At 58.1% G+C, this 225307-nt stretch carries 210 protein-coding genes, 8 tRNA genes, 6 pseudogenes and 1 riboswitch (2 of these 225 running past the window's edge); of the genes and pseudogenes, 135 read left to right on the top strand and 89 right to left on the bottom strand.

Features of this window, described 5'->3' with window-relative positions:
• Positions 1–16, bottom strand: the 5' end (the start) of a protein-coding gene (locus HEQ17_RS07400) for a metal-dependent hydrolase (protein ID WP_296292139.1). It extends 881 nt beyond the left edge of the window; 16 of the gene's 897 nt are visible here — the first part of the coding sequence; the start codon lies at positions 14–16; the stop codon falls past the left edge of the window.
• Between the two features lie 100 nt (positions 17–116).
• Between HEQ17_RS07400 and HEQ17_RS07395 the strand changes: the two genes are divergently transcribed.
• Positions 117–848 carry a TetR/AcrR family transcriptional regulator gene (locus HEQ17_RS07395; protein WP_296292138.1) on the top strand — a complete coding sequence of 244 codons (732 nt, stop codon included), beginning with the start codon at positions 117–119 and terminating at the stop codon, positions 846–848.
• Here HEQ17_RS07395 and HEQ17_RS07390 read toward each other — a convergent pair.
• Positions 806–1414 (bottom strand): peroxidase-related enzyme, encoded by a 609-nt coding sequence (locus HEQ17_RS07390; RefSeq protein WP_296292137.1) that lies wholly within the window; start codon positions 1412–1414, stop codon positions 806–808. The two genes, HEQ17_RS07395 and HEQ17_RS07390, sit on opposite strands and share 43 nt — an antisense overlap.
• A gap of 57 nt (positions 1415–1471) precedes the next feature.
• Between HEQ17_RS07390 and HEQ17_RS07385 the strand changes: the two genes are divergently transcribed.
• On the top strand, positions 1472–1885 hold the full coding sequence (locus HEQ17_RS07385; RefSeq protein WP_296292136.1) for a carboxymuconolactone decarboxylase family protein: 414 nt from the start codon (positions 1472–1474) through the stop codon (positions 1883–1885).
• A gap of 39 nt (positions 1886–1924) precedes the next feature.
• Here HEQ17_RS07385 and HEQ17_RS07380 read toward each other — a convergent pair whose 3' ends face one another.
• On the bottom strand, positions 1925–2203 hold the full coding sequence (locus tag HEQ17_RS07380; RefSeq protein ID WP_296292135.1) for an AraC family transcriptional regulator: 279 nt from the start codon (positions 2201–2203) through the stop codon (positions 1925–1927).
• A gap of 14 nt (positions 2204–2217) precedes the next feature.
• Positions 2218–2568, bottom strand: a complete 351-nt coding sequence (locus HEQ17_RS07375; protein ID WP_296293699.1) for an FKBP-type peptidyl-prolyl cis-trans isomerase — start codon at positions 2566–2568, stop codon at positions 2218–2220.
• 398 nt (positions 2569–2966) lie between these two features.
• Between HEQ17_RS07375 and HEQ17_RS07370 the strand changes: the two genes are divergently transcribed.
• The 5 genes from HEQ17_RS07370 to HEQ17_RS07350 all read left to right on the top strand — a co-directional run bounded on the left by HEQ17_RS07370 (position 2967) and on the right by HEQ17_RS07350 (position 5751).
• Positions 2967–3137 (top strand): hypothetical protein, encoded by a 171-nt coding sequence (locus tag HEQ17_RS07370; protein WP_296292134.1) that lies wholly within the window; start codon positions 2967–2969, stop codon positions 3135–3137.
• Between the two features lie 118 nt (positions 3138–3255).
• Positions 3256–3648 (top strand): MAPEG family protein, encoded by a 393-nt coding sequence (locus HEQ17_RS07365; RefSeq protein WP_296292133.1) that lies wholly within the window; start codon positions 3256–3258, stop codon positions 3646–3648.
• A gap of 39 nt (positions 3649–3687) precedes the next feature.
• Positions 3688–3779, top strand: a tRNA-Leu gene (locus HEQ17_RS07360).
• Between the two features lie 19 nt (positions 3780–3798).
• Positions 3799–4431 (top strand): DUF6806 family protein, encoded by a 633-nt coding sequence (locus tag HEQ17_RS07355; protein ID WP_296292132.1) that lies wholly within the window; start codon positions 3799–3801, stop codon positions 4429–4431.
• 12 nt (positions 4432–4443) lie between these two features.
• Positions 4444–5751: an MFS transporter gene (locus HEQ17_RS07350; RefSeq protein WP_296292131.1), complete on the top strand. Its 1308-nt coding sequence runs from the start codon at positions 4444–4446 to the stop codon at positions 5749–5751.
• Between the two features lie 28 nt (positions 5752–5779).
• Here the strand turns inward: HEQ17_RS07350 and murI are convergent, their stop codons facing one another.
• Genes murI through HEQ17_RS07335 form a run of 3 tightly spaced genes read right to left on the bottom strand, consistent with a single transcriptional unit; the run spans position 5780 to position 8892 of the window.
• Positions 5780–6637, bottom strand: coding sequence for a glutamate racemase (gene murI, locus HEQ17_RS07345; RefSeq protein ID WP_296292130.1), 858 nt, complete (start codon positions 6635–6637; stop codon positions 5780–5782).
• 55 nt (positions 6638–6692) lie between these two features.
• Entirely contained in the window at positions 6693–8246 is a 1554-nt protein-coding gene (locus tag HEQ17_RS07340) for a fumarate hydratase (protein ID WP_296292129.1), read from the bottom strand.
• 46 nt (positions 8247–8292) lie between these two features.
• Positions 8293–8892, bottom strand: a complete 600-nt coding sequence (locus HEQ17_RS07335; RefSeq protein ID WP_296293698.1) for a TIGR00645 family protein — start codon at positions 8890–8892, stop codon at positions 8293–8295.
• 171 nt (positions 8893–9063) lie between these two features.
• On the opposite strand from HEQ17_RS07335, the gene acs reads away from it, so the two are divergent.
• Positions 9064–11025 (top strand): acetate--CoA ligase, encoded by a 1962-nt coding sequence (gene acs / locus HEQ17_RS07330; RefSeq protein ID WP_296292128.1) that lies wholly within the window; start codon positions 9064–9066, stop codon positions 11023–11025.
• 259 nt (positions 11026–11284) lie between these two features.
• On the opposite strand, the gene HEQ17_RS07325 is transcribed toward acs, so the two are convergent.
• A complete protein-coding gene (locus HEQ17_RS07325) occupies positions 11285–12043 on the bottom strand; it encodes a 3-hydroxyacyl-CoA dehydrogenase (protein ID WP_296292127.1) in 759 nt (252 codons plus the stop codon).
• Positions 12044–12262: 219 nt separating this feature from the next.
• On the opposite strand from HEQ17_RS07325, the gene cfa reads away from it, so the two are divergent.
• The 6 genes from cfa to HEQ17_RS07295 all read left to right on the top strand — a co-directional run bounded on the left by cfa (position 12263) and on the right by HEQ17_RS07295 (position 17613).
• The gene (gene cfa / locus HEQ17_RS07320) at positions 12263–13438 is read left to right on the top strand and encodes a cyclopropane fatty acyl phospholipid synthase (protein ID WP_296292126.1); all 1176 of its coding nucleotides are present in this window, start codon (positions 12263–12265) and stop codon (positions 13436–13438) included.
• Between the two features lie 294 nt (positions 13439–13732).
• On the top strand, positions 13733–14299 hold the full coding sequence (gene ahpC / locus HEQ17_RS07315) for an alkyl hydroperoxide reductase subunit C (RefSeq protein ID WP_296292125.1): 567 nt from the start codon (positions 13733–13735) through the stop codon (positions 14297–14299).
• Positions 14300–14481: 182 nt separating this feature from the next.
• A complete protein-coding gene (gene ahpF, locus HEQ17_RS07310; RefSeq protein ID WP_296292124.1) occupies positions 14482–16086 on the top strand; it encodes an alkyl hydroperoxide reductase subunit F in 1605 nt (534 codons plus the stop codon).
• A gap of 317 nt (positions 16087–16403) precedes the next feature.
• A complete protein-coding gene (locus HEQ17_RS07305) occupies positions 16404–16721 on the top strand; it encodes a hypothetical protein (protein WP_296292123.1) in 318 nt (105 codons plus the stop codon).
• A gap of 9 nt (positions 16722–16730) precedes the next feature.
• Entirely contained in the window at positions 16731–17198 is a 468-nt protein-coding gene (locus HEQ17_RS07300) for a hypothetical protein (protein ID WP_296292122.1), read from the top strand.
• A gap of 1 nt (position 17199) precedes the next feature.
• Positions 17200–17613 carry a hypothetical protein gene (locus tag HEQ17_RS07295; protein ID WP_296292121.1) on the top strand — a complete coding sequence of 138 codons (414 nt, stop codon included), beginning with the start codon at positions 17200–17202 and terminating at the stop codon, positions 17611–17613.
• Between the two features lie 433 nt (positions 17614–18046).
• Here HEQ17_RS07295 and HEQ17_RS07290 read toward each other — a convergent pair whose 3' ends face one another.
• A complete protein-coding gene (locus tag HEQ17_RS07290) occupies positions 18047–19090 on the bottom strand; it encodes an extracellular solute-binding protein (protein WP_296292120.1) in 1044 nt (347 codons plus the stop codon).
• Between the two features lie 181 nt (positions 19091–19271).
• Here HEQ17_RS07290 and HEQ17_RS07285 point away from each other — a divergent pair, with 181 nt between their 5' ends.
• The gene (locus HEQ17_RS07285) at positions 19272–20138 is read left to right on the top strand and encodes a patatin-like phospholipase family protein (RefSeq protein WP_296293697.1); all 867 of its coding nucleotides are present in this window, start codon (positions 19272–19274) and stop codon (positions 20136–20138) included.
• Between the two features lie 145 nt (positions 20139–20283).
• Here the strand turns inward: HEQ17_RS07285 and HEQ17_RS07280 are convergent, their stop codons facing one another.
• Complete coding sequence (locus HEQ17_RS07280; protein ID WP_296292119.1) at positions 20284–20823, bottom strand: phasin family protein; 540 nt, start codon at positions 20821–20823, stop codon at positions 20284–20286.
• 192 nt (positions 20824–21015) lie between these two features.
• On the opposite strand from HEQ17_RS07280, the gene HEQ17_RS07275 reads away from it, so the two are divergent.
• The 13 genes from HEQ17_RS07275 to HEQ17_RS07215 all read left to right on the top strand — a co-directional run bounded on the left by HEQ17_RS07275 (position 21016) and on the right by HEQ17_RS07215 (position 34230).
• On the top strand, positions 21016–21954 hold the full coding sequence (locus HEQ17_RS07275) for a histone deacetylase (RefSeq protein WP_296292118.1): 939 nt from the start codon (positions 21016–21018) through the stop codon (positions 21952–21954).
• The gene (locus HEQ17_RS07270; protein WP_296292117.1) at positions 21951–22403 is read left to right on the top strand and encodes a thioesterase family protein; all 453 of its coding nucleotides are present in this window, start codon (positions 21951–21953) and stop codon (positions 22401–22403) included. The genes HEQ17_RS07275 and HEQ17_RS07270 overlap by 4 nt, the downstream gene beginning before the upstream one ends.
• Positions 22400–23137 (top strand): nitroreductase, encoded by a 738-nt coding sequence (locus tag HEQ17_RS07265; RefSeq protein WP_296292116.1) that lies wholly within the window; start codon positions 22400–22402, stop codon positions 23135–23137. The genes HEQ17_RS07270 and HEQ17_RS07265 overlap by 4 nt, the downstream gene beginning before the upstream one ends.
• 27 nt (positions 23138–23164) lie before the next feature.
• On the top strand, positions 23165–25057 hold the full coding sequence (locus HEQ17_RS07260) for an ABC transporter permease (RefSeq protein ID WP_296292115.1): 1893 nt from the start codon (positions 23165–23167) through the stop codon (positions 25055–25057).
• Positions 25054–25848, top strand: a complete 795-nt coding sequence (locus HEQ17_RS07255) for an ABC transporter ATP-binding protein (protein WP_296292114.1) — start codon at positions 25054–25056, stop codon at positions 25846–25848. The genes HEQ17_RS07260 and HEQ17_RS07255 overlap by 4 nt, the downstream gene beginning before the upstream one ends.
• Positions 25835–26491, top strand: a complete 657-nt coding sequence (locus tag HEQ17_RS07250; RefSeq protein WP_296292113.1) for an ABC transporter ATP-binding protein — start codon at positions 25835–25837, stop codon at positions 26489–26491. The genes HEQ17_RS07255 and HEQ17_RS07250 overlap by 14 nt, the downstream gene beginning before the upstream one ends.
• Positions 26492–26570: 79 nt before the next feature.
• Positions 26571–27755, top strand: a complete 1185-nt coding sequence (gene pncB / locus HEQ17_RS07245) for a nicotinate phosphoribosyltransferase (RefSeq protein WP_296292112.1) — start codon at positions 26571–26573, stop codon at positions 27753–27755.
• Positions 27756–27854: 99 nt separating this feature from the next.
• Positions 27855–28841, top strand: a complete 987-nt coding sequence (locus HEQ17_RS07240) for a D-glycerate dehydrogenase (protein ID WP_296292111.1) — start codon at positions 27855–27857, stop codon at positions 28839–28841.
• A complete protein-coding gene (gene rmuC / locus HEQ17_RS07235) occupies positions 28838–30211 on the top strand; it encodes a DNA recombination protein RmuC (protein WP_296292110.1) in 1374 nt (457 codons plus the stop codon). The genes HEQ17_RS07240 and rmuC overlap by 4 nt, the downstream gene beginning before the upstream one ends.
• Positions 30212–30249: 38 nt before the next feature.
• Positions 30250–31431 (top strand): MFS transporter, encoded by a 1182-nt coding sequence (locus HEQ17_RS07230; protein ID WP_296292109.1) that lies wholly within the window; start codon positions 30250–30252, stop codon positions 31429–31431.
• Positions 31432–31500: 69 nt separating this feature from the next.
• The gene (locus HEQ17_RS07225) at positions 31501–33483 is read left to right on the top strand and encodes a DNA topoisomerase IV subunit B (RefSeq protein ID WP_296292108.1); all 1983 of its coding nucleotides are present in this window, start codon (positions 31501–31503) and stop codon (positions 33481–33483) included.
• Between the two features lie 76 nt (positions 33484–33559).
• A complete protein-coding gene (locus tag HEQ17_RS07220; RefSeq protein WP_296292107.1) occupies positions 33560–33796 on the top strand; it encodes an AbrB/MazE/SpoVT family DNA-binding domain-containing protein in 237 nt (78 codons plus the stop codon).
• A complete protein-coding gene (locus HEQ17_RS07215) occupies positions 33793–34230 on the top strand; it encodes a type II toxin-antitoxin system VapC family toxin (protein ID WP_296292106.1) in 438 nt (145 codons plus the stop codon). The genes HEQ17_RS07220 and HEQ17_RS07215 overlap by 4 nt, the downstream gene beginning before the upstream one ends.
• 121 nt (positions 34231–34351) lie before the next feature.
• On the opposite strand, the gene HEQ17_RS07210 is transcribed toward HEQ17_RS07215, so the two are convergent.
• Entirely contained in the window at positions 34352–34624 is a 273-nt protein-coding gene (locus HEQ17_RS07210) for a hypothetical protein (RefSeq protein WP_296292105.1), read from the bottom strand.
• Between the two features lie 39 nt (positions 34625–34663).
• Positions 34664–34813: pseudogene (locus tag HEQ17_RS07205) on the bottom strand (IS481 family transposase); the annotation flags it as partial.
• A gap of 81 nt (positions 34814–34894) precedes the next feature.
• Here HEQ17_RS07205 and HEQ17_RS07200 point away from each other — a divergent pair.
• From HEQ17_RS07200 to HEQ17_RS07190, 3 genes are all read left to right on the top strand, one after another.
• Complete coding sequence (locus tag HEQ17_RS07200; protein ID WP_296292104.1) at positions 34895–35023, top strand: hypothetical protein; 129 nt, start codon at positions 34895–34897, stop codon at positions 35021–35023.
• A 62-nt stretch (positions 35024–35085) separates the two neighbouring features.
• Positions 35086–37455: a DNA topoisomerase IV subunit A gene (parC, locus tag HEQ17_RS07195; RefSeq protein ID WP_296292103.1), complete on the top strand. Its 2370-nt coding sequence runs from the start codon at positions 35086–35088 to the stop codon at positions 37453–37455.
• 141 nt (positions 37456–37596) lie between these two features.
• On the top strand, positions 37597–38463 hold the full coding sequence (locus HEQ17_RS07190; protein WP_296292102.1) for a thioesterase family protein: 867 nt from the start codon (positions 37597–37599) through the stop codon (positions 38461–38463).
• Between the two features lie 4 nt (positions 38464–38467).
• On the opposite strand, the gene HEQ17_RS07185 is transcribed toward HEQ17_RS07190, so the two are convergent.
• Positions 38468–39511, bottom strand: a complete 1044-nt coding sequence (locus HEQ17_RS07185; protein WP_296292101.1) for a quinone-dependent dihydroorotate dehydrogenase — start codon at positions 39509–39511, stop codon at positions 38468–38470.
• A gap of 97 nt (positions 39512–39608) precedes the next feature.
• Here HEQ17_RS07185 and rpiA point away from each other — a divergent pair, with 97 nt between their 5' ends.
• Positions 39609–40280: a ribose-5-phosphate isomerase RpiA gene (gene rpiA / locus HEQ17_RS07180; protein ID WP_296292100.1), complete on the top strand. Its 672-nt coding sequence runs from the start codon at positions 39609–39611 to the stop codon at positions 40278–40280.
• Between the two features lie 17 nt (positions 40281–40297).
• On the opposite strand, the gene ribD is transcribed toward rpiA, so the two are convergent.
• The 5 genes from ribD to HEQ17_RS07155 are packed head-to-tail and all read right to left on the bottom strand — an operon-like array spanning position 40298 to position 44264.
• On the bottom strand, positions 40298–41431 hold the full coding sequence (gene ribD, locus HEQ17_RS07175) for a bifunctional diaminohydroxyphosphoribosylaminopyrimidine deaminase/5-amino-6-(5-phosphoribosylamino)uracil reductase RibD (protein ID WP_296292099.1): 1134 nt from the start codon (positions 41429–41431) through the stop codon (positions 40298–40300).
• Between the two features lie 49 nt (positions 41432–41480).
• Positions 41481–41942: a hypothetical protein gene (locus HEQ17_RS07170; RefSeq protein ID WP_296292098.1), complete on the bottom strand. Its 462-nt coding sequence runs from the start codon at positions 41940–41942 to the stop codon at positions 41481–41483.
• Positions 41939–43150, bottom strand: coding sequence for a hypothetical protein (locus HEQ17_RS07165; RefSeq protein WP_296292097.1), 1212 nt, complete (start codon positions 43148–43150; stop codon positions 41939–41941). The genes HEQ17_RS07170 and HEQ17_RS07165 overlap by 4 nt, the downstream gene beginning before the upstream one ends.
• Positions 43147–43770 (bottom strand): hypothetical protein, encoded by a 624-nt coding sequence (locus HEQ17_RS07160; protein ID WP_296292096.1) that lies wholly within the window; start codon positions 43768–43770, stop codon positions 43147–43149. The genes HEQ17_RS07165 and HEQ17_RS07160 overlap by 4 nt, the downstream gene beginning before the upstream one ends.
• Before the next feature lie 5 nt (positions 43771–43775).
• Positions 43776–44264, bottom strand: coding sequence for a type IV pilin protein (locus HEQ17_RS07155; protein ID WP_296292095.1), 489 nt, complete (start codon positions 44262–44264; stop codon positions 43776–43778).
• A 75-nt stretch (positions 44265–44339) separates the two neighbouring features.
• On the opposite strand from HEQ17_RS07155, the gene HEQ17_RS07150 reads away from it, so the two are divergent.
• The gene (locus HEQ17_RS07150; protein ID WP_296292094.1) at positions 44340–44915 is read left to right on the top strand and encodes a GspH/FimT family pseudopilin; all 576 of its coding nucleotides are present in this window, start codon (positions 44340–44342) and stop codon (positions 44913–44915) included.
• Positions 44916–44939: 24 nt separating this feature from the next.
• Here HEQ17_RS07150 and nrdR read toward each other — a convergent pair whose 3' ends face one another.
• The 3 genes from nrdR to HEQ17_RS07135 all read right to left on the bottom strand — a co-directional run bounded on the left by nrdR (position 44940) and on the right by HEQ17_RS07135 (position 47538).
• Positions 44940–45389: a transcriptional regulator NrdR gene (nrdR, locus tag HEQ17_RS07145; RefSeq protein WP_296292093.1), complete on the bottom strand. Its 450-nt coding sequence runs from the start codon at positions 45387–45389 to the stop codon at positions 44940–44942.
• Positions 45390–45401: 12 nt separating this feature from the next.
• Positions 45402–46661: a serine hydroxymethyltransferase gene (gene glyA, locus HEQ17_RS07140; RefSeq protein ID WP_296292092.1), complete on the bottom strand. Its 1260-nt coding sequence runs from the start codon at positions 46659–46661 to the stop codon at positions 45402–45404.
• Positions 46662–46699: 38 nt separating this feature from the next.
• Positions 46700–46864: riboswitch (ZMP/ZTP riboswitch) on the bottom strand.
• Positions 46865–46905: 41 nt separating this feature from the next.
• Positions 46906–47538 carry a transglycosylase SLT domain-containing protein gene (locus HEQ17_RS07135; protein WP_296292091.1) on the bottom strand — a complete coding sequence of 211 codons (633 nt, stop codon included), beginning with the start codon at positions 47536–47538 and terminating at the stop codon, positions 46906–46908.
• Positions 47539–48051: 513 nt separating this feature from the next.
• On the opposite strand from HEQ17_RS07135, the gene HEQ17_RS07130 reads away from it, so the two are divergent.
• Positions 48052–50808 (top strand): DUF349 domain-containing protein, encoded by a 2757-nt coding sequence (locus HEQ17_RS07130; protein ID WP_296292090.1) that lies wholly within the window; start codon positions 48052–48054, stop codon positions 50806–50808.
• 54 nt (positions 50809–50862) lie between these two features.
• Here HEQ17_RS07130 and HEQ17_RS07125 read toward each other — a convergent pair whose 3' ends face one another.
• From HEQ17_RS07125 to HEQ17_RS07110, 4 genes are all read right to left on the bottom strand, one after another.
• Positions 50863–51663, bottom strand: a complete 801-nt coding sequence (locus HEQ17_RS07125) for a UDP-2,3-diacylglucosamine diphosphatase (RefSeq protein ID WP_296292089.1) — start codon at positions 51661–51663, stop codon at positions 50863–50865.
• A gap of 38 nt (positions 51664–51701) precedes the next feature.
• Positions 51702–52208 carry a peptidylprolyl isomerase gene (locus tag HEQ17_RS07120; RefSeq protein ID WP_296292088.1) on the bottom strand — a complete coding sequence of 169 codons (507 nt, stop codon included), beginning with the start codon at positions 52206–52208 and terminating at the stop codon, positions 51702–51704.
• Between the two features lie 4 nt (positions 52209–52212).
• On the bottom strand, positions 52213–52770 hold the full coding sequence (locus tag HEQ17_RS07115) for a peptidylprolyl isomerase (RefSeq protein WP_296292087.1): 558 nt from the start codon (positions 52768–52770) through the stop codon (positions 52213–52215).
• A gap of 88 nt (positions 52771–52858) precedes the next feature.
• Positions 52859–53344: a tetratricopeptide repeat protein gene (locus HEQ17_RS07110; RefSeq protein ID WP_296292086.1), complete on the bottom strand. Its 486-nt coding sequence runs from the start codon at positions 53342–53344 to the stop codon at positions 52859–52861.
• Between the two features lie 289 nt (positions 53345–53633).
• On the opposite strand from HEQ17_RS07110, the gene cysS reads away from it, so the two are divergent.
• The 6 genes from cysS (at position 53634) to HEQ17_RS07080 (ending at position 59176) form a co-directional block, all read left to right on the top strand.
• Positions 53634–55010 carry a cysteine--tRNA ligase gene (gene cysS, locus HEQ17_RS07105; RefSeq protein WP_296292085.1) on the top strand — a complete coding sequence of 459 codons (1377 nt, stop codon included), beginning with the start codon at positions 53634–53636 and terminating at the stop codon, positions 55008–55010.
• Positions 55007–55654 (top strand): DNA-3-methyladenine glycosylase 2 family protein, encoded by a 648-nt coding sequence (locus HEQ17_RS07100; protein WP_296292084.1) that lies wholly within the window; start codon positions 55007–55009, stop codon positions 55652–55654. The genes cysS and HEQ17_RS07100 overlap by 4 nt, the downstream gene beginning before the upstream one ends.
• Before the next feature lie 45 nt (positions 55655–55699).
• On the top strand, positions 55700–56674 hold the full coding sequence (locus tag HEQ17_RS07095; RefSeq protein ID WP_296292083.1) for an acetyl-CoA carboxylase carboxyltransferase subunit alpha: 975 nt from the start codon (positions 55700–55702) through the stop codon (positions 56672–56674).
• A gap of 31 nt (positions 56675–56705) precedes the next feature.
• The gene (gene tilS / locus HEQ17_RS07090; protein ID WP_296292082.1) at positions 56706–57668 is read left to right on the top strand and encodes a tRNA lysidine(34) synthetase TilS; all 963 of its coding nucleotides are present in this window, start codon (positions 56706–56708) and stop codon (positions 57666–57668) included.
• A 134-nt stretch (positions 57669–57802) separates the two neighbouring features.
• Positions 57803–59065, top strand: coding sequence for an aspartate kinase (locus HEQ17_RS07085; protein ID WP_296292081.1), 1263 nt, complete (start codon positions 57803–57805; stop codon positions 59063–59065).
• A gap of 18 nt (positions 59066–59083) precedes the next feature.
• Positions 59084–59176 (top strand) — tRNA-Ser (locus tag HEQ17_RS07080).
• A 71-nt stretch (positions 59177–59247) separates the two neighbouring features.
• On the opposite strand, the gene HEQ17_RS07075 is transcribed toward HEQ17_RS07080, so the two are convergent.
• From HEQ17_RS07075 to HEQ17_RS07040, 8 genes are all read right to left on the bottom strand, one after another.
• Positions 59248–59580 (bottom strand): hypothetical protein, encoded by a 333-nt coding sequence (locus HEQ17_RS07075; protein WP_296292080.1) that lies wholly within the window; start codon positions 59578–59580, stop codon positions 59248–59250.
• Positions 59581–59936: 356 nt separating this feature from the next.
• The gene (locus HEQ17_RS07070; RefSeq protein ID WP_296292079.1) at positions 59937–60743 is read right to left on the bottom strand and encodes an aldolase/citrate lyase family protein; all 807 of its coding nucleotides are present in this window, start codon (positions 60741–60743) and stop codon (positions 59937–59939) included.
• Complete coding sequence (locus HEQ17_RS07065) at positions 60740–61897, bottom strand: cobalamin-independent methionine synthase II family protein (protein WP_296292078.1); 1158 nt, start codon at positions 61895–61897, stop codon at positions 60740–60742. Before HEQ17_RS07065 ends, HEQ17_RS07070 begins: the two co-directional genes overlap by 4 nt.
• On the bottom strand, positions 61894–63057 hold the full coding sequence (locus HEQ17_RS07060) for a cupin domain-containing protein (protein ID WP_296292077.1): 1164 nt from the start codon (positions 63055–63057) through the stop codon (positions 61894–61896). Before HEQ17_RS07060 ends, HEQ17_RS07065 begins: the two co-directional genes overlap by 4 nt.
• 35 nt (positions 63058–63092) lie before the next feature.
• The gene (ugpC, locus tag HEQ17_RS07055; RefSeq protein ID WP_296292076.1) at positions 63093–64160 is read right to left on the bottom strand and encodes a sn-glycerol-3-phosphate ABC transporter ATP-binding protein UgpC; all 1068 of its coding nucleotides are present in this window, start codon (positions 64158–64160) and stop codon (positions 63093–63095) included.
• 19 nt (positions 64161–64179) lie between these two features.
• The gene (locus HEQ17_RS07050) at positions 64180–64746 is read right to left on the bottom strand and encodes a carbohydrate ABC transporter permease (protein WP_296292075.1); all 567 of its coding nucleotides are present in this window, start codon (positions 64744–64746) and stop codon (positions 64180–64182) included.
• Between the two features lie 315 nt (positions 64747–65061).
• A complete protein-coding gene (locus HEQ17_RS07045) occupies positions 65062–65934 on the bottom strand; it encodes a carbohydrate ABC transporter permease (protein WP_296292074.1) in 873 nt (290 codons plus the stop codon).
• Between the two features lie 8 nt (positions 65935–65942).
• Positions 65943–67256, bottom strand: coding sequence for a sugar ABC transporter substrate-binding protein (locus HEQ17_RS07040; RefSeq protein WP_296292073.1), 1314 nt, complete (start codon positions 67254–67256; stop codon positions 65943–65945).
• 125 nt (positions 67257–67381) lie between these two features.
• Between HEQ17_RS07040 and HEQ17_RS07035 the strand changes: the two genes are divergently transcribed.
• Entirely contained in the window at positions 67382–68425 is a 1044-nt protein-coding gene (locus HEQ17_RS07035) for a LacI family DNA-binding transcriptional regulator (RefSeq protein WP_296292072.1), read from the top strand.
• Here HEQ17_RS07035 and HEQ17_RS07030 read toward each other — a convergent pair.
• The 7 genes from HEQ17_RS07030 to HEQ17_RS07000 all read right to left on the bottom strand — a co-directional run bounded on the left by HEQ17_RS07030 (position 68422) and on the right by HEQ17_RS07000 (position 74145).
• Positions 68422–69024 (bottom strand): alpha/beta fold hydrolase, encoded by a 603-nt coding sequence (locus HEQ17_RS07030; protein ID WP_296292071.1) that lies wholly within the window; start codon positions 69022–69024, stop codon positions 68422–68424. The two genes, HEQ17_RS07035 and HEQ17_RS07030, sit on opposite strands and share 4 nt — an antisense overlap.
• A gap of 101 nt (positions 69025–69125) precedes the next feature.
• Complete coding sequence (locus HEQ17_RS07025; RefSeq protein WP_296292070.1) at positions 69126–69569, bottom strand: ATP-binding cassette domain-containing protein; 444 nt, start codon at positions 69567–69569, stop codon at positions 69126–69128.
• Positions 69544–70608 (bottom strand): ester cyclase, encoded by a 1065-nt coding sequence (locus HEQ17_RS07020; RefSeq protein WP_296292069.1) that lies wholly within the window; start codon positions 70606–70608, stop codon positions 69544–69546. The genes HEQ17_RS07025 and HEQ17_RS07020 overlap by 26 nt, the downstream gene beginning before the upstream one ends.
• Complete coding sequence (locus HEQ17_RS07015; protein ID WP_296292068.1) at positions 70605–71627, bottom strand: LacI family DNA-binding transcriptional regulator; 1023 nt, start codon at positions 71625–71627, stop codon at positions 70605–70607. Before HEQ17_RS07015 ends, HEQ17_RS07020 begins: the two co-directional genes overlap by 4 nt.
• Before the next feature lie 9 nt (positions 71628–71636).
• The gene (locus HEQ17_RS07010; protein WP_296292067.1) at positions 71637–72422 is read right to left on the bottom strand and encodes an SDR family NAD(P)-dependent oxidoreductase; all 786 of its coding nucleotides are present in this window, start codon (positions 72420–72422) and stop codon (positions 71637–71639) included.
• Positions 72419–73738: a histidinol dehydrogenase gene (hisD, locus tag HEQ17_RS07005; protein WP_296292066.1), complete on the bottom strand. Its 1320-nt coding sequence runs from the start codon at positions 73736–73738 to the stop codon at positions 72419–72421. The genes HEQ17_RS07010 and hisD overlap by 4 nt, the downstream gene beginning before the upstream one ends.
• 122 nt (positions 73739–73860) lie before the next feature.
• Positions 73861–74145, bottom strand: coding sequence for a hypothetical protein (locus tag HEQ17_RS07000; RefSeq protein WP_296292065.1), 285 nt, complete (start codon positions 74143–74145; stop codon positions 73861–73863).
• A 503-nt stretch (positions 74146–74648) separates the two neighbouring features.
• On the opposite strand from HEQ17_RS07000, the gene HEQ17_RS06995 reads away from it, so the two are divergent.
• On the top strand, positions 74649–75620 hold the full coding sequence (locus HEQ17_RS06995; protein ID WP_296292064.1) for an IS481 family transposase: 972 nt from the start codon (positions 74649–74651) through the stop codon (positions 75618–75620).
• 242 nt (positions 75621–75862) lie between these two features.
• On the opposite strand, the gene hemH is transcribed toward HEQ17_RS06995, so the two are convergent.
• The gene (hemH, locus tag HEQ17_RS06990; protein WP_296292063.1) at positions 75863–76951 is read right to left on the bottom strand and encodes a ferrochelatase; all 1089 of its coding nucleotides are present in this window, start codon (positions 76949–76951) and stop codon (positions 75863–75865) included.
• Between the two features lie 19 nt (positions 76952–76970).
• Between hemH and HEQ17_RS06985 the strand changes: the two genes are divergently transcribed.
• Positions 76971–77678 carry an HAD family hydrolase gene (locus HEQ17_RS06985; RefSeq protein WP_296292062.1) on the top strand — a complete coding sequence of 236 codons (708 nt, stop codon included), beginning with the start codon at positions 76971–76973 and terminating at the stop codon, positions 77676–77678.
• 57 nt (positions 77679–77735) lie between these two features.
• Positions 77736–78386, top strand: coding sequence for a glutathione S-transferase family protein (locus tag HEQ17_RS06980; RefSeq protein WP_296292061.1), 651 nt, complete (start codon positions 77736–77738; stop codon positions 78384–78386).
• A 40-nt stretch (positions 78387–78426) separates the two neighbouring features.
• On the opposite strand, the gene HEQ17_RS06975 is transcribed toward HEQ17_RS06980, so the two are convergent.
• The 6 genes from HEQ17_RS06975 to HEQ17_RS06950 are packed head-to-tail and all read right to left on the bottom strand — an operon-like array spanning position 78427 to position 80643.
• The gene (locus HEQ17_RS06975) at positions 78427–78729 is read right to left on the bottom strand and encodes an addiction module antidote protein (RefSeq protein ID WP_296292060.1); all 303 of its coding nucleotides are present in this window, start codon (positions 78727–78729) and stop codon (positions 78427–78429) included.
• A gap of 4 nt (positions 78730–78733) precedes the next feature.
• Complete coding sequence (locus tag HEQ17_RS06970; RefSeq protein WP_296292059.1) at positions 78734–79030, bottom strand: type II toxin-antitoxin system RelE/ParE family toxin; 297 nt, start codon at positions 79028–79030, stop codon at positions 78734–78736.
• A 28-nt stretch (positions 79031–79058) separates the two neighbouring features.
• The gene (locus tag HEQ17_RS06965) at positions 79059–79670 is read right to left on the bottom strand and encodes a hypothetical protein (RefSeq protein ID WP_296292058.1); all 612 of its coding nucleotides are present in this window, start codon (positions 79668–79670) and stop codon (positions 79059–79061) included.
• Between the two features lie 48 nt (positions 79671–79718).
• Positions 79719–79859, bottom strand: a complete 141-nt coding sequence (locus HEQ17_RS06960; RefSeq protein WP_296292057.1) for a hypothetical protein — start codon at positions 79857–79859, stop codon at positions 79719–79721.
• Entirely contained in the window at positions 79856–80077 is a 222-nt protein-coding gene (locus HEQ17_RS06955) for a helix-turn-helix transcriptional regulator (RefSeq protein ID WP_296292056.1), read from the bottom strand. Before HEQ17_RS06955 ends, HEQ17_RS06960 begins: the two co-directional genes overlap by 4 nt.
• Positions 80077–80643 carry a hypothetical protein gene (locus HEQ17_RS06950; protein WP_296292055.1) on the bottom strand — a complete coding sequence of 189 codons (567 nt, stop codon included), beginning with the start codon at positions 80641–80643 and terminating at the stop codon, positions 80077–80079. The genes HEQ17_RS06955 and HEQ17_RS06950 overlap by 1 nt, the downstream gene beginning before the upstream one ends.
• 335 nt (positions 80644–80978) lie before the next feature.
• On the opposite strand from HEQ17_RS06950, the gene HEQ17_RS06945 reads away from it, so the two are divergent.
• On the top strand, positions 80979–81245 hold the full coding sequence (locus HEQ17_RS06945) for a helix-turn-helix transcriptional regulator (RefSeq protein ID WP_296292054.1): 267 nt from the start codon (positions 80979–80981) through the stop codon (positions 81243–81245).
• Entirely contained in the window at positions 81235–82521 is a 1287-nt protein-coding gene (locus HEQ17_RS06940; RefSeq protein ID WP_296292053.1) for a type II toxin-antitoxin system HipA family toxin, read from the top strand. Before HEQ17_RS06945 ends, HEQ17_RS06940 begins: the two co-directional genes overlap by 11 nt.
• Before the next feature lie 20 nt (positions 82522–82541).
• On the opposite strand, the gene hpnD is transcribed toward HEQ17_RS06940, so the two are convergent.
• Both hpnD and HEQ17_RS06930 read right to left on the bottom strand, forming a co-directional pair.
• Positions 82542–83381, bottom strand: coding sequence for a presqualene diphosphate synthase HpnD (hpnD, locus tag HEQ17_RS06935; protein ID WP_296292052.1), 840 nt, complete (start codon positions 83379–83381; stop codon positions 82542–82544).
• A gap of 31 nt (positions 83382–83412) precedes the next feature.
• Positions 83413–84507, bottom strand: coding sequence for a squalene/phytoene synthase family protein (locus tag HEQ17_RS06930; protein ID WP_296292051.1), 1095 nt, complete (start codon positions 84505–84507; stop codon positions 83413–83415).
• A gap of 85 nt (positions 84508–84592) precedes the next feature.
• Between HEQ17_RS06930 and HEQ17_RS06925 the strand changes: the two genes are divergently transcribed.
• The 9 genes from HEQ17_RS06925 to HEQ17_RS06885 all read left to right on the top strand — a co-directional run bounded on the left by HEQ17_RS06925 (position 84593) and on the right by HEQ17_RS06885 (position 95425).
• Positions 84593–85765, top strand: a complete 1173-nt coding sequence (locus tag HEQ17_RS06925) for an efflux RND transporter periplasmic adaptor subunit (RefSeq protein WP_296292050.1) — start codon at positions 84593–84595, stop codon at positions 85763–85765.
• A gap of 4 nt (positions 85766–85769) precedes the next feature.
• Complete coding sequence (locus tag HEQ17_RS06920) at positions 85770–88925, top strand: efflux RND transporter permease subunit (protein WP_296292049.1); 3156 nt, start codon at positions 85770–85772, stop codon at positions 88923–88925.
• Between the two features lie 115 nt (positions 88926–89040).
• A tRNA-Leu gene (locus HEQ17_RS06915) sits at positions 89041–89127 on the top strand.
• A gap of 62 nt (positions 89128–89189) precedes the next feature.
• Positions 89190–90503: a trigger factor gene (gene tig, locus HEQ17_RS06910; RefSeq protein ID WP_296292048.1), complete on the top strand. Its 1314-nt coding sequence runs from the start codon at positions 89190–89192 to the stop codon at positions 90501–90503.
• 121 nt (positions 90504–90624) lie between these two features.
• On the top strand, positions 90625–91233 hold the full coding sequence (gene clpP, locus HEQ17_RS06905; protein WP_296292047.1) for an ATP-dependent Clp endopeptidase proteolytic subunit ClpP: 609 nt from the start codon (positions 90625–90627) through the stop codon (positions 91231–91233).
• A gap of 107 nt (positions 91234–91340) precedes the next feature.
• Positions 91341–92606, top strand: a complete 1266-nt coding sequence (clpX, locus tag HEQ17_RS06900) for an ATP-dependent Clp protease ATP-binding subunit ClpX (RefSeq protein ID WP_296292046.1) — start codon at positions 91341–91343, stop codon at positions 92604–92606.
• Positions 92607–92705: 99 nt separating this feature from the next.
• Positions 92706–95129: an endopeptidase La gene (gene lon, locus HEQ17_RS06895; RefSeq protein WP_296292045.1), complete on the top strand. Its 2424-nt coding sequence runs from the start codon at positions 92706–92708 to the stop codon at positions 95127–95129.
• Between the two features lie 96 nt (positions 95130–95225).
• Positions 95226–95301: transfer RNA gene (locus tag HEQ17_RS06890), tRNA-Gly, on the top strand.
• 50 nt (positions 95302–95351) lie between these two features.
• Positions 95352–95425, top strand: a tRNA-Cys gene (locus HEQ17_RS06885).
• A 55-nt stretch (positions 95426–95480) separates the two neighbouring features.
• Here the strand turns inward: HEQ17_RS06885 and HEQ17_RS06880 are convergent.
• Entirely contained in the window at positions 95481–96050 is a 570-nt protein-coding gene (locus HEQ17_RS06880) for a LuxR C-terminal-related transcriptional regulator (protein ID WP_296292044.1), read from the bottom strand.
• Positions 96051–96127: 77 nt separating this feature from the next.
• Here HEQ17_RS06880 and HEQ17_RS06875 point away from each other — a divergent pair, with 77 nt between their 5' ends.
• A complete protein-coding gene (locus HEQ17_RS06875; RefSeq protein WP_296292043.1) occupies positions 96128–96835 on the top strand; it encodes a CoA transferase subunit A in 708 nt (235 codons plus the stop codon).
• Positions 96836–96868: 33 nt separating this feature from the next.
• Entirely contained in the window at positions 96869–97510 is a 642-nt protein-coding gene (locus tag HEQ17_RS06870; RefSeq protein ID WP_296292042.1) for a 3-oxoacid CoA-transferase subunit B, read from the top strand.
• A gap of 61 nt (positions 97511–97571) precedes the next feature.
• On the opposite strand, the gene HEQ17_RS06865 is transcribed toward HEQ17_RS06870, so the two are convergent.
• Both HEQ17_RS06865 and HEQ17_RS06860 read right to left on the bottom strand, forming a co-directional pair.
• Positions 97572–97645 (bottom strand) — tRNA-Gly (locus tag HEQ17_RS06865).
• A 92-nt stretch (positions 97646–97737) separates the two neighbouring features.
• Positions 97738–98961 (bottom strand): annotated as a pseudogene (locus HEQ17_RS06860) (ISL3 family transposase).
• Positions 98962–99053: 92 nt separating this feature from the next.
• Here HEQ17_RS06860 and HEQ17_RS06855 point away from each other — a divergent pair.
• Positions 99054–100049, top strand: a complete 996-nt coding sequence (locus HEQ17_RS06855; RefSeq protein ID WP_296292041.1) for a hypothetical protein — start codon at positions 99054–99056, stop codon at positions 100047–100049.
• A 58-nt stretch (positions 100050–100107) separates the two neighbouring features.
• Here HEQ17_RS06855 and HEQ17_RS06850 read toward each other — a convergent pair whose 3' ends face one another.
• The gene (locus tag HEQ17_RS06850; RefSeq protein ID WP_296292040.1) at positions 100108–101586 is read right to left on the bottom strand and encodes an NAD-dependent succinate-semialdehyde dehydrogenase; all 1479 of its coding nucleotides are present in this window, start codon (positions 101584–101586) and stop codon (positions 100108–100110) included.
• 207 nt (positions 101587–101793) lie between these two features.
• Here HEQ17_RS06850 and alaS (HEQ17_RS15985) point away from each other — a divergent pair.
• Together alaS (HEQ17_RS15985) and alaS (HEQ17_RS15980) are read left to right on the top strand one after the other, a co-directional pair.
• Positions 101794–102948: pseudogene (gene alaS, locus HEQ17_RS15985) on the top strand (alanine--tRNA ligase); the annotation flags it as partial.
• Positions 102949–103287: 339 nt separating this feature from the next.
• Positions 103288–104751 (top strand): annotated as a pseudogene (gene alaS / locus HEQ17_RS15980) (alanine--tRNA ligase); the annotation flags it as partial.
• Between the two features lie 74 nt (positions 104752–104825).
• Here alaS (HEQ17_RS15980) and HEQ17_RS06840 read toward each other — a convergent pair.
• The 6 genes from HEQ17_RS06840 to HEQ17_RS06815 all read right to left on the bottom strand — a co-directional run bounded on the left by HEQ17_RS06840 (position 104826) and on the right by HEQ17_RS06815 (position 109891).
• Positions 104826–105740, bottom strand: a complete 915-nt coding sequence (locus tag HEQ17_RS06840; protein ID WP_296292039.1) for a pseudouridine synthase — start codon at positions 105738–105740, stop codon at positions 104826–104828.
• A 1-nt stretch (position 105741) separates the two neighbouring features.
• Positions 105742–106491, bottom strand: a complete 750-nt coding sequence (gene trmB / locus HEQ17_RS06835) for a tRNA (guanosine(46)-N7)-methyltransferase TrmB (RefSeq protein ID WP_296292038.1) — start codon at positions 106489–106491, stop codon at positions 105742–105744.
• 162 nt (positions 106492–106653) lie between these two features.
• Positions 106654–106836, bottom strand: a complete 183-nt coding sequence (locus HEQ17_RS06830; RefSeq protein ID WP_296292037.1) for a DUF6364 family protein — start codon at positions 106834–106836, stop codon at positions 106654–106656.
• 13 nt (positions 106837–106849) lie between these two features.
• A complete protein-coding gene (gene gluQRS, locus HEQ17_RS06825; protein ID WP_296292036.1) occupies positions 106850–107821 on the bottom strand; it encodes a tRNA glutamyl-Q(34) synthetase GluQRS in 972 nt (323 codons plus the stop codon).
• Positions 107822–107826: 5 nt separating this feature from the next.
• A complete protein-coding gene (locus HEQ17_RS06820; protein ID WP_296292035.1) occupies positions 107827–108873 on the bottom strand; it encodes an FAD-dependent oxidoreductase in 1047 nt (348 codons plus the stop codon).
• Between the two features lie 46 nt (positions 108874–108919).
• On the bottom strand, positions 108920–109891 hold the full coding sequence (locus tag HEQ17_RS06815) for a LysR family transcriptional regulator (RefSeq protein ID WP_296292034.1): 972 nt from the start codon (positions 109889–109891) through the stop codon (positions 108920–108922).
• 130 nt (positions 109892–110021) lie between these two features.
• Here HEQ17_RS06815 and HEQ17_RS06810 point away from each other — a divergent pair, with 130 nt between their 5' ends.
• The 4 genes from HEQ17_RS06810 to dnaE all read left to right on the top strand — a co-directional run bounded on the left by HEQ17_RS06810 (position 110022) and on the right by dnaE (position 115703).
• Positions 110022–110735 (top strand): pirin family protein, encoded by a 714-nt coding sequence (locus HEQ17_RS06810; RefSeq protein ID WP_296293695.1) that lies wholly within the window; start codon positions 110022–110024, stop codon positions 110733–110735.
• A 37-nt stretch (positions 110736–110772) separates the two neighbouring features.
• The gene (locus tag HEQ17_RS06805) at positions 110773–111306 is read left to right on the top strand and encodes a flavodoxin family protein (protein ID WP_296292033.1); all 534 of its coding nucleotides are present in this window, start codon (positions 110773–110775) and stop codon (positions 111304–111306) included.
• 113 nt (positions 111307–111419) lie between these two features.
• Positions 111420–112115, top strand: coding sequence for a DUF599 domain-containing protein (locus HEQ17_RS06800; protein ID WP_296292032.1), 696 nt, complete (start codon positions 111420–111422; stop codon positions 112113–112115).
• Positions 112116–112175: 60 nt separating this feature from the next.
• Positions 112176–115703, top strand: coding sequence for a DNA polymerase III subunit alpha (gene dnaE / locus HEQ17_RS06795; RefSeq protein ID WP_296292031.1), 3528 nt, complete (start codon positions 112176–112178; stop codon positions 115701–115703).
• A gap of 75 nt (positions 115704–115778) precedes the next feature.
• On the opposite strand, the gene HEQ17_RS06790 is transcribed toward dnaE, so the two are convergent.
• From HEQ17_RS06790 to HEQ17_RS06745, 10 genes are all read right to left on the bottom strand, one after another.
• Positions 115779–116339: a hypothetical protein gene (locus tag HEQ17_RS06790; protein ID WP_296292030.1), complete on the bottom strand. Its 561-nt coding sequence runs from the start codon at positions 116337–116339 to the stop codon at positions 115779–115781.
• A 140-nt stretch (positions 116340–116479) separates the two neighbouring features.
• The gene (gene tolA / locus HEQ17_RS06785; protein ID WP_296292029.1) at positions 116480–117454 is read right to left on the bottom strand and encodes a cell envelope integrity protein TolA; all 975 of its coding nucleotides are present in this window, start codon (positions 117452–117454) and stop codon (positions 116480–116482) included.
• 13 nt (positions 117455–117467) lie between these two features.
• Entirely contained in the window at positions 117468–117887 is a 420-nt protein-coding gene (locus HEQ17_RS06780; protein ID WP_296292028.1) for a biopolymer transporter ExbD, read from the bottom strand.
• A gap of 12 nt (positions 117888–117899) precedes the next feature.
• Positions 117900–118604 (bottom strand): protein TolQ, encoded by a 705-nt coding sequence (gene tolQ / locus HEQ17_RS06775; RefSeq protein ID WP_296292027.1) that lies wholly within the window; start codon positions 118602–118604, stop codon positions 117900–117902.
• On the bottom strand, positions 118601–119032 hold the full coding sequence (locus tag HEQ17_RS06770; protein ID WP_296292026.1) for a YbgC/FadM family acyl-CoA thioesterase: 432 nt from the start codon (positions 119030–119032) through the stop codon (positions 118601–118603). The genes tolQ and HEQ17_RS06770 overlap by 4 nt, the downstream gene beginning before the upstream one ends.
• Entirely contained in the window at positions 119029–120216 is a 1188-nt protein-coding gene (locus HEQ17_RS06765) for a pyridoxal phosphate-dependent aminotransferase (protein WP_296292025.1), read from the bottom strand. The genes HEQ17_RS06770 and HEQ17_RS06765 overlap by 4 nt, the downstream gene beginning before the upstream one ends.
• 19 nt (positions 120217–120235) lie before the next feature.
• A complete protein-coding gene (nusB, locus tag HEQ17_RS06760) occupies positions 120236–120742 on the bottom strand; it encodes a transcription antitermination factor NusB (protein ID WP_296293694.1) in 507 nt (168 codons plus the stop codon).
• A gap of 17 nt (positions 120743–120759) precedes the next feature.
• The gene (gene ribH / locus HEQ17_RS06755; RefSeq protein WP_296292024.1) at positions 120760–121266 is read right to left on the bottom strand and encodes a 6,7-dimethyl-8-ribityllumazine synthase; all 507 of its coding nucleotides are present in this window, start codon (positions 121264–121266) and stop codon (positions 120760–120762) included.
• Between the two features lie 2 nt (positions 121267–121268).
• Entirely contained in the window at positions 121269–122396 is a 1128-nt protein-coding gene (ribBA, locus tag HEQ17_RS06750; protein ID WP_296292023.1) for a bifunctional 3,4-dihydroxy-2-butanone-4-phosphate synthase/GTP cyclohydrolase II, read from the bottom strand.
• Positions 122393–123031, bottom strand: coding sequence for a riboflavin synthase (locus HEQ17_RS06745; protein WP_296292022.1), 639 nt, complete (start codon positions 123029–123031; stop codon positions 122393–122395). Before HEQ17_RS06745 ends, ribBA begins: the two co-directional genes overlap by 4 nt.
• 285 nt (positions 123032–123316) lie before the next feature.
• On the opposite strand from HEQ17_RS06745, the gene phaR reads away from it, so the two are divergent.
• Both phaR and rimO read left to right on the top strand, forming a co-directional pair.
• On the top strand, positions 123317–123829 hold the full coding sequence (phaR, locus tag HEQ17_RS06740; protein ID WP_296293693.1) for a polyhydroxyalkanoate synthesis repressor PhaR: 513 nt from the start codon (positions 123317–123319) through the stop codon (positions 123827–123829).
• 57 nt (positions 123830–123886) lie between these two features.
• On the top strand, positions 123887–125284 hold the full coding sequence (rimO, locus tag HEQ17_RS06735) for a 30S ribosomal protein S12 methylthiotransferase RimO (protein ID WP_296292021.1): 1398 nt from the start codon (positions 123887–123889) through the stop codon (positions 125282–125284).
• Positions 125285–125425: 141 nt separating this feature from the next.
• Here the strand turns inward: rimO and HEQ17_RS06730 are convergent.
• Positions 125426–125510, bottom strand: a tRNA-Leu gene (locus HEQ17_RS06730).
• Positions 125511–125528: 18 nt separating this feature from the next.
• On the opposite strand from HEQ17_RS06730, the gene rnr reads away from it, so the two are divergent.
• Complete coding sequence (gene rnr / locus HEQ17_RS06725) at positions 125529–127805, top strand: ribonuclease R (protein ID WP_296292020.1); 2277 nt, start codon at positions 125529–125531, stop codon at positions 127803–127805.
• Between the two features lie 14 nt (positions 127806–127819).
• On the opposite strand, the gene HEQ17_RS06720 is transcribed toward rnr, so the two are convergent.
• A complete protein-coding gene (locus tag HEQ17_RS06720; RefSeq protein ID WP_296292019.1) occupies positions 127820–129310 on the bottom strand; it encodes an NAD(P)H-hydrate dehydratase in 1491 nt (496 codons plus the stop codon).
• A gap of 3 nt (positions 129311–129313) precedes the next feature.
• On the bottom strand, positions 129314–130669 hold the full coding sequence (locus tag HEQ17_RS06715) for an amidase (RefSeq protein ID WP_296292018.1): 1356 nt from the start codon (positions 130667–130669) through the stop codon (positions 129314–129316).
• A 224-nt stretch (positions 130670–130893) separates the two neighbouring features.
• On the opposite strand from HEQ17_RS06715, the gene rpsB reads away from it, so the two are divergent.
• From rpsB to greA, 17 genes are all read left to right on the top strand, one after another.
• Positions 130894–131643, top strand: coding sequence for a 30S ribosomal protein S2 (gene rpsB, locus HEQ17_RS06710; protein WP_108353812.1), 750 nt, complete (start codon positions 130894–130896; stop codon positions 131641–131643).
• Between the two features lie 77 nt (positions 131644–131720).
• The gene (gene tsf / locus HEQ17_RS06705; RefSeq protein WP_296292017.1) at positions 131721–132614 is read left to right on the top strand and encodes a translation elongation factor Ts; all 894 of its coding nucleotides are present in this window, start codon (positions 131721–131723) and stop codon (positions 132612–132614) included.
• Positions 132615–132673: 59 nt separating this feature from the next.
• Positions 132674–133396: a UMP kinase gene (gene pyrH / locus HEQ17_RS06700; protein WP_296292016.1), complete on the top strand. Its 723-nt coding sequence runs from the start codon at positions 132674–132676 to the stop codon at positions 133394–133396.
• A gap of 25 nt (positions 133397–133421) precedes the next feature.
• Positions 133422–133982 carry a ribosome recycling factor gene (gene frr, locus HEQ17_RS06695; protein WP_296292015.1) on the top strand — a complete coding sequence of 187 codons (561 nt, stop codon included), beginning with the start codon at positions 133422–133424 and terminating at the stop codon, positions 133980–133982.
• A 73-nt stretch (positions 133983–134055) separates the two neighbouring features.
• Positions 134056–134904, top strand: coding sequence for a CDP-archaeol synthase (locus HEQ17_RS06690; protein WP_296292014.1), 849 nt, complete (start codon positions 134056–134058; stop codon positions 134902–134904).
• A 16-nt stretch (positions 134905–134920) separates the two neighbouring features.
• Positions 134921–136117 (top strand): 1-deoxy-D-xylulose-5-phosphate reductoisomerase, encoded by a 1197-nt coding sequence (locus HEQ17_RS06685; protein WP_296292013.1) that lies wholly within the window; start codon positions 134921–134923, stop codon positions 136115–136117.
• A 196-nt stretch (positions 136118–136313) separates the two neighbouring features.
• Entirely contained in the window at positions 136314–138614 is a 2301-nt protein-coding gene (gene bamA / locus HEQ17_RS06680; RefSeq protein ID WP_296293692.1) for an outer membrane protein assembly factor BamA, read from the top strand.
• Positions 138615–138652: 38 nt separating this feature from the next.
• Positions 138653–139132, top strand: a complete 480-nt coding sequence (locus HEQ17_RS06675; protein ID WP_296292012.1) for an OmpH family outer membrane protein — start codon at positions 138653–138655, stop codon at positions 139130–139132.
• 23 nt (positions 139133–139155) lie between these two features.
• Complete coding sequence (gene lpxD / locus HEQ17_RS06670) at positions 139156–140142, top strand: UDP-3-O-(3-hydroxymyristoyl)glucosamine N-acyltransferase (protein ID WP_296292011.1); 987 nt, start codon at positions 139156–139158, stop codon at positions 140140–140142.
• A gap of 2 nt (positions 140143–140144) precedes the next feature.
• Complete coding sequence (gene fabZ, locus HEQ17_RS06665; RefSeq protein WP_296292010.1) at positions 140145–140591, top strand: 3-hydroxyacyl-ACP dehydratase FabZ; 447 nt, start codon at positions 140145–140147, stop codon at positions 140589–140591.
• 5 nt (positions 140592–140596) lie between these two features.
• Complete coding sequence (gene lpxA, locus HEQ17_RS06660; protein WP_296292009.1) at positions 140597–141391, top strand: acyl-ACP--UDP-N-acetylglucosamine O-acyltransferase; 795 nt, start codon at positions 140597–140599, stop codon at positions 141389–141391.
• Positions 141392–141411: 20 nt separating this feature from the next.
• On the top strand, positions 141412–142566 hold the full coding sequence (gene lpxB / locus HEQ17_RS06655) for a lipid-A-disaccharide synthase (protein ID WP_296292008.1): 1155 nt from the start codon (positions 141412–141414) through the stop codon (positions 142564–142566).
• Positions 142538–143155: a ribonuclease HII gene (gene rnhB / locus HEQ17_RS06650; protein WP_296292007.1), complete on the top strand. Its 618-nt coding sequence runs from the start codon at positions 142538–142540 to the stop codon at positions 143153–143155. Before lpxB ends, rnhB begins: the two co-directional genes overlap by 29 nt.
• Positions 143152–143925, top strand: coding sequence for an RNA methyltransferase (locus tag HEQ17_RS06645; protein ID WP_296292006.1), 774 nt, complete (start codon positions 143152–143154; stop codon positions 143923–143925). The genes rnhB and HEQ17_RS06645 overlap by 4 nt, the downstream gene beginning before the upstream one ends.
• A gap of 200 nt (positions 143926–144125) precedes the next feature.
• Positions 144126–145289 (top strand): glutamine-hydrolyzing carbamoyl-phosphate synthase small subunit, encoded by a 1164-nt coding sequence (gene carA / locus HEQ17_RS06640; RefSeq protein ID WP_296292005.1) that lies wholly within the window; start codon positions 144126–144128, stop codon positions 145287–145289.
• On the top strand, positions 145289–148549 hold the full coding sequence (gene carB, locus HEQ17_RS06635; RefSeq protein ID WP_296292004.1) for a carbamoyl-phosphate synthase large subunit: 3261 nt from the start codon (positions 145289–145291) through the stop codon (positions 148547–148549). Before carA ends, carB begins: the two co-directional genes overlap by 1 nt.
• A 104-nt stretch (positions 148550–148653) precedes the next feature.
• Positions 148654–149130 carry a transcription elongation factor GreA gene (greA, locus tag HEQ17_RS06630; protein ID WP_296292003.1) on the top strand — a complete coding sequence of 159 codons (477 nt, stop codon included), beginning with the start codon at positions 148654–148656 and terminating at the stop codon, positions 149128–149130.
• Between the two features lie 104 nt (positions 149131–149234).
• On the opposite strand, the gene HEQ17_RS06625 is transcribed toward greA, so the two are convergent.
• The gene (locus HEQ17_RS06625; RefSeq protein WP_296292002.1) at positions 149235–149708 is read right to left on the bottom strand and encodes a YhbY family RNA-binding protein; all 474 of its coding nucleotides are present in this window, start codon (positions 149706–149708) and stop codon (positions 149235–149237) included.
• A gap of 31 nt (positions 149709–149739) precedes the next feature.
• Between HEQ17_RS06625 and HEQ17_RS06620 the strand changes: the two genes are divergently transcribed.
• From HEQ17_RS06620 to glmM, 4 genes are all read left to right on the top strand, one after another.
• Complete coding sequence (locus HEQ17_RS06620; protein ID WP_296292001.1) at positions 149740–150402, top strand: RlmE family RNA methyltransferase; 663 nt, start codon at positions 149740–149742, stop codon at positions 150400–150402.
• A 105-nt stretch (positions 150403–150507) separates the two neighbouring features.
• A complete protein-coding gene (gene ftsH / locus HEQ17_RS06615; RefSeq protein WP_296292000.1) occupies positions 150508–152424 on the top strand; it encodes an ATP-dependent zinc metalloprotease FtsH in 1917 nt (638 codons plus the stop codon).
• 62 nt (positions 152425–152486) lie between these two features.
• On the top strand, positions 152487–153371 hold the full coding sequence (gene folP, locus HEQ17_RS06610; protein ID WP_296291999.1) for a dihydropteroate synthase: 885 nt from the start codon (positions 152487–152489) through the stop codon (positions 153369–153371).
• Between the two features lie 84 nt (positions 153372–153455).
• A complete protein-coding gene (glmM, locus tag HEQ17_RS06605; protein ID WP_296291998.1) occupies positions 153456–154784 on the top strand; it encodes a phosphoglucosamine mutase in 1329 nt (442 codons plus the stop codon).
• An 87-nt stretch (positions 154785–154871) separates the two neighbouring features.
• Here glmM and HEQ17_RS06600 read toward each other — a convergent pair whose 3' ends face one another.
• Complete coding sequence (locus HEQ17_RS06600; RefSeq protein ID WP_296291997.1) at positions 154872–155693, bottom strand: pyruvate, water dikinase regulatory protein; 822 nt, start codon at positions 155691–155693, stop codon at positions 154872–154874.
• Positions 155694–155836: 143 nt separating this feature from the next.
• Between HEQ17_RS06600 and ppsA the strand changes: the two genes are divergently transcribed.
• The 8 genes from ppsA (at position 155837) to dnaB (ending at position 165155) form a co-directional block, all read left to right on the top strand.
• Complete coding sequence (gene ppsA / locus HEQ17_RS06595) at positions 155837–158227, top strand: phosphoenolpyruvate synthase (protein ID WP_296291996.1); 2391 nt, start codon at positions 155837–155839, stop codon at positions 158225–158227.
• Positions 158228–158270: 43 nt separating this feature from the next.
• Positions 158271–160373, top strand: a complete 2103-nt coding sequence (locus tag HEQ17_RS06590; protein ID WP_296291995.1) for a VC_2705 family sodium/solute symporter — start codon at positions 158271–158273, stop codon at positions 160371–160373.
• A gap of 95 nt (positions 160374–160468) precedes the next feature.
• On the top strand, positions 160469–160834 hold the full coding sequence (gene rpsF, locus HEQ17_RS06585) for a 30S ribosomal protein S6 (RefSeq protein ID WP_108353641.1): 366 nt from the start codon (positions 160469–160471) through the stop codon (positions 160832–160834).
• Between the two features lie 17 nt (positions 160835–160851).
• Entirely contained in the window at positions 160852–161139 is a 288-nt protein-coding gene (gene priB / locus HEQ17_RS06580; RefSeq protein WP_296291994.1) for a primosomal replication protein N, read from the top strand.
• A gap of 14 nt (positions 161140–161153) precedes the next feature.
• Positions 161154–161435 (top strand): 30S ribosomal protein S18, encoded by a 282-nt coding sequence (gene rpsR / locus HEQ17_RS06575; protein ID WP_019427495.1) that lies wholly within the window; start codon positions 161154–161156, stop codon positions 161433–161435.
• A gap of 11 nt (positions 161436–161446) precedes the next feature.
• The gene (gene rplI / locus HEQ17_RS06570) at positions 161447–161899 is read left to right on the top strand and encodes a 50S ribosomal protein L9 (RefSeq protein ID WP_296291993.1); all 453 of its coding nucleotides are present in this window, start codon (positions 161447–161449) and stop codon (positions 161897–161899) included.
• 458 nt (positions 161900–162357) lie between these two features.
• Positions 162358–163524, top strand: coding sequence for a reverse transcriptase domain-containing protein (locus HEQ17_RS06565; protein WP_296291992.1), 1167 nt, complete (start codon positions 162358–162360; stop codon positions 163522–163524).
• A gap of 212 nt (positions 163525–163736) precedes the next feature.
• Positions 163737–165155 carry a replicative DNA helicase gene (gene dnaB / locus HEQ17_RS06560; RefSeq protein ID WP_296291991.1) on the top strand — a complete coding sequence of 473 codons (1419 nt, stop codon included), beginning with the start codon at positions 163737–163739 and terminating at the stop codon, positions 165153–165155.
• Positions 165156–165176: 21 nt separating this feature from the next.
• On the opposite strand, the gene HEQ17_RS06555 is transcribed toward dnaB, so the two are convergent.
• From HEQ17_RS06555 to HEQ17_RS06545, 3 genes are all read right to left on the bottom strand, one after another.
• Positions 165177–166883: a PhoH family protein gene (locus tag HEQ17_RS06555; RefSeq protein ID WP_296291990.1), complete on the bottom strand. Its 1707-nt coding sequence runs from the start codon at positions 166881–166883 to the stop codon at positions 165177–165179.
• Between the two features lie 161 nt (positions 166884–167044).
• Positions 167045–167527, bottom strand: coding sequence for a peroxiredoxin (locus HEQ17_RS06550; protein WP_296293691.1), 483 nt, complete (start codon positions 167525–167527; stop codon positions 167045–167047).
• Between the two features lie 173 nt (positions 167528–167700).
• Positions 167701–168078: an MTH938/NDUFAF3 family protein gene (locus tag HEQ17_RS06545; protein WP_296291989.1), complete on the bottom strand. Its 378-nt coding sequence runs from the start codon at positions 168076–168078 to the stop codon at positions 167701–167703.
• 124 nt (positions 168079–168202) lie between these two features.
• On the opposite strand from HEQ17_RS06545, the gene HEQ17_RS06540 reads away from it, so the two are divergent.
• The 6 genes from HEQ17_RS06540 to HEQ17_RS06515 are packed head-to-tail and all read left to right on the top strand — an operon-like array spanning position 168203 to position 174300.
• Entirely contained in the window at positions 168203–169444 is a 1242-nt protein-coding gene (locus HEQ17_RS06540) for a pyridoxal phosphate-dependent aminotransferase (RefSeq protein WP_296291988.1), read from the top strand.
• Positions 169445–169495: 51 nt separating this feature from the next.
• Positions 169496–170818, top strand: coding sequence for a homoserine dehydrogenase (locus HEQ17_RS06535; RefSeq protein ID WP_296291987.1), 1323 nt, complete (start codon positions 169496–169498; stop codon positions 170816–170818).
• Positions 170818–172263, top strand: a complete 1446-nt coding sequence (gene thrC / locus HEQ17_RS06530) for a threonine synthase (RefSeq protein WP_296291986.1) — start codon at positions 170818–170820, stop codon at positions 172261–172263. The genes HEQ17_RS06535 and thrC overlap by 1 nt, the downstream gene beginning before the upstream one ends.
• Before the next feature lie 6 nt (positions 172264–172269).
• Positions 172270–173559 (top strand): gephyrin-like molybdotransferase Glp, encoded by a 1290-nt coding sequence (gene glp, locus HEQ17_RS06525; protein WP_296291985.1) that lies wholly within the window; start codon positions 172270–172272, stop codon positions 173557–173559.
• Positions 173556–173807 carry a MoaD/ThiS family protein gene (locus HEQ17_RS06520; protein WP_296291984.1) on the top strand — a complete coding sequence of 84 codons (252 nt, stop codon included), beginning with the start codon at positions 173556–173558 and terminating at the stop codon, positions 173805–173807. Before glp ends, HEQ17_RS06520 begins: the two co-directional genes overlap by 4 nt.
• Positions 173808–173811: 4 nt before the next feature.
• Positions 173812–174300, top strand: coding sequence for a molybdenum cofactor biosynthesis protein MoaE (locus HEQ17_RS06515; protein ID WP_296291983.1), 489 nt, complete (start codon positions 173812–173814; stop codon positions 174298–174300).
• A 45-nt stretch (positions 174301–174345) separates the two neighbouring features.
• Here HEQ17_RS06515 and HEQ17_RS06510 read toward each other — a convergent pair whose 3' ends face one another.
• On the bottom strand, positions 174346–175020 hold the full coding sequence (locus HEQ17_RS06510; protein ID WP_296291982.1) for a hypothetical protein: 675 nt from the start codon (positions 175018–175020) through the stop codon (positions 174346–174348).
• On the opposite strand from HEQ17_RS06510, the gene clpB reads away from it, so the two are divergent.
• The 3 genes and pseudogenes from clpB to HEQ17_RS06495 form a co-directional block, all read left to right on the top strand.
• Positions 174985–177582, top strand: coding sequence for an ATP-dependent chaperone ClpB (gene clpB, locus HEQ17_RS06505; RefSeq protein WP_296291981.1), 2598 nt, complete (start codon positions 174985–174987; stop codon positions 177580–177582). The two genes, HEQ17_RS06510 and clpB, sit on opposite strands and share 36 nt — an antisense overlap.
• A 242-nt stretch (positions 177583–177824) precedes the next feature.
• Positions 177825–179525, top strand: coding sequence for a thiamine pyrophosphate-binding protein (locus HEQ17_RS06500; protein WP_296291980.1), 1701 nt, complete (start codon positions 177825–177827; stop codon positions 179523–179525).
• A 414-nt stretch (positions 179526–179939) separates the two neighbouring features.
• Positions 179940–180163 (top strand): annotated as a pseudogene (locus HEQ17_RS06495) (group II intron reverse transcriptase/maturase); the annotation flags it as partial.
• Positions 180164–180265: 102 nt separating this feature from the next.
• Here HEQ17_RS06495 and HEQ17_RS06490 read toward each other — a convergent pair.
• Complete coding sequence (locus tag HEQ17_RS06490; protein WP_296293690.1) at positions 180266–180658, bottom strand: SWIB/MDM2 domain-containing protein; 393 nt, start codon at positions 180656–180658, stop codon at positions 180266–180268.
• Between the two features lie 534 nt (positions 180659–181192).
• Between HEQ17_RS06490 and aceA the strand changes: the two genes are divergently transcribed.
• Together aceA and HEQ17_RS06480 are read left to right on the top strand one after the other, a co-directional pair.
• The gene (gene aceA / locus HEQ17_RS06485; protein WP_296291979.1) at positions 181193–182524 is read left to right on the top strand and encodes an isocitrate lyase; all 1332 of its coding nucleotides are present in this window, start codon (positions 181193–181195) and stop codon (positions 182522–182524) included.
• A gap of 140 nt (positions 182525–182664) precedes the next feature.
• Positions 182665–183615, top strand: a complete 951-nt coding sequence (locus HEQ17_RS06480; RefSeq protein WP_296291978.1) for an IS30 family transposase — start codon at positions 182665–182667, stop codon at positions 183613–183615.
• A gap of 78 nt (positions 183616–183693) precedes the next feature.
• Here the strand turns inward: HEQ17_RS06480 and HEQ17_RS06475 are convergent, their stop codons facing one another.
• Both HEQ17_RS06475 and HEQ17_RS06470 read right to left on the bottom strand, forming a co-directional pair.
• Positions 183694–183933 carry an NADP-dependent isocitrate dehydrogenase gene (locus HEQ17_RS06475; RefSeq protein WP_296293689.1) on the bottom strand — a complete coding sequence of 80 codons (240 nt, stop codon included), beginning with the start codon at positions 183931–183933 and terminating at the stop codon, positions 183694–183696.
• Complete coding sequence (locus tag HEQ17_RS06470) at positions 183863–185932, bottom strand: NADP-dependent isocitrate dehydrogenase (RefSeq protein ID WP_296291977.1); 2070 nt, start codon at positions 185930–185932, stop codon at positions 183863–183865. The genes HEQ17_RS06475 and HEQ17_RS06470 overlap by 71 nt, the downstream gene beginning before the upstream one ends.
• Positions 185933–186155: 223 nt before the next feature.
• On the opposite strand from HEQ17_RS06470, the gene thrS reads away from it, so the two are divergent.
• From thrS to HEQ17_RS06430, 8 genes are all read left to right on the top strand, one after another.
• Entirely contained in the window at positions 186156–188075 is a 1920-nt protein-coding gene (thrS, locus tag HEQ17_RS06465) for a threonine--tRNA ligase (protein ID WP_296291976.1), read from the top strand.
• An 85-nt stretch (positions 188076–188160) separates the two neighbouring features.
• Positions 188161–188760: a translation initiation factor IF-3 gene (gene infC, locus HEQ17_RS06460; protein ID WP_296293688.1), complete on the top strand. Its 600-nt coding sequence runs from the start codon at positions 188161–188163 to the stop codon at positions 188758–188760.
• A 135-nt stretch (positions 188761–188895) separates the two neighbouring features.
• Positions 188896–189099: a 50S ribosomal protein L35 gene (gene rpmI / locus HEQ17_RS06455; RefSeq protein WP_019428895.1), complete on the top strand. Its 204-nt coding sequence runs from the start codon at positions 188896–188898 to the stop codon at positions 189097–189099.
• A 25-nt stretch (positions 189100–189124) separates the two neighbouring features.
• Entirely contained in the window at positions 189125–189487 is a 363-nt protein-coding gene (rplT, locus tag HEQ17_RS06450) for a 50S ribosomal protein L20 (RefSeq protein ID WP_026036460.1), read from the top strand.
• A 111-nt stretch (positions 189488–189598) separates the two neighbouring features.
• Complete coding sequence (locus HEQ17_RS06445; protein WP_296291975.1) at positions 189599–190636, top strand: phenylalanine--tRNA ligase subunit alpha; 1038 nt, start codon at positions 189599–189601, stop codon at positions 190634–190636.
• 34 nt (positions 190637–190670) lie between these two features.
• Positions 190671–193100 (top strand): phenylalanine--tRNA ligase subunit beta, encoded by a 2430-nt coding sequence (gene pheT, locus HEQ17_RS06440; protein ID WP_296291974.1) that lies wholly within the window; start codon positions 190671–190673, stop codon positions 193098–193100.
• 9 nt (positions 193101–193109) lie between these two features.
• Entirely contained in the window at positions 193110–193460 is a 351-nt protein-coding gene (locus HEQ17_RS06435; RefSeq protein WP_296291973.1) for an integration host factor subunit alpha, read from the top strand.
• Between the two features lie 23 nt (positions 193461–193483).
• A complete protein-coding gene (locus HEQ17_RS06430; protein WP_296291972.1) occupies positions 193484–193831 on the top strand; it encodes a DUF1840 domain-containing protein in 348 nt (115 codons plus the stop codon).
• Positions 193832–193861: 30 nt separating this feature from the next.
• Here the strand turns inward: HEQ17_RS06430 and HEQ17_RS06425 are convergent, their stop codons facing one another.
• Together HEQ17_RS06425 and HEQ17_RS06420 are read right to left on the bottom strand one after the other, a co-directional pair.
• A complete protein-coding gene (locus HEQ17_RS06425) occupies positions 193862–194302 on the bottom strand; it encodes a DUF192 domain-containing protein (protein WP_296291971.1) in 441 nt (146 codons plus the stop codon).
• A gap of 173 nt (positions 194303–194475) precedes the next feature.
• Entirely contained in the window at positions 194476–194676 is a 201-nt protein-coding gene (locus tag HEQ17_RS06420) for a cold-shock protein (protein WP_296293687.1), read from the bottom strand.
• Here HEQ17_RS06420 and HEQ17_RS06415 point away from each other — a divergent pair.
• The 3 genes from HEQ17_RS06415 (at position 194581) to clpA (ending at position 197638) form a co-directional block, all read left to right on the top strand.
• Positions 194581–194808, top strand: a complete 228-nt coding sequence (locus HEQ17_RS06415) for a hypothetical protein (protein ID WP_296293779.1) — start codon at positions 194581–194583, stop codon at positions 194806–194808. The genes HEQ17_RS06420 and HEQ17_RS06415 overlap by 96 nt on opposite strands.
• Positions 194809–194884: 76 nt before the next feature.
• Positions 194885–195244: an ATP-dependent Clp protease adapter ClpS gene (clpS, locus tag HEQ17_RS06410; RefSeq protein ID WP_296291970.1), complete on the top strand. Its 360-nt coding sequence runs from the start codon at positions 194885–194887 to the stop codon at positions 195242–195244.
• 60 nt (positions 195245–195304) lie between these two features.
• Complete coding sequence (clpA, locus tag HEQ17_RS06405; protein WP_296291969.1) at positions 195305–197638, top strand: ATP-dependent Clp protease ATP-binding subunit ClpA; 2334 nt, start codon at positions 195305–195307, stop codon at positions 197636–197638.
• A gap of 110 nt (positions 197639–197748) precedes the next feature.
• Here the strand turns inward: clpA and HEQ17_RS06400 are convergent, their stop codons facing one another.
• A complete protein-coding gene (locus HEQ17_RS06400; protein ID WP_296291968.1) occupies positions 197749–199278 on the bottom strand; it encodes a helicase HerA-like C-terminal domain-containing protein in 1530 nt (509 codons plus the stop codon).
• A gap of 71 nt (positions 199279–199349) precedes the next feature.
• Here HEQ17_RS06400 and HEQ17_RS06395 point away from each other — a divergent pair, with 71 nt between their 5' ends.
• The 8 genes from HEQ17_RS06395 (at position 199350) to rng (ending at position 206646) form a co-directional block, all read left to right on the top strand.
• On the top strand, positions 199350–200075 hold the full coding sequence (locus HEQ17_RS06395; protein WP_296291967.1) for a YebC/PmpR family DNA-binding transcriptional regulator: 726 nt from the start codon (positions 199350–199352) through the stop codon (positions 200073–200075).
• A 9-nt stretch (positions 200076–200084) separates the two neighbouring features.
• Positions 200085–201365 carry a phosphoribosylamine--glycine ligase gene (gene purD, locus HEQ17_RS06390; RefSeq protein ID WP_296291966.1) on the top strand — a complete coding sequence of 427 codons (1281 nt, stop codon included), beginning with the start codon at positions 200085–200087 and terminating at the stop codon, positions 201363–201365.
• A 320-nt stretch (positions 201366–201685) separates the two neighbouring features.
• Complete coding sequence (gene hemF / locus HEQ17_RS06385; RefSeq protein WP_296291965.1) at positions 201686–202606, top strand: oxygen-dependent coproporphyrinogen oxidase; 921 nt, start codon at positions 201686–201688, stop codon at positions 202604–202606.
• Positions 202603–203268: a nicotinate (nicotinamide) nucleotide adenylyltransferase gene (gene nadD / locus HEQ17_RS06380; RefSeq protein ID WP_296291964.1), complete on the top strand. Its 666-nt coding sequence runs from the start codon at positions 202603–202605 to the stop codon at positions 203266–203268. Before hemF ends, nadD begins: the two co-directional genes overlap by 4 nt.
• Complete coding sequence (rsfS, locus tag HEQ17_RS06375; RefSeq protein ID WP_296291963.1) at positions 203268–204098, top strand: ribosome silencing factor; 831 nt, start codon at positions 203268–203270, stop codon at positions 204096–204098. The genes nadD and rsfS overlap by 1 nt, the downstream gene beginning before the upstream one ends.
• Positions 204010–204477, top strand: a complete 468-nt coding sequence (rlmH, locus tag HEQ17_RS06370) for a 23S rRNA (pseudouridine(1915)-N(3))-methyltransferase RlmH (protein ID WP_296291962.1) — start codon at positions 204010–204012, stop codon at positions 204475–204477. Before rsfS ends, rlmH begins: the two co-directional genes overlap by 89 nt.
• Complete coding sequence (locus tag HEQ17_RS06365; RefSeq protein ID WP_296291961.1) at positions 204474–205076, top strand: nucleoside triphosphate pyrophosphatase; 603 nt, start codon at positions 204474–204476, stop codon at positions 205074–205076. The genes rlmH and HEQ17_RS06365 overlap by 4 nt, the downstream gene beginning before the upstream one ends.
• A gap of 97 nt (positions 205077–205173) precedes the next feature.
• A complete protein-coding gene (gene rng, locus HEQ17_RS06360; protein ID WP_296291960.1) occupies positions 205174–206646 on the top strand; it encodes a ribonuclease G in 1473 nt (490 codons plus the stop codon).
• Positions 206647–206652: 6 nt separating this feature from the next.
• Here rng and msbA read toward each other — a convergent pair whose 3' ends face one another.
• Complete coding sequence (msbA, locus tag HEQ17_RS06355; protein WP_296291959.1) at positions 206653–208458, bottom strand: lipid A export permease/ATP-binding protein MsbA; 1806 nt, start codon at positions 208456–208458, stop codon at positions 206653–206655.
• Positions 208459–208653: 195 nt separating this feature from the next.
• Here msbA and tolB point away from each other — a divergent pair.
• From tolB to HEQ17_RS06325, 6 genes and pseudogenes are all read left to right on the top strand, one after another.
• Positions 208654–209941: pseudogene (gene tolB, locus HEQ17_RS06350) on the top strand (Tol-Pal system beta propeller repeat protein TolB).
• A 35-nt stretch (positions 209942–209976) separates the two neighbouring features.
• Positions 209977–210525, top strand: coding sequence for an OmpA family protein (locus HEQ17_RS06345; protein ID WP_296291958.1), 549 nt, complete (start codon positions 209977–209979; stop codon positions 210523–210525).
• A gap of 8 nt (positions 210526–210533) precedes the next feature.
• Positions 210534–211337, top strand: coding sequence for a tol-pal system protein YbgF (ybgF, locus tag HEQ17_RS06340; protein WP_296291957.1), 804 nt, complete (start codon positions 210534–210536; stop codon positions 211335–211337).
• Between the two features lie 6 nt (positions 211338–211343).
• The gene (locus tag HEQ17_RS06335; RefSeq protein WP_296291956.1) at positions 211344–212456 is read left to right on the top strand and encodes a YeeE/YedE family protein; all 1113 of its coding nucleotides are present in this window, start codon (positions 211344–211346) and stop codon (positions 212454–212456) included.
• A gap of 48 nt (positions 212457–212504) precedes the next feature.
• A complete protein-coding gene (locus HEQ17_RS06330; protein ID WP_296291955.1) occupies positions 212505–213308 on the top strand; it encodes a tRNA threonylcarbamoyladenosine dehydratase in 804 nt (267 codons plus the stop codon).
• A gap of 44 nt (positions 213309–213352) precedes the next feature.
• A tRNA-Lys gene (locus HEQ17_RS06325) sits at positions 213353–213428 on the top strand.
• 159 nt (positions 213429–213587) lie between these two features.
• On the opposite strand, the gene HEQ17_RS06320 is transcribed toward HEQ17_RS06325, so the two are convergent.
• The 4 genes from HEQ17_RS06320 to dapC all read right to left on the bottom strand — a co-directional run bounded on the left by HEQ17_RS06320 (position 213588) and on the right by dapC (position 219009).
• Positions 213588–215597 carry an ATP-binding cassette domain-containing protein gene (locus HEQ17_RS06320; RefSeq protein ID WP_296291954.1) on the bottom strand — a complete coding sequence of 670 codons (2010 nt, stop codon included), beginning with the start codon at positions 215595–215597 and terminating at the stop codon, positions 213588–213590.
• Positions 215598–215753: 156 nt separating this feature from the next.
• On the bottom strand, positions 215754–216632 hold the full coding sequence (gene prmB / locus HEQ17_RS06315) for a 50S ribosomal protein L3 N(5)-glutamine methyltransferase (protein ID WP_296291953.1): 879 nt from the start codon (positions 216630–216632) through the stop codon (positions 215754–215756).
• Positions 216629–217792, bottom strand: a complete 1164-nt coding sequence (dapE, locus tag HEQ17_RS06310; RefSeq protein ID WP_296291952.1) for a succinyl-diaminopimelate desuccinylase — start codon at positions 217790–217792, stop codon at positions 216629–216631. The genes prmB and dapE overlap by 4 nt, the downstream gene beginning before the upstream one ends.
• A 2-nt stretch (positions 217793–217794) precedes the next feature.
• Positions 217795–219009: a succinyldiaminopimelate transaminase gene (gene dapC, locus HEQ17_RS06305; RefSeq protein ID WP_296291951.1), complete on the bottom strand. Its 1215-nt coding sequence runs from the start codon at positions 219007–219009 to the stop codon at positions 217795–217797.
• A gap of 161 nt (positions 219010–219170) precedes the next feature.
• Between dapC and smc the strand changes: the two genes are divergently transcribed.
• The 3 genes from smc to ligA form a co-directional block, all read left to right on the top strand.
• On the top strand, positions 219171–222698 hold the full coding sequence (smc, locus tag HEQ17_RS06300; RefSeq protein WP_296291950.1) for a chromosome segregation protein SMC: 3528 nt from the start codon (positions 219171–219173) through the stop codon (positions 222696–222698).
• Between the two features lie 19 nt (positions 222699–222717).
• Positions 222718–223773, top strand: coding sequence for a cell division protein FtsZ (locus HEQ17_RS06295; RefSeq protein ID WP_296291949.1), 1056 nt, complete (start codon positions 222718–222720; stop codon positions 223771–223773).
• A 112-nt stretch (positions 223774–223885) separates the two neighbouring features.
• Positions 223886–225307 carry the 5' portion of an NAD-dependent DNA ligase LigA gene (ligA, locus tag HEQ17_RS06290; RefSeq protein ID WP_296291948.1) on the top strand. It continues 618 nt past the right edge of the window, so the window shows 1422 of its 2040 coding nt (coding positions 1–1422); its start codon is at positions 223886–223888; the stop codon falls past the right edge of the window.

Genomic DNA, 225307 nt, shown 5'->3' with positions numbered 1-225307 from the left:
CGGGGGAGGGGGGCATGGTGGATCTCTTGGTCAAATAGGTCAGAATCTGAGCATTGTTCAGGTTTTGCAAAGACCTTGCAACTCGCTATCTGCTCACATTTTGAATAAGGCTTTTCATGCCCGCTGCCAAACCCGATGCAAAACCTGCCATCAAGCCGCAAGCCAAGTCCCAGGCCGATCTCAGCCTGCGTCGCCAGCCATCGCAGGCCCGTGCGCAGCTGACCATGCAAACCTTGTTCAAGGCCGCTGCTCAGATTTTGGACAAGGAAGGCGAGGGCGGTTTGACCACCAACAAGGTGGCGGCAGCGGCCGGTTTTTCGATTGGCACCCTGTACCAGTACTTCCCAAGCAAAGAAGTGTTGGTGCGGGCCATGGCCGCGCGGGGCCAAGAGATGGTGCTGCAAGAGCTGGGGCGATACCTCAGCGAGCTGGAAACCCTGCCGCATGTGCGTGATCTGGACGGGCGTGAGCTGCTGGGCCAGGCCCTCCGCATTTTGGTGCGGGGCTTTGCCACGGGCAAGGGCCTGAGCCAAAGCCTGATCCGCCTGTGCTGGACACTGGAAAAGCCCGATGAAACCGCCAGCGCCGTGCGTCAGGTGGCCGACCGGCTGGCCATCTTTTTTGAGCGCATCGGCCACCCCGCGCTGCAAACACCCAGCCCGGCGCAGCTGTTTGTGCTGACCCGCTCGGTCATTGGCACACTGCGCAGCGCCAGCCTGGAAAAGTCACCCCTCTTGAGCAGCCCCGCGTTTGAAGAAGCCCTGGTTCAAATGGCCTGGGCTTTGCTGGCCCGGCCGCAAGCGCTTCAAGCCGTCGGTTTGGCCTTGGGCGCGCGGCCCATCAAATAAAACTCGGGGTTGGGCATCATCCCGCTGAAGCTGGCCATGCGGTTAGACAGACCAAAGAACGCGGTGATGGCCGCGATGTCCCAAATGTCTTCGTCGTTGAAACCGTGCGCGTGCAGCGCGGCAAAGTCGGCGTCTTCCACCTGGTCGGAGTGGTTGCAGACCTTGAGTGCAAAGTCCAGCATGGCGCGTTGGCGTGGCGAGATGTCGGCCTTGCGGTGGTTGATGGCCACTTGGTCGGCCACCAGGGGTTTCTTTTCGTAAATGCGCAAAATAGCGCCGTGTGCCACCACGCAATACAGGCAGTGGTTGGCCGCGCTGGTGGTGGTCACGATCATCTCGCGCTCACCTTTGGTCAGGCCACTCTCGCGCCCCACCGACTCGGGCACCATCAGGGCGTCGTGGTAGGCAAAGAAAGCGCGCCACTCAGCGGGCCGGCGGGCAAACGCCAAAAAAACATGGGGCACAAAACCGGCTTTTTCCTGTACTTGCAGGACTTTGGCGCGAATGTCATCGGGCAGGTCCTCGATGTCAGGGACAGGGTAGCGGGGGGTCTCGGGTGTGCTCATGGTGTCTCCAGCTCGGTTGAGCTTTGATTATGCTCAGACCTCTTTCAGGAGTCTGTCATGTCCAAAACACCCACCGAAATAGCCCGCGACACCCGCCCCGATGACGCCGCCTTTCAAGCTGGCTTGATTACCCGCAGCCAAGTCATGGGGCCCGAATATGTCGACCGCGCTTTGGGAGCGGCCACCGACTACACCCTGCCCATGCAGGAGTTCATCACGGCCAACGCCTGGGGCAATGTCTGGCAGCGCCCAGGGCTGGACATGAAGACCCGAAGCCTGATCACGGTGGCCATGTTGACGGCCCAAGGCAAGCAACACGAGCTCAAAGCCCATGTCCGTGGTGCGATCAACAACGGTGCCACCCCCGAGGAACTGCGCGAGGTGATGCTCCATGCCACGGTTTACTGTGGTTTTCCATCCGCCATCGACGCTTTCCGCAGCGTGACCGAAGTGGTCGAGTCTTTGGCCTGAGGTGGACAATTGCACAGGCTCGTCTTGGGCTGAGCGGCCTCAGTTGGCCCGCGCCACCCAGACGGTGGCACCTTGCGGGCCATACAGTTCGGCGTGGGCAAGGTTGCGGGCCAGCCTGAAAAAGTCCCCCGCCTTGAGGTGTTTGACGTCGTCGCCGACAGTCAACCAATATTCCCCGTGGACCACATACGCGCTCACATCAAAAGGGTGGGTGTGGGTGTCCAGCTTCAAATGGGGTGCCCATTTACGCACGATGATCTCGTCAAAACCTTCGTCCATGGATTGGGCCGTGAATGATTCCAGGGTGGGGGTATTCATGGGTAGCTTCCTGTTCATTTTCCCTGGATGGCCAGGAGTTCCACTTGAAACAGGAGTGTTGCATTGGGGGGAATGACGCCACCCGCACCGCGTTCGCCGTAGGCCGTGGCTGATGGGCAGGTCAGTTTGGCTGTGCCGCCCACTTTCATCATCTGTACCCCTTCGGTCCAGCAGGGAATCACCCGATTCAAAGGCAATTCAATGGCTTCATTGCGTTTGAAAGAGCTGTCGAATTCCTTGCCATCGGGCAGTGTCCCCCGGTAATGCACCCTGACCCTGTCGCTGGCTTTGGGGCTGATACCGGTGCCCTCCTTGAGTGCTCTGTAGACCACGCCCGAGGGCAGCACCTGGGCTCCGGGCTCCATGGCTGCAGCCGCCACGACCGCGTTGGAGGCCCAGGTCGGGGGTGCCGTCAAAAGGCCCATGGCGAGAATGCGGCTGAATGTGAAAAATGTTTTCATGGCATAAAAGTGGTTGTGAATGGGAAATCCGGGTTTCAGTCAATGGAGCGCTGCCTGGCTCATTGTCACAGTTGTGGGCTGGTATGGTGAAACTCTGTGACCGTTTGATCGATGATTTGCCGGGCGATCAACACCGTATGCACCAAAGCAGTCGATGTGGGCTGGCAAGATGGGGTAAGTTGTCCCGGTTTGGACCTGAACGCGGTTCATGTCTGAATTGGGTGGTTTCTGCATGCCCCGGAAATCTTGCAGACCCATTCTTGTGGCTTAATATCGTTTTGTATTTTTATCCGGAGCCACAGATGGGCAATAAAATCGTCACCGAAGCAGATCGTAAATTCACCCCACCACTGCCCACATTACCCGGCGTATCCTTGCGCACAGGTGGACGTGGCCAGCGCGTGAGCTTGGAGCGTGGTGTGGCTACGCGCAGCAAGAAGAACCCCGGCAAGCGCTCCAAAAAAGGCGGTTGAAGCCGGTGCCCCCAGTGTTTTGCCGGGTCAGCACCCAGCCACTGAAGGTTTCAGTGGCTTTTTTTTCGGTTTCTGAGGCATCTGCTTTCGGGTGCAGCCAGGGATCCAGGAGAGCACAATGTTGATTTCTTATGGTGCCGTGTTGGTGGCTGGCATCATGCCGGTGGTGTGTGCGGGCATGGCCAAGTCGGGCTTTAAGGGCTATGACAACAGCGATCCTCGGGCCTGGCTGGCCCGACAGAACGGGTTTCGGGCGCGCGCCAATGCGGCCCAGGCCAATTGTTTTGAGGCATTTCCCTTCTTTGCTGTTGGCGTCATTTTGGCCTTGCTCACTGGTGTGGATCCATCAACCGTCGATGCCCTGGCCTTGTTTTTTGTGGCGATGCGCGTGGCCTATGTGTTTTTCTATGTCAACGACAAAGCCAGATGGCGCACCATGGTGTGGTCTGCAGCCTATCTGAGCGTGGTGGGCTTGTTTGCCTTGGCCATGCTGAATTTGCACATCGACTGAAGCTCAATCAACGCTTTATCAAGGCACAATAAGACCTCTGCCCCGGTGGTGAAACTGGTAGACACACCGGACTTAAAATCCGTTGCTTCCGTAACAGGGGCGTGCCGATTCGATTTCGGCCCGGGGCACCATCGAGACTGAATAACCCTCATGAAAAACCACAACGCACCGCTTGAAATTCATGTGCACGGTGATGTACCCATCAAGCCTGGCACCGACATCAAGGCGATACAGGAAGCGCTCAAGCCGCTTTGGCACTACGCCGGAGCGCGCAGCCTGAATGAAGGCGCCGAGAGTCTTTACGAAGAAGAGCCTGGTATCCGCTTTGATGTCCAGGCTCAAAGACTGAACATGTGCTGGACCGTGCGCGGCGACGAGGACTTTCGAATGGTCCTGGACGATTTGTGCATGAACCTCAATGATTTGTCATCGGCTGGTGCCCAGATCGAAGTGACGTTTTACGACGCTGATTTTGACGAAGAAGACGAGGCAGCCGGGTCTGAGTCGCGTGACGATTTCGTCATGCTGTTTGTGGGGCCTGATCCGGGCGCCATCATGCAGGCCCAGCGCGACCTGTTGGTGCACGATGTGGTCAACATGATGGAGCGCCACTTTGACGGGGCCGAGTTGTCGGGCGTGGTGACCGAGATCGACAAGCTGTTCAGCCAGCGCTTTGACAGCCTGGTCAGCTCCCTGGAGCTTGGCAAACCGCCGCGTGGCTCGGGGGGGTCAAGCGGACATGGCGGCAGTGGTGGTGGACGCCGCCCAAGGCATTTGCACTGATTGGAGAGCACCATGAAACTCGACTTGCTTCGTTCTTCGCTGAATCCGGGCGTTCGCTTGCGCGAAGTCTTGGGCTGGGCCATGTACGACTTCGCCAATTCGGGTTATTCCACGGTGGTCATCACGGCCGTGTTTGCCGCCTATTTTGTGGGCGGTGTGGCCGACGGTGCCGACTGGGCCACCTTGGCCTGGACCTCGGGCCTGAGCTTGTCTTATCTGATTGTGATGCTCACCATGCCCGGTTTGGGCGCTTGGGCCGATCGGGTGGCCGGCAAAAAACGCATGCTGATGTGGGTCACGGCGGGGTGCGTGATCAGCACGGCGGCCTTGTCGCTGGTCGGACCGGGTCAGGTGGCGCTGGGTTTGTTCATCCTGGTGCTGTCCAACGCTTTTTTTGCTTATGGCGAGTCACTCACGGCCTCGTTTTTGCCTGAATTGGCCAAATCAGAGGCCATGGGCCGCGTGAGCGGCTGGGGCTGGTCTTTGGGCTACATCGGCGGCATGCTGACTTTGGGCATTTGTTTGGCTTATGTGCTGGCGGCCCGGGCACGTGGGGAGTCGGGCAGCCAGTTCGTGCCGGTGACGATGTGGATCACTGCGGCCATGTACGGCGCGGCGGCTTTGGTGACCTTTGCCTTGCTGCGCGAGCACTCGCCGCCGAAACCGAATGCCCCGGTGGTGTCTGTGATGCAAAGCTTGCGCGGCTTGCGCCAGACCTTGCGCGAGGCGAAGCCGTACCAAGACTTCACCCGTTTGCTTGCTTGTGCAGTGGCCTACCAGGGCGGGGTGGCGGTGGCCATCACGCTGGCGGCCATTTATGCGGAGCAGGTCATCGGCTTTCAGCCCCAAGAAACCATGGTGCTGATCTTTGTGCTGAACCTGGCCGCTTTCGGCGGGGCCTTGTTGCTCGGGCATGTGCAAGACCGCATCGGTCACAAGCTGACACTGGCGCTGACCTTGGTGGGCTGGGTGGCGACTTGCTTCATTGCGGCGCTGTCCACCGACAAGGCCATGTTCTGGTGGGCGGCGGGGATTGCCGGTTTTTGCATGGGATCGAGCCAATCTTCGGGCCGTGCCATGGCCGGTTTGATGGTGCCCCCCGAGCGCTTGGGTGAGTTTTTTGGTCTGTGGACGTTTGCGATCCGGTTGGCCAGCATTTTGGGGCCCTTGATGTATGGCCTGATCACCTGGCTGAGCGACGGCAACCAGCGCCTGGCGATCGGGTCCACCTCGCTGTTGTTCATCTTGGGCTTGATGCTCTTGATGCCGGTGAACGTGGAGCGCGGTCGCCGCATGGCGATGGGACAGCTCGCGGCCTGATCAGCAGGGCGTCTGTTGGGTCCTGCCTTCAGACGTGTTCAGGCGCTTTGTGACAGGCCCCTTGCGGCAAATCCAGCCATCGCCGGGCCGCAGCCTCAAGGCCATGCAAGTCACCGGTGGTGAATAATCGCATGCGTTGGATGGTCTGCGGGGGTGCGGGGTCTGAACGCAGCAGGCCAGCGGTTTCCAGCAAGCGCCTGGTCTGGCGGGCCACCGCCTCGCCGGTCGACACCAGCTGCACATCGGGACCCAGCAGCGCCTTCAATGGCTTTTCCACAAACACGTAATGCGTGCAGCCCAGCACCAATGTGTCCATCTGGCCTGGGCCTTTGCCAAACGTGCCCATGGCGGTGGTGTATTGCGCCAGCAGTTCGGTGATGCGTTTTTGGGCCTGCGCGGCATGCTGGGGCAGGGTGCTTTGTTCGATGGCTAGGGCCAGGCCATTGCAGGCCTGCACCGTGAACCGGGCTTGTCCTTGCACAGATTCAAGCAAACGCGCGAACTTGTCACTGGCCACAGTGCCGCGTGTGGCGATCACACCTATGTGGCCTGTCTGGCTCAGGGCCACGGCGGGTTTGAGCGCGGGTTCTACCCCCACCAGCGGCAGTTGTGGGTGTTGCGTGCGCAGCTCATGGATGGCCGCTGCGGTGGCGGTGTTGCAGGCCACCACCAGCGCCTTGATCTGGTGCTGCGCCAGCAAATGTTCGGTGATGGCGTGCGTGCGTTGTCGGACGTAAAGATCGGTTTTTTCGCCGTAAGGTGCGTGCGCGTTGTCGGCCAGGTACACAAAGCGCTCGTGCGGCAGTTCTGTGTGCAAGGCCTGCAGCACGCTCAGGCCGCCAATGCCGCTGTCAAACACGCCGATGGGGCGCTGGTCGGAGGTCATGGGGTGGCGGGTCTGAAAAAAGGCCGCTTGCGAGGCCAGGCCAAGTTCGGTTGCATCAACCTGCTGTGACGCCAATGCCCTTGAACTCGCCGGTGGCGATGCGCTTTTGCCATTCGGCGGGGCCGGTGATGTGGGCGCTGGTGCCGCCCGCGTCCACGGCCACCGTCACCGGCATGTCGACCACGTCAAATTCGTAAATGGCTTCCATGCCCATGTCGGCAAAGCCCACCACTTGGGCGTGCTTGATGGCTTTGGACACGAGGTAGGCTGCGCCGCCCACGGCCATCAGGTAAGCGCTCTTGTGCTTTTTGATGGCCTCAATCGCGACTGGGCCACGTTCTGCTTTGCCGATCATGGCGATCAGGCCGGTTTGGCCCAACATCATTTCGGTGAAGCCGTCCATGCGTGTAGAAGTCGTTGGGCCTGCGGGGCCCACGGCCTCGTCGCCCACGGGGTCCACCGGGCCGACGTAATAAATCACGCGGTTCTTGAAACTCACAGGCAGTTTCTCGCCCTTGGCCAGCATGTCCTGAATGCGCTTGTGTGCGGCATCGCGGCCGGTGAGCATCTTGCCGTTGAGCAGCAGGGTTTGGCCGGGTTTCCAAGCGGCGACCTGCTCGGGCGTGAGGGTGTTCAGGTCCACGCGCTGGCTTTTTTCGGTGTCGGCCGTCCAGCCCACGTTGGGCCACAGGTCGAGCGAAGGCACTTCCAAATACGTTGGGCCAGAGCCGTCAAGCACAAAGTGCGCGTGGCGGGTGGCGGCGCAGTTGGGGATCATGGCCACCGGCTTGCTGGCCGCGTGCGTGGGGTACATTTTGATTTTGATGTCCAGCACGGTGGTAAGCCCCCCCAGGCCTTGCGCGCCAATGCCCAGGGCATTGACCTTGTGGTAAAGCTCCAGGCGCATCTCTTCGACCTGGTCGAGCTTTTCGCCCTGGCTGGATTTTTCGAGCAGCTGGTACATGTCCAGGTCGTCCATCAGGCTTTCCTTGGCCAAGAGCACGGCTTTTTCGGCGGTGCCGCCGATGCCGATGCCCAGCATGCCGGGTGGGCACCAGCCTGCGCCCATGGTGGGCACGGTTTTGAGCACCCAATCGACGATGCTGTCGCCGGGGTTGAGCATGATCAGCTTGGACTTGTTTTCGCTGCCGCCGCCTTTGGCCGCCACGGTCACATCGACCTTGTTGCCGGGCACGATCCTGGTGAAGATCACAGCGGGCGTGTTGTCCTTGGTGTTCTTGCGGTTGAAATGTGGGTCAGAGACCACCGACGCACGCAGCATGTTCTCGGCAAAGTTGTAGCCTTGGCGCACGCCTTGGTTGACAGCGTCTTCCAGGCTGCCGGTGAAGCCGTCGAATTTCACGTCCATGCCGACTTCGAGGAACACATTGACGATGCCGGTGTCCTGGCAAATCGGGCGGTGCCCGATCGCGCTCATCTTGCTGTTGGTCAGGATTTGCGCAATGGCGTCCTTGGCTGCCGGGCTTTGCTCGCGCTCGTAAGCGCTGGCCAGGTGCGAGATGAAGTCAGCGGGGTGGTAGTAGCTGATGAATTGCAGCGCGGCGGCGACGGATTCAATCAGGTCGGCTTGTTTGATCAGGGTGGTCATGGTGCTTTGATCTCGAGAAAACCAAAAAATGGTCGTTATCAGGCGCTCAGTGCGCCTTTTCGTGGTGAGACATGAGTCGGTCGGCGTAGGCAATGGCGATGGCGCTGAGCAAGAAAGCCATGTGGATGATGGTTTGCCACATCAGTACTTTTTCGTCGTAGTTGGCCGCGTTGATGAAGGTTTTGAGCAGGTGGATCGAGCTGATGCCGATGATGGCCGTGCCCAGTTTCACTTTGAGCACCGAGGCGTTCACATGGTCGAGCCACTCGGGCTGGTCGGGGTGGTCTTCCAGGTTCAGACGCGACACAAAGGTTTCGTAGCCGCCCACGATGACCATGATCAACAAGTTGGAGATCATGACCACATCGATCAGGGCCAGCACCACCAGCATGATCACGGTTTCGTTGAGTGAGGTGATGGGCGCATCGGCTTTGTAGCCGATGCTGTTGACCAGCGCCTGCAGTGCGGTTTGGCTGCCAAATGCCGCTTCGAGCAGGTGCACCAACTCCACCCAAAAATGGAACACATAGACTGCTTGTGCGGCGATCAGCCCCAAGTAAAGAGGCAATTGCAGCCAACGGCTGGCGAAAATGAACTTGTTGAGTGGATTCAGAGCGCTTTGATGGGGAGGCGTGGTTTTGGGCATGATTTTCATGGGTTGAGAGCCGGGTACTTCGGGCAAACCCGAATTTTAGGGCTTGGATCAGCGGTTTCGGTAGAAAATGGCCTTGGGCACCCTTCGTCAGTGCTTTGTAAGAGCGAACGCCGACATTTACGCCAGTTTTCAAAACGCCACGTCAAACAGGAGACAAATCAGATGAGCCCCACGATTTACCAACCCAGTGCAGACTTTGTCAAAAACGCCCATGTCTCCGGTATGCCTGCGTACCAAGCCCTTTGCCAAGAAGCACAAGCCGATTACGAAGGCTATTGGGCCCGTCTGGCCAGAGAGCTGATCAGCTGGAAGACCCCTTTCACCAAGGTGCTTGACGAATCCAACGCGCCCTTTTTCAAGTGGTTCGAAGACGGCACGTTGAACGCCTCTTACAACTGCCTGGACCGCAACGTCGAAAAAGGCCTGGGCAACAAGACCGCCATCATTTTTGAAGCTGACGGCGGCGAAGTGAGCAAGGTCACTTACAGCCAATTGTTGGCCAAGACCTGCCAATTCGCCAACGCGCTCAAAAGCTTGGGCATCAAAAAGGGTGACCGCGTGGTCATCTACATCTCGATGTCGATCGACGGGGTGGCCGCCATGCAAGCCTGCGCCCGCATTGGAGCGACCCACTCGGTGGTGTTCGGGGGTTTCTCAGCCCAGTCGTTGCGCGACCGCATCGAAGACACCGGTGCGGTGGCCTTGATCACCGCCGACAACCAGGTGCGCGGCGGCAAGTTGCTGCCCCTCAAATCCATCGTGGACGATGCCATCAACCTGGGCGGTTGCGGCTCCATCAAGAATGTCTTGGTCGTCAAGCGCTCGGGCGCCGACATCGCCATGACCGCTGGCCGCGACGTGTGGATGGCCGAGCTGGCTGACCAGCAAGCCACCACCTGCGAGCCCGAGTGGGTGGGTGCCGAGCACCCCTTGTTCTTGCTCTATACCTCGGGCTCGACCGGCAAACCCAAAGGCGTGCAACACAGCACAGGCGGCTACCTGCTGCACGCAGCGCTCACCACCAAGTGGACCTTTGACCTGAAGGCTGACGATGTGTTCTGGTGCACCGCCGACATCGGCTGGGTCACGGGCCACACGTACATCACCTATGGCCCCTTGGCTTTGGGCGGCACCGAAATCGTGTTCGAGGGCGTGCCCACTTACCCCGATGCGGGCCGTTTCTGGAAGATGATCCAGGACCACAAGGTCTCGATCTTTTACACCGCGCCCACCGCCATTCGCTCACTCATCAAGGCCGCTGAAGCCAACGATGCTGTGCACCCCAAGAGCTACAACTTGTCGAGCCTGCGCTTGTTGGGTTCGGTCGGTGAGCCGATCAACCCCGCCGCTTGGGAGTGGTACCACAAGCATGTGGGCGGCGGCCATTGCCCCATCGTCGACACCTTCTGGCAGACCGAAACCGGTGGCCACATGATCACGCCTTTGCCTGGTGCCACGCCCATGGTCCCCGGCTCTTGCACGCTGGCCTTCCCCGGCATCCAAGCCGCCATCGTGGACGAGACCGGCAAAGACATGCCCGATGGCCAAGGCGGCATTTTGGTGGTCAAGCGCCCATGGCCTTCCATGATCCGCAACATTTGGGGTGACCCCGAGCGTTTCAAAAAGAGCTACTACCCCGATGACTTCAAAGGCAAGTACTACTTGGCGGGCGACGGTGCGATCCGTGACGAGAAAACCGGTTACTTCACCATCACCGGCCGCATCGACGACGTGCTGAACGTCTCCGGTCACCGCATGGGCACCATGGAAATCGAATCGGCCTTGGTCAGCTGCACCGAGCTGGTGGCCGAAGCCGCAGTGGTGGGCCGCCCCGATGACACCACGGGTGAGGCGATTTGCGCCTTTGTGGTGCTCAAGCGCTCGCTGCCCAACACCGACGAAGGCAAGGCGATTGCCAAGCAATTGCGCGACCACATCGCCAAGGAAATCGGTCCAATTGCCAAGCCCAAAGACATCCGCTTTGGTGAGAACCTGCCCAAGACCCGTTCGGGCAAGATCATGCGCCGCCTGCTGCGTTCGCTGGCCAAGGGCGAGGAGATCACGCAGGACATCTCGACACTTGAGAACCCCGCCATCCTGGGGCAACTGGGGCAGGCTTACTGATTTTGGTGTCGGTTGAAATAACGGCAGCTTTGGCTGCCGTTTTTGATGGCTCGTCCAGAACTTGTGGGGGCAGTTCTGTTGGAGCCGATCCAGGCACGGATTATTCTGCGCTTTGGGCTGCTCGTTGCGCAGGTCTTGCAGGTTGGAGCGGCCGTGGCGCAAAGGGTTTTGCGTGCGCTCAGTCAGACCAAAGCGATCAGACTCAAGTGGCTTGTGATGTTCGGGTGAGCGCTGTGTTTTGGGCAAGGAAAAGCTCAGATCACTTCGGAGCCAGACGAATCGCGCCGTCCAGCCGGATGACTTCGCCGTTGAGCATGTCGTTTTCAATGATGTGTTTGGCCAGTTTGGCGTAGTCCTGCGGGGTGCCCAAGCGGCTGGGGAAGGGCACGCCTGCGGCCAGCGCATCTTGCACCTCTTGCGGCATGCCAAACAGCATGGGGGTGCCGAAGATGCCGGGGGCAATCGTCATGTTGCGGATGCCGTTGCGCGCCAGGTCGCGGGCGATGGGCAAGGTCATGCCGACCACACCACCTTTGGATGCGGCATAGGCGGCCTGGCCGATTTGGCCGTCGTAAGCGGCCACGCTGGCGGTGCTGATCAGCACGCCGCGCTCACCGGTGGCTTCGGGCTCGTTTTTGCACATGGCTTCAGAGGCCAAGCGGATCATGTTGAAGGTGCCGACCAGGTTGACCATGATGGTCTTGATGTAAATGGCCAGGTTGTGCGCGCCGTTTTTGCCCACGGTTTTTTCGGCCGGGGCGATGCCCGCGCAGTTGACCAAACCCACCAGCTTGCCCATGGACACGGCTTTGGCGACCACGGCCTGGCCGTCGGCTTCATTGCTCACATCGCACTTGACGAAGGCCCCGCCCAGTTCTTTGGCAATCGCTTCACCTTTTTCAGCCTGCATGTCGGCAATCACCACCTTGCCGCCATGGGCCGTCAGCATGCGCGCTGTGCCTTCGCCCAAGCCCGATGCGCCGCCGGTGACGATGAAAACTTTGCCTTGAATGTCCATGTGTTGCTCCTGAATATGATTGACGTTACGTCAACGTCAATTATGCCCGCATGGCCTGTAAAAATGGGCGCAATTCCCGCGCTTGTGTCTGGTTTTCTGTACTGAGAACCCGGTATTGGGCTACCGGATTTGCTGAATGGACACTGGCCCAGAGGGGTCCCTAACATGATCACATTCACGGTCGACCGGACCGGGTAGGTGGGTGAACAGGAGAACCGCATGGCTTCAGAGCTCATTTGGGACAAGAACGAAACCGTTTTGGTGAGTACCGACGACAACTGGCGGCGCGCCTGCGAATTGCTGGCCACGGCCGACATCCGGGTCGGCGGCGGAAGATCCTGGGACATGCGGGTGCACCACCCCGCCATGTTTGACCGCATCCTGACCAGCGGCAGTTTGGGTCTGGGGGAGAGTTACATGGATGGCTGGTGGGATTGCGACCAGGTGGACGAGTTGATCGCGCGGATTTTGCGGGCGCGGCTGGACGAGCAGGTGGGCAGGGCCGGGTGGTTGTGGGCATCGCTCAAGGCCCGACTGACGAATTTGCAATCACCGCAACGGGCTTGGCTGGTGGGTGAAATGCATTACGACTTGGGCAACGATTTGTACGAAGCGATGCTCGACCCGTCCATGGCCTACAGCTGCGGTTATTGGCCTGTGGCGCAAAGCTTGGCACAGGCGCAAGAGGCCAAGCTGGACCTGATTTGCCAAAAACTTCAATTGCAAGCTGGCATGACGCTGCTGGACATTGGTTGCGGCTGGGGCAGCCTGATGCTGTTTGCGGCCCGGCATTACCGGGTGCAGTGTGTGGGGCTGACCATCTCCAAAGAGCAAGCCCGACTGGGCGCGCAAAAGGCGCGTGACTTGCCGGTGCGCTTTGAGCTGGTCGATTACCGGCAGTTCAACCCGCATGGCGAGCAGCGCTTTGACCGTGTGGCTTCGATCGGCATGTTTGAGCATGTGGGCCACAAAAACTACCGCGCCTACTTCGATATGGCCCGGCGCAGCCTGAGGGACGACGGTTTATTTTTGCTGCACACCATTGGCAAAAATCGCGCGGGTGCCGGGATCGATCCGTGGATCGAAAAATACATCTTCCCCAATGGCGCGCTGCCCTCGGCATCGGACATCGCTTTTTACAGCGAAGACCAATTTGTCATGGAGGACTGGCACAACTTTGGCGAGGACTATGACAAAACGCTGATGGCCTGGCATGCGCGCTTTGAAGCGGCCTGGCCGTCTCTGAAAGACCGCTATGGAGAACGCTTTTACCGCATGTGGCGTTACTACCTCTTGTGTTGCGCTGGCACATTCCGAGCCCGTGACAACCAGCTCTGGCAAGTGGTACTGGCCCCGGGCGGGCAGGCCGGGGGTTATCGCAGGCCGCTGATGTGACTTGCGGCCGGGGCCAATGTTCCATGGTGTCCCTTGGGTTGGCCTGGTGACAGACTCGCATCAGTGCTGGTGCATCGTCACCTGGTCCAATCAGTGCTATTTCTTTGTGCTGGGGTTGGGGTCGACGGGGTATGAATCTCGGACTGTTTGACCTTGGTGGTGTTTGGGCGCAAAGCTTTTGCCAATCGGCCCCATAGAAACTACTCATGAGTAAAAACCCTAGGTTGCATTATGATTGTGACCAATGAGTTTTCTCATTTGATAGTTTTTATTAATCACTCCAAGGAAATGACCATGTCCTCTTTGATCAATACCCCAGTCCAGCCTTTCAAAACCCAGGCTTTCCACAACGGCAAGTTTGTGCAAGTGTCCAACGAAACCCTCAAGGGTGAGTGGTCGGTGCTGATTTTCATGCCCGCCGCCTTCACCTTCAACTGCCCCACAGAAATCGAAGACGCGGCCGACAACTACGCCGAGTTCCAGAAAGCTGGTGCCGAGGTTTACATCGTGACCACCGACACCCACTTTTCGCACAAAGTGTGGCACGAGACATCGCCTGCTGTGGGCAAGGCCAGGTTCCCATTGGTTGGCGACCCGACACACACCCTGACACGCGCTTTTGGCGTGCACATTGAAGAAGAAGGCCTGGCATTGCGCGGCACCTTCATCATCAACCCCGAAGGCATGATCAAGACCGCCGAAGTGCACTCCAACGAGATCGCCCGCGACGTGTCCGAGACCCTGCGCAAGCTCAAAGCCGCTCAGTACACCGCCGCCAACCCCGGCCAAGTGTGCCCCGCCAAGTGGAAAGAAGGCGCCAAGACTTTGGCTCCTTCCATCGACCTGGTCGGCAAGATCTGAATCTCGGGTGCCCTGCTGGTCAGGGCGCTGAGTTCAACGCATGCGGGCCACAAGCCTGCGTGCCTTGCGCTCAACGCATTCCCCCTCAATTCGCCCAAATTCACCCCAATTCCCCCTGTTCCCTGGCCTGCGCCACAAGCGCGGGTCCAAGTTCACTGCCCCCCGAAAAACCGGAGATCACCATGCTCGACGACACCCTCAAAGCCCAATTGCAGCAATACCTGGCCTTGCTGCGCCAGCCGATCCGCCTGATCGCCTCGTTGGACGACAGCGAGACCGGCACCGACATGAAGAGCCTGCTGGAGACCATCGTCGGTTTGTCTGACAAGGTCAGCTTGGAGACCTCGGGTGACGACGCACGCAAGCCGTCGTTTGTGGTGGCGCGTGAGGATCAAACGCAAGGCGTGCGTTTTGCGGGCCTGCCTCTGGGCCACGAGTTCAACTCGTTGGTGTTGGCCCTGCTGTGGACGGGCGGTCATCCCCCCAAGGTCGAGTCTGACGTCATCGACAGCATCAAGGCCCTTGAAGGCAACTTCAACTTTGAGGTCTACATGTCGCTGAGCTGCCACAACTGCCCCGACGTGGTGCAGGCTTTGTCGCTCATGGCCATCGTCAATCCGCAGGTCAAAACCGTGGTGATCGAAGGCGGTGCTTTCCAGAAAGAGGTGCAAGAGCGCCAGATCATGGCGGTGCCCATGGTGTTCCTCAACGGCCAAGTGTTCGGCTCTGGCCGCATGTCGGTGGAAGAAATCGTGGCCAAACTGGACACCAAAGCCGGTGAACGCGACGCGGCCAAGCTGACCGCCAAAGACCCCTTTGATGTGTTGATCGTGGGCGGTGGTCCTGCCGGCGCGGCTGCGGCTGTCTACGCTGCGCGCAAAGGCATCCGTGTGGGAGTGGCCGCCGAGCGTTTTGGCGGCCAGACCAACGACACCATGGCGATTGAGAACTACATCTCTGTGCTGGAGACCGACGGCCCCAAGTTTGCGGCAGCTCTGGAAGCCCAAGTGCGCCACTACGAGGTGGACATCATGAACTTGCAACGCGCCGAAAAAATCATCCCGGCGACCGAGTCAGGCGGCCTGATTGATGTGCAAATGGCCAATGGAGGCTCTTTGAAAGCCCGTTCGGTCATCCTCTCCACCGGGGCCCGGTGGCGCAATGTGAACGTGCCCGGCGAAGCCGTGTACAAAAACAAGGGTGTGGCCTATTGCCCGCATTGCGACGGTCCTCTTTTCAAGGGCAAGCGCACCGCCGTGATCGGTGGCGGCAATTCCGGTATTGAGGCGGCCATTGACTTGGCGGGCATCGTCAAGCACGTCACAGTGTTTGAATTTGCCGACCAACTCAAGGCCGATGCGGTGCTGGTGAGCAAGCTCAAGAGCTTGCCCAACGTGAGCATCCACACCAACGCCCAGACCACCGAAATCACGGGCGATGGCGGCAAAGTCAACGGCATCCGCTACAAAGACCGCACGACCGGCGATGACCATTGGGTCGAGTTGGAAGGCGTGTTTGTGCAAATTGGCCTGGTGCCCAACACCGAGTTCCTCAAGGGCACGGTTGAGCTGAGCAAATTCGGCGAGATCGTGGTGGACGCCAAAGGCCACACCAACGTGCCCGGCGTGTTTGCAGCGGGCGATTGCACCACAGTGCCTTACAAGCAGATCGTCATCGCTGCGGGGGAAGGTGCCAAAGCCGCCTTGAGCGCCTTTGACCACCTGATCCGTTTGCCTGCTTTGCCGCTGAGTGACACCCCAACACCAGAGAATGTAGTAGCCGTTTAAGCCTACGGTTTTTCAACCCCTGAGCTCGGCGTCGTGGTGGGGGCTGGGGCATCCGCCCCACAAGTGACTCTGCTGGCCTTGCAGGGGCGCGTCAAGTTTTTGTAATCTGGGCCTTTTGGCCGCTTGGGCTTACTTGAAACCCACCCGGTCCGGCATTTGCTGAACCTTGATCTGGTTCATGCCTGAGGTCTAACCCACACGAGGAAAGTCTCGAATGACTTTCTGTGCGTGTGGGTTTTATTTTGATTTTCTATAAATACGAACAATTCGCATTTACAATCAAGCCGATCAGATCACTTCAACTGAAAGGATGGAACATGAAAACAGACGCTGCATGGGACGAATCGAATCAAGAGTATGTGATGCCTTGTGCGGAGGCGGTTCTGATGGCCACCATGGCTTTGATGACTGGACATGCTCAGAACAAAAATGAGCAACATTTGCAATGGATGGCCCGCAAAATTGGTGCGAATCTTGAAGTGCTTGCAAGTCATCCTGGCCTCTCAGAGGGATTTAGAAAGGCCCTGAAGCGCTTGGTCGTCCCATGGGCACAGCAGTCAGCGGCTCCGGATTTGGGAGCAGAGTCGAAGCTTGATTCGGCCAAGTTCCTTCCTGCTGTCACAGTCATTCAGTAAGTCGCAGTCATGCAAACTCGTGCCCAATCCCAAACCATCGGAACCTCGCCAGATTTTCGCGATCTGGCCCTTCAGCTCAATCCACGTCAGCTTTTGTGTAAGACCGTGGTTTTTGTTCGCAATTGGCGTGAATCTCTTGATTTCCATGCCCGAACGCAGGGCTTGATCGTCAAAGAGCAAGTGCCGGGCTGTGTGGCGCTGGTTGTACATCCCGGTGCAAGTTGGATGCTTCTTGGAACTCGAGCAATACCTGGGCGCTTTGAAAAAGTCGAGTCCTGCAGTTATGGCGCTTTTTCCGTCCGGATAGAAGTAGAAAACATCGCCATCTGGTCAGCACCTTGGACCCGATCCTTGAGAAGCCAAGGTATATCCGTAGCAGATGTTCAGCGACAACCCTGGGGTGTTGACGAGCTGTCTTATGTGGACAACGAAGAACGCCGTTGGACAATGTGGCAAAAAAAATTCAGCAAGGCGTGATATGCAAGCATTGTCTGAGTCCTCTTTAGAGCTGGCTATCGTGTTGCGTCACATGGGCGGCGTTCAAGTGCAGGTGAGTGCGTTGGTTCGCCAGCAACAGTTGCAAATTGAGCAACTGCAAACACAGCTGATGCGCATGCGAGCTCAGCGTCTACTGGATCAGACCCAGCGGTTCTGGGGTCTGGTCGATGGGAGCAGGCCTGCCAATTCCTTGCCATTACCGACCATGGCGGTTTCGTTCAGAAAAGCCAAACCATCCCTCACTGAGAAAGCTTGGCAAGCTGCTCAAAAAATAATTTGCCAGACCGGATGCGTTGGACATGCACACCATTGGCTGCAGGACGATGGTCAGTGCGCCCGAACTGGACAAGATTGCGATGCGCAGACCACTGAGGAGACGCGGCGATGTGCCTGAGCCTTAAACCCTCTATCCCCGCTCGTGATCAACCAGGCCATCCCAGCATGAGCGAGCATCACCGCGCCAGTGATGCGCCAAATCCGCGCCCCGCTTATGCTGAAGAGGCTGAAAAAGCTTGAATGGAAATCAAGGGCTTGCATGCGATGCTTGAAGGACAAAGTCAAAGGCTCTAACAAGAGGCCAAACTTCAAAAAACAAGGGTCGACCCAGCTTTATGCCGTTGGTGCGTTAAGGCAGCGCACAGACCCGCATGTGTTGGTGACAAGCTTGAATTGATCCAGTGCCGTCAGCAGTGGAAGTACACCAAACACGGGCACAGTCATTTCGAACTTGGGTAGCAGCGGTTTATCCGCATTCCTTAAGAGAAGGCATTCGCCCAAGTGTCATGAATTTTCACAGGGACAACCCCAGGGGCTGCCCCATTTAGGCTTTACTTGAATCCCACCCGGTCCAGCATCTGCTGAACCTTGATCTGGTTCATGCCCACGGCGCTGATCGGGATCAATTCGCTTTTGAAACCACTGCCGATCATGGATTTGAGGGCCGGGTTGTCAAAGTTGACCCCTTTGGCCGCAGGCCACTCGTTGTTGCCATTGGCAAAGTGGTTTTGGGCGGCTGGGCTGGCCAAGTACTCCAAAAACTGCACCGCGTTGGCGCTGTTTTTGGCGTGGCGTGCCACAGCGCCTCCGGCCACGTTCATGTGGGTGCCCCAGCTGCTTTGGTTGGGAAAGACCACGCCAACTTTTTCGGCTACCGCACGGTCCTCGGGCTTGCTCGAACGCATCAGGCGCGCCAAGTAATAAGAGTTGGTGACGGCCACACCGCATTCACCCGCTGCCACGGCGCGGATCTGATCGGTGTCGCCACCCTTGGGGCTGCGGGCCATGTTGTCGACCAAGCTTTTGGCCCAGGCTTCGGTTTTTTGCGGGCCCAGGTGCTCTGTCAAAGCCCCAAAAAGACTCAGGTTGTAAGGGTGTGAGCCGCTGCGGATGCACAAGCTGCCTTTGAATTTGGGATCGGCCAGTTTTTCATAGGTGTCCACATCGGATTTGTTGAATTTGACCTTGTCATAGACCATCACACGGGCGCGGGTGGACAGGCCAAACCAAGCCGTGCCGCCGTTGTCAGCCGGTTTGGCGCGCAAGTTGGCGGGGATGGCGTCTTCCAGAACCTTGGATTTGATGGGTTGGAACAGGCCATCGACTTCGGCGCGCCACAAACGCGCCGCATCGACCAGCAAGATCACATCGGCAGGGGAGGCGGCTCCTTCGGCCTTGAGGCGGGCGAGAATACCGGCATCGTCGGCATCCACCCGGTTGATCTTGATGCCCGTGGCTTTGGTGAATTCGTTGTACATCACCTCATCGCTGGGGTAGTGGCGGGCAGAATAGATGTTCAACACCTTGTCTTGTGCTATGGACGCTGTGGCGGTCATGAGGCAGGCCAAACTCAAAAGTGTGCGTGAGAAGTTCATGGTTGAAGTCTTCGGTTGGTTGAGAAAGATCACAGTATAAATCAAATACGAATCGTTATCAATAAGATTTGAGGTAAAAATGTTTTCAGTGAAAACAAACAATGGAAAAAACCGATACCGCTTGGGCTCTGGCGTGGCTGCTCTGAGGGGGCATGGGCGTTGGAGCCTGCTGTCTTTGGTAATGGCACTGGCCGCTTGCAGCAGCGTCCCGAGCAGAGCGCCCACAGGTTCGGGCTCCGTGCCGCCCAGTGTGGAGCGAAAGGAAGTGCGGCTGGGTTTGGCTTTGGGCGGGGGGGCGGCCCGAGGATTCGCGCATGTGGGGGTGATACAGGTGCTGGAAGAAGCGGGCCTGCGGCCAGGCTTTGTGGTGGGCACCTCTGCCGGGAGTTTGGTCGCAGCTTTGTATGCCAGTGGCAAGACACCGGCTGAGTTGGTGCGGGCGGCCGAAACCATGCAAGAGGCCGACATCACCGATTGGATGCTGCCCATTTTGAACCGGGGGGCTTTGCGTGGAGAGGCATTGGCCAAATATGTGAACACCCAGGTGGGGGGGCGCAGTCTGGAGCAAATGAGAATTCCGCTGGGCATTGTGGCCACCGACTTGGGCAATGGCGAAGCCATCACATTCAGGCGCGGTAACACGGGTGCTGCGGTGCGCGCTTCGAGCGCGGTGCCGGGGGTTTTTCAGCCGGTGCGTGTGGCGGAACGCGAGTATGTCGATGGGGGTTTGGTAGCGCCGGTTCCGGTTCGGCAAGCCCGCGATATGGGGGCGAATTTCGTCATCGCGGTCGACATTTCCAGCGATCCAGAGGGCAACCCCTCGGCAGACACCTTCCAGATCCTGATGCAGACCTTTGCCATCATGGGCAAGAGCATCAACCAACTTGCGCTGAAAGAAGCCGATTGGGTGGTGCGTCCTGCATTGTCAGGCGTCAGGAGCGCCGATTTCGGTGCCAGGCAGCGGTCCATCGAGGCGGGCAGGGCTGCTATGCGCGAGGCGCTGCCAGGCCTGAAAGCGCGCTTGGCCACCTTTGAGGCAGGGCGCTGAAGAGGGTCTTGTCAGCACAAAAAAAGGGCTGATCTGGCGATCAGCCCTGGAAGGGATCCCTGTTTCCCTGACGAAATTCAAAAGGATCCGAGGAGACAACTTGCAAAAAACGGGTCAAGACAGGCCGACTTGAGCGGCCCTTGAATTACTTCTTCTTGGCGGTTTTGGGGGCAGCGGTGACAGACTGGGTCACTGCGGCGATGTTGGACTCGGCCATATCGGTGGCTTGCTTGACCGCTTTTTGCACCGACTCGTAGGCGGAGTTGGCCGCGCTCACTGCACCCTTCATCATGGCCACGGCTTGCTCGGAGCCAGCGGGAGCGTTTTGTGTGGCGTTTTCCACCAAAGACGCGAGCTGCTTTTGCGCAAGGGCGCTTTGGGCTTCGAAGGCTTTGGTGAACTCGCTGCCTGTACCCGAAGCGATGTCGTACAGGTGACGGCTGTAAGCGGCTGTCTTTTCGGCCAAGGGCTGGAACAAGTTGGCTTGCATGGCCAGCAACTCTTGCGCGTCTTTCACGCTCAAGGTGGCCTGGGTGCTGTTGGCGGACTCATCCAAGGCGGCTTTGGCAGCGCTCAGGTTCAACTCGACCAGTTTTTCAACGCCTTCGAAGGCTTTGGCGGTCAAGCCAAACAGGGTTTCCACGTTGGCTTTGTGTGAGGCGACGATTTGTTCAGCGGTCATCATGAGGATCTCCAGATCAAAAAAGGTTGGGTTTCAAGAGGACTGCTCTGTAACTGGCCGGGGCCGTACAACTTTGTTGCAGTGCAGCATGGATTGAAGTATAGGGTTTTCACGGGGTATTGCAAGGGGATGGACCTGTTTGCGGCTCAGTTTAGAGAGGGTTTTCTAGAATCGAAGGCCCCAACACGCACTCCCATGCACGCTTACTACGCTGACCATTTTGTTTTGCCCTTGCCCGAAGGCCACCGCTTTCCCATGCGCAAGTACAGCCGCTTGCGTGACCGCCTCACACAAGAGTTGCCCGCCGTACAAATGCATGAGGCCCCGGCCGCCAGCGATGGCGAGTTGGCGCTGGTGCACTCCCCGGCTTACATCCAGGGCATCGTCAACGGCAGCCTGGATGCGGCTTTGCAGCGCGAGATCGGTTTCCCTTGGAGCGCAGCCATGGCCGAGCGGGCGCGCCGTTCAGTGGGGGGCACCGTGGCTGCTGCCCGCGCTGCTTTGGAACTCGGGTTAGCGGGCAACCTGGCTGGGGGCACGCACCACGCCTATGCCCACAAAGGCGGCGGCTTTTGTGTGTTCAACGACATTGCGGTGACGGCCCGCCTGATGCAGGCCGAGGCCTGGCGGCATCACCGGCGGCCCTTGAACGTCGCGGTGATCGACCTGGACGTGCACCAAGGCAATGGCACGGCGCATATTTTTGCAGGCGACCCGAGCGTGTTCACGTTGTCTGTGCATGGCGAAAAGAACTTCCCCTTTCGCAAGGAACCCAGCGACCTGGATGTGGGCCTGCCCGACGGTTGCACCGACGAGCCTTATCTGGCCGCCTTGCACCAGGCCTTGCAAAGCCTGCAAGACCGCTTTGACCCCCAACTGGTGATTTACCTGGCCGGGGCCGATCCGCATGAGGGCGATCGGCTGGGGCGGCTCAAATTGACGGTCGATGGCATGCAGGCACGGGACCGGTTGGTGATGGACTGGGCCTGGCAGCGCAGGCTGCCGGTGGTGCTGTGCATGGGAGGGGGGTATGGGCACGACATCGAGACCACGGTGCAGGTGCAAGTGCAGACTTGGGGAGTGGCTTTGGCCTACTGGCAGTTGTGGCAACGCTGGCACAATCTCGGGCGATGAACACCCCCGATTCGCCCGCAGCCAAACCCCAAGCCGACGCCCGCAGCAGCTACAAGGCGTTTCGCCCCATCAGCACCCGCTGGATGGACAACGATGTGTATGGCCATGTGAACAACGTGGTGTACTACAGCTGGTTCGACACCGCCGTGAATGCCACGCTGATAGAGCAGGGCGTGCTCGACATCCACGGGGGCAGCACCATTGGCCTGGCGGTGGAAACCCAGTGTTTTTACTTTGCGCCACTGGCGTTCCCGCAAACGGTTGACGCGGGCATCCGTGTGGCCAAGCTGGGCACGTCCAGCGTACGCTACGAGGTGGGGCTGTTCGCGCAAGGCGCAGAATTGACTGCCGCCCGGGGCCACTTTGTGCATGTGTATGTGGACCGCGAAACCCGCCGCCCCGTGCCCTTGCCGGGCCCACTCAAAGCATTTTTGGAGACATTGACGTGAGTATTTTGAACATCGGACCCCAGGTCAGCACCCGCGTGAGCGATCCGGCCAGCGTGGACGCTGCCATCTTGAGCCGTTTTTCGGCCCGCGCCTATTTGCCTCAAGCGGTGGACCGCAGCGTGTTGCAAGAGGTGCTGAGCATTGCCGCCCGCTCGCCCAGCGGCACCAACACCCAGCCCTGGAAGGTGTATGTGCTGCAAGGCGCCAAGCGCGACGAGCTGGTGACCAAAACCTGCGCTGCGCACGATGCCATCAGCGCCAACCCAGCGTTGGCCGCAGACTACGCCGAGTCTTACGACTATTACCCCGAAAAATGGGTCAGCCCCTACATTGACCGCCGCCGCGAATGCGGTTTTGGCCTGTATGGCGTGCTGGGCATCGGCAAGGGCGACAAGGCTTTGATGCACGCGCAGCACCAGAAAAACTTCCGCTTTTTCGACGCCCCCGTGGGCTTGATATTCACCATCGACAAAGTCATGGGCCGGGGCAGCTTGCTCGACTACGGCATGTTCTTGCAAAGCATCATGGTAGCGGCACGTTCGCGTGGCCTGCACACCTGCCCGCAAGCGGCTTGGAATGGTTTTTCCAAAATCATCTTGCCGCTGGTGGGTGCGGGTGAGAACGAAATGGTGGTTTGCGGCATGTCGCTGGGCTATGCCGACGAAGCAGCGCTGGTCAACACCTTCCAAACCACACGGGTGCCTTCGCAAGACTTCACCCATTGGGTGGATTGACGCTTTACTTAAAGACAAGGGACTGAATTGGGATTCGAAGCACTGGCGCTGCAGCTGCTCAACGGCCTGAGCCACGCCACCACCTTGTTCTTGATGGCCTCCGGGCTGACGCTGATTTTTGGCGTGACCCGGATCGTCAACTTCGCGCATGGCAGTTTTTTCATGTTGGGCGCTTTGTGGTCGGCGCACGCGGTGACGAACTGGTGGCCCGACATGGCGGGCAGCGCTTGGGGCTATGGTGCGGTGATTTTGATGGGGGCGTGTGTGGCCGCCTTGCTCGGGGCGGTGACCGAAGTGCTGCTTTTGAAGCGCATGCGCCATGCGCCGCAGCTGTACCAACTGGTGGCCACTTTTGGTCTGACGCTGGCGCTGCACGACGCGATGCGCTGGTATTTTGGGCCTGAAGAAGTCTTTGCGCCGCGCTTTCCAGGCCTCAAGGGTGCGATCCAACTGGGTGAGTCGTTTTTTCCGACCTGGCAACTGTTCACCTTGGCGCTGGGCCCCTTGGTTTGGCTGGGCCTGCACCTTTTGCTCACGCGCACGCTGTGGGGCCAGCGCGTGAAAGCCGCCACGCAAGACCGCGAGATGCTGGCCGCGCTGGGTGTGAATCCTGCGCCGTTGATGCTGGGCGTGGTCATGCTGGGCTGCGGTCTGGCGGGTCTGGCCGGGGCGCTGCAATTGCCGCGCGAACCGGCGCACTTGCAAATGGATGTGAACGTGGTGGTGGAGACCTTTGTGGTCGTGGTGACAGGTGGCTTGGGTAGCATTGGCGGGGCTTTTGCGGCGGCGGTGCTGATCGGCGTGATCCACGCTTTGGGACTGAGTTTTTTCCCGCAAGCGACCTTGGTGTTGGTGTTTTTGACCATGGCGGTGGTGTTGGTCTGGCGGCCGCAGGGTTTGGCCGGGTCGGCCGTGCATGCCGAGCAACGCGAAAGCGTGCCGGTGTTTGCGCTGTGGCCGGTGGCGCACTGGGGCCAGGCGGTGTTTGTTCTGGCCTTTGTCGGTTTGACGCTGCTGGCCTGGGGGCAGGGCGACTACGGCCGAAGTCTGGCCGAGGACGTGATGGTGATGATGCTGTTTGGCCTGAGCCTGCAGTGGATGATGGCTTTGGGTGGTTTGGTCAGTTTTGGCCATGCGGCATTTTTTGCGCTGGGCGCTTATGGAGCGGCGTTGTCGCACCTGCATTGGGGGGCGGGTTTGTTGGCCGCTTTGGCCGCAGGCATGGCGCTGGCGCTGGCTGTGGCCTTGGCTTTTGGCGCTTTGGTGGTGCGCAGCAGTGGCGTGTACCTGGCTATGCTGTCGCTTGCGCTGGCGCAAATGATTTGGGCCGGGGCCACGCAGTGGGTGGGCCTGACGGGCGGTGACAACGGTTTGATTGGCGTGCGCTTGATTGCACCCGAATCCCGTGCTTTGGCGGATGCGGTGCTGTGCGCCTTCATGCTGTTGGCCATCGTGGGCATGGCCCGCGTGGTTCGCTCCAGCCGGGGCGCGGCTTTGCAGGCGCTGCGCGACGCGCCGCTGCGGGCCGCGGCCAGTGGTTTGCCGGTGCAGGTTTTGCGCTACCAGGTGTTTGTGGGCAGCGCCACTTTGGCGGGGTTGGCTGGCGGGCTTTGGGCTGCCTTCAAAGGCGCGCTGTTCCCGTCTGTGGCGTCGGTCGCCATGTCGGTGGATGCCTTGCTGGTGATTTTGCTGGGTGGTGTGCACCAGTTGTGGGGCTCGGCCGTGGGTAGTGCGCTTTTGGTGTGGGGCGGGGCCGAGCTGGGGCAGGGCCTGGACTATTGGCGCGGTGTGTTGGGCCTGGTCATCATGGCGGTTATGGTGTTGGCTCCCAGCGGGGTGTTGGGTTCGCTGCAGCATCTACTGGCGCGCCGCACCGCGCCCAAATCTGCGAGCACAACAGCCACTGAGGGACCGGCATGAGCAGCGCAGCTTTGCAAGTGCAAGCTTTAACCAAGCATTTTGGCGGCGTCCAAGCGCTCGATGGCGTGTCTTTTGATGTGCCTGAGGGCCAGTGTGTGGCCCTGATCGGGCCCAATGGTGCGGGCAAATCGACCTGCTTTGCCTGCTTGGCGGGCCAGCAGGTGCCCACGGCGGGTGAGGTGTTGTGGCAAGGGCAATCGCTCTTGGGCAAGCCCCCCGCAGAGCGCCAGCGTTTGGGGGTGACCCGCACTTTTCAGGTGGCGCAAACTTTTGAAGCGCTCACGGTGCTGCAAAACGTCCAACTGGTGTTGCGCTGGCCGGTGCCACTGGCTTGGTGGGACCGGCTGGACCGACGCCAACCCGAGCGCGCTTTGCAGTTGGTCGCGCAAGCCGGCTTGCAGAATCAGGCGCACGCGACCGTGGCCGACTTGCCTTACGGTGCCAAAAAGCGCCTTGAGTTGGCGATGGCGTTAGCGGGTTTGCCCGAGCCAGGTGCTGAGCGCGGGCCGACCTTGCTGCTGCTGGACGAACCCGCCGCCGGTCTGGCCATGGCCGAGCGGGCCGACATGATGGCGCTGGTGCGCCCAGTGGCATCGCAAGGCGTGACGGTGCTCTATACCGAGCACAACATGGACGCCGTGTTTGGCGTGGCCGACCGGGTGCTGGTGCTGATGCAAGGCCGCTTGGTGGCCGATGGTGCGCCCGAGGCGGTGGCGCAAGACCTGCAGGTGCGCGAACGCTACCTGGGAATGGATTTCGACATGAAAGGCTTGTTCAGTGCTCAACGTTGAAGGTCTGAACGCGTGGTATGGCCAAGCCCAGGCCTTATTTGATGTCAACTTGTCGGTGGGCGAGGGCGAGTTGATCGTGATTCAAGGCTTGAACGGCGCGGGCAAATCCACCTTGCTGCAAAGCTTGATTGGCATCGGCCCCCGATCCCGAGGCCGAATCGAATGGCAAGGTCTGCCCATTCAGGACTGGCCCGCGCATCGTCGCGCCCGTGCAGGCTTGGGGTTTGTGGCCGAAGACCGGCGCTTGTTCACCGGCTTGTCGGTGAAAGAAAACCTGTGGATCGCAGCGCCATCGGGGACGCCCCTGAGCGCTCCGGTCACGCCCGCGCAGCGCTTTGACCGCGTGATGGCTTTGTTTCCCCAACTGCAAACCATGCTGCACCGCCCGGCCAGCCAGATGAGTGGTGGTGAGCAGCAAATGCTGGCGCTGGCCCGCACCCTCATGACCGGCCCGCGCCTGTTGCTGCTGGATGAGCCTTGCGAGGGCATCGCCCCGGTGCTGGTGGCGGCCATGCGTGATGCCTTGTTGCAACTGGTCCGCGAAGGTGTGTCCATGCTGGTGGCCGAGCAAAACAACATCCTGGCCCGGCATGCGCAGCGGGTGCTGGTGCTGACCAGTGGGCGCATGCAAACGGTGGCCTGAATCCGACAACGCGGTGGTAAGGCATCCCTTACACTGACCGTCAAGCACGAGTGGCCCCAGCCGCCAGAGACAACACACCATGATCATCACCAGCCTGCTCGACACCGACCTGTACAAATTCACCATGATGCAGGTCGTGCTGCACCAGTTTCCTGGTGCGCAGGTGCAGTACAAGTTCAAGTGCCGTAACCCTGGCGTGCAGCTGGCACCCTTTGTCGATGAAATCCGTCAGCAAATCCGTTCCCTGTGCAGTTTGAATTTCAAGGACGCTGAACTGCATTACCTGCGATCACTGCGCTTCATCAAGAGCGACTTCGTTGATTTTTTGGGCTTGTTCAAGCTCAATGAAAAGTACATTGAAGTCACGCCTTTGCCATCAGGTGAGATAGACATCACCATCCAGGGGCCATGGCTGCACACGATTCTTTTCGAGATCCCGGTGCTGGCCATCGTCAACGAGGTGTTCTTCCGCAACACCCAGAAAGTGCCCGATTTGATGGAGGGCCGCCGCCGACTGGACACCAAAATCGCCCAGCTGCAGGCCACTGGCCTTGAAACCCTCAAGATTGCGGACTACGGCACACGCCGACGTTTTTCACGTGCCTGGCATGAAGAGGTGCTGCGCGTGCTGTCAGCCCGTTTAGGCACCGGCCCTAGTGGCCAGTTGGCGGGCACCAGCAATGTGTATTACGCCTATTTGCTGGGGTTGACTCCGCTGGGCACCATGGCGCATGAGTATTTGCAGGCGGCTCAAGCGCTGGGGCCGCGTCTTCGTGACAGCCAGGTTTTCGCTTTCGAGTCTTGGGCCAAGGAGTACCGAGGCGATTTGGGCATTGCCCTGAGTGATGTGTACGGCTTCAACGCTTTTCTGCGCGACTTCGACCTGTATTTCTGCAAGCTGTTCGATGGCGCAAGGCACGACAGTGGTGACCCTTTCTCCTGGGGCGAGCGCATGATTGCGCATTACCAAAACAACCGGGTTGACCCCAAGACCAAGACACTGATATTCAGTGATGGCCTGACGATTCCGCGCACCATTGAGCTGTTTGAGCAGTTCAGGGGACGCTGCCAGTTGGCTTTTGGCGTGGGGACCAATCTGACCAACGACCTGGGTTACGAACCGCTGCAAATTGTCATCAAGATGACCCGGTGCAACGGTCAGCCTGTGGCTAAATTGTCAGATTCTCCCGGCAAAGGCATGTGTGAAGACGAAAAATACTTGGCCTACCTGCGCCAAGTTTTTGAAGTTACCCCTGGCAACTGAAGGTCGGTTTCTGTCGTTAACATCGCTTATCCATTGGGCAGAGTGCTGGGGTCCAAGTCCTTGAACCCAAGCTTTTCTTTTTCAAAACGGCTTCCAATCATGTCCAAACCTTCTATTCTGGTGGCGCGCGCCATCTTCCCCGAGGTACTGCAGTCTTTGGCGCAGGTGTTCGAAGTCGAGAGCAACCAAGCCGATGAGGTTTGGTCTGCCGCAGAGCTGACCCGCCGCATGCAAGGCAAAGTGGGCGCTTTGACCACCGGCAGCGAGCGCATAGACGCGGCGTTCTTGCAGGCCAATCCCCAGCTGCGCATCGTGGCCAACATGGCCGTGGGCTTCAACAACTTTGATGTGCCCGCCATGACCGCTGCGGGCGTGATTGCCAGCAACACCCCCGACGTGCTGACCGAAACCACCGCAGATTTTGGTTTTGCACTTTTGATGGCCACGGCCCGCCGCGTGTCCGAGAGTGAGCACTATTTGCGTGCCGGTTTGTGGACCAAGTGGAGCTACGACATGTTTGCCGGGGTCGAGGTCCATGGCTCGACCATCGGCATCATCGGCATGGGTCGCATCGGTCAAGGAATTGCCCGCCGCGCCGCGCATGGCTTTGGCATGAATGTGATTTATCACAACCGCTCGCGCTTGAGCGGCGAGCTGGAAGTGCAGTGCAAGGCCCGTTATGTGGGTAAAGAAGAGCTGCTCAAAACCGCTGACCATGTGATGCTGGTCGTGCCCTACAGCGCGGAGTCGCACCACACCATTGGCGCGGCCGAGCTGGCGCAAATGAAGACCACGGCCACACTGGTCAACATTGCGCGTGGCGGAATCGTGGACGATGCGGCCCTGGCCAAAGCCCTGGCGGTGCGCCAAATCGCTGCGGCGGGCATCGATGTGTTCGAGGGCGAGCCCTCGGTGCACCCCGACTTGCTCAAGGTGCCCAACGTGGTGCTCACGCCCCACATCGCCAGCGCGACCCTGCAGACCCGCAAGGCCATGGCCCAGCTCGCAGCCGACAACCTGGTGGCCTACCTGACACGGGGCCAGGCTCTTACGCCTTTGAACAGCTTGCCAGGCAGAACGGCATGAGTGAATGGATCTTATGGGGCCTGGGTGGCCTGAACCTCTTGTTGCTGTTGGTCTTGCTGCACAGCTTCAAGACCTTGCCCGATACCGCAGCGGCTAAAGCTGCTGAACAGGCCTCATCGCAAATGGGCTGGCAACAGCAGCAGTTTGATGCGGTGCAGGCCAGAACCGAGCGTCTGGAGCGAGAACTACGCAACGAAATCAGCCAGTCCGGTGTGCAGGGGCGGCAAGAGGTGATGCAGACACTCACGCTGTTCCAGCAGTCTCTGCTGCAACAAAGCGCCGAGGCTGCCCGCACCCAAAACCAGCAAATCGACGTACTGGCCCAGCAACTGGCCCTGCTGCAAAAAAGCCTGACCGACAGCTTGGCTCAACAGGTCAATGCGCTCTCCGAGTCGAATGCTCGGCGCCTGACAGAGATGCGCGGCACCATGGAAACCCAGCTGGCCCAGCTGCAGCAAAGCAACGCAGCCAAGCTCGATGAAATGCGCCAGACCGTGGACGAAAAACTCCAGGCCACGCTGCAAGCCCGACTGGGTGAGAGCTTTAAGCAAGTGGCCGACCGCCTGGAGCAGGTTCACAAGGGTCTGGGCGAGATGCACAGCCTGGCGCAGGGCGTGGGCGATCTCAAACACCTGCTGACCAACGTGAAGACGCGCGGCATGTTTGGCGAGGCGCAATTGGCTTCATTGCTGGAGCAGGTGCTCACGCCCGAACAATATGCGGTGCAAGTGGCCACGCGTCCCGGTGACAAAAACCGGGTGGACTTCGCCATCCGCTTGCCGGGTCGATCCGACAGTGGCCAGCCGGTGTGGCTGCCCATCGATGCCAAGTTTCCCAACGAGGACTATGAGCGCTTGCTCGAAGCGCAAAGCCGCGCCGACCTGGTGCAATCCGAGCTGTGCGCCAAGGCCCTCGAAGCGCGCATCCGGCTCGAAGCCAAATCGATTGCCGAAAAATACCTGGAGCCACCGCACACTACCGACTTTGCGGTGATGTTCTTGCCCACCGAAGGCCTGTATGCCGAGGTCTTGCGCCGCCCCGGCCTCATGGAAACCCTGCAGCGCGACCACCGCGTAACGCTGGCAGGCCCAACCAATTTGATGGCCATGCTCAACGCTTTGCAAATGGGCTTCAGAACGCTGGCCCTGGAAAAGCGCTCCAGCGAAGTCTGGCAGGTGCTCGGCGCCGTCAAGACCGAGTTTGGCAAGTTTGGCGATGTGCTGGACAAGGTGCGCAACCAGACGCAAACCGTGCTGAACACGCTCGACCAGGCCCAAACCCGCAGCAACGTGATGAACCGAGCCTTGCGCCAGGTCGATGCTTTGCCCGAAGTCCAGGCCCAGACCCTGCTGCCGGGCAGCGAGTCATGAGCCATGAGCGGCGATTCGCCAGCAGCAGGTGAGATGAGGTGAAGACCCTGCCTCGGCTGATTGGGGGCCAAATTTTCCTGCACGCCTGTATGGCAGGCATGCGCATGGCGACGCCGCTGTTGGCCCTCAAGTTGGGGTACAGCCCTCTTGCCGTGGGGGCCTTGTTGGCGCTGTTTGCCCTGACCCAGGTGTTTTTGGCCCTGCCTGCGGGTCGCTACATCGACCGTGCTGGCCTCAAAAAACCGCTGCTCATCAGTGTGGTCATCTCTTCTGTGGGGGCCAGTCTTTCTGCCATCTGGCCATTTTTTCCAGTCTTGTGTTTGAGTGCACTGGCCACGGGGGGTGCCACCGGCATGGCGGTGATTGCGTTGCAGCGACATGTGGGTCGCATGGCCCAAAATGCCGCTGAGCTGCGCGTGGCGTTCAGTTGGTTGTCGATTGGCCCGGCGATTTCTAACTTTTTGGGGCCGGTACTGGCAGGTTTGCTGATTGACTTTGCCGGTCCGCAACCCGCCCACATCACGGGCTTTCAATGGGCATTCTGGATGCTGGCAGCCCTGCCATTGAGCACCTGGTTCTGGGTGCGGTCTGTGACCGAATTACACGCTCCCCACACGCAGAACAAGCAGGCGATCCGGCGTGCCAAGGATTTGCTGGCCGAGCCCATGATGCGCCGTTTGCTGGCGGTCAACTGGGTGCTGTCCTCGTGCTGGGATGTGCACACTTTCGTGGTCCCGGTGTTGGGCCATGAGCGTGGTTACAGCGCGTCGGTAGTGGGCATGATTTTGGGCGCTTTTGCCCTTGCGGCCACCTTCATTCGGTTGTGTTTGCCTTTCATCTCGCGCCACGTCAAGGAGCACCAGATCATCACGGGCTCCATGGCTTGCACCGCGCTGCTGTTTGGGCTTTATCCCCTCATGCCCACGGCTTGGGCCATGGGTTTGTGTTCGGTGTTGCTGGGGCTGGTCTTGGGCACGGCCCAGCCGATGATCATGAGCACCTTGCACCAGATCACCCCGCCGAACCGCCATGGTGAGGCGCTGGGTTTGCGGCTGATGAGCATCAACGCCTCCAGCGTGCTCATGCCCATGCTTTTTGGGGCCGCTGGGGCGGTGGCTGGTGTGGCGCCGGTGTTCTGGGTGGTGGGGTCTGTGGTGGGCTGGGGTTCCCAATGGGCGTGGCGACTGCGACCCACCAGTGCCCACGGCGCAAGCCTTTGAACGGTTCAGGTGTAATGGGCTGTGTTTATATCCAGTGATGCGCCTGAAATCCCTCTACAATCCGCCACCATGGCCACCCAATCAACTGTCAAAACCTCCAGTGAGTACTCCGAAGGCTCGATCCGCGTCCTGAAGGGCCTCGAGCCCGTCAAGCAACGCCCGGGCATGTACACCCGCACCGACAACCCCCTGCACATCATCCAAGAAGTGCTGGACAACGCCGCCGACGAGGCTCTGGCGGGTTACGGCAAAAAGATCAAAGTCATCCTGCATTTGGATGGCTCGGTCAGCATCGAAGACGATGGCCGGGGCATTCCCTTTGGCCTGCACCCCGAAGAAAACGCCCCGGTGATCGAGTTGGTGTTCACCCGTTTGCACGCGGGTGGCAAGTTCGACAAGGGCAAGGGCGGGGCTTACAGCTTCTCGGGCGGTTTGCACGGCGTGGGCGTGTCGGTGACCAATGCGCTGTCCAAGCGCTTGGAGGCGACCAGTTACCGTGAAGGCCAAGTGGCGACGCTGGTTTTCTCGGGCGGCGACGTGACCGAGTCTTTGGTCAAGCGGCCCACAGGCGAGGGTGACCGCAAACAGGGCACCACCGTGCGCGCCTGGCCCGACGCCAAATTCTTTGAATCCAGCGCCCTGCCCATGAACGAGCTGACCCACCTGCTGCGCAGCAAAGCCGTGCTCATGCCGGGCGTGACGGTGACTTTGGTGAACGAGAAAACCAAGGAAAACCAGCAGTGGCAATACAAAGCCGGTCTGCGCGACTACCTGACGCAAACGCTCAACGGTGACCCGGTGATCCCTTTGTTTGAGGGCGAGGGCTTTGCCGACGCCAACCACGACAGCTTTGCCGAAGGCGAGGGCGCTTCGTGGGCGGTGGCTTTCACCGAAGACGGTGCGCCGGTGCGAGAGAGCTACGTCAACCTGATTCCCACCAGCGCGGGCGGCACACACGACAGCGGCTTGCGCGACGGCCTGTTCACCGCTGTCAAGAGTTTCATCGAGTTGCACGGCTTGCTGCCCAAAGGCGTCAAGCTCATGCCCGAGGACGTGTTTGCGCGTGCCAGCTATGTGCTGAGCGCCAAAGTGCTCGACCCGCAGTTTCAGGGCCAGATCAAGGAGCGCCTGAACTCGCGCGACGCGGTGCGCCTGGTCTCCAGCTTTGTGCGCCCGGCTTTGGAATTGTGGCTCAACGAGCATGTGGACCACGGCAAAAAGCTGGCCGAGCTGGCCATCAAGGCCGCGCAAACCCGCCAAAAAGCGGGCCAGAAGGTCGAAAAGCGCAAGAGCTCCGGCGTGGCCGTGCTGCCGGGCAAACTGACCGATTGCGAGAGCAAAGACATCCTGCACAACGAGGTGTTTTTGGTCGAGGGCGACTCGGCCGGTGGCAGCGCCAAGATGGGCCGCAACAAAGAGTGCCAGGCCATCTTGCCCCTGCGCGGCAAGGTGCTCAACACCTGGGAAGTGGACCGCGACCGCCTGTTTGCCAACAACGAAATCCACGATATCTCGGTGGCCATCGGCGTGGACCCGCACGGGCCCAACGACAACCCTGACATGAGCAACCTGCGCTACGGCAAGGTCTGCATCTTGTCCGACGCGGACGTGGACGGCTCGCACATCCAGGTGCTGCTGCTGACCTTGTTCTTCCGGCATTTTCCCAAGCTGATCGAAGCTGGGCACCTCTATGTGGCGCGGCCCCCGCTGTTCCGGGTCGATGCGCCGGCACGCGGCAAAAAGCCCGCGTCCAAAGCCTATGCGCTGGACGAGGGTGAGCTCATGGCCATCATCGACAAGCTGCGCAAAGATGGCTTGAAAGAAGGTGGCTGGAGCATCAGCCGCTTCAAGGGTCTGGGCGAGATGAGCGCCGAGCAGCTGTGGGACACCACCCTCAACCCCGACACGCGCCGCTTGCTGCCGATCGAGTTGGGCCCGCTGGACAACGCGGGCACCGAAAACCTCATGACCCAGCTCATGGGCAAAGGCGAAGCCGCCGCCCGCCGCGAGCTGATGGAACTGCACGGCGACTCGATTGAGATCGATGTGTAAATCGGTGTCAATTCTTACTTGGTAATACAATTCAATGGTGCTTTCACCCGCACCCAGATCAACCCGGAGGTCAACCATGCTTTCCACACTGACCAGCAAAGGCCAAGTCACCATTCCTCAAGCCTTGCGCCAGCAACTGGGCTTGATGCCAGGGCAAGCGGTGACGTTTGACCTCAGTGCCGACGCCACTTGTATTACCTTGCGCCCCGCAGTCCCTGCCAAAAAGTCGCCCCAACCGGGTTTTGGCATGGTCAAAGTCAAGGGGGCGCACGTAGCTGCCGATTGGGATGCGGCTCAAGCGCTCAAGCCATGAAGCAACGCACCTCGCAGCTGACGGCGTTGGACACCAATGTGTTGGCGCGTTATTACGTGCAGGCCGAGCAAACCGATGCCGCCACGGCGCTCCAGTGTGAACATGCCCGTGCCTTGCTGGAGAGTGGCAAACCCCTCTTCGTGGCCACCACCGTGGCCTTGGAGTTGGAGTGGGTTCTGCGTGGGTTCTACAAACTGGAGGCACGCACGGTGGCCAAGGTGTTCAACCACTTGCTCAGCATGCCCCAGGTGCAAATGCAAGACCGCCAAGCCTTGCAAAGTGCCTGCGATGCCTTGAGCCAAGGTTTCGACTTTGCCGATGCCTTGCACCACGCCAGCAGCCGCCATTGCGATGTGCTGGTCACCTTCGATTCCAAAGGCTTTGCCAATCGGGCCACTGCAAAAGGTTGGGTGCCTAAGGTGCTCGTTCCATAAACCCTGAGCTTCCATCGCCCATGACTTTGGCCTACCAACTGCGCATTGAACTGCTCGATTTCAAACCCTCTATTTACCGGGATGTGTTGGTCGATCTGGTTGTATTCTTTGGTGTTCAATCTCAAATAAACGCACCGTCAACACGGAAAACCACATGATCGACGAACACCATTTCCGTGCCTTTGCCTTTGCCTTGCATTTGGGGTTTTCGGCAGACAGCCAAGAAGTCAGCGATGTTTTGCACAAAACCTATGGCGAGAACGGTGAGGCCATCCGCATTGATTTCAGCAAGCAAAGCATCGATTACCCGAAAATACACGGCTTCAAGGTCAACCGTGCTGACACCTGCAACTTCTCGTCGTCTGAAAACGCGGTGGTGTTGGAATGTGTCCATCGGCTGCTTGAAAAAGGCTACAAGCCCCAGCACATTGAGCTAGATGGCGCATCCCGGATGATCGTAAGGCCGTTTTATAAACAAATGAGGATGAGAAGCGTACCAGTCTTTCATGGCCCTCATCGGTGTTTTGCTTTTAAGCGCTGACTGGGGTAACTGATGGTTGTACAGAGCCACGTAACGCGTGAGCTAGAGATGCTCATCGAATCTGCCAAAAGCGATCCGTTTCCTGAAGTTCGTTTTGCTGCTGCAAGTTAGGAGCAAGACCGTATGAGCCACATCACCATTTACCAATCTGAAAGCGACACCATTGAAGTGTGGCTGTACAAAAACCATGAGACCGTTTGCCAACCCCATGTTCAAGTAGCTCGGCAGACGCTGGCAGAGATTACTCCTTGATTTGTCTGATGATGCACTTGTTGGCCTCAGCCCTATTTTTACATTACAAAACCTGAACCCCAATGACTGACCTGCTGACCCCCGAAGCTTCACTTCAACCCGCCGCCCCCGAAGGCGACCACCTGGGCGCCTACGCCCAGCGTGCCTACCTCGAATACGCGCTGTCCGTCGTCAAAGGCCGCGCCTTGCCCGATGTGTGCGACGGCCAAAAGCCGGTGCAGCGCCGCATTTTGTATTCGATGGACCGCATGGGTTTGTCGTACAGCGGCCCGAACAACAACACCGCCGCCAAGCCCGTCAAAAGCGCCCGCGTGGTGGGCGATGTGCTGGGCCGCTACCACCCGCACGGCGACACCGCCGCCTATGACGCGCTGGTGCGCATGGCGCAAGACTTTTCGCAGCGCTACCCGCTCATCGACGGCCAGGGCAACTTTGGCTCGCGCGACGGCGACGGCGCAGCCGCCATGCGTTACACCGAAGCGCGTTTGTCGCGCATCACCAGCTTGTTGCTGGATGAGATCGACATGGGTACGGTGGACTTCATCCCCAACTACGACGGCTCCACCGAAGAGCCGCGCCAGCTGCCCGCCCGCTTGCCCTTCAGCCTTCTCAACGGCGCCAGCGGCATCGCGGTGGGCCTGGCCACCGAAATCCCCAGCCACAACCTGCGCGAAGTGGCCGACGCCTGCGTGGCGCTGATCAAGAACGACAAGCTGAGCGACAGCGAGTTGATGGCCATCCTTCCCGGCCCCGACTACCCCGGTGGCGGTCAGATCATCAGCCCGGCCAGCGACATTGCCGACGCCTACCGCACCGGGCGCGGCAGCCTCAAAGTGCGTGCCCGCTGGAAGATCGAAGAACTCGCCCGGGGCCAGTGGCAACTGGTGGTGACCGAATTGCCGCAAGGTGTCAGCTCGCAGCGCGTGCTCGAAGAGATCGAAGAACTCACCAACCCCAAAGTCAAAGCCGGTAAAAAAGCGCTCAGCACCGACCAGTTGCAGCTCAAAGCCAGCATGTTGGCCGTGCTCGATGTGGTGCGTGACGAATCGAGCAAAGACGCCGCCGTGCGCCTGGTGTTCGAGCCCAAGACCAGCCGCACCCTGCAGCAAGAACTCATCACCGCCTTGCTGGCGCACACCAGCCTGGAAACCTCGGCACCGATCAACATGACGTCTGTGGGCATCGACGGCAAGCCGATTCAAAAGTCGCTGCGCCAGATGTTGGTGGAGTGGATCAGCTTTCGCCAGACCACCATCACCCGCCGCAGCCAGCACCGCTTGAACAAAGTGCTGGACCGCATCCACATTCTAGAAGGCCGTCAGCTGGTCTTGCTCAACATTGACGAGGTGATCCGCATCATCCGCCACAGCGACGAGCCCAAGCCGGCGCTGATCGAGGCCTTCCGCTTGAGCGATCGCCAGGCCGAAGACATCCTCGAAATCCGCCTGCGCCAACTGGCGCGACTTGAGGCCATCAAGATCGAGCAAGAGCTGAGTGAACTGCGCGGTGAACAAGGAAAGCTGGAAGAAATTTTGGGCAGCCCCGCCGCGCTGCGCCGCCTGATGGTCAAGGAGATCGAAGCCGACGCCAAGACTTTTGCCGACCCGCGACGCACCTTGATCCAGGAAGAGAAAAAAGCCATCGCCGAAGTCAAGGTGGTGGACGAGCCGGTGACGGTGGTCGTGTCGGAAAAAGGCTGGGTGCGTGCCCGCACTGGCCACGGCCACGACGCCACGAGCTTTGCCTTCAAGGCGGGCGACGGCCTGTACGGCACCTTTGAGTGCCGCACGGTGGACACGCTCATCATCATGGGCAGCAACGGCCGCGTCTACAGCGTGCCTGTGGCCACCTTGCCCGGCGCAAGAGGCGACGGGCAGCCTGTGACCACGCTGATCGAGCTGGAGCCCACCACGCAAATTGCCCACTACTTTGCAGGCCCCGCCAACGCCATGCTGCTGTTGAGTGGCTCGGGCGGCTACGGCTTCTTGGCTTCGGTCGAGAACATGATCTCGCGCAACAAAGCGGGCAAGGCTTTCATCAGCCTGGGCGACGGCGAAACCGTCTGCGCCCCCAGCCATGTGAGCGGCTCCAGCGCCACCGTGCCTGCCGACAAGCTGCCCATGCCTGCAGCGACCAGCGTGTGCTGTGCCAGTACGGGCGGCCGTGTCTTGACCTTTGAGATCAACGAACTCAAGACCATGGAAAAAGGCGGCCGGGGCCTGATGCTGATCGACCTGGAGGCCAAAGACAGCTTGGCCGGTGCTGCGGCCTATACCCGCAGCATCAAGATCGAAGGCATTGGGCGCGGTGGCAAAGCGCGAGAAGAAACGCTGGAAATCCGCAGCCTGAACAATGCCAAAGTGGCGCGGGCCAAGAAGGGCAAAGTGGCGGATCTGGGCTTCAAGCCGAATCGGGTGACGCGGGTGGAGTGATGCTTTTTTAAGCACGCCCCGTCAGCCCATGCTGGTCGGGCCTTTGGCGGCTTGTCCCTGCACTTTTCCACAGCTTTGGGCACGGGCTGTGGGGATTGTGGAGACGTTCATACGGGACAGTCGTGGATGGGTCGCGATTTTATGATAGGGGACACTCACTTGACATCCAGCGACCGAATGCACCAACTTGACGAAGCCATTGCCCTGCGCGCCTCAGCGCTTGGGGACACGCGCCACCAATTCATGGGCGCAACCCATCCGGCTTACGCCAACATGGTCGGGCCCTTTGGCGGCACCACGGCGGCGCAGTTGCTGCAGTCGGTCATGCTGCACCCCGAGCGCTTGGGCGAACCCGTGGCCCTGACAGTCAACTTTGCCGCCCCGGTGGCCGATGGTGAGATCCGCTTTGTGGCGCGGCCCGTGCGCACCAACCGATCGACCCAGCACTGGATCATCGACGCGCATCAGGCCCAAAATGACACAGAAGGCGTGGTGGCCACTGCCACGGCGGTATTTGCCGTGCGGCGCGAAACCTGGTCAGACGTTGAAGCCGTGATGCCTGCCAATGTGCCCGTACCCGAAGCTGTGCCGCGCATGCCCGTCAAAGGCATGCCCGCCTGGCCACAGCGCTACGACATGCGCTTTGTCGAAGGCGCATTCCCCGCAGTCTTTGACGAGCAAGAGCAAGCCCATTCGCGCTCCATCCTGTGGGTGCGCGACGAGCCCGAGCGGGCGCTGGACTTTGTTTCTTTGGCGGCCATCAGCGACAGCTTTTTCCCGCGCATCTACATCCGCCGCCGCCGCCGTGCCCTCATTGGCACGGTGTCAATGACCACCTATTTCCACGCCGACAGTGCTTTGCTGGCGCAGGTGGGCACACGCCATGTTCTGGGCGTGGCCAAGGCGCTCAACTACCGCCACGGCTACTTTGACCAGACCGGCGAGCTGTGGAGCCCCGAAGCTCAGTTGCTGGCGAGCACGCACCAGTTGGTGTACTTCAAGGACTGAGCGTTCACCGCTTCATCTGCTGCAACGCGCTCGCCACTTCGGTCACCAGCACCGGGCCTTTGTAAATGAGGCCGGTGTAAATCTGCACCACGTCGGCCCCAGCTTCTATTTTTGAAATCGCGTCGTGCCCGCTCAGGATACCGCCCACGCCGATGATGGGAAAGTCTTTGCCCAAAGCGGCGCGCAAGTGCCGAATCACGCGGTTGCTGCCTTGCAGCACGGGCGAACCTGACAGTCCGCCCATTTCTTCGGCATGGGGCAAGCCGCTCACGGCGTCACGCGCCAAGGTGGTGTTGGTGGCGATCACGCCGTCCATGCCGTGCTTTTGAAGGGTGGCGGCGATCACGCCCACTTGGGTCTCGTCCAGATCGGGGGCGATTTTGAGGAACATGGGCACGCGGCGGCCATGTTCGGTGGCCAGTTCTTCGCGCCGCGCCACCAGTTCGCCCAGCAGGCCGTCCAGCGCTTCGTCGCTTTGCAGGGCGCGCAGGTTCTTGGTGTTGGGGCTGGAGATGTTCACCGTCACGTAGTCGGCATGCGGGTACACACCTGCCAAGGCGATCAAATAGTCGTGGGTCGCGTTCTCAATCGGTGTGGCGGCGTTCTTGCCAATGTTCAGGCCCAGCAGGCGACCTTGCTGGCGGAACTTGGAGCGCTTGACGTTGGCGATGAAGGCATCGAGCCCGTCGTTGTTGAAACCCAAGCGGTTGATCAGCGCGTTGGCCTCGGGCAGGCGGAACATGCGGGGTTTGGGGTTGCCGGGTTGCGCTTTGGGCGTGACGGTGCCGACTTCGACAAAGCCAAAGCCCATGGCACCCAGACCGTCGATGCAGCGGGCGTTTTTGTCCAAACCCGCAGCCATGCCGACACGGTTGGGAAAGTGCAGACCTGCCAGCATGGTGGGTTGCGCCACAAAGGGCTGGCGGTAAGCGCAGTCGAGCGGGGTGTTTTGGGTGCGGGCCAAGCCTTCGATGGTCAGGTCGTGGGCCGCCTCGGGGTCCATTTTGAACAAAAAGGGGCGGGCGAAGGCGTAGGGGATCAGGGACATTGGATAATTCCGGGCTGGTGCAGGGTCGTGGGTATCGGTTGCTCCGATTGTCGCAAACCTCGGCCCGCCTTTTTGCCTGATCAACCGAGCCCCTTTCATGACCCAAGACGAACTCAAAGCCCTGGTGGGCCAAGCCGCCCTGAAATACGTTGTTCCCGGGGAGATCGTTGGCGTGGGCACCGGCTCCACGGTGAACAAATTCATTGACGCCCTGGCCACCATGAAGGACCAGATCAAAGGCGCGGTGTCCAGTTCCGAAGCCTCCACCGTGCGCCTCAAAGCCCTGGGCATTCCGGTGTTTGACAGCAACGAGGTCGAGAGCTTGTCGGTCTACATCGACGGCGCGGATGAAATCGACCCCCAAGGCCACATGGTCAAGGGTGGTGGTGCGGCGCTCACCCGAGAAAAAATCGTGGCGGCCCAGAGTAAAAAGTTTGTCTGCATCGCCGACGAGAGCAAATTGGTCGGTGCTTTGGGTGCGTTTCCATTGCCCGTGGAAGTGATCCCCATGGCCACGGCCCGCGTGATGCGCCAGTTTTTAGCCATGGGCGGCAGCGCGGTGGTTCGCTTGAAAGACGGCCAGCCGCTCGTGACCGACAACGGGCAGCATATTGTGGATGTGAAGGGTTTGACGATCACCGACCCGGTGGCGTTCGAGACCGAAGTCAGCCAATGGCCTGGCGTGGTCACGGTCGGTGTGTTTGCGCTGCAAAAAGCGCAGGTGTGCCTGCTGGGTACTGCTCAAGGCGTGAAGACGCTGGCGTTCTGACGCGAGGTTTTACAGCCTCAAGCCCGGCGCAGCAACAGGCGCAAATCGGGTCCGATGCGGTCCACCGCATGAAAGGCCAGCTGCACAGCGCCACGCAACTCGGTGAGCGCAGGCAAATTGGCCAGGCCTTGGCCTGGCCCTAGCAGTTGCGGAGCCAGGTAAACCAGAAATTCGTCCACCAACCCTTCGCGTATGAAGGAGCCGTTGAGCTTGTGCCCGGCTTCCACATGCAGCTCATTGATCTCACGCCGGGCCAGGTCGCGCAGCATGGCCGCCAGATCGACCTTGCCGCCGGGGCCGGGGCAGTTGATCACGGTCACGCCGCGTGCCGTCAGCGCGGCGCGTTTGTCCAAGTGTTCTGTGGTGGCTGTGTAAACCCAGATTTGCCGGGCCTGATCGCCCGTGCCTTGCGTGTCCAGCAGTTGGGCATTCAGGGGCATGTCCAGGCGGCTGTCCACCACCACCAAGTGCGGTTGGCGCGGGGTGTCCATGCCGCGCACATTGAGCAAAGGGTCGTCTTCGAGCACAGTGCCGATGCCGGTCAGGATGGCGCAGGCTCTGGCGCGCCAGGCATGGCCGTCGGTGCGGGCTTCGGGGCCGGTGATCCACTGGCTTTGGCCGTTTTGCAGGGCGGTTTGTCCGTCCAAAGAGGCGGCCACCTTCATCCGCACCCAGGGCAGGCCCCGTTCCATGCGGCTGAAAAAGCCGATGTTCAATTCACGGGCCTCAACGGCGGTGTCATCCTGCGCATCCAAGATGTGGGTCTGCACCCCCGCAGCCGCCAGCCGCGCCATGCCTTGGCCCGCCACTTGGGGGTTGGGATCGGTCAGGGCCGCCACCACGCGGGCGATGCCCGCCGCCGCCAGCACGTCGCAGCAAGGTCCTGTGCGCCCGTGGTGGGCGCAGGGCTCCAGCGTCACCCAAGCGGTGGCACCGTGCACATGGTGCCCACGCTCGGCCGCGTCCCGCAAGGCCATGATTTCGGCATGAGGGCCACCTGCACGCTGGGTGTGGCCTTGGCCCAGCACCGTGCCGTCGGCGGCGGTGATCACACAACCCACACGCGGGTTGGGCGAGGTCAGCCACAGGCCTTGTTGAGCCAATTGCAGCGCATGGTGCAGAGGAGACGGTTGATCGGGCAAAGAGGGCACGGTGGTTTGAATCCGGAGGGCGTGAGGAGCGAATCGGCGCACAAATGAACTATGGCAAGGATACGCCAACCCAGGAGGGCAGGGCTGAGACGCTGCTGTGCCATTCGATCTGGTTTTCGTCAGAAGAAGAGGCACCCGAGTGGCTGCCGACAGGGGTTGAATTGCTGGCACGATGTCCAGTGCGAGGCCAAGACACTCGCACGGACAGGGTGGTGGTAGAACCAGTCCCTGCGCTGGCGCTGTAAATTTGAAGTTTATAGGGCACGCCCTGCACCACCCTGGTTTGCGGCGATGGGCACGCAGTGGCGTGGTTCAGCGGCTGAGCATGCATGCAATCCATCGCTTCTTGTGCCCAGTGCTGTGCCACGGTGAATTGGCGATTTTCACGGACTGTTTGAAGGCTCTTGAGTGACAGTTGAGTGGCCCCAACCAAGCCAATACCCAGCACCGCCGAGGCCATCAGCGCTTCGATCAAGGCCAAACCTGCTTGCTTGGGAAGAGGGGGTGTCACGGCGAACCCTCACTCCAACTGCCGTTGACGCGCTGAACGCGGGATGCATCGATGCCCGATGGCCAGTTCAGGATGTAGGCGTCGCGGCCTTGCGGAGTAGCCAAAACTGTGCCTGATCGCCACTCGGGCAGACCGGACTCCACCACCAGTTGGCCTTCGATTCGGCCACCTTGCCAGCCGCGCATTTTTTCGTCGTTGCAGCCCGAATCGATCAATACGCTACCCATGATGCGCACACCTGGAGCAATGTGAGGGCAGCGGAGATCGCAAGCTTTGGCCGAAAAAACCAGCAAGACGGGAACCTCGGGCGTGCCCACGCTGAGATGCCAATCTGCGGCGCTGTCAACCCAATAGATCGAGCGCGGCGGGTTGGTGTGTGCGCTCAGGCCGTGACGCTCTTGAGCGCTGGACCAGGCCTGAAGCTGGGTGTCGTCAATCGAGCCCAGGACGCTTTGTCTTGCAGCGCGTTTGCAGGGGCTGCGGGTAACGGCTGTGGCAGGTCCAATGCGGGTTCCTCCGCCAGGCATGTTGGCGGGACTGAGGGCCATGCATGCCTGTCTTTCAGCGCTGGAAATGGCCCCATTGTTGTTGGTATCCACCACAAAATGCGTGTGTACAACAGGGGCTTTGGCGGTGCCGCTGCAAAGTTCACCTTTGCTGACCAAGGGGCAGACCCGCAATGAGGCTCCAGCAGCTTCGCTGATGCACCCATTCATCACCAATGCCGCAGGTGCGGCCAAGCCTGGAGCTGGCGGCAAGGCCGGAATGAACACACTTTCACGCACATGGGCTTGACTGGTTTGAGCCGTATGGCTGGCCTTGGCGTGCAAAGTGACGACATGGGGTGACATCAACAGATCACGTACAGCGACGGCGGACAATTGCCAATGCTGCATGGCGGGGGGCTGCACAACGTCTATGGCGCTGCATTCCCATTGTTTGCCTGAGACACCCGCAGGACAAGCAGTCGGAGCCGAAAACAGCTGAGTGAAAGGGGTGTTTGCGAGAGTGGATTGTGCATGGGCCAGAGCTGCTGTTGCTGCCAGCCTGGCCTGACTGGCGCGCCCGTGGTTGTAGCTGGCCAGTTGGTCAAAATGCACACTGCGAGCACTGTAGAGGCTGGTCAAGCTGGCCAAGATCACCATGCTCACAGCGACCATCAGGGTGACCGCGCCATGCTGGTGTGCAAGGTCCGTGTGTTGACTCATGGGCAATACAGCGCTTGCAGGCTGCTCGGCAGATTGTTGTGCAAATGAATGGTGTTGGACAGGCTGACTTGGCGCGATGCGTCGCCGGGCCATTGAGCCTTGAGGGTCATAAAAACGCTGCGACGCAGCCAGTTTTGGTGGGACTCGCAGCGTAACTGCCAACGCAGTTCGGTGATTTGCAAAAGCTTGCTGTCGGTGATCGATAGCCAGTCACCACTGGGGTTGCATGACCTTTTCGTTTGCAGTGCGGTGCCTGACAACCTGAAGCCCATGCATTCATCCTGGTCTTGCAGGCCGTTGTGGTTGCGGTCGTGACTGAAGTCAATCCAGTTGTCCTCAATGCTGAAGTCCTCAAAACCATCACAAAAAGTGTCGTCGCAGTTCGTCGCTGAGCGTGTTTCCCAGGCTTGTGCCGAGTACTGGGCTTTGCGCAGTTCGCGGCTCATCCAGTCTACCGCTTGACGAAGTTCATGGTGTAGGTGGCTGTCTTGCAAGGCCGAGCGGTGCCCGCGCAACTGGTTGGCCAGCATGGCACTGCCAGCAGCCAGCACCACCAAGCCTACAGACAAGCCCACCATGAGGCCCATCAAGGTTTCTCCTTTGTCGTGAGGCGATCTCATGGGTTTTATTTTCGCCAGCACCGGGCCGGATCGCTGTCGGGTGATTGGCCCGAGCCTAGCCAGACATGAGCCCCCCCCAGAGAGCGCAAGAGCAATGGGGTGCATTCACGGTCAGATGCTTGCGCTCCCAGGGCAATGGCTTGCGCGGTGTAGGCTTGAGCAGAGGATTCAAGCAATTGGATGCGGTAATGACCTCCGGGGGAAAGATCGCTGCGCCAGCCCAATTTGCTGAGGCTGTCTGCGTGGCTGTCATTGCTGCTGCGCCAGCGTTCTTGGTCGGTTTGCAGTTGAAGCAAGGCCGCTTGACCGTCTTGGCGACGTGCCTTGCGTTGTTGTTCCTGGTAACTGGGCAGGGCCAGTGCGGCCAACACCGCTAAGAGTGCCAGACAGATCAGCATCTCTGTCAAGGTCCAACCCTGGTGCACAACCCTGTCAGTCTGCAGGTGGGTGGCATCAGGGGCAGGTAGATCGGGCGGGATGGATGGCTGTGACATCAGCGGTCTCCTTTTGCTTGTTTTATTGTGTCCCTATGTATTCATCTTGTACAGTGCATCGCAGGCCATACCCATATGAACCCACCCTCAAACCGTCCTCGCCCGTGCGCTGCAAGGTGCAAGATTAAAGGCTTGACTTTGTTGGAAGCCATGGTGGTCATGGCCGTGCTGGGTATTTTTCTGAGCCTGGTTGCCCCCGCCATGACAGGTATGCGGGCGCGCCATCAGTTGCAAAGTCAGGCTGAAGCTTTTTTGGGCAGCTTGGTGCTGGCTCGCTCGGAAGCCCTGCGGCGCCAGCAGCGGGTCACTTTGTGTGCGCGGGGCGCTGCAGATGGCTGCGATCCCATTGGACGCTGGGATCAAGGTTGGTTGTTGTTTGTAGACGCCAATAACAACGGTTTGCGTGAGGCGGGGGAAGTTCTGGTGCAGGCGCGAGAAGCTGTGCCGACAGTGGTGAAGGTGAACGTCACCAGCACCATCAAGCATTATTATTCCTACGTCAGCGAGGGGCGCAGTGCCAGCGCCAACGGCGCGTTCATGGCGGGCACATGGCGGTTTTGCGTCGCCACATCGCCGCAAGGCTGGCAGGTGGTGGCCAATGCGCTGGGCAAGCCTCGAATCGAAGAATACCCCGCGACGAAATGCACCTGAAGGCAGCGTGCAGCCTGGCCGAGGTCAGCTTTGCACCTCGTCGACCAGTGTCTTGAAGGCGTCAATGTCTTCAAAATTGCGGTAAACGCTGGCAAAGCGCACATAGGCCACTTTGTCGAGTTTTTTCAACTCACGCATGACCAGCGCACCGATGCGATGAGAGCCGACTTCGCGTTCGCCCAAATTCAGGAGTTTTTCTTCGATGCGCTCAATCGCGCTGTCCACCTGCTCGGTGCTCACGGGCCGCTTGCGCAAAGCCAGGTTCAGGCTGGCCAGCAGTTTGTCGCGTTGGTAATCGATGCGCCTGCCATCTTTTTTGACGATGGCCGGAAAGTTGACCTCCGGCTTTTCGTAGGTCGTGAAGCGTTTTTCACACGCCCCACACTGGCGACGGCGGCGGATGAAATCTCCATCTTCGGCCAGACGGGTCTCCACCACTTGGGTTTCAAGGTGGCTGCAAAAGGGGCATTTCATCGCGCTGGCCGATCAGCAGTAGACCGGGAAGCGGCTGGTCAGAGCATTCACTTTGTCCCGCACAGCCATGATGTTGGCTTCATCGTGGGGGTTCTCCAGCACGTCGGCGATCAGGTGGGCCGTGGCGCGGGCTTCTTCGTCCTTGAAGCCGCGGGTGGTCATGGCCGGGGTGCCGATGCGCACGCCGCTGGTCACGAACGGCTTTTCAGGGTCGTTCGGGATGGCGTTCTTGTTGATGGTCATGTGCGCGTTACCCAAAGCGGCTTCGGCCACTTTGCCGGTGATGCCGTGTTTCCATGATGAACTTTCGCGCAGGTCCACCAGCATGACGTGGCTTTGGGTGCCGCCGCTGACGATGCGCAGACCGCGTTGGGTCAAGGTGTGGGCGATGATTTGCGCGTTCTTGATCACCTGGGCTTGGTAGGCCTTGAACTCCGGTGCCATGGCTTCCTTGAAGGCCACGGCCTTGGCCGCGATCACGTGCATCAGTGGGCCGCCTTGCAGGCCGGGGAAGATGGCGCTGTTGATGGCTTTTTCGTGCTCAGCCTTCATCAAGATGATGCCGCCGCGCGGGCCGCGCAAGCTCTTGTGTGTGGTCGACGTCACCACGTCGGCGTGGGGCACCGGGTTGGGGTAGACGCCAGCGGCAATCAAGCCGGCGTAGTGGGCCATGTCGACCATGAAAATTGCGCCAACTTCCTTGGCCACTTTGGCAAAACGCGCCCAGTCGATGTGCAGGCTGTAGGCCGAAGCCCCCGCGATGATCAGCTTGGGTTGGGTCTCACGGGCCTTGGCTTCCATGGCCTCGTAGTCGATGGCTTCTTTGGCATCCAGACCATAGGAGACAACGTTAAACCATTTGCCCGACATGTTGAGCGGCATGCCATGGGTCAGGTGGCCGCCCTCGGCCAGGCTCATGCCCATGATGGTGTCGCCAGGTTTCAGGAAGGCCAGGAAGACAGCTTCGTTGGCCGATGCGCCGCAATGCGGCTGCACGTTGGCGGCTTCTGCGCCAAAGATCTGTTTGATGCGGTCGATGGCCAATTGCTCGGCCACGTCCACGTGCTCGCAGCCTCCGTAGTAGCGCTTGCCGGGGTAGCCTTCGGCGTATTTGTTGGTGAGCTGGCTGCCTTGGGCGGCCATGACGGCGGGCGAAGCGTAGTTTTCGCTGGCGATCAGCTCGATATGGTGCTCTTGGCGTGCGTTTTCGGCCTGGATGGCGGCGAAAATTTCGGGGTCGGTTTGTTCAATCAGGTGGTTGCGGTGGTACATGGCAGTCCTTCTAATGATGGAACCTTGGCATGAATGACAAGGGCTGCCCAGGCGAACGGCTGTGAGCCTGGCCTGACAATAATTTCAGGCAAGCTGTGCGCTTCCCAGTGGTTCTGGGGCGACTTCCCAATCGCCACGCTCCACGTCAGAGTGGTCTGTTTTGATTTCAAAACAGGCTCCTATCGCCAGTCGCGCACCCAGCGAGTGTAGCCCAGTCAAAGTCTGCTTTGGTCGGTAAAGGCTGTTAGAGGCGGGGGTTATGAAGCCCGTCCAAGCTTTTGGCCGGACGGGTCATGGTTTCCAGTTGTTTTTGTTCGGCCAACACACGGCTGACGTAATCCTTACCGTTGCTTTGTCCGGTGGCCAAGGCGTACAGTTGCAAGGCTGCATCGACCGAGGGGCTTTGTTCGATCAGTGTTTGCAAATGTCGGGCTCCGACGCGCAAATTGGTCAGGGGGTCAAACGCTGCCAAAGGGCCGCCATATGACAGCAGGGCGCGGTGTTGGGCTTCGGCTTGGATTTGCATCAGGCCCATGCCACCTTGGGGCCCAGAGGCGAAGGGATTGAATCGGGATTCGATGGCGATGACGGCCAAAAGCAAAGTGGGGGAGACTTGGATCCGGTCACCTACGGTCCATGCCTCGTGAACCAAAGCGCCCATGGGTTCGGGGGATACTTTGTAGCGTCGGCTCAGCCAACGGGTCACAGCCGCCTGTTCATCGCTGAGCGCCAGCGCAAACATGCTGGGCAGGGCAGACACCAATTGGGCGTTGACGTCTGGAGTTTCGTTTTCCGACAATGGGTCTTGTCGCGAATCCAGCCAGCCCAGCAAACGCTCTGTGGCGCTGACTTTCAAATCGGGTTGGCTGACCAACATCACCATCAAAGCCAAGCAAGCTACGCCGAAAAAGGCCAGGCTGTGGCGGGTGATTTTCAGAAGGCCCAGCTTAGAGCCTTTCCCAAAGGACCAATTTTTCGGTGGTGCAGTCACAACGTTCCTCTCATGCCAAGCGGTGGCGACACTTGTGGCAAAGCCAGCGCAAAGGGTTGGATGATTCAGTGGTCTCAAGTGCTGCTCACTTGGACCCGTGTCGCCGGTTGGGCGACCCTCTAGGGCTATCCATGGTTTTAGGATGGGAGTGATTTTAGGGAATTCAACTGCATGATGAAGAATATCAAAATCAATCCTTATTAATAATTTGGCATATTAATGGGGTTTGTGAGGGATAAACATCAGACTTTGCAAGCGATTGAGTGGCCGTTTTCAGCTTGCACCAAATAACGGCGAAAATATCCCTTTTGTGCGTGGCTGCGTTTCTTGGGGTTGTACCCTCTGCGCAGACCGCACTTGATGCCTCGCCAGCATACCCAGTGTTTCAAAGCTCATACCGTGACCACCTCCTCCAAACCCATCGATCTTGCCAACTTGGACCCATTGACCACCGGGATTTTTCTTGCAGCCACATCCGGGGAGCGCAGCTCTCGCTTGCGGGAGTGGCTAAAGACCGAACCCAGCGAAGCCCGACTTCATGAGGTCTACCGCGATCTGTCTGCCAAGGACAAGGGCGTTGCCAAGCTACTCAAGGAAAGAATCGACGAGATCAAACGCAGCCAGGGTCAGGAAGCCCTGGCCAATGATTGGGCTCAGAAAGCCGAGCTGATTTTGTCTGCCCCCCGCCTGAACATGGCCGATGCCCTGGCTTGGCAGCGGGATGCCGCCAAAGCTGGCGCACCCCTGTCCCGCGATCCCCTGGCCAGTCTCAAAATGCGCTTGGTTGAATGGGTCAAAGGCGTTGAAGACCTGCAGCATCAGGTGATGGTGCAGAGGGAGTCTGCCGTTTTGCTTGCGCAACGTATTGAAGTGTTGTCGACAAAACCCATGGCCGAGGCACAGCAAGGCCATGCAGGTCTGCAAAACGATGTCAGCCAGTGGCAAATACAGGCACAAGCCTTGATGAGCAACAGGTCTTGGCACAGCATCGACCTCAAGTTCCCCGTTCAGCTGGAAGCTGCGGGCCTCCAGTTGCAAGCCGTTTGGGATGCCTTTTCTGCGGCACTGGTGTCGGCCAAGGTCGCCTGGTCCGATGCCCAGGCCGCGCTGCCTCCCGTGCCGGTCTGGGCCGATGAGATTCGCCGCCAGCGTGGCGAAACTGTGCAGATCTCGCCCACTTCAGCCTCACCAGCCAGCGTGCCTGCCTCCGAAAAAACCGACAAACCAGCCAAAGCCAAAGTCGACCCTGCCCAACGGCAAGCATTGCGCGAGCTGGCCTTGCAAACCGTCACGCCGGTCCTCGACGCCCTTGAAAAGCTGATCTCCGAGAACTCGGGCGCGCCCGTCACAGACGCGTGCGCCGCCTTGCACGCCATCCTCAAGACTCACGGCAAACAGCTCGACACCAGTTTGGACGAGCGGCTGCACAAAGCCTTGAAGGCTGCCGGTGACCCCCAAGGTTGGCCTCGCTGGGTGGCCGACCAGGTGCGACTGGATTTGGTGACCCAGGCTGAAGGTTTGCTGGACGCCAATAAGGCCCCGACCGTCGGCGGGCGCAAGATGCAAGACAAGCTGCGCCAACTTCGCGACAGCTGGAAGCAAATGGACCAGGGCGGTATGCCCAACCACGGTCTTTGGAAGCGTTTTGATGCCGCTTGCAACGAGGCTTACAAAACCGTGCTGGCTTGGCTGGAGCAGATGAAAAAAGACGCTGCAGACCAGCGCTCCCAGCGCCTTGCGCTCATCGAGGAAGTCAAGGCCTGGACAGCAGAACAAGCCCATGGCCAGGACTGGCGTGCTCAGTTGCGTGCCTTGCATCAGTTTGCCGACCGCTGGCGAAATGCGGGACATCTGAGTGAAAAAGCCTTCACTGAAATGCAAACGCAGTGGAAAAGCGTTTTCAAAGCCGCAGCGGCCCGCCTGGAGGCGGCTCAAAAAGCCAGCATCGGACGTCGTGAAGCCCTGATTGACGAAGCCAAAGCACTTGCTGCTGCGCCCTTGCGTGTTGATGCGGTCAAAGCCCTGCAACAACGCTGGCAAGTCGAAGCTCAGTCGGTTCCCCTTGACCGCAAGACCGAGCAAAAATTGTGGGAAGTCTTCCGCGCCCCACTGGACGAAGCTTTTCAGCGCAAAGGTACCGAACGACAGACCTCGGTGGCTGCGCTTACTGTGCACGACCGAGCCGTGATCGACGCCTCGAAAACCCTGGACGAAGCCAATGCGGGTGGCGATGCGGCCCAAATCCGTGCCGCCATGGCTGCCCTGGACGCCGCCTTGCGTGGCCAGGCCCAACAAGTCCGTCAAGCGGCCCCAGCCCCGACGGTTGCCCCAGCTGCTTCCGCTCCAGATGCCAGCGCAGCCAACGGCAGCGACGCTACAACGTCCGAAGCCGTGGCTGATCAAGCCGAGGCCGATGTGCCTGCCGCTGTCAGCGCAGCCGATACCCCCGCTGAAGAGGCCGTACCTGCAGCCCCGTTGGTGGTATCGAAACCCGCCAAGCCGGTCATTGCCGTGCGTGGCGATGACCGACCAGGTCAAAAGAAAGCCGAGCCTGTCATCGCGCGCGATGGTCGCCGAGATGGTCGCATAGGCGAGCGAGGTGCGCGTCCAACGGGTGAGCGTGGCGTTGACCGTTTTGGCGATCGCAGTGCCCGAGGCAACGGGCGTGAAGGCCGCGATTTCCGAGAAGACCGCGGTCCGCGTTTGGGCGATGCGGCTTTTCGCGCGCAGCGCGAGGCCATGGAGCGTGCCGAAATGTCACTGCGCAAATTGGCCGCGCAAGCCCATGGTGAAACCCTCACACGCCTGATGACCGCTTGGCAAGACCGTCAGGCCGATGCCCTGCCCAGCGCACAAGAGTTGGGTCGTGCCATCAACGCCGCCACACGACAGGCATGGGCGCAAGCCGTCAGCCAAGAGGCAAAATCACCGGCTTCTACCGCTTTGCTGCGCCTAGAAATGGCGGCCGAAGTGCCCACACCTGCTGACAGGCTGAGCGAGCGCCGGATGCTGCAATTGCAACTGCTGACCCAGCGCAATCAACCCGGACCGAGAGAAACCTGGGGGCAGGATGTGGCGCAAGTTTTGTCGGGCCCGCACGAAGAAGCCATGGCACGCCGCCTGCAAAATGTCTTGAAGAGTCTGCTGCGCAGCTGAGTGCTTTTTTAACTCACAACAAAATGGCTACTTTGAAGCGGCCATTTTGTTGGCTCAAACGCGGGTGATCAGATCCATGCGCTGAGCGCTCCCATCGCGCCCCAGTCGCAGCACCTGTGCCCGCTCCGGTGCGTGGTCAAGTGACCAATCGCTGAGCACTTGGCGCAGCGCCAAGCCGCCAGGGGGTGTGGCATGGTCGGCGGGTCGGTGGGTGTGGCCGTGCACCAAGCGCGTAGCCTGGCCCGCAAGCAGCCATTGCGAGCACAAAGAGGGATCCGCATCGGCATACACCGAGCCGCTTTGTTTTTGGTTTTCGCTTTGCTGTCGCATGGCACGGGCCAGTGCTATGCGTTCGCTCAGGGGTTTGGCCAGAAATTCGCGTTGCCAGGCAACGCTGCGCACCTGCTGGCGAAAGATTTGGTAGTCCCTGTCGTCCAGGCACAGCGCGTCGCCATGGCTGAGCACGACGCGTTGGTCTCCCAATTGCAGCACCGTGGGATCGGCAAGGGCTTGCACACCACAGGCCGACAGGAAATCGGGTCCTACCAAGAAGTCTCGGTTACCTGGCATGAAGGTGACGGTGAGGCGCAGCCCGGTTTGCAGCAGCACGTCGGCGCAACGCTGCAAGAACGGGTCATGCGCCAAGGCATCGTCCCCCACCCAGACCTCAAACAAGTCGCCCAAAATGAGCACCGCCTGCGCCGACGTGGTGGCCATGTAATGCCGCCATGCCTCAAAGGTCGCCGATTCGCTGGCTTGGAGGTGCAGGTCCGAAATCAAATCCACGTGTTGCCAAGCCACTGGAGCTTGCAGGCTGCCCATCGGGGGCATGTCTGAAAGCGGCGCGTCGGGCATGGCAGGTGGTCTTCAGATGGAACTTAACGGCCTTGGACTCAAAGCGCGACGGCCTTTTCAATCACGACATCTTCTTTGGGCACGTCACCGTGGCCACCACGGTTTCCGGTCTTCACGCCTTTGATCTGATCGACCACTTCGCTGCCCTTGACCACCTTGCCAAACACGGCGTAGCCCCAGCCTTGCATGGAGGGCGCGGTGTGGTTCAAGAAGTCGTTTTTGGCAACGTTGATGAAAAACTGCGACGAGGCCGAGTGGGGTGCCGAGGTGCGGGCCATGGCCACGGTGTACTCGTCGTTTTTCAGGCCGTTGTTGGCTTCGTTTTCGATGGTGGCATCGGTGGGCTTTTGGCTCATGCCGGGCTCAAAGCCGCCGCCCTGAATCATGAAGCCGGGGATGACGCGGTGAAAAATCGTGTTGTTGTAATGGCCCTTGTTCACATAGGTCAGAAAGTTTTCGGTTGACTTGGGGGCTTTTTCAGCGTCCAGCTCGAGGGTGATGACGCCGTATCCGGTGATGTGCAGTTCGACTTGTGGGTTGCTCATGGTGTTACTTCAACAAGGTGATGGATTGAATGATGACCGGCGTCCGTGGGACATCCGAGGGGAAAGGGCCGCCCGCACCTGTGGGGGTGGTTCTGATTTTTTGGACCACGTCCATGCCGGACGTGACTTTGCCAAAAACGGTGTAGCCGAAGCCTTGAAAACTGGGGTCCAAGAATGCGTTGTCCACCACGTTGATAAAAAACTGTGAAGTGGCAGATTGTGGGTCATTGGTGCGCGCCATGGCCAATGTGCCGGTGGCGTTTTTCAGGCCAGCAGCCAGGGCTTGACGGCCCTCGTGCTGCACCGGGGCACGGGTTTTGCGTTCCCGGTACTGGGCGTCATAACCACCGCCTTGCACCATAAAGCCTGCAATGACCCGATGGAAAATCGTGCCGTCGTAGTGCTTGTCGTTGACATATTGCAAAAAATTGGCGACGGTTTTAGGGGCCTTGTCGGCATAAAGCTCGGCTTCAAAGTCGCCTAAAGATGTGCTGATGCGCACCTTGCTTGACTTATCTGGTGGAGTCTGAGCCAAGGCAGACAGCGGAGCCAAAAGACCCATCCATAGAAGGAGAGCTGCCGTTCGACGTTGAATATGCTGGGGTTTGAGCAGGGTTGTCATGTTCTTGCGGGGCATTGGAGAAGCGATCTCAGGGTGCTTTCAGGCTGTTTTGGGTGATGTTGTGTTTGTTTTGCAAGCGTTTGAGGTCGGGGCTGACACGCAGCGCTTGACCATAGGCCTTTGCCGCCAATGCCAGATACAAATCGCCCATGTTCTCCAATGCCAAAGCGTAATCGGGGCGGGCTCGGATGGCGGCGTTCAAGGCGGCCAATGCTTCTTCATGACGGTTTTCTCGTGCAAGCAAGGCTGCCAGATTGTTATGAGGTTCGGGCAGCTCAGGAAATGACAAAGTCAAGGCCCTCAAAGTGTCTGCGGCATCACTGAATTGGCCCATACCGGTCTGGATGTGACTTTTGAGCAATCGCATTTGCGGGTCTGTGGGGGCGGTTTTCAGACGCTCGTCAGCCAACAGTTGTGCCGCCTTCCACTGACCTGCCTGCACCAGGGCATTGACTTCAGTGTAGATGTCTGCTTTCGCGCCCGAGCTCAAGGCCCAGAGGGTGCAAAAAGCCATCAAAGTCAGCCAGGTTCGCATGCAATCCCGAAAAAAGTGTGGTTGTAGAGTTCACCGTCGTTCGAGTTCGAAAAACTGATTCGAAAGTGCTTCCGCCGCCTAGGCGCGGGGATATACTGATCGGTCATTGTAGCGGAGCACGTGTTTCATTCGGGGGCATAAATTCATAGCCAACGTTGAATGGGCAGGATTTTCCGGGACCCTTGAAGATGCAACATTGGATGCTTTAGAAATGCACACTTCGCGAGCCCTTGCGGCTTTCATGTCCGCCATTTGATTTTTTTCATTCATGAGTTTGCGCATTTTCAACACGCTCAGTCGTGCTGTTTCCGAGTTTTCACCCGCCGAGCCCGGCCATGTGCGCATGTACGTCTGTGGCATGACGGTCTATGACCTGTGCCATCTGGGCCATGCCCGCTCGATGATTGCCTTTGACGTGGTGCAGCGTTGGCTCAAGGCCAGTGGCTACCAGGTCACTTATGTGCGCAATGTGACCGACATCGATGACAAAATCATCAAACGCGCTCTGGACAACGGAGAAACCATCCGCGGTTTGACCGACCGCATGATCGATGCCTTGCACCAAGACGCCGACGCCCTGGGCATTGAGCGCCCCCAGCACGAGCCTCGGGCGACTGACTACGTGCCCCAAATGCTGAGCATGATCGGCACGCTGGAGCAAAAAGGCCTGGCTTACCGCGCGGGCAATGGCGACGTGAACTATTCGGTGCGCAAGTTTTCGGGCTACGGCAAGTTGTCGGGCAAGTCGCTGGACGAATTGAACGCCGGTGAGCGCGTGGCCGTGGAAACCGACAAGCAAGACCCGCTCGATTTTGTGCTTTGGAAGAGCGCCAAACCCACCGAGCCCGAAGACGTCAAATGGGCCAGCCCCTTTGGCACGGGCCGCCCTGGTTGGCACATCGAGTGCTCGGCCATGGCATGTGCGCTGCTGGGCCAGACTTTTGACATCCATGGCGGCGGGGCCGATTTGCAGTTTCCGCACCACGAAAACGAAATTGCCCAGAGCGAAGGTGCCAACGAGCAGCCTCTGGCGCGCTTTTGGATGCACAACGGCTTCATCAATGTGGACAACGAGAAGATGTCCAAGAGCTTGGGCAACTTCTTCACCATCCGAGATGTGCTCAAAGAGTTTGACGCTGAGACCGTGCGCTTTTTCATCGTGCGCAGCCACTACCGCAGCTCGCTCAATTACAGCGATGTGCACCTGAACGACGCCAAAGGGGCCCTGAAGCGCCTGTACACCGCACTGCAAACTGTGCCGGCCGCTGACGTGGAGCTGGATTGGGCTGAACCCATGGCCGCGCGATTTAAGGCCGCCATGGACGAAGACTTTGGCACGCCCGAAGCGGTGGCCGTGTTGTTCGAATTGGCAAGCGAAGTCAACCGCAATGGCTCCGCCGAGCGTGCGGGTTTGCTCAAGGCTTTGGGGGGCTTGCTGGGTTTGCTGCAAACCGACCCCACGGTTTACTTGCAAGCGGGTGCAGGTTTGGACGATGCCGCCATTCAGACCCAGATCCAGGCCCGGGCAGATGCCAAAAAGGCCAAGAATTTTGCCGAGGCTGACCGTATACGCGATGATTTACTGGCCCAGGGCATTGTGCTCAAGGACTCGGCCGACGGCACGACCTGGGAGGTTGCTGCGTGAGTGCAACGACGCCCACTGTATCGCCCGTGACGCCCACTTATTGGGCACTGGCCTGCGCGCACCTGGCCAAAAAAGACCGGGTCATGAAAAAGTTGATTGCCCAGTTTGGCGATGCCACCCTTCAAACCCGGGGTGATGCCTTTGTGACCTTGGCACGTTCCATCGTGGGTCAGCAAATTTCGGTCAAGGCCGCCCAGTCGGTGTGGGACCGTTTTGCAGGCTTGCCCAAGCGCATGACGCCAGCAGCCGTCCTCAAGCTTAAAGTTGACGACATGCGCTCGGCGGGTTTGTCCTCCCGCAAGGTGGAATATCTGGTTGACTTGGCGGTGCACTTCAGCTCGGGCGCGGTTCACGTGCAGGCCTGGCAAGAGATGGACGACGAGGCCATCATTGATCAGTTGGTGGGCATCCGGGGCATTGGCCGCTGGACGGCCGAGATGTTTTTGATCTTTCACCTGATGCGGCCCAATGTGCTGCCGCTCGATGATGTGGGCCTGATCAACGGCATCAGCCGCAACTATTTTTCGGGCGAACCCGTCAGCCGCAGCGATGCCCGAGAGGTTGCACAAGCTTGGAGTCCCTACGCCACCGTGGCAACTTGGTATATTTGGCGCTCGCTGGACCCTGTGCCGGTGGCGTATTGAGAGGTGGACAAGCCGTCCACCCGCTGATGAACAGAGGAGTCAAACTTGGCCAAAAAATCATTTCTCGACTTTGAGCAACCTGTTGCCGAACTCGAAGCCAAGATCGAAGAGCTGCGCTATGTGCAGTCTGAATCGGCGGTGGACATCACCCTCGAAATCGACCAGTTGAGCAAAAAAAGCCAGCAACTGACCAAAGACATTTACAGCGACCTGACCCCCTGGCAGGTCACCAAAATCTCGCGTCACCCAGAGCGGCCTTATACGCTGGATTACATCCACGGCATCTTCACCGACTTTGTGGAGATGCACGGTGATCGCCACTTTGCTGATGATTTGTCGATTGTGGGTGGCTTGGCCCGCTTCAATGGCCAGGCTTGTATGGTCATTGGCCAGCAAAAAGGCCGTGACACCAAAGAGCGCACCCTGCGCAACTTCGGCATGAGCAAGCCCGAGGGCTACCGCAAAGCCCTGCGCCTGATGAAAACCGCCGAAAAATTCAAGTTGCCTGTTTTCACATTTGTGGACACGCCTGGCGCTTACCCAGGCATCGATGCCGAAGAACGCGGCCAATCCGAAGCCATTGGTCGCAATATTTTTGAGATGGCCCAGCTTGAGGTGCCCATCATCACCACCATCATTGGCGAGGGCGGCTCCGGCGGCGCCTTGGCCATTTCGGTGGCTGACCAGGTCTTGATGTTGCAGTATTCCGTTTACTCGGTCATCAGCCCCGAGGGTTGTGCCTCCATCTTGTGGAAGAGCAGCGAAAAGGCCGAAGTCGCGGCCGATGCCTTGGGCATCACGGCACACCGATTGAAAGCCCTCGGCTTGGTGGACAAAATCGTGACCGAGCCCGTGGGCGGTGCCCATCGGGATACCGAACAAATGGTGGCCTTTCTCAAGCGCGCACTGGGTGACGCGTGGCGCCAAGTCGGTGACCTCAAGCCCAAAGAGCTGATCGAGCGCCGTTATGAGCGCCTTAACAGCTACGGCCAATTCACCGACACCAAAGTCAGCAAGTAAACCGCACGGCTGATCCGCCAAAGCTTTACCAATGGCGCTTGACCCCCAACAGGCCCTGGCTGCTTTCAGCCCGGGCCTTCCTTTTGCAGTGGCCTACAGCGCCGGGGCTGATTCCACCGCCTTGTTGCTGGCCTGTGCTCGGCGTTGGCCAGGGCAGGTGAGGGCAATTCACATTCATCATGGCCTGCAAGACGCGGCCGATGTCTTCGAGTCTCACGCCCGTACCTTCTGTGCCTTGTTACAGGTTCCGCTGGTTGTGCGCCACGTCCACGCGGCGCACGCGCCAGGCCAAAGCCCTGAGGATGCGGCCCGACAGGCCCGCTACAGTGCCTTGGCGCAGGCCGTGCAAACCGAATGGCCCGAGGTGCAGGACATCGCCCTGGCGCAGCACTCCGATGACCAGGTCGAGACGCTGCTGATTGCCTTGTCCCGAGGTGCCGGTTTGCCGGGCTTGGCCAGCATGCCTGCGCATTGGCAGCGGCTGGGGCTGCGCTGGCACAGACCATGGCTGACTGTGCACGGCGCAGCTGTGCGCCAGTGGTTGTTGGATCAAGCACCAGAGACTGACTTCACACCCTGCTGGATCGAAGACCCCTCCAACGCCTGTGAACAATTCACCCGCAACCGCATCCGGTCCCGCGTAATGCCCGCTTTGGCGCAGGCCTTGCCTGGTTTTCGGGACACTTTTGCGCGCAGCGCAGCCCATGCCGCTCAGGCGCAAGAGGTGCTCAATGAAGTCGCGGCTCAAGATCTGACACAGATCGGTGTGCCCCCGCGCATTCAGGCCGTGCAGCAACTGAGCTCGGCACGCCAGGCACTGGTTTTGCGCCACTGGCTGCGCGTGCACCACCACACCACGCCGAGCACTGCCCAACTCAACGAATTGCTCCAGCAAATTGCAAACTGCACCACCCGTGGCCACCATCTACACCTCAAGTCAGGGTTGGGCACTGTTCGGCGCCAAGGCGCGTTCTTGGTCTGGTCTGCGACCTGAAAACACCTGCCTGCATGGCATGCGCAGCCCAGACAGTCCTGTCTCTTGTGGTCGTGGGTCATGAAGCCCTTGTTACAATTATGGGCTTTGCTGAAAGTCATTTCAGCGCTGTTTTTCATTCACAGAACTCTCACATGGCTTTGATCGTTCACAAATACGGCGGCACCTCGATGGGCTCGACCGAGCGCATCCGCAATGTCGCCAAGCGCGTGGCCAAATGGGCGCGCGCTGGCCACCAGATCGTGGTGGTCCCCAGCGCCATGAGCGGCGAAACCAACCGTTTGCTCGGCTTGGCCAAAGAACTGGCCCCCGCCAAACCCGGCAATGATTACAGCCGCGAACTCGATATGCTGGCATCGACCGGCGAGCAAGCTTCGTCGGCCCTGCTGGCCATTGCCCTGCAATCCGAAGGCCAGCCCTCGGTCAGCTATGCAGGTTGGCAAGTGGCCATCAAAACCAACAGCGCTTTCACCAAGGCGCGCATCGAATCGATCGACGACGAGCGCGTGCGCGGCGACCTGAAGGCGGGCAAAGTGGTCATCATCACGGGCTTTCAGGGCGTCGACAACGAGGGCAACATCACCACGCTGGGTCGCGGCGGTTCGGACACTTCGGCCGTGGCCGTGGCTGCCGCGATGAAAGCCGATGAATGCCTGATCTTCACCGACGTGGACGGTGTCTACACCACCGACCCTCGTGTGGTGCCCGAAGCGCGCCGCCTGAAGACTGTGAGCTTTGAAGAAATGCTCGAGATGGCGTCGCTCGGCTCCAAGGTCTTGCAAATCCGCTCGGTCGAATTTGCAGGCAAGTACAAAGTGCCCATGCGCGTGCTGTCCAGCTTCACGCCTTGGGACATCGACATCCACGAAGAAGCCGCATCCGGCACCCTGATCACTTTTGAGGAAGACGAACAAATGGAACAAGCCGTCGTTTCAGGCATCGCATTCAACCGCGACGAAGCCAAAATCTCCGTGGTGGGCGTGCCCGACAAGCCGGGTATTGCGTACCAAATTCTGGGCGCCGTGGCCGATGCCAACATCGAAGTGGATGTGATCATCCAGAACCTGAGCAAAGACGGTAAAACCGACTTCAGCTTCACCGTGCACCGCAACGACTACGCCAAGACCATCGACTTGCTCAAGGAAAAAGTACTGCCTTCATTGGGCGCAGCTGAAGTCATGGGCGACGCCAAGATTTGCAAGGTCTCCATTGTGGGCATCGGCATGCGTAGCCATGTGGGCGTGGCCAGCAAGATGTTCCGCAGCTTGAGCGAAGAGGGCATCAACATTCAGATGATCTCGACTTCCGAAATCAAGACATCGGTGGTGATCGACGAGAAATACATGGAATTGGCTGTACGCGCCCTGCACAAAGCCTTCGACCTGGACCAAGCCTAAGTTATAATTTGATACACTGGAAACGTGACCGAGTGGCCGAAGGTGCTCCCCTGCTAAGGGAGTATGGGGTGTAGAGCCTCATCGAGGGTTCGAATCCCTCCGTTTCCGCCAAGACTATTTCGAACTGATTCCAAGTCGTTCGAACAATTTACAACCCGTTCGGGGCCTCCTTGGGTGCGCTCCTAGATCACTTTCCGGATCAGACAGGCTTCTTCATAGGCCTCAATGTCTTTGAGCCGGTACAAGACCTTCCCCACGATCTTCAAGTACTGCGGGCCCTCGCCGACGGTGCGCCAGCGCTGAAGGCGTGCGACTGAACACACCCAACGATCGGCGAGCATTATTTCGGTCAGGAGTTGGCGGGCAGGTTCGGCTGGGACCTCTGGAACCAGGAGTTGGGGCTCGAACTTGGGTTCGAAGGCAGCGGTTTTGGCGATGCCACTGGACAGGGCGTCCAGCACGTCGCCTATTTTTTCAGCCCGTGGGTTCGAAGGCGTGGTTTGGTTAGTAGCCATGGCTTGCTCCTTGATGCCTATATGCAGTGGTTTCATATAGGTTCATACCGGTTGGCTAGGTTTTTTTTCTCAGCGAGCTAGCATTGAGGGAAATCGCCCCATCAAGTTGGTTATGCCAAAAACTGAATTTGAACCGTACCGATAGCACGCGGTTTTATGCGATGCTGCACACCAGTATGAGCCCGAAAAATGGTCTCAAGAATGCCAGTGGCGGTTAGGCGCGTTCTAAAGTTCTCACTGAGCTTGAATCCAGCGGGTCTTTAGCTGGGTACTTTGATAAAAAAGATGCTTACCGAGGCTAAACACTACCAAGCGATTCAAGCTCAATGCACAGGCGAACCATCTGAGCTTACAAATCAATATTCCAAATTTTTCTTGTTGCCTTGTACCGCTTCGCGAAAAGCTTTGGTGATGAGCCCAGTAGTCGTACTCGCAAAATAGCGTGCTCCCCAAGATGCATAACGGTCTTCTTCTTCGGGTGTCAAAGCCAAAATGCCAGGACATTTGCCAGCTGCGGCGACTGCTTTCAGCGTGCTTTCAATAGCCGCTTGAACAGCTGGTTCGCTCCAGCGGTTCTCACATCCCATGCTGTGCGCCAGGTCATTGGGGCCGACGAACACACTGTCAACGCCTGGCACAGCGGCAATCGCAGCGGCATTGGCCACGGCTTGCGGTGTCTCGATCATCACGATCAAAGCAATGCCATCGTTACTACGTTGTGTATGGCTGGGCCCGCCAAACGCGCCGTATCCTGCAGCGCGACTGCTAAAAGCACTGCCTCTCGCACCACGAATGCCTGAGCTATGGGGTGGCAAAGTGTATTTCACGCGTTGCACTAAAGCCGCAGCATGTTCTGGGGTATTGACCATCGGAATCTTCAATCCACCTGCCCCAGCATCTAGGATGCGAGGAATGTCATGCTCTAAGCAGCGCACAGCCATGGGAATACCGCTGGCACGACCTGCACGCAGCATGTTTTCTGTCACCTCAAGATCTGCGATTCCGTGTTCATTGTCCAAAACCACGAAGTCAAATCCTGCGTAAGCGCACATTTCGACAATCGCAGGTGAGGCAAGTCCATTGAAAACACCTCGCAAAGTTTTGCCGCTGTGCAGGGCCTCTTTCAAACGGGTGTCGAGTGGATGAATTCCATGTGTTGTCATGACCAGAGATCCTGAGATGCCATGGCTGCACCTTCGGCCATGGACTTGAGTTTCGCGAAACCAATAGAGGGGTGAATTGCGCCATAACCAGCAAACGTGCCAAAACCACAATCTGTTCCGGCCATGATTCTTTCGCGCCCAACAATGTTGGCATATGTCAACAGTCTTTGCGCAATTAAGCGCGGATGCTCAATGAAGTTGTTGACGGAGTCCAGTACACCAGGGCATAAAATTTTATTGTCTGGCAATTGCCCTTTTTTCTGAGCATCCGCCCAGACTTCCCATTCATGGGCATGGCGCGGATTAGCGCCTTCAAACAAAATGGTTGCAGGTTTAGCTTTGCAAACCAAGCCAATGATACGTTTGAGTTCGATGTCATGATGATGAGGCCCCTCGTAGTTGCCCCAGCAAATATGCATTCGCACACGCTCTGCGGGCACGTTGCGCAAAGCATGATTAAGGGCCTCAACCTGCTGCTCAGCAGCGGTCATGAACTCAGTATCACTTGCGTCACGAAACCGGATGTGCCGGCCCATCGCCAAGTCAGGGGCATCGATTTGCAACTCCAAACCGGAAGCCACAATAGCTTCATATTCTGCTGCCATGGCATCAGCCAATGCGCTCAGATACTTTTCGTGATTGGCGTAGTATTGATTCGGTTGAAAAACGGCGATCACACCGGGTGAGGCGCTGTTCATGAAGCCTCGTTCAACGCCTGACGCTTGACATGCTGCTTTGAGGTTGTCGATGTCCTTATGCAGGCCACTTAAGTCTTTGACGGCAATTGGGCCAGTACAAATAGGTCTGTGGTATTTGGGCGTAGCGCCTAATTTGGCGAGTCGCTCTTTAAAGTCAGGAAAATCATCGAGGTCTTTAGGGGTTGCGCGGGGCATTTCGCCAATTTCAAAACCTGTCAGCCTATGCCGGATATAGGTCGCGTAACTGATTTTGCTCATCTCGCCGTCGCTCACGACGTCGACACCTGAGTCCTTCTGCTTTGTCACTACGTTGAGCACCTCAGCTTTCATGAGTTTGTCGAACTGCTGCTCGTTGTAATTCAGACCGCTGTCTTGGGCGAAGAGTTGCTCCACAACTGCTTCAGGCCTGGGCAGACTGCCCACCAGGGTTGTCAATATGCGATTGGTATTATTCATCGTTGTGACCTATCAGTAAATCTTTTCATGGCGACATATCCATTGGCATCGATTGAATAGCCTGCTCGACCTGCGGCATCCACCACTTCAGGTACCCATTGGATTATTTTGCGCGAATCACCTGGCGTCATCACCAGCACCGCAACAGGAACATCACCGACATTACGGAGACATCGCCATACTTCGCCTGGCATTGCAAAACTGTCCCAAGCATCAGAATGTCCGTGAGCAATGCACAAGGGATCAGTTGCAATCATTTGAGCTGTGGTTTGAACATCAGAGGAGACATGAATTGCCAGCGACCCCTGATAGATGGACAGCACCTGCTTTTCTGAAAGAGTATGGGCTGCTACATGCCCCCCTGGAGGTATTCGTAACCATTCGATGGAAAATCCATGAGCATTGTGAATCGGCGCGCAGTGAGATCTTGATTGACTCATTCCCAAGCCAATCACAGGGGCCATTTGAGCGCCACCAGCATCAGCAACAGCATCCAAAAGCGCGTCCGACTGCCAGTCCAATTCGGAATGGCGCACCACTCGCTGTTTCATTGCCTCAATCGGCCAATGCTTCAGTTGACTGATTTCCGTATTGGTCATCGGTTGCAGTCGCTTCATGGAGCTCGAATTCCAGATTTGCCCTGAATTCTCATCAATGATCCTGTAATCCTCCGTCAGGTGGACACCATGAGCGCGAGCTGCCTGCAATGTTTGCGGTCCCCACAAAATACCGCCTGTGTCATCTTGGCCCAAGGCCGTGAACATGAAACCCTCATCCTCCCCCACATTTTGAAATCCTCGATAAATCCAGGTTGGGACACTCGCAATGTCACCGGGACCAAGGCGCGCCTTCAAGGGCTCTGGATTAAAGCCCCATTGAAGATCCCATTGGCCCTTGGTACACATGAATACTTCTGCGGTGAAATGCATGTGAGGTGGGTTGATTTTCCCCGGTGGCATTGAAACACCCCCTACTTGAAATCCGTGCTTTTCACGCAGACTGACCGGTTGGTTAGGATTTTGAGAAACACCGGGCCCTATCAGAGCGTAATTTTTCTTAGGTGAGCATTCAGGAATACAGTAATCGATGAAAGCCTCTGTGGAGTATTCAAGGCTTGAGAAAGGTATGAACCGATTTTTTAATTGTGAAGGAGTCTGCATGAGTTTCTTTGAGAGTTGGTGCACAGTCTGCGAATTCAACGGCCAAGTGTTGATCGGATTCTTTCCCCGGATTCATTGTCAAACCAGTAAAGCCGTGAAGTGTCAATGCGCACACCCACACGGTCGCCGAACTTGAGCCTGAGGTTCTTGTCGCCCTTGACTGCCACCCCGGCTTGCCCAAACTTGAAGGTGATCATGGTCGAGTCACCCATCAACTCAAAGGCATAAATCTCTGCTGAAAAGTTAGCCTCCTCGTTGGAGACCATCTGCATGTCTTCAGCGCGAATGCCCATGGTGAGTGCGCCCTGCCTCGGTGCAGTAACCTTGATTGGGACACCGTTTTCAGCCGTGACTGCGCCGCCTTGCGCATTGACAGCCAACAAATTCATGGCAGGGCTTCCAATGAAACCAGCAACATAAAGGTTGACTGGATCGTTGTAGATTTCTTCCGGCGAGGCAAGTTGCATGATGACCCCGTCCTTCATGATCGCCACCCGGTTCGCCAGCGTCATGGCCTCCACTTGGTCGTGCGTCACATAGATGGTGGTGACTTGCAACTCGTAGGCCAGGTGCTTGATTTCAGCCCGCATGGCAACGCGCAGTTTGGCATCCAGGTTGCTCAAGGGCTCATCCATCAGGAACACTTTTGGGGTACGCACAATGCTGCGTGCCAATGCCACCCGTTGACGTTGTCCACCAGACAACTCGCGTGGGCGGCGGTGCAGATACGGGTCCAATTCAACCCGGCCCGCTGCCTTACGCACTGCGGCCTCACGGTCAGCGGTACTGACGCCACGCAGCTTCAGCGGGTAGGCAATGTTCTCAGCCACGGTCATGTGGGGGTAAAGGCCATAGTTCTGGAACACCATAGCCACGTCGCGCTGCTGGGTTGGTATCTCGTTAATACGTTTGCCGTCAAAGGCAATCTCGCCATGGCTGGCCTGCTCAAGCCCGGCCACCATGCGCATGGTGGTGGTTTTGCCGCAGCCTGAAGGACCCAACAAAACAAGGAATTCCTGGTCGTCGATGTCCAGGTTGAGGTCACGCACCACATGAGTGGTACCAAAGGTTTTGTGCAGACCGCGAAGTGAAATTTGTGTCATGGGGATTTCCGACTGGAACTTACCGCACTGAGCCAGCGGTCAGGCTCTGAATGAATTGCTTTTGTACAAGCAGGGAGATGATGAACATGGGTGCCGTGATGAGAATGCCCCCGGCCGCCATCAGCTCCCAAAGGTCGCCGCGCTCGGTTCTGAAACCGATCAGGCCAATGGGCAGGGTGAGCGCATCCTGCTTGCTGATGATGAGGGCGAAGAGGAACTCGTTCCACGTGAGTGTGAAACTGAAAACGGCCGCGGTGATGATGCCGGGCAGTGCTGCCGGCACGACGATCTCCCAAATCACACGTGCGCGGTGCGCACCGTCCACCATGGCCGATTCTTCAATTTCAAGCGGTACCGCGTCGATGAAACCCTTCATCATCCAAACCGCATAAGGCAACACGATGGACATGTTGACCAGCACCAGGGCGGTGCGGGTATCCAACAAACCGAACTGTTTGAACATCAGGAAGTAGGGCAACACGATGACTGCGGCGGGAATGAATTGCGATGCAATAACGATCAAAAAAATAGTCCGCTTGAAACGAAAATCAAACCGGGAAAAAGCATACGCAGCCATGGTGGCCATGGGTATCGCCAGCAACACGGTGCCCCCCGCAACAGCGAAGCTGTTGATGATCTTGGAGCCCAGGTTCCAGGGGTGTTGGAACACTGTGTAAAAGTTCTCGAGGGTCGGCGTGAAGATGAAAGCCGTGTCCAACGTGTAAACATCTCGCGGCAATTTGAACGCCGTAAGGGTGATCCAGGCAATCGGCAGCAGGATGGCGCAAATGCCAATGAACACCAGCAGTTGCCTTAGCCAGTGGCGAACCACCTCATCTGCAGGAGATCGATAGCCGGTGATGAGGGACGGGGATTGAATAGTTGATGCAGTCATCATGTCTTATCGGGTTTTCGAAAAAATCAGCCGCAGGTAAAAACCCGCCATGACCAGCAACACCGCGGTAAGCAAATAGGCTGAAGCTGCGGCGTACCCCATGTCGTAATAGTTGAAGCCTTGTTCGTAAACAAAATACGCCAGCGTCTTGGTGGAGTTGCCCGGGCCACCATTGGTCAGTGTGTAAATGGTGTCGAACGCCTTGAGGGCAAACACGGTTTTGAGAACCAGGATCACGCTAACGACGGGCAAAAGCTGCGGCCAAGTGATGTCGCGAAAAACAGCCCAACTGGAGGCTCCGTCAATGCGGGCGGCCTCTTGGGTTTCGCCAGGAATGGATGCGAGGCCGCCCAGCATGACCAGCATCATGTAGGGTGCCCAGTGCCACACATCAGACACCACAAGAGCCGCCATCGACAATGTGGAGTCGGCCAGCCAAACCGTGTCTTTCATGGCCGGCACCAGCCAGCCAACTGCATACGCCAAAACACCGTACTCGGCATTCAGGAAGAACCGGAATGAAATGCCGATCAAGGCCGGGCTCATGACAAATGGCAGGATCAACAATGTGCGAGCCAAAGAATTGAGCCGACCGGCTCGGTGCAATAACAACGCACCTGCAAGGGCCACAGCCACGGTGATCAACACATCAGCCGCGATGAAAATGCCCGTGACCTGGATGGCTTCAAAAAAGTCCGGGTCATCGGTGAGCAGGTTGGTGTAATTCGAAATGCCGACAAAGTCACCTGCTGTGTTGCTCTTGGCCAGTTTCCACTCCCGGAAACTCAGGATCAGCGAGTATCCGAGCGGGAAAAAGGCCATGGCACCCACGAACAGCAGTGCGGGTGCCAGCAGCACCCAGTGAACAGGAACGCGCATTCGGCTCATCACGCACGCATGGCTTTGCGTACACGGGCCGCTGCACCATCCAGCGTTGGCTTGACCTGTGCTTTGCCTGAGGCCAGCTCACTGATGCTGGCCTCCAGAATGTCGCTGACCTGAGGCCATTGCGAAAACAGCGGTGTGCCCTTGGCACCCTTGAGTGCCTGTGCCGCAAAGACATGCATGCCTTTGTAGCGCACATTCACATCCGCATCGAGCAGGTTTTTGGTCTGCATCGCCACAACTTCGTTCATGCTCTTGTCCAGCAAGACACCCCGTTCAATTTCAGGGTTGGAAAGCCAGGTCAGGTACTCCATGGCGGCTGCCTTTTTCTTGGAGTGCTTATTGATGCCGTAAAACCAGGTGTTGGTGTACGTGGTGTTTGGCTTACCGGGCATGCTTGGTAAGGGCGCAAATGCAACCTGCTCGGGTTTGAGGGTCGATACCTTGGGGTCAACCAGACTGGCATAGCGCCACCACCAAACCGGCACCATGGCGCTTTTGCCCTGGGCCATAGAGTTCACCGCGTCCGTTTCGTTGAATGACGCAGACGCCGCTGGCGCTGCCTTGTGCTTGAGCATGACGTCGATGTAGGCTTGCGTAGCGGCAATACCGGCCGGGCTGTTGAAGGCGGGCTGGCCTTTAGCATCCAGCAGATCGCCGCCGCCACCCCACAGGTAGTTGAACCAGATCATCAGGTTTTGGCCTGCTGTCTTGCCGTAGTACATGGCCACGCCGGACAGGTCTGTTTTCGAGGAAATCAGCTTGCCCTGCTCAACCATCTCATCCCATGTGTTGGGTGCCTTCAAGCCCAGCTTGTCAAAAATGTCCTTGCGGTAGAACATCAACTGGACATGCCCACGGATAGGGAAGCCAAGAATGTTTTTACCATTGCCGTTGCCGTCGCGAGAGGCTCTTACGTGGGCATAGGGGTAGCGCGACTCGATATCAATCTTCTTCTCAGCGAGCATGCCGTTGAGGGGTTCAAACAGGTTGTAGAGCGACGGTCCCCAGACATCCATGGTGCTGAGCACGTCGTATTGGGAGCTTTGTCCTACCAGCTCGGCGGTGAGCTTCTCGCGGGTGTTGGCGAACGGCACATATTGGTACTTGACCTTGATTCCCGTAAGCGCTTCAAACTCTGCCAACCTGGCCTCGTGGGCTTTGAACTGGGGCGCAACAACCGTCAACAAATTGACTTCAGTTCCTGCGTAGGGCTTGCCCGGTTTCAGAGCGCCCGTGCCCTGGGCCAGCGCCCAAGGAGCCATGGCACCACCAATACCAGCTGCGGTGGCTTGAAGAATTCCGCGACGTTTCATGATTTTCTCCTTAGGGTTGAATTCGAATTCACAAACTTGATAAAATTTATTTTCAAATTACACTTTAGAAGCTGATTTACATCAATAACTTTTCGGGAATACCCTGATATGAATTCGATTTCAAAATGAGGAGAAAGTTTAATTCTCCAACCTCCTACGACGTGGCGCGCCACGCGGGGGTATCGCAGGCGGTGGTATCGCGCGCCTTTCAGGCTGACTCGCCGATTTCGGCAGTTGCGCGGGCACGGGTTCTAGCTTCTGCAACTGAGCTGGGCTACCAACCCAATGCAGTGGCCCGCAGCCTGATTACGAAGCGCTCCGGGCTGGCAGGCGTGTTGCTGACAGAGGCGACGCAGCGGGATACGCCTGAGGTGTTGATCTTGCTCGACCAATCCTTGCTGCAGCAGGGCTTTCATCCTTTGCTTTTCCCGTGCACCCATGAACTGGAGGGCAGCGCTGCTTTAGACAAAGCCCTGGCGTTTGGCGTTGACGGAATTTTGTCCTGTGTAGGCTTGCCGGTTGCTGCTCTCGCACGAGCGCATTTACGCCAGCGCCCGGTCGTCTTTTTCAACCGGCACAGCCCGGACCCCAAGACGCTGAGTGTGGTCTGTGACCACGCGAGCGCTGCCCGTTTGCTGGCCTCACGCCTGTTTGCAGCGGGCCACCGTCGATTTGCCGTAGTCACTGGCCCTGTCGAGGCGCCGGTGTCGTCCGAGCGCGTCAACAATTTCCTTGCTCGACTGGCGGAATTGGGGGTCAAAAAGGTCCAGAAATTTGAGGGGGACTACCACTACGAATCAGGTCATGCGGCAGGCATTAAGTTGCTTGGCCCGTCCAAGGCGAATCCGGACAGCAAGCGGCCCGAGGTCATTTTTTGCGCCAACGACGCTATGGCCTTAGGAGTGCTGGATGCTGCTCGATTTGGGCTGATGATGCGCGTGCCCACAGATGTTTCTGTGGTTGGGTTTGACGACATCCCGGCTGGCCGCCGACCTGCCTATTTGCTCTCTACCGTGCGCCAACCCACTGAAGACATGGCAAGCGCTGCATGCCTGATGTTTCGTCAGAGTGTGGATGAAATGAATGTGGCACATCCCCAATTACTCATGCCTGGTACCTTGATAGAGCGCGGTTCAGCCCAGTTGTTGCCGCAGGCGCAAGTGCTTTAGTTGGCTGCGCCTTGGGTGTGCAGCCAGCCTTGCAAAGCCTTACCCAAAGATGTTGGCGCTTCCAGCGGAACGAAATGGCCGACGCGAGGCAATTCGATCCAGTGCGCCCGGGGCTGCGCTTCAACCAATTCTCTCTGCCAGGGTGGTGGGCAAAGCCGGTCCTTGGCACCGCTCACCACCAACACCGGGCCCGCAAAAGCGGCTAACACGGCGTGCCCATCGGGGCGATGCGCCGCCCAATCAAACTGGGCAAACGCCGCGCTGCGAGGTGTACGTAAGGCCATGTCTTGCACCAAGTTCGCGTGGCGCTGGCGCGAAATTTCGTGGTGAAAATAGTTGGGCAAAACAAGGCTAGAGACTTTGACTGGACCTGCGCTGAACCAGAGGTTCTTCAAGGTTTTACTTTTGCGGTGGCCAACTTTGCTACCCGCTCGGGCATTGCTTGCAATCAGGGCGATGCGTTCAACACGCACAGGTGCGCGTCGCAGCAGCTCAAGCGCCAAAAGCCCACCCAGCGAAAACCCTGCCATCGAAAAGTGTTCCGGTAGCTGCCCAAGCAATTTATTGCACAGCGCATCCGTATCGCTATAGTTTTGCAAGTCTGCAACCTGCACATTTACGACCTTCTTCAGCCGCCACTTCAAAGCATTGAAAATCCTCCCATCGCAAAGAGTGCCTGGCAGCAAAAGAAGCGTTGGTTTCATGCGGAGCCTTGGAAATTTTGAAAAAATCGTGCCTTGTTGAACTCGCGCATGCGGGCCAGTACACCCACTCCAATCTGCTTGTAGACGTTCAACCAGTCGACCAGAAACCAGTTCTCACGAATCAGGCTGCTTTCGCAACGCCAGAAATCCAAGCTGCGCATTGTGAGCTTCTGACTCGCTGGTGCAATGCCCATCGATTCGTCGCCCGAGGTGGAGTTTTCCAGTCTCGCCTCCATCCGCATGGTTGTCGTCTTGCCGGAGCCCGACGGGCCCAGTAGCATAAGAAACTCACCATCAGCAATATCCAGTGACATGCGTTTGACGCCAACCGCGTCACCCCATTGTTTGACGATTTTCTTGAGTTCAATGCGTGCCACGGTGAAGTCTTGAGGCGTGAATAGGCTAGCGATGAAGTCAGTTGGCAGGCGGCGCTGCGGCATTTAGGATCTGCATCCAGATCGCTACATCATCCAACAGAACCCATTGCCGAATCACGCGTCCATCTCGGAATTCGGCATGCACAATTCCGAGCAGTTCAATTTCCTGTGCGCTATCTTTTCCATAGCGAGCAACTGAGTAGTCACGATGGCTATGAGCATTCTTTGATTGCAAATAGTTGCCAATGGCCCTGAATCGCATCGCCACCCGGTCGGGCTTGCCACTTTGGGCGGCATCACTTTGCCATGCCAAGTGTTCGAGGGCGTAACTATTAATGGTAAAGCCACCAAACACACTGTGCCAGAACTCGCTGATTTCGGTGTGGCCATAGGCGGTTTGCTCGCCTGGACCAATGCTTTGGGCCGCATCGTCATAGGTGGTTTCGACCTGGGTTCCACCCATCACAAAACCTTGCACACTTAACGCAAACTGTTGCGCATGCTCGTTATTTTCAACGTGCGGTACGTAGCCGGCTGGTGGCAGACCGGCTGATGGCTTGTGCCATCCGCCGCGCTGCTTCAGCCAACTTTCAGCCAAGGCTCGCGGTGTGGTGCCGATTTGCAGGGCAATGGCGGCATGGTCTCGCACCAGCCATTCGTGAATGATGCGGTTGTCTTTGCAAACGCAATCGGCAATCGTGCGCGCGTGTACTTTGCGACCCGTGGCCTTGCCAAAACTTCCGTCGCTGAAGTGGGTCATGGGGGAGATGATCCGGTGCGAACTCAAGTACCCACCCTGGGCATCCCCTGACTGGATGACATCTTCGGCCAACAGGCGGCGGTCCGGAAACATGGCCAGCGTGGCGAGTGTCCCTGCGATCACATCGTCTATGGAGGTAGAAACACTCAGGGTGGTTTCGACGATGCACGGATCACTGTAGTAGAGCCTGATATCGTCAATGCGCCTTTTTTCCCAGATCCGATCCGTGATGACCCGGATGTAGTGGTCCAGATTCTTGAACTCCGTTTGAAACCCGCGCATGGCTCCAGACTGCCAAAACGTCCGAGACTCAATGGCTGCAGGAGTGACAAGCGGATTCATCTTTTCCCTTTCAGGGAGTTTCTTCGCAGCGTCGAGCCGCGCACCACCAGACGCGCTGGCAGCACCACAGAACTGCTTTTTACTTCACCATCAATTTGGTTCAACAGGAGCTGCGTGGTGGCCTCAATCATGGCGTCGGCATCTTGCTCAACCGAGGTCAACTGGTAAGAGCCCCAGGCCGCCTGCCGAACGTTATCAAAGCCGACCACACTCAAGTCAAGAGGAATACGAAGCCCAAGCTCGATGCGCAAGGTGTCCATCACGGCAATCGCCATGTGGTCATTGGCGACAAAAAGGGCATCCGGGCGGTTTAATGATGAGCCTGCGAACAAGTGCCTGGCAGCAGTCTTGGCTTGTTCAAAATCATAGTTGCCCACTGCCCGGGCGAAACAGCGGCGCCCATGCTCTGCCAGACAGTCCAGAAAGCCACGTTCGCGGTCCAGATTGGTGGAGGTGTCCTCGGTTCCCGCGATGAACGCGATGCGTTCATGCCCAGTCTCCACGAGGTGACGTGCGATAAGCCGACCACCTTCGTAGTTATCGCTTGTGACCGAGCTGCAGTTCTGGCTTTCGCGCGCCGTGCGGTTGAACAACACCACCGGAATTCCGGCCTCGGAACACCGCAAGGCAAGGGCACTGGAAAGCGATATTGATGCCAGCACTAGGCCGTCCACCTGATATTGAAGAATGTCGGACAAAACCGTATCGACATCGCGGGTATCGGCAATAAAGAGCAACACGTGGTACCCATCACGCTGGAGTCTTTGCGAGATCTTTTCGAGAACCACCGGGTAGAAATGGTTGTCCAAATAAGACATGACCACGGCAATCATGTGGCTGCGCCGCGTGATAAGGCTGCGCGCGATGGCATTGGGCCGGTAGCCTAGTTTGCGGGCAGCGTCCTCCACTTTGGCTCGTGTCACTTCGGACACGCTGGCGCCAGGCGTGTAGGTCCGGCTCACGGCAGACTGAGACACCTGGGCCAGGCGGGCAACGTCAAGAGAGGTGACTGCGACCATGATGAACCTTTACCGTGCCGTCCAGCCACCATCAACCATCAGCGCAGACCCCGTCACCAGCGTGCTGGCATCCGAGGCCAGAAACACCAAGGCCCCCATGATTTCTTCCAGTTGTCCTACCCGGCCAAAGGCCGTGCCGGACTCGGCAAAGGCGCGGAATTGGGGGTCGGCGAGCATGGGCGCGGTCATGGGAGTTTCGATGAACGTCGGGCACACGGTATTGACCCGAATTCGATGAGCCCCCAGTTCCCAAGCCAAAGCTTTCGTCATGCCCTCCAGCGCGTGCTTGCTGGCGCAATACAGACTGCGCTTGGGACCACCCACATGACCCATCTGGCTAGACACCGTAATGATGGTGCCGCCGCGATCCTCAGCAATCATGCCGCGTGCCACCTCGCGGGTGACGAACATGGTGGCGCGAACATTCAGCCCCATGACACTGTCATAGTCAGTGTCATGCATGTCGGTGATCAGTGACGGGCGGTTGGTGCCAGCGTTGTTGACCAGAATGTCGAATGGCCCGTTTTGCTCGATGTAAGCCTTTACAGCGGCGGCATCGGACACATCGAGTTGGCCCGGCGTCGCCTTCCCGCCATTAGCCCGGATGTCCAAGCAGGCTGCCTCGACCTCGCCCGCTGAGCGCGCCACCAGAAACACATGCGCACCGGCCTGGGCCAGCGCATGAGATGCGGCCGAGCCAATGCCACGACCGGCTCCGGTGACCAGCGCGGTTCGTCCGTCAAGACGGAATGACGGTGTGCGCAGGTGTGGGGTGCGGTGGGTGGCGGCATTCATGGCAGTGCTGGCACCGGTTGGTACCAGGGCACCTCGGCGCGCGTGCCGTAACGCCGCACCCGCAGGTTGGCCTGCTCGCCGTGCCCGGCGAAGTTCTCCATGTGGCACAGGCGCGAGCAGTATTCACCCACCATGGCAGATGCTTCGTTGGTCAACACCGTTTGGTACGTACAAGTCTTGAGGAATTTTCCAACCCACAAGCCGCCGGTGTAGCGTGCGTTCTTGTTGGTTGGCAGCGTGTGGTTGGTGCCGATGCATTTGTCACCAAAACTCACATTGGTACGCGGCCCCAGAAACAACGCGCCGTAGTTGGTCATGTTGGTCAAGAAGTAGTCTGGGTCGCGGGTCATCACCTGCACGTGTTCAGAGGCGATCTCATCGGCCTTGGCCAACATCTCTTCATAGCTGTCGCAGACGATGACTTCACCATAGATGTCCCACGCCTTCGCCGCGATGGCTGCGGTGGGTAGTATCTTGAGCTGGCGCTCAATTTCGGCCATGGTATCGTGGGCCAGCTTCTCCGAGTTGGTCAGCAGTACAGATGGGGAGGTGGGGCCGTGCTCGGCCTGCCCCAGCAGGTCCACAGCGCACATTTCCCCATCTACTGTTTCATCGGCAATCACAAGCGTCTCTGTGGGTCCTGCGAACAAGTCAATGCCTACGCGACCATACAACTGGCGCTTGGCTTCGGCCACAAACATGTTGCCCGGACCGACCAGCATGTCGACTGCCTCGACCGACTGCGTGCCAATGGCCATCGCTGCCACGGCCTGCACGCCGCCAAGAACCAGAATTTGGTCTGCGCCAGCGAAATGCATGGCCGCCACAATGGCAGGGTGGGGCGCGCCCTCAAACGGGGGGGCGGTGGATACCACGCGCTTGACGCCAGCCACTTTGGCCGTGAGCACACTCATGTGGGCCGAAGCAATGAGCGGGTACTTGCCGCCGGGCACATAGCAGCCTGCTGCGTTTACCGGGATGTGGCGGTGGCCAAGCACTACGCCGGGCATGGTTTCAACTTCAACGTCTTTCATGCTGTCGCGCTGGATCTGCGCGAAGTTGCGGATTTGCTTTTGGGCAAACTGAATGTCTTCCAATTCGCGGGGGGACAGCTTCTTGACGGCTGCTTCTATGTCGCCCTGTGCAAGCGTGAAGCTGGACGGGTCCCAGTTGTCGAACTTGCGGCTGTACTCGCGCACGGCCTCGTCACCGCGCTGCTCAACATCTTTCAAGATGCGCTCCACCGTGGCGCGCACTTGCACATCGTCATCGGCACGGCCTTGGGCATCTTTTCCGCGTTTGAGGTATCTGATCATCTTTGGTTGAACCTTTGCTGAGTTAATGGGGGGGGGTGCTTGGGATTCAATTGTCAATGAATTGCATACGTATGCAATTTTGCATCCGGGAAATCTATTTCAAATAGGTATTTTCCCGAGTATTAATGGGCCGGGCGTCGCCCAAACTGGCTGCGTACACGCGCCAGCACGTCCACGTCAATCTGCAGAAGAACGTTGAGAATATCGATAGGCACCCAGTTCTCGCGGATCAGTCCGGCATCTGCGTTGTAAAAATCCATCACCCGCATGGTGACCGCCCGGTCAGTGGCGCCCAGACCAAGCCAAGCACCGCCCTGGTGCAGCATGTGACGGCTTGGCCAGCCGCCGGTGGCAGAAAACGCCTGCTGGATCACGTCGTGAACATCAAGCAGCATCGTGGTCTGCACGATCTAGCCGTCCACCATCTGGTGGAATTCCCATAACTAGTGTAGATCGCCTGGTCAGTGGCCGGAATGCCGTGCCTGTCGCGCCGGAAATTTGCCGCCTGGTGACCGACCAAGCCCACATGGGCGCGCCCCTCGCGTTCGCCACCCATCACGCTCGCGTGCCGGCGCTCCAAGTCAGGGAATGCATGCAATAAGGGCCCCAGACCACCCTCTAGATGGCTTTCACGCCCCGCAACTCGCTCCAGGGATGCGAAGCAAATTGGCATCCCGGTGGTAGATGCTGGTCAGGTTCGCCGACAGCGTCGACGGGCTGGACTCGGCGATAGCGTTTATGGACGAAAAGACGGTGTGTTTGTTGGCAAGATTGTCTGTGTCGGTACCTGTCGCATCCCGGATGATTGCATTGACTCAAAACGGTATCCGCTGTTCATGGCCAGAGAGGTCATGCGGCAGTTGATAGACAATCTTTGCGTCACCTCAGCAGTCCACCCGGAAGCCTTGTCATGATGATTGCCTTGCACAAAAACGCACGTACTACGCCCGCCACCCGTGCGGAGATGGCGGCCAGCACGGAGACTGCTGCCACTTTGGCGTTGCGCTTCGGCGTGAGTGAAGGCACTGTTTACAAGTGGAAGGGTCGAGACAGCTTTCATGACGCGTCCCACACCCCGCACAAGCTTCAAACCACGCTCACACCGGCGCAAGAACAGATCGTGGTCGAACTCAGAAAGACGCTGCTGTTGCCCCTGGATGATTTGTTGGCCGTCAGCCGTGAGTTTCTTTGCCCCCAGGCCACACGCTCGGGTCTGGACCGTTGCTTGCGTCGCCACGGCGTTGGCAACCTCAACGCGCTCAGGCCCAAAGAGCCCACTGAGCCTCATAAAGCCTTCAAAAGCTATGAGCCGGGGTTCATCCACATCGATGTCAAATACCTGCCCCAGATGCCCGACGAGACCAGCAGGCGCTATCTGTTTGTGGCCATCGACCGCGCCACACGCTGGGTGTTTGTGCAGATCAAGAGCCACAAGACGGCAGCGGCAGCCCGAGCGTTTCTCAATGCCCTGCACAAGGCGTGCCCGATCAAGATGCAGAAAATTCTGACCGACAACGGCAAGGAGTTCACTGACAGGTTGTTTGCCAGCCGTGAGCGCCAGGCCACGGGCAACCATGAGTTTGATCAACTGTGCCAAGCCTTGAACATTGAACACCGCCTGACCAAACCACGCACGCCGCGCACCAATGGCATGGTCGAGCGCTTCAACGGGCGTATCGCTGACGTGCTCAAGACACACCGATTCACCAGCGGTGAAGATTTGGAGCAAACGCTCATGCGTTACGTGGCTCTGTACAACCATCAGTTACCCCAGTCAGCGCTCAAAAGCAAAACACCGATGAGGGCCATGAAAGACTGGTACGCTTCTCATCCTCATTTGTTTATAAAACGGCCTTACGATCATCCGGGATGCGACACATAGCGATTATCATCTATTTAGTAACTGTATTGATGGAACGAACTACTAGGCATTCAGAACCCATCAATCCGTGGATATCTTCATTATGGGATCCTCTGCACCTATGTCCATCCACCCCCAAAAATTTCTCACGCGAGGTTTATACGAGTTTTGCGTAAAAACAGGGATGTGATTGGACCGGTCAGTCGCTTGATGTTGTTGTCTGAAGGCCGCGCTTGCCGCTTTCGGGTATTTGGTGCCTTTTTTCACGCATTGGCGCCATGCGCCAATGCCCTTGCCTGAATTGTGGCCAAGGTGTTTTCGTCTGGGGCAGACAAGTCCCAGGCCTGCATATGGCTCAGGCTGATGTCGGCCAGGGCCTCGATCCACTGCGCGTGGTTGTTCAGGCAGGGGATGTAGCTGAAGCTTTCGCCCCCAGCGTGCAAGAAGGCTTCTTGCGCCTCTTGTTGAATCTCTTCAAGCGTCTCCAGACAGTCACTGGTAAAGCCAGGGCAGATCACGTCGACTTTTTTCACGCCTTGCTGCGCCATGGCCACCAGCGTGTGCTCGGTGTAGGGTTCCAGCCATTTGGCTTTGCCAAAACGTGACTGAAAAGTCAGCTTGTATTGGTCTTTAGAGAGGCCCAGTGCTTCGGCCAGCAGCCGGCCGGTCTTGATGCATTCGCAGTGGTAGGGGTCGCCCAATTGCAAGGTGCGTTCGGGCACGCCATGGAAACTCATCACCAGTTGCTCTGCCTGCCCGTGGGTGGCCCAGTGGTCGCGCACGGTTTGCGCCAATGCGGCGATGTAGCGCGGGTCGTCGTGGTAGTGGTTGACGAAGCGCATCTCGGGAATGAGCCGGGTTTTCAAGCCCCAGTGGTAAACGGCATCGAACACACTGGCGGTGGTGGTGCCGCTGTATTGAGGGTAAGCGGGCACGATCAGCACGCGCTGAACGCCTTCGGCCTTGAAGGCGCTCAGTTGTTCCGGAATGGAGGGCTGGCCGTAGCGCATGGCGTAACGCACGCTGACGTTGTGGCCGCGCTCTTGCAGTGCCGTGCCCAGCGACTGGGCTTGCTTTTCAGTGAAAACTTTGAGTGGCGAACCACCCTCGGTCCAGATGCTGGCGTATTTGGCGGCCGATTTGGCGGGGCGCACGCGCAAGATGATGCCGTGCAGGATCAGCCACCAGATAGGTTTGGGGATTTCAACCACGCGACTGTCGCCCAAAAATTCAGCCAAATACTTGCGAAGCGCTGGCGCCGTGGGCGCGCTGGGTGTGCCCAAGTTGCAATACAGCACCGCTGTGCGGGCGGCTTGACCATGCTGAAAGGAGGGTTCTTTTTGGAATGCCATGCGGTATTCTCCCACCACCATGATTGACATTTCAAAAATCAAAGCCATTTCTCTTGATTTGGACGACACCTTGTGGCCCGTTTGGCCCACGATTGGCCGTGCCGAGGCTGTTTTGCAGGCTTGGCTGTCTGACCATGCGCCGGGGACGGCGGCCTTGTCGGCCGACTTGGCGTTGAAGCAGGCGGTTCGCGCCGAGGTCAATGCCCGCCATGCCGATCGGGCGCACGACTTGTCGTTTTTGCGACTGCAGTCGATACGCGCCTTGTTGCAGCAAGCCGGTGACCCGGTGCACTTGGCGGAGGCCGCTTTTGAGGTGTTTTTTGCCGAGCGCCAGCAGGTGGACCTGTTTGACGACGCCTTGCCTGCGCTGGTTTTTTGGAGCGCCAAGTACCCGATCGTTGCGCTGTCCAATGGCAATGCCGATGTCCACCGCGTGGGCATTGGCCAGCACTTTCACGCCAGCGTGAGCGCCCAGTCTTTGGGGGTGGCCAAGCCGGACTTGCGCATTTTTGTGGCTGGCGCGGCGGCAGCGGGCGTGCAGACCCACGAGGTGCTGCACATTGGCGACGATGCGCACGCCGACTGCGTGGGCGCATTGGCCGCAGGCATGCAGGTGGCCTGGCTCAACCGCGAAGGCCACGACTGGACCCACGGCGACACCCGGCCGCACCTGGAAGTGCGAGACTTGCACGCGCTGTGCGCCAGCTGGCCTGATTACGTCGCTTAGGTCGGCGGCTTCAGCCCCGACATGAGGCCTGAGCTATTCGAATATCAGGAGACAGAGATGACTTTGAAAATTTATGGCATCAGCGCATCCCGCGCTGCACGGCCTTTGTGGGCTGCATTGGAGTTGGGCGTGCCCTTTGAGCACATCGCCATGACCTACAAAGCGGGCGCGACACGCACACCCGAATTTTTGGCGCTCAACCCCAATGGCCACATTCCTGTGGTGTGTGACGAACGCCCCGAAGGCACCGTCACCGTGTGGGAAAGCATGGCCTGCGCCCTCTACATCGTCCGCGTGCATGGCCAGCCCAATGGCCAGTCGATCACCCCCGCCACACCCCGCGAAGAAGCCGAAGTCCTGCGCTGGAGTTTCTGGACGGTGACCGAGCTGGAAAAAGACGCGCTCACCGTGCTGATGCACCGCATGGCCATGCCCGCCGACCAGCGCAAACCGGAGTTGGCCGAGCAAGCCGAAAACCGCTTGAAGGTGCCGCTGGCCGTGCTGGAGGCGCATTTGCAAGCCCAACACGCTCAAGGCCAGGCGCATTTGGCGGCCAATCGTTTCACCGTGGCCGATGTGTGTGTGGCCAGCGTGGCCAACTGGATTCGCCCGGCCCCGGGCTTGCTGGCGCAATACCCGGCGGTGTCAGGCTGGCTGCACGCTTGTATGGAGCGCGAGGCGCAAAAGCGCGTTCGGGCGTTGCCTTGAAGGATGTGGCCGTGACGCGAGCATTCGTCAGGCTTATGTCTTAGGTGGTTTGTGCCGGCAGCGCGTGCAGCCGAATACCCAAGGCCGAGGTAACTTTCAAGATCGTCGCAAAACTTGGGTTGCCCTCTCCAGAAAGCGCTTTGTAGAGACTTTCCCGGCCCAGCCCCGTGTCGCGTGACAGTTGAGACATGCCTTTGGCGCGGGCGATGTGGCCCAGCGCCTTGGCAATGAAGGCGGCATCGTCTCCAGCTTCTTGCAGGCAAGCTTCCAGATAAAGTGCCATGTCTTCCTCGGTTTTGAGGTGTTCGGCGCTGTCCCATTTGCGCAGCTTGAGTGTGCTCATCTCCTTACTCCTTCAATTGGCGAGCGAGTTCGTGCGCCGTTGCAATGTCTTGGGTTTGACTGGATTTGTCGCCCCCGGCCAGAAGAATCACGATTTCCATACCGCGCTGTGTGAAATACACGCGAAAGCCAGGGCCATGGTGAATTCGCATTTCGGATACGCCCTCACCCACAGCCTTGTGATCCCCGAAGTTGCCTTCTTCGGCACGATCGATGCTGGTCTGAATGCGTCTGGCAGTTTGTCTGTCCTTCAAGGACTCAAACCACAGATCAAAGACTTCGGTGGTGTAAATCGTCTTCACGGCTCATTGTATCAATTGGGATACGGTTTTATGGAGTTGGTGTTGATGGGCTTAGCGTTTGTGGGGTGTATGCGGCTTCAAAGTCCGCGCCCTCGTTCATCTGCTGAATGACGTGCAACAAGCCGTGGCTGCCCACTTGGGCCAGCCAGGGGCGCACTTCGCGCCCGGCGTCCGAATAGACGGGGCTGAGGGTGGGCTGGCCTTGGGCCACGCGTTCAAAGTTTTTGTCGTCGCCAAAACGGTGAACGCCAGCCAGCCATTGCTGCAAGGATTGGTAGGTCAGCAGCTCGTCGCGTGAGGGCCGGGGGATGCGGGTGCTGATCAGAAATTGCCAGTGGTTTTCTGAATGCTCGGGTGCTTCGCTGATGACCACGGCCAGACCTTCGTCAAACCACTGGGGCATGCGTTTCCACGCAAACAGGGTCAAGCGTGTGCTCATTTCTGCGTGTGACCATTCGTGTGCCAGAAAGTGCCAGTTCAACCCACGCGGCGACAGCAGGATGCGTTGGCCGAAAACCTTGCCCATTTCGCCTCGCCCGCCCAAGGCGGCGTAGCATTTTTCGGTGATGCAGGCGTGCACGGTGGGGCTTGCGCTAACGCTGCCGTAGGCCATGCGGACGGCCGCTTCGGCCCGGGCCATGTCTGCGCGCAGTCGATCCCCCGTGGCTTCATCGGTCCCAACTTCAGCCTACAGATGGGGCGCGATCGGGATCAGGCCAAAACTTTCAGGGGCCAGCAATTTGCCGCTTTGCGCCACGCTGTGCAGCATGCCGCAGCCACTCAAGAGGACCAAGGACAAAAGGAGTGCGAGGGTGCGCAGTCGGATCATGTGGACTCCGGGGGCTGGGGTTCATAAACCAACAAATCCCCCGGTTGGCATTGCAAGACTTCGCAGATGCGCTCCAGCGTGTCAAAGCGCACGCCTTTGACCTTGCCGGACTTGAGCAGGGAAATGTTGACTTCGGTGATGCCGACAGCGGCGGCCAGATCGCGGGAGCGCATCTTGCGGCGGGCCAGCATCAGGTCGAGTTGAACGATGATGGTCATCAGACAAACGCCTTGTTTTCTTCGGCGATTTCCGACATCCAGGCCATCAGGTAAGACAGCATGAGCAAGACGCCGCAAATCAACAGGCCCAACAAGTCGCTGGGGTGCATTTCCCAATTCCAGAGCTGAGATTGCGGTGGCAGGTGCAAGGTGACCAGATAACTCCAGAGTGGGCGGGTCGCAATGCCCAGCACGGCGCAGCCCAAGCCCGCCCAGGCACCGCGTTGCAGCCAGTTGCTGCTGATGGTGCTCAAGCCCATGTCGCGCAATAAATGTTGGGTGGCTTGCCACAGACAAATTACAGCGGCCAACAACAGGAACCACAGGGTCAGATTAAGGCCAACGGCGCTGCCGAGTTGCCAACTCGCACCAGCGTTTAGATCGCGTTGCCAATAACTGCCGACCTTGTGCAGAAATTCCGAGGGGTCTTGCAAGGGGTGAAGAATGTGAAGCAGCACCCAGAATGTGTAGATGCTGCCCAAGACTCTCAGAGTCCAGATGACCGTGGCGACTTTGCGCCGCAGTTGGGTGTGGTGTGCCGAGGTGATTGATGTGGATGTGTTCATGCCATGCCTCCTTGTGAAAGAAGGTATTGAAATTCAAAAATGGAATTAAAGCAATAAAAATTTATTGTTTAACATTAAATTTTTATCGAGATAGTGCATTCAAGATGCTGTTAAACAGCATCGACTCCTCACCCCCTGAACCTTCCACGCCAACCTCAGCTTGCGCAGCGTCGCGAACGCGTGTAAGACGTTGCCGAATGATTAAAAAATTTCCTGAACGGGAAATAATGTAGATGTATGTGCCTGTAGTAGAGAAAATTTCCCGTTCGGGAATTATGTCTTGCTAAGAATCGAGGTTTGTTGCAAAATTTCCTGAGCGGGAAATTTAGCAAACCATGACCAGTATTCGTTCATCTCAGCAATTGGGCGATGCCATCCGCACCGCCCGCAAGCAGCTTGCACTCACGCAGCCGCAGTTGGCCTTGGCCGCAGGGGTGGGGGTGCGCTTTGTGGTGGAGCTGGAGGCGGGTAAGCCCACGGTGCGGCTGGCGCAGGTGCTGCGGGTCATTGAGGCATTGGGTGGTGAATTCAGCTTGAATGGTTTGCCTGCAGCCGCTTTGGCTGCCGAGCCGAAACGCGAAGGACATGACGATGGCGCATGAACTGGATGTCTGGCTGTTTACCGACCGTGTGGGCACCTTGAGCTTGGCGCAGGGGCGGCTGAGTTTTGGCTATGCCCCTGGCTGGCTGGCGCAGCCGAATGCGGTGGCGTTGTCCCTGTCTTTGCCTCTTCAGGCCGAGCCTTTCGACGATCACATGACGCGTCCCTTTTTTGCAGGACTGTTGCCCGAAGGGCAATTGCGCCGTCTGCTTGCACGCCATTTGCAAATCTCAGGGCAGAACGATTTCGCGCTGCTGGACCACATCGGCGGCGAATGCGCAGGAGCCGTGACCTTTTTGGCACGAGGGCAGACTTTGCCTGCAGCCGCCGGCACTAAAGATGTGCGCTGGCTGAGCGATGAAGAAGTCGTTGTTATTCTGGATGAGTTGCCGCGTCGCCCCATGCTGGCGGGTCAGGATGGGTTGCGGCTGTCTTTGGCCGGTGCTCAGGACAAACTGCCGGTGGTTTTTGATGGCCATCGTATTGGCTTGCCGCGCAACGGCACACCCAGCTCTCACATCTTGAAGCCGCCGATTCATGCCGTGGAGGACAGCGTGACCAACGAGGGTTTTTGCATGGCGCTGGCCGAGGCCATGCAACTCAAGCCTGCGAAGTCACAAATTCATGTTGTGCTGAATCGCCCGTTCTTGCTGGTCGAGCGCTATGACCGAATCATGGAGACACAAGGCCGCAGGTTGCGCCTGCATCAGGAAGACTTTTGCCAGTCGCTGGGCGTAGTGCCTGAAATGAAATACCAGAACGAAGGCGGACCGGGTCTGGCGCAGTGTTTCGATCTGGTTCGCCGTGTCACACGCCCCAGTGCTCCACACGTTTTGCGTTTGTTCGATGGTGTGATCTTCAATGTCTTGGTCGGCAACCACGATGCGCATGCCAAGAATTTCTCTCTGTTGTACGCGGGCCAGACGCCTTTTTTGGCACCGTTTTATGACCTGCTCTCAACGGCGGTGTATCCGGCGCTGACGCCCAAGATGGCCATGAAAATTGGCAGCAAATACAAGTTCAGCGAAGTTCAGGCACGGCATTGGGAGCAGTTTGCGCAAAGCGCAGGTTTGGCCAGATCCCCAGCCAGAAAACGCATCTTGGAATTGGCCAAGGCACTGCCCGGTGCCGCCTGCGCACTCCAGCAAGCCAGTGGCAGCCGATATTTGGGGAATGCCGTGGTGGAGCGCATCGTGGTGCTGATTGAGCAGCGCTGTGCTTTGACGGTTCAAAGGCTCAGTGCGCCGATGACCGATGCGAATGTTTCACCCGATTGATGTGAAGGATGTGCGGCGGCTCAAAACCGCCCCAGCGCCTGCATCTTCCACGCCAGCCACAGCTTGCGCAGCGGCGTCAGCGCTATGCGCTGGTGCAGCACCTGATAGCCCGATGCCTCGATCTCGCGCAGCAAGGTGCGGTAGATGCTGGCCATCATGAGGCCGGGTTTTTGGGCGCGGCGGTCGGCCGCAGGCAGCAGGGCCAGAGCTTCGTCGTACAGAGCGTGGGCGCGTTCGGTCTGGAACTTCATCAGCGCGGTGAAGCGGTCTGAGTAGTCGCGCTGCATCAGTTCGTTGGCTTTGACGCCAAAACGTTGCTGCTCATCGAGCGGCAGGTAGATGCGCCCGCGCATGGCGTCTTCGCCCACGTCGCGGATGATGTTGGTCATCTGAAAGGCCAGGCCCAGTTTGTGCGCATAGGCCGTGGTCGCCTCGTCAGTCTGGCCAAAGATGCGGGCGGCGATTTCGCCCACCACACCCGCCACCAAGTGGCAATATTTTGTGAGGCCAGCAAAGTCCAGATACCGGGTTTGGTTCAGGTCCATCTGGCAGCCATCGATCACGGCCATCAGGTGGCGGCTTTCGATGCCGAAGGTGGGGGCCAGGGGCACCAGAGCGTGCATGACGGGGTGGCTGGGCTGGCCAGCATAGGCTTGTAGCACTTCTGTTTGCCACCAGCCGAGCTTGGCAGCCGCCACGCTGGGGTCTTTGATTTCATCGACCACGTCGTCCACTTCACGGCAGAAGGCATAAAAGGCGGTGATGGCCGCGCGGCGCTCGGGAGGGAGGAACAGGAAAGCGTAATAAAAGCTGCTGCCCGAGGAGGTGGCTTTTTGCTGGACGTAGTCTTGCGGGCTCATGGGCTGGGATTCTCGCACCCAAAGGGGGGATTCAAGAGCGGGGCACGCCACACATTTTTTGGAATTGCTGGTTCAGTACAGCCCATGAGCCCCATCTCAGTGCGATGCGCCAGAGCAGGGCACGCACTTCGTGGCGCGGCATTTTGATGCGCTGGTTCAGGGCCGCTGGTCCGGCCTGGCGCAGCAGTGCCAAGGTGCGTGCACCAATCAGGGCTGGCAGGGCGCTGGCCAGGCGCAGGCGCAGTGGCTTGAGCGCCAGGGCGTAGCGCATGCCGTCGGCCAGTTGCGCTTGGGTGTGGTCCAGCCACTGGGTGTAGAGCGGGGTCAGGGCTTGCAGGGTGTCAGCATCAGGGTTGACAGCGGCTTGAGCCAAAAGTTCAGGGCTCAGGCCCGCCTGCCTGAGCGTCTCCTCCGGCCAGTAGCAGCGCCCAGCAACCAGGTCCGCTCCGGCATCTCGAACGATGTTCAGGCGCTGCAGTCCCATGCCGTATTCGCGCCCGATGCGCAGCATCTCGGCCTGGGGCAGCAGGCTGTAGCCGGGCAGGTGGCGTCCGCACAGCTCGGTCCAGAACTCGCCCACGCAACCGGCCACCAGCCAGGTGTATTCGCTCAGTTCGGCTTCGGTTTGCAATGCCTGAAGACCTGGGCCAAAGCGGTTCATGTCCAGCTGTTGGCCCTGGGTGATGTGGCGCAGCACTTGGCGCACGCTGGTTTGGTCGGCCTCTGACAAAGTGTGCAAAAGCCGCAGACATTGGGGCAAGTCCAGCATCAGGGCGCGCTCATGCGGGTCAGTTTGTTGTGCGGCAAAGGCCTGGGTCAGGCGGGACAGCTCGCAGCTTTCTTCAGCCGAAGTGGCCTGGGCGGCAATCGTTTGCGCCATGAGGTCCAGCAAGACCTGGCGCTCCGTCAAGGGCAGGGCGGTGGTGTCGGCCACCGTGTCGGTAGCGCGGGCCAGCAGGTAGCCGATGGCCACCGGGGCTTGCAGTGCGCCCGGCAAAAGGCGGATGGACAGGTCGAACGAGCGCGAAACGTGGTGCAGCAATTGGTGCTGGGAGGCGCTCAGGCTCCGGCGCGGGTGGCCTGACGCGCCGAGCTGTGGCGGCTGGAATGAGGGGGGCTTGAGCATGGTCAATCCGTATTGTCGCTTGACAGCTGGACCTGCTTTGAATAAATTACTGACCAGTCATTCATTACCATTCCTTGAGAATTTCATGTCCTCTTTTTTATTACCCGCCACGCGACGAGTTGTCCATTGGTGCGCACTTGCGGCGCTTTTGACCACATTGTTGGCCTGCTCCAAATCTGAAGCGCCACCAGCGCCTTTGCGCGCGGTCAAGTTGATCACGGTGTCCGGCACCGATCTGGTTGTGGGCGGTGAGTTTTCGGCCGAAGTGCGGGCGCGCGTGGAGTCTCGGCTGGGTTTTCGGGTGGGCGGCAAATTGGTGCAGCGCCCTGTCGAGGTGGGGCAACGGGTGGCCGTTGGGCAGTTGTTGGCCTTGATTGACGCACAAGACTTTCAATTGGCCGCTCAGGCCGCCCAGGCGCAGGTGAGTGCTGCGCAAAGTCAGCGCGATTTGGCTGCGGCAGAATTCAAGCGCTTTGAGGCCCTGAAGGTGCAAAACTTCATCAGCGGCGCCGAGTTGGAGCGGCGCGAAGCCGGCCTGAAGTCGGCCGAGGCGGCTTTGAACCAGGCCAAAGCCCAAGCGCAGGCGCAAGGCAATCAGGCTGGTTATGCGCGTTTGACCGCCAGCCATGCCGGCGTGATCACCGCCATCGAAGCCGAAGCGGGGCAGGTGGTCTCAGCTGGGCAACCCATCGTGCGTCTGGCCCACGATGGCCCGCGTGACGCCGTGTTTGCCGTGTCTGAGCAATTGGCTTTGGGCTTGAAAATCGGTCAAAGCATGACGGCCACATTGCTCAGCACGGGTCAGCCTTTGAAAGGAAAAATTCGGGAATTGGGCGCCAGCGCCGATCCGGTGACGCGCACCTACACCGTCAAGCTGGCGCTGCAGGCCGGGGAGCGTTTGCCTTTGGGGGCCACTTTGAATGTGCGCGCACCCGGGCTGTCCGGTGCAGCGGTCTCGGCCATCAAACTGCCCACCAGCGCTTTGCGTCAGGAGGGTCAGGGCACGGCAGTCTGGGTATTGGATGAGGCGACCATGACGGTCAACAGCCAGGCGGTTCAGCTGGGCCCGGTCGACGGCAACGAGGTGGTGGTCAGCTCGGGACTCCAGCCCGGTCAAAGGGTGGTCAGTGCCGGGGCGCATGTCTTGTCACCCGGTGAGAAGGTGACGGTGTACGGCGCTGCGCCTGTGTCGGCACCAGCGTCCGTGCCTGCTGCCTCGGCTGCTGCATCGGTCCCTGCTGCAGCCAGCCCGAGGTGATCGCATGAGCAGCCCAGACAACACCCGATTCAACCTCTCGCGCTGGGCGCTGGAGCACCCGGCCCTGACGCGCTACCTGATGGTGGTGCTGATGGTGCTGGGCATGGCGTCTTATTTCCAGCTGGGGCAGGACGAAGACCCGCCTTTTACCTTCCGCGCCATGGTGGTGCAGGCTTATTGGCCCGGCGCTACGGCCGAGCAAGTGGCTGAGCAGGTGACCGACAAGATCGAGCGCACATTGCAAGAGGTGCCTTTTGCCGACAAGATCCGCAGCTATTCAAAGCCGGGCGAGGCGCAGATCATTTTTCAGATCAAGGACAACTCGGACCCCGGGGCGGTGCCGCACATTTGGTACACCGTGCGCAAAAAGATCGGTGACATGCGCGGCAGCTTGCCGCCGGGTGTGATCGGGCCGTTTTTCAACGACGAGTTTGGCGATGTGTTCGGCGTGATTTACGCCTTGGGCGGCGAGGGTTTCACGCCCGCCGAAATCAAGGCCCAGGCCGACAGCTTGCGCCAGCTGCTGCTGCGCGTGCCCGATGTGGCCAAGGTTGAGCTGTTTGGCGTGCAGGCCGAGAAGGTGTTTGTGGAGGTTTCGCAAAAGAAACTGTCGCAGATGGGTTTGGACATGGGTGCTGTGGTGGCACAGTTGAACCAGCAAAACGCGGTGGAATCGGCCGGCAGCATCCAGTCGCCAGTTGATGTGGTGCAGGTGCGGGTGGGTGGCCAGTTCCAGAGTTTGGACGATTTGAAGTCCTTGCCGATTCGCGGCGCTTCGGGGGCGCAAATTCGCCTGTCTGACATCGCCACGGTGCGCCGCGGCTATGCCGATCCGGCCAGTGTGAAGGTGCGCCATGAGGGGCAAGAGGTCATTGCGCTGGGCGTGTCCATGGCCAAAGGCGGCGACATCATCGCACTGGGCAAGTCCTTGCGCTTGGCGATCGCGTCCACACAGGCCAGCTTGCCAGCGGGCATGAGCCTGACCCAGGTGCAGGACCAGCCCAGCGCGGTGGCCAGTTCGGTCAACGAATTCATCAAAGTGCTGATCGAGGCCGTGGTCATTGTGTTGGCGGTGAGCTTTTTGGCGCTGGGACTGCACAAGCGGCCTGGCAACAACCCCCTGTGGCGGCGCTGGACTTTGGACATTCGCCCCGGTTTGGTGGTGGGCATCACGATTCCTCTGGTGCTGGCGGTGACGTTTTTGGCGATGTATTACATGGGCGTCGGCCTGCACAAAATTTCGCTGGGCTCGCTCATCATTGCTTTGGGCTTGCTGGTGGACGACGCCATCATCGCGGTGGAGATGATGGTGCGCAAAATGGAGGAGGGCTACGACAAGGTACGAGCGGCCACCTTCACTTACGAGCTCACAGCCATGCCCATGCTCACGGGCACCTTGATCACGGCGGCGGGTTTCTTGCCGATTGGCATGGCCAAGTCCACAACGGGCGAGTACACGTTCGCGATTTTTGCGGTCACGGTGGTGGCGCTTTTGGTCAGTTGGGTGGCTTCGGTTTACTTTGTGCCTTATCTGGGCACTTTGCTGCTCAAACCCCCGGCGCATCCGGTGGCGGCCGAGCAATTGGACTCCCCACAGATGTACGACACGCCGTTTTACCGGCACTTTCGCGCCTGGGTGACGTGGTGCGTCACCCACCGCTGGAAGACGATTGGCATCACCATCGCTTTGTTTGCGCTGGGCATGGTGGGCATGGGCAAGGTGCAGCAGCAGTTCTTCCCCGATTCTTCACGCCCGGAAATCATGATGGACTTGTGGTTGCCCGAAGGCTCGCCGGTCAAGGCCAGTGAAGACATCACGCGGCGCGTGGAGCAGCGCCTGGCGCAAGAAGAAGGTGTGAAGTCGGTCACAGCCTGGGTCGGCTCGGGCGTGCCGCGTTTTTACCTGCCGCTGAATCAAGTCTTTCCGCAGACCAACGTGTCGCAGCTGATCGTGCAGCCCACCGACTTGAAAACCCGCGAAGTGCTGCGCGCCAAATTGCCCACCTTGCTGGCGCAAGAGTTTCCCGAAGTGCGCGGGCGTGTGCAACTGCTGCCCAGCGGCCCGCCCGTGCCATACCCGGTGCAGTTCCGGGTGGTGGGGCCGGACCCCAAGGTCTTGCGCCTGAAGGCCGACGAGATCAAGACCCAGATGCGCCAAAACCCCAACACGCGCGACGTGAATGACAACTGGAACGAGTCGGTCAAGTCGGTGCGCTTGGTGGTTGACCAAGCCAAGGCGCGTGCATTGGGCGTGAGCAGCCAGTCCATCGCGCAAGCGACGCGCACCTTGCTGACGGGCAGCGCGGTGGGGCAGTACCGCGACGGTGACAAGCTGATCGAGATCGTGCTGCGTCAGCCATTGGCCGAGCGCGATGCTTTGTCCGACCTGGGTCAGGCTTATGTGCCCACGGCCTCAGGCCGGTTCATCCCTTTGCTGCACATTGCCACGCCGGTGTTGGCTTGGGAGCCAGGTGTGATGTGGCGCGAAGGGCGTCAGTTTGCGATCACCGTGCAGTCAGACATCGCCGAGGGCTTGCAGGGCGCCACGGTGACGGCGCAGTTGCTGCCCGAGCTGAAAATGACCGAGGCCACCTGGCAAGGGCAGGGTTTGAGTGGCTACCGCATTGAGGTGGCGGGCGCAGTGGAAGAAAGCGCCAAAGGCTCGGTGTCCATCGCGGCGGGTGTGCCGGTCATGCTGTTCATCACTTTTACTTTGCTCATGCTGCAGTTGCAAAGCTTCAGCCGCGCGATGCTGGTGTTTTTGACCGGGCCCTTGGGCATGGCGGGTGTGGCCAGTGCTTTGTTGGTGCTGGACCGACCGTTTGGCTTTGTGGCCTTGCTGGGCGTGATCGCGCTCATGGGCATGATTCAGCGCAACTCGGTCATCTTGATTGACCAAATTGAGCAAGATCGGGCTACGGGCATGGCCCCTTGGCAAGCGATTGTGGAGTCGGCTGTGCGTCGTTTGCGCCCGATTGTGTTGACCGCTGCAGCAGCGGTGCTGGCCATGATTCCCTTGTCGCGTAGCATTTTCTGGGGGCCGATGGCGGTGGCCATCATGGGCGGCTTGATCGTGGCCACGGCTTTGACGCTGCTGGCGCTGCCAGCCATGTACGCGGCCTGGTTCAAAATTGAGCGCCCCAATCAAACCCGTGCCTGAATCTGACCCACTGAAGCGGCTAAAATAGAACGTTGACCGATTTCAACTGGGCGGTCAGGTGCGTCAGGTGGCTTTAGGGCCGTGAGATGGACCTGCCGCCCTTTTTGTTTGGACTGCGCGGGTGGCGAAATTGGTAGACGCACCAGGTTTAGGTCCTGACGGTGGCAACACTGTGCGGGTTCGAGTCCCGCCCCGCGCACCAACCGACTTCTGGCCTATGGGTTACCTGCGGCCTGAGAGACATTCAATTAACCGAGAACGACGATGACTGTGACTGTTGAAACCCTTGAAAAGCTGGAACGCAAGATCACCCTGACTGTGCCCGTGACGGCCATTCAGTCCGAAGTGGATGCACGCCTGAAGAAAATGGCCCGCACGGTCAAGATGGACGGTTTCCGTCCCGGCAAAGTGCCCATGAATGTGGTCGCCCAGCGCTATGGTTACTCGGTTCAATACGAAGTGATGAACGACAAAGTGGGTGAGGCCTTTTCGGTGGCTGCCAACGAAGCGCAAGTGCGCGTCGCAGGTCAACCCCGCATTTCCGAAAAAGAAGGCGCGCCTGAAGGCGAGCTTCACTTTGAAGCCATTTTCGAGGTGTACCCCGAAGTCAAGCTCGGCAACCTGGCCGACTCCGAAGTCGAAAAATTGACCGCCGAAGTGTCTGATGCCGCCATCGACAAGACCGTGGACATCCTGCGCAAGCAGCGCCGTACCTTCGCCCAGCGCTCTCAAGACACGGCTGCCCAAGACGGCGACCGCGCCACCATCGATTTCGAAGGCAAGATCGACGGCGAAGTGTTTTCTGGCGGTAAAGCCGAAGACTTCCAGTTCATCCTGGGCGACGGGCAGATGCTCAAGGAATTTGAAGAGGCCGTGCGCGGCATGAAGTCCGGCGAAAGCAAGACTTTCCCGTTGGCGTTCCCCGCCGACTACCACGGCCAAGATGTGGCGGGCAAAACCGCCGACTTCATGGTCACTGTCAAGAAAATCGAAGCCGCCAATTTGCCGGAAATCAACGAAGCCTTGGCCAAGTCCTTGGGCATTGCCGACGCCTCGGTGGATGGCCTGCGCACGGACATCCGTAAAAACCTCGAACGCGAAGTGAAGTTCCGCTTGCTGGCCCGCAACAAGCAAGCGGCCATGGACGCTTTGGTGTCCAAGGCCGAGCTGGACCTGCCCCAGGCCATCGTGCAAAACGAGATCGAACGCCTGAAAGACGGTGCCCGTGCCGACCTGAAGCAACGCGGCATCAAGGACGCCGACAAAGCCCCCATCCCTGACGACATCTTCCGTCCCCAAGCCGAGCAGCGCGTGCGCTTGGGGCTCGTGGTGGCTGAAGTCGTGCGTGGCAATACCTTGCACGCCAAGCCCGAGCAGATCCAGGCCCACATTCAGGAGCTGGCCTCCAGCTACGAGCGCCCAGACGACGTGGTGCGTTGGTACAACAGCGACAACCAGCGCATGGCCGAAGTCGAGGCTGTGGTGATCGAGAGCAATGTGTCCGAATTTGTGTTGGGCCAGGCCAAAGTGGTTGAAAAAGCCATCTCGTTTGAAGAACTGATGGGTCAGCAAGCCTGATCGGTTTTGATTCCCTCGAAAAATGGGGCTTGTGCCGAACTTGTGGTTCGGCTGACAAGCCCCATCTCATTGGGGACTTGATCACTCAGGTTAAAGTCCTATTCATATTTTTGGAGAAATGATGAGCACACTGGACATCACAAGCTTGGGCATGGTCCCCATGGTCATCGAGCAGTCGGGCCGTGGCGAACGCGCTTACGACATCTATTCGCGTTTGCTCAAGGAGCGCGTGATCTTTTTGGTGGGGGAGGTCAATGACCACATGGCCAACCTGATCGTGGCCCAGTTGCTGTTTTTGGAGAGTGAAAACCCTGAAAAGGACATCTCTCTGTACATCAACTCGCCCGGCGGTTCGGTCAGTGCCGGCATGGCGATTTACGATACCATGAACTTCATCAAGCCCGATGTCTCCACCCTGTGCAACGGCATGGCCGCCAGCATGGGCGCGTTCTTGCTGTCTTCGGGTGCCAAGGGCAAGAGGTTTTCGCTGCCCAACTCCAAGGTCATGATCCACCAGCCATTAGGCGGTGCACGCGGTCAGGCCACCGAAATCGAAATTGCAGCCCGCGAGATCGTCAAAACCCGAGCTCAGCTCAACCGCATCCTGTCCGAGAACACCGGTCAGCCGCTGGAGAAAATTGAGTTCGATACTGAACGCGACTATTACCTGTCGGCCACCGAGTCCAAAGACTACGGTTTGATCGACGAAGTCATCTCCAAACGCTCTTGAACGTGGCCAGTTCGTAGGGCACCTAGCCAGCGGCGTTGACCTCCCAAGGGTAAACGCCGTTTTTCTTTCGTTATCATTGACGAATTCCGGTTTCCGAGGCGACATCTATGGCCGACAAAAAAGGCTCCACTTCTGAAAAAAACCTGTTTTGCTCCTTTTGCGGTAAAAGCCAGCATGAGGTTAAAAAGCTGATTGCAGGGCCGTCCGTGTTCATTTGTGATGAGTGCATTGATTTGTGCAATGACATCGTACGTGACGAGTTGGGCGCAACTGCTGTGGCTGATGCAGAGAAAGCGGGCTTGCCCACACCTCTGGACATCAAGACCAACTTGGACAATTATGTGATTGGCCAGGAGAAGGCCAAACGCAGTTTGGCGGTGGCGGTTTACAACCACTACAAACGTCTCAAGCATAAAGAGGGCGCAAAAAAAGACGATGTCGAACTGGCCAAGAGCAACATTTTGTTGATTGGTCCCACGGGGTCGGGCAAGACTTTACTGGCGCAGACCATGGCCCGTATGCTCGACGTGCCCTTTGTCATGGCCGACGCCACCACCCTGACCGAAGCCGGCTATGTGGGCGAGGACGTCGAAAACATCGTCGCCAAGTTGCTGCAGACCTGCAATTACGATGTTGAGCGTGCCCAACGCGGCATTGTCTACATTGACGAGATCGACAAGATCACCCGCAAGTCAGACAACCCGTCCATCACCCGCGACGTATCGGGTGAGGGCGTGCAGCAGGCCCTGCTCAAGCTGGTCGAAGGCACCATGGCCAGCGTGCCCCCGCAAGGCGGACGCAAGCACCCCAATCAAGACTTCTTGCAGATCGACACGACCAACATCCTGTTCATTTGCGGCGGTGCGTTTGCGGGCCTGGAAAAAGTCATTGAAAACCGCACCGAATCTGGCGGCATCGGCTTTGGCGCAACCGTCAAGAGCAAAAAGCAGCGCTCGCTCACCGACGTGTTCAACGAGGTCGAGCCGGAAGATTTGATCAAATTTGGACTGATTCCTGAATTGGTTGGGCGTTTGCCAGTGGTGGCCACTTTGGCCGAGTTGAGTGAAGAAGCGCTGGTTCAAATCCTGACCGAGCCCAAAAATGCGGTGGTCAAGCAGTTCACCAAACTTTTGGCCATGGAGGGCGTCGAACTGGAAGTGCGCCCTAACGCTCTCACGGCCATGGCCCGCAAGGCTCTGGCCCGAAAAACCGGTGCCCGCGGCCTGCGGTCTATCATGGAGCAGGCGCTGATTGACACCATGTTTGAATTGCCCAACCAGGCGAACGTTGATAAAGTGGTGGTGGACGAGTCGGTCATCGACGACAACAAGCCGCCGCTGCTGGTTTACCGCGAGTCGGCCAAGCAGGCCTGAGCACAGATTCACCCCCCTGATGAGTACCCCTTTTGCTCGATGGGTTGTAATCGCGGGTGCAGCATCCATGTGCAGTTGAATTGACCTGAGGGAAACACCATGTCTGGACACACACCTTTGCCTTCCGCCCCGATCGACCTGCCCATGTTGCCGTTGCGCGATGTGGTGGTCTTCCCTCACATGGTGATTCCGCTGTTTGTGGGCCGCCCAAAGAGCATCAAGGCGCTGGAGTCGGCCATGGCCGATGAGCGACGGATCATGCTGGTGGCCCAAAAAACGGCAGCCAAGGATGAGCCTGCGGTCGATGACATGTTTGATGTGGGTTGCGTCTCGACCATTTTGCAAATGCTGAAGTTGCCTGATGGCACAGTGAAGGTGTTGGTTGAAGGTCAGCAACGTGCCATGGTCAAGACCATTGTGGACACTGAAGCCCATTTTGTTGCCTCGGTTACGCCTGTTGACCCTGTTTCTGAGCAGTCCGATGACAGCAGTGAAATTGAAGCCTTGCGACGGGCGGTCATGCAACAGTTTGATCAGTACGTCAAACTCAACAAGAAAATCCCACCGGAAATCCTGACCTCGATTTCTAGCATCGATGATCCTGGACGCCTGGCCGACACGATCGCAGCTCACTTGCCGCTCAAGTTGGAAAACAAGCAACAGGTGCTGGACTTGGCCAACATCAAGTCGCGTTTGGAAAACCTGTTTGCTCAGTTGGAGCATGAGGTTGACATTCTGAATGTGGACAAGCGCATCCGTGGCCGCGTCAAGCGCCAAATGGAAAAAAACCAGCGCGACTTCTACCTGAACGAGCAGGTCAAGGCCATCCAGAAAGAGCTGGGTGATGGCGAAGAGGGTGCGGACATCGAGGAAATCGAAAAGAAGATCAAGGCCGCCAAAATGTCGGTCGAGGCCCGCAAAAAAGCCGAAGGCGAGCTCAAAAAGCTCAAACTCATGTCGCCCATGTCGGCCGAAGCCTCGGTGGTGCGCAACTACCTGGACGTGCTCATTGGCTTGCCCTGGGGCAAAAAAACCAAGCTCAAGCACGATCTGGCTAACGCCGAAGAGGTGCTTAATCAGGACCACTTCGGCCTGGACAAGGTCAAAGACCGTATCTTGGAATACCTTGCTGTGCAGCAACGCGTGGACAAGGTCAAGGCCCCCATTCTGTGCCTGGTGGGGCCACCTGGCGTGGGCAAGACTTCGCTGGGCCAATCCATTGCCAAGGCCACGGGGCGGAAATACGTGCGCATGGCTTTGGGTGGCATGCGTGACGAGGCCGAAATTCGTGGTCACCGCCGCACCTACATAGGCGCCTTGCCCGGCAAGGTGCTGCAAAACCTGAACAAGGTGGGCACCAAGAACCCGCTGTTCTTGCTGGATGAGATCGACAAGCTGGGCACGGATTTTCGGGGTGACCCGTCCAGTGCTTTGCTGGAGGTGCTGGATCCTGAGCAAAATCACACCTTCGGTGACCATTACGTCGAGGTCGACTTTGACCTGAGCGATGTGATGTTCGTGGCCACCTCCAATTCGATGAACATTCCCTCGGCCCTGCTGGACCGGATGGAGGTGATCCGTTTGTCCGGCTACACCGAAGACGAAAAAACCAGCATCGCCATGAAATATTTGCTGCCCAAGCAAATGACCAACAACGGGGTGAAAGATACCGAGTTGCAGGTGACCGAAGAAGCCGTTCGAGATGTGGTGCGTTACTACACCCGTGAGGCTGGTGTTCGATCTCTTGAACGCGAATTGGGCAAAATTTGTCGCAAAGTGGTCAAGGGTTTGCTGCTCAAGCAAATGAAGCCTCAGGTGGTGGTGAATGCGGATAAGCTGAGTGAATTCTTGGGTGTCCGCAAATACACCTATGGACGCGCTGAGCAAAAGAACCAGATCGGCCAAGTGGTTGGCTTGGCCTGGACGGAGGTCGGTGGAGATCTGCTGACCATCGAAGCGGCCTTGATGCCCGGCAAAGGCGTGATCACCCGCACCGGTTCGCTGGGCGATGTGATGAAAGAGTCTGTGGAGGCGGCACGTACCGTGGTGCGCAGCCGCTCGCGCCTCTTGGGCATCAAGGACGAGGTCTTTGAGAAGAAAGACCTTCACATCCACGTGCCCGATGGTGCCACGCCCAAGGATGGCCCGAGTGCAGGCGCTGCCATGACCACGGCCATGGTTTCGGCCATGACGGGCATTCCGGTGCGTGCCGATGTCGCCATGACTGGTGAAATCACGCTGCGCGGTGAAGTCACGGCCATTGGTGGTCTTAAAGAAAAATTGCTGGCGGCATTGCGCGGTGGCATCAAGACCGTGCTGATCCCCGAAGACAACGTCAAGGACTTGCAGGACATTCCTGAGAATGTCAAAAATGGTCTGGAAATCGTGCCCGTCAAGTGGATCGACCAGGTACTCGATGTCGCCCTGGTAGCCAAGCCTACCCCTCTGAGCGAAGAAGAAGTTGCTGCCGCTGCTTTGCCATCTGTCGCTCCAACAACCAAGTCAGAGGCGATCAAACATTGATGCAAAAAACGGGCGCTCTGCGAAATGCCCCGATTATTGGGTTACAATTTGCAGCTATTCAGAGGATAAAGTCGATAACGCCAAGTTCACTGAAAGGCGGGAATAGCTCAGTTGGTAGAGCGCAACCTTGCCAAGGTTGAGGTCGCGAGTTCGAGCCTCGTTTCCCGCTCCACTTTTTGTGGGGTTTCTTTTTAAAAGGAAGTTTCACCTTCCTTTTTTTTCGGCGCGATAGCAAAGCGGTTATGCAACGGATTGCAAATCCGTCGAGCCCAGTTCGACTCTGGGTCGCGCCTCCAAATCTCTTCGCTCCAAAAAAGTCCCGCTTCTGGCTGGATTTTTGTTGGGTGAGCCTTAGCCACGTATGAGCTTCTGGATCAGGTCAGCGGTTCCGGTTGCCTGGTATTTGCGCATCAAATTGACCCGATGAATTTCCACTGTTCGGTGGCTGATGCCCAGGGCTTTGCCGATTTCCTTACTGCTCAATCCGTTACTCAGATGGGCTGCGACTTCGCGTTCGCGGGCCGTGAGTTCGGCTTTGACAGGTTTTCGCGCTGACAGGTCTTCGAACGTCCAGATGCCAGCCTCGTGCGGGGCTTGTCGATTCAGGGCACGGCCAGTGACGTGACACCAAAATGTTTCCCCTTTGAATCGGCCATCCACCCGTTTCATCACCCGGTCGTCCGCATAAACCCCATTGGCGTTCAGGATAGGGGCGATTCGCAGGCCCGTGCGCTCGTACTCGTCCGCACTGGGGTAAAGCAACTTAAAACTCTGCCCAATCAGTTGTTCTCGGGTGGTGCCAAACATTTCGCACAGTCGTTGATTGCAATCAACCATGGATCGGTTACGTGAAAGCACCATGCCAATAGGTGCCAAGTCAAAGGCAAGTCGGTAATCGACGTCGTTGGCGGGTTGAGGCATCGGGGCTCACCATTACGAAAAACTACGTAGTTGAATACGTAGTATCGTAGCAACTTCAACCTCTATTGGAGACTCGTGTGAACAAGATTTTTCCTTCCGCAGCCGAGGCTTTGAAGGGCATCGTGGCTGATGGGCAACTCATTGGCGTGGGCGGTTTTGGTCTGTGTGGCATCCCGGAAGCCCTCATTGCGGGTCTGCGCGACAGTGGCGTGCAGAACTTGACCGCGATTTCGAACAACGCGGGCGTGGACGACTTTGGCCTGGGCCTGCTACTTCAGACCCGTCAGATCAAGAAGATGATTTCTTCTTACGTGGGCGAAAACAAGGAGTTCGAGCGCCAGTACCTGGCAGGCGAGCTGGCTTTGGAGTTCACGCCCCAAGGCACGCTGGCCGAGAAGCTGCGTGCAGGTGGTGCGGGCATTCCCGCTTTCTTCACCAAGACCGGTGTGGGCACCTTGGTGGCCGAAGGCAAAGAGCTGCGCGAGTTTGACGGCGAGACTTATGTGATGGAGCGCTCTTTGGTGCCCGACCTGTCTCTGGTCAAGGCGCACCGCGCCGACAAGTCCGGTAACCTGCAGTTCCGCTACACCTCTCGCAACTTCAACCCTGCCGTGGCCATGGCAGGCAAGATCTGCGTGGTCGAAGTTGAAGAGATCGTCGAGACCGGTGAGATGCACCCCGACAGCGTTCACCTGCCAGGCATTTATGTGCACCGTATCGTGTTGAACGCGACACCGGAAAAGCGCATTGAGAAACGCACCATTACAGAAAAGGCGGGCGTATGAAGCCCGCCGTGACAGAAAAAACAGGAGTCTGATATGAGCTGGAGTCAAGACCAAATGGCCGCCCGTGCGGCCCATGAACTGGAAGACGGTTTCTATGTGAACCTGGGCATTGGCATCCCCACGCTGGTGGCCAACTTTGTGCCGGCTGACAAGGAAGTCTGGCTGCAAAGCGAAAACGGCATGTTGGGTATTGGCCCTTTCCCGATCGAAGACGAAGTCGATGCCGACCTGATCAACGCGGGCAAACAGACGGTGACCACCATCAAAGGCTCGTCGATCTTTGGCAGCGAGCTGTCGTTTGCCATGATCCGTGGCGGTAAGATCAACCTGTCGATCCTCGGCGCGATGCAGGTGAGCGAAAAGGGCGATCTGGCCAACTGGATGATCCCCGGCAAGATGGTCAAAGGCATGGGTGGCGCGATGGACTTGGTGGCAGGCGTCAAGCGCGTGATCATCTTGATGGAACACGTGGCCAAGAAAAAAGACGGCACCGAAGACATGAAGATTTTGCCCAACTGCACCTTGCCTTTGACGGGCGTGGGCGTGGTGGACCGCATCATCACGGACCTTGCCGTGATGGATGTGACCGAAGCGGGTCTCAAAGTGGTTGAGTTGGCCCCAGGCGTGACGCCTGAGTTGCTGCAAAGCAAGACGGGTGTGAAATTGCACTTTTGAGCCATCAGGCCCGCATATGACAAAAGGCCCCGAGAGGGGCCTTTTGCTTGACATATAGGTTTGGAGCGGGTGAAGGGAATCGAACCCTCGTTATTTGCTTGGGAAGCAAGAGTCCTACCATTGAACGACACCCGCATTGGTTTGATTCTAATCGCTGAGCATCCACCACCCCCGCGTCTTCAAGGGTTCTAAAAGTTAAGGAGCTTCGTTGAATTCACTGTGATTATTCAAGCCATAGCCAAGTTCAGCTTGCCACAATGAAACAAAATCCTCGCCCGGTAATTGGTGAAGTTACGAAACCCTCGGGCATTGGCCTTGATCAGTTGGATGGCACTGTTGAAGCCTTCTGCACAGGCGTTGCTAATTCCATGCTGACTGTAGTTGAGCAGTCCTTCCTCGTGGCGGCGCAGCATCTTGACGACCTTCTTCACAGGCGCCAGACGGCTTCTCATCGCGTTGCTCGACCAGGCTTTGAAGAATCTTTTGGCAGCGCCCTTGTAGCTGTAGCTCCAGAACTGGCCGAAGTTCTCCTTGATGCGCCAGGCCCTGCTCGTCTTCAAGTTAAGCTGGTTCAAGACCCGAAACGAAACAGCCTCAGCACTTCGACCATCTGGGTATTTCCTCAACCAGGCCCACTTGCTGCCCTTCAAAGGCGAGTCACCTGTCTGGGACAGCTTGCGGTGCTCTTGCTTTCTGACCGCATCCACCGCCTCACCGAGGTACTTGGAGACGTGGAACTTGTCATGCACGATGTCTGCCTGCGGCATGCATTGCCTGGTTGCACTCATGTACGCTGGCCACATGTCCATGGCCACCGCCTTGACCGACGCGCGTTGCGCTGGAGTAAGTGTCTCCAACAGGCTCACGGCCGCCACCAGTTTCCTCTCAGGCACCAAGTCCAGTACGCGCGAGCGGTCAATGTCGGTCAGGATGCTGGCGTAGGTGTGGCCCTTCTCAGAGCTCTTCTCATCTATGCCAAGGTACGTAATCTCTTGCTCCGTACGTCGCAACATGCCGCGCTCCACGGCGCTGACCATGATGGCATTGACCGTACTCCAGGACAACCGGGTCAGCGTACAGACTGCTTGCGTAGTGGGACAGGCCTCAAGCAGCTTGATAACGAAGGCTGCCATCAAGGTGGTCACACGGCTGTAGCGCTGTGCCCATGGCACCGTCAGTTCTTCGACCGTACCGTCACTGAACTTAAGTTGGGGAATACGCGCCTTAATGATGGTCTCGAACTGGCAGGTGTCCAGGTGACGCCACTGGCGCTCGGTCCAGCCATTGATGTGCGCTCTCTTGGTGGCATCGGTGGGGTCGCCCCAGACCTAGCCTTTCTTCAAGACCACTTCAACCACCACGCGCTGGTCGGCCAAGGACAGGTCCACCTTCTTGACCGACCATGGGGCCTTCAGTCCGAGAAGATGCTCATACAGTGCGTTATCTTTCATGTTCAAGTCGGAAATAGTGAATCGCTGGATTGTCCTGCAGCAAGGGGAAAATCACAGTGCAATTGATGAAGAACCAAAGTTAAAATCTGCCCATGCGTTCACCTGTTGTCCAAAACCAAGCCCTCAATTTGCAAGTTTGGTTTTTGACCGTGCTGGCTTGCTACGCGGTGCTGGAGTTGTCTTTCAACCACCGCTTGTTGGAGTTGGCGGGTGACTTGCTGCAGACCACCACCCCAGACCAACTGCACGACATTGAGCTTTGGGGGCGTTTTGTCTCGGGTTTGGGTCTGGCCTTGTTGCTCATGCGCTGGCTCGATCGGTTCGTGAAGTCCAGAATCGTTTTGCTGCTGCTGTGCTGTACGGTGGGTTTGACTACGATGTGGCACCTTCAAAAAGCCTTGGTCGATGCCATCGTCGCTCGTGCGGATCAGCAAGACCTGATGATGAGTTGGCGTTCCCAACTGAGTACGCAAGAGGCGCTGAATGGCCGAATTTTGCTTCGTGGAGAGATCTTGCTGGGAAGCCCTGCGCCAGCCGACATCAGGCCGGTCATGAGTGCCCTTTGGGCATCTTCGGTGGCGGGTTTGTCTCCGGATGATTTGGATTCGAATTCGGGTGCAGCGCAATTGATCAGCGGTTTTTTTGCACCCCAAATCCCCCCCGAACAACTGTCGGCCGCTTACCGAAAGACGGTCATGACACCGGTGGTGCTCGGTGCTTCTTTGTTGTTTGGTTTGCTCAACCTGTGCCAGTTTTTTGCAGGATTTATCGCTTTGGTTTTGAGCTTGGCCCGCTTGGACGCCCTGCTGCAGCGTTGCAAATTTTGGTTGTTGCCGTCCATGATTGCCTTATGCATGGGGCTGAGCTGGTGGCCAGGCAACGTCTGGACGAATTCTCCCGCCTACCAGCTCGTGGCCAGTCCAGCGCTGTGGGCTGACAAACCCTATTTGGCTCCATTTGTGGAGTGGAGTGTGCGAGCAGAGCCCGCTTGGGCGGACTCCGTGGCTTGGGTCCATAGTGTCTTGCTGCAAGACTTTGAGTTCAAAGTGCCATTTCGTGCCTTTTTCAAGACTGACACTTTGCCCTGACTCCCAGGCGACGAGGCGCCCAGGGGCAATGGCCTGGCCTGCATGCCCCTCGGGTGGCTTACTTCAAGATATCGCCCACACAGAGGTACTTGATTTCCACATAGTCTTCCATGCCATGGCGGGAGCCTTCACGCCCCAAGCCTGACTGCTTGACGCCACCAAAGGGTACATGCTCGGTGGCCAAAATGCCCACGTTGATGCCCACCATACCGTATTCCAGCGCTTCGGCCACACGGAAAATGCGGCCCACATCGCGGCTGTAAAAGTAGCTGGCCAAGCCAAACTCGGTGTTGTTGGCCGCATCAATGGCTTCTTGCTCGGTCTTGAACTTGAAGATGGGCGCAAAGGGGCCGAAGGTCTCTTCTTTGGCGCAGACCATGTCAGCCGTGGCATCGGCGATCACCGTGGGCTCAAAAAACTGGCCGCCCAAGCGCTTGCCACCGGTGAGCACGCGGCCACCTTTGGCGATGGCGTCTTGCACGTGGCGCTCGACCTTGTCCAGTGCGGCGGGCTCGATCAGTGGGCCTTGGTTCACGCCGTCTTCAAAGCCGTTGCCCACCTTGGCGGTTTTGACTTTGGCGGCGAACTTGGTGGCGAACGCTTCGTAGACAGCCTCTTGCACATAGATGCGGTTGGAGCAAACACAGGTCTGGCCGGCGTTGCGGTATTTGCTGGCGAAGGCGCCTTCAACGGCGCTGTCGATGTCGGCGTCTTCAAACACGATGAAGGGCGCGTTGCCACCCAACTCCAGAGACATCTTCTTGACGGTGGGGGCCGACTGCGCCATCAAGATGCGGCCCACTTCGGTGGAGCCGGTGAAGCTGATGTGGCGCACCACGTCGCTCGCGCACAGCACCTTGCCCACGGCAATCGAGTTGTCGGCATCGGCTGTGATCATGTTCAGAACGCCCGCGGGAATGCCCGCGCGGATGGCCAGCTCGGCTGCGGCAAGGGCCGTCAGTGGGGTGAGCTCGGCCGGTTTGATGATCACGGGACAGCCCGCGGCCAAGGCCGGTGCGACTTTGCGCGTGATCATGGCCAGTGGAAAGTTCCAGGGCGTGATGGCCGCGCACACACCAATGGGCTGCTTCAAGACCAGCAGGCGGCGGTTGTTGTCGAACTGGGGCAGGGTCTCGCCGTTGACGCGTTTGGCCTCTTCGGCGAACCACTCCACAAAGCTCGCGCCGTAAGCGACTTCGCCTTTGGCCTCGGGCAGGGGTTTGCCTTGCTCGGCGGTCATGATGCGGCCCAAATCGTCTTGGTTGGCCATCAGCAGGTCGTACCACTTGCGCAAGATGATGCTGCGCTCTTTGGCGGTTTTGGCTTTCCAGGCGGGCCATGCTGCGTTGGCTGCGGCAATGGCTTGCTCGGCCTCCGCTGGGCCCAGATTGGCCACATCCGCCAGATGGGCCCCGGTGGCGGGGTCGGTCACGGCAAAACGGCCGCTGCCTTTGACCCATTGGCCGTTGATGAGGGCGTCGGTTTTGAGCAAGCTCGGGTCGTTGAGTTGGGCGAGGGGGGATGTCTTCATGTCCATGGGGGTCTCCAGAAGCTGCAAGTGCAGGTGCTTTTTTGTGTTTGACGGGCAAGCTTAGCGTTTGTGCGTTTCACCGTCTGTCACAAAAGTCTCAAAACCCCGATGTCCAGAGGGCGGCTGGCCATGTGCGAGCCAGAAACTGGCCCTGCCTCAAATCTATAATGGCCGGTTGCATTGAAAGCCTGAACCACCATGAGCCAAGCCTCCATTTCCGTCTCCGACATCCGCAAGACCTTTTTGGACTTTTTTGAGTCCAAGGGCCACACCGTGGTGGCGTCCAGCCCCTTGGTGCCGGGCAACGACCCGACCCTGATGTTCACCAACTCGGGCATGGTCCAGTTCAAGGACGTGTTTTTGGGTTCGGACAAGCGCTCTTATGTCCGCGCTGCCTCGGTGCAAGCCTGCCTGCGCGCCGGTGGCAAGCACAACGACCTGGAAAACGTGGGTTACACCGCCCGCCACCACACCTTCTTCGAGATGCTGGGCAACTGGTCGTTTGGTGACTACTTCAAGCGCGAGTCGCTGGAATGGGCTTGGGAGCTGTTGACCCAAGTCTACAAGCTGCCTGCCGACAAGCTCTACGCCACCGTCTACATGGAAGACGATGAGGCCCATGGCATTTGGGAAGGCATTTTTGTCAAAGCCGGTTGGACGCCTGAGCGCATCCAGGCCGAGAACCGCATCATCCGCATCGGTGACAAAAATGGCCGATACAAGAGTGACAACTTCTGGATGATGGCCGACACGGGCCCTTGCGGTCCTTGCTCCGAGATTTTTTACGACCACGGCGCCCACATTCCTGGCGGCCCACCCGGCAGCCCCGACGAAGACGGTGACCGTTTCATCGAAATCTGGAACAACGTGTTCATGCAGTTCAACATGGACGAAACCGGTGCCGTCACGCCGCTGCCCGCGCCTTGTGTGGACACCGGAATGGGCCTGGAGCGACTGGCCGCCATCTTGCAGCACGTTCACAGCAATTACGAGATCGACATTTTTGACGCGCTGATCAAGGCCGCATCGCGTGAAACAGGTTGCACCGACCTGAACAACAAGTCGCTGCGCGTGATCGCCGACCACATCCGTGCCACCGCATTTTTGGTGAGCGACGGCGTGGTGCCGAGCAACGAGGGCCGTGGCTACGTGCAGCGCCGCATCGTGCGCCGCGCCATTCGCCATGGTTATCTGCTCGGCCAAAAGACCCCGTTCTTCCACAAGCTGGTGCCCGATTTGGTCAAGCTCATGGGCGCGGCATATCCCAACATGGCCGATCAGGCCGATCGCATTGCCGACGTTTTGCGTGTGGAGGAAGAGCGCTTCTTCGAGACTCTCGAAAATGGTATGAAAATTTTGGATCGAGCTACGGATGAGCGTCGCCCGGTGCTACACGACCTAGAGTCATCGTCACCCACCAATGCGATCCATACTGATGTCCTCGTGGATGTGGGTTCTACTGAATCACTTCACTTCGACGGACGCATAAACCTTGAGGGGGATGTCTTAGTCCGCTTCTTTGATGCAGCAAGTGTTTCTGTAACGGACATCGAACGCTTTGCGAATGACGTAGCTCGGACGCCTGATGTTCGCGACGCAATTGCTGTTTTTTGGGGAAATAATTTACCAATTTCTCAGGATGAATTTGGGGGAATTTCATCCCGAAACGGCGTTTCAATTAAAGGACGTGCATATGAAAAATGTGATCGCGTATTGCCTGGGGAGCAGGCGTTCAAACTGCACGACACCTATGGATTTCCACTCGACTTAACAGCAGATGTCTGTCGTGAACGCGGTTGGACTGTGGACGAAGCCGGTTTTGCCACCGCCATGGACAAGCAAAAGGCCCAAGCCCGCGCCGCTGGCAAGTTCAAGATGGACAAGGCGCTCGACTATTCGGGCGAGGGCAACGACTTTGTGGGCTATGAAGATCTGACGGCCAACGCCAAAGTATTGGCTTTGTATGCCGACGGCAACGCAGTGAGCGAGCTCAAATCTGGTCAAGCAGGCGTGGTGGTGTTGGACACGACCCCGTTTTACGCCGAGTCCGGCGGTCAGGTGGGCGACCAGGGCATGATCCACAACGCTGGCGGCCAGTTCAACGTGGCCGACACCCTCAAGATCAAGGCCGACGTGTTTGGCCACCACGGCGAAGTGAAATCCGGCAGCCTGAAGGTGGGCGATGCGGTGCAAGCGCATGTGGACCTGGCTGTGCGCGCTGCCACCGTGCGCAACCACAGCGCCACCCACCTGATGCACAAAGCCCTGCGCGAAGTGCTGGGCAGCCATGTGCAGCAAAAGGGCAGCTTGGTCAATGCCGAGCGCACCCGTTTTGACTTTGCGCACAACGCGCCTGTGACCGACGCCGAAATCCGCCTGATCGAAGCCCAAGTCAACGCCGAAATTTTGGCCAACGCCGCCGCGCAAGCGCGTGTGATGGACATCGAGAGCGCCCAAAAGACCGGCGCGATGATGCTGTTTGGTGAGAAGTACGGCGAGACCGTGCGCGTGCTCGACATTGGCTCCAGCCGCGAGCTGTGCGGCGGCACCCACGTCAAAGCCACGGGCGACATTGGCCTGTTCAAGATCGTGAGCGAGGGCGGCGTGGCCGCAGGCGTGCGCCGCATCGAAGCCGTGACCGGTGCCAATGCTTTGGTTTATTTGCAGTCGCTGGAAGATACCGTGACGCAAGCCGCAGGCACGCTCAAGGCCCAGCCAGCCGAGCTGAACGCCCGCATTGCACAGGTGCTGGACCAGGTCAAAGTGCTGGAGAAGGAACTGGCCGCTGCAAAAGGCAAGCTGGCTTCGGCCCAGGGCGACGAACTGATGACGCAAGCGATTGACATCAAGGGCGTCAAGCTCTTGGTGGCTCAGCTGGAGGGCGCTGACGCCAAGACCTTGCGCGACACCGTGGACAAACTCAAGGACAAGCTCAAGACCGCTGTGGTCTTGCTCACGGCTGTGGATGGCGACAAAGTGCAGATCGCCGCAGGCGTGACTGCCGACACCGTGGGCAAAGTCAAAGCCGGTGAGTTGGCCAGTTTTGTGGCAGGCCAAGTGGGTGGCAAAGGCGGTGGCAAACCCGACATGGCCATGGCCGGTGGCACCAACCCTGCGGCCTTGCCCGCAGCGTTGGCCAGTGTGCGGGCCTGGGTGGCTGAGAGGGTTTGATGCAGGCTGGTTTGCGGTGACTGCTCGCCCGTCAGCCCTGGGCTCAGGGCCGAGGGATTGGCTCCGGCTTGTCTTCAAAATCGCAGCCTAAGCTGACTTTCAAACGAACGGTCTTGCCCCGTGTGCGGGTCCGTGAACAGCACCGATTGGGCCAGCAGCTCCAAGGGTTGGCTGAAGTCTTCGGATGCATTGGGTCCGCGCAAGACTGTGGGGTAGAACTGATCGCCCACTATGGGCATTCCCATAGCCATCATGTGCACACGCAGCTGGTGGCGTTTGCCCGTCACGGGCTCCAGTTGGTAGAGCGCTTTCTCACCCTGAATGCCCAACCGGGTCATCCGGGTTTCGCTGTTGGGCTCGCCTGGTATTTCTTGCATTTTGAAAAAATGCGCGGGGTCTTCGGCCAGGCGGCTGGTGTGCACCCGCGGCAGTGCCAGCTCAGGGCGGTGCGCGGCCACGGCGTGGTAAGTCTTGTGAATGTGGTGGTCACGAAACAGGGCGTGGTAGGCATCGCGTTCGTGCAGGCGTTTGCCAAAGAGCACCAAGCCTGCAGTTTCGCGGTCAATTCGGTGCAGGGGCACCAGGTCGGCATGGCCCGTCAGGCGTTTGAGCTGGACCAGCAGGCATTGCTGTACATAGGGACCAGCCGGGGTCACGGGCATGAAATGGGGCTTGTCGGCCACCAGCAGGTGGTCGTCCTCGAACAAGACCGCCGCTTGCATGGGCAGGCGTGGTTCGTCGGCCACGTTGCGGTAATAAAAGAAGCGCTGCCCAACTTGACAGGCTTGGTCAGCTTGCGCGCTTTGCCCGCTTTCTTGCAGTACCAGCCCTTGCGCCAGACGCTGCGCCCATTCCTCGCGGGGGATGCCGGGCATGCGATGGGCCAAAAAATCGAGCAAGTTTGGCCAATGGCCTGCCGGGACAGCCACCACGCTGGCGCTCACGCCTTCGCGCACGGGCATGTGGGCAACGCGTCCCGAGCGGGTCATGTCAGACCCGGCGGAACACCAGATCCCAAACGCCGTGGCCGAGTTTGAGGCCCCGGTTCTCAAACTTGGTCAAAGGCCGGTAGTCAGGCTTGGCGGCAAATCCATCTGGGGCATCGCTGGTATTGACCAGCAAGGGCTCGGCACGCAGCACACCCATCATCTGCTCAGAATACGGCTGCCAGTCGGTGGCCAAATGCAGGTAGCCGCCGGGTTTGATGTGCTGGGCCAGGCGCTGGATGAAGGGGCTTTGAATCAGGCGGCGCTTGTGGTGGCGGCTCTTGTGCCACGGGTCTGGAAAAAAGATGTGCACACCGTCCAGGCTGTCCGTGCCCAGCATGTGGTCCATGACCTCGATGGCGTCGTGCTGCACGATGCGGATGTTGCCAATGCTTTCCTCGCCGCAGCGCTTGAGTAAGGCGCCCACGCCCGGCTCATGCACCTCGCAGCACAAAAAGTTGTCGCTGGGGCGCACATGGGCGATCTTGGCCGTGGCGTCGCCCATGCCAAAACCGATTTCCAGAATCAGTGGCGCAGCGCGGCCAAAGGCGGCCTGCACATCGAGGCGCTCAGCACTGTAGGGGACCAGAAACTTCGGACCGAACTGCTCAAATGCCCGCATTTGCCCTGAGCCCATGCGCCCGGCACGCAGCACATAGGTTTTGATTTGACGCATGAAGGGGGCGTCAGGTGCAGCCAGCTCGGTGACTGATTTGGAGGCAGGCAGCTGCGGGGCTTTGTCAGGGGTCGTCATGGCGGGTGAGGGCGGGTAAGCGTGCGAGGCGGTGCGCCTCGCAAGGCTGCCATTATCGCGGGTGCTGTGAAGGGTGAGGACTCGAACGTGAAGGCTCAGTTGACCTCGAACGGTTTGACCAACTGAACACCAGCAGGGCATCCCGGTCAAATTTTCAGTCGTTCAGGCGACTCCACCGTTCAGGCGGCGTTGCTGCCAGGCGTGCCATTCGAGGGCTTGACGCTCTTGTCCTGCCAACTGTTCCAGATAGTCGCGCACGGCCTGGTTGAGGCTTTTGCCCATTTTGCGTGCTGTTTCGCGCGCTGATTCTGCGATTCGCTTGTCTATTGACAAGGTAATGTTCATGGTTTGACCACCTTTAAGGCATTGAATTCACACGTATTGTGTGTGAATTGTGCTTTGGGTGCCAACTTGTGGAAACCGCTTTTCCCAATGTCTGGCCGTACAGTGCCGTCCAATGGACCAAAGCCTGCCCGATCGGCGTTTGTTCGGCCATAGCAGGCAACCCCAGTACTTTCGCCGCCGCATTCAGCGCGCGCAGAGGGTCTCGCAAATCCAGCGCCATGGCCCCGTTTTGTTTGCTGAGTTTTTCGCCGTTGTCGCCCAGGACCAAAGGCGTGTGCAGGTAGTGCGGCGCAGGCAGGCCCAAGGCTTGTTGCAGGACGATTTGCCGGGCCGTGTTGTCGGCCAGGTCTTCGCCTCGCACGACATGGGTGATGCCTTGCGCGGCGTCGTCCACCACCACCGCCAGTTGGTATGCCCACAGACCGTCGGCGCGGCGCAACACGAAGTCGCCGACTGATTGGCTCACATTTTGTTGTTGTAGCCCCAAGCGCCGGTCTGGCCAGTGGGTGAGGGTGGGAAGCCCCAGCGTTGCTTGCACGGCCTGCACATTCAGGCGCCATGCCCGAGCGGGTTTGCCGTTCAGACCTGTGCGGCAAGTGCCGGGGTAGACCGCCGTCTGATGGCGACCTACCGATTGAGCTTGGGCCGCTTCAAAGGCGTTTTCGATGTCCTTGCGGGAGCACCCACAAGGGTAGACCCAGCCTTTGTCCGCGAGCGATTGCAAGGCATATTGATACGCCTGTGTGCGTTGGCTTTGCCAAAGCACCGGCCCATCGGGAACCAGGCCGCAGACACGCAGCTGCAGCAAGATGGACTGGTCGGCCCCCGGCACACAGCGAGGCGTGTCTATGTCTTCGATGCGAACACGCCAGTGTCCGCCGTGAGCGCGGGCATCGAGCCAGGCGGCCAGGGCCGCCACCAGAGAGCCAGCATGCAAAAGACCGGTTGGCGAAGGCGCAAACCGGCCTGAGTAAGCCATGGTCATGGAATTCAGCGTTTTTGCAGCACCGCCAAAGCCAGCTCCAAGCCGGAGATGAAAGCGTCTTCGACCCGGTGGCCTAGGCACCAGTCGCCGCACAGGCCAATGCCTTGCTCCTTTGACCATAAGTAGCTTGGACCCAGTGGCTGCGCGGTTTTGGCGAAGAGCCAGCGGTGCACGTCCACGTGCGAGGGGGTGGCACGGATGCCGGTGATTTCGGCAAAGGCCTTGAGCAGCTTCCCGGTGATCCGCTCGGGTGTGTCGTTGACGTGCTCGGCCGACCAAGGAGCGCTGGCCTGCACGGTCCATCGCTCGATGCGCTCGCGCCCGGGTTTGGAGGATTCACGCGCCATCCAGGCGATTCGGTGGTGGGTGCTGCGAGCTGCGTTCCACTGAGGACCCAGGGTGATGAGTCCGGGCTGCACTGCCTGTGGATAAGCCAGCATCAGTGTCCAGCAGGGGTCCATCCGCACATTGGTCAGCGGCTGGGCCAGCTCACCCAGGCCCGATGCCTTGAGCAGGATGCTCGCCTGTGCTGGAGGAATGGCCAGGATAACCTGGTCAAAGCCGGCAAAAACCTGTTGGCCCCCGCCCTCTGTTTCGGCTTGCAGTTGCCAGCCGCCAATTTTCAGTCGGTCGGGCATGAGCTGCATCACGCGGGTTTGCAGCAACACATTCCCGTCCAAGACCAGCGGCTTACCCCAGAATTTGACCAGGTCATTCATCCTTGGTGTGGCCACCCAGTGGCGCTCGCCACCGGGCAAGCCCGCTTCGATCACGCGACCGTTTGGGTCGAGCACCCGCACTGCGTTGGCGCTCCAGGGCTTGCACACACCCGAGGCAGTGCCAATGGCCAGCTCAAAACGCTGGTCGCGCACGGTGAAATACTGTGCGCCGTGGTCAAAGCTGCCAAACGCGCTGGAGCGGGTGGCCATGCGTCCGCCCAGGCCACGGCTTTTTTCGAAAATTGTGACCTTGTGCCCAGCTTGTCGCAGTGTGCGTGCACAGGTAACGCCGGCCATGCCGGCACCAATGATGGCGATATGTAGTGTGGTCATGGGATCACTTTATCCGAGAAATACGTCCATGGGCAGCATGGGTGGGTTATTCCTGATGACTGTTTTGGAGGGGATGCCCCTGGACACAGTGCACTGGTTGTAGCAGGGCCTGGCGCGTGGCGGGTTGCTCCAGTTGTGCCAACCACCAACGCAGGGCTTGGCCGGCGGGCGCTTGGGGGCTGTCGCGCCAGGCGTAATGGCAGGTGTTGTTGCGTGTTGTGAGGACTTGTTTGATCACCAACTGACCGCTGTTGATGTAGGGACGGGCGAGCGATTCGGGCAAAAACCCTCCGCCCATACCCCGCAACTGTGCTTGCAGCTTGCTTTGCATGTCGGGCACGGTGAACACGTCTTGCCCCCCTTGCAAGCCAATGGTCAGGCCTACCCCCCGGCTGACCGAGTCGGCCACGGCCACAGCGCGGTGTTGAGCCACCAGGGCATCGGTCAGAGGCTCTGGAGCGGTTGCCAAGGGGTGGTGCGGGTCTACAGCAAAAACAAAGGTCACCCGACCTAGCTCAAGGTGGTGGATATCTTTGGGTTGCCCCGTCATGGTGACTGCACCCAAAACCAGATCGGCCTGACCCGAGGTCAACGCAGCCAGCGTGCCCGACAAGGTTTCGTAACGCAGACGAAGTCGGGTGGGCGATGCCAGTGCAAAAAAGCTGGCGCACAGGTCCATCACCACGTTGCGCGCAATGATGCTGTCGACCGCCACCGTGAGCACGGACTCCCAACCGGAGGCCACGCGCCGCACGCGGTTGGCGATGGCGTCCAATTCGTCGAGCAGTCGGGAGGCTTCGCGCAACAGTTCGTGACCTGCGGCGGTGGGCACGGCTTGACGAGCGCTGCGGTCAAACAGCAACACATCGAGCGCATCTTCGAGTTGACGAACCCGGTAAGTCAGGGCGCTGGGCACCAGGTTCAGGGCGCGGGCAGCGGCGGCAAAGCTGCCCCGTTGCTCAATGGTCTGGAGCATGAGCAGGGCTTCTGGCGTCAGCCAGTCACGGGGTGTTTGCATGGTTATTGTTTGATCGTTCAATTGGTTTGAATGATGCCAGCAAATCATGGCAACTTTCAAGCAGGCCTGCGGGGCTAAAGTACGAGACATGTCTAAGCACGAACCTTCAAGACTCAACAAGGGCACTCCGATGCTGAACATTCGCAAATCCTCCGAACGCGGCTACGCCGACCACGGCTGGCTGAAGTCTTTTCACAGCTTTTCTTTTGCCAACTACTTTGACCCGGCGCACATGGGGTTTGGCAATCTTCGCGTCATCAATGAAGATCGCATCGACCCCGGTACTGGTTTTGGTACCCACGGCCACCGCGACATGGAAATCATCAGCTACGTGCTCTCGGGCAATCTGGCCCACCAGGACAGCATGGGCAATGTCAAGGGCATCCCGCCCGGTGATGTGCAGCGCATGAGCGCCGGCAGCGGCGTGCAACACAGTGAGTTCAACCACGCCAAAGGCGAGCAGACCCATTTTTTACAAATCTGGATCGAGCCCAATGTGAAGGGCATCGACCCCGGTTACGAGCAAAAGTCAGTGCCCGAAAGCGCCAAACGCGGGCAACTGGCTTTGGTGGCTGCGCCTGGATCGGACGCCCAAGCTGCCGCGCACACGGTTGAAATCCACGCCGACGCCCGCATGTACTCAGCCCTGTTGAATGGCCCGGAAAATGTCGTCTTGCCTCTGCATCCGTCCCGTAAAGCCTATATTTTTTTGGTGCGCGGTGCGCTGAATGTCAATGGCCATGCCCTGATGGCGGGCGACGCGGCCATGCTGCAAGCCGAGTCTTCTTTGGCCTTGCGCGAAGGGCGGGACGCCGAAGTCCTGGTGTTTGATCTGGCTGCCTGAATTTTTGACCCTCTTTCTTTATAGAAGGTGTTTTCTCATGGCTAAAACAGTTGTTGTCTACCATTCCGGCTACGGCCATACCCAGCGCGTAGCGCAATTTGTGGCGCAAGGCGCGAACGCGCAAGTGATCGCCATCGACGCCGACGGCAACCTCACCGACGCCGAGTGGACCGCATTGGATGCCGCCGACGCGATCATTTTCGGCTCGCCCACTTACATGGGCATGGCCTCTTGGCAGTTCAAAAAGTTTGCCGACGCCACTTCCAAGCGTTGGTTCAGCAGCGCCTGGAAAGACAAGGTCGCAGGCGGCTTCACCATTTCCGCCAACCCCAGTGGCGACAAGCTGTCCACCATCCAGTACTTCATCACCCTGGCCATGCAGCACGGCATGCTTTGGGCAGGCCAGTCTGCCATGAATAACGGCACCATCAACCGCATCGGCTCCAACTCCGGCGTGATGGCTCAAGTGGGGCCGACCAGCCCGGCGCAGGACGTCCCTCAGGGCGACCTGGATACGGCCAAAGCGTATGGCGAGCGTGTGGCTGCTGTGGCTGCCAGGTTGCGCGGCTGAACCGCGGAGACCACCCATTAGGCAACCAGCTTGATTGGGGGGCTTTCGGCTTTTTGTAGGTCGTCAGAATTTTCAGCCACACACTTCGCCCCAGCACTTGATACGATGAGGTCATGAAAATCATCACCATGTTGCCCTGGGCCGATTGGCTGGCGCTGCTCACATTTTTTGGTTTATGGGTGGGTTACGCCTGGTTTGCACGCATCAGGGGTAAGCGGGATCGAAGCCTGATTGCCACGACCAACACCTACCGGCAAAGCTGGATGCTGCAAGCCACTGCGCGCGATCCGCGCATGCTGGACGGCTTGATTACCCAGAATCTTTCACAAACCCCTGCGTTTTTCTCGTCCACCAGCATCATCATCATAGGTGGTTTGTTTGCGCTTTTGGGTACGACAAACAAGGCGGCAGAGTTGGTGGGTGAAATTCCATTTGCCCAGCCCACGCCCTTGTTGGTGTTTGAGCTCAAAATTCTCGTTTTGGTGGGTATTTTTGTCTATGCTTTTTTCCGTTTTTCCTGGTCGATGCGGCAGTACACTTTTGTGGCCTTGGTCATAGGTGCCATGCCCTCGCCAGAATCTTTCACCAGAGCAGAGCAGGACAGGCAGCACTACGCTCTGCGGGCGGGTAATCTGGTCAGCGCCGCTGCCGAGACGTTCAATGATGGTTTGCGGGCCTATTACTTTTCCTTTGCCGCCATGGCCTGGTTTTTTTCACCGCTGGCGTTGGTTGTGGCCACTGCGCTGGTGGTACTGATTTTGTATGGACGTGAGTTCCGCTCTGAGGTGTTGCAGGTATTGAGGAATTGAAGCTTATTGGGGCTGAAGTTGTTCAGGGCCGCAGGGGTTGACCTTCTACAATGACAGACTATGTTTGTTCACCTGCGCCTTCACTCTGAATTTTCTGTCGTTGATTCGACCTGTCGCATCGACGAGGTGGTCAAGTCGGCCGCAATGGATGGTCAGCCAGCCCTGGCCATCACCGATCTGAATAACCTGTTTGGAGGCGTCAAGTTCTACAAGGAAGGTAGGGCCAAGGGCGTCAAGCCTATTTTGGGTGCAGAAGTCAACCTGGAGGGCTTGGGCGGTGACCCCGGCGCGTTGAGCCGGGTAGTGCTTTTGGTGCAGAGCCACCAGGGCTATCTGAACATTTGCGAACTGCTGGCTCGTGCCTGGACGCAAAACACGGGCAAGGGCGTGGCCGTGGTCAAGCTGAGTTGGCTCAAGGATCTGGCCGAGGGTCTGATTCTGTTGTCGGGTGCGCAAGCCGGTCCAGTGGGGCAGGCCATCGTGCAGGGCGACGCTGACAAGGCAGCCGATTTGGCGTTGCAGTTGGGCTTGATTTTTCCCCACCGTTTTTATTTGGAGCTGCAACGCGCCGGCCGCCCTGAAGATGAGCTGCAGGTGGCCGGTGCAGTGGTGCTGGCCGCACGCTTGGGGCTACCGGTTGTGGCCACTCAGCCGGTGCAGTTTCTCACCAAAGAAGATTACGAAGCACATGAAGCGCGGGTGTGCATTTCCGAGGGTGAAATTCTGGCTAATCCGCGCCGGGTGCGTCGCTTCACCCGCGAGCAGTATTTCAAGTCGGCCGAGCAGATGTGCGCGCTGTTTGCCGATGTGCCTAGCGCGGTGACCAACACGCTGGAAATCGCCAAGCGCTGCAACCTGACGCTGGTGCTGGGAAAACCCCAGCTGCCCAACTTTCCGATACCGCCTGTCAATGGCGTGGTCATGTCGGTGGATGATTATTTCCGCCACGTCTCGCACGAGGGCCTGAAGGAACGCCTGATCCACTTGTATCCTGACGAAGCCAAACGCGAGTCCGAGCGCCCCCGTTATTTAGACCGACTGGATTTCGAGCTGGGCACCATTCTGAAGATGGGTTTTCCGGGCTACTTCCTGATCGTGGGTGACTTCATTCAGTGGGCCAAGGCCAACGGCTGCCCGGTGGGCCCTGGTCGGGGTTCGGGTGCGGGGTCTCTGGTGGCCTATGCGCTCAAGATCACTGACCTGGACCCACTGCAATACAGTCTGCTTTTTGAGCGCTTTTTGAACCCTGAGCGGGTGTCCATGCCCGACTTTGACATTGACTTTTGCCAAAGTAACCGCGACCGGGTGATCGACTATGTGAAGGATAAATACGGACGCAATGCGGTCTCGCAAATTGCCACCTTCGGCACCATGGCGGCGCGTGCAGTCATTCGTGACGTGGGCCGTGTGCTGGACATGAGTTACACCTTTTGTGATGGCATCAGCAAGCTCATTCCCAACAAACCGGGCGTGTCGGTCACACTGCAATACCCGCCCGCCACAACCAAAGAAGGCGACAAGAACAACTACGCAATCGCCATGGAGCCGATCCTGGCTGAGCGCATCGAACGCGAAGAAGATGTCAAGACACTGATCGAGTTGGCGCAAAAGCTCGAAGGCATGACCCGCAACGTGGGCATGCATGCCGGGGGGGTGTTGATCGCTCCGGGCAAACTGACCGATTTTTGCCCGCTATACCAACAACCAGGCAGTGAGTCTGCAGTCAGCCAGTACGACAAGGACGATGTGGAGTCGGCGGGCCTTGTCAAATTTGACTTCTTGGGCTTGGCCACGCTGACGATTTTGGAGATCGCCCGCGAGTTCATCATGAAGCGGCACAAGGGTCAGGAAAACTTCGCCTTTGAAAACATTGCGCTCGACGATGTGCAAACCTACAAATTGTTTTCGGACGGCAAGACCGAGGCTGTGTTCCAGTTTGAAAGCCGGGGCATGCAGGGCATGCTGCGCGACGCGCGTCCGAGTCGCCTCGAAGATTTGATCGCACTGAATGCGCTCTACAGGCCGGGCCCCATGGACCTGATCCCCAGTTTTGTGGCGCGCAAGCACGGGCGCGAAGAGGTGGAGTACCCGCATCCGGCAGTGGCCGAGATGTTGAGCGAGACCTACGGCATCATGGTCTACCAGGAGCAGGTGATGCAGACCGCTCAGATCCTGGGTGGTTACTCGCTCGGTGGCGCGGACTTACTTCGCCGCGCCATGGGCAAGAAAAAAGCCGAAGAAATGGCCGAGCACCGCGAGAAGTTCCGTGCGGGAGCTTTGGCCACACACAAAATTCCTCAGGACAAAGCCGACGAGGTCTTTGACCTGATGGAAAAGTTTGCCGGCTACGGTTTCAACAAGTCGCACGCTGCGGCTTATTCTTTGTTGGCCTACCACACAGGCTGGCTCAAGGTGCACTACACGGCCGAGTTCTTCTGCGCCAACATGACCGTGGAAATGGACGATACCGACAAACTCAAGGTGCTTTACGAAGATGCCTTGAAGTTCGGCATGACCTTTGACCCTCCCGATGTGAACCGTGGTCATTACCGTTTCGAGCCAGTCACTGACAAAGTGATCCGTTACGGCCTGGGCGCGATCAAGGGCACGGGGCAACAGGCCATCGAGGCCATCGTGGCCGCACGGCAAGAGGGTGGGCCATTCACCAGCTTGTTTGACTTTTCTGTGCGTGTCGACCGCACCCGCATCAACAAGCGCACGGTGGACGCGCTGATCAAGGCCGGTGCTTTTGATTCCTTGCACATGAACCGGGCGGCCTTGTCGGCCAGCATTGATCGGGCATTTGAGTTTTCCAACGCCACCACGGCCAATGCCAACCAAGGTGGATTGTTTGACATGCTGGGCGACGACTCGCATGGCTCCAGCACGCAAGAGCCCGACTTGGTCGATGTCATGCCCTGGGGCATCAAGGAGCGCCTGCTGCTCGAAAAAACAGCCGTGGGCTTCTTTCTGTCCGGCCATTTGTTTGACGCGGTCGAGCGCGAGGTGCGCCAGTTTGCGCGCAGCAAGATCGACGATTTGATCGACAGCCGCGATTCCATGGTGTTGGCGGGCATCGTGAGCGATTTGCGCATCATCAATAGTCAGCGCGGCAAGGTGGCGATTTTCAAACTGGATGATAAATCTGGTGTGATGGAAGCTACAGCCGACGAGTCCTTGATTCATTCTGCCAAGCACCTGCTCAAAGATGACGAACTCATCATCGTTAAGGCCAAAATGCAGACCGACCGGTTTTCGGGAGGCTTTCGCCTCAAGGTCGAGCAGATCATGGACTTGGGTGCTGCCCGTTGCCGATATGGCAAATACCTGCGCGTGGCGGTCAATGGCCGCGCGCCCGACATCGCCCGCTTGGTCAGAGAATTCCCCGCGCAGCGCGAACAAACCGAGCAAGGTGACTTGGTCAGAGGCTTGACAGTGCGCTTGGTGCTGGAGCGGCGTCATGACGACTTGGCTGCCCGAGCCGAGCTGGTGCTGGGCGAAGCCGCTAAATTTTTCCCCAGCGATGCCGCATTGGCCTGCTGGATGGCGCAAGCCGACCAGGGGCAGGCCCGCATTGTGTACGACTGAGAATTGCCTTTTGAGCCTGGGTAACTCAGATGGGGGTACTTTTTGTTGACCTGGTTCAGGTGCCTGGCTTGTGGTCTATCGAGCTTCGGGCGAGGCGTTTTGATTCGTGTTGGCGGCATTGCTGTTGCCGGTATTGCTCAATGCATTGTTGTTTTGATTGACGGTGTTGTTGCCGGTGATTGAGCCGAAGTTGGGGCTGCCTGCCATCACCCCTGTGTTGACCATGGGTCTGACCACAGGCGTTCTGGGCGTTGGCGTGTTGTAGGTGGTCATCGTTGGCGCTTGTCCTTCTTTGCCCAAAGATTCATAGAGTTTTGCCATCAATTCTGGGTTGCCCGCAATCTTGGCCTCAATAGCGCCTTCCAGGATGGATGAAATCTCCAGTGTCAAGGCACTGCCCAGCCAATTGGGGCTGTTGGCCAACAGGGTCGACAATTGCACATCGGTGCAGCTGGCGGCATGGCGCTCGAGCCAGTCCCTGGCCAATTGGGCACGCAATTGCGGGCCGTGTGTTCTCAGTGCAAGTGATTTGAATTGGGCGACAAAACAGGTTTTGACGACTGGGTTTTTGGCCCAGACAGAGGGCGATGTCCCCAGTAAAAGAGCGCTGATCAGCCAGGTAGCGAAGGTTTTCATTTTCATGGAGCAGTGACGGCCTACATTGTGAGGCGAGTGGACCCAGCCTGATTTCAACTCAGATTCTTTGGATTCGACACGAAACCCGTGTTGTTGAGATTTCTCGACGCTGTTTGGAGACTTATTTAGATTGAAAGTATTCAATCAAGTGGCCTGAAGCCCAATACGATCAATGGCGGCACACGCCCGTCTGTGTCTTTGGGCAGGATTCCGGTTTTGTCGATCGCCCTGAGGACTGCTTCATCCCAGGCTTTGTTGCCACTGGATTGGACAATTCTGTGGCTTTGGATGGTGCCATCGGGTGCCACGCGAACCTCGACTTCGGCCCGTGGGTTGCCCACCACATCGCCTGGATAGGTGATGTTGGGTTTGATGCGACCCACCAAGCGGCCAGCATAAGTGGCCGAAGGGCCCGACGATTTGAGTGCTGTCCCGGTGGCATTTTCACCGCCCGAGGCACCCGCCAGGCCTTGCAAGCGCTTGAGGTTTTCTTGGCGTAGGGCGTCTGCCCTGGAAGCTTCGGCTTTCGCGGCTTTTTCAGCCTTGTCTTGATCAGCGGCTTTCTTTTTGTTCCGCTCTTTGTCTTCTTGGGCCTTTTTTTCTTTGGCGAGTTTCTCTTTTTCGAGTTTCTCTTTTTCGAGTTTGGCTTTTTCGGCCTTGGCTTTTTCCAACTTTTCTTTGGCCGCTTTTTCTTTGATGGCCTTCTCTTTCTCGGCTTTTTCCTTGTTGGCCTTCAGTTTTTCAGCTTCCTTTTTCTTTTCGTCCAATTTCTTTTTTTCCAGAGCAATTTGCGCGTCTTTTAAGGCCAATGTAGGATCAGGTGCGGGAGGTGGGGGCGGTGTGGGTATGGCGGGCGGCGTGGGTTGGGGTTCCTGCACTGGCAAGGGCTCCGGCTGGGGCAGCGGCTCTTGCAAGCGAGGGGCGGCTGCTTGCGGCACGGCAGACCACAACTCGGCTTCGGATTGCAGGGTTTGAGGTTGGGTTTTCCAAGTTGTGGCCAAGCCCAAAGCCAAGAACAATAAAGAATGTGCAACAATGGCGACCAGCCATGCTCGGCCCATGCCCGGCGGCTCAGGGGGCGCAAATTCGAGGTGAGGCGTGGCCTTGGCGGTCAAACCCGAGTCCTTTTCAAGGTGCCAGTTGAACCGACAAGCCGACGCGAGCAATGCCCGCACGCTGCAGGCTGTCCATGACTTTGACCACGACTTCATACTTGACGCTGCGGTCCGCGCTGATGACCACAGCGGTGTTGGTGTCGTCGCCCACCAAGCGTTTGACACTGGCGGCGGCGTTGCCCAAAGTGGCGCTGTCGGTCTTGCCGTCGCTGACCAGTTCCAGTCGCTCGTCTTTTTGGATCACCACCTGGACCACTTTGTCGGGCTGCTTGGCGGCTTTGCCCACACTGGGCAAATCGACCATGCTGGGGGTGATCATGGGGGCGGTGACCATGAAGATGATCAGCAGCACCAGCATCACATCGATGAAGGGCACCATGTTGATCTCGGAGATGGTGCGGCGACCGCGGCTTCGGGAAGAGGGGGATGGCATGGCGCACTCCGATCAATGGCCAGAGGCCGAGCCGCTGCCGCCGGTCGAGCCCAGGCTGCGCTGCAGGATGTTGGAGAACTCTTCGATGAAGGTTTCAAGCTTGATGGCGATGCGATCAACATCGTGAGAAAACCGGTTGTAGGCCAGCACGGCGGGGATGGCGGCAAACAAACCGATGGCGGTGGCCACCAGGGCTTCGGCAATGCCGGGAGCCACCACCGCCAGCGTGACTTGCTGCAAGCTGGCCAAGCCGGTGAAGGCGTGCATGATGCCCCACACCGTGCCAAACAAACCCACGTAAGGCGAGATGGAGCCGACCGACGCGAGGAAGGCGAGTTGCGATTCGGCCACGTCCATTTCGCGCTGAAAGCTCGCCCGCATGGCGCGGCGTGCGCCGTCGAGCAAAGTGCCAGCGTCACTGATGCGGCGTTCGCGCAGTTTTTGGTATTCGCGCATGCCGCTGGCAAAAATGCGCTCCATGGGGCCGGAGAGTTTGGCGTTCTGACTGGCGGCGTTGAACAGCTCGTTCAAACTGGTTCCGGACCAGAAGACGCGCTCAAACTCTTCGTTCAGGCTTTTGATGCGTTTGATGGCGGTGATTTTGCGCACAATGGCAGCCCAGCTGGACACCGAGATGCCGAGCAAAATCAGCACCACCAGCTGCACCACAAAACTGGCTTCCAGCAACAGCGAGACGATGGACATGTCTTGGTTCATTTCAGGGCTTCCAGAACAGGGGCCGGGATGCGGCCGGGTTTCAAGGTGGTGCTGTCGACCCAGCCCAGGCGGATGGTGCCTTCGGCCAACAGTCGGTCGTTTTGGTTGGGCGTGCGCAAGTAAGCGCGCTGGGCAATGCTCAGGCTGGCTTTGCCGCCGGTTTGCAACTCAGCGGTCACAACCAGGGTGTCGTCCAAGCGAGCAGGCGAGTGGTATTTGACGGCGGTTTCGCTCACGACAAACATGCCGCCCGAGGTGTCGCGCAATGCCTGCTGGCCAAAGCCTAAGGCGCGCAGCCATTCGGTGCGGGCGCGTTCAAAGAACTTGAGGTAGTTGGCATAAAACACAATACCGCCCGCGTCGGTGTCTTCCCAATAAATGCGGATGGGGTGCTCAAACGCTGAAGAGGCAAGGCTAGATGTGCTCATGGTTGCAACCAGGCTTTCAGGCGAGCGATGGCGGTTTGCAGCTCAGCCATGGAGTTGGCGGTGGAAAAGCGCACAAAGCGGGCGGTCTGGTCGGTGCCAAAGTCGCGCCCGGGCGTGATGGCCACATGGGTGTGTTCCAACGCGGCAAAGGCAAAGTCCCAGCTGTCTTTGAGGCCCAGCTTTTGGCAGGCGGCGGTGCAGTCGGCCCAGGCGTAAAACGCGCCATCGGGGGCGACGGGAACGGTCAGGCCCAGTTCGTTCAGTGCCGGGATGAAGTAATCGCGACGGGCTTTGAATTCGGCGCGGCGGCGCTCGTATTCGGCCAGGCTCTCGGGCTCAAAGCAGGCCAGAGCCGCTTGTTGCGACACGGTGCTGGCACAGATGAACAGGTTTTGCGCCAGGCGCTCGAGCACGGGCGTGAGCTGCTCTGGCACCACCAGCCAGCCCAGGCGCCAGCCGGTCATGTTGAAGTATTTGCTGAAGCTGTTGATGCTGATGACATCGTCGCCCAAGGCCAACGCGCTTTGGCCAAACTGCGCGTCGTGGCTCAAGCCCAGGTAGATCTCGTCGATCAGGGTGATGCCGCCATGGCTGCGCACAACATCGACAATGCGGGCCAGCTCGGCCGGGTCGATGGAGGTGCCCGTGGGGTTGGAGGGCGAGGCCAACAAAACGCCACGGGTTTGCGGCCTCCAAGCGGCGGTCACTTTGGCAGCACTCAATTGAAAGCGTTCTTCTGCGGTGGTGGGTACCAGCACGGCCGTGCCTTCGGCTGCGCTCACAAAGTGTCGGTTGCAGGGGTAGCTGGGGTCGGGCATGAGGATTTCGTCACCCCGGTCAATCAGGGCCAGACACGCCAGTTGCAGCGCCGCCGAAGCGCCCGCCGTGACCACGATCCGGCTGGCGGGCACCTGCACGCCAAAGCGCTGCGCGTACCAGCCGCTGATGGCTTGGCGCAAGGCGTCCAGGCCCAGCGCGGGTGTGTACTGAGTTTGGCCTGATTCGATCACCGCCAACGCGGCTTTTTGCACGCGGGTTGGGGCGGTGAAGTCGGGTTCGCCAATGTTCAGGAACACCACGGGACGGTCGGTGTGCGCGACCTCGCGGGCTTTTTGCGAGGCGGCTTTGGCCACTTCCATCACCCAAAAAGGTTCGATTCGCTCGGCTCGCTCAGAGATGCGCATGGTGTCTGGTGTATGGGTTTTATTTGGCGCGGCCAGATTGGCGGTCGGCTTGTACTTCGGCACTGCGCAATTCGGGGGCCAAGCCACCCAGCACGGCGTTCACGTACTTGTGGCCGTCGGTGCCACCAAAGTCTTTGGCCAGTTCAATGCATTCATTGAGCACCACGCGCCAGGGTACATCGAGGCAGTGCTGCATTTCATAAACGCCGATCCACATGATGGCGTGCTCGATGGGCGAGATTTCGGCAAATTTGCGATCGAGTTTGGGCGAAATCAGGGCATCCAAAGCCGCAGCTTGTTCGATGCAGCCGTAAAGCAGGGCGTCGTAATGGGCCGAGTCGGCTTTGTGGAAACCCGACAGATCGCGGGTGAACACGTCGATGTCGGACGCTTCGTTTCGGCCCACGATGAACTGGTAAAGCGCTTGCAGTGCAAACTCACGCGAGCGGCTGCGTGCAGGTTTCGCTGAGGATTTGCGCGTGCCGGCAGCGGCAGGTGGTGAGCCTTCGTTGGCGGTTTCGGGCATGCTGGTCGAGTCGGTCATCAGGCTTGTTTTTCTTCGTCGGTGTCGTCTGCCAAATCGGCCATGTCGGCGGCCAGGTCGTCCATGATGCAGGCCATTTCAACCGCCACGCGGGCTGCGTCTCGGCCTTTTTCGGTCTGGCGGGCGATGGCTTGGTCGAGGTTCTCGGTGGTTAAGATGGCGTTGGCAATGGGCAGGTTGTAGTCGAGGGACACGCGGCTGACACCGGCGCCGGACTCGTTCGCCACCAATTCAAAGTGGTAAGTCTCGCCACGGATGATGCAACCCAGCGCAATCAAGGCGTCGTATTCGGCCCGCTCGGCCATGGCTTGCAAAGCGACAGGCAATTCCAAGGCTCCGGGCACCATGACGTGGTCAATGCTGCTCACACCCAGCGCTTCAAGCTCGGCAATACAAGCCTTGGCCAAGGCATTGGTGATGTCTTCGTTGAAGCGGGCTTGGACGATGCCGATGTGCAGAAACTGGCCGTCAAGTTCTTCGGCTTGGCCTTTGTTGGCGTCTTGCATGTTCATTCCTTGGAGATGTAAGCAGTGATTTCGAGGCCGTAGCCGGTCATGCTGGGCATGCGGCGCGGGTTGCCCATGAGGCGCATTTTGTACACGCCGCATTCGCGCAGGATTTGCGCGCCCACGCCGTAGGTGCGCAAGTCCATCTTGCCGCGCTCAGGGGCTTGGGCCGAACGGGCACGGCCTTCAAACTGGGCCAGCAGTTGGTCTGGTGATTCGCCGCAGTTGAGCAGCACGGCAACACCGCAGCCTTGGGCGTTGATGTATTTCAAGCTTGCGTCCAGGCTCCAGGAATGCATGGCCCGGTTGACTTCAAGGGCGTCAAGCACCGACAGCGGCTCGTGCACGCGCACAGCCACTTCCGATTCGGGCAACCATTGGCCTTTGACCAAGGCGAGGTGCACGGTTTGGCTGGGTTGGTCGCGAAAAGCGTGGGCGGTGAATTCGCCATGGGCCGTTTGCAGCGTGCGGCTGCCAATCCGCTCGACCAGCGACTCGTTGCGGCTGCGGTATTGAATCAGGTCAGCGATGGTGCCTATCTTCAAGCCATGTTCGGCTGCGAAAATTTGCAAATCGGGCAGGCGGGCCATAGTGCCGTCGTCCTTCATGATCTCGCAGATCACGGACGATGCGCTGCAACCGGCCATGTCGGCCAGGTCGCAACCGGCTTCGGTGTGGCCTGCACGCATGAGCACGCCGCCGTCAACGGCTTGCAGCGGGAAGATGTGACCGGGTTGCACCAGGTCGGTGGGATGGCTGGCCTTGGCCACTGCCACTTGCACCGTCTTGGCGCGGTCAGCGGCCGAGATGCCGGTGGTCACACCTTCCGCGGCTTCGATGGACACGGTGAAGGCCGTGCTGTAGACGGTGCCGTTGCGCGCCGCCATGGGCGGCAACTTCAAAAATTCGCAGCGCTCGCGGGTGAGCGTGAGGCAAATCAGGCCACGGCCAAAACGGGCCATGAAGTTGATGGCTTCGGGCGTGACATGGTCAGATGCCAAGACCAGATCGCCTTCGTTTTCACGGTCTTCTTCGTCAACCAGGATCACGATGCGACCGGCTTTCATCTCGGCCACGATCTCTTCGACGGGCGAGATCGCCACGGGGGTCAGTTTCTCGGGGGCGTTCATGCGGTGTCTTTCTGGGTCAGGCCTGCGCTGAGCATGCGCTCTACGTAGCGGGCCACTGTGTCGATTTCGAGGTTGACCCGGCTGCCCGCTTTGAGGCTGCCAAGGGCGGTGTTGTCCACGGTGTGGGGGATCAGGTTGATGCTGATTTCGCAGCCATCGGCCAGATCGGCCACTCGGTTGACCGTGAGGCTCACACCGTTGACGGTGATCGAGCCTTTGTAAGCCAGGTATTTGGCCAGCATGTGCGGTGCCAAGACGCGCAACTCCCAGCTTTCGCCGATTTGCTCGAAGTGGCTGATGTGGCCCACGCCGTCGACGTGGCCCGACACGATGTGTCCGCCCAGACGGTCGTTGGCGCGCAGTGCTTTTTCGAGGTTGACGGTGCCTTGCTGGTCCAAGCCGCTGGTTTTGTCGAGCGATTCCGCCGAGATGTCGATGGTGAACTGGCGATGTTCGGGGCTGTAAGTGGTGACGGTCATGCAAGCGCCGTTGAGGGCGATGCTGTCGCCCAAGCCCACATCGTCAAGGTACCCGGCAGGCGCCTCGATGATGAGGCGCTTGCCGTGGTGTAAAGAGCGACCCAGGTCGTGGATGGCGACGATTCGCCCCACGCCGGTGATGATTCCGGTGAACATAGTTGACTATTTTCGCAGGTAAAGAGGGTAAATCGGCTGGCGACGCAACAAAAATGCACGCAGTCTTGTGTGTTTGGCGTTGGCTCCACCCCCGAAAAGCTCAGGGTTAACCAAGGCGACAAGCTCCAAAGTGTGCGCCTAAAATGGTGCATTGCAGCAGATTTTTCATGGGCTGCCTGTCACCAGGAGTTTTCTTTGCCCGCCAAATCTCCCGTTCAATCGTCCCAACTCACGAAGACCGCCCGGTCTGAGAAGACGGCCAGCAGGCCCGAACCGCCACCCTCGGTGGCTCGCACCATCAAAAAATACCCGAACCGCCGCCTGTACGACACGCAGACGTCCAGTTACGTGACCTTGTCCGAGCTTAAAAAACTGGTCATGGCCTCAGAGCCCTTGTTGGTGGTCGATGCCAAAACCGGCGAAGACCTGACGCGTTCCATTTTGTTGCAAATCATTTTGGAGGAGGAGTCTGCGGGTGTGCCGATGTTCAGCGAAGCGGTGTTGTCCAACATCATCCGTTTCTATGGCCATGCCATGCAGGTACACATGGGTTCCTATCTGGAAAACCATGTCCAGTCCTTCATGGACTGGCAAAGCAAATTGGGCCAATCCAGCCCGACCCTCAGCCCGGAGGTTTGGACGCAGTTCATGGCGTGGCAGACGCCGCTGCTGCACAACATGTTTTCAGGACTTGCCGATCCCTCCCAAACCGTCATGGCGCAAATGCAAGAGCAGGTGCAAAAACAGATTCAGAAAAATGCCGATCAGTTTTTGGGCGCGATGGGTTTGAAGACATAAGAAGGGCAATATGCCGTTTTGTCACAGCCTGGTCGTTTTTGCGGGGACAATGGGGGGATGAGTGAAATGACCGCAACTGCCCCCCTCCCGACCCCTAAAGTGGGTTTTGTCAGCCTGGGTTGCCCCAAAGCGCTGACCGATTCCGAGCTGATCCTGACGCAACTGAGCGCCGAGGGTTACCAAACCTCCAAAACCTTTGAAGGCGCTGACCTCGTCATCGTCAACACCTGTGGGTTCATTGACGAAGCCATCAAGGAAAGCCTAGACACCATTGCAGAGGCCCTGAGCGAAAACGGCAAGGTCATCGTGACCGGTTGCCTGGGGGCTAAAACGGGCGAAGGCGGCGGCAACTTGGTACTGGAAATGCACCCCAGCGTGCTGGCGGTGACCGGGCCGCATGCCACGCAAGAGGTGATGGATGCGGTGCACACGCATTTGCCCAAGCCCCACGACCCGTTTCTCGATTTGGTGCCGGGTGGTTTTGGCGAGGCGGGCCTCAAGCTCACACCTCGACACTATGCGTACCTGAAAATCAGCGAAGGCTGCAACCACCGCTGCACGTTTTGCATCATTCCCTCCATGCGTGGCGATTTGGTGTCGCGCCCGATTGGTGATGTGCTGAAAGAAGCCAAAGCCTTGTTTGCAGGCGGTGTGAAAGAGCTGTTGGTCATCAGCCAAGACACCTCGGCCTATGGGGTGGATGTGAAATACCGCACGGGTTTTTGGGACGGTAAGCCGGTCAAAACCCGCATGCTCGAGTTGGTGCAGGCATTGGGCGAGATGGCCCGCGAGCACGATGCTTGGGTGCGTTTGCACTATGTTTACCCGTACCCGAGCGTGGACGACATCATTCCCTTGATGGCGCAGGGCCTGGTGTTGCCTTATCTGGACGTGCCTTTTCAACACAGTCACCCCGATGTGCTCAAGCGCATGAAGCGCCCGGCTAGCGGTGAGAAGAACCTGGAGCGCATCCAGCGCTGGCGCGAACTGTGCCCCGAGCTGGTGATTCGCAGCACCTTCATCGCGGGCTTCCCGGGTGAGACCGAAGAAGAATTCGAGCACCTGTTGGGCTTTTTGCGTGAAGCGCAAATCGATCGCGCTGGTTGCTTTGCCTACAGCCCCGTGAAAGGGGCCACGGCCAATGATTTGCCGGGCATGTTGCCCGAAGCGTTGCGTGAAGAACGCCGAGCCCGCTTCATGGCGGTGGCCGAAGAGGTGTCGATTACACGCTTGCACCAGCGCGTGGGTTCCACCATGCAGGTCTTGGTGGACAATGCGCCGGCCATGGGCCGTCGTGGTGGCGTGGGCCGAAGTTTTGGTGATGCGCCCGAGATCGATGGCGTCGTGCGCTTGCTGCCGCCTGAAAAGCTGAGCAAGACCCTCAAAGTGGGTGAGTTCACTCGGGCCCGCATCGTGGGCGTGGAAGGCCACGATTTGGTGGGGGTTCCCGTTTGATGTGGCTCGGCGGCATGCAGTGCATTCTTTTGGCTGTCGGCGTGCACCGCGCTGTGAGTGGTTTTGCAGCGGGCAACAAAAAAGCCGTTGATCAAAAATCAACGGCTTGCTGTGTGTGTAACTTATCGTGTTGGATAAGATTGGTGCCCAGAAGAGGACTCGAACCTCCACGATGTTACTCGCTAGTACCTGAAACTAGTGCGTCTACCAATTCCGCCATCTGGGCGCCTCAGGAATCAAAGGATTGTATATCAAAAAAGTAGCTCAACCCAGTGCGATGCTGGAAGAAATTGTTGGCAGTGTTCAAGGCCACCGTGATGGTCATGGATTTTTGATCCGTGATGATGGTGAGTCGGACATTTACCTGTCGTCCAACGAAATGCGTGCGGTCTTGCACCGCGACCGCGTCAAGGTATGCATCGTGCGTCAGGACCGCAAAGGTCGCCCGGAAGGGCGTGTGGTCGAGATTGTCGAACGCCCTGAGCAACCGATCATTGGTCGTTTGCTGCACGAAGGCGGTTTGTGGTTGGTGGCGCCTGAAGACAAGCGTTACGGCCAGGACGTGATGATCCCCAAAGGTGCCACAGGCACAGCCAAGCCGGGCCAGGTGGTGGTGGTGGAGTTGACCGAGCCGCCCGCCTTGTTTGGGCAGCCCGTGGGCCGCGTGAAAGAGGTGTTGGGCGAAATCGACGATCCGGGTATGGAGATCGAAATCGCTGTGCGCAAATACAGCGTGCCGCACGAATTTTCTGCCCTGTGCGTTGACCAAGCCAAGGGATTGCCCGACAAGGTGCTGGCCAAGGACCGCAAGGACCGGGTGGATTTGCGTGATGTGCCTTTGGTCACGATCGATGGCGAAGACGCGCGTGACTTTGACGATGCGGTGTATTGCGAACCGGCCAAAGTCGGCCGCGGCAAGGGCTGGCGTTTGCTGGTGGCAATTGCCGATGTGAGTCACTACGTTCAAACCGGCAGCGCCATCGACATCGACGCTTATGACCGCGCCACCAGCGTGTATTTTCCGCGCCGTGTGATTCCGATGCTGCCCGAGAAATTGTCGAACGGCTTGTGCTCGTTGAACCCCGATGTGGACCGTTTGTGCATGGTGTGTGACATGCTGGTCACCGCCAAGGGCGATGTGAACGCCTACCAGTTTTACCCGGCCGTGATGCACAGCCATGCGCGTTTCACTTACACCGAAGTGGCCGCCATTTTGGGCAACACGCGCGGGCCAGAAGCGGCCAAGCGCAAGGAGCGCGTCACCGACCTGATGAACCTGCAGGACGTGTACAAAGCCTTGTTGGCTTCGCGTGCGGTGCGCGGTGCCGTGGACTTTGAGACCACCGAAACACAAATCGTGTGCGACGAGAGCGGTCGCATTGAGAAAATTGTGCCACGTGTGCGCAACGAAGCGCACCGCCTGATCGAAGAGGCTATGCTGGCAGCCAACGTGTGCAGCGCCGACTTCATACAGCAGGGAAAGCACCCGGGCTTGTTTCGCGTGCATGAAGGCCCCACAGCCGAGAAAAAAGACATCCTGCGCAATTACCTGAAGGCCTTGGGCTTGGGCATGAGCATCAGCGACGACCCGCACACCAGCGAGTTCCAGAAGATTGCGCAAGCGACCAAGGACCGTCCGGATGCGCAGCAGATCCACACCATGCTGCTGCGCTCCATGCAGCAGGCCATTTATACGCCCGTCAACAGCGGGCACTTTGGCCTGGCCTACGAGGCTTACACCCACTTCACCAGCCCGATCCGGCGTTACCCGGATTTGCTGGTGCACCGGGTCATCAAGGCGATTTTGCTGGGCCGCAAATACACGCTGCCCAGCTTGCCTGTGCCAGGTGAGGCGCATGCCAAGCTGAGCAAACGGCTGGAGAAAAGCCGCGCGGCCAAGGGCGATGCGTCCGAGTCGTCTGCGCCACGGGTGCGCATGTCGGCCGCCGATCAACGGGCTTGGGAGGCTGCGGGCCTGCATTGCAGCGCCAACGAACGCCGCGCCGATGAAGCCAGCCGCGATGTCGAAGCTTGGCTCAAGTGCAAATACATGCGCGAGCACTTGGGCGAGGAATACAGCGGCGTGGTGTCGGCGGCCACCAGCTTCGGCATCTTCGTGACTTTGGACACTTTGTATGTGGAAGGCCTGGTGCACATCACCGAGCTGGGGGGCGAGTACTACCGCTTTGACGAGTTGCGCCAGGAGTTGCGCGGTGAGCGCACCGGCATTCGATATGCCATTGGCAGCAGGGTGCAGGTGCAGGTCAGCCGGGTGGATTTGGATGGCCGGAAAATTGACTTCCGCTTGGTGCATCCCGGTGACGATCTGGTGCCGCGGGCCATGCGCGATAAGGGCTTGACTGCACCGGCTGAAGGCGGGCGCGACAAAAAGCGTGGCGCTCAAGATCGCCGTCTCGCCGATGCTGAGCGCAACAGGTCTCCAATTCAGGCCCTCAAAGCCTCGGTGAAAAAAGCTGCCGCCAAGAAAAAAGGGCCCCGCAGCACCAAGCCGCGCCGCTGAGGCGCGGCTTTTATTCAGCGCAGGTGCTGCGCCAAGGCGCTGGCGGTCAGTGGCAATTCATCTGGCCAGTCATTGGCCAGCTGACCGTGCTGCGCCACCGCGCAGCAGGCGGCTTCGAATGGCCCCAAGCCTTGTGCCATGCGGGCGCCGACCAAGCCCGCCAGCACATCGCCTGTGCCGCCAGTGGCCAGCCTGCCATTGCCCGAGGTGTTGATGCGGCTGGTCTGTCCGGGTGCCGCGATCACTGTGCCTGAACCCTTGAGCACCACGGTGCAGTGAAACAAAGCGGCCAAATTTTGCGCGGCTTGAAGTCGGTTGCTTTGCACCTGAGCAGTGCTGGTTCTCAAAAGCCGTGCCGCCTCCAGCGGGTGAGGGGTGATGACGGTGGGTTTCAATTTTGCCCTTTGGCGCAGCAAATTTTGAAGTGTGGGATCGTCTGCCACCGCGTTCAAACCATCGGCGTCCAGCACCAATTGCGCGCTGTGCTTGAGCACCTCGGGCATGTGTGCACGGATGGCTTCGCCGCCCCCGCAACCGCAGACCACATGCAGCTGCGCCAGCTCCAGCCGCTGCCAGTCCCGTTGCATCAGGTCGGGCGGCGCATGCTCTGTGGCTTGTCCTGAGAGCAAGCTCAAAATCACGCGACCCGCGCCGGCATACAGTGCGGCGGTGGCGGCCAACACGGCGGCCCCGGTCATGCCCATACCCCTCAAGGCCATGGGCTCACCGCCGATCACCGCCACATCGCCATGACTGCCTTTGTGGCTGGCGTGGCTTTTGAGGGGGGGTGCGTCAGCCGCATTCAGCCAGGCTTGTGGCGGCACATCGCTGACATTTGCCCGGTGGCCCAAGTCGTCCAGCCAGATCTGGCCGCAAGCGTCGCGACCATGGCCCATGAACAGACCGGGCTTGGCGGCAATGAAGGTCAGCGTGTGGTCGGCGCGCACCGCCACCGTTTGGGCATCGGAGCTGCCCAGCCATTGCCCGTTTTCCAGGTTCAGACCTGTGGGGCCGTCGAGCGACAGCACCGGGCCGGGAAACTTTTGGATGGCCTGCACGCAGGCTTGCATTTCAGGGCTGAGTGCCCGGTTGGCCCCCAGGCCCAGCAGTGCGTCAATGCACAAATCATGGTCATCCATGTTCTTTGGCCAAGCCTGAGGTGCGGCAGATTGGAGGGCGACACCTGCAGCGCTGGCCCGTTGCCAGGCCATGAGGGCATCGGGCGGCGTATGTGCCGTTGAGCCCATCCAACTGACGAGAACCGGCTTGCCCCATTGGTGTAAGTGCAAGGCGGCTTCCAGGCCATCACCCCCGTTGTTGCCGGGACCAGCGGCGACCCAGATGCGCCGGGCATGAGGGGCGATGGCCATGGCCAGTTGCGCAGCGGCCAGGCCCGCCAGTTGCATCAAAGGTTGAGGGCTACCGGACTGCAAACGGGTTTCAAGCTGACGCAGCGCATCTGGCCCATACATTGGCCACAAGGACGAGCTGCACAGCTTTTGCATGGTTCAGTGCTTTTGCAACAAGGGTTCGAGCAACAAGGCCAGTTGCAAGATGGTGTCGTCGTGCATGGCAGCATGCCAAGCCATCAGGCCCACCGGCAAAGTGCCAGGCGCATGGCAGGGCAGGGAAATGCCGCAACCATCCAGGGTGTTGACCGCGCTGGTGTTGCGCAGCAGCAGGCCGTTGATGCGGAAGAACTCGGCATCGCGTTCAGCGCCCGGCGCCACATCGCTGATTTTGGGACCGGTGATGGGGGTGGTGGGTGAGAGCACGGCGTCGTAACCCACCAGAGCAGCTTCCACGCGGCGAATCCATTGCCGACGTGCCTGCACCAAATCCATGTACTCGTGGGCTTTCATGCCGGAGCCGCGCATCAGGCGCTGCAGGACGCGGGGGTCGTAGCGGGCACTGTCCCGGTCGAGCCATTCGCGGTGCCAGGCATAGCCCTCGGCCGGACTGAAGCCGCCGGTGCCCATCATGGGGGCCAACTCGTTCAACTCGTTAAAGGCGATCTCATCGATGCGCGCCCCCGCAGCGCGCAGCGTGTTCAGGCTGTGCTCGAAAGCACGCGACACGGTCGCGTCCATGCCGTCTTGCATCAAGCTCTTGGCCACCGCCAAGCGGTAGCCGGATAGGGGCCGTTGCCCCCTGGGAACGTGTCTGGCAGAAAGCACTTCGTGGGCCAAAATCGCGTCTCGCACGGAGCGCGTCATGGCGCACACGGTGTCAAGCGTTGTGGACAGGGGCAGGGCACCTTGGGTGGGCACCAGGCGGGCGGTGTTCTTGAATCCAACGATGCCATTCAAGGCGGCGGGCACCCGGATGGAGCCGCCCGTGTCCGAGCCCAGACCGATGAAGGCTGCACCCGTGGCCACCGACACGGCCGCGCCCGAGCTGGAGCCGCCGGGCGCATGGGGCTGCCCGGTGGTGCCGACGGCTTGGTCGTACAGTCCGTCCCAAGCGGCAGGGGTGCCGTGATGCGGGTTTATGCCCACGCCCGAAAAGGCGAATTCAACCATGTTCGTGCGCCCGATCAGACCCGCACCTGCGGCCCGCAAACGCGCCACGGCCAGGCCGTCCGTAACAGCCGGGGGTTGATTTTTCAGGACGATGGAGCCTGCTTGGGTGATCTGCCCTTGGACGTCAAACAGGTCCTTGATGGACACCGCGAGGCCCGCGAGCGGGCTTTGACCCACTTGCGGATGGCTGGCTATGCGCTGCAACGCCTCGGGCGTCAGTTGCATGAAGGCATGGTTGCAGGTTGAGCTTTGCGCCACGGCCAGGCAGGCTTGGGCGGCTGCTTGGACGGTTGTGGATCCAGTCTGGATGGCTTGCCGGGTGGCGATCAGGTCAGCTTTCATGGGGTTAGGGGCGCTTTGGCAGAGTCAGGATGCTATAATCCTAAGGCTTTGCAGAGCGCGGCAGCTGTCTTTTGAGCGTCATGGCCAACATGAAGCCAAATCAGTGATTTCACGCACAAGCAAAGCACATCCGCGAATCCGTCCCAACAAGGTGTTGCGCGCAGTTTTTTTGGCTGTACGCGATGAGTGGACTGGATTTTAGACCCAACCTTTGGAGTATTTTTATGTCCGTTACCATGCGCGAAATGCTGGAAGCCGGTGTCCACTTTGGTCACCAAACCCGTTTCTGGAACCCCAAGATGGCCCCTTTCATCTTCGGTCACCGCAACAAAATTCACATCATCAACCTGGAAAAATCGCTGCCGATGTTCCAGGACGCGATCAAGTTCGCCAAGCAACTGTCGGCCAACCGTGGCACCATTTTGATGGTGGGAACCAAGCGCCAGGCACGTGATCTGGTGTCGGCTGAAGCCCAGCGCGCAGGCGTTCCATTCGTTGACCAGCGCTGGTTGGGCGGCATGTTGACCAACTTCAAAACCGTCAAGACCTCGATCAAGCGTCTTAAAGACATGAAGGCTCAGCAAGAAGTCGGCCTCGACAGCTTGAGCAAAAAAGAGCAGTTGATGTTCAAACGCGAGATGGAAAAGCTCGAAAAAGACATCGGTGGCATCCAGGACATGGCTGCTTTGCCTGATGCGATTTTCGTGATCGACGTCGGTTACCACAAAATCGCCATCTCGGAAGCCAAAAAATTGGGCATCCCATTGATCGGTGTGGTGGACTCCAACCACTCGCCAGAAGGCATCGACTACATCATCCCCGGCAACGACGACTCGGCCAAGGCTGTGGCTTTGTACGCCCGCGGCATCGCTGACGCCATCATCGAAGGCCGCGCCAATGCGGTCAACGACGTGGTCAAGGCCGTCACCGAAGGCAATGACGAATTCGTCGAAGAAGCCAACGCTTCGGCCTGAGTTCCTGCGACTCGATGAAAGGGGCTTCGTGGCCCCTTTTTTTAATTTGACTTGAAGACTGAATACGGAGAAATCAAATGGCTGTAATTACCGCAAGCATGGTTGCCGAACTGCGCGCAAAAACCGATGCCCCCATGATGGAGTGCAAAAAAGCATTGACTGAAGCCGAAGGCGACATGGCAAAAGCCGAAGAGTTGTTGCGCGTCAAATTGGGCACCAAGGCTGGCAAGGCCGCCTCGCGCGTCACTGCCGAAGGCGTGGTGACCAGTTTCGTGAGTGGCTCCACAGGTGCCATGATCGAAGTCAACTGCGAAACTGACTTCGTGACTAAAAACGACAGCTTCTTGGCTTTGGCCAATGCCGCTGCCAAATTGGTGGCCGAGCACAACCCTGTTGACCTTGCCGCCTTGGGCGCATTGCCTTACAGCCAGGACAGTTTCGGCCCCACCTTGGAAGAAGTTCGCAAAGGTCTGATCGGCAAGATCGGAGAGAATATGAGCTTCCGTCGCTTCAAGCGCGCCGCCGGTGGTGCCAAGATCGCCAATTACCTGCACGGCACCCGCATCGGCGTGTTGGTGGAGTACGAAGGTGACGAAACCGCCGCCAAAGACGTTGCCATGCATGTGGCCGCCATGAAGCCTGTTTCGTTGACCAGCGCCGAAGTGCCTGCCGATTTGATCGAAAAAGAGCGTTCGGTGGCTGCGGCCAAGGCCGCTGAGTCCGGCAAGCCAGCCGACATCGCTACCAAAATGGTTGAAGGCTCTGTCCAGAAGTACCTGAAGGAAGTGTCTTTGTTCAACCAGTCTTTCGTGAAGAACGACAAGCAGACGGTTGAGCAAATGCTCAAGGCCTCAGGCACCACAGTCAAGGCATTCACCTTGTTCGTGGTGGGTGAGGGCATCGAGAAGAAGGTTGACGACTTCGCAGCCGAAGTGGCTGCCCAAGTGGCTGCTGCTCAAGGCGCAGCCTGATTTCACGGGCGCCTTGACCGGCCAACCTATCGTCCACACAGATACAGAAGGAGTTCCTCATGTCCTCTACCAAGCCGGCCTACAAGCGCATTTTGCTCAAGCTGTCCGGTGAGGCCTTGATGGGCGCTGATGCTTTTGGCATCAACCGTGCCACGATCGTGCGCATGGCCGAAGAGATCGCCGAGATCAACCGTCTGGGCGTTCAGGTGGCGGTGGTCATTGGCGGCGGCAACATTTTCCGGGGAGTGGCGGGGGGAGCCGTGGGTATGGACCGCGCCACAGCCGATTACATGGGCATGCTGGCCACCGTCATGAACTCCTTGGCTCTGGCCGATGCGCTGGACAAAGCAGGCTTGACGGCACGCGTCATGTCGGCCATTGGTATTGACCAGGTTGTAGAGCCCTATGTGCGCCCCAAGGCCTTGCAATATCTTGAAGAGGGTAAGGTGGTGGTGTTTGCTGCGGGCACTGGCAATCCTTTCTTCACTACCGACACGGCTGCGGCTTTGCGCGGTGCCGAGATTGGGGCCGAACTGGTGCTCAAGGCAACCAAGGTCGATGGTGTTTATTCGGCCGATCCCAAAAAAGATCCGTCCGCAACACGCTACAGCGAAATCACTTTTGACGAAGCGATTTCACGCAACTTGGGCATCATGGATGCCACCGCCTTTGCTCTTTGCCGAGACCAGGAGCTGCCGATCAAGGTATTCTCGATCATCAAGAACGGTGCCTTGAAACGCGTGGTGTTGGGAGAAGACGAGGGCACACTCGTGCATGTTTGAGGCCTGATTTTTTGAGGAGAACTTCATGACGATTGCTGACATCAAAAAAACAGTTGAAGCCAAAATGGACCAATCCATCGCGGCTTTTAAGAACAATCTGACCAAAATCCGTACCGGCAGAGCCAATCCTGCTTTGCTGGACACTATCCAAGTGGACTATTACGGCTCCATGGTGCCTTTGTCGCAGGTGGCCAATGTCTCCCTGCTCGATTCACGAACCATCAGTGTTCAGCCTTGGGAAAAAGGCATGGGTGCCAAAATTGAAAAAGCCATTCGCGAGAGTGAATTGGGCTTGAATCCAGCGTCCATGGGGGAGTTGATTCGTGTACCCATGCCCCCCATGAGCGAAGATCGTCGCAGGGAAATGACCAAATTGGCTCGCACAGAAGGAGAGAACGCCAAGATTGCCGTGCGCAATCTGCGTCGTGATGCCAACGAATCGGTAAAAAAACTGGTGAAGGAAAAGCTGGCCTCGGAAGACGAGCAAAAGCGCGCCGAAACCGATGTGCAAAAATCAACCGACAAACGGATGCTGGAAATTGACCAGTTGGTGACCGCAAAAGAACAAGAGATCATGGCGGTTTGAGACCTGTCTGCGCCGTGGCATTCCCCACGGTCTGAAGGGTCGCCCACTTGGCGGCCTTTTTTTTGGAGTCTGAATGCTCAAGCAAAGAGTCATCACGGCAGTCGTCTTGCTGGCCATGTTGTTGCCGGCTTTGTTCGCTGCCAATGCTTGGCCATTCATGTTGCTGACGATGGTGTTGATCGGAGCTGGGGCTTGGGAGTGGGGTCGCCTCAACGGCTGCAGTGCTGCGATTTCATGCTTGGGTGGAGTGTGCTGTGTGACAACCTGCCTGCACTTGGTGCAAGCGGGTTGGGTAGCGCAAACCTCCGCTCAGTTTTGGCTTTTGGCCGGCAGTATCTGGGTATTGCTGGGATCCTGGATGTTGCAACGCGGCGTTGCTGGTTGGATTTTGTGGCCGCGTGTGTTGCGTTGGTTGGGGGGCTTGGGCTTGCTGGTGTTGGCCTGGCTGGCTTTGGCCCAAGCACATCAGCGCGGTGTGAATTTCCTTTTGTCTGTTTTGGTTCTGGTCTGGGCTGCTGATATTTTTGCTTATTTTTTTGGCCGAAGTCTGGGTGGCCATTGGTTTCGGTTGAAACTCGCTCCCTCAATCAGCCCGGGGAAAACCTGGGAGGGTGCCATTGGAGGTGCCTTTGGGGTGTTGCTGGTGTCTGTGGCCTGGGTGGAGTTTGACCGCCATCAGGCGATCACTTCACTCAGCTTTTTCGGTCTGATTTGGTCCCAGGGCTGGTATGTGGCCGTGCCCGCAGCGATGTTCATGACGATCATGAGCGTGGTCGGTGATTTGGTCGAGTCCTTGGTCAAGCGCAGCGCGGGCGTGAAAGACAGCTCTGGCTTGTTGCCCGGACACGGTGGTGTGCTCGACCGAGTGGATGCATTACTGCCGACTTTGCCATTGGCCATGATGTTGGTGGCCTGGATTTGAAGAGGAGCCTCCCCGCATGACCCCCATCCAATGCATCACAATTTTGGGATCGACCGGTTCGATCGGTACCAGCACGCTGGATGTGATGAGTCGTCATCCGGAACGGTTCCGGCTGCATGCACTGACAGCATCTAGCCAGGTCGAGTTGATGCTTGCCCAGTGCGCCCGTTTTATGCCAGAGGTGGCGGTAATGGCGCAAGAGACGGCGGGTCGTTTGTTGGCCGAACGCGTGCGAGCCGAGGGTTTGTCTGTGCAAGTACGATGGGGAGTCGCTGCGCTGGACGAGGTGGCCTGCGCGCCAGATGTGGATGCCGTGATGGCAGCAATTGTAGGTGCCGCTGGATTGTCGCCATGCATTGCTGCTGCCCGTGCGGGCAAGCGTTTGCTGCTTGCCAACAAAGAGGCCTTGGTGGTCGGTGGCGATGTATTCATGTCTGCAGTCCGAGAGGGGGGGGGCACCCTCTTGCCCATTGACAGCGAGCATTCTGCGATTTTTCAATCGCTGCCCGATGATCCCACCTCCTGGCAGAGACGGGTGCAAAAAATCATTTTGACGGCATCAGGAGGACCTTTTCGAACTCGCGACCCCATGACCCTGAAACAGGTGACGCCTGAACAAGCCTGCTTACACCCGAACTGGGTTATGGGACGCAAAATTTCGGTCGATTCGGCCACCATGATGAACAAGGCCTTGGAAGTGATAGAGGCTCATTATTTGTTTGGTATGTCACCCGATCAACTCGATGTGGTGATTCACCCGCAAAGCGTGATCCATTCCATGGTGCAGTACCGTGACCATTCTGTGGTGGCTCAGTTGGGCACCCCAGATATGCGTGTGCCGATTGCTTATGGTCTGAGTTGGCCAGAACGTATCGAGTCCGGGGCTGCGGCGCTCGACTTCCAAGCCTTGTCGGCCATGACTTTTGAGGCCATGGATGACCCAGGCCACTTGAGGCGTTTTCCCGGAATTCAGTTGGCGTGGGAGACCTTGCGCGGCACACCTGGAAGTTGTGCTGTTTTGAATGCGGCCAATGAGGTTGCGGTGGACGCCTTCCTGAACAGGCGCATCCGGTTTGATCAAATTCATGACGTCAATCGGTCTACTTTGGACCGCACCTGCTTCGCTGAGCCGGTTAGTCTCGATGGTTTACTGGCTCTGGATGCAAACAGTCGAGCAGAGGCTCGTCAAAGCATTCTGAGATTGCATGGATGAAGCCCTTGCCATCTTTCATGAAACCCAGCGTGCCTGATGTATTATCTTCAGCAGTTTTCAGCTTTTCTGGCTCAGTTGGGACAAGCCTTTGAATCAAGGCATGATTCAGGGCTTTTTTAGACTTGTACCCCAAGGTGGGCAGGTTCTAGTTTGTCGGATTTCACCTTCGTTTTGGAACGTTTGCAACATGATTTTTATGGATAACCGATTTCCCGCCTTGTCTATCGGATTTCGGGCCCTCGCATGCGCCATGTTGAGCTTGCCCGCATTGGCGATTGAGCCATTTACTGTGCGTGACATTCGCGTTGAAGGCCTGCAACGGATAGAGCCAGGAACAGTTTTTGCATCTTTGCCCTTGAGAGTTGGCGACCGCTACACCGTTGATTTGGGCACGAACGCCATCCGTGCCCTTTTTGCTCTTGGCCTTTTCAAGGATGTGCGCCTGGAAACCCAAGGTGATGTGTTGGTGGTGGTGGTGGAAGAGAGACCCTCCATCGCTTTGGTCGAGTTTGTTGGTCTCAAGGAGTTTGATAAAGATGTATTGAGCAAGTCCTTGAGAGACATCGGCCTGTCGGAGGGGCGTCCCTACGACAAGGCGCTTGCTGATAAAGCCGAACAAGAGCTCAAGCGCCAATACATCAGTCGCAGTTTGTATGGTGCAGAAGTGGTCTCGACCACCACTCCTGTGGATCGTAACCGTGTCAATTTGACATTCACCATCACAGAAGGGGGGCCAGCCAAAATCAGCCTGATTGACATCGTGGGTAATCGGTCATTTCCTGACCAAACCTTGCGTGACCAGTTCAATTTGGATACCGGTGGCTGGATGAGTTGGTACACCAAATCTGACCGTTATTCCCGCACCAAACTCAATGCTGACCTGGAAGCCTTGCGTTCTTTTTACTTGTCGCGGGGTTTTTTGGAGTTCCGCATCGATTCGACCCAGGTGGCCATGGCGCCCAACAAACAAGAGATGGCGATCACCATCAACATCACCGAGGGAGAGCGGTTTGTGACTTCTGGCGTGCGTCTTGAGGGCAATTACCTTGAACGAGACAACGAGTTCAAGGCTTTGATAAAGATTGCAGTAGGCAAGCCTTATAACGCCGAAACGGTGGCTGAGACCACCAAGGCATTCACAGAGTACTTTGGCAAATTCGGCTTTGCTTTTGCAAGGGTAGAGGCCAAGCCCGAGATTGATCGACAAAACAACCGGGTTCAATTGGTTTTGTTGGCTGAACCCTCGCGTAGGGCGTATGTGCGTCGAATTCAGGTGGCAGGTAACGACCGAACGCGTGATGAAGTCATAAGGCGTGAATTTCGCCAATTGGAGGCCGCCTGGTATGACGGTGACAAAATTCGCTTGTCTCGTGACCGTGTCGATCGTTTGGGGTATTTCACCAGCGTGAACATTGAAACTTTGGAAGTGCCGGGTGCGCCAGACCAGGTTGACTTGCTGTTCACGGTGACTGAAAAGCCCACAGGCAGTATTTCTTTGGGGGCGGGCTTTTCATCGATTGAAAAAATCGCCTTAAACTTTGGTATCCGTCAGGACAATGCTTTTGGTTCAGGTAACTTTCTTGCTGTGGAAGTGAATACCAGTCGTTTTAACCAAAATCTGGTGATCAGCACGACCAATCCTTATTACACACAAAATGGCATATCCAGGACACTGGACATTTTCCATCGTACGACGCGCCCATTTTTTGGCAACCTCAACTCTTATCGCATCATCAACACGGGGGTCGGTACGCGCTTTGGTGTGCCGGTGACTGAGACGGATACCGTTTTTCTGGGTGTTAACTTTGAACAAACGCAAGTCAAAGAGGGTGTTGGTATCCAAATGCCGAACTTGTTGCGTCCCTACATAGACAAGCAAACGGCTTTGCCTTTAACGGTTGGGTGGGCCAGGGATCGCCGTGACAGTGCTTTGGTTCCCACCCGCGGCGTTCTTCAACGCTTTAATTCTGATCTCAGCATCGCGGGTGACTCGCATTACGCCAGAGCCACTTACCAGTTTCAACAATACATCCCATTGACTAAAAAATACACGCTTGCTTTTAATGGGGATGTGGGTTGGGGTGAAGGTCTGAAAGGCCGGGAGTACCCGCTCTTAAAGAACTTCTATGTCGGGGGATTGGGCAGCGTTCGCGGCTTTGAAAGAAACACATTGGGTCCTCCTCCGTCTCAATCTGGAAACTCCGCTGCCTTTTTCCCAGGAGGGCCAAAGAAACTGGTTTTCAATGCAGAGTTCATCACACCCTTTCCTGGCGCAGGCAACGACAAAACCTTGCGTTTGTTCGGCTTTACCGATGCTGGCCGGGCCTTTGGGGCCAATGAATCCGTGTCCCTGGATCAATTGCGGGTCTCTGCTGGCATAGGCCTGAGTTGGATCTCTCCCATGGGGCCTTTGCGATTCTCGTATGCAACGCCCATCGTGAAACAGACTGGCGATAGAATTCAGCCACTTCAATTCCAAATCGGAACTTCCTTCTAATGAATATGATCCAACGAAAACTCGCTTTGGGCAGCCTCATGGCTGCATCTTTGTTCACTCTGCAGGTACAGGCCCAGGAAATCAAATTGGGTTTTGTCAATACCGAGCGTATTTTCCGTGAGGCTACTACCGCCAAGCAAGCGCAGGCCAAACTAGAGCAGGAGTTTTCTCGCCGTGAAAAAGAGATCGTTGAAAATGGCAATGCCCTCAAGCTGGCTTCGGAACGGTTTGAGCGTGAAGGGCCTACCTTGGCAGAGTCGCAGCGAACGGCACGCCAAAAGCAACTCATTGAACAGGATCGTGAGTTTCAGCGAAAGCGCCGAGAGTTCCAAGAAGACCTGAATGCGAGAAAAAACGAAGAGCAGCAAATCGTGGTGGAACGTGCCAACCGTGCGGTCAAGCAGGTGGCAGAGTCTGAAAAATACGATGTGATTTTCCAGGAAGCGGTCTATATCCATCCCAAGCATGACATCACTGACAAGGTCATCAGGGCGCTCAACGCCTCGGTCGGCAAATAACGCTTTTTCTCTGGCTTTTTGTCGTGGGTTTGACCCTTTCGACCATTGTTGAGCACTTGGGTGGGCGACTTTTGGGAGCGCCTGAAATGGAAATCGCTGGTTTGGCCCCATTGCATTCTGCAGGCCCAGATCACATCAGTTTTCTTAGCCATCCCAAATACCAGAGTCAGCTGTCCAGCAGTGGTGCAGGATGTGTTGTCGTTTCTCCGGCATTTGAGCATTCTGCTCGTCAGGGGTGCGCAATCATCGTCACCGATGATCCCTATCTTTATTTCGCCCGATTGACCCGCTTGTGGAAACAGACCCGGGAAACCGACCAAGTTCTTCGCATACATCCCTCGGCTGTCATTGACCCGCAAGCCCAAGTGGCTGACGATGCGGTGATCGGTCCCTTGTGTGTGGTCGAGCGGGGGGCACTTATTGGGCCGGGCACAGTCCTCAAATCGCGTGTCACCCTTTCGGAAGGGTGCTCCGTCGGGGCCCGGTGCATTTTGCATTCGGGTGTCGTGGTGGGGGCCGATGGTTTTGGCTTCGCATTGCATCAGGGGGCTTGGGAAAAAATTGAACAACTGGGGTCAGTTCGCATTGGCGACGATGTGGAAATCGGGGCCAACACCTGCATCGACCGGGGCGCTCTGGACGACACTGTGATTGAAAATGGGGTCAAGCTCGACAACCTGATCCAGATTGGCCACAACGTGCACATCGGTGCCCACACGGCCATGGCGGGCTGTGTGGGGGTGGCGGGCAGTGCGCGCATCGGCGCGCATTGCACCGTGGGGGGCGGGGCGGTGGTGCTGGGGCATTTGACCTTGGTCGACCATGTGCATATTTCTGCAGCCTCTGTGGTGACCCGATCCATATTGCAGCCGGGGCAATACACCGGCATGTTCCCTCTTGATAGCAATGCCAACTGGGAAAAGAACGCCGCCAGCCTCAAACAACTTTCCCGCTTGCGTGAACGCATCAAGGCGCTGGAGAGCGAGATTCAAAATAACAAGGAAACATGACCATGATGGACATCCACAAAATTCTCAAGCAGTTGCCGCACCGCTATCCCATCTTGTTGGTCGACCGCGTGCTGGAACTGGAAAAAGGCGTGCGCATCAAGGCGCTGAAAAACGTGTCCATCAATGAGCCCCATTTTCAGGGGCACTTTCCGCATCGTCCAGTGATGCCGGGTGTATTAATGCTTGAGGCATTGGCCCAGGCCGCTGCCTTGTTGGCTTTCGACACCCTGGGTGAGACGCCCGATGAACAAACAGTCTATTACTTTGCAGGCATTGATGGTGCGCGATTCAAGCGCCCGGTGGAGCCAGGCGACCAGTTGATTCTGGATGTGGAGCTTGACCGCATGAAGGCTGGTATTTTCAAGTTCAAGGCCCGTGCGAAGGTGGGCGACGAGATCGCGGCTGAGGCCGAGTTGATGTGTACCATGCGGAAAATTCCGCAGGCTTGAGCGCCATGAGCAAGATCCACCCAACGGCCATCATCAGCCCGAGGGCCGAACTTGACAGTTCGGTGTCCGTCGGGCCCTACACCGTGATTGGGCCCCATGTGTCCATCGGCGCGGGCACCACGGTGGCCAGCCACTGCGTGATCGAAGGTCACACCACGATCGGCCGCGACAATCGAATCTTTCAGTTCAACTCCTTGGGTGCTGTGCCCCAGGACAAGAAGTACAACAACGAGCCTTGCGAATTGCACATTGGTGACCGCAACACGATCCGTGAGTTTTGTACCTTCAACATTGGCTCGCCTGGCGACCGGGCCGTGACCTCGGTGGGCCACGACAACTGGATCATGGCTTATGTGCATTTGGCGCACGATTGCCAAGTGGGCAGCAACACGATCTTTGCCAACAACACACAACTGGCCGGCCATGTGGTGGTCGAGGATTGGGTGATTCTGGGCGGCTTTACCGTGGTGCACCAGTTTTGCCGCATTGGGGCACACAGTTTCACGGCCATGAACTCTTTGCTGTTTGCCGACCTGCCGCCTTTCGTGATGGCACAAGGCCAGCCAGCCCAAGCTCGATCGATGAACTTTGAAGGCTTGCGTCGGCGCGGGTTCTCGGCCGAACGCATCAGCGCCGTCAAGGCCATGCACAAAGCGCTTTACCGTGACGGCTTGTCGCTTAGTGATGCCATGGCCCGCATTGCTGCTTTGGCTCTGGACAAGCCCGAGACCCTGCCTGATGTAGACATGATGCTGGGCTTTTTACAAACCGCTTCACCCCAGCGTGGAATCGTGCGTTGACACAGCCCGCGCACACTCTCATGCCCAAAGCCCCTGCGGGGGCTTTGTCCTTTGCCATGGTGGCTGGAGAGGCCTCGGGTGATTTGCTGGCGGGCTTGCTGATTCAGGGCTTGCACGGGCGCTGGCCGCAGGCGCGTGGTATGGGCATTGGCGGGCCACGGATGCAGGCCCAAGGTTTTGAAGCATGGTGGCCGCACGACAAACTGGCGGTGCGCGGTTATGTCGAGGTGTTGCGCCATTACCGGAGCATCGTGGCCATTCGAGATCAGTTGCGCCAGCGTTTATTGGCCCAGCCGCCTGATGTGTTCATTGGTGTGGACGCCCCTGACTTCAATCTGGACCTCGAATCCAAGCTCAAGGCTGCAGGTGTTCCCACGATGCATTTTGTGTGTCCATCGATTTGGGCCTGGCGGCCTGAGCGCATCGAGAAGATCCGGTTCAGCGTGGACCACATGCTGTGCATTTTCCCCTTTGAGCCTGCGCTTTTGGCCCAGGCCGGGGTGCAGGCCACTTACGTCGGTCACCCCTTGGCGCAAACCATTCCCATGCACCCGGATCGCTTGTCGGCCCGTCAATCCCTGGGCCTGGATGCGCAAAGGCCCGTGGTGGCGGTTTTGCCGGGCAGCAGGCAATCCGAAATCGAGCACCTGACACCCCGCTTTGTACAAGCCGCACAAATCATGCAGCGACAAAACTCGTCCTTCCAATTTATTTTGCCAGCCATTCCCAGCTTGCAGCCGCGCATTCAGGCGCTGGTCGATGGGCAAGGCGGTGTGCCTGGTTTGCAGGTGCTCCACGGCCAGTCGCATGCCGCGCTGGCCGCGTGTGATGTGACCTTGATCGCCAGTGGCACGGCCACGCTGGAGGCGGCCTTGTTCAAGCGCCCCATGGTCATTGGTTACCACATGAACTGGCTCAGCTGGCAGATCATGAAGCGCCAGCAGCTTCAGCCCTGGGTGGGTTTGCCCAATATCCTGAGCGAGGACTTTGTAGTGCCCGAGTTTTTGCAGGACCGCTGCACGCCCGAGGCCTTGGCCCAGGCTTGTCTGTCCTGGTTGTCCGCCCCTGACCGGGTGGACGCCTTGCAGTCCCGTTTTCAACAATTGCACCTGGCTTTGCAGCGTGACACAGCCCAGATCTCGACCCATGCCCTCGAAAAAGTCCTCTCGCGCTGAGCAAACTGCCTTGCTTTTCCACGTCTCTGGCTTGATGGCGGGTGTAGACGAGGCTGGACGCGGACCACTGGCGGGCCCGGTGGTCGCCGCCGCTGTGATCCTCGACGATTTGAACCCGATTCGCGGTCTGAACGACTCCAAAAAACTCACGGCCAAGCGCCGCGAGGCCTTATTTGACGAGATACGGGCGCGTGCCTTGTGCTGCGCCATTGCCGAGGCGTCGGTGCAAGAAATTGACCAACTCAACATCCTTCAAGCCACCTTACTGGCCATGAAGCGGGCCGTGGAGCGCTTGCGACTGATGCCCAAACTGGTGCTGGTGGATGGCAACCGTTTGCCCTTGCTGCCCATGCAGGCCGAAGCCATTGTCAAAGGCGATGCGTTTGTGCCGGCCATCTCTGCGGCTTCCATTTTGGCCAAGGTGCACCGTGACCGTTTGTGTCAAACCATGCACCAGCAGTACCCCTTGTATGGGTTTGATCAACACAAGGGCTATGGCACAGCGCAGCATCTGGCCGCTTTGCAAGCGCATGGTCCGGCGGACTGTCACCGCATGACATTTGCCCCGGTGGCCAGGAGTGTGCGATGAAACCGATCAGCTCGCGGGACAACCCGCAGCTCAAAGCCTGGCGGCGTTTGGCCCAAGACAGCACGGCTTACCGCAAGGCGGGGCAGTTCTGGCTAGAAGGCGATCACCTGTGCCGCGCTGCGCTGGAGCGCGGCGTGCGGCCGATGCAGGTGGTTCTGACCGAGTCGTTTCAAGCCGAGCAAGGCGAACAATGGCTGGGGCTGGCCGATCAGGTGTCTGTGGTGCCCGATGCCTTGTTTGCCGGTCTCAGTGGCCTGGAGTCACCTGGCCGCATGGGTTTTGTGGTGGCATGGCAAGCCGCCCATGAGGTGCTGCCAGATGCACCCACGGTGGTGCTCGACCGATTGCAGGATGCGGGCAATGTGGGGGCCATCTTGCGCTGTGCCTCGGCTTTCGGTTACCGCCAGGTGCTGGCCATCAAGGGTGCGGCGGCCTTGTGGTCGCCCAAGGTGCTGCGCTCGGGCATGGGGGCGCATTTTGGCCTGCATCTGGTCGAAGCGCTCAGCGAGTCCGATGTGGCGATTTTGCGGTTGCCTTTGTTGACAACCAGCTCGCACGAGGGGCCGTTTTTGCACGCCTTGCTGCAAGCGGGTGACTTGCCCCAAAAGTGTGCCTGGGTCTTTGGGCATGAAGGGCAGGGCGTCAGCGCCAGCCTGATGGCCATGGCCCGGCACCAGGTGCGCATTGCCCAGCCGGGCGGTGAAGAATCGCTCAATGTGGCCACGGCGGCGGCCATTTGCCTGCACGCCAGCGCTACAGCAGGTCCCTGAGCCTATTTTTGGTTGAGCCGCAGAGTCAGGGCGCGTGATTTGTCAGGGTTTTCAACTAGTCCTCAGCTATAATGAGAGGCTTTCCCGCTTCAACCTGTACGCCACAGTCCATCCCAGGCCCAATCCTCGAACAAGCAGCCAAAAAGAGATCCCATCTCTGGTGAGTGCTGAGGCGTACCCGAACTATTCCGGAGAACCCAGTGCTTTTGTCTCTTCAGGGAACTTTCCCGCCCGCCATCTTGGCGCTCGCAGACGGCACGGTCTTTATCGGCAACTCGATCGGAGCCACCGGCTCCACCGTCGGCGAAGTGGTGTTCAACACCTCGCTCACCGGCTACCAGGAAATCCTCACCGACCCCAGCTATTGCCAGCAGATCGTCACTTTGACGTACCCGCACATCGGCAATTACGGCGTCAACGTGGAAGACATCGAAGCCGACCAAGTCCATGCCGCTGGCTTGATCATCAAAGACTTGCCTTTGATCGCGAGCAACTTTCGCTCCAGCCAAACCTTGTCGTCCTATTTGGCCGATGCAGGCACCGTGGCGATTGCCAACATCGACACCCGCCAGCTGACCCGCATCTTGCGCACCAAGGGTGCCCAAAACGGTGCCATCGTAGGTTTAGCCAAAGGACAGGAAGTCACACAGGCTGTGATCGACCACGCCGTGGCAGCAGCTAAAGGGGCGCCCAACATGGCCGGCCTCGATCTGGCACAAAAAGTCACTGTGTCCAATTCATACGAATGGAAGCAAACTGAGTGGACTTTGGGTGAAGGCTACGGCGACTTGACTGCGCCCAAGTTTCATGTGGTGGCGTACGACTTTGGCGTGAAGAAAAACATCTTGCGCATGCTGGCTGAGCGCGGCTGCAAAGTCACCGTGCTGCCTGCCAAGACCCCTGCCGCAGAAGTCCTCAAGCACAAGCCCGATGGCATCTTCTTGTCCAACGGCCCAGGCGATCCTCAGCCTTGCGATTACGCGATTGCAGCGACTGCCGAGTTGATCGAAACCGGCATCCCCACATTCGGCATTTGCCTGGGTCACCAAATCATGGCTTTGGCCAGTGGTGCCAAGACGTTCAAGATGAAGTTTGGCCACCACGGTGCCAATCACCCCGTGAAAGACCTCGACTCAGGCCGCGTGTCCATCACCAGCCAGAACCATGGTTTTGCGGTGGATGAAAAAACCTTGCCCGCCAATTTGCGCGCCACCCATGTGTCGCTGTTTGACGGCACCTTGCAGGGCTTGGCCCGCACTGACAAGCCCGCGTTCTGTTTTCAGGGGCACCCTGAAGCATCGCCCGGCCCTCACGACATTGCTTACCTCTTTGACCGCTTCATCAATCTGATGGAGACAAAATAATGCCTAAGCGCACCGACCTAAAAAGTATCCTCATCATTGGCGCGGGCCCGATCATCATTGGTCAGGCTTGTGAGTTCGACTACTCCGGCGTGCAGGCCTGCAAAGCCTTGCGCGAAGAGGGTTACAAAGTCATCCTGATCAACAGCAACCCCGCGACGATCATGACCGACCCGGCCACGGCCGACGTGACCTACATCGAGCCCATCACCTGGCAAACCGTTGAGAAGATCATCGCCAAAGAGCGCCCTGATGCCATCTTGCCCACCATGGGTGGCCAGACCGCGCTGAACTGCGCTTTGGACTTGTGGCACAACGGCGTGCTTGAAAAGTACAAGGTCGAGTTGATCGGCGCGACACCCGAAGCCATTGACAAAGCCGAAGACCGCCTGAAGTTCAAAGACGCCATGACCAAAATCGGTCTGGGTTCCGCGCGCTCGGGCATCGCCCACAGCATGGAAGAGGCGTGGGACGTGCAAAAGACTTTGGGCTTCCCAACCGTCATTCGCCCCAGTTTCACGCTGGGCGGCACGGGCGGCGGTATTGCCTATAACCCCGAAGAGTTCGAAACCATTTGCAAACGCGGTCTGGAGGCTTCGCCCACCACCGAGTTGTTGATTGAAGAGTCTTTGCTCGGCTGGAAAGAGTACGAAATGGAAGTGGTGCGCGACAAGGCGGACAACTGCATCATTGTTTGCTCGATCGAAAACCTGGACCCCATGGGCGTGCACACAGGGGACTCGATCACCGTTGCCCCTGCACAAACCTTGACCGACAAGGAATACCAAATCTTGCGCAACGCCTCTTTGGCTGTGCTGCGCGAGATCGGTGTGGACACCGGTGGCTCGAACGTTCAGTTTTCGATCAACCCCCAAGACGGCCGTATGGTTGTCATCGAGATGAACCCCCGTGTGTCGCGTTCATCAGCTTTGGCTTCCAAAGCCACGGGTTTCCCGATCGCCAAAGTGGCGGCCAAATTGGCTGTGGGCTACACGCTCGACGAGTTGCGCAACGACATCACGGGCGGCGCCACGCCTGCATCGTTCGAGCCCTCGATCGACTATGTGGTCACCAAGATCCCGCGTTTTGCCTTTGAGAAATTCCCCACCGCCGACAGCCGTTTGACCACTCAGATGAAATCGGTGGGCGAGGTGATGGCCATGGGCCGCACCTTCCAGGAGTCCTTCCAGAAAGCCCTGCGTGGTCTGGAAGTGGGGGTGGATGGCATGAACGAAAAAACCCAAGACCGCGAAGTGCTCGAAAAAGAACTGGGCGAGCCTGGTCCTGAGCGCATCTGGTACGTGGGCGATGCGTTTGCCATGGGCCTGAGCGTGGACCAGGTGTTTGCCTTGACCAAGATCGACCCTTGGTTCTTGGTGCAGATTGAAGAGATCGTCAAGATCGAACTGGAGCTTGAAACCACCACGCTGGAAGCGATCACCGCCGACGAACTGCGTGCGCTCAAGAAAAAGGGCTTCTCCGACCGCCGCTTGGCCAAGTTGCTCAAGACCACAGAGCATGTGGTGCGCGAGCGTCGCCATGCCTTGAACATTCGTCCCGTTTACAAACGCGTGGACACCTGCGCTGCAGAGTTCTCCACCGACACCGCCTACATGTACTCTTGCTACGAAGGCAATGGAGATGGCGAGTGCGAAGCCGAACCCACGACCAACAAGAAGATCATGGTGCTGGGTGGCGGCCCCAACCGCATTGGCCAGGGCATTGAGTTTGACTACTGCTGCGTGCATGCTGCACTCGCCATGCGCGAAGACGGTTACGAAACCATCATGGTCAACTGCAACCCAGAGACCGTGTCGACCGATTACGACACCTCGGACCGCTTGTACTTCGAACCCGTCACTTTGGAAGACGTTCTCGAAATCGTCGACAAAGAAAAGCCCACTGGCGTGATCGTGCAATATGGCGGTCAAACGCCTTTGAAGCTGGCACTTGATTTGGAAGCCGCCGGCGTGCCCATCATCGGCACCAGCCCCGACATGATCGACGCGGCCGAAGACCGTGAGCGTTTTCAAAAATTGCTGCAAGAACTCGGTCTGCGCCAGCCCCCTAACGCCACAGCGCGCACCGAGCCTGAAGCGCTGGAAAAAGCCGCAGCCTTGGGTTACCCCTTGGTGGTGCGCCCCAGCTATGTGTTGGGTGGCCGCGCCATGGAAATCGTGCACGAGCAGCGTGACCTCGAGCGCTACATGCGTGAAGCGGTCAAGGTGTCGCACGATTCGCCCGTGCTGCTGGACCGCTTCTTGAATGATGCGATCGAATGCGATGTGGATTGCCTGCGCGACCCCGAGGGCAAGACCTTCATCGGTGGCGTGATGGAGCACATCGAACAAGCGGGCGTGCACAGCGGTGACTCGGCTTGCTCCTTGCCGCCTTATTCGCTGTCGCCTGCCACGGTGGACGAGCTCAAGCGCCAATCGGCTGCGATGGCGGCTGCTTTGAATGTGGTCGGCTTGATGAACGTGCAGTTCGCCATCCAGCATGTGGACGGCCAAGACGTGATCTACGTGCTGGAAGTCAACCCCCGTGCTTCGCGCACCGTGCCTTATGTCTCCAAAGCCACGGGCATTCAGCTGGCCAAGGTGGCTGCGCGTTGCATGGTGGGTCAAACACTCGCCTCGCAAGGCATCACCAAAGAAGTCACGCCACCGTATTTCAGCGTGAAAGAAGCGGTGTTCCCGTTTGTGAAGTTTCCTGGCGTGGACACGATTCTTGGCCCCGAAATGAAGTCCACAGGTGAAGTGATGGGCGTAGGCAAGACCTTTGGTGAAGCTTTTGTGAAGAGCCAGTTGGGTGCGGGCACCAAGCTGCCGCGTCCCACGAAAGCTGATGGCACGCCATCGGGAAAAGTCTTTATTTCGGTTAAAAACAATGACAAGTCGCGTGCCATCGAAGTGGCGCGTCAGTTGGTGGCCCAGGGCTTTGAGCTGGTGGCCACCAAGGGCACGGCTGCCTCCATTCAGGCCGCTGGCGTGTCCTGCGCCACGGTGAACAAAGTGACCGAAGGTCGCCCCCACATTGTGGACATGATCAAGAACAACGAAGTGGTGCTGGTCATCAACACCGTGGAAGAGCGCCGCAATGCGATCGCTGATTCGCGCAACATTCGCACCTCGGCCTTGCTCAACCGTGTCACGACCTTCACAACCATCGCAGGCGCAGAAGCGGCAGTAGAGGGTATGAAGTACCTGGACCAGTTGGAGGTCATATCCATTCAGAAAATGCTGGCTCAGCTGAGTGCTTGATGACCCGACCCAAGGCCCTGGCTTTGGGGTGTGGCTGCAAGGCATAATGCAAATATTGACCGCCGAGTCTCAACGCTCGGCGGTTTGCTTTTGGAGAACCCAACATGTCAACCATCCCGATCACCAAACGTGGCGTTGAAAAACTCAAGGATGAGCTCCACCGCCTCAAAACGGTGGACCGACCCGGCGTGATTCAGGCCATTGCTGAAGCGCGTGCCCAGGGTGACCTGAGCGAGAACGCCGAATACGATGCCGCAAAAGACCGCCAGGGCTTCATCGAGGGTAGGATTCAGGAAATCGAAGGCAAATTATCGGCTGCACAGATCATCGATCCGGCGAAGCTAGATGCAGGTGGTCGCGTGGTGTTTGGCACCACAGTCAAGCTGGCGGATGAGAGCTCAGGCGAAGCTGTAACCTATCAAATCGTGGGCGAGGATGAGGCCAATTTGAAGCTGGGACTGATCAACATCAGCAGCCCTATTGCACGTGCCCTGATTGGCAAGGAGGAGGGCGATGTGGCTGAAGTCCAGGCGCCCGGTGGTGTTCGCCGCTACGAAATCGTGGGTGTTTCGTACATCTGACGCGGCAGCCGATTCCGCTGCTCTTTGTCTCTGGTTACCAAGAAAAAGCTGTTGAGCGTGGATCTTTTTGCGCGGATCATTGCACCATTGGGCTTTTGAGTTTTTCAGTCAAATCGGCCTTTTTTGACGGATTTTTGTTTTGGCTTGGCCCGCTTGATTTGACCGCCTGCGGCCAGGCGTTGGTTACCTAACACACGGATGGTCTTGACTTCAGGGCGCTGGCCGCCGCGTGCGCTGTATTTCAGGATCTTGAAGTCACGGGGACCGGCTCTGCGGTCATCATCCACTTCCTTGATCTTTTTGGGTTGAGGGCGCCAGAGAATGAGCAGTTTGCCGATGTGCTGGATGGGCGCAGCATTGAGTTGATCGCTGAGTTCGGCGAACATGGCTTCGCGGACGGCTCGATCATCACCGAGCACGCGAATTTTGATCAGACCATGGGCATTCAGCGCCGCTTCAGTTTCCTTGATGACGGCAGATGTAAGGCCGTCTCCGCCGATCATGACGACTGGATCAAGGTGGTGGGCTTCGGCGCGAAAAATTTTGCGCTCGGCGGGTGTGAGTTGTATTTGGGACATGTTCGTATTATCCCAGCAAGGACGAGAAAGAATGAAAGTCAAAACAAAAAGTAAAAAGGTCAATAAAGCGTGGTTGAACGACCATGTCAACGACACTTATGTGAAGTTGGCCCTCAAAGAGGGTTATCGAGCGCGGGCGGCTTACAAACTCAAGGAGATCGACGAAACTCTGGGCCTGATTCGTCCTGGTGATCTGGTGGTTGACTTGGGCTCTGCCCCAGGGGCCTGGAGCCAATATCTTCGCCGCCGTTTGTCGCCCGATGGCGCGGCTGCGGGTGCGCTCCATGGCGGCATCATCGCGCTGGACATTCTGCCCATGGACCCAGTGGAGGGGGTGCAGTTCATTCAGGGGGATTTTCGCGAAAATGAGGTGTCCGCCCTGCTGGAAGCGGCCTTGCAAGGGCGGCAGGCCGATGTGGTGGTGTCCGACATGGCCCCCAATTTGTCGGGCATCGAGTCGTCGGACGCGGCGCGGGTTTTGCATTTGATCGAGCTGGCGGTGGAGTTCGCCCAAAGTCACATGAAGTCGCAAGGCGCTTTGGTAGTCAAGGTCTTCCACGGCAGCGGCTACAGCCAGATCGTGAAATTGTTCAATGAGACATTCCAGGTGGTCAAAACCATCAAGCCAAAATCATCCCGGGACAAGTCATCTGAGACTTTTTTGGTGGGCATGAGGTTGAAAATGTCGGTTTGACGCTGTAATTCCTCCCTTTTCAAGGGCCAAAACCCTTTCTTTCTGCTTTGGCGTCAGTTCACGGGCCTAGAATGATAAAAATCTTTTTTTCGATTGGAGCGTCTCTTGAATAACCCTTGGTTTTCCAAAATTGCCGTCTGGATGGTGATTGCCATGGTGCTGTTCACCTTGTTCAAGCAATTTGATAACCGTGGCGTCGCTGGTGCGAGCGCTATTGGCTATTCTGATTTTCTCGAAGAGGTCCGCAGCAACCGCATCAAGAGTGCCACGATTTCCGAAAGCCCTGGCGGCACTGAAATCATGGCCATCACGCTGGACGAGCGGCGCATCAAGACAACGGCCACTTACCTGGACAGGGGGCTGGTGGGCGATTTGATCAACAGCGGTGTGAAGTTTGATGTCAAGCCACGCGAAGAGGGTTCTCTGCTCATGACCTTGCTGGTCAGCTGGGGCCCCATGTTGCTGCTGATTGGTGTCTGGGTTTATTTCATGCGCCAGATGCAAGGCGGAGGCAAAGGTGGCGCCTTTAGTTTTGGCAAATCCAAAGCCCGTTTGCTCGACGAAAACAGCAACCAAGTCACTTTTGCCGACGTGGCCGGCTGTGACGAGGCCAAAGAGGAAGTCAAAGAGGTTGTCGATTTTCTTAAAGATCCGCAGCGCTTTCAAAAGTTGGGCGGACGCATTCCCCGTGGTTTGCTGCTGGTAGGTCCTCCCGGGACCGGTAAAACTTTGTTGGCCAAATCGATTGCTGGCGAGGCCAAAGTGCCTTTCTTCAGCATTTCGGGATCCGATTTCGTCGAAATGTTCGTGGGCGTGGGGGCTTCCCGTGTGCGCGATATGTTTGAAAACGCCAAAAAGAACGCCCCTTGCATCATCTTCATTGATGAGATTGATGCTGTTGGTCGTCAGCGCGGCGCTGGTCTTGGCGGTGGTAATGACGAACGTGAGCAAACCCTCAATCAGATGCTGGTCGAGATGGATGGTTTTGAAACAAACCTTGGTGTGATCGTGGTGGCTGCAACCAACCGTCCAGACATCCTGGATGCTGCTTTGCTGCGCCCCGGTCGCTTTGACCGTCAGGTCTATGTGACCTTGCCCGATATCCGTGGCCGTGAGCAGATCCTGAATGTGCATATGCGCAAGATTCCTGTCAGCCAGGATGTGAGTCCCTCGGTGATCGCCCGAGGTACACCCGGCATGAGTGGGGCTGACCTGGCCAACCTGTGTAATGAAGCTGCCTTGATGGCGGCGCGGCGCAATGCCCGTGTGGTGGAAATGCAGGATTTTGAGAAGGCCAAAGACAAGATTCTGATGGGCCCTGAGCGCAAGAGTATGGTCATGCCTGAAGAAGAGCGCCGCAATACGGCTTACCACGAAGCGGGACATGCCTTGATTGGTAAGCTTTTGCCCAAGTGCGACCCGGTGCACAAGGTCACCATCATTCCCCGTGGCCGAGCTTTGGGAGTGACAATGAGCCTGCCCGAAAAAGACCGCTACAGTTACGACAAGGAATTCATGTTGAATCAGATCAGCATGTTGTTTGGTGGCCGGATTGCCGAAGAAGTGTTCATGCATCAGATGACCACCGGTGCCAGTAACGACTTTGAGCGAGCCACTTCGATTGCCCGTGACATGGTCATGCGTTACGGCATGACCGATGCCTTGGGGCCAATGGTGTATGCCGAAAACGAGGGTGAAGTTTTTCTGGGTCGATCGGTTACCAAGACCACCAACATGAGCGAATCCACCATGCAAAAAGTGGATCAGGAGGTTCGTCGCATCATCGACGAGCAATACACCTTGGCCCGTCGTTTGATCGAACAGCACAGTGCCCAGATGCATGCCATGGCCAAGGCCTTGCTGGAGTGGGAAACCATCGACAAGGACCAAATCGATGACATCATGGCTGGCCGCGATCCTTTGCCGCCCAAGGACTGGTCGCCTCGCACACCTCCCTCGGGAGGGACCGGTGGCGGCGGAACTCCCGAGGTCCAAACCGATCCGGTAACAACGCCTGCCTGATTTTCAGTATCGCAGTGAGTAAAACGGGGCCCTCGGGTCCCGTTTTGTTTGGAGCAAACTACATGAATTTGTCACCACAAGCGAGGACTGGGCTCTACTGGCAGATGACACGTTTTCATCTGGATTTGTCACACCCTTGTGTGATGGGCATTGTCAACCTCACTCCCGACTCTTTTTCAGGCGACGGTCAGAACGGGGAGACCTCTCAGGCTTTGCGTCATGCCGAGCGGTTACTGCGTGAGGGTGCAGGCATCCTGGATGTGGGGGCTGAATCTACCCGACCGGGTGCGGCTGGGGTGCCACTGCAAGAAGAGTTGGCCCGTCTGATGCCTTTTTTGCGCGAAGCGCTGCGCTGGCAGGTGCCGATTTCAGTTGACACTTACAAGCCCAAGGTGATGCAGGCGGTGCTGGATCTGGGTGTGGACATTGTTAACGACATCTGGGCTTTGCGGCAGCCAGGTGCTGAGAGTGTGGTGGCTGCGCACCCGCGCTGTGGTGTGTGCCTGATGCACATGCACCGTGACCCCCAAACCATGCAAACGGACACCATGACTGGTGATCTGCTGCCGACGGTGCTGGACTTCTTGTCGCAACGCCTGCGGGCCTTGGCTGCTCAGGGGGTGGCGGCTGATCGACTGGTGCTGGATCCTGGCATTGGATTTGGTAAAACGGTGGCGCAAAACTTCCGGTTGCTGGCCAGACAGGCCGAATTGCTGCAGATGGCGCGGCCCGTATTGGCAGGTTGGTCACGTAAATCTTCCTTGGGTGCTGTGTTAGCCCAGCAGGGGGGGGTGCCCCCTCCACTGGAGCGTCAGGCGGCCAGTGTGGCGGCGGCGTTACTGGCGGTGCAGCAGGGGGCGAGCATTGTTCGGGTGCACGATGTCAAACCCACGGTGGATGCCCTGAGGGTTTGGGCGGCGGTGCAGGCGGATGGCCGTGTGCCATGACGCACGCTTGGGGTATCCCAATCCGTTGGTCTTTGCCTTGACACCGTTAAAATTTGGATTGCGACAAAAATTAAAAGGTATTTCATGGCGCGTCAATATTTCGGCACAGACGGCATTCGGGGCGCCGTAGGGCAAAGCCCGATCACGCCCGATTTCATTTTGCGACTGGCCCATGCCGTGGGTCGTGTGCTGAAGGTTCAAGAGTCTCACCCAGTGGTGTTGATCGGTAAGGACACCCGCATTTCAGGTTATATGCTGGAAAGTGCCCTGGAGTCTGGATTCAATTCTGCCGGTGTCGATGTCATGCTGCTGGGCCCGGTGCCAACGCCTGCTGTGGCTTACCTGACTCGGGCTCAAAGGGCATCTTTGGGTGTGGTGATCAGCGCCAGCCACAACCCTTTTTCTGACAATGGCATCAAGTTTTTCAACGCGCAAGGCAATAAACTCCCAGACGCTTGGGAAGAGCAGGTCGAGGCCACATTAATAGAGAACCCTGTCTGGGTCGATTCCGCGTCTTTAGGCAAAACCCGGCGACTTGATGATGCGGCCGGACGATACATCGAGTTTTGCAAAAGCACCTTTCCCAATGAGCTTACTCTTAAGGGCCTGAAAATCGTGGTGGATGCTGCCCACGGGGCGGCGTACCATATTGCCCCCAAGGTTTTCCATGAGCTGGGGGCCGAGGTGATCGCCATCGGATGTTCACCCGATGGCCTGAACATCAACCAGGGCGTAGGGGCCACGCACCCTCAGGCCTTGGTGCAGGCCGTCAAGGACCATGGAGCCGACTATGGCATAGCACTCGATGGTGATGCAGACCGCTTGCAATTGGTGGATGCTTCCGGGCGTTTGTTCAACGGCGACGAGTTGCTTTATCTGATCGTTGCCGATCGGCTGGCCAGGGACGAAGCGGTGCCTGGTGCTGTGGGCACCTTGATGACCAATCTGGCGGTAGAGATGGCACTCAAGCAGCGTGGGGTTCAGTTTGTGCGCGCCAAGGTGGGCGACCGCTATGTGCTGGAAGTGTTGCATGACAAAGGCTGGTTGCTTGGCGGGGAGGGCTCGGGCCATTTGCTGGCGCTGGACAAGCACACCACGGGAGATGGTCTAGTCAGCGCTTTGCAGGTGCTGCAAGCCTGTGTGGGCAGTGGTCAAACCATGGCGCAACTTCTGCAAGGCTTAAGCCTGTTCCCGCAAACCTTGATCAATGTGCGTCTGAAGCCTGGTTTTGACTGGCAAGGCCATGCTCCTTTGTGGGCGGCCACCCGGGCGGCCGAGGTCGAGTTGGGTGAGGCCGGACGTGTCTTGATCAGGGCCAGCGGCACCGAACCCTTGATTCGCGTCATGGTGGAAGCACGTGAGGCCGTGCAAGCACATCGGTGGGCTGAACGGATTGCTGCCAGCTTGACGTGATGCTCCGGGCTGTTCCCGTCATCAGCGAGCATCGACGATGACAATCCGGTATGGCCTGCTTGCACGGGTGACAGGCCATTGTATAACTCAGTAAATCAGCCTGTCCGGCTTGATCTCTTGCAAGATCGTTGTGGCAATTTCTTCGATGGACTTGGTGGTGGTCGACAGCCAGCGGATGCCTGAGCGGCGCATCATGGCTTCGGCTTCGGACACTTCCATGCGACAGTTGTCCAAACTGGCATAGCGGGAGTTGGGGCGGCGTTCAGATCGGATTTCAGACAGACGCTCGGGCTGTATGCTCAGGCCGAAGATTTTTTGTCGATGAGGCGTCAAAGCGGGCGGCAACTGCTTGCGCTCAAAGTCTTCAGGAATCAGGGGGTAGTTGGCTGCCTTCAGGCCATGCTGCATGGCTAGGTAGAGGCTGGTGGGGGTTTTGCCGCTGCGACTGACGCCTACCAAAATGACATCGGACGAATCTAAGTCGCGGTTCGATTGTCCATCGTCATGAGCCAATGAAAAATTAATCGCCTCAATGCGGTCATGGTATTCCTTGCTTTTGCTGACGTCTGAAAAGCGCCCGATTCTGTGGTGCGACTTGATGCCCAGTTCGTTTTCGAGTGGGTTTACAAAGGTTCCAAACATGTCCAGCAGCATGCCTTGGCAGTGCTCTTGCAATACCTTGAGTACATCCATGTTCACCAAAGTGGTAAACACAATCGGTTTGGTGCCCTCGGTGTCGGCCGTGTGGTTGATCTGCCGAACCGCCTGGTGCGCCTTGTCGATGGTGTCGGTAAATGGCAGTCGAACATGCCGGGTTTTCATGTCGAACTGCGCCAGGATGGCGTTGCCGAAAGTTTCGGCTGTGATGCCGGTGCCGTCAGATACGAAAAAAACAGTGCGTTTGGACATGCTTGCAAAAAATTTCAAAGATCGGGAACACCAAGCCCCCTAAAATGGTTTGATTATCCATGGCCCCGGTCGGCGCTTGCACATTAAGAACAACACTGCCCCAGACCCATTTCATGGCACCCGGTTTTAACTTTGGAGTTTGTATGTCTGATCTTTTCAGTGAGACCGCCTTGGTCGTTCCCTTTGAGCATCTGCGCATGACCGATGTGGAGTCGGTTGGCGGCAAAAACGCCAGCTTGGGAGAGATGATTTCCCAGCTTCCATCTGGCGTGCTAGTGCCCAGTGGATTTGCCACAACAGCCCACGCATTCCGCCAGTTTCTGGCTTTTGACGGCCTGACAGAGCGCATCAACGCCCGGCTGGATGCCTTGGATACCGAAGATGTGCGCGCTTTAGCCGCTGCTGGGGCTGAAATCCGTGCGATGGTCGAAGCCCAACCCTTTCCAGCTGACCTCGAAAAAGCCATTCGCGATGAATTTCTCCGCTTGCAAGGGAGCAACTCCGAAGCTTCTTTTGCTGTGCGTTCCTCAGCTACAGCCGAAGACTTGCCTGATGCGTCGTTTGCAGGGCAGCAAGAAACTTTTCTGAACGTGGTCGGCATCGACGACGTGCTGCACAAAATGAAAGAGGTGTTTGCCTCGCTCTATAACGACCGTGCCATCAGTTACCGTGTGCACAAAGGCTTTGCCCACGCCGACGTTGCCTTGTCGGCAGGCGTTCAGCGAATGGTGCGTTCCGACTTGGGCGCGGCGGGTGTCATGTTCACTATCGACACGGAGTCGGGTTTTGAAGACGTTGTGTTCATTACCTCCAGCTACGGCCTAGGGGAGACGGTGGTTCAAGGCGCAGTGAACCCAGACGAGTTCTATGTCCACAAGCCCATGCTGGTCGCTGGCAAGCGCAGCGTGATCCGTCGCAACCTGGGCTCGAAGTTGGTCGAAATGGTGTTTGCCAGCCCACAGGAGAAGCGCATTTCCGGAAAGTTGGTCAAAACCACCGATGTGCCCGCCGAATTGCGCAACCGCTTTAGCCTGTCCGACGACGAGGTCGAGCAACTGGCCCGCTATGCGGTGGTGATCGAGCAGCATTACGGTCGCCCGATGGACATCGAGTGGGGCAAGGACGGCACCGATGGCCAGATTTACATCTTGCAAGCTCGCCCGGAAACCGTCAAAAGTCAGGCCAAGGGCTCACCAGAGGTGCGTTACAAACTAAAGGGCAAAAGCAACATCTTGGCTGAGGGCCGGGCGATTGGTCAGAAAATCGGCACGGGTCCAGTGCGTCTTGTGCACCATATCAGCGATATGGACAAGGTTCGACCCGGCGATGTGCTGGTGACCGACATGACTGACCCAAACTGGGAGCCGGTCATGAAGCGCGCCAGCGCCATCGTGACCAACCGCGGCGGGCGCACCTGTCACGCCGCCATCATCGCCCGTGAGTTGGGCATCCCAGCGGTGGTGGGTTGCGGTAATGCGACCGAACAACTGGGGGAAGGCGCCTTGGTGACCGTCAGTTGTGCCGAGGGCGATACCGGTTACATCTACGACGGTTTGCTTGAAACCGAGGTCAGCGAGATCCAGCGTGGTGTCCTGCCCGAGATCAAGACCAAGATCATGATGAACGTGGGCAACCCTCAACTGGCCTTTGATTTTGCCCAGCTGCCTAATGCCGGTGTCGGACTGGCGCGTCTGGAATTCATCATCAACAACAACATTGGCGTGCACCCTAAAGCCATACTCGACTACCCCGCGATCGATGCCGACCTCAAAAAGGCCGTCGAATCGGTGGCCCGAGGTCACGCATCCCCTCGCGCTTTTTACGTAGATAAGGTCGCCGAAGGCGTGGCCAGCATTGCGGCTGCATTCTGGCCCAAGCCGGTCATTGTGCGTTTGTCAGACTTCAAGAGCAACGAATATCGCAAGCTGATTGGTGGCAGCCGCTATGAGCCGGAAGAAGAAAATCCGATGCTGGGCTTCCGGGGCGCAGCGCGTTATCTCAGCGAGGACTTTGGTGAGGCCTTTGCGATGGAGTGCGAAGCCCTCAAGCGTGTGCGTGGCGAAATGGGGTTGACCAATGTGCAGATCATGGTGCCCTTTGTGCGTACATTGGGGCAGGCCAAGAAGGTCACCCACCTGCTGGCCAGTCAGGGTTTGCGCAGGGGCGATGACGCACTCAAGCTCATCATGATGTGTGAAGTGCCCAGCAACGCCATCCTTGCCGAGCAGTTCCTCGAGTTTTTTGACGGCTTCTCAATCGGTTCGAACGACCTGACCCAGTTGACCTTGGGTCTGGATCGAGACTCGGGCATGGAGCTGCTGGCCGCAGATTTTGATGAACGCGATCCGGCGGTCACGGCCTTGATATCTCAAGCTATCGGGGCCTGCTTGTCGAAGGGTAAATACATCGGTATTTGTGGGCAAGGACCTTCGGATCACCCGGATTTTGCGCATTGGCTGATGAATCAGGGCATAAGCTCCATTTCACTCAATCCTGATACCGTGATTGAAACTTGGACCCATTTGGGTCGTTGACGCGCAACAGAGCATGGCGATGAACGCTTCTAGGGGTCTTGCCATGTCCTCTGTTTATCGGTGGCGACTGCATCGAAATGTGCTGATCTATATTTTCGTCTTGCTGGCTTTGATCGGCGTCATGGCCTGGGCCGAAAGAATGGGTTTGTCAAGAAATTTGATTGGCCCCATTTTTCTGTTCAGCACAGTGATGATTTATGCCTTGATTGGTATTGCTGGCAGAACCACAGATGAAGACGAGTACTACGTTGCGGGTCGGCGTATTCCTGCCGTGTACAACGGCATGGCCACTGCTGCAGACTGGATGAGCGCGGCTTCATTCATCAGCTTGGCTGGTGCACTTTACCTTCAGGGCTTCTCTGGCAATGGCGATGAACCGGGCGGTCTGGCTTATGTGTTGGGGTGGACGGGGGGATTTTGTTTGGTGGCTTTGCTGATTGCTCCGCAGTTGCGTGCAATGCGCTTGTACACCTTGCCTGATTTTTTTGAACATCGCTATGGAGGGCGTTGGCCCCGAGTTATTGCAGCCGTGGCCTCGGTTTTGTGCTCGTTCACCTACATTGTGGCTCAGATCTATGGCATTGGACTGATTGCCTCCCGATTGACCGGTGTCCAATTTGAGATAGGCATTTTGCTCGGGTTGGGCGGCGTTTTATTGTGTTCCTTTTTAGGTGGCATGAGGGCTATCACATGGACACAAGTTGCCCAGTACATCATGCTATTGCTGGCCTTCATGATTCCCGTATCCTGGCTGGCCTACAAACAATTGGGGAATCCTTTGGCACCTCTTGTTTATGGTTCTCAGTTGTTAGCTATTTCAGAGATTGAAAGACGACTGATGGAAGATCCTGGCGAACTGGAAGTGCGCCGTGAATTTGCCCAACGCGCCCAACTGTATGCTTCACGACTCCAGAATGTGGAAAACTCAATCGTTGAACTGCGTCAACAGCTAGAGAGCAAAATTCAGTTGCTGAAAGCCCAAGGAGCTGATTTTTCGACCATTGCTCAGGTCCGCCGTGAACTCTTGGCTGTACCCCAAGATCCCGCAAAAGCGCGAGAAGAATGGACACGTGCCAAGATTGAAAACCTAGAGCGATCCAAGCCTTTGGGCGGTATGCCGGCACACACGCAGTCCTTTACTGGAGATCCCGCTGGAGGTGCTGTTCAGGCCCGGCTTTTCAATGAGTCCAGATTGAATTTCTTGGCCCTGGTTTTTTGTCTCATGATCGGTACCGCAGGATTGCCTCATTTGTTGACAAGGTTCTACACCGTTCCGACTGTAGCTGAGACACGCAGTTCTGTCGCTTGGACCTTGTTTTTTATTGGGTTGATTTATTTGAGCGTGCCCGCCCTGGCTGTTCTGGTGAAATTTGAGGTGCTCAGCAATTTGGTGGGCACCCGGTTTGATGCGCTTCCCAGCTGGATGGCGCAATGGGCCAGATTGGATTCCAATTTGTTGTCTTTTTCGGATGTCAATGGCGATGGTTTTTTGCAACTGGGCGAACTCAAGTTGGGTGCGGACATGATCATGTTGGCCACACCCGAGTTGGGCGGTATGCCATTTGTGGTCTCTGGTCTGGTAGCTGCAGGTGGTTTGGCGGCGGCGTTGTCTACTGCCGATGGCCTGCTTTTGACCATCAGCAATGCCTTGGTGCGCGATATGCGACCCAGCGGTGCCAAAGCCCCCAAATCCTCAGAGGGGCGAGTCATCCTTTCCAAGTTCGCTTTGTTGGCAGTGGCCATGGTGGCTGCGGTCGTAGCTGCATTCAAGCCTGCTGAGATCTTGGCTTTGGTATCCGCCTCTTTTTCGCTAGCTGCATCTGCCTTTTTTCCAGGCATGGTGTTGGGGATGGCCTGGCAACGGGTGCATCGTGCGGCGGTGGTACTGGGTATGCTGTCGGGTTTGGGGGTGACGATTTTTTACATGGTGGTCAATGCCCCTGGTTTCCGCCATTTTTGGGAGTTGGACTCTCATGGCGGCTTGTGGTGGGGCATTCAGCCCTTATCCGCAGGCGTTTTTGGGGTCCCAGTTGGTTTTGTGGTCATGGTGCTGGCCACCTGGCTGATCCCGCAGAGCCTGATAAGCCCAAACCTGCGTTCACAGGCTCCCCAAGCCGAGCCGCCCAACAACTATCCGGGACTGTGATGTTCAGGCTATAATAATGGGCTTCGCCTTGCTGCACCCCGACAGACGCTGGGGGCAGCTATTCCAACCATTTGGGTTAACCTCAAGGAGTCTCAATGCGTCATTACGAAATCATTTTGCTGATCCATCCCGATCAGTCCGAACAAGTGCCGGCCATGCTGGAGCGCTACAAAGGCATGATCACTGCCGGCGGCGGCAGCATTCACCGTGTGGAAGACTGGGGCCGCCGTCAGTTGGCCTATCAGATCAATAAACTGGGCAAAGCGCACTATCTGTGCGTGAACATTGAAGCCGACCAAGCCGTGATGGCCGAACTCGAGCACGCCTTCAAGTTCAATGATGCCGTGCTGCGCCACCTGACGGTGCTGAAGAAAAAAGCCGACGCCGGTCCTTCTTCCATGATGAAGACGGTCGAGCGCGAAGAAGCCCGCAAGTCACAACAAGCCGAATTCGCCGCTTGATACTGAACTGTTGAGGAGTGAACCGTACCGAACTGAAAGCCTGTATTGCCGAGCACGCCGCTTTGCGATACACCCCCGCTGGTTTGCCTGCTCTTGATTTGATTCTGGAGCACGCCTCTGAAGTACAAGAGGCCGGGCAAATGCGCAAAGTCCAGTTGAAACTTCGTGCCTTGGCCATTGGGTCATTGGCCGAAAGATTGGCCCTGCAAGCGGTAGGCAGTGTCTGGACGTTTCAGGGCTTTTTGGCCACCCCTCGACAAGGAAAAAGTGTCGTGTTGCACATTCAAGAGTTTCAGCAAGATTAATTTCAGGAGGCCCCATGGCCACGTTCAAAAAATTCAACAAAGACAAGCGCCCTAAGCGCAACACCCAGTCACTGCTGTTCAAGCGCAAGCGTTTTTGCCGCTTCACGGTCACTGGCGTCGAAGAAATCGACTACAAAGATGTGGACACCTTGCGTGACTTCATCGCCGAAAACGGCAAAATCATCCCTGCGCGCCTGACTGGCACCCGTGCCATTTTCCAGCGCCAGCTCAACACCGCCATCAAGCGCGCGCGCTTCTTGGCCATGTTGCCCTACACCGACCAGCACAAAGTCTAAGGAGTCCAACCATGCAAATCATTCTGCTCGAAAAGGTTGTGAACCTGGGTAATCTGGGCGATATCGTCAAAGTCAAAGACGGTTATGCGCGCAATTTCCTGATCCCTCAAGGTCGTGCACGTCGCGCTACTGAAGCTAACAAGGCTGAATTCGAAGCTCGCCGCGTTGAACTCGAAAAGGTCGCTGCAGCAAAGTTGGCCGATGCGCAAGCTCAGGGCGAGAAGCTCAATGGTCTGGTTGTCAAGTTGTCGCAAAAAGCCGGGGTCGATGGTCGTTTGTTCGGCTCGGTGACCAACCACGACATCTCTGAAGAGTTGAACAAGCAAGGCTTCAAGCTCCTTAAATCTCAGATTCGCATGCCCAATGGTCCGATCAAGGTTGTTAGCGATTCAACTGTCTCAGTCGCCTTGCATACCGATGTGGTGGTTGACGTGACCGTGTCTGTTTACGGTGAGTCTGCCTGATCATTATCCTGCCGTCCCACTGAAAAGCCGCCCGGCGTTGAGCCTGGCGGCTTTTTTATGGTGCGCCCGGCACGGGCGCACTCCTGGAGGTGCAAGTCCTCCCGTAAGTTGATCACAGCGAACGAAGCGAAGCGCAACTGCATGAGGGTGACCGAGTGTGGGAAGGAAGCGTGGAGCGAAACTGCGAGCCGATGAACAAGAACTGCATAGAAGGCGCTGCCAAGCAGGGCGAGCGGACCGTTTACCGCGAAGCTCTCGTGATCAAGGCGAAGTGGCGTAGATGCAGCGGTTGTGCAGCGAAGGAGTGCGTTCTTACCCGGGGAGATCTCGCCTTGTTTCCGAAAGGAAGACGGCACTGCCGGAGCGAGAAGTCAGCAGAGGTCGTAGTAGTTGGAGCCGGGGCCGCTGAGGCCACAAGGCAAGAGCGAAGGACCGAACGAGAGTGAGTAACCGAGGACATGCAAAGCCACAAGGTCATGCGTCAGATGCCGGAGCGATCCGGGCGGGCAGGAAGGCGGCACGGTGAAGCCGGGCCAGACACTGCCAGCGACGAAACCCGAGGTACGTTGCATGAACACCCGGATACAGGGTCGGCAAAGCAGCTGGCAGGCACAGGTGGTCTGCTGGAGGCGGCGCTGACGAGACAGAACCTGCAGGCCCTTTTACAGGTGCTGCAACCGCTGATCGACCCCACCTTCAGCGACCACAGCCACGGGTTTCGACCGGGCAGGCGTGCACACGATGCGGTCAAGGCCGCACGGGCGTACGTCCAATCGGGCAAACGCGTGGTGGTGGACGTGGACCTGGCCAAGTTCTTTGACCGGGTCAACCACGACATCCTGATCGACAGGCTCAAAAGGCGCATCGACGACGCTGGAGTCATCCGGCTGATTCGGGCTTACTTGAACGCCGGGATCATGGATGGCGGGGTGGTGGTCGATCGCCATCTGGGCACGCCGCAAGGCGGACCGCTCAGTCCGCTGTTGGCCAACGTGCTGCTAGACGAAGTGGGCAAGGCGTTGGAGGCGCGCAGCTACTGCTTCGCGCGCTACGCCGACGATTGCAACGTCTACGTGGGCAGCAAGCAGGCGGGCGAGAGGGTGATGGGCTACCTCAGGAAGCTGTACACGGGCTTGAAGCTTCAGATCAACGAAGCCAAGAGTGCAGTGGCCAGCGCCCTTGGGCGCAAGTTCCTGGGGTATGCGTTGTGGATGGCCAAGGGCAAAGAAGTCAAATGTGCGGTGGCCTACAAGGCACTGGACAACTTCAAGGCTCGCATCCGGCAACTCACGTGCCGCTCGGGCGGGTGCAGCATGGCGCAGGTGGTGGAGAAACTGCGGCCCTACCTGCTGGGCTGGAAGGCGTACTTCGGGATGGCGCAAACGCCCAGGGTCTGGCGAGAGCTGGACGAGTGGCTGCGCCATCGGCTGAGGGCCATTCAGCTCAAGCATTGGAAGAGGCCGAAGGCGATCTACCGGGAACTCAAGGCGCTGGGGGCATCGAAAGATGTGGCCAACCAAGTGGCGGGTAACTGCCATCGGTGGTGGCGCAACAGTGACGGAGCCATTAAGCGCGTACTGACCATTGCGTACTTTGACCGGCTGGGGGTGCCAGGGCTGTCCTGACCTCAAGCTCTCGAACCGCCCGGTGCGGACCCGCATGCCGGGTGGTGTGGCAGGGGTGCCTCCTACAATGGAGGCCCCCTATGCCGATGGTCAGTTAAGCCAATGGTCCAGTTGTAACGTGTTTCTCACCGGATTTACAAAGCTTATCCACAGGTTTGTCCAGCAACGACCGACCTTTCGCGACTAACATTGCCTTTTAAGTTGGTTTGCCCATGTCCGCTGCAATTGATTCTGCTTTGATTCCTTTTTCTGCTGATCTGTCTCGCGACAGCCAAGTGGCCAATCTGCGCGTGCCACCACATTCCATTGAGGCCGAATCCAGCGTTCTAGGAGGGTTGTTGTTGGACAACGGGGCATGGGACAGGGTGGGGGATTTGCTGGTCTACACAGACTTTTACCGTCATGAACACCAGTTGATTTACGCGGCAATCGGTGCGCTGGTGAATGCCTCAAAACCTGCTGACGTGATCACTGTCAGCGAGCAATTGCAAAACCAGGGCAAGGCGGAGCAAATGGGGGGGTTAGCGTATCTGAATTCTTTGGCCCAATACGTGCCCAGCGCCAGCAACATACGCCGCTATGCCGAGATTGTTCGGGAGCGCGCTATCTTGCGCAAGCTGGTCTCGGCCAGCGACGAAATTGCTACCAACGCGTTCAACCCTCAGGGCAAGGCCATTGACCGCATCCTGGATGAAGCCGAGCAAAAAATCTTCAACATTGGTGAAGAGGGCTCGCGCATGAAGCAGGGCTTTCAGTCGATGGACACGCTGGTGGTCGAGCTGCTTGACCGCGTGCAGGAGATGGCTGACAACCCCAATGACATCACGGGTGTGCCCACCGGCTTTTATGACCTGGATCGGATGACTTCCGGTCTCCAGCCGGGAGACATGGTCGTTTTGGCTGCACGTCCTTCGATGGGGAAAACGGCTTTTGCGATCAACATTGCCGAGCATGTGGCCTTAAACGAAGGACTGCCGGTGGCGGTTTTTTCCATGGAAATGGGCGCATCCCAGTTGGCCGTGCGTGTGGTCGGCTCGATTGGCCGCATCGACCAGGGTCATTTGCGTACAGGCAAACTCAGCGATGACGAGTGGCCACGGTTGACCGAAGCCATTGAAAAACTGCGTACGGTGTCTTTGCACATCGACGAAACACCTGGACTAACACCGTCCGAGTTGCGCGCAAATGCCAGGCGACTGGCTCGCCAGTGTGGCAAGCTGGGTTTGATTGTGGTGGATTATTTGCAGCTCATGAGTGGCTCTGGGAACTCGGTCGGTGACAACCGCGCGACCGAATTGGGTGAGATTTCGCGGGGTCTGAAAATGCTGGCCAAAGAGCTGCAGTGCCCGGTGATTGCCTTGTCGCAATTGAACCGCAGTGTCGAGCAACGGACAGACAAACGCCCCATGATGAGCGACTTGCGTGAGTCTGGTGCCATCGAGCAGGACGCTGACATCATCATGTTCATTTACCGCGACGACTACTACAACAAGGATTCCAAAGATCCCGGGGTGGCTGAAATCATCATCGGCAAGCAGCGTAATGGTCCGACTGGCACGGTCCGCCTCACTTTCCTGAAGAACCTGACTCGTTTTGAGAGCCTCGCGTCGGGTCTGAGCGATGATTATTGAAACCCGACGGCAGCTTGATCGTTACAGTGCTTCGCTGGCAAAGTCCGCCAGTCGGGAGCGCTCACCGCGTGCCAGTGTGATGTGACCACCGTGCGCCCAACCTTTGAAACGGTCGACGGCGTAAGTCAGCCCTGATGAGCCTTCGGTCAGGTAGGGCGTGTCGATCTGGGCGAGGTTGCCCATGCAGATCATCTTGGTGCCCGGACCTGCCCGTGTGATGAGTGTTTTCATTTGCTTGGGAGTCAAATTCTGGGCTTCGTCAATGATCACGTATTTGTTCATGAAAGTGCGACCTCGCATGAAGTTCATGCTTTTGATCTTGATCCTGCTCTTGATAAGTTCGTTGGTGGCCGCGCGCCCCCATTCACCAGCGTTGCCACCGTCTCCTTTTGCAAGGAATTCCAGGTTGTCGTCAAGTGCGCCCATCCATGGACCCATTTTTTCTTCTTCAGTGCCAGGCAAAAAGCCAATGTCTTCACCCACGCTCACGGTGGCCCGGGTCATGATGATTTCGGTAAAGCGACGGTCATCCAGCACTTGCGTCAAGCCTGCGGCCAAGGCCAGAAGGGTTTTACCAGTGCCAGCGGTACCCGTCAGGGTCACAAAATCGATATCCGGGTCGGTCAGCAGGTTCATGGCGAAGTTCTGCTCACGGTTACGTGTGTTTACACCCCAAACTTCATTTTTGTGGTGCGTGAAGTCCTTCAGCGTGCGAAGCACAGCAGTTTTACCCCGGATTTCGGTCACGCGGGCGTACAAACTGGGCTCGCCCGGAGCTTCGAAATAGACAAACTGGTTCAAGAACAGGCTGGGCACAATGGGTCCACTGATACGATAAAACGTATGCGTACCTTGCTGCCAACTCTCCACACTTTTGCCGTTCTGGATCCAAAAATTGGAGGGCAAAGCCAGTGAGCCTGGATACAGCAGATCGCCATCCTCCAGAGTCTTGTCGTTTTGGTAGTCCTCGGCCTGCAAGCCCAGCGCACGTGCTTTGACTCGCATATTGATATCTTTCGACACCAAAACCACTTCTCGTGGACTGTATTGGATCCCCAGAGCCTTGACCACGCCAAGGATCTGGTTGTCTGCTTTGCCTTGTGGCAAGGCCAGAGGCAGGCTCAGATCGAGTGGCTGGGTCTGGAAAAACAATTGGCCCAAAGCATCTGAATAACCTGTTGCGTTCAGGGGCGATCCCTTGCCCAGGTCATCGGCTTGAGCTGAGGCGAGTGCATCGAGTGAGCGACTGGCTTGCCGGGCGTTGCGGGCCACTTCACTCATGCCTTTTTTGTGGCTGTCAAGTTCTTCCAGCACGATCATGGGCAAAAAAACATCGTGCTCCTCAAAGCGAAAGAGGCTCATCGGGTCATGCATCAGCACATTGGTGTCCAGCACGAAGAGTTTGCTGGGTCCGTTGGTGCGACGAGTTCTTTGTTTGAGGGAAGATGCTCGGCGGCCCGGGGTTTGTGCTTTGGGTGGCTCGACCGACGATGCATCGTGGATGGCCTTTGTCTTTGGAGGGTCGGACTTGCTCGCGCGGGGCGGCCGTAGCTGTCGCTGGGCGGTCTGGATTGGGGAGGAGGTCAGTTCGGATCGTGCGGCGCTAACCTTCGTTGCAAGGCGGACTGCCTCACGCTCAGGTGGTGCTTCGCTGCCGTCGATGCTGGATTCGTAAGCTTTGTGTGTCAGGCGGCTGGCGCGTTGAGTGGGTGCGGGGGGCAATGGCATGAAAGGGTCTCATTTAATTTAATGATCGTGTTGGCGGAAGCCAAAAAAGAAAAAGCCACCTGGAGGCCGAGGTGGCTTTTTTAGCAAAGAGGTGAACTGGAGTCCAACAGCATGAAAACATTATGCATGATCCCTATGACACGGCATAGCGCCGATGCACTTCAGGCAGGTATCGCTTTTTTCAGTTGTTTGACAGCCTGCAGGACATCTTCAACGTGTCCTGGCACCTTAAGGCCCCGCCATTCTTGTTTCAAGGTGCCATCGGGTCCAATCAGGAAGGTGCTCCGCTCAATCCCTTTGACTTTTTTGCCATACATGATCTTGTTTTTGACCACACCGAACATGTGGCACATTTTTTCTTCGGTATCAGCAATCAATTCAAAAGGCAGTTCAAGTTTTGCCTTGAAGTCGTCGTGCGACTTCATATTGTCGCGGGAGACGCCCAGCACCAGGGCTCCAGCTTTGACGAAGTCTTTGTATTTGTCACGAAACTGCATAGCCTCGGTGGTGCACCCTGGTGTGTTGTCTTTGGGATAAAAAAACAAAACAACGGTTTGACCGATGTGAGAGTGGTTCGAAACTTTAAGACCGCTGGTGGCGTTGGCTTCAAATTCAGGGAGGGGTTTGTTCAGAACGATCGCCATAAAACTTTGATCTCGCTTGACTGGTTGAGCGCAGCCTGATTCAAAGAACAAGACAGCACTGAAGGCCATGAGCCTTAGCAACCCGCTATTTTACTCGGAACGAGGGTCGCCTGTGGGGGCTTCAAAATCGTCGAGTTGGCAAAGTGGGTGTGGCTCGGGTAAAAGTGCAGTCTTTAGGATTCGATCAAAATAGCGGCAATCACTTTCCGTCCTTCACTTGCCAAAATATTGTAAGTGCGGCATGCAGCAGCCGAGTCCATGGTTTCAACCCCAATGCCATGCCCTATCAAGGTTTGTATCCATTGTGGCTTTGCAAAACGAAGTTGATGGCCACTGCCAAAGATGATCAATTCGGCACCAAGGCCTACCAAAGCGTCAAAGTCACTGGCTTTCAGGTTCTCAAATAGACATGGGCCCCATGGGGAGGGGGGGCTGCCCGGTATGCTGCTGACGACCAACGATGACTGAAAACGAGTGCCATTGATCTGAATCCAGCCGAGGCCGTGAGCGTTGATGATGGTAGAGCTTGATTTGTCGGGTTGTAGTTTCATGGAGTGGGCGCTGGTGTCTCAAATTCAACATCTGCGGCAATGTGTTGATATGGTGGGCAAATCGAAGCATGAATTGTGGTCAAATTATAGGTTTTTCCATATTGAAACCGCCTTTGGAGGCAATTTGAAAACCATTCGGAAATCTGCCAAGCTTGCCAACGTTTGTTATGACATTCGAGGCCCCATCATGGACCGGGCGCGCCAGATGGAAGAGGACGGCCAAAAGATCATCAAGCTGAACATTGGAAATTTGGCTGTTTTCGGTTTTGATGCTCCCGAGGAAATCCAGCAGGACATGATCCGCAACTTGCCCAATTCGGCTGGTTACTCCGACAGCAAAGGCATATTTGCTGCACGCAAGGCCGTCATGCATGAAACCCAGAAACAAGGCATTTTTGGGGTGACTCTGGATGATATCTACTTGGGCAATGGAGCCAGTGAATTGATCGTGATGGCCACCAATGGCTTGCTCGACGATGGAGATGAGTTGTTGCTGCCATCCCCTGATTACCCTCTGTGGACCGCTGCAGCCAGTTTGTCGGGCGGCACTCCGGTCCACTACCGCTGCGACGAGGCCAACGGCTGGATGCCAGACCTGGCAGACATACGTGCCAAGGTTACGCTCCGCACCAAAGGTATTGTGGTCATCAATCCCAACAACCCTACAGGCGCTCTTTATTCGGATGAGTTGCTAAGCGGTATCGTGGACATCGCGCGCGAGCATGGCCTGGTGATTTTTGCCGATGAGGTGTACGACAAAGTTTTGTATGACGGTGTCAAGCACACGCCTTTGGCCTCCTTGTCCCAAGACGTCTTGACCTTAACTTTCAATTCGCTGTCCAAAAGCTACCGCTCTTGTGGATATCGAGCGGGCTGGATGGTGATTTCGGGGGATAAGAAAACGGCCCGTGACTACATCGAAGGCCTGAACATGCTTTCCAACATGCGCTTGTGCGCAAATGTGCCCGGTCAGTGGGCCATACAGACGGCCCTGGGTGGACACCAGAGCATCAATGAGCTGGTGGGCGAGGGCGGGCGTTTGCGTAAGCAGCGCGACCTGGCCCAAGCCCTGATCAGCACCATTCCCGGGGTCAGTTGCGTCAAGCCGCGTGCGGCTTTGTACATGTTTCCTCGTCTTGATCCCAAGATTTACCCGGTCAAGGACGATCAGGTTTTTTTCCTGCAATTGCTCGAAGAAACCAAAGTTATGCTGGTTCAAGGTACAGGCTTCAATTGGCCAGAACCGGACCATTTTCGCATCGTGTTTTTGCCCCATGAAGACGATTTGCGCGAAGCGATTGCACGCGTTGCCCGTTTTTTGGAAGGAGCGCGCAAGCGATTTGGTACCGACAAACTGGTGGCCTGATTTTTTCAAGAATTGCCTGCACATGGCGGGCGCAATCTGAGTGAGCAAGAAATGAAACCGATCAAAGTAGGGCTGTTGGGCATTGGCACTGTGGGGGGCGGCACTTTTAATGTGTTGCGCCGCAACCAGGAAGAAATTCAGCGCCGGGCCGGTCGCGGTATTGAAATCTCCATGGTGGCCGATCTGGATGTGGCTCGGGCCCAGCGCTTGGTGGGGGAGGGTGTACAGGTTGTGGCCGATGCCCGCGCGGTGATCGCCAACCCCGAGATCGATATTGTCATTGAATTGATCGGTGGCTATGGCATTGCTAAGGCTTTGGTTCTTGAAGCCATTGCCGCAGGCAAACATGTAGTGACAGCCAACAAGGCCTTACTGGCTGTGCATGGTACCGAAATATTTGCAGCTGCACAGGCCAAAGGCGTGATGGTGGCCTTTGAGGCTGCTGTGGCCGGTGGCATCCCGATCATCAAGGCCTTGCGCGAAGGCCTGACGGCCAACAGCATTCAATGGGTGGCGGGCATCATCAATGGCACGACTAACTTCATCCTGTCAGAGATGCGTGACAAGGGCCTGGACTTTGACGTGGTGCTCAAGGAGGCCCAGCGTCTAGGCTATGCCGAAGCCGATCCGACTTTCGATATTGAAGGAGTGGATGCTGCGCATAAGGTCTCGTTAATGAGTGCGATCGCTTTCGGCATTCCGGTGCAGTTTGACAAGGCTTACGTCGAGGGCATCACAAAACTCGGTGCGGCCGATATCAAATATGCTGAGCAACTGGGTTACCGCATCAAGCTTTTGGGGATTACCAAGCGAACCCCGCAGGGGATTGAGCTTCGTGTTCACCCCAGCCTAGTGCCCACTCAGCGGTTGATTGCCAATGTGGAAGGTGCCATGAATGCTGTGATGGTGCAAGGTGACGCCGTGGGCACCACTCTGTATTACGGCAAAGGCGCGGGATCCGAACCCACCGCCAGTGCGGTGATCGCCGATCTGGTGGACATCACCCGTTTGCACACGGCCGATCCGCTTAACCGAGTGCCGCATCTGGCCTTCCAGCCTGGCGCCTTGAGCCAACTGCAAGTCTTGCCCATGTCCGAGGTGTCCACCAGTTATTACCTTCGGTTGCGCGTGGCCGATCAGACAGGTGTGTTGGCCAAGCTGACCGGTTTGCTGGCCGAGGCGGATATCAGTATAGATGCCGTGTTGCAGCGCGAAGCCGACCAGGTCAGCCAGGCCGATGAAAACCAGACAGACGTGATCATCCTGACCCACGACACCCGCGAAGGCACCTTGAACGAGGTGTTGGCTCGGATGCAGGCCCTGTCCACCGTGATGGCGCCCATCGTGCGCATTCGCAAGGAAGAGTTGAACTGATGCGCTACCGCTCCACCCGTGGTCATACTGACCGCAAACAGTTTTGTGAAATCCTACTCGAAGGACTGGCCCCCGATGGCGGCTTGTATCTGCCCGAAAGCTACCCACAACTTGACAGTGTGGCCTTGGCGCGTTTGCGTAATATCTGGCAAAACGCGGGTTATGCGGCTTTGGCTTTTGAGGTCTTGTCCCTGTACATCGACGACATCCCCGCAGCAGATTTGCAGGTCCTGTGCGCCAGAACCTACACCGAACAAGTGTTTGGCACGCAGCAAATCGTGCCGCTCAAGCCACTGCAGAGTGCTGGCGTGGGCAAGCCCGATCTTTACCTGGAAGCCTTGTCCAACGGTCCGACCCTAGCGTTCAAGGACATGGCCATGCAATTATTGGGTAATTTGTTCGAGTATGAATTGACTCGGCGTGGCGAGACGCTCAATATTTTGGGTGCCACTTCAGGTGATACCGGAAGCGCAGCCGAATATGCCATGCGTGGAAAAAAAGGTGTACGTGTGTTCATGACCAGCCCTCATGGTCGGATGAGCCCTTTCCAGCAGGCCCAGATGTTCAGCCTGCTGGACGAGAATATTCATAACATTGCTGTGAAGGGTGTGTTTGACGATTGCCAGGACATGGTCAAGGCGGTGTCCAATGATCTGGATTTCAAGCGTCGATACAAGATCGGCACCGTCAACTCCATCAATTGGGCACGTTTGCTGGCCCAGGTGGTGTACTATTTCGCGGGTTACTTTCAGGCTGCAACCAGCAATGATCAAAAGGTCAGCTTCACGGTACCCAGCGGCAATTTTGGCAATGTGTGCGCTGGTCATGTGGCCCGAATGATGGGTCTGCCGATTGACCGCTTGGTGGTGGCGACCAACGAAAACGATGTGCTCGACGAGTTTTTCCGCACTGGAATCTACCGTGTGCGCGGTACGACCGATACCCATGAGACCTCCAGCCCGTCGATGGACATCTCCAAGGCCAGTAACTTCGAGCGCTTTGTATTCGACCTGCTCGAGCGCGATGACGTTCGTACCAAAGCAATCTTCGGCGAAGGTCTCAGCCGTCAAGGATTTTTTGATTTGTCGGGTGATGCACGTTTTGTCAAGGCGGCAACGGTGTTCGGCTTTGAGAGCGGTCGAAGTACCCACGCCGACCGCATCAAGACCATCCAGCAGGTGTATGCCCGCTACGGTGTGGTGATCGATACCCACACTGCTGACGGCGTGAAAGTGGCTCAAGAGCATCTGGATCGGAATGTGCCCATGATCGTTCTGGAGACTGCCTTGCCCATCAAGTTTGCTGCCACGATTGTGGAGGCCTTGGGTCGAGAACCCGAGCGCCCTGTGCAGTTTGAAGGCATCGAGTTGTTGCCCAAAAGGGTGCAACTGATGGCCGCAGATGTGGCGATGATCAAGGCCTATATCCGCCAGCATTGCGAATGATTTGTCATGACGGTCACTCCCCATACTCCTCTGATGCCCTTGGCCGATGCGTTGCACAATTTATTGACGCAGATCGAACCTCTTGATGGCTCCGAGTCGGTGGCCACCTTCGACGCCGATGGCCGGGTACTGGCCGAAGATCTGGTTTCGGCGCTGCAAGTGCCTGCCTTTGACAACTCGTCGATGGACGGTTACGCGGTACGCTGCGCCGACTTGTGCGAGCCAGGTAAAGTGCTGGCTGTGACCCAGCGCATTGCGGCGGGTCAGACTGGTCATGCTCTGCAGGCGGGGCAGGCCGCTCGCATTTTCACTGGAGCGCCCGTGCCGCTGGGATCTGATGCGATTGTCATGCAAGAGCAAACCGAAAATTTGACGGAGGTCAGTGCGTTTGGTACTGGAACGCCTGACAGCCCGGTCCCGCACGTCCGCTTTTTGACCACGCCCGAACCCGGGCAATGGATTCGCCGCAGCGGCGAAGATATTCACCGGGGCGACATTGCTTTGCAACGGGGTCAAAAACTGGGGCCGGCCGAGCTGGGATTGGCCGCCAGCTTGGGTTTGGCCCATGTTTCGGTGATGCGCAGGCCCAAAGTGGCGCTGTTTTCTACGGGTGACGAGTTGGTCATGCCAGGCGATGTGGCACCGCAAGACATGTCGCCGGGTGCAATCTACAACTCGAACCGGTTTTTTCTGCGCAGTTTGTTGCACCGATTTGGCTGTGAGGTAAGTGATCTGGGTATCGTGCCCGACCGGCGTGAAGCCACCGTGGCAGCCCTTAAAACCGCCGCCGATCATCACGACCTGATTTTGACCAGTGGCGGAGTGTCAGTGGGCGAGGAGGACCATATCAAACCGGCGGTGCAATCGCTTGGGCAGTTGCAACTGTGGCAAATCGCCATGAAGCCAGGAAAACCCTTCGCGTATGGCCAAGTGCATCGTCAAACCGAAGCGGGGGTGACGCACTTTATCGGTCTGCCGGGCAACCCGGTGTCCAGTTACATGACTTTTTTATTGCTGGTCAGGCCGATGCTTCTGAAACTTCAAGGCGTGGTAAAGAGCGATCCGCCCTGTCTGCGAGTCGCGGCACATTTTGATTGGCCCCAAGCAGACAAGCGTCGTGAATTTCTGCGCGTTAAACGCAATGAACGAGGTGGGCTCGATCTTTTTGGGAACCAGGGTTCGGGTGTTTTGACCTCTGTGGTTTGGGCCGATGGCGTGGTGGATAAACCCGCAGGCCAAACCATTTCACAGGGGCAAATGGTTGATTTTTGGCCTTTTTCGGAATGGTTGGCATGAAAGTCCAATTGCGTTATTTCGCCTCGCTGCGTGAGCTCTTGGGTCAGTCCCAGGAAAGCTGGGACACGCGGGCGTCTGACCTGACTGGCTTGCGTCTCGAGTTGTTGTCTCGTGGTTCGGTTTACCAGCAAGCCCTGGCGCTGGACCGGCCGGTACGCATGGCCTTGAACCAGGTCATGGTTCATGACAACGCAGCATTATCCGAGGGTTGCGAAGTCGGCTTTTTCCCACCAGTAACGGGAGGTTAAGGCTATGCATCAGCGCGTCAGCATTCAGACCGAGGACTTCAATGTTAGCCACGAGCTGGCCACTTTGCGTGCACAGGACCTTCGGGTGGGAGCTGTTTGCAGTTTTGTGGGCACCGTGCGCGACACCCAGACGCTGACCGGGCAGGCGCGTGACCAAGTGCAGGTCATGGAGTTGGAACATTACCCCGGAATGACCGAAAAATCGATCGAGGCCATGATCGAGGAGGCGCATCGCCGCTTTGACTTTTATGACGCTCGGGTGGTTCACCGGGTTGGCCGCTTGTTACCAGCCGATCAGATTGTCCTGGTGGCCGTGACCTCGGCGCATCGAGGTGAGAGTTTTAAGGCCTGCGAGTTCCTGATGGACTACCTCAAAACGCAGGCCCCATTCTGGAAAAAAGAGCAAACACCCGCAGGTGCGAACTGGGTGGATGCGAGGGTTGCGGACGATGTCGCCTTGGCGCGTTGGGGTATAGAGGCGCGCAACATCTGAAATTCCGGCATTCCCAGTTCCTACCCTGGCTTGAGATGCCCCCATTTAGTGGGTATAGCGCGGAGGCTCGCTAGCTGGGGATTCCGGATTTTCTTGAGAAGGGTCGGGTGATGCGCTCAAGAACCATTGCGCTTTTTCAGCAGCTAGCGCCATCAGGTGAATCAACCCGTGCACCAAGCTGATCTGCAAGTGCATCACACAAGCTTTGGATTTTATCGGATCAGTCTTGTCTTCAAGGGTCAGGTCCAGACCGCCCTGAGCTTGTAAATCCATATGGGCATCTGTCACCAGCATAGGTACTGGGCCCAGAGTTAGCTGGGTCGCTCGGTTTTCAAAAGGGGTGGAAAAGTCGGCCTTTTCCAGAAAATCATCGCGCCGCAGATCATTCAGGATTTGTCGACTGACCGGGTCGGTGGCGGCCACACCCGGTTGCGCCGCCTCAAGTCGTTCGGCCGATTGCGTCAGGGCAGGCAAAAAGCGTTGCGCCATCCGACGGGTTAGCCAAAACCTGTATTCCTGACTGTCCCGGGTGTTCAGGCGAAGCATCAAGCGGTCTTGCCTCTCATCGTGATGAACAGAAAGTTGGTGGATATTCATCCTTTTGATTCTAGGCAAACAGTCGTCCTTTGCGGATCTTGAAAATGATGCTTTCAGCACAAATTGAAGGTCATTGGAGATCCTTAGATGCGAATTGACAAACTCACCACCAAATTTCAGCAAGCCCTGGCCGATGCCCAGTCCTTGGCGCTGGGTCGCGACCATGCCTACATTGAGCCGGCGCATGTGCTGGTCACCATGCTCAAACAAGACGATGGCCCCAAAGCCCTCTTGCAGCGCGCAGGTGTCCATGTGTCCGCCTTGTTGCAGGCGGTCGAAGGGGCTGTATCGCGCTTGCCTCAAGTGTCGGGGCAAGAGCAGGTGCAAGTCGGCCCGGACCTCGTCAAACTCATGCAGGCAGCCGAAAAAGAGTCCATCAAACGCGGTGACGCTTTCATCGCCGCAGAGTTGTTCTTGTTGGCTTTGACTGAGAGCAAAAGCGAAACTGGACGCTTGGCCAAAGAACATGGCTTGGATCGCAAAAGTCTGGAAAGTGCCATCGACGGCGTGCGTGGCGGACAAAACGTGGACAGGGCAGACGCCGAGGGCCAACGTGAAGCGCTTAGTAAATACTGCATTGACCTGACAGAACGCGCCCGAATCGGCAAACTCGACCCGGTGATTGGGCGCGATGACGAGATCCGCCGTGCTATCCAGGTCTTACAGCGGCGTACAAAAAACAATCCTGTGTTGATAGGCGAGCCGGGTGTGGGTAAGACCGCGATTGTTGAAGGTTTGGCGCAGAGGATTGTGGCCGGTGAGGTGCCCGACTCGCTCAAAGGCAAGCGCGTTTTGTCCTTGGACATGGCTGCATTACTGGCTGGAGCCAAGTTTCGAGGCGAGTTCGAAGAGCGCCTGAAAACCGTACTCAGTGAGCTGGCCAAGGACGAAGGTCAGACCATTGTTTTCATCGACGAATTGCACACCATGGTGGGCGCAGGCAAGGCCGAAGGGGCCATGGACGCGGGTAATATGCTCAAGCCCGCTCTGGCCAGGGGTGAGTTGCATTGTGTGGGCGCGACCACTTTGGATGAGTACCGGAAACACATCGAAAAAGACGCGGCCTTGGAGCGACGGTTCCAGAAAATTCTCGTCAACGAACCTACGGTGGAAGCTACCATTGCCATCTTGCGTGGTTTGCAAGAGAAGTACGAAATCCACCACGGTGTCGACATCACCGATCCGGCCATCGTGGCAGCAGCCGAGCTGAGCCACCGCTACATCACCGACCGTTTTCTGCCAGACAAAGCCATTGACTTGATCGACGAGGCCGCAGCCAAGATCAAGATTGAGATCGACTCCAAGCCCGAAGTCATGGACAAGCTCGACCGCCGTCTGATCCAGCTGCAAATTGAGCGCGAAGCGGTGCGTAAAGAGAGCGATGAGGCTTCACAAAAACGCTTTGCCTTGATCGAAGAAGAGATCGAAAAACTGAAAAAAGAAGCGGCCGATCTGGAGGAAATCTGGCGGGCCGAAAAATCGCAAGCCCAAGGCGGTCAGCAGGTGCGCGAGCAAATCGACCAGCTCAAGCAACAAATCGAGGAGCTGACCCGCAAGGGAGATTTCAACAAGGTAGCCGAGTTGCAGTACGGCAAGCTGCCTGCGCTGGAAAAAACCCTCAAGGAGGTCCAGGCCAAGGAAGCAGCGCCCGGCGAAAAACCGGTGCATCGTCTGTTGCGCACGCAGGTGGGTGCCGAAGAGATTGCCGAGGTCGTGTCTCGCGCCACAGGCATCCCGGTATCAAAAATGATGCAAGGTGAGCGCGAAAAATTACTACAAATGGAAGACAAACTGCACCAACGCGTGGTTGGCCAGGACGAGGCCATTGCGGCCGTGGCCAACGCCATTCGCCGCTCGCGATCGGGTCTGTCCGACCCGAACCGACCAACGGGCTCGTTCCTCTTTTTGGGCCCCACAGGCGTGGGCAAAACCGAGCTGTGCAAGGCGCTGGCAGGTTTTTTGTTTGACAGCGAGGATCACCTGATCCGCTTGGACATGAGCGAGTTCATGGAAAAGCACTCGGTAGCTCGCATGGTCGGCGCGCCTCCTGGTTATGTGGGTTACGAGGAGGGTGGCTACCTGACGGAGGCCGTACGGCGAAAACCCTACAGCGTCTTGCTGCTCGATGAGGTGGAAAAAGCCCACCCCGATGTGTTCAATATCTTGCTGCAGGTGCTGGATGACGGACGCCTGACCGATGGTCAGGGCCGTACCGTGGACTTCAAGAATACCGTGATTGTGATGACATCCAATTTGGGCTCTCACCTCATCCAGTCCATGGTGGGCCAACCCTCTGAAGACATCAAGGATGCGGTGTGGGATGAACTCAAGACCCATTTCCGACCCGAGTTCTTGAACCGAATCGACGAGACAGTGGTCTTCCATGGCCTGGATGCCCAGCAAATAGCGTCCATCGCGCAAATCCAGTTGCAGGTGTTGCAAGCCCGCTTGGCTCGCATGGATCTGACGCTGGAAGTCAGCCCGGCAGCTTTATCAGAGTTGGCTAAGGTGGGGTTTGACCCGGTGTTTGGCGCACGCCCGCTTAAGCGCGCCATTCAGCAGCGCTTGGAAAACCCATTGTCCAAGCTCTTGCTGGAAGGTCGTTTCCCGCACAAGAGCACGGTGCAGGTCAGCGTGGACCCGGTGCAACGGCCCGGTGTGTTCGATTTCCAGGTAAGCTATTGATCAGGCCCGATGAAGTTTGGATGGCCCATGTTGTTGTTGGCCATGCGGGTATCTTTGTCTTTGCAGGAGCCTACAGGGGTGGGCTCCTGCAAAATAAGCTGTTCCATGAACAGGGTTAACGACTTCAATGGGCCGTATCAATAACAGGCTTGAGTGCCAGCGCCGAGCGGGTCACTGCTGCTTGAGCCGCGATCTGTACGGTGGTGACACAGGTGGGGAAGTGGCTTGGGCACAATGCAGCCATGACTGAAAAAATTGCTGGCCATTTGCTTGTTGAATGCCTTCTGGCTCAAGGCGTCACCCATGCGTTTGGAGTACCGGGGGAGAGTTATCTGAGTGTGCTCGATGGCTTTCACCTGTACCGCAATCAACTCACTTTTGTCACTTGCCGACAGGAGGGTGGGGCGGCCTTCATGGCCGAGGCTCAAGGCAAGCTGAGTGGCCGTCCTGGCATCTGTTTCGTCACGCGCGGTCCTGGGGCTACGAACGCCTCAATTGGGGTGCACACCGCATTTCAAGACTCCACGCCGATGATTTTGTTTATCGGTGATGTGGCCAGCGACGCCCGCGACCGCGAGGCCTTCCAAGAAATGGATTACACCCATTTTTTTGGCCCCTCCACCAAAGGCATGGCCAAGCGCGTAGAACGGGTCGACGACCCCGAGCGATTGCCGGAGTATGTGGCACGTGCCTTTGCCACCGCCATGAACGGACGCCCCGGACCGGTGGTCTTGGTGCTGCCGGAAGACATGCTGACCCGCCCCGTCAAGGCCCAGGCCCTGGGGCGCGTAGAGCCGGTGCAGGCCTGGAGCGACCCGGGTGCGTTGCGCATTTTGCGCGACATGCTTTTGGTGTCTAGGCAACCCTTGGTGATCGCTGGGGGTGGTGGCTGGACAACCCAGTCCGCACAGGCCTTGCAACGTTTTGCCGAAAATTGGCAACTGCCGGTAACCAATGCTTTCCGGTTTCAGGACACCTTTGACAACCACCATCCCTTGTACGCAGGGGATGTCGGCATCGGCATTGGTCCTGCTTTGGCTGCTCGCGTGCGCGACGCCGATCTGATCCTGGCCATCGGACCTCGTCTTGGGGAAATGACCACAGGCGGCTACACCTTGCTCCAAGCTCCTAAAACTCGCCAAAAGCTGGTGCATATCCATGCCAGCGCTGAAGAGCTCAACCGCGTCTATCAAGCCGATCTGGCTATTCAAGCCACCATGAATGCCGCTGCGCGCAGTCTGGAGGTGCTGACTGCGCCCAACGAGCTGCCTTGGATCGCCTGGAGTCAGGCAGTGCATGCCGATTACATTGCCAACCTCCAGCCGCAAACCCTGCCCGGCACAGTGGACATGCCCGCCATCGTGGCCGTCTTGCAAAAACATTTGCCCAAAGACGCCGTGCTGACTAATGGTGCGGGCAACTTTGCCAGTTGGATGCACCGCTTTTACCGGCACCATGGCTTGGTTAAGGGATACAAAACTCAGCTAGCTCCCACTGTGGGCGCCATGGGATATGGCGTGCCAGCGGGCATTGCGGCCAATTTGCTGACGGGTCGAGTGGTCTTCACCATCGCCGGTGACGGTGATTTCATGATGAACGGTCAGGAGTTGGCCACAGCGGTTCAGCACGGCGGCAAGAGCATTATCGTGCTGCTCAACAATGGCATGTATGGCACCATCCGCATGCACCAAGAGCGCGAATACCCACATCATGTGACAGGTTCGCAATTGAAAAACCCTAACTTCGTAGCTTTGGCCCGGGCTTACGGTTATGCTGGTGTACGTATTACTCGAACCATTGAATTCGAACCCGCCTTGCTGACAGCGTTGGCCAAGCCTCATGGCAGCCTGATTGAAATCATGCTTGATCCGGAGGTTATCACCACCCGGGGCACTTTGAGCGACATTACACAATCGGCCTTGAATCGTTTGGGTACCGCATGAGCTGTTCAAACGATGTCAGGCGCATCGCCCACTAGAGCCATGAAAAAAAACCACCTTGCGGTGGCTTTTTTTCATGGTGAGCCCAGCATGGGCGCATACCTGCGGGTGCAAGTCCTGCTGCGAGCTGGTCACAGTGAGCAAAGAGAAGGGCAACTGCGTGAGGGTGACCGAGCTGTTTGACGATATGTTTGACGACAATTACTTTGGTCGGCGTCACGGTCATTGACTCCGGCGAGAGCTTCTTGGCACTGTCCACCGGTTTGCAGGCAGGATGCCCAAGGACTGATCGCAGCCCCGTTTACACAAAACTCTGTACACCCCCGTGGCTCAACCCGCCGCGGGAGCATCTGAGGTCGCCAGAAAGCGTGGCGGTAGCCGTTTAGAAAAGCGGACAACTTTGTTGACAAACAACGAGAGCTAGACGAGTGGCAGCCTCATCGGTTGAGGTCGATCCAGCTCAAGCATAGGAAGAGGCCCTGGCGATCTACCGAGAACTGAAGGCGCTGGGGGCAAAGGAAAACGTGGCGCGGCAAGTGGCTGTGAACAGCCGTCGCTGGTGGCGAAACAGTGACCGAATGCTCAAGACGGTGCTGACGATTGCGTACTTTGATGGGTTGGGAGTGCCAAGGCTGTCATGACCTCAAGCTCTCGAACCGCCCGGTGCGGACCCGCATGCCGGGTGGTGTGTCAGGGGCGACTGCGAAAATCGCAGCCCCCCCTATGCCGATCCAGCATCCGAATCACTTCAAATGCTTGCCGATCAGGCCGGCCATTTCGAACATGGTGACCTGGGCCTTGCCGAACACAGCCTTGAGTTTGTCGTCGGCGTTGATCGCACGACGGTTGGTTGCGTCTTGCAACTTGTGCTTTTTGATGTAAACCCACATCTTGCTGACCACCTCGGTGCGTGGCAGCGGGGTGGCACCGACCACTGCGGCCAATGCGGAGCTGGGGGTCAGAGCCTTCATGAAGGCAGGATTAGGGGTACGTTTTTTCGCAGGGGCAGCTTTTTTGGCAGCCACCTTTTTAGCTGGAGCAGCAGCTTTTTTGGCTGGAGCAGCCTTGGAAGCCGAAGCTGCTTTTTTAGCTGGAGCAGCAGCTTTTTTGGCCGGGGATTTTTTCGCAGTTGCCATGATGAAATTCCTTAGTTCGGAAGTGGGTTCGCCGCTGAGAAACGATGTGTTTACAGCCTCTGTGATGCTAATTGAGAAAGGCTCTGTTCTCAAGTAAAAAAGTCATTTTTATCTAGGTGTTGTTGCTGATTTACCCGTCTTTTTGTGTTTTTTCCCTGCTTTTCATCTTGTCTTTATGCGGCTCAATGTTTCCTCGTGGATGTCGAGTTCTCTTGGGGCCTTACCTGGGTGACCTCTTGTCGTGGTGTGCACGCTCTGAGTGTTCTGCTCCCTCCTGAATGTTTCATGCCCCGCTTTTTCTTTTTCCAATGTGAAATATAGAGGACTCTGTATTGAACTTTTATTCATTATTATGAAAAAATATTCATTAATGCAAAAAATGTTGTGCAACTCTTTGATTTCAATGAATAAAATTTATGTCTTGTATAAGACATAGGATGTGTTTATTGTCTTATATAAGAGTTAAGATCGACTCAACGACATCAGGTATTGAAGTCATGTCGCCAAATATCCACTCGACCAAAGGAGTTCTCCATGCCAGCAGATATCACTCAACAAATGAGCCGCGAACAACAAATTGCAGCACTTGAAAAAGATTGGGCGACCAACCCCCGTTGGAGGGGTGTCAAGCGCGGTTACACCGCCGCTGACGTTGTGCGTCTGCGCGGCAGCATGCCCATCGAGCACACCTTGGCCAAGCGTGGTGCAGAAAAGCTCTGGGAGAAAGTCAACGGTGGGGCCAAAAAAGGGTATGTCAATGCCTTCGGCGCCATCAGTGCTGGTCAAGCCATGCAGCAAGCCAAAGCCGGTCTGGAAGCTGTTTACCTGTCGGGATGGCAAGTGGCCGCCGACGGCAACACCTCCGAAACCATGTACCCTGACCAGTCGCTGTACGCATACGACTCGGTGCCCACCATGGTTCGCCGCATCAACAACACCTTCAAGCGCGCTGATGAAATCCAATGGGGCCGTGGCATCGAGCCAGGTTCCAAAGACTTCATCGACTACTTCCTGCCCATCGTGGCCGATGCTGAAGCTGGTTTCGGTGGTGTGTTGAATGCGTTCGAATTGATGAAGAACATGATTGCATCAGGCGCTGCCGGCGTACACTTTGAAGACCAGTTGGCTGCTGTGAAAAAATGCGGTCACATGGGCGGTAAAGTCTTGGTGCCGACCCAAGAAGCCTGCGAAAAATTGATCTCTGCCCGTTTTGCTGCCGACGTCATGGGCGTATCGACCATCGTGTTGGCCCGTACCGACGCTGAAGCTGCAAACTTGATCACTTCTGACCACGACGCCAACGACAAGCCATTTTTGACTGGGGAGCGCACCCAAGAGGGTTTTTACCGTGTCAAAAACGGTTTGGAGCAAGCCATCAGTCGTGGCGTTGCGTATGCTCCTTACGCTGATTTGGTGTGGTGCGAAACGGGTGTGCCAGACATCGGCTTCGCCCGCGAATTCGCGCAAGCCGTGCACGCAGCCTGCCCCGGCAAGCTGCTGTCGTACAACTGCTCGCCATCATTCAACTGGAAGAAAAACCTCAACGACAGCCAGATCGCTTCTTTTCAAGAAGACCTGTCGGCGCTGGGTTACAAGTACCAGTTCATCACATTGGCGGGTATCCACATCAACTGGTACAACACTTTCCAGTTCGCCAATGCATACGCCAACGGCGAAGGCATGAAGCACTACGTCAACATGGTTCAAGAGCCAGAATTTGCAGCACGCGACAAGGGTTACACCTTCGTGTCGCACCAGCAAGAAGTCGGCGCAGGCTACTTCGACGACGTGACCACCGTGATCCAAGGCGGCTCGTCCTCGGTGAAGGCTTTGACCGGTTCTACCGAAGAAGAGCAGTTCCACTGATCTGCTGATGGCCTGCCTTCGGGCAGGTTTTTTACCCAGGCGGATTCAAGTACGAGGTGCAACAAAGATAAACCCGGTAACGGGTGGCTGAGGATGTCAAGGCATCATGGCCACTCAAACCACCAAGTCCAAGTTGCCAGATGTACAAGCACCTCAGCCGAGAAGAACGATACCAAATTCACAGCCTCTTGAAAGCCAAACAGACCATCAGCCAGATCGCCCGATCACTGGGCAGGAGCCGCAGCACCATCAGCCGCGAACTCAGCCGTGGCCGTGGTCAGCGTGGCTATCGCGCCGAGCAAGCTTGCGCCAAGGCGTCTGAGAGGGCCCAGTGCAGCCGTAATGCCCGCCGTTTAGATCCCAAGGTCTGGGCCGATGTGGACTTCTACCTTGGCATTCAATGGAGCCCCGAGCAGATTGCAGGCAAGGTGGCGGTCAGCCACGAGAGCGTTTACTTGCATGTGTATGCGAACAAAGCCGCTGGCGGTGGTTTACACGCCCACCTGCGGAGTCAAAAGCCTCGGCGCAAGCGCCACCTGTGCGGGCGTGACAGGCGCGGGCAAATCCCGAACCGCCGCCCGATCAGCGAGAGACCAAGTCACATTGAAGATCGCAAGCAAGTGGGCCACTGGGAGGGTGACACTGTCATTGGCGCGGCTCACAAACAAGCCATCGTGACACTGGTCGAGCGCGAAAGCGGCTTTGCATTGTTGGCCAAAGTGCCCAACAAGTCAGCTGATTTGGTGGGCCGGGCCATTGAAGCCAAACTCAAGCCTTGGAACTCACGGGTGAAAACTTTGACGGTGGACAACGGCAAAGAGTTTGCGGATCACCAGGCCATCGATCAGACCCTTGGCATCCAGACCTACTTTGCCGATCCGTATTGCAGCTGGCAGCGCGGCAGCAACGAGAACTTCAATGGTTTGCTGCGGCAATACATTCCCAAGAAGCGGCGCATGGAGACTGTCACTGATGAGGAGTTGACTATGATCGAAAACAGATTGAATCACCGGCCCAGAAAGCGGCTCGGATTCAAGACACCCCACGAGGTGTTTCACGCCACGTTAAACCGTGTTGCAGTTCGTACTTGAATCCGCCCCACAAAAAAGCCACCTTGCGGTGGCTTTTTGCGTCTGGCGCTCAAGCGAACTTGAGCGCCTTGCGTGACGTCAAATGGCCTTGAGGGCTTCGTTGAAGGTTTTGCTCGGGCACATGATGGCTTGCAACTTCTCGGGTGAGGGGAAGTAGTAACCACCGATGTCCACTGGCTTGCCTTGCACCGCAGCGAATTCGGCCACGATGGCTTTTTCTTGTGCGGTGAGGGTCTTGGCCAGAGGCTCAAACTGCTTGGCCAATTCGGCGTCTTCGGTTTGCGCGGCGAGTTCTTGGGCCCAGTACATAGGCCAAATAAAACTGACTGCCGCGGTTGTCGAGCTGACCCGTTTTGGGCGAGGGGTTCTTGTTGTTGTCCAAGAGCTTGCCTGTGGCTGCATCCAAGGTTTTTGCCAAAATGCCAGCCTTTTTGTTGCCGGTCTTCAGGCCCAAGTCTTCCAGCGACACGGCCAGCGCCAAAAACTCGCCCAGCGAATCCCAGCGCAGATGGTTTTCTTCAACCAGTTGCTGCACGTGCTTGGGCGCCGAGCCGCCCGCGCCGGTTTCGTACATGCCGCCACCGGCCATCAAGGGAACGATGGAGAGCATCTTGGCCGAGGTGCCCAACTCCATGATCGGGAACAGGTCGGTCAGGTAGTCGCGCAAGATGTTGCCGGTGGCACTGATGGTGTCGAAGCCGCGCACCACACGCTCCAGTGTGTAACGCATGGCGCGCACCTGGCTCATGATCTGGATTTCCAAACCAGCCGTGTTGTGCTCGTGCAGGTACATCTTGACCTTGGTGATCAGCTGGGCTTCGTGTGGGCGGTACTGGTCGAGCCAGAACACCACGGGCATGCCGGAATTGCGTGCACGCGTGACGGCCAACTTGACCCAGTCACGGATCGCCGCGTCTTTGGTCTGGCACATCCGCCAGATGTCGCCTTCTTCCACGTTTTCAGACAGGAGCACTTCGCCCGTGTTGATGTCGGTGATGTTGGCCACGCCATCTTCTTGGATTTCAAAGGTCTTGTCGTGCGAGCCGTATTCTTCGGCTTGCTGGGCCATCAGGCCGACGTTGGGCACGGTGCCCATGGTCTTGGGATCGAACGCACCGTGCCATTTGCAGAAGTTGATCATCTCCTGGTAGATGCGGGCGAAGGTCGATTCGGGCATCACGGCCTTGACGTCTTTCAAGCGGCCGTCAGCACCCCACATCTTGCCGCCGTTGCGGATCATGGCGGGCATGGAGGCGTCCACGATCACGTCGTTGGGCGAGTGGAAGTTGGTGATGCCCTTGGCCGAATCCACCATGGCCAGCTCGGGGCGGCCTTCGTGGCAAGCGTGCAAGTCGCGCTTGATTTCATCTTGCTTGGACTGGGGCAGGGTGGCGATCTTGGCGTAAAGATCGGCCATGCCGTTGTTGACGTTGACGCCCAACTCTTTAAACAAAGCGCCGTGTTTGGCGAACGCATCTTTGTAAAAAATCTTGACGCAGTGACCGAACACGATGGGGTGCGAGACCTTCATCATGGTGGCCTTCACGTGCAGTGAGAACATCACACCGGTGTTATGGGCGTCTTCGATTTCTTTTTCATAGAACTCGAGCAAGGCTTTCTTGCTCATGAACATGCTGTCTATGACTTCGCGGTCGAGCAAAGCCACCTTGGGTTTGAGCACGATGGTCTTGCCACTCTTGGTGATGAGTTCCATCTTCACATCGCGGGGGCGGTCCAAGGTCATGGACTTTTCGCCATGGTAAAAGTCGCCCGCGTGCATGTGCGAGACGTGTGATCGAGAGGCTTGGCTCCACTCGGCCATGCTGTGGGGGTTTTTTCGTGCGAATTCTTTGACGGCTTTGGGCGCGCGGCGGTCCGAGTTACCTTCGCGCAAAACGGGGTTGACGGCGGAACCAATGCACTTGGAGTAACGTGCTTTGATGGTTTTTTCTTCGTCGGTTTTAGGCGCATCTGGGTAGTTAGGCAGGGCGTATCCCTTGTCTTGCAACTCTTTGATGGCCGCGGTCAACTGGCCCACAGAAGCACTGATGTTGGGCAGTTTGATGATGTTGGCATCTGGCTTGAGTGTCAGCTTGCCCAATTCTGCCAAGTTGTTGGGTGCACGCTGCTCTGTAGGCAGCATGTCTGAAAACTCCCCAAGGATTCGCGCAGCCACAGAGATGTCGCTGGTTTGGACATCAATGCCAGCAGGCTTGGTGAAAGATCGAATGACAGGAAGAAAAGCCGCCGTAGCCAGCAATGGCGCTTCGTCGGTCAGTGTGTAAATGATTTTGGGTCGTGCGGTAGGCGTAGTCATCGTGGTGCTTTTTTACAAGATGAAAAAGAAGACCACTATCTTAAACCAAGCATCCCGACAATCGGCTGACGACATCACCGATTTCAGGTCTTGAGCCTGAGTATTTTGATCAGCAATTGTGCGCAAGTCTGTTCTTTTGATCTGGCTTCTAAATGTGTGAAAATTGAAGGATGTTGTTCATTTCATTTTGCGTTGCCATTGGCCGCGCTTTTGTTTTATACCCATGGTTCAAATTACGCTTCCCGATGGCTCATTGCGAGAGTTTCCAGGTCCGGTCACGGTTGCTGAGGTTGCGGCCTCCATCGGAGCAGGTTTGGCCAAGGCAGCTTTGGGTGGCAAAGTCGATGGCCAGCTGGTTGATTCCAGTTTTTCCATGTCTGACAACGCCAAGCTTTCCATCATCACGGCAAAAGATCCTGAAGGTTTGGAGTTGATTCGCCACTCTTCAGCGCACTTGTTGGCTTATGCGGTCAAAAGCCTGTTTCCGGATGCTCAGGTCACGATCGGACCTGTGATTGACAACGGCTTTTATTACGATTTTTCTTACTCGCGACCCTTCACCCCGGAAGATTTGGTCGCCATTGAAAAGAAAATGGCGGACTTGGCCGCCAAAGATGAACCTTTGGTGCGCCGTGTTTTGCCGCGTGACGAAGCTGTGGCCTATTTCAAGGGTCTTGGCGAACATTACAAAGCGGAGATCATTGATGCCATTCCGGCGGGTGAGCAGGTCAGTCTCTACCGTGAGGGTGAATTCGAAGACTTGTGCCGTGGGCCTCATGTGCCCAGCACGGGCAAGCTCAAACACTTCAAGCTGATGAAGGTGGCCGGTGCTTATTGGCGCGGTGACAGCAAAAACGAGATGCTGCAGCGTGTTTATGGTACGGCTTGGGCCAGCAAAGAAGATTTGCAACTGTATTTGACTCGTCTTGAAGAAGCCGAAAAGCGAGACCATCGCAAATTGGGCCGAGAGCTGGACTTATTCCACATCGATGAACACGCGCCAGGCTTGGTGTTTTGGCATCCCAAAGGCTGGACCGTTTGGCAAACCGTTGAGCAGTACATGCGGCAGGTCTACCGCGACAGTGGCTACCAAGAGGTCAAAGGTCCCCAGCTGTTGGACAAAACGCTCTGGGAAAAAACCGGTCACTGGGACAAGTACCGTGACAACATGTTCACCACCGAGTCGGAAAAGCGCGATTACGCGCTGAAGCCGATGAACTGTCCGGGGCACATCCTGATCTTCAAGCAAGGCATGAAGAGCTACCGTGACTTGCCATTGCGGTATGGCGAATTTGGCCAGTGCCACCGCAACGAGCCTTCTGGCGGTTTGCACGGCATCATGCGCGTGCGCGGTTTCACCCAAGACGACGGTCACATTTTTTGCACCGAAAACCAAATCTTGCCCGAGTGCGACGACTTCACCAAAGTGCTCAAAAGAGTTTATGCCGATTTCGGTTTCAACAACATCTTGTACAAAGTTTCTACACGACCGGCTGCGCGAATTGGCTCGGATGAGTTGTGGGACAAAGCCGAAAAAGCTTTGATGGACAGTTTGCGTCACTCGGAATGCGAGTTCGTGATCTCCGAAGGTGACGGTGCTTTTTACGGGCCGAAGATTGAATACACCCTGAAAGACGCAATTGGCCGTGAGTGGCAGTGCGGCACCATCCAGGTGGATTTCAACTTGTCTGAACGCCTTGATGCAGAGTACGTGGCCGAAGATGGCACGCGCCAGAGGCCGGTGATTCTTCACCGCGCCATCGTGGGCAGCATGGAGCGTTTTATTGGTATTTTGGTCGAGCAGCACGCCGGGGCTTTGCCCACTTGGCTGGCCCCCCTCCAAGTTTCTGTGCTCAACATCACCGATGCACAGTCCGATTACTGTCGTGAAATCGCTGCAAAACTGCAAAAATCGGTGTCAAATCAAGGCCTTAGGGTTCAAGTGGACCTGCGAAACGAAAAAATCACGTATAAAATACGAGAGCATTCGTTGCAAAAGCTGCCTTATATTCTTGTCGCTGGCGACAAGGAAAAGGCAGCAGGTACCGTCGCTGTGCGCGCCCGGGGTAACCAAGACCTCGGTGTGATGTCGATCGATGCGTTCATTGAACTCATTGCTGCCGACATCGCTTCTAAAGCCTGAAGGTGAGTTTCGCCACAAGCTTTGGCCCGTGGGCACAAAGACGGTTGGGCTGCTTTTTGCAGTTTTTTCCGTAAAGGATTGAGTCATCGCTACCGAATTTCGTGATCGTCGCCAACGCGAAGAACGTAAACACCGTTTGAACCGTGAAATCATGGCCCCAGAAGTCCGTGTTTCCGGCCCTGAAAATGAACCCATGGGCATCCTGTCACTTGCAGAGGCCTTGCGTCTTGCTGGTGAAATGGATGTGGACTTGGTTGAAATTGCCGCCACCGCCAGCCCGCCTGTGTGCCGTCTGATGGACTACGGCAAGTTCAAGTACCAAGAGCAAAAGCGTGCGGCAGAAGCCAAAGCCAAGCAAACGGTCATTGACATCAAGGAAGTCAAGTTCCGCCCGGGTACGGACGACGGTGACTACAACATCAAGATGCGCAACATTCGCCGGTTTTTGACCGATGGTGACAAGTGCAAAATCACTTTGCGCTTTCGTGGTCGTGAAATCACCCACCAAGAGTTGGGTTTGGCGCTGCTCAACCGAATTCGCGACGATTTGGCCGATTCGATCATTGTGGAGCAGTTTCCTAAACTGGAAGGCCGCCAGATGATCATGATGATCGCGCCTGGCCGTAAAAAGCCTGCTGTGGGTGGTAAGACTGCAGATGTTTCTGCACCTGCAGAATCGGCTTGAAAAGAATTTGACCGGCTTTCGGGCTGGTTGAATCAAGAGCCGCCTTAGGGCGGCTTTTGTTAAAAGTGGCTCGGGGCCAACAAGGCTGCAAATTTTTTGCAGACGCCTCACGAGCACAATCAAAGGAGCATGAATATGCCCAAGATGAAGACCAAAAGCAGCGCCAAAAAGCGCTTCCGTGTTCGTCCCGGTGGAACCGTTAAACGCGGCCAAGCCTTCAAACGTCACATCCTGACCAAGAAGACCACCAAAAACAAGCGCCACCTTCGCGGTGCAGTGGCTGTGCATGAGACCAATATGGGTCACATCGCTCAGATGCTGCCCATGGCTGGCCTGTAATCACTGACGAACAAGGAGAATAACTATGCCTCGCGTTAAACGTGGTGTAACGGCACGCGCCCGTCACAAGAAAGTTTTGGCCCTTGCAAAAGGTTTCCGCGGTCGCCGCGGCAATGTCTTCCGCATCGCCAAACAGGCGGTGATGAAGGCTGGCCAATACGCCTACCGTGACCGCCGCACCAAAAAGCGTGTGTTCCGTCAGTTGTGGATTGCCCGTATCAACGCCGCTGCGCGCGAATGCGGTCTGACCTACAGCCAGTTCGCCAACGGCCTGAAGAAGGCTGCCATCGAAATCGACCGTAAAATGCTGGCGGACATCGCCGTGCACGACAAGGCCGCTTTTGCTGGCATCGTGAACCAAGTCAAAGCCAAACTGGCTGCAGCTTGAGTCCATGAGTGGCGTGGGCCTTCGGGTTCATGCCGCGCACTCGATCAAAGGGATTGAGGCTCACAAAAGCTTCAATCCCTTTTTTATTTTGTCATCTACGAAATTCCCATCATGAACGAGTTGGACGCCCTGGTTGAATCCGCCCGTCAGAGTTTTGCGCAGGCACTGACACCTGCTGACCTCGAAAATGCCAAAGCCCAGTTTCTGGGCAAAACCGGTCGCATCACTGAGTTGATGAAGGGCATGGCTGCGCTGAGCGTGGATGACAAAAAAACCCGTGGTGCAGCCATCAACCTCGCCAAGCAGGCGATCGAGGCGGCTTTGAACGACCGACGTCAGGCGCTGGTCGATGCCGAGTTGCAAGCCCAGCTCAAGGCCGAAGCACTGGATGTGACGTTACCAGGGCGCAGCAGCAATGTGGGTGGTCTTCACCCGGTCTCGCTCACGCTCGAGCGGGTCGAAAACATTTTTGGCTCGATGGGCTTTGAAGTCGCTCAGGGCCCCGAGATCGAAACCGACTGGTTCAACTTCACCGCGCTCAACACGCCCGAAGACCATCCAGCCCGCTCCATGCATGACACCTTCTATGTCGAAGGCGGCCATCTGTTGCGCACGCACACGAGCCCGATGCAAATCCGCCATGCGGTGCAGCACGTCAAACGCTACAAGAACCAACTCGACGCTGGCCAAGGGATGCCCGAAGTCCGCGTCATCGCGCCAGGCCGCACCTACCGTGTGGACAGTGATGCCACCCATTCGCCCATGTTCCACCAGTGCGAAGGCCTGTGGATCGGAGAGAACGTGAGCTTCAAGGACCTGAAGGTCGTGGTCACCGATTTCTGCCGTACCTTTTTCGAAAGCGACGATCTGGTGCTGCGCTTTCGTCCCAGCTTTTTCCCCTTCACCGAACCCAGTGCCGAGATTGACATTCAGTTCCAAGCAGGCCCTCTGGCCGGTCGCTGGCTCGAAGTGGGCGGCTCTGGCCAAGTGCATCCAAACGTGGTGCGCAACATGGGTTTGGACCCCGAGCAGTTCATTGGTTTTGCCTTCGGCATGGGCATGGACCGCTTCACCATGTTGCGCTACGGCGTGAACGACTTGCGCCTGTTTTTTGACGGCGATGTGCGCTTCCTGAGCCAGTTCCAGTAATTCCCTCCCAAGTCCGACACACGAGACACGAGCCATGCAATTTCCCGAATCCTGGTTGCGCGAGTTCTGCAACCCGCCCCTGACGACCCAGCAACTGGCCGAAACCCTGACCATGGCCGGTCTTGAAGTGGAAGAGATTGAGCCTGTGGCCCCGCCGTTCACCCACATCGTGGTCGGTGAAATCAAGGAGGCCGTGCAACACCCCAATGCCGACCGTCTGCGGGTGTGTCAGGTGGACGTGGGGCAGGGCAACCTGCTGAACATCGTTTGTGGCGCGCCCAATGCCCGCGTGGGCATCCGTGTGCCGTGTGCCATGGTCGGTGCCGAGTTGCCGCCCGGAGCCGATGGCAAACCTTTCCTGATCAAAGTCGGCAAACTGCGCGGCGTCGAAAGCCAGGGCATGCTGTGCTCCGCCAAAGAATTGCAAGTTGCAGACGACCATGACGGACTGCTGGAGTTGCCCGCTGACGCCCCTGTGGGTCAAGACATTCGCCAGTACTTGAACTTGGACGACACACTGATGACGCTCAAGCTCACGCCCAATCTGGCGCACTGTTTGAGTGTTTATGGCATCGCCCGCGAAGTGTCAGCCCTGACCGGCGCGCCTTTGAAGGCCCCAACTTTCCCTGCGGTGGCCACACAGGTCAGCGACAAGCTGGCTGTGGAAGTGCACGCAAATGAGTTGTGCGGCCGTTTCAGTGGCCGCGTGGTCAAGGGTGTGAACACCCAAGCCCAAACCCCGCAGTGGATGGTCGAGCGCCTGGCGCGTTGCGGCCAGCGCAGCGTGAGCCCGCTGGTGGACATCTCCAACTATGTGATGTTTGAGTTCGGCCGTCCTTCGCACATTTTTGACCTCGACAAAATTCACGGTGGCTTGCACGTGCGTTGGGGCCAGCCCGGCGAAACGCTCAAACTGCTCAACGGCAACACCGTGACCGTAGATGGACAAGTTGGCGTGATCGCCGATGACAGCCAGGTCGAATCCCTCGCGGGCATCATGGGTGGCAACGCCACCGCCGTGTCCGACATCACCCAAAACATCTACATCGAAGCGGCTTTCTGGTGGCCCACTTCGATTGCCGGCCGTTCGCGCCGCTACAACTTCTCAACCGATGCCGGTCACCGTTTCGAGCGTGGCGTGGATCCGCAACTGACGGTGGAACACATCGAGCGCATCACCCAGTTGGTGCTGGACATCTGCGGCACGCCCGAGACCCAAGTCGGCCCTGTCGATGACCAGATTCTGAACCTGCCAGCGATCACGCCCGTCACGCTGCGCGTGGCCCGTGCTGTCAAGGTGATTGGCATGCCGCTCACACAGCAGCAGTGCGCCGATGCGCTGCGCGGCCTAGGCTTGCAAGTGACTGAAGGGCAGGGCACCGTCACCGTGACGCCGCCCAGCTTCCGCTTTGACCTGCAAATTGAAGAAGACCTGATCGAAGAAGTGGCTCGCATGGTGGGCTACAACAACCTGCCGACCAACCCGCCTGTGGCCCCTATTACCGCCAAGGTGCGCCCAGAAACCGAGCGCAGCCCGTCCGCCGTGCGCCGCGCCATTGCCGCTTTGGGTTACCAGGAAACCATCAATTACAGCTTTGTCGAAGACAACTGGGAGCGCGATCTGGCAGGCAATGCCAACCCGATCCGCCTGCTCAACCCGATCGCCAGCCAGATGAGCGTGATGCGATCTAGCCTGATCGGCTCGCTGCTGCAAGTCGTGAAGTTCAATGCCGACCGCAAGGCCGATCGCGTTCGCGTATTCGAGTTGGGGCGGGTGTTTTTGCGCAATGCCGCGGTTCAAAGCAACGACACCACAGTGGAAGGCTTCGACCAGCCCATGAAAGTTTCAGGCATGGCCTGGGGTCCGCTGGAGCCGCTGAACTGGACCGGCAAGTCGCGGCTGGTGGATTTTTTCGACGTCAAAGCCGATGTCGAACGCCTGCTGGCCCCGGCCAAAGCCCAATTCGTGGCCGCCGAGCACCCCGCTTTGCACCCTGGCCGTTCGGCCCAAGTGCTGCTGAATGGTGTTGTGATCGGACATGTGGGTGAATTGCACCCGCGCTGGCGTCAGGCCTGGGACTTGCCGCATGCGCCTGTCGTGTTCGAGTTGGATCTGGATGCGGTCACTCAGCGCAGCGTGCCCGTGGCCCAGTCCGTGGCCAAGTTGCAAGCGGTGGAGCGCGACATTGCCGTGATCGTGCGCGAGCAGGTCACCCATGCCCAGTTGATGCAGGCCATCCACAGCGCCCCGACCCGCGGTTTGCTGCGCCATGCGGTGCTGTTCGATGTCTATCGCCCCAAGATGGATGCCGCTGGCGGCTTGGCTGTGGGTGAGAAGAGTCTGGCGGTGCGTTTGAGCTTGCACAGCGATGAAGCCACCTTGACCGATGCCCAGATCGAAGCCGCAATGGGTGCTGTCATGGCCAGCCTGTCTGAGCGAATTTTTGCGCGTTTGCGTACCTGAGAGCGTGCCATGCAAATCAGTTTTGAATCCCTGGAAACCCCGGCCCTGACCAAGGCGCACCTGGCCGATTTGCTGTTTGAGCAGATCGGCTTGAACAAGCGCGAGTCCAAGGACATGGTCGATGCGTTCTTTGACCTGATGGTGGACAGCCTGATTGCGGGTGACGATGTGAAGATTTCCGGCTTCGGCAATTTCCAGATCCGAACCAAGGCAGCACGTCCCGGGCGCAACCCGCGCACCGGAGAATTGATCCCGATTGATGCACGTCGTGTCGCGACCTTCCATGCCAGCCATAAACTCAAGGCCTTGATTCAGGGCGATCCCTTCGAAGACGATGGCGTGGAGTTGGTTGGACGCTGAATCACCCACTACAGGAGTTCAGCATGTTGTTCAAATTCAAATCCCAGGCCGCACCCGACCTCATCATGATGGCGCCCGATGCGCGCAGACTTTTGAATATCATGGTTGGCGATGAACCCGAACGTGGCATCATCGAGGTGGCTCAATTGTCTGCTGTGATCGCCCGGCTCGAAAGAGCGGTGGTCCAAGATGAGTTGGCCCGGCAGCAGCGCTCGGATCGCGCCCAGTCGATGCAAGCCATGTCACCAGATGGGCAAGAGGATGATGCTGAGACCCTGGATTCGGTGCGTTTGTCGCAACGCGCAGCGCCCATGCTGAAGCTGCTCAAGCGCTGTCAGTCAGAGATTTGTGATGTGGTGTGGGGCGTGTAGACGCCGAGCAACGGGTCTTGAAGCCGTCAGTCATCTTGGGCGTTTGCTGAAAAAGGCCCCACCCAGCTTGAACCCTGGCCTGATTTGACGTTTGGCAAACCAGCCTTGGTTCATCTCCAGAACGTAGCGCACGGGTTTTGTTGAACAGTGAGAATCATCGCTTTGGGGTTTCATGTCGGCCATGTTGACGATCGTGCCGTCATCTTCCAAAAAAGCAGCGGTCAAAGGAATCAAGGTGTTGCGCATCCAGAAACACTGGGTTGACGCATGTGCAAAGACGAACAACATACCCTCATTCTGGGGCATGTCCTTGCGCCACATCAGGCCAATTTGGTGTTGTGGTGGTGTTTGGGCCAGCTGAACATCCAAACGGTTCATGCCTGCCGTCAAGACTGTTCGCTCCAAATTCAGCTGAGGGCCACCTTCAGCACGGGCTTGACCCCAAATAAGCAGGGCGCTGCAAAGGAGCACTCCATACTGGCGGAAGCGCCGATGACCCCCAAAAAAGGCCCTCTCAAGACATTGAAGTTTCATGAAGGTGGAGAGAACAATACGCATACTCATTTTTTGATCATAAATGATCTGTTCGCAGCGTCTATTGTGAGTGGCAGAGAATTTTTCTTGGAATAATCAGCTGTGCTTGGTCAGTTTGGCGGAGCCTGCTTGCTGGCGGGGATTGCATCAGTTGCAGTGTCAAGAGCTTGAATGTTCTGAGCCAATAAGCCTTTGGCACCTTGAGTGAGTTCAAATTGAACCCGCTGACCCTCTTTCAAGGTTTTGAAGCCCTCCATCTGGATGGCCGAAAAATGGGCAAAGGCGTCCGCGCCGCCGCCGTCGGGTTGAATGAAACCAAAACCTTTGGCATCGTTGAACCATTTGACCGTACCACTGGGCATACGATGTCTCCGTATTTTTTTAGATGGCTCAGTTTGAGTAATTCATGGCGAATTTGTCAATGTGAGGTTTTCCCGGGGTGAGATTTTGGCCACCAGACCATTAAGACTTTTCAGACCCCGGGCTCAAAGGGCTTGAAAGCATCGATAGAATGAAATCATGGCAACGAAAAAACCTTCCAATCCCACGCTGCCGACCGTGACCCCCCGTGCGCCCGATGGCGGCGATTCGGTGGTCCTCGAAAGACGTGCTCAGAAAATAGAACCGCCCCTGATGTACCAGGTGGCGATGCTCAATGACGACTTCACCCCGATGGAATTCGTGGTGATGGTGATCCAGGAGTTTTTCAGCAAAGACCGCGAAGCGGCCACCCAAATCATGCTCAAAATCCACTTGGACGGCAAAGGCGTGTGTGGTGTTTACTCACGCGACGTGGCCGCCACCAAGGTCGATCAGGTGCTGGATGCAGCCAAACAAGCGGGTCACCCGCTGCAATGTGTCAGTGAACCCATTGAATAAGTCGGTATGCCCCCCACTTCATATTCGTCTCTTTTACTCAGCAAGGCATAAGGAAATCACATGATTGCCCAAGAATTGGAAGTCAGCTTGCACATGGCCTTTGTTGAAGCCCGTCAGCAGCGCCATGAATTCATCACCGTCGAGCACTTGTTGCTGGCCCTGCTGGACAACCCCAGCGCTGCCGAAGTGCTGCGTGCGTGCGCCGCCAACATCGACGATCTGCGCAAGGCCTTGAGCAATTTCATCAAGGACAACACGCCCCAAGTGGCCGGCACCGAAGAGGTGGACACCCAGCCCACGCTGGGGTTTCAGCGCGTGATCCAGCGCGCCATCATGCATGTGCAGTCCACTGGTAACGGCAAAAAAGAGGTCACGGGCGCCAACGTGCTGGTGGCTATTTTTGGTGAAAAAGACTCACACGCCGTGTATTACCTGCACCAGCAGGGCATCACGCGTTTGGATGTGGTCAATTTCATTGCCCACGGCATCCGCAAGACCGATCCGCCCGAGGCGACCAAATCCGACGCGCCCGCGAGCTCCGAAACCGAAGAGGCCAGCGGTGGTGAGCGCAACGAAAAAGCCTCACCCCTGGAGCAATACACCAACAACCTGAACCAAGCTGCCAAAGACGGCAAGATCGATCCGCTGATTGGCCGTGAATACGAAGTCGAGCGTACGATCCAGATCCTGTGCCGCCGTCGCAAGAACAACCCGCTGCTGGTGGGCGAAGCCGGTGTGGGTAAAACAGCGATTGCTGAAGGTCTGGCTTGGCGCATCACGCAGGGCACTGTGCCCGACATCCTGGCGGAAGCCACGGTGTATTCGCTCGACATGGGCGCACTGCTGGCAGGTACCAAGTACCGCGGTGACTTTGAACAGCGCCTAAAAGGGGTGCTCAAGTCGCTCAAGGAAAAACCCAACGGTATCCTTTTCATCGACGAAATCCACACCCTGATCGGTGCGGGTGCGGCCTCGGGCGGCACCTTGGACGCCTCCAACTTGCTCAAGCCGGCCCTGTCCAGTGGTCAGCTCAAGTGCATCGGCGCGACCACTTTCACCGAATACCGAGGCATCTTTGAAAAGGACGCTGCTTTGTCGCGTCGCTTTCAGAAAGTGGACGTGGTTGAGCCCACGGTGTCGGAGACGGTGGACATCCTCAAGGGCCTGAAAAGTCGTTTTGAAGACCACCACAGCGTCAAGTACACCATTGCCGCCTTGCAGGCTGCCGCCGAGTTGTCGGCCAAGTTCATCAACGACCGCCAGCTGCCCGACAAGGCGATTGACGTGATCGACGAAGCCGGTGCTGCCCAACGCATCCAGGTCGCATCCAAACGCAAAAAGACGATTGGCAAAGCCGAGATCGAGGACATCGTGGCCAAGATCGCCCGCATACCGCCCGCTAACGTGTCCAACGACGACCGCAGCAAGTTGCAGACCATCGAGCGTGACCTCAAATCGGTGGTGTTTGGTCAGGACAAGGCCCTTGAAGTGTTGGCCTCGGCCGTCAAGATGGCCCGCTCGGGCCTGGGCAAGACCGACAAGCCGATTGGCTCCTTCCTGTTCTCGGGCCCCACCGGCGTGGGCAAGACCGAGGCGGCCAAGCAACTGGCTTACATCATGGGCATTGAGCTCATTCGCTTTGACATGTCCGAGTACATGGAGCGCCATGCGGTGAGCCGCCTGATCGGCGCGCCTCCGGGCTATGTGGGTTTTGACCAAGGTGGCCTGCTGACCGAAGCCGTGACCAAGAAGCCGCATTGCGTGCTCTTGCTCGACGAAATCGAGAAGGCCCACCCGGACATCTTCAACGTGCTGCTGCAGGTCATGGACCACGGCACCTTGACCGACAACAACGGGCGCAAGGCCGACTTCCGCAACGTGATCATCATCATGACCACCAACGCGGGGGCCGAGACCATGAACAAGGCCACCATCGGTTTCACCAACCCGCGTGCAGCCGGGGACGAAATGGGCGATATCAAACGCTTGTTCACCCCCGAGTTCCGCAACCGCTTGGATGCGATGGTCAGCTTCAAGCCCCTAGACTCACAGATCATCCTGCGCGTCGTGGATAAATTCTTGCTGCAACTGGAAACGCAGTTGGGCGAGAAAAAGGTGGAAGTCACCTTCACCGACGCCTTGCGCAAGTTCTTGGGCAAAAAGGGCTTTGACCCGCTCATGGGTGCGCGTCCGATGCAGCGCCTGATCCAGGACACGATTCGCAAGGCCTTGGCCGACGAATTGTTGTTCGGGCGCCTGACCGAGGGGGGTCGCCTGACGGTGGACATCGACGACAAGGACGAGGTCTTGCTGGACATCACGCCCAATCCGAAAAAGGAAAGTCGCGCGTCGCGGTCGGAGCCTACCGAGCCAGAAGAAGCGACCGCGGATTAAGATCCGTGTCAGCGTCCTGGCCCCTTTTTCGGGGGCGGGTTCACCACAAAGGCGCTTCGGGGCCTTTTTTGCAGGTCAAAAGCAGTTGCTTGTCGGCTGTTGGCTTGTCCTTACCTGCGGCGGCCGCTTCCCAGTAAGTTGCCCAGTACGCCGCGCACGATTTCCCTGCCAATGGCCGAGCCCACCGTGCGCACGGCACTTTTGACCACCAACTGGGCCACCCCGTCGCGTTGCCCACCCCGCGGGCCTGAGCGGCCAAACAGCAGGTCTGACAGCCCACCCATCAGGCCACCGCCGGCCGGCTCGGCCGCAGTTGCGGTTTGCCCAGGCAAGGGACGGATGGTGTTGGCTTGGCCGGATGCAGTGGCCTGACCCTTGATTTTTTCGTAAGCCGACTCCCGGTCCTGGGCTGGTTCGTACACCCCGGCCACCAAAGAGCCTTGAATCAGCGACTGGCGCTGGTCAGGTGTGATGGGGCCGAGTTGGCTGCCCGGTGGCAAGACAAACACGCGTTCGGTCTCGCAGGGACGGCCCTTGGCGTCCAGAAAGCTCACCAACGCCTCGCCCACGGCCAGCTCGGTGATGGCCGCCTCAATGTCCAGTCCTGCCTTGGGGCGCATGGTTTGCGCGGTGGATTTCACGGCTTTTTGGTCGCGAGGTGTGTAGGCGCGCAGGGCGTGCTGCACCCGGTTGCCCAGCTGGCCCAGCACGCTGTCGGGGATGTCCAGCGGGTTTTGCGTGACGAAGTACACTCCTACGCCCTTGGAGCGCACCAGGCGCACCACCAGCTCGATCCGCTCGACCAGGACCTCTGGCGCGTCCTTGAAGAGCAAGTGCGCCTCGTCAAAAAAGAAAATCAGCTTGGGTTTTTCCGGGTCGCCGATCTCGGGCAGCACCTCGAACAACTCCGACAGCATCCACAGCAAGAAGGTGGCGTACAGGCGGGGTGAATTCATCAGCTTGTCGGCCGCCAGGATGTTCACCACCCCCTGGCCTTGTGCGTCGGTCTGCATGAAGTCTTCGATGTTGAGCATGGGCTCGCCAAAGAACTGGTCACCGCCCTGGGTCTCGATTTGCACCAAGCCGCGTTGGATGGCCCCGATGCTGGCGGCGCTGATGTTGCCGTACTCGGTGGTGAACTGCTTGGCGTTGTCGCCCACGTACTGCAGCATGGCCCGCAGGTCTTTCATGTCCAGCAGCAGCAAGCCGTTGTCGTCGGCGATCTTGAACACCAGGTTCAGCACGCCCGCTTGGGTGTCGTTCAGGCCCAGCATGCGCGTCAGCAGCAAGGGCCCCATGTCCGAGATGGTGGCGCGCACCGGATGGCCTTGCTCGCCAAACACGTCCCACAAAGTGGTGGGACAGGCCAGGGGCTCGGGCAAAGCCAGTCCTCTGCTTTGCAGCACGGTGGCCAGTTTGTCCCCGATCTTGCCCTCTTGACTGACCCCGGTCAGATCGCCTTTGACGTCGGCCATAAAGACAGGCACGCCCAGGCGCGAAAAGTTTTCGGCCAGGGTTTGCAGAGTCACGGTTTTGCCGGTGCCGGTGGCCCCGGTGATCAGGCCGTGGCGGTTGGCCAGACCCGGCAGCAGGTGACACTGCGCCAGGGTATTTTGAGCAATCAACATCGGATCAGCCATCGAAAATCTCCTCCTCGGCGTGAAAAGTAAAATCCTGCCTCTAGGTTAAATCAACATTCAAGGAATTTCCGATGGCTGGCCACAGTAAATGGGCAAATATTCAGCACCGCAAGGGGCGGCAAGACGAAAAGCGCCAACGGATCTGGACCCGCGTGGTGCGCGAAATCATGGTGGCTGCCCGCACCGGAGGTGGTGATGCCAGCGCCAACCCACGTTTGCGCCTGGCCATTGAAAAGGCCAAAGCGGCCAACATGCCGGCCGACACCATCAAACGCAACGTGGACAAGGCCACTGGCAATCTGGAGGGCGTGAGCTACGAAGAAATTCGTTATGAGGGTTACGGCATCGGTGGCGCAGCCATCATTGTGGACACCATGACCGACAACCGGGTGCGCACCGTGGCCGAAATGCGCCACGCCCTGAGCAAGCACGGCGGTAACCTGGGCACCGAGGGCTCGGTAGCGTTTCAGTTCAAGCACTGTGGTCAACTGATTTTTGCTCCTGGCACGTCGGAGGACCGGGTCATGGAGGTGGCTCTTGAAGCCGGTGCCGAAGACGTCCTCACCGACGAGGAGGGCGCGATCGAGGTCTTGACCACACCCGCTGATTTTGAGGCCGTGAAAAACGCGCTGGAGGCGGCCGGACTGGTGGCCGAGATGGCCGAAGTCACCTGGCGAGCCGAAAATTCTGTGTCTTTGTCCGGTGATGAAGCGGCCAAAATGCAAAAATTATTGGATATATTGGAAGACTTGGACGATGTGCAAAACGTTTTCCACAACGCCGAATTTGAAGATTAAGGAAGTTGGATGAAAGTATTGGTCGTTGGCAGCGGTGGCCGTGAGCACGCCATGGCTTGGAAACTCGCGCAGTCGCCCAAAGTGCAGCTGGTTTATGTGGCACCCGGTAATGGCGGCACGGCCAAAGACAAAAACCTGGTCAATGTGCCGATTACTGACTTGGCGCTGCTGCGCCAGTGGGCTTTGGATAACGGCATCGGTCTGACCTTGGTGGGCCCCGAAGCTCCCTTGGCGGCGGGCATTGTGGACGATTTTCGCGCCCATGGCTTGCGGATATTCGGCCCCACCCAGGCCGCCGCTCAGATGGAAAGCTCCAAGGCTTTTTCCAAGGCCTTCATGCAGCGCCATGGCATCCCCACCGCCGAATTTGAGACCTTCACTGACCCGGCTCTGGCCCACGCCTACGTGGACCGCCAAGGCGCACCCATTGTGGTCAAGGCTGACGGCTTGGCCGCAGGCAAAGGGGTGGTGGTGGCCATGACGTTGTCCCAGGCGCATGAGGCGATTGATTTCATGTTGCTCGATAACACGCTCGGTGTGGCGCACAACGCAGGCGGTGCACGCGTGGTGATCGAAGAGTTCTTGCAAGGCGAAGAAGCCAGTTTCATGGTGCTGTGTGACGGCAAAAACGTGGCGGCCCTGGCCACCAGCCAGGACCATAAACGCTTGCTGGACGGCGACGAAGGCCCCAACACGGGCGGTATGGGGGCTTATTCTCCTGCCCCCGTGGTCACGGCCGAGGTGCACGCCCGCGCCATGCGTGAGGTCATCTTGCCCACCATTCGGGGCATGGAAAAAGACGGCATCCCCTACACCGGCTTCTTGTATGCAGGCTTGATGATCGACCCGCAAGGCCGCATCAAGACCCTGGAATTCAACTGCCGCATGGGCGACCCCGAGACCCAGCCCATCTTGATGCGCCTGAAGTCCGATCTGTTTGAAGTGCTGATGGCGGCGACCGGCGAGGGCCTGAATCAATTGGAGATGGAATGGGACCGGCGCGTGGCGCTGGGGGTGGTCATGGCCGCCGCGGGTTATCCGCTGGACCCACGCAAGGGCGATGCCGTGACAGGTCTGCCCAAAGACTTGAACGATGCCATGGTGTTCCATGCGGGCACCACCGAAAAAGACGGTCAAATCCTGACCTCTGGGGGGCGTGTGCTGTGCGTCACGGTGCTGGCTGACTCGGTCAAGCAAGCGCAGCAAAAGGCTTACCAGGAGGCGATCCCAATTGCCTTTGAAGGCATGCAGATGCGCCAAGACATTGGTTATCGCGCCATCAAAAACTGAAAATCCCTTATAGCCTACATGCTCACCTTAAGCAGTCATTGCGAGACGGTCATCGACCCCTGTCTAGACCAATTTTTTTTGAATTTGCTCTGTCTGGGCCTCGTGCCTGAGGGTACGCGCAGCCGCACACCGGGTTGGCTTTGCGTCCTGACCGGACCAACGGGATTTCCTCCATCGGCTCCTGGTCCATGCAGACGTTCAGGGTTTGCATGTGTACCAGATGCACCCCATGATCCTCTGGGGTCCAGCGCAGTCGGCTCTTGCAACAGCGACCCCAAGCGCCACCTGCTTTTGAAACCTCTCCACCTTCCTTTCCACCCATGAGCAACAGCTTCGAACTCAGCGTCGTCAAAACACATCTGCTGGGCTTGCAAGCCCGCATCACCGGGGCCTTGACTGATATTGACGGCACCCCTTTTCTGACCGATGCGTGGCAAAAGGACCCAGGTGAAAAACTCCAGGGCAATGGCATCACACAGATACTGGAGGGGGGCCCGGTGTTCGAGCGGGCCGGTTGCGGTTTTTCACATGTAACGGGGCCTCAGTTACCGCCGTCAGCCACGCAGCATCGCCCGGAGCTGGCCGGTTCGGCCTTTGAGGCCATGGGCGTTTCGTTGGTCTTTCACCCGCGCAATCCCTATGTGCCCACGGTACACATGAACGTGCGCATGATCGCCGCAAAGCCCGCAGGCAATGACCCCATAGCCTGGTTTGGCGGTGGGATGGACCTGACACCTTACTACGGCTTTGACGAGGATGCTGTGCATTTTCACCAAACCTGCAAAGAGACCTTGGCCCCGTTTGGCGAGGGCCTGCATCCCCGTTTCAAGTCATGGTGCGACGACTATTTCTGCAACAAACACCGCCATGAGCAGCGCGGTGTGGGCGGTATCTTCTTTGACGACTTTTCCGAGTTGGGCATGGATCAGAGCTTCGCCATGCTGCAAAGTGTGGGGGATGCCCTGTTGCCCGCATATATGCCGATCGTGCAGCGCCGCAAAGACACACCCTACGGCGAGCGCGAGCGCGACTTTCAGCTCTACCGCCGGGGCCGTTATGTTGAATTCAACCTGGTTTGGGACCGGGGAACGCACTTTGGCTTGCAATCTGGGGGACGCACCGAGTCGATCTTGTTGTCCATGCCGCCCGAGGTGCGCTGGACATATCAGCGACAGGATCCGCCGGATACGCCAGAGGCCCGTCTGCTGAGCCACTTCCTGGTGCCCAAGGACTGGGTTTGAGCCAGCCACTAAACAAGCCCGCCGTCGCCGCTGCGCCCGGTGTGTTGCGCTTGGGGGTTTTTGGCGGTGCTTTCGATCCTCCGCACCTGGCGCATGTGGCCTTGGTGGAGGCAGCCATAGCTCAGCTGTCTCTGGACCAGGTGCGCATCGTGCCTACCGGCCAGGCTTGGCACAAGCCTCGACTATTGAGTGAAGCCATTCACCGTTTGACCATGAGCCAGCTTGCTTTCCGGCACCTGCCAGAGGTGGTGGTGGACCCGCGTGAAACGTGTCGTGATGGCCCGAGCTACACAGTGGACACGCTGCACGAATTGCAGTCCGAATTTCCTGCCGCGCAGCTGTATTTGTTGCTCGGCGATGACCAGCGCCGTTCCTTGACCGCTTGGCATCAAATCGAAGAAATTGATCGCATCGCTATAATCTGCGCCGCAAGCCGTGATAAGTCCGTGAGTGCATGGAACGAAGTATCCGTCGCTGCACAGACCAGCTCGACCATTCCTGACAAGCTGCAAGCGCGCATTCGCACTTTGGACATGCCGCTGATGCCTCACAATGCCACGGACATCCGTGCGATATCGGCCACAGAACAGACCCTGAAAGGTCTGGTATCCCCCGCTGTAGAGCGCTATATTCACGATCACCACCTTTACAGGCCACATTGATGACCGAAAACGCCGCCAAAAAAGACATTCAAAAACTCCAGCGTGCTGTTGTGGACGCACTTGAAGACGTCAAGGCCCAAGAGATCCAGGTGTTTGACACCGAACATCTGTCCTCCCTGTTTGAAAGGGTCATCATTGCCTCAGGCAGCTCGAACCGTCAGACAAAGGCTTTGTCCGCCAGCGTGCGCGACAAAGTTCGCTTGGCAGGCTTTGGCAAGCCGCGCATCGAGGGCGAAGACAATGGTGAGTGGATCATTGTCGACTGCGGCTCAGCTGTGGTACACATCATGCAGCCCACTATTCGTTCCTATTACAACCTGGAAGAAATCTGGGGCGGCACGCCCGTGCGCCTGAAGTTTGGTGCGCCCAAGCCTGCCGTAACAGCAGAGGTCAAGGGCCACATCAAGAACTCGGTGGCGAAAAAAGCCACGGGCAAAGCTGCCGCCAAATCTGCCGAGGCCAAACCACCCGCAGCCAAGAAGTCGGCAGCCAAACCCGCATTGAAAGCACCGGCCAAATCGGCCAAGCCAGCGGGCAAGGCACCCGCTAAAACCACCGCTAAACCCGCTACTGGAACAGCAGCCAATTCGACTCCGAAAGCCAACAGCCCCACCAGCAAGCACCCGTTGAAGACAGTGGGCAAGCCCACGGCCAAATCAGCTGCCCAACCGGCAGCCAAAAAACCCCCAGCCCGCAAGCCCTGTGCAAGCGGCCACCCGCCGAAAAGCCGATTGATCCTGAATGAAGCTGCTGATCGTTGCGGTCGGCCTGCGTGTGCCGGATTGGGCGCAGACCGCTTGGGACGACTACGCCAAACGCTTTCCGCCTGAGCTCAAGGTCGAGCTAAAAGTCGTGAAAACCGAGCCTCGGGGCTCTAAAACCTTGCCCAACCTGTACGCGGCCGAGCGCCAGCGCATCGAAGCGGCCATTCCCCGTGGCGCCCGCATCGTGGCGCTCGACGAGCGCGGCACCCACCTGACCACGCAGGCCCTGGCCATCCGCCTAACCAGCTGGCAGTTGGGGGGAGACGACTTGGCCTTGGTCATTGGTGGCCCCGACGGGCTGGAGCCCGAGTTTCGCCAGGCAGCGCACGAGCGCATCCGCTTGTCCGATCTGACCTTGCCCCACGCCATGGCCCGCGTGCTGTTGATCGAGCAGCTCTACCGCGCCTGGTCCATCAACGCCAACCACCCCTACCACCGGGAATGAGCGACTTCATTTACCTTGCCTCTCAAAGCCCTCGGCGCAGCCAGCTCCTTGACCAGATGGGCGTGGCCCACAGGCTGCTGCTGGCCTCGCCTGAAGAGGACGCCGAGTCTTTGGAAGATGTGCGGGGTGCGGAAGCGCCTGCACGCTATGTGGCGCGGGTTACAGCTTTGAAACTCGATGCGGCGATGCAACGGTTGAATCTTCAGGGCCTGCCTGCCGCGCCCGTGCTGTGCGCTGACACCACCGTGTGCCTGGGCCGGGATATTTTGGGTAAACCGACTGATGAGGCCGATGCCGTGCGCATTGTGAAACGGCTGTCTGGCCAAACCCACCGCGTATTGACAGCCGTTGCCGCACAAAAAGGGCACAAACGGGTGGCGACGGTGTCTCAATCGTGGGTGCGCTTTGCGCCCATGACACCCGCTCAGATCAAGGCCTACGTGGCCACAGGCGAGCCCATGGGCAAAGCCGGTGCTTACGGGGTACAGGGCAGGGCGGCTGCCCATATTGAACAGATCCGGGGCAGTTATTCAGGCATCATGGGTTTGCCGCTGTTCGAGACTGCCGCTTTGCTGCGCTCGTTGGGTGTTCGCTGTTGAATGCATGTGCCAGGGCCTGCTTGGAGGTGCGCGACAGTCCCATGACGATATCGGCTCGATTTGGCGTATCCAACTTTCTTTTCATTGAATGACTGCCATGCAACAAGATATTTTGGTCAATTGGTCGCCCCAGGAAACACGGGTCGCTGTGGTCGAGTTGGGCGCCGTGCAAGAACTGCACTTGGAGCGTACCCTTGAGCGCGGTCTCGTGGGCAATGTGTACTTGGGAAAAGTGGCCCGTGTTTTGCCTGGCATGCAATCGGCCTTCATCGACATCGGGCTGGATAAGGCGGCTTTTTTGCACGTGGCCGATCTCTGGCAAAAACACGTTGAAGGCGAGACGGCTTCAGCGCGCACAGGTCAGCCGCTGGTGCCGATTGAAAAACAGGTGTTCGAAGGTCGCGCCATCATGGTGCAGGTCATCAAGGACCCCATGGGTACCAAGGGTGCCCGCTTGTCCACGCAAATCAGCATCGCGGGACGGCATCTGGTTTTCTTGCCGCAAGACGAGCACATTGGTGTGTCGCAAAAAATTCCGTCTGATCAGCGCGATGCGTTGCGCCAAAGGCTGCAGGCTTTGGCGGGGCCATCCGGGGGGGGCTTCATTTTGCGCACCAACGCGGAAGACTCCAGCGACGAAGAGTTGCAAGACGACATCGCCTACTTACGCAAGATCTGGGCGCGCATCAAGGATGTTTCGATGCGCTTGCCGCCGGCCTCCTTGCTGCACCAGGACCTGACGCTGCTGCAGCGTGTGCTGCGCGACTTGGTGGGCGAGGCCACTCAAAGCATTCGCATCGACTCGCAAGAGCAATTTGCCAGGCTGGAGGCTTTTGGGCGCGAGTTCATGCCCAAAGCCGCTGAGCGTTTGCAGTTTTACAAGGGCGAGAGGCCCATCTTTGACCTGTATGCCATCGACGAGGAAATTGCCAAGGCGTTAGGTCGCCGGGTGGACTTGAAATCGGGCGGTTACCTGATCATCGATCAGACCGAGGCGCTGACCACGGTGGACGTGAACACGGGCGGTTATGTCGGCGCACGCAATTTTGAAGACACGATTTTCAAGACCAATCTGGAGGCGGCCCAGGCCATTGCGCGGCAGCTTCGATTGCGCAATCTGGGAGGCATCATCATTGCCGACTTCATCGACATGGCCCGGGGCGACCACCAGGAGGCGGTGTTGTTCGAGTTACGCAAGCAATTGGCGCGGGACCGCGTCAAAACATCCTCGGGTGGTTTTTCGCCCTTGGGCCTGCTGGAGATGACACGTAAACGTACCCGTGATTCTTTAGCCCACATGTTGTGCGAACCGTGCCCAAGCTGTCAGGGCAAGGGCATTGTCAAAACACCGCGCTCGGTAGCCTATGACATCCTGCGTGAAATTTTGCGGGAAGCACGTCAATTCAATCCGCGAGAGTTCAGGGTGGTGGCAGGCCCGTCAGTGATTGACATGCTGCAAGACGAGGAAAGCCAGCATTTGGCAGGGCTGTCAGGCTTCATTGCCAAGCCGATTTCGCTGCAGGTGGAATCTGGCATGGGACCCGAACAGTACGACATTGTCCTGATCTGAATTGCATCAAGACCGGTGAACAGAGTCTGGGCCGGCTACATCACCGGCCCACTCCCCACGGTGTTGCAGTCGCGCATAAGCACCGCCGCTTGCCAGCAACTGTGCTGGCGCACCTTGCTCAACAATGCGGCCATGTTCCATCACGATCACCCGATCGGCGTGTTCAATGGTGGACAAGCGGTGCGCCACGATCAGGGTGGTGCGACCTTTCATCAGCCCTTGCAAGGCTTCCTGCACCAGCCGCTCAGACTCATTGTCGAGAGCAGAAGTGGCCTCGTCCAAAATCAGAATGGGTGCATCTTTGTACAAGGCCCTAGCGATGGCCAGTCGTTGGCGCTGGCCACCTGAAAACTGGTTGGCGTTGTGTCCCAGATCGGTGTCCAAGCCTTGGGGCAGGGTCTGCACATGGCGCCACAAATTTGCCGCTTCGAGGCAATGCTGAACTTTGCCCCGGTCTGGCTGCTGACCCAAGCTCACGTTGGCCGCCAGACTGTCGTTGAGCATCACCACATCCTGACTGACCATGGCCAATTGGCTGCGCAGGCTACCCAAATGCCATTGCCCAAGTGGGATGCCATCGAGCATGACCACACCGTTTGTTGGGTTTAAAAACCGGGGCAAGAGCTGGACCAAAGTGGTTTTTCCGGCTCCGGATGTTCCGACCAGTGCCACCGTCTCCCCTGGCAGCACGGTCAGGTCAATGTGTGACAGGGCAGGGGGTTCCCCGGGGTTGAATTGCACACTCACGTCGTGCCATGCAATGGCACCGCGGGCACGTTCGACCTGGTGCTGGCCCTGGCTTTCCTCGGGGGCGTCGTGCAACAAAGCAAGACCGCGCTCAAGCGCTGCCAGACCGCGCGTGATGGGGTTGGCCACGTCTGCCAGCCGTTTGATGGGCGCGATCAGCATCAGCATGGCCGTGATAAAAGCCACAAAACTTCCTACTGTGGCCCCGGATCCCGGTTCTCGGCTTTGAATCAGGGCAATCACCAACACCAAGGACAGGGCAATGGCCGCCATGATCTGAGTCAGTGGCGTGATGGCCGCTGACGCGGTGGTGGACTTCAGGGCCAAACGTCGCAACCGTTGCCCCAGCCCATTGAACCGACCAATTTGTTGCTCATGGGCGCCATGCAACCGAACCATGCGATGGGCCAGCACATTTTCCTCCACAACATACGCCAAATCGTCTGTGGCCTTTTGGCTTTCTTTGGTCAAGCCATACAGGCGCCGCGACAGAACTTTCATGATCCAGCTCAGCCCCGGGGCAACCGTGAAGACCACCAAGGTGAGTTGCCAGTTGAGCCACATCAGATAGCCCACCAAGGCCAACAGGGTCAATCCATCGCGGGTCAGACCAATCAGGGCTGAGACCAGCTGTGTGGCGCCGACTTGCACCTCGTACACCACGGTATTGGACAAGGTGCTGGCCGATTGACGTTGGAACAAGGACAAATCGGCTTTGACCAGCTTAGCAAACAGGTCGCTACGAAGTTGTTCCATGCCATTGTTGGTCACTCTTGCCAAAGCGTATTGCGCCACGAAATGTGCCATACCTCTTAAAGTGAACAGGCCAATGACTGCCAGCGGAATCGCCCACAGCGGCAACTGATTGCCGGCAAAGCCGTTGTCCAGCAAAGGCTGAAACAAGGCTGGGATCAATGGCTCCGTTAGCGCTGCTACCAAGGTAGCCCCCAACGCCAGAATCCAGACCCATTTCTGCCGCAGGAAGTAAGGCCTCAATCGCAGCAGGCGCAGACGAATGCTCGGTTGGGCAGAATGCTCAGAACTAGGAGGGGTGTGTGGCGGCATGACGGATAGGATTGTAAGCAGAGGGCGATCAGGCAGTCCTTGCCAATGGTTAAAAGGGCTCGTCTTGCGGGTGCCTGGGAGGAGGCCTCAGGCAGGTGCGATGCTTCACAGGAGGGCGACAGTGGCACCGTTAGAATTGACCATCTGAGGATGTACGATCACTGATTTCAACGGTCCCTCTGATCATGGATGCACATGAACCTGTTTAATTTTCCTGCGCGTTGCCAGGGTTTGCTGTTGAGTTTTGCCTTCTTGTCAGTTTTGAGCTCATCCGTCTGGGCCCAATTCAGGGTGGAAGTTACCGGCGTGGGCTTGACCCAGTTGCCAGTTCTGGTCACCACTTTCAAGGCGGAGGGTCAGTCACCTCAGAAACTATCTTCCATAGTCCAAGCCAATCTATCGCGTACAGGTCAGTTCAGGCCTTTGCCCGCAGGCAATTTGGTTCTCGATGAAATGAGTCGTCCTGATTGGTCGACTTTGCGCGCCACGTCAGCAGAGGCCCTGCTTGTCGGCTCTGTGACCCGTTTGGCGGATGGTCGTTTCGATGTGCGCGCCCGCCTTTGGGATGTGGTCAAAGGTCAAGAAAAATCCGACTTCAGGGATACCGTTGCTGCGGCAGACTTGCGCTTGTCTGCACACCGAATCTCCGACTGGGTTTACCAGCAACTGACGGGTTCTCCGGGTGTATTCACCTCGCGCATCACTTATGTGACCAAGTACGGTTGGCCGCTACACCTTGTGGGTGGCAGACTCCGATGGAGAAGGTGCGCGTTCAGCCATCATTAGCCCGGAGCCCATCATCTCGCCATCTTGGTCACCGAACGGTACTCACTTGGCCTATGTCTCATTTGAAAATCGTAAACCTGTGGTTTACGTTCATGAATTGGCAAGTGGTCAACGGCGGGAGGTGGCCAACTTCAAAGGGTCCAACAGCGCCCCGGTTTGGGCGCCTGACGGACGTTCCATCGTCGCCACTTTGAGCCGGGATGGCGGCTCCCAACTTTGGCGGGTGGCTTTGCAAGGTGGTGAGCCCCAACGTTTGACCAGCGGTAGCATCAACACAGAGCCTGCCTTTTCGCCAGACGGACAGACTCTTTACTTTGTCAGTGACCGAGGCGGCAATCCGCAAATTTATAAAATGCCAGCATCTGGTGGCGCGGCCGAGCGTATCACCTTCACTGGCTCGTACAACATTTCCCCCGCCCTGAGCCCGGACGGCAGATGGATGGCCTATGTTTCTCGCATTGGAGGCGCATTCAAACTGCACTTGATGGACCTGGTCTCCGGACAAACCAGCGCATTAACCGATTCAAACGCCGATGAACGACCCAGCTTTGCGCCCAATAGCCGCTTGTTGGTCTATGCCACCCAGCAAGGCACAGAGGCGCTCATGACCACTACACTCGATGGTCGGGTCAAAGCCCGTCTGGCTGGACAAGTTGGCGATCTCCGGGAGCCCCATTGGGGGCCCTCCAGGCCTTGAGACAATTTTTTAGGTTTTTATCCATGAGGTTGATTATGAAAAAGCAAGTCGTGACGGTTTTTTTGCTCGGTGCCTTGTTGGTGGGCTGTGGCTCGGGCGTCAAGCTCGATGATGTCCCGGTTGAGGACAAGGCGGCCACTTCGACCGGTCCGGGCTCGAGGGTAGCGGTGCAGGGCTTGGGTGCCGCTCAAGGCGGTGCCCAAACAGGCATACCGACTGTTTCTGTGGAGGCGAAGGCCCCAGGCCAAGGCCCAGCGGGCGTGGTGCACGTGGTCTTTTTCGACTATGACAGCTATGTCATTCGTTCTGAGGCGCGTCCTGTTATTGCTTCGCACGCCCAGTTTTTGCAAGCCAACAAACAACGAAAAGCCAGCCTGGAAGGCCATACCGATGACCGTGGGGGCCGTGAATACAACCTGGCACTGGGGCAAAAACGAGCCGATGCAGTTCGTCAGGCCTTGAGTTTGCTGGGTGTGCCCGAGTCTCAACTCGAGGCGGTGAGTTTCGGTAAGGAAAAGCTGCTATCAGAAGGTGGCTCCGATCTGGAGCAAGCAAAAAATCGCCGCGTCGAAATTCGTTATTGAGGTTCAATATGCTTCGAGCGTGTGAGTGGAAAAAGTCCGGCCTGGCCCTGTTGGTGGCCTTGGGTGCGCTGGGCGGAAGTGCGCAGGCGGCTCTTTTTGGTGACGATGAAGCGCGCCGGGCCATTCTGGACCTGCGCCAACGCCTTGAACAAGCTCAAATTGCCAATCAAGCCCTGGTTGAACAAGCTGCGCGAAAGCAAAACCAACTGATTGACGAGCGCGTGACTTCGTTGCGCTCAGCCTTGCTCGATTTGCAAGCTCAAATTGACAAACTGCGCTCGGATCTGGCTCAAAGTTTGGGGGCACAGGAGCGCCTTGCTCGGGATTTGTCGGAACTGCAGCTTCGGCAAAAAGATGCCTTCTCCAGCGTTGATGATCGCTTGCGACGTTTTGAGCCTGTGCGTGTCAGCATTGACGGTCGCGAGGCCATGGTGGATCCGTCTGAAAAGGCTGATTTCGACAAAGCCTTGGCGTTCTTTCGTCAAGCCGACTTTGCTGCAGCGCAATCGGCCTTGGGGGCTTTCATGGTCCGTTACCCCCAAAGTGCTTTTTTTCCCTCTGCTCTTTTTTGGTTGGGCAATGCCCAGTATGCCAACAAGGCTTACCGAGAGGCGATGTTGAACTTTCAGCGTTTGTTGACCGACTCCCCTTCGCATCCGCGCGCGTCGGAAGCGATGCTTGCCATTTCCAATGTGCAGCTTGAACTCAAAGACCTCAAAGGTGCCCGAAAAACATTGGAGCACCTGATCAAAACACACCCCGCTTCTGAAGCAGCAGCCACGGCTCGCGAGCGATTGAGCCGTTTGCGCTGAAGCCGCATGGCTGTCATTTCAGTCGATGAACTTCAGAACTTGAGGGTCCAGATTTGGATCTTCAGTTTTGCTTTGTCCTTTTTAACGGGCGTTTGGGTGCACCGTGGTCATTTTTGCACCATGGGAGCCATCAGTGACTGGGTGGTGATGCGCGATGCCACTCGCCTTCGCCAGTGGGCCCTGGCTCTGGCTGTGGCCATTTCGGGTTTTGGAGCTATGGCTGGGGCGGGGTGGATCAGCCCACTGAACACGATCTATGCCAACCATCAACTGAGCTGGTTGTCCGGGCTTTCTGGTGGCACCTTGTTCGGTATAGGTATGGTCTTGGCCTCCGGTTGCAGTAGCAAATCGCTGGTTCGATTGGGGGCGGGCAATTTGAAGTCCTTGGTCGTATTACTGGCAATGGCCGTTGCCGGCTTGGCTACGATGCGGGGTTTAACCGCAGTTTGGCGCGTTCGTTACATCGACCCCGTAGCAGTCATTTGGCCTGATGGCCCTTTTGTGGGGCAGTGGGTGTCTTCATACAGCGGGCTTGCCTTGCCTGATGCCCTTGGCTTGTCGGCCGCCGTGGCGACTCTGATTCTTTTGATTTGGGTGGTTCATGATCGCAGTTTCAATACCCTGAGCAATTGGGCGACGGGGGCAGGTGTGGGGCTTCTGGTCGTGTCGTTTTGGTGGCTCAGCGGTGTATGGGGCTTTGTTCCAGAACACCCGCAGACCCTGGAGCCGGTTTTCCTAACCACACACAGTGGACGGATGGAGGCGCTCAGCTTCACTGCGCCCGTGGCCTATTGGCTGGATGCCTTGCTTTATTACAGCGATGGAAGCAAGCGCTTGACCTTGGGCATGGTCACGGTCCTCGGGGTACTCAGTGGGTCTTGCGTCAGTGCCCTGTTGCAGGGCTCTTTCCGCTGGGAAAGCTTCACAGACCGTGCAGATTTTGTGCGTCACTTGGTAGGTGGTATTTTGATGGGCGTGGGCGGGGTATTGGCCATGGGCTGCACTTTTGGTCAAGGTTTGACGGGTTTGTCTACCCTCAGTTTGGGCAGCCTCTTGTCTGTCATGGGCATTTTCTTTGGGGCCTGCACTGCATTGCTTTGGCAACTGCGGCAAGATTGAGGCAAGTGTATTACATGAACCATCCGTTTCCAGCATCTCACCATGGCCATGCCTGAAACATCCTCACCACAATCACTCAGTCCTGAGGCTTCGAGCGAACGCCGTTTTGGCGCGCTGCAGCGTCTTTATGGTGTTCCGGGAGCCCAACGTATTCGACAGGCCCATGTGGCGGTGGTCGGTTTAGGGGGGGTGGGATCCTGGTCTGCTGAAGCTCTGGCGCGCTCCGGGGTGCGTCGCCTGACCTTGATCGACATGGACCACATTGCCGAATCCAATATCAATCGGCAAATTCATGCCCTTGATGTGACCACCGGGCAGTCGAAAGTGCTGGCGATGCAGCAACGCATCGCTTTGATCAACCCGGATTGCCAAGTCGATATGGTGGATGAGTTTGTCAGCCCAGAAAATTGGCCTGGGTTGATGTTGCAAATCCCGGATGCCTTGATTGATGCCTGTGACCAAGTCAAGGCCAAGGTGGCCATGGCGCATTGGGCCATGATTTCGAAAGTGGGGTTCATCACGGTGGGCGCTGCGGGCGGCAAACGTCTGGCACACAAAGTGGATGTCGAAGATTTGTCCCGCATCACAAACGACCCTTTGTTGGCTCAGCTGCGGTATCGACTTCGCAAACATCACCATGCTGCTCGTGGTAATCAGCGAATGGGTGTTTCCGGGGTGTTCAGCCGTGAGCCGGTAGCTCCTCCCGATGCCTCTTGCGCTGTCGATGGTGATGGTTCACTCAATTGTCACGGCTATGGTTCGGTCGTCAGCGTCACTGCTACCTTTGGCATGTGTGCGGCCTCCGAAATTTTGAATTTTTTGGCTAAGCCTCCTGATGAGATCTTAAATTAAGGCTATAATTTGAGTCTTGCCGCAGTGCAACGCATCGCAGCACAGGGACCATAGCTCAGTTGGTAGAGCAGCGGACTTTTAATCCGTTTGTCGTGGGTTCGACCCCCGCTGGTCCCACCAAATTCGAAGGCACTTTGTACGGCAGTTCAAAGTGCTTTTTCATTGGTTAAGTCACTGTCGGGTCCACACCTCCCCAGCTTGCCGGGGTTCTTAGCTTGGGGATTGCCGTTTGGGCAATGCACTCTCAAAGAGTCACCGCATGAGATGGAACTCGGTGTTTCAAATCGAAGTGACTTCTTCCAGCAATGACGTCAGCTCGAGCCAACGCTCTTCCAGGTCGCTCGCTTCCTCAGTCAGGGCTTTGAGACGACGGCCGGTTTCGGCGATCTTTGCTGGGGGAAAAATGGAAGTCATTTGCTGTTCAAGCAATGCTTTCTCAACCTCGATGCTCGCGAGGCGTTGCTCATTTTGCTCCAGTTCGCGCTTCAAGGGACGAGTTTTCTCGGCCAGTTGCTGTCGCTTTTGGGCATCGAGTTTGCGCTGTTCGGCGCCGCTGATGACGGGTGCGCTAACGCTGGCCAAGGGCGCGGCCACTGATGAGGCAACAGGCACTGGCGCCTGAACTGCGGTGGGCGATACCGACAGGTTGGCATTGCAGGCGAGTTTTTGAGCTTCCTCGCGCAGGCGTTTGGACTCTTCCAACAGGTATTTCTGGTAATCGTCCAGATCGCCGTCAAAGGGCTCGACCTTGCCCCGGCCCACCATCCAGAACTCGTCGCACACGGCGCGCAGCAAGGCGCGGTCGTGGCTGACCAGCATGACGGTGCCTTCGAACTCGTTGAGCGCCATCGACAGGGCCTCTCGGGTCGCCAAGTCAAGGTGGTTGGTGGGCTCGTCCAGCAGCAGCAGGTTGGGCCGTTGCCACACGATCATGGCCAGCACCAGTCGGGCTTTTTCGCCGCCGCTCATGGAGCCCACGGACTGCTTGACCATGTCGCCACTGAAGTTGAAGGTGCCCAGGTAGTTGCGCAGGTCCTGTTCGCGGCTGGGCTCGTTGCTGCCCAGCTCTTTGGACAGGCGAATCATGTGCTCCAGCGGATTGTCATTCGGGTGCAGCACATCGAGTTCTTGCTGCGCAAAGTAGCCGATGTTCAGGCCCTTGCCCTCGGTCAGCGTGCCGGCCAGTAGTGGCATGGTGCGGGCAATCGTTTTGACCAGGGTCGATTTGCCTTGACCGTTGGCCCCCAAAATACCAATGCGCTGGCCCGCCAACACCGATTTGCTCACGCCTTGCAAGATGGCTTTGGGCTCGTCGTCCACCACATAGCCAAAACTCGCGTCGCTGATGGCCAGCATCGGGTTGGGCAGGTTGTTGGGTTCCTTGAAGCCGAAGGTGAACTCGGCATCGGCCAGCAGCGGGGCCACTTTCTCCATGCGCTCGAGTGCCTTGACCCGGCTTTGAGCCTGCTTGGCTTTGCTGGCCTGGGCTTTGAAGCGGGTGATGAACTTTTGCAGGTGGGCGATCTTGTCTTGCTGCTTGGAGAACGAAGCTTGTTGCAGCTCCATCTGTTGGGCACGCAGGATTTCAAAGCCACTGTAGTTGCTGCCGTAACGGGTGAGTTTGGCGTGGTCGATGTGCAAGGTGACATCGGTCACGGCATCCAGAAACTCGCGGTCATGGCTGATCACGATCATCGTGCCCGCGTAGCGCTGCAACCAAGCTTCCAGCCAGACCAGCGCATCCAAGTCCAAGTGGTTGGTGGGCTCGTCCAATATCAGGATGTCTGACGGGCACATCAGTGCGCGGGCCAGCTGCAAGCGCATGCGCCAGCCGCCCGAAAAGCTGTTGACCGGGTTGTTGAGCTCGTCCACCCGAAAGCCCAGGCCCAAAATCAGGGCTTCTGCGCGCGGCATGGCGTCGTGGTCCCCGGCATCGGCCAAGTCGGTGTAAACGTGGGCCATTTCCATGCCGTCGCCACTGGCTTCGGCCACCACCAAACGTTGGCGCAATTCGGCCAATCGGGTGTCTCCTTCCAGCACAAAGTCAGCGGCGGCTTGGTCGGTCTCGGGCATGTTTTGTGCAACTTGACCCATGCGCCACTGGCGCGGCATTTCAAAGTCGCCGCCGTCCTCGGTCAAGCTGCCGTTGAACAACGCAAACAAGGTGGATTTGCCCGCCCCGTTGCGCCCCACCAGACCGACTTTTTCGCCGGGGTTGAGGGTGACAGAAGCTTTGTCCAGCAGCACCTTGGTGCCTCGGCGGAGGGTGACGTTTTTAAGATTGATCATGAAAAGCAGTGTCCGGAACAGATGCCGGTATGGGGAGCAGGGTCAGTCTGGAGGGACTGACCTCTAAAAGCACAACCCGCCATTTTCGCCGATGTGTGTGTCGGTGAGATGGCGTGTTGAAAATTAGGTCGTTTCCCAGGCCTGCAGGCCGGGCATTCAAAAGCTGAGCAAGGCTTCGCGGGAGATCAACAGCACCTGATCGTCGCCCGCGCTGGTGTCCAGCCAGGCGACTTCGAGTTCGGGAAATGCTGCGATGAAATGGTCGACTTCGTTTCCGATTTCCAGCACCAACAAGGCTTGCTCGCTCATACGTGATGGCGCATCCTTGAACAGTTGCCGCACAAAGTCCATGCCGTCGGTGCCGCCAGCCAACGCCAGTTCGGGCTCAGCGCGGTATTCGGCGGGCAGGGCGTCCATGCTGGCTTGGCACACATAGGGTGGGTTGCACAAGATGAGGTCAAACGGGCCCGGCAATGCACTCAGACCGTCGCTGTGGATCAGTTGGACGCGCGCTTGCAAGTCGTGACGCGCCACATTGATGGCGGCCACGGCCAGCGCATCATCGGAAATGTCCGCCCCGGTGACTTGCACCTCGGGCCAAGCCAGTGCCGCCAGCACGGCCAGGCTGCCGTTACCGGTGCACAGGTCCAGCACGCGGGTGGTTTGCTCGCTCAGCCAGGCGTCGATCGTGCCATCGGCCAGCACCTCGGCGATCAGGCTGCGCGGCACGATGGCGCGCTCGTCGATGTAAAACGACACGCCCTGCAACCAGGCTTCTTGTGTGAGGTAGGCGGCGGGTTTGCGGGTGACAACGCGTTCTTCGATCAGCGCAGCGCAAGCCGCCTGCTGTTCGGGCGTCACGGCCTGTTCTTTCACTTCGTCCAGATCGATGTCCAGCGGCAGGCCCAGACGCCAAAGCACCAGCCAGACCGCTTCGTCAAAGGCGCTCTGGGTGCCGTGGCCAAAAGCCACTCCCGCGTGTGCGAGCCGCTCGGAAGATGCCGCGATCAACCCCGACAGGGTCAAGGCGCTCATGCGGACAGGCCCGCGTCGAGGTGTTCCAGCGTGCGGCGGTAGATGGCTTTGAGCGGCGCGATGTCTGTCAGCGCTACATGCTCGTTGACCTTGTGGATGGTCGCGTTGGGCGGACCGAACTCGATGACTTGTGGGCAAATCTGCGCGATGAAGCGGCCGTCGCTGGTGCCGCCTGTGGTGGACAGCTCGGTGGTCAGGCCGGTTTCGTCGGTGATGGCTTGTTGAATGGCTTTGACCAAGCTGCCCGGTGTGGTCAAAAACGGCAGGCCGCCGAGGGTCCATTTCAGTTGGTACTGCAAGCCGTGTTGGTCCAGCACGGCCGTCAAGCGCTGCTGCAGGCTCTCGGGTGTGGATTCGGTGCAAAAACGGAAGTTGAAGTCCACCACGCAGTCGCCGGGGATCACATTGCTCGCGCCCGTGCCCGCATGGATGTTGCTGACCTGCCAACTGGTGGGTTGGAAGAAGGCATTGCCTTCGTCCCACCGAATGGTCACCAACTCGGCCAGTGCCGGGGCCAAGCGGTGGATCGGGTTGTCGGCCAGGTGCGGGTAGGCGATATGGCCTTGCACTCCTTTGACGGTGAGTTTGCCGCTTAAGGTGCCGCGTCGGCCGTTTTTGATCATGTCGCCTGTTTGCTGCACTGAGGTGGGTTCGCCCACGATGCAAAACTGTGGCGCATCATCCCTTGCCACCAAGGCTTTGCAGACCACCACGGTGCCGTCCAGCGCCGGACCTTCTTCGTCGCTGGTCAGCAAAAAGGCGAGGCCAAGCTTCGGCTCGGGATTGCTTGCCAGGAACTCCTGCACCGCCACCACCATGGCCGCCAGCGAAGTTTTCATGTCGCTTGCCCCTCGGCCAAACAGCTTGCCGTCGCGGTGCGTGGGGGTGAAGGGGTCGCTGTTCCAGTGCGTGAGTGGCCCAGTGGGCACCACGTCGGTGTGGCCCGCAAAGGCCAGGGTCTGGCCCGAGCTGCCCGCCCGCTTGGCCCACAGGTTGCGCACTCGGAAGGTGTCGGGGCCGGAGTCCATGAATTCGCAGACAAAGCCCAGCGGCTTCAGGGCGTCGGCGATCAGGTCCAGGCAACCGGCGTCATCCGGGGTGACCGAGGGCTTGGAAATCAGCTGTTCGGCCAAGCGCAGGGTGTCGTGACAGGTGGTCATGTTCAAGCCTTTTTGGGGTGGGCGCGCACGAAGCGCGCGATGCGCTCGGCTGCTTCCAGGCATTCGGCCGTCTCGGCCACCAACGCCATGCGGATGCGGCCCTGGCCCGGATTGCTGCCTTTGAAGTCACGCGCCAGGTAGCTGCCGGGCAGCACCGTGACGCTCTCGGCCTGGTAAAGCGCCCTGGCAAACGCGGCGTCGTCGCCTTGCCAACCCGCAGGCACACCGGCCCACAGGTAAAAGCTGGCGTCGGGCAGTTTCACGTCCAGCACTTTGGCCAATTCCGGCGTGATTTGGGCGAACTTGGTGCGGTACTGGTTGCGGTTGTCCACCACATGGGCCTCGTCGCCCCAGGCGGCCACGCTGGCCGCTTGTACCACCGGGCTCATGGCGCTGCCGTGGTAAGTGCGGTAGAGCAAAAACTGTTGGATGATGGCCGCGTCGCCCGCCACAAAACCGCTGCGCAGGCCCGGCACGTTGCTGCGCTTGCTCAAGCTGGTGAAGGCGATCAGGCGTTTGAAATCGGTGCGGCCCAACTGGTGGGCGGCTTCAAGACCCCCCAAAGGTGCTTCTTCGCGGAAATAAATCTCGCTGTAGCACTCGTCCGACGCAATGACGAAACCGTGCTGGTCCGACAGGGCAAACAGCTTTTGCCATTCCGGCAGGGGCATGACCGCGCCCGTGGGGTTGCCGGGGGAACATACAAACAAAAGCTGCGTGCGAGACCAGACCTCGGCGGGTACGCTGTCCCAGTCGCTGGCAAAGTTGCGCGCCGGGTCGCTGGGCACGTAATAGAGCTCAGCACCCGAGAGCAAGGCCGCGCCTTCGTAGATTTGATAGAAGGGGTTGGGGCTGACCACCGTCGCGCCCGGTCGGGTCGGGTCGATCACGGTTTGCGTCAGGGCAAACAGGGCTTCGCGCGAGCCGTTGACCGGCAACACCTGGGTAGCCGCATCCAGCTTCAGGTCATACCGTGTCTTGAGCCAGGCTGCACAGGCTTTTAGCAAGGCGGGCTCGCCTGCGGTGGCGGGGTAGGCCGACAAACCGGTCGACACCGCCGCCTTGAGTGCTTCCTGAATGAATGCCGGTGTGGCGTGTTTGGGCTCGCCAATCCCCAAACTGATGGGTTTGAGGGTGGGGTTGGGCGTGACGCTGGCGAATAGCTGTTTGAGCCGTTCAAAAGGGTAGGGTTGCAGCTTGGCGAGAAGGGGGTTCATGTCGCGATTATCCGGGATGAAGGGCGGCAGCTGGGCCTTGTGCTTGACAGCAGGTTTTTCGCCATGTCTGTCGGGTAACATTGGCGCTTTTAACGGTGTTGGCCATTGGGGCTGGCCCCATCCTCTGATCTCGAACCGATCCGACCTCGAACAAAACTGCCGTGCGCCTCAATTCCATCAAGCTTTCGGGCTTCAAATCGTTTGCCGAACCCACCAACTTCATGCTGCCTGGGCAGCTGGTGGGCGTGGTCGGCCCCAACGGTTGCGGCAAATCCAACATCATGGACGCGGTGCGTTGGGTGTTGGGCGAGTCCAAGGCGTCGGAGTTGCGTGGCGAGTCCATGCAGGACGTGATTTTCAACGGCACCACCACCCGCAAACCGGCCAGCCGTGCCAGCGTGGAGCTGGTGTTCAGCAACGAAGACCACCGCGCCGGTGGCCAGTGGGGCCAGTTTGCCGAGATCGCCGTCAAGCGCGTGCTGACCCGCGATGGCAACAGCAGTTATTACATCAACAACCAGCCGGTGCGCCGGCGCGACGTGCAGGACGTGTTTTTGGGCACGGGCCTGGGTCCACGTGCCTACGCCATCATCGGCCAAGGGACGATCAGCCGCATCATCGAGTCGCGCCCCGAAGAGCTGCGATTGTTTCTGGAGGAAGCCGCTGGCGTCTCTAAATACAAAGAGCGCCGCCGCGAGACCGAAAACCGCCTGTCTGATACCCGCGAGAACCTGACCCGGGTGGACGACATCCTGCGCGAGCTGAATGCCAACCTCGAAAAGCTCGAAAAACAGGCCGAAGTGGCCCGTCGTTACAACGCCCTGCAAGCCGACAGCACGCTCAAACAGCACCAGCTGTGGTTTTTGAAGCGCCGTGATGCCGAGACCGATCAGGGCCGCATGAAGTCCGATGTGGACCAAGCGGTGAATGCGCTTGAATCGCGCATGGCCGATCTGCGGCATGTAGAGGCCGATCTGGAGACCATCCGCCAGGCGCACTACGCCGCAGGCGACCAGGTCAACCAGGCGCAAGGCGCTTTGTACGAAGCCAGCGCCGAGGTGGGGCGCCTGGAAGCTGAAATCCGCTTTGTGGTGGAAGGCCGTCAACGAGCTGAGCAGCGTTTGCAGCAGCTGATCGAGCAAACCGCCCAATGGGGCACCCGCAGCCAAGACGCCCAAGCCGAGCTGGAAACCCTGTCCGAGCAAGCGGCCATGGCCGAAGACCAGAGCATGACCCTGGCCGCCCAGGTGGAAGACCAGGCCATGGCGCTGCCCGACCTGGAAGAAGCCCTGCGCAAAGCCCAAAACGACGCCACGGCCCAGCGTGCCACAGTGGTGCAGGTGCAGCAGCAAATTGGCGTGCTCGCCGCAGACCAGCGCAACGTTGAAGAACAATCGCGCCAGCTCGACACCCGCCGCGAACGCCTGCTGACCGACCGCAACGCACTGGCCGCGCCCGACGAGGCTCGGTTGAGCCACTTGCAAGAACAACTGGCCGAGGCCGAAGCCCTGTCGGCCGAATCCGAAGCCCGCTTGCAAGACCTGCAAGAACAGGTGCCCGCGCTGGACGAAGACCGCCGCAGTCGGCAAAAGGCGGTCAACGATGAATCGGCCCGCCTGGCCGACCTGAGCGCCCGGATCGAGGCGCTGAAGGCGCTGCAAGAGAAGGTCCGCACCGACGGCAAACTCAAGCCCTGGCTGGCCAAGCACGGCATGGACGGGCTGGAAGGCCTGTGGAGCCGCATCCACATTGAACCCGGCTGGGAAAACGCCCTTGAATCGGCCCTGCGCGAGCGCCTGTCGGCCCTGGAAGTCTCTCGCCTCGACATGGTGCGCGCGTTTGCCAATGACGCGCCGCCTGCCAAGCTGAGCTTTTTCAGCCCGCCCTTGGCTGCCAAAGCCGCGCCTCGCAGTGGCATGCCCGCAGGCTGCAAGCCCTTGGCCGACTTGTTGCGTGTGCACGATGCCGGCTTGTCGGCCTTGTTGGCCGATTGGCTCCAAGGCTGCTACACCGCCCCCAATCTGGAAGACGCGCTGGCTTGGCGCAGTCAATTGCAAGCGGGTGAAACCCTGTTGGTGCAGGCTGGCCATGCGGTTCAACTCAACAGCGTGGTGTTTTACGCGCAGGACTCCGAACAAGCCGGTTTGCTGGGCCGTGCCCAGGAGATCGAGAACCTGGAAAAGCAGCTGCGCGCCCAGACCCTGATTTCTGAAGAAAGCCGCAGCGCCCTGGTGCGGGCGGAAGCGGCCTATGCCGACGCCTCGCAGCGCCTGATCACCGTTCGCCGCGAAGCCAGCGAAAGCCAGTCGCGCACCCACGAGCTGCAGGTTGAGACCCTGCGCCTGTCTCAGCTGGTGGCGCAAACCCGCGCCCGCAGCGAGCAGATCAACAACGACTTGGCCGAAGTCGAGGCTTTGCTGGACGAGCTGCAAGAGCGCCGCGTTACCGCCGAAGCCCGCTTTGAAGAGCTGGACATGCAGCTGGCCGACACGCAAGAGCGCCACGCCCAGCTGGACGAACGCGTGATCGAGGCCGAGCGCAAGCTGTCCGAATGCCGCGAACAACAGCGCAGCCTGGAGCGCCGCGCCCAAGAAGCCCAATTTTCACAGCGCAGCCTGGATGCCCGCCGGGCCGAGCTGCAGCGCATCATCGAGACCGCGCAGCAGCAAGTGGCCAGCATCGACGCCGAAATGCAGCGCGCCCGAGACGAACTCAGCCGCCTGACCGATGCTGCTGCACAAGCTGGTTTGCAAAATTTGCTGGCCGTCAAACTGGAGCGCGAGCAAACATTGGGCGCACGGCGCAGCGCCTACGACGAGCTGACCGCCAAACTGCGCGCCAGCGACGAGCGCCGTGTGAGCTTTGAGCGCGAACTCGAACCGCTGCGTCAACGCATCACCGATTTGCAGCTCAAGGAACAAGCCGCACGCTTGGGGCTGGAGCAATACACCCAGCTGCTGGCCGATGCGCAAGCCGACCTGGAGGCCGTGGCCGCTTCGATCGAGGCAGGCCAGGTGCGCGTGACTGGGCTGCAAGGTGAGATCGACCGCATCCACCGCGAAATCACCGCTTTGGGCCCGGTCAATTTGGCCGCGCTTGAAGAGCTCACCACATCGCGTGAGCGCAAGACCTTTCTGGATGCCCAGTGCACCGACCTGACCGACGCCATGAACACGCTGGAAGATGCGATCCGCAAGATCGACGCTGAAACCCGCGAATTGCTGGGTGGCACCTTCAAGATCGTCAACGAGCACTTCAGCCGCATGTTCCCTGAGTTGTTTGGTGGCGGCAATGCGCGTTTGGTCATGACCGGTGACGAAATTTTGGACGCCGGTGTGCAGGTGCTGGCCCAGCCGCCGGGCAAGAAAAATCAGACCATCCACTTGCTGTCGGGTGGCGAAAAAGCCCTCACGGCCATCGCATTGGTGTTTGCAATTTTTCAGCTCAACCCCGCACCATTTTGCTTGCTCGACGAGGTGGACGCGCCGCTGGACGACGCCAACACCGAACGCTATGCCAAGCTGGTCAAGGGCATGGGCAAAGAGACCCAGTTCCTGTTCATCAGCCACAACAAGATCGCCATGGAAATGGCCGAGCAGTTGATCGGCGTGACCATGCAGGAGCAGGGCGTTTCACGCATCGTGGCTGTGGACATGGAGTCCGCAGTGTCATTGGCCGACGTGGCCTGAGGAAGTTATGTTGGAATCGATGAGCTCTTTGCAACTGGGCCTGGCGGCCTTAGGTGGCCTGACGGTAGGCGCGGTATTGATCTATAACCATTGGACCGCCCGCAAAAACGAGCCCCGTCAAGCTGAGCCCTTGCGCGAACCTGCACCGCCTGATGTCGAGCCAGTCTTGAACACCGAATTGGGCATGACCCCATCAGTGCTGCTTGCCCCCGTACTGGATGACGGCTTTGTCAATTTTCCCTTGCCGGAGCGAAAAATCCATCTGGATGCCCTGATCGATGTGATGGCCCTGATTGAAGTGGAGCAAGTGGTGTCAGGCGATGCTGCCTTGAATGCTTTACCTGCCACCCGTCGCGTGGGTAGCAAATTGTTCACCGTAGAAGGTTTGTCTCAAGACTCAGGTTTGTGGGACGGTTTGGCTCCTTCTCGCCGATACACGGCATTTCAGGCCGGAGTTCAGTTGGCCAACCGGGTGGGGGCCTTGAACAACATCGAATTTTCTGAATTTGTTGTCAAGACGCAAGCGTTTGCCGATGCCATTGGCGGCACGGTCAGCTTTAGCGATATGCTGGAAGAGGTTGCACGGGCCCGCGAACTTGATCAATTTGCCAGTAGCCACGATGCCCAGTTGAGCTTTACCCTTTGCGCTCGCAGTGCAGCCTGGAGTCTTGGATACATCCAGCAACATGCAGCGCGTTTGGGCTTTGTGCCGGGTGTCATGCCTGGACGCATGGTTTTGCCATCGGCCCTACATGGCATGCCACCGGTCTTGTCCATCACCTTCGATACCCATGCAGCCTTGGCCGAAGATCCGGCATTGTCCGCCATTCGTTCGTTTGCTTTGATCCTGGATGTGCCTCAAACCCCCCGCCAAGATGAGCCCTTTGCCCGCTTGCGTGAAGCCGCTGTTGTGCTGGCCGAGGCCATGGACGGTACGATCACCGACGGTGAAGGGCGAATTCTCAGCGAGTCAGTGCTCGATCAGATCGGGCTCGATCTGCAGCAGCTTTACAACGCATTGGATGCCAGGGAATTGTCCGCAGGTTCGCCGCAGGCGCGACGCCTGTTTTCTTGAGTGAGGTCCCGCCTTGAACCCCCAGGTGGCAAATCTATTTGACGATGGCTTGTCCAGAGCAGTTTCCCCAGTTACGCCAACGCCGACTTCAGCCCACTCACCCGCCCTTCGAGTGCAGGCAATTTCCCGACAGCTACACCACCATGCCCACGCATACCACACGCTGGATGCGCCCGAGGTCCCGGATGCCGAATACGACCGCCTTTTTCGTGAACTGCAAGCGCTGGAGTCGGCCCACCCCGAACTGCTGACGCCCGATTCGCCCACTCAGCGCGTAGGCGGCCAGGTGCTGGAGGCCTTTGCGCCGGTCTCGCACCGTGTGCCCATGCTCAGCATTCGCACCGAAACCGACACCGAAGCCAGCGGAGCCGAGGCCTTTGACGCCCGCATTCGCAAAGAGCTGGGCTTGAGCGAAGCCGACCCGGCTGTGAATTACGTGGCTGAGCTCAAATTCGATGGCCTGGCTATGAGCCTGCGCTATGAAAACGGCGTACTGGTCCAGGCCGCCACCCGGGGCGATGGCGAAACCGGGGAAGAGGTCACCGCAAACATCCGCACCATTGGGCAAATACCGCTGCGGCTGCCAGACAACGCCCCCGCCGTGCTGGAAGTGCGCGGCGAGGTTTACATGCGACGGGACGACTTTGAAGCGCTCAACGAGCGCCAACGCCAGCGCATCGCCGCTGGCAGAAAGGGCGAAAAAACCTTCGTCAACCCGCGAAACGCAGCGGCCGGTGCGGTGCGCCAGCTTGATTCGGGCATCGCTGCTGAGCGCCCTTTGAGCTTTTTTGCCTATGGCCTGGGAGACATCACGCCCACGACCGCGGGTGGTCCGCACTGGCACACTCACTTTGAGATGCTGCAGCAACTCAAGGCTTGGGGCTTTCCGGTGGCCGCGCAAACGTCTTGCGCACAGGGCGCAAGCGGGCTGGTGGCGTTTCACCAACGCATCGCAGCCGAACGCGATGCCCTGTCTTACGACATCGACGGCGTGGTCTACAAGGTCAACGATTTGGCACAGCAGGAACGTCTGGGCTTCGTGACCCGCGAGCCACGCTGGGCCGTGGCGCACAAGTACCCCGCGCAAGAGGAAATGACCACGGTGTTGGCCATCGATGTGCAAGTGGGCCGCACCGGCAAACTCACGCCCGTGGCCAAATTGGCCCCGGTGTTTGTGGGAGGTGTCACGGTGACCAACGCCACCTTGCACAACGAGCTCGAAGCGCGTCGCAAGGATGTGCGAGTGGGTGACACCGTGATCGTGCGCCGAGCAGGTGATGTGATCCCTGAAGTGGTGTCGGTGGTGCTGGATCGCCGTCCGCCCGATGCCACCGTGTTCACCATGCTGAGCCACTGCCCGGTGTGCGGAAGTCTCGCTGAGCGGGAAGAGGGTGAGGTCGACCACCGCTGCACGGGTGGGCTGTTTTGCAGTGCCCAGCGCAAACAGGCGATCTGGCACTTTGCCCATCGCCGGGCCATGGATGTCGATGGCCTAGGCGACAAGCTGGTGGATCAGTTGGTTGACGCCGGACAG

Origin of the sequence: Limnohabitans sp., assembly GCF_023910625.1 — a bacterium.
GTDB lineage: Bacteria > Pseudomonadota > Gammaproteobacteria > Burkholderiales > Burkholderiaceae_C > Limnohabitans_A.
Note: the sequence above shows the minus strand (reverse complement) of the source record. Positions and strands in the feature narration are given on the sequence as shown.

What these genes read in the sequence shown, in the direction of transcription:
- HEQ17_RS07395 (WP_296292138.1), top strand. Translation starts at nt 117, where the DNA reads ATGCCCGCTGCCAAACCCGATGCAAAACCTGCCATCAAGCCGCAAGCC.
- HEQ17_RS07390 (WP_296292137.1), bottom strand. Translation starts at nt 1,414, where the DNA reads ATGAGCACACCCGAGACCCCCCGCTACCCTGTCCCTGACATCGAGGAC.
- HEQ17_RS07385 (WP_296292136.1), top strand. Translation starts at nt 1,472, where the DNA reads ATGTCCAAAACACCCACCGAAATAGCCCGCGACACCCGCCCCGATGAC.
- HEQ17_RS07380 (WP_296292135.1), bottom strand. Translation starts at nt 2,203, where the DNA reads ATGAATACCCCCACCCTGGAATCATTCACGGCCCAATCCATGGACGAA.
- HEQ17_RS07375 (WP_296293699.1), bottom strand. Translation starts at nt 2,568, where the DNA reads ATGGAGCCCGGAGCCCAGGTGCTGCCCTCGGGCGTGGTCTACAGAGCA.
- HEQ17_RS07370 (WP_296292134.1), top strand. Translation starts at nt 2,967, where the DNA reads ATGGGCAATAAAATCGTCACCGAAGCAGATCGTAAATTCACCCCACCA.
- HEQ17_RS07365 (WP_296292133.1), top strand. Translation starts at nt 3,256, where the DNA reads ATGTTGATTTCTTATGGTGCCGTGTTGGTGGCTGGCATCATGCCGGTG.
- HEQ17_RS07355 (WP_296292132.1), top strand. Translation starts at nt 3,799, where the DNA reads ATGAAAAACCACAACGCACCGCTTGAAATTCATGTGCACGGTGATGTA.
- HEQ17_RS07350 (WP_296292131.1), top strand. Translation starts at nt 4,444, where the DNA reads ATGAAACTCGACTTGCTTCGTTCTTCGCTGAATCCGGGCGTTCGCTTG.
- murI (WP_296292130.1), bottom strand. Translation starts at nt 6,637, where the DNA reads ATGACCTCCGACCAGCGCCCCATCGGCGTGTTTGACAGCGGCATTGGC.
- HEQ17_RS07340 (WP_296292129.1), bottom strand. Translation starts at nt 8,246, where the DNA reads ATGACCACCCTGATCAAACAAGCCGACCTGATTGAATCCGTCGCCGCC.
- HEQ17_RS07335 (WP_296293698.1), bottom strand. Translation starts at nt 8,892, where the DNA reads ATGCCCAAAACCACGCCTCCCCATCAAAGCGCTCTGAATCCACTCAAC.
- acs (WP_296292128.1), top strand. Translation starts at nt 9,064, where the DNA reads ATGAGCCCCACGATTTACCAACCCAGTGCAGACTTTGTCAAAAACGCC.
- HEQ17_RS07325 (WP_296292127.1), bottom strand. Translation starts at nt 12,043, where the DNA reads ATGGACATTCAAGGCAAAGTTTTCATCGTCACCGGCGGCGCATCGGGC.
- cfa (WP_296292126.1), top strand. Translation starts at nt 12,263, where the DNA reads ATGGCTTCAGAGCTCATTTGGGACAAGAACGAAACCGTTTTGGTGAGT.
- ahpC (WP_296292125.1), top strand. Translation starts at nt 13,733, where the DNA reads ATGTCCTCTTTGATCAATACCCCAGTCCAGCCTTTCAAAACCCAGGCT.
- ahpF (WP_296292124.1), top strand. Translation starts at nt 14,482, where the DNA reads ATGCTCGACGACACCCTCAAAGCCCAATTGCAGCAATACCTGGCCTTG.
- HEQ17_RS07305 (WP_296292123.1), top strand. Translation starts at nt 16,404, where the DNA reads ATGAAAACAGACGCTGCATGGGACGAATCGAATCAAGAGTATGTGATG.
- HEQ17_RS07300 (WP_296292122.1), top strand. Translation starts at nt 16,731, where the DNA reads ATGCAAACTCGTGCCCAATCCCAAACCATCGGAACCTCGCCAGATTTT.
- HEQ17_RS07295 (WP_296292121.1), top strand. Translation starts at nt 17,200, where the DNA reads ATGCAAGCATTGTCTGAGTCCTCTTTAGAGCTGGCTATCGTGTTGCGT.
- HEQ17_RS07290 (WP_296292120.1), bottom strand. Translation starts at nt 19,090, where the DNA reads ATGAACTTCTCACGCACACTTTTGAGTTTGGCCTGCCTCATGACCGCC.
- HEQ17_RS07285 (WP_296293697.1), top strand. Translation starts at nt 19,272, where the DNA reads ATGGCACTGGCCGCTTGCAGCAGCGTCCCGAGCAGAGCGCCCACAGGT.
- HEQ17_RS07280 (WP_296292119.1), bottom strand. Translation starts at nt 20,823, where the DNA reads ATGATGACCGCTGAACAAATCGTCGCCTCACACAAAGCCAACGTGGAA.
- HEQ17_RS07275 (WP_296292118.1), top strand. Translation starts at nt 21,016, where the DNA reads ATGCACGCTTACTACGCTGACCATTTTGTTTTGCCCTTGCCCGAAGGC.
- HEQ17_RS07270 (WP_296292117.1), top strand. Translation starts at nt 21,951, where the DNA reads ATGAACACCCCCGATTCGCCCGCAGCCAAACCCCAAGCCGACGCCCGC.
- HEQ17_RS07255 (WP_296292114.1), top strand. Translation starts at nt 25,054, where the DNA reads ATGAGCAGCGCAGCTTTGCAAGTGCAAGCTTTAACCAAGCATTTTGGC.
- pncB (WP_296292112.1), top strand. Translation starts at nt 26,571, where the DNA reads ATGATCATCACCAGCCTGCTCGACACCGACCTGTACAAATTCACCATG.
- HEQ17_RS07240 (WP_296292111.1), top strand. Translation starts at nt 27,855, where the DNA reads ATGTCCAAACCTTCTATTCTGGTGGCGCGCGCCATCTTCCCCGAGGTA.
- rmuC (WP_296292110.1), top strand. Translation starts at nt 28,838, where the DNA reads ATGAGTGAATGGATCTTATGGGGCCTGGGTGGCCTGAACCTCTTGTTG.
- HEQ17_RS07225 (WP_296292108.1), top strand. Translation starts at nt 31,501, where the DNA reads ATGGCCACCCAATCAACTGTCAAAACCTCCAGTGAGTACTCCGAAGGC.
- HEQ17_RS07220 (WP_296292107.1), top strand. Translation starts at nt 33,560, where the DNA reads ATGCTTTCCACACTGACCAGCAAAGGCCAAGTCACCATTCCTCAAGCC.
- HEQ17_RS07215 (WP_296292106.1), top strand. Translation starts at nt 33,793, where the DNA reads ATGAAGCAACGCACCTCGCAGCTGACGGCGTTGGACACCAATGTGTTG.
- HEQ17_RS07210 (WP_296292105.1), bottom strand. Translation starts at nt 34,624, where the DNA reads ATGGACACATTCCAACACCACCGCGTTTTCAGACGACGAGAAGTTGCA.
- HEQ17_RS07200 (WP_296292104.1), top strand. Translation starts at nt 34,895, where the DNA reads ATGAGCCACATCACCATTTACCAATCTGAAAGCGACACCATTGAAGTG.
- parC (WP_296292103.1), top strand. Translation starts at nt 35,086, where the DNA reads ATGACTGACCTGCTGACCCCCGAAGCTTCACTTCAACCCGCCGCCCCC.
- HEQ17_RS07190 (WP_296292102.1), top strand. Translation starts at nt 37,597, where the DNA reads ATGATAGGGGACACTCACTTGACATCCAGCGACCGAATGCACCAACTT.
- HEQ17_RS07185 (WP_296292101.1), bottom strand. Translation starts at nt 39,511, where the DNA reads ATGTCCCTGATCCCCTACGCCTTCGCCCGCCCCTTTTTGTTCAAAATG.
- rpiA (WP_296292100.1), top strand. Translation starts at nt 39,609, where the DNA reads ATGACCCAAGACGAACTCAAAGCCCTGGTGGGCCAAGCCGCCCTGAAA.
- HEQ17_RS07165 (WP_296292097.1), bottom strand. Translation starts at nt 43,150, where the DNA reads ATGAGTCAACACACGGACCTTGCACACCAGCATGGCGCGGTCACCCTG.
- HEQ17_RS07160 (WP_296292096.1), bottom strand. Translation starts at nt 43,770, where the DNA reads ATGAGATCGCCTCACGACAAAGGAGAAACCTTGATGGGCCTCATGGTG.
- HEQ17_RS07155 (WP_296292095.1), bottom strand. Translation starts at nt 44,264, where the DNA reads ATGTCACAGCCATCCATCCCGCCCGATCTACCTGCCCCTGATGCCACC.
- HEQ17_RS07150 (WP_296292094.1), top strand. Translation starts at nt 44,340, where the DNA reads ATGAACCCACCCTCAAACCGTCCTCGCCCGTGCGCTGCAAGGTGCAAG.
- nrdR (WP_296292093.1), bottom strand. Translation starts at nt 45,389, where the DNA reads ATGAAATGCCCCTTTTGCAGCCACCTTGAAACCCAAGTGGTGGAGACC.
- glyA (WP_296292092.1), bottom strand. Translation starts at nt 46,661, where the DNA reads ATGTACCACCGCAACCACCTGATTGAACAAACCGACCCCGAAATTTTC.
- HEQ17_RS07135 (WP_296292091.1), bottom strand. Translation starts at nt 47,538, where the DNA reads ATGTTGGTCAGCCAACCCGATTTGAAAGTCAGCGCCACAGAGCGTTTG.
- HEQ17_RS07125 (WP_296292089.1), bottom strand. Translation starts at nt 51,663, where the DNA reads ATGCCCGACGCGCCGCTTTCAGACATGCCCCCGATGGGCAGCCTGCAA.
- HEQ17_RS07120 (WP_296292088.1), bottom strand. Translation starts at nt 52,208, where the DNA reads ATGAGCAACCCACAAGTCGAACTGCACATCACCGGATACGGCGTCATC.
- HEQ17_RS07115 (WP_296292087.1), bottom strand. Translation starts at nt 52,770, where the DNA reads ATGGGTCTTTTGGCTCCGCTGTCTGCCTTGGCTCAGACTCCACCAGAT.
- HEQ17_RS07110 (WP_296292086.1), bottom strand. Translation starts at nt 53,344, where the DNA reads ATGGCTTTTTGCACCCTCTGGGCCTTGAGCTCGGGCGCGAAAGCAGAC.
- cysS (WP_296292085.1), top strand. Translation starts at nt 53,634, where the DNA reads ATGAGTTTGCGCATTTTCAACACGCTCAGTCGTGCTGTTTCCGAGTTT.
- tilS (WP_296292082.1), top strand. Translation starts at nt 56,706, where the DNA reads ATGGCGCTTGACCCCCAACAGGCCCTGGCTGCTTTCAGCCCGGGCCTT.
- HEQ17_RS07085 (WP_296292081.1), top strand. Translation starts at nt 57,803, where the DNA reads ATGGCTTTGATCGTTCACAAATACGGCGGCACCTCGATGGGCTCGACC.
- HEQ17_RS07075 (WP_296292080.1), bottom strand. Translation starts at nt 59,580, where the DNA reads ATGGCTACTAACCAAACCACGCCTTCGAACCCACGGGCTGAAAAAATA.
- HEQ17_RS07070 (WP_296292079.1), bottom strand. Translation starts at nt 60,743, where the DNA reads ATGACAACACATGGAATTCATCCACTCGACACCCGTTTGAAAGAGGCC.
- HEQ17_RS07065 (WP_296292078.1), bottom strand. Translation starts at nt 61,897, where the DNA reads ATGAATAATACCAATCGCATATTGACAACCCTGGTGGGCAGTCTGCCC.
- HEQ17_RS07060 (WP_296292077.1), bottom strand. Translation starts at nt 63,057, where the DNA reads ATGCAGACTCCTTCACAATTAAAAAATCGGTTCATACCTTTCTCAAGC.
- ugpC (WP_296292076.1), bottom strand. Translation starts at nt 64,160, where the DNA reads ATGACACAAATTTCACTTCGCGGTCTGCACAAAACCTTTGGTACCACT.
- HEQ17_RS07050 (WP_296292075.1), bottom strand. Translation starts at nt 64,746, where the DNA reads ATGGCCACCATGGCTGCGTATGCTTTTTCCCGGTTTGATTTTCGTTTC.
- HEQ17_RS07045 (WP_296292074.1), bottom strand. Translation starts at nt 65,934, where the DNA reads ATGCGCGTTCCTGTTCACTGGGTGCTGCTGGCACCCGCACTGCTGTTC.
- HEQ17_RS07040 (WP_296292073.1), bottom strand. Translation starts at nt 67,256, where the DNA reads ATGAAACGTCGCGGAATTCTTCAAGCCACCGCAGCTGGTATTGGTGGT.
- HEQ17_RS07035 (WP_296292072.1), top strand. Translation starts at nt 67,382, where the DNA reads ATGAGGAGAAAGTTTAATTCTCCAACCTCCTACGACGTGGCGCGCCAC.
- HEQ17_RS07025 (WP_296292070.1), bottom strand. Translation starts at nt 69,569, where the DNA reads ATGCCGCAGCGCCGCCTGCCAACTGACTTCATCGCTAGCCTATTCACG.
- HEQ17_RS07020 (WP_296292069.1), bottom strand. Translation starts at nt 70,608, where the DNA reads ATGAATCCGCTTGTCACTCCTGCAGCCATTGAGTCTCGGACGTTTTGG.
- HEQ17_RS07015 (WP_296292068.1), bottom strand. Translation starts at nt 71,627, where the DNA reads ATGGTCGCAGTCACCTCTCTTGACGTTGCCCGCCTGGCCCAGGTGTCT.
- HEQ17_RS07010 (WP_296292067.1), bottom strand. Translation starts at nt 72,422, where the DNA reads ATGAATGCCGCCACCCACCGCACCCCACACCTGCGCACACCGTCATTC.
- hisD (WP_296292066.1), bottom strand. Translation starts at nt 73,738, where the DNA reads ATGATCAGATACCTCAAACGCGGAAAAGATGCCCAAGGCCGTGCCGAT.
- HEQ17_RS06995 (WP_296292064.1), top strand. Translation starts at nt 74,649, where the DNA reads ATGATGATTGCCTTGCACAAAAACGCACGTACTACGCCCGCCACCCGT.
- hemH (WP_296292063.1), bottom strand. Translation starts at nt 76,951, where the DNA reads ATGGCATTCCAAAAAGAACCCTCCTTTCAGCATGGTCAAGCCGCCCGC.
- HEQ17_RS06985 (WP_296292062.1), top strand. Translation starts at nt 76,971, where the DNA reads ATGATTGACATTTCAAAAATCAAAGCCATTTCTCTTGATTTGGACGAC.
- HEQ17_RS06980 (WP_296292061.1), top strand. Translation starts at nt 77,736, where the DNA reads ATGACTTTGAAAATTTATGGCATCAGCGCATCCCGCGCTGCACGGCCT.
- HEQ17_RS06975 (WP_296292060.1), bottom strand. Translation starts at nt 78,729, where the DNA reads ATGAGCACACTCAAGCTGCGCAAATGGGACAGCGCCGAACACCTCAAA.
- HEQ17_RS06965 (WP_296292058.1), bottom strand. Translation starts at nt 79,670, where the DNA reads ATGGCCCGGGCCGAAGCGGCCGTCCGCATGGCCTACGGCAGCGTTAGC.
- HEQ17_RS06960 (WP_296292057.1), bottom strand. Translation starts at nt 79,859, where the DNA reads ATGATCCGACTGCGCACCCTCGCACTCCTTTTGTCCTTGGTCCTCTTG.
- HEQ17_RS06955 (WP_296292056.1), bottom strand. Translation starts at nt 80,077, where the DNA reads ATGACCATCATCGTTCAACTCGACCTGATGCTGGCCCGCCGCAAGATG.
- HEQ17_RS06950 (WP_296292055.1), bottom strand. Translation starts at nt 80,643, where the DNA reads ATGAACACATCCACATCAATCACCTCGGCACACCACACCCAACTGCGG.
- HEQ17_RS06945 (WP_296292054.1), top strand. Translation starts at nt 80,979, where the DNA reads ATGACCAGTATTCGTTCATCTCAGCAATTGGGCGATGCCATCCGCACC.
- HEQ17_RS06940 (WP_296292053.1), top strand. Translation starts at nt 81,235, where the DNA reads ATGGCGCATGAACTGGATGTCTGGCTGTTTACCGACCGTGTGGGCACC.
- hpnD (WP_296292052.1), bottom strand. Translation starts at nt 83,381, where the DNA reads ATGAGCCCGCAAGACTACGTCCAGCAAAAAGCCACCTCCTCGGGCAGC.
- HEQ17_RS06930 (WP_296292051.1), bottom strand. Translation starts at nt 84,507, where the DNA reads ATGCTCAAGCCCCCCTCATTCCAGCCGCCACAGCTCGGCGCGTCAGGC.
- HEQ17_RS06925 (WP_296292050.1), top strand. Translation starts at nt 84,593, where the DNA reads ATGTCCTCTTTTTTATTACCCGCCACGCGACGAGTTGTCCATTGGTGC.
- HEQ17_RS06920 (WP_296292049.1), top strand. Translation starts at nt 85,770, where the DNA reads ATGAGCAGCCCAGACAACACCCGATTCAACCTCTCGCGCTGGGCGCTG.
- tig (WP_296292048.1), top strand. Translation starts at nt 89,190, where the DNA reads ATGACTGTGACTGTTGAAACCCTTGAAAAGCTGGAACGCAAGATCACC.
- clpP (WP_296292047.1), top strand. Translation starts at nt 90,625, where the DNA reads ATGAGCACACTGGACATCACAAGCTTGGGCATGGTCCCCATGGTCATC.
- clpX (WP_296292046.1), top strand. Translation starts at nt 91,341, where the DNA reads ATGGCCGACAAAAAAGGCTCCACTTCTGAAAAAAACCTGTTTTGCTCC.
- lon (WP_296292045.1), top strand. Translation starts at nt 92,706, where the DNA reads ATGTCTGGACACACACCTTTGCCTTCCGCCCCGATCGACCTGCCCATG.
- HEQ17_RS06880 (WP_296292044.1), bottom strand. Translation starts at nt 96,050, where the DNA reads ATGCCTCAACCCGCCAACGACGTCGATTACCGACTTGCCTTTGACTTG.
- HEQ17_RS06870 (WP_296292042.1), top strand. Translation starts at nt 96,869, where the DNA reads ATGAGCTGGAGTCAAGACCAAATGGCCGCCCGTGCGGCCCATGAACTG.
- HEQ17_RS06855 (WP_296292041.1), top strand. Translation starts at nt 99,054, where the DNA reads ATGCGTTCACCTGTTGTCCAAAACCAAGCCCTCAATTTGCAAGTTTGG.
- HEQ17_RS06850 (WP_296292040.1), bottom strand. Translation starts at nt 101,586, where the DNA reads ATGGACATGAAGACATCCCCCCTCGCCCAACTCAACGACCCGAGCTTG.
- HEQ17_RS06840 (WP_296292039.1), bottom strand. Translation starts at nt 105,740, where the DNA reads ATGACCCGCTCGGGACGCGTTGCCCACATGCCCGTGCGCGAAGGCGTG.
- trmB (WP_296292038.1), bottom strand. Translation starts at nt 106,491, where the DNA reads ATGACGACCCCTGACAAAGCCCCGCAGCTGCCTGCCTCCAAATCAGTC.
- HEQ17_RS06830 (WP_296292037.1), bottom strand. Translation starts at nt 106,836, where the DNA reads ATGAACATTACCTTGTCAATAGACAAGCGAATCGCAGAATCAGCGCGC.
- gluQRS (WP_296292036.1), bottom strand. Translation starts at nt 107,821, where the DNA reads ATGACCATGGCTTACTCAGGCCGGTTTGCGCCTTCGCCAACCGGTCTT.
- HEQ17_RS06820 (WP_296292035.1), bottom strand. Translation starts at nt 108,873, where the DNA reads ATGACCACACTACATATCGCCATCATTGGTGCCGGCATGGCCGGCGTT.
- HEQ17_RS06815 (WP_296292034.1), bottom strand. Translation starts at nt 109,891, where the DNA reads ATGCAAACACCCCGTGACTGGCTGACGCCAGAAGCCCTGCTCATGCTC.
- HEQ17_RS06810 (WP_296293695.1), top strand. Translation starts at nt 110,022, where the DNA reads ATGCTGAACATTCGCAAATCCTCCGAACGCGGCTACGCCGACCACGGC.
- HEQ17_RS06805 (WP_296292033.1), top strand. Translation starts at nt 110,773, where the DNA reads ATGGCTAAAACAGTTGTTGTCTACCATTCCGGCTACGGCCATACCCAG.
- HEQ17_RS06800 (WP_296292032.1), top strand. Translation starts at nt 111,420, where the DNA reads ATGAAAATCATCACCATGTTGCCCTGGGCCGATTGGCTGGCGCTGCTC.
- dnaE (WP_296292031.1), top strand. Translation starts at nt 112,176, where the DNA reads ATGTTTGTTCACCTGCGCCTTCACTCTGAATTTTCTGTCGTTGATTCG.
- HEQ17_RS06790 (WP_296292030.1), bottom strand. Translation starts at nt 116,339, where the DNA reads ATGAAAACCTTCGCTACCTGGCTGATCAGCGCTCTTTTACTGGGGACA.
- HEQ17_RS06780 (WP_296292028.1), bottom strand. Translation starts at nt 117,887, where the DNA reads ATGCCATCCCCCTCTTCCCGAAGCCGCGGTCGCCGCACCATCTCCGAG.
- tolQ (WP_296292027.1), bottom strand. Translation starts at nt 118,604, where the DNA reads ATGAACCAAGACATGTCCATCGTCTCGCTGTTGCTGGAAGCCAGTTTT.
- HEQ17_RS06770 (WP_296292026.1), bottom strand. Translation starts at nt 119,032, where the DNA reads ATGAGCACATCTAGCCTTGCCTCTTCAGCGTTTGAGCACCCCATCCGC.
- HEQ17_RS06765 (WP_296292025.1), bottom strand. Translation starts at nt 120,216, where the DNA reads ATGCGCATCTCTGAGCGAGCCGAGCGAATCGAACCTTTTTGGGTGATG.
- nusB (WP_296293694.1), bottom strand. Translation starts at nt 120,742, where the DNA reads ATGCCCGAAACCGCCAACGAAGGCTCACCACCTGCCGCTGCCGGCACG.
- ribH (WP_296292024.1), bottom strand. Translation starts at nt 121,266, where the DNA reads ATGCAAGACGCCAACAAAGGCCAAGCCGAAGAACTTGACGGCCAGTTT.
- ribBA (WP_296292023.1), bottom strand. Translation starts at nt 122,396, where the DNA reads ATGAACGCCCCCGAGAAACTGACCCCCGTGGCGATCTCGCCCGTCGAA.
- HEQ17_RS06745 (WP_296292022.1), bottom strand. Translation starts at nt 123,031, where the DNA reads ATGTTCACCGGAATCATCACCGGCGTGGGGCGAATCGTCGCCATCCAC.
- rimO (WP_296292021.1), top strand. Translation starts at nt 123,887, where the DNA reads ATGAGTGAAATGACCGCAACTGCCCCCCTCCCGACCCCTAAAGTGGGT.
- HEQ17_RS06720 (WP_296292019.1), bottom strand. Translation starts at nt 129,310, where the DNA reads ATGCAAAAGCTGTGCAGCTCGTCCTTGTGGCCAATGTATGGGCCAGAT.
- HEQ17_RS06715 (WP_296292018.1), bottom strand. Translation starts at nt 130,669, where the DNA reads ATGAAAGCTGACCTGATCGCCACCCGGCAAGCCATCCAGACTGGATCC.
- rpsB (WP_108353812.1), top strand. Translation starts at nt 130,894, where the DNA reads ATGTCCGTTACCATGCGCGAAATGCTGGAAGCCGGTGTCCACTTTGGT.
- tsf (WP_296292017.1), top strand. Translation starts at nt 131,721, where the DNA reads ATGGCTGTAATTACCGCAAGCATGGTTGCCGAACTGCGCGCAAAAACC.
- pyrH (WP_296292016.1), top strand. Translation starts at nt 132,674, where the DNA reads ATGTCCTCTACCAAGCCGGCCTACAAGCGCATTTTGCTCAAGCTGTCC.
- frr (WP_296292015.1), top strand. Translation starts at nt 133,422, where the DNA reads ATGACGATTGCTGACATCAAAAAAACAGTTGAAGCCAAAATGGACCAA.
- HEQ17_RS06690 (WP_296292014.1), top strand. Translation starts at nt 134,056, where the DNA reads ATGCTCAAGCAAAGAGTCATCACGGCAGTCGTCTTGCTGGCCATGTTG.
- HEQ17_RS06685 (WP_296292013.1), top strand. Translation starts at nt 134,921, where the DNA reads ATGACCCCCATCCAATGCATCACAATTTTGGGATCGACCGGTTCGATC.
- bamA (WP_296293692.1), top strand. Translation starts at nt 136,314, where the DNA reads ATGGATAACCGATTTCCCGCCTTGTCTATCGGATTTCGGGCCCTCGCA.
- HEQ17_RS06675 (WP_296292012.1), top strand. Translation starts at nt 138,653, where the DNA reads ATGGCTGCATCTTTGTTCACTCTGCAGGTACAGGCCCAGGAAATCAAA.
- fabZ (WP_296292010.1), top strand. Translation starts at nt 140,145, where the DNA reads ATGATGGACATCCACAAAATTCTCAAGCAGTTGCCGCACCGCTATCCC.
- lpxA (WP_296292009.1), top strand. Translation starts at nt 140,597, where the DNA reads ATGAGCAAGATCCACCCAACGGCCATCATCAGCCCGAGGGCCGAACTT.
- lpxB (WP_296292008.1), top strand. Translation starts at nt 141,412, where the DNA reads ATGCCCAAAGCCCCTGCGGGGGCTTTGTCCTTTGCCATGGTGGCTGGA.
- rnhB (WP_296292007.1), top strand. Translation starts at nt 142,538, where the DNA reads ATGCCCTCGAAAAAGTCCTCTCGCGCTGAGCAAACTGCCTTGCTTTTC.
- HEQ17_RS06645 (WP_296292006.1), top strand. Translation starts at nt 143,152, where the DNA reads ATGAAACCGATCAGCTCGCGGGACAACCCGCAGCTCAAAGCCTGGCGG.
- carB (WP_296292004.1), top strand. Translation starts at nt 145,289, where the DNA reads ATGCCTAAGCGCACCGACCTAAAAAGTATCCTCATCATTGGCGCGGGC.
- greA (WP_296292003.1), top strand. Translation starts at nt 148,654, where the DNA reads ATGTCAACCATCCCGATCACCAAACGTGGCGTTGAAAAACTCAAGGAT.
- HEQ17_RS06625 (WP_296292002.1), bottom strand. Translation starts at nt 149,708, where the DNA reads ATGTCCCAAATACAACTCACACCCGCCGAGCGCAAAATTTTTCGCGCC.
- HEQ17_RS06620 (WP_296292001.1), top strand. Translation starts at nt 149,740, where the DNA reads ATGAAAGTCAAAACAAAAAGTAAAAAGGTCAATAAAGCGTGGTTGAAC.
- folP (WP_296291999.1), top strand. Translation starts at nt 152,487, where the DNA reads ATGAATTTGTCACCACAAGCGAGGACTGGGCTCTACTGGCAGATGACA.
- glmM (WP_296291998.1), top strand. Translation starts at nt 153,456, where the DNA reads ATGGCGCGTCAATATTTCGGCACAGACGGCATTCGGGGCGCCGTAGGG.
- HEQ17_RS06600 (WP_296291997.1), bottom strand. Translation starts at nt 155,693, where the DNA reads ATGTCCAAACGCACTGTTTTTTTCGTATCTGACGGCACCGGCATCACA.
- ppsA (WP_296291996.1), top strand. Translation starts at nt 155,837, where the DNA reads ATGTCTGATCTTTTCAGTGAGACCGCCTTGGTCGTTCCCTTTGAGCAT.
- HEQ17_RS06590 (WP_296291995.1), top strand. Translation starts at nt 158,271, where the DNA reads ATGTCCTCTGTTTATCGGTGGCGACTGCATCGAAATGTGCTGATCTAT.
- rpsF (WP_108353641.1), top strand. Translation starts at nt 160,469, where the DNA reads ATGCGTCATTACGAAATCATTTTGCTGATCCATCCCGATCAGTCCGAA.
- rpsR (WP_019427495.1), top strand. Translation starts at nt 161,154, where the DNA reads ATGGCCACGTTCAAAAAATTCAACAAAGACAAGCGCCCTAAGCGCAAC.
- rplI (WP_296291993.1), top strand. Translation starts at nt 161,447, where the DNA reads ATGCAAATCATTCTGCTCGAAAAGGTTGTGAACCTGGGTAATCTGGGC.
- HEQ17_RS06565 (WP_296291992.1), top strand. Translation starts at nt 162,358, where the DNA reads ATGCAAAGCCACAAGGTCATGCGTCAGATGCCGGAGCGATCCGGGCGG.
- dnaB (WP_296291991.1), top strand. Translation starts at nt 163,737, where the DNA reads ATGTCCGCTGCAATTGATTCTGCTTTGATTCCTTTTTCTGCTGATCTG.
- HEQ17_RS06555 (WP_296291990.1), bottom strand. Translation starts at nt 166,883, where the DNA reads ATGCCATTGCCCCCCGCACCCACTCAACGCGCCAGCCGCCTGACACAC.
- HEQ17_RS06550 (WP_296293691.1), bottom strand. Translation starts at nt 167,527, where the DNA reads ATGGCGATCGTTCTGAACAAACCCCTCCCTGAATTTGAAGCCAACGCC.
- HEQ17_RS06545 (WP_296291989.1), bottom strand. Translation starts at nt 168,078, where the DNA reads ATGAAACTACAACCCGACAAATCAAGCTCTACCATCATCAACGCTCAC.
- HEQ17_RS06535 (WP_296291987.1), top strand. Translation starts at nt 169,496, where the DNA reads ATGAAACCGATCAAAGTAGGGCTGTTGGGCATTGGCACTGTGGGGGGC.
- thrC (WP_296291986.1), top strand. Translation starts at nt 170,818, where the DNA reads ATGCGCTACCGCTCCACCCGTGGTCATACTGACCGCAAACAGTTTTGT.
- glp (WP_296291985.1), top strand. Translation starts at nt 172,270, where the DNA reads ATGACGGTCACTCCCCATACTCCTCTGATGCCCTTGGCCGATGCGTTG.
- HEQ17_RS06520 (WP_296291984.1), top strand. Translation starts at nt 173,556, where the DNA reads ATGAAAGTCCAATTGCGTTATTTCGCCTCGCTGCGTGAGCTCTTGGGT.
- HEQ17_RS06515 (WP_296291983.1), top strand. Translation starts at nt 173,812, where the DNA reads ATGCATCAGCGCGTCAGCATTCAGACCGAGGACTTCAATGTTAGCCAC.
- clpB (WP_296291981.1), top strand. Translation starts at nt 174,985, where the DNA reads ATGCGAATTGACAAACTCACCACCAAATTTCAGCAAGCCCTGGCCGAT.
- HEQ17_RS06500 (WP_296291980.1), top strand. Translation starts at nt 177,825, where the DNA reads ATGACTGAAAAAATTGCTGGCCATTTGCTTGTTGAATGCCTTCTGGCT.
- HEQ17_RS06490 (WP_296293690.1), bottom strand. Translation starts at nt 180,658, where the DNA reads ATGGCAACTGCGAAAAAATCCCCGGCCAAAAAAGCTGCTGCTCCAGCT.
- aceA (WP_296291979.1), top strand. Translation starts at nt 181,193, where the DNA reads ATGCCAGCAGATATCACTCAACAAATGAGCCGCGAACAACAAATTGCA.
- HEQ17_RS06480 (WP_296291978.1), top strand. Translation starts at nt 182,665, where the DNA reads ATGTACAAGCACCTCAGCCGAGAAGAACGATACCAAATTCACAGCCTC.
- HEQ17_RS06470 (WP_296291977.1), bottom strand. Translation starts at nt 185,932, where the DNA reads ATGACTACGCCTACCGCACGACCCAAAATCATTTACACACTGACCGAC.
- thrS (WP_296291976.1), top strand. Translation starts at nt 186,156, where the DNA reads ATGGTTCAAATTACGCTTCCCGATGGCTCATTGCGAGAGTTTCCAGGT.
- rpmI (WP_019428895.1), top strand. Translation starts at nt 188,896, where the DNA reads ATGCCCAAGATGAAGACCAAAAGCAGCGCCAAAAAGCGCTTCCGTGTT.
- rplT (WP_026036460.1), top strand. Translation starts at nt 189,125, where the DNA reads ATGCCTCGCGTTAAACGTGGTGTAACGGCACGCGCCCGTCACAAGAAA.
- HEQ17_RS06445 (WP_296291975.1), top strand. Translation starts at nt 189,599, where the DNA reads ATGAACGAGTTGGACGCCCTGGTTGAATCCGCCCGTCAGAGTTTTGCG.
- pheT (WP_296291974.1), top strand. Translation starts at nt 190,671, where the DNA reads ATGCAATTTCCCGAATCCTGGTTGCGCGAGTTCTGCAACCCGCCCCTG.
- HEQ17_RS06435 (WP_296291973.1), top strand. Translation starts at nt 193,110, where the DNA reads ATGCAAATCAGTTTTGAATCCCTGGAAACCCCGGCCCTGACCAAGGCG.
- HEQ17_RS06430 (WP_296291972.1), top strand. Translation starts at nt 193,484, where the DNA reads ATGTTGTTCAAATTCAAATCCCAGGCCGCACCCGACCTCATCATGATG.
- clpS (WP_296291970.1), top strand. Translation starts at nt 194,885, where the DNA reads ATGGCAACGAAAAAACCTTCCAATCCCACGCTGCCGACCGTGACCCCC.
- clpA (WP_296291969.1), top strand. Translation starts at nt 195,305, where the DNA reads ATGATTGCCCAAGAATTGGAAGTCAGCTTGCACATGGCCTTTGTTGAA.
- HEQ17_RS06400 (WP_296291968.1), bottom strand. Translation starts at nt 199,278, where the DNA reads ATGGCTGATCCGATGTTGATTGCTCAAAATACCCTGGCGCAGTGTCAC.
- HEQ17_RS06395 (WP_296291967.1), top strand. Translation starts at nt 199,350, where the DNA reads ATGGCTGGCCACAGTAAATGGGCAAATATTCAGCACCGCAAGGGGCGG.
- purD (WP_296291966.1), top strand. Translation starts at nt 200,085, where the DNA reads ATGAAAGTATTGGTCGTTGGCAGCGGTGGCCGTGAGCACGCCATGGCT.
- hemF (WP_296291965.1), top strand. Translation starts at nt 201,686, where the DNA reads ATGAGCAACAGCTTCGAACTCAGCGTCGTCAAAACACATCTGCTGGGC.
- rsfS (WP_296291963.1), top strand. Translation starts at nt 203,268, where the DNA reads ATGACCGAAAACGCCGCCAAAAAAGACATTCAAAAACTCCAGCGTGCT.
- rlmH (WP_296291962.1), top strand. Translation starts at nt 204,010, where the DNA reads ATGAAGCTGCTGATCGTTGCGGTCGGCCTGCGTGTGCCGGATTGGGCG.
- HEQ17_RS06365 (WP_296291961.1), top strand. Translation starts at nt 204,474, where the DNA reads ATGAGCGACTTCATTTACCTTGCCTCTCAAAGCCCTCGGCGCAGCCAG.
- rng (WP_296291960.1), top strand. Translation starts at nt 205,174, where the DNA reads ATGCAACAAGATATTTTGGTCAATTGGTCGCCCCAGGAAACACGGGTC.
- msbA (WP_296291959.1), bottom strand. Translation starts at nt 208,458, where the DNA reads ATGCCGCCACACACCCCTCCTAGTTCTGAGCATTCTGCCCAACCGAGC.
- HEQ17_RS06345 (WP_296291958.1), top strand. Translation starts at nt 209,977, where the DNA reads ATGAAAAAGCAAGTCGTGACGGTTTTTTTGCTCGGTGCCTTGTTGGTG.
- ybgF (WP_296291957.1), top strand. Translation starts at nt 210,534, where the DNA reads ATGCTTCGAGCGTGTGAGTGGAAAAAGTCCGGCCTGGCCCTGTTGGTG.
- HEQ17_RS06335 (WP_296291956.1), top strand. Translation starts at nt 211,344, where the DNA reads ATGGCTGTCATTTCAGTCGATGAACTTCAGAACTTGAGGGTCCAGATT.
- HEQ17_RS06330 (WP_296291955.1), top strand. Translation starts at nt 212,505, where the DNA reads ATGCCTGAAACATCCTCACCACAATCACTCAGTCCTGAGGCTTCGAGC.
- HEQ17_RS06320 (WP_296291954.1), bottom strand. Translation starts at nt 215,597, where the DNA reads ATGATCAATCTTAAAAACGTCACCCTCCGCCGAGGCACCAAGGTGCTG.
- prmB (WP_296291953.1), bottom strand. Translation starts at nt 216,632, where the DNA reads ATGAGCGCCTTGACCCTGTCGGGGTTGATCGCGGCATCTTCCGAGCGG.
- dapE (WP_296291952.1), bottom strand. Translation starts at nt 217,792, where the DNA reads ATGACCACCTGTCACGACACCCTGCGCTTGGCCGAACAGCTGATTTCC.
- dapC (WP_296291951.1), bottom strand. Translation starts at nt 219,009, where the DNA reads ATGAACCCCCTTCTCGCCAAGCTGCAACCCTACCCTTTTGAACGGCTC.
- HEQ17_RS06295 (WP_296291949.1), top strand. Translation starts at nt 222,718, where the DNA reads ATGAGCTCTTTGCAACTGGGCCTGGCGGCCTTAGGTGGCCTGACGGTA.